The organism is Phenylobacterium sp. J367 (assembly GCF_024699985.1).
Taxonomy (GTDB): Bacteria; Pseudomonadota; Alphaproteobacteria; order Caulobacterales; family Caulobacteraceae; genus Phenylobacterium.
This window is the reverse complement of sequence record NZ_JAJONA010000001.1, coordinates 2,159,834-2,378,815: the sequence shown is the minus strand read 5'-3', so window position 1 is coordinate 2,378,815 and position 218,982 is coordinate 2,159,834. Positions and strand designations below refer to the sequence as shown.

Annotated in this window: 216 protein-coding genes, 1 other RNA gene and 35 pseudogenes (2 of these 252 only partly in view); 127 read left to right on the top strand and 125 right to left on the bottom strand. The window is 70.5% G+C overall.

Features of this window, described 5'->3' with window-relative positions; all coding sequences use genetic code 11:
• Positions 1-328: the end of a LytTR family DNA-binding domain-containing protein gene (locus LRS04_RS12815; protein WP_257816704.1), read on the top strand. The gene continues 428 nt to the left of window position 1, outside the view; only the last 328 of its 756 coding nucleotides appear in the window; its start codon lies off the left edge, out of view; it ends in the stop codon at positions 326-328.
• A gap of 150 nt (positions 329-478) precedes the next feature.
• On the opposite strand, the gene LRS04_RS12810 is transcribed toward LRS04_RS12815, so the two are convergent.
• Together LRS04_RS12810 and LRS04_RS12805 are read right to left on the bottom strand one after the other, a co-directional pair.
• Positions 479-2,182, bottom strand: coding sequence for a DUF885 family protein (locus tag LRS04_RS12810; protein WP_257816703.1), 1,704 nt, complete (start codon positions 2,180-2,182; stop codon positions 479-481).
• Positions 2,183-2,314: 132 nt separating this feature from the next.
• Positions 2,315-4,123 carry a DUF885 family protein gene (locus tag LRS04_RS12805; RefSeq protein WP_257816702.1) on the bottom strand — a complete coding sequence of 603 codons (1,809 nt, stop codon included), beginning with the start codon at positions 4,121-4,123 and terminating at the stop codon, positions 2,315-2,317.
• Positions 4,124-4,149: 26 nt separating this feature from the next.
• On the opposite strand from LRS04_RS12805, the pseudogene LRS04_RS27920 reads away from it, so the two are divergent.
• Positions 4,150-4,260 (top strand): annotated as a pseudogene (locus tag LRS04_RS27920) (hypothetical protein); the annotation flags it as partial.
• Here the strand turns inward: LRS04_RS27920 and LRS04_RS12800 are convergent.
• The gene (locus LRS04_RS12800; protein WP_257816701.1) at positions 4,257-6,113 is read right to left on the bottom strand and encodes a DUF885 family protein; all 1,857 of its coding nucleotides are present in this window, start codon (positions 6,111-6,113) and stop codon (positions 4,257-4,259) included. The pseudogene LRS04_RS27920 and the gene LRS04_RS12800 sit on opposite strands and share 4 nt — an antisense overlap.
• Before the next feature lie 199 nt (positions 6,114-6,312).
• On the opposite strand from LRS04_RS12800, the gene LRS04_RS12795 reads away from it, so the two are divergent.
• Together LRS04_RS12795 and LRS04_RS12790 are read left to right on the top strand one after the other, a co-directional pair.
• Positions 6,313-7,608: a M20/M25/M40 family metallo-hydrolase gene (locus LRS04_RS12795; RefSeq protein ID WP_257816700.1), complete on the top strand. Its 1,296-nt coding sequence runs from the start codon at positions 6,313-6,315 to the stop codon at positions 7,606-7,608.
• Positions 7,605-8,789, top strand: coding sequence for a TIGR03862 family flavoprotein (locus LRS04_RS12790; RefSeq protein WP_257816699.1), 1,185 nt, complete (start codon positions 7,605-7,607; stop codon positions 8,787-8,789). Before LRS04_RS12795 ends, LRS04_RS12790 begins: the two co-directional genes overlap by 4 nt.
• Here the strand turns inward: LRS04_RS12790 and LRS04_RS12785 are convergent.
• Positions 8,783-9,052 (bottom strand): dodecin domain-containing protein, encoded by a 270-nt coding sequence (locus LRS04_RS12785; RefSeq protein WP_308238135.1) that lies wholly within the window; start codon positions 9,050-9,052, stop codon positions 8,783-8,785. The two genes, LRS04_RS12790 and LRS04_RS12785, sit on opposite strands and share 7 nt — an antisense overlap.
• An 89-nt stretch (positions 9,053-9,141) precedes the next feature.
• Positions 9,142-10,023 (bottom strand): TauD/TfdA family dioxygenase, encoded by an 882-nt coding sequence (locus LRS04_RS12780; RefSeq protein ID WP_257816698.1) that lies wholly within the window; start codon positions 10,021-10,023, stop codon positions 9,142-9,144.
• A gap of 49 nt (positions 10,024-10,072) precedes the next feature.
• Between LRS04_RS12780 and LRS04_RS12775 the strand changes: the two genes are divergently transcribed.
• Genes LRS04_RS12775 through LRS04_RS12765 form a run of 3 tightly spaced genes read left to right on the top strand, consistent with a single transcriptional unit; the run spans position 10,073 to position 12,437 of the window.
• Positions 10,073-10,906: a phytanoyl-CoA dioxygenase family protein gene (locus LRS04_RS12775; RefSeq protein ID WP_257816697.1), complete on the top strand. Its 834-nt coding sequence runs from the start codon at positions 10,073-10,075 to the stop codon at positions 10,904-10,906.
• A gap of 39 nt (positions 10,907-10,945) precedes the next feature.
• Positions 10,946-12,001, top strand: a complete 1,056-nt coding sequence (locus LRS04_RS12770; RefSeq protein ID WP_257816696.1) for a hypothetical protein — start codon at positions 10,946-10,948, stop codon at positions 11,999-12,001.
• The gene (locus LRS04_RS12765) at positions 11,904-12,437 is read left to right on the top strand and encodes a hypothetical protein (RefSeq protein WP_257816695.1); all 534 of its coding nucleotides are present in this window, start codon (positions 11,904-11,906) and stop codon (positions 12,435-12,437) included. The genes LRS04_RS12770 and LRS04_RS12765 overlap by 98 nt, the downstream gene beginning before the upstream one ends.
• A gap of 100 nt (positions 12,438-12,537) precedes the next feature.
• Here the strand turns inward: LRS04_RS12765 and LRS04_RS12760 are convergent, their stop codons facing one another.
• From LRS04_RS12760 to LRS04_RS12685, 17 genes and pseudogenes are all read right to left on the bottom strand, one after another.
• Positions 12,538-12,909: a DUF6481 family protein gene (locus LRS04_RS12760; RefSeq protein WP_257816694.1), complete on the bottom strand. Its 372-nt coding sequence runs from the start codon at positions 12,907-12,909 to the stop codon at positions 12,538-12,540.
• Positions 12,909-13,181 carry a hypothetical protein gene (locus tag LRS04_RS12755; RefSeq protein ID WP_257816693.1) on the bottom strand — a complete coding sequence of 91 codons (273 nt, stop codon included), beginning with the start codon at positions 13,179-13,181 and terminating at the stop codon, positions 12,909-12,911. The genes LRS04_RS12760 and LRS04_RS12755 overlap by 1 nt, the downstream gene beginning before the upstream one ends.
• A 22-nt stretch (positions 13,182-13,203) precedes the next feature.
• Positions 13,204-13,416 carry a hypothetical protein gene (locus LRS04_RS12750; RefSeq protein WP_257816692.1) on the bottom strand — a complete coding sequence of 71 codons (213 nt, stop codon included), beginning with the start codon at positions 13,414-13,416 and terminating at the stop codon, positions 13,204-13,206.
• A 52-nt stretch (positions 13,417-13,468) separates the two neighbouring features.
• A complete protein-coding gene (locus tag LRS04_RS12745; RefSeq protein ID WP_257819097.1) occupies positions 13,469-13,678 on the bottom strand; it encodes a cold-shock protein in 210 nt (69 codons plus the stop codon).
• Positions 13,679-13,912: 234 nt separating this feature from the next.
• Positions 13,913-14,644, bottom strand: coding sequence for a dienelactone hydrolase family protein (locus LRS04_RS12740; protein WP_257816691.1), 732 nt, complete (start codon positions 14,642-14,644; stop codon positions 13,913-13,915).
• Position 14,645: 1 nt separating this feature from the next.
• Positions 14,646-15,464: an SDR family NAD(P)-dependent oxidoreductase gene (locus tag LRS04_RS12735; protein ID WP_257816690.1), complete on the bottom strand. Its 819-nt coding sequence runs from the start codon at positions 15,462-15,464 to the stop codon at positions 14,646-14,648.
• A gap of 64 nt (positions 15,465-15,528) precedes the next feature.
• Positions 15,529-15,822 carry a hypothetical protein gene (locus LRS04_RS12730; RefSeq protein ID WP_257816689.1) on the bottom strand — a complete coding sequence of 98 codons (294 nt, stop codon included), beginning with the start codon at positions 15,820-15,822 and terminating at the stop codon, positions 15,529-15,531.
• Positions 15,819-16,739, bottom strand: coding sequence for a DUF5996 family protein (locus LRS04_RS12725; protein WP_257816688.1), 921 nt, complete (start codon positions 16,737-16,739; stop codon positions 15,819-15,821). Before LRS04_RS12725 ends, LRS04_RS12730 begins: the two co-directional genes overlap by 4 nt.
• Complete coding sequence (locus LRS04_RS12720; RefSeq protein ID WP_257816687.1) at positions 16,739-17,785, bottom strand: tetratricopeptide repeat-containing glycosyltransferase family protein; 1,047 nt, start codon at positions 17,783-17,785, stop codon at positions 16,739-16,741. Before LRS04_RS12720 ends, LRS04_RS12725 begins: the two co-directional genes overlap by 1 nt.
• Positions 17,786-17,861: 76 nt before the next feature.
• A pseudogene (cckA, locus tag LRS04_RS12715) lies at positions 17,862-19,927 on the bottom strand (cell cycle histidine kinase CckA).
• Positions 19,928-19,991: 64 nt separating this feature from the next.
• A complete protein-coding gene (locus LRS04_RS26880) occupies positions 19,992-20,222 on the bottom strand; it encodes an EscU/YscU/HrcU family type III secretion system export apparatus switch protein (protein ID WP_308238334.1) in 231 nt (76 codons plus the stop codon).
• Positions 20,128-21,126 (bottom strand): EscU/YscU/HrcU family type III secretion system export apparatus switch protein, encoded by a 999-nt coding sequence (locus LRS04_RS12710; RefSeq protein WP_308238134.1) that lies wholly within the window; start codon positions 21,124-21,126, stop codon positions 20,128-20,130. Before LRS04_RS12710 ends, LRS04_RS26880 begins: the two co-directional genes overlap by 95 nt.
• Positions 21,127-21,129: 3 nt before the next feature.
• A complete protein-coding gene (fliR, locus tag LRS04_RS12705; protein ID WP_257816686.1) occupies positions 21,130-21,888 on the bottom strand; it encodes a flagellar biosynthetic protein FliR in 759 nt (252 codons plus the stop codon).
• A gap of 22 nt (positions 21,889-21,910) precedes the next feature.
• Positions 21,911-22,174 (bottom strand): flagellar biosynthesis protein FliQ, encoded by a 264-nt coding sequence (gene fliQ / locus LRS04_RS12700; RefSeq protein ID WP_257816685.1) that lies wholly within the window; start codon positions 22,172-22,174, stop codon positions 21,911-21,913.
• A gap of 86 nt (positions 22,175-22,260) precedes the next feature.
• On the bottom strand, positions 22,261-22,941 hold the full coding sequence (locus LRS04_RS12695; RefSeq protein WP_257819095.1) for a glycine betaine ABC transporter substrate-binding protein: 681 nt from the start codon (positions 22,939-22,941) through the stop codon (positions 22,261-22,263).
• Between the two features lie 274 nt (positions 22,942-23,215).
• Positions 23,216-23,731, bottom strand: a pseudogene (locus LRS04_RS12690) (ABC transporter permease); the annotation flags it as partial.
• A gap of 77 nt (positions 23,732-23,808) precedes the next feature.
• Complete coding sequence (locus LRS04_RS12685; protein WP_257816684.1) at positions 23,809-24,576, bottom strand: ABC transporter ATP-binding protein; 768 nt, start codon at positions 24,574-24,576, stop codon at positions 23,809-23,811.
• A 60-nt stretch (positions 24,577-24,636) separates the two neighbouring features.
• Between LRS04_RS12685 and LRS04_RS12680 the strand changes: the two are divergent.
• Positions 24,637-25,144, top strand: a pseudogene (locus tag LRS04_RS12680) (superoxide dismutase family protein).
• A gap of 156 nt (positions 25,145-25,300) precedes the next feature.
• On the opposite strand, the gene fliE reads toward LRS04_RS12680, so the two are convergent.
• The 3 genes from fliE to flgB form a co-directional block, all read right to left on the bottom strand.
• On the bottom strand, positions 25,301-25,615 hold the full coding sequence (gene fliE / locus LRS04_RS12675) for a flagellar hook-basal body complex protein FliE (protein WP_257816683.1): 315 nt from the start codon (positions 25,613-25,615) through the stop codon (positions 25,301-25,303).
• A 10-nt stretch (positions 25,616-25,625) separates the two neighbouring features.
• Positions 25,626-26,006 (bottom strand): flagellar basal body rod protein FlgC, encoded by a 381-nt coding sequence (flgC, locus tag LRS04_RS12670; RefSeq protein ID WP_257816682.1) that lies wholly within the window; start codon positions 26,004-26,006, stop codon positions 25,626-25,628.
• A 63-nt stretch (positions 26,007-26,069) separates the two neighbouring features.
• Entirely contained in the window at positions 26,070-26,498 is a 429-nt protein-coding gene (gene flgB, locus LRS04_RS12665; protein WP_257816681.1) for a flagellar basal body rod protein FlgB, read from the bottom strand.
• Positions 26,499-26,588: 90 nt separating this feature from the next.
• Here flgB and LRS04_RS12660 point away from each other — a divergent pair, with 90 nt between their 5' ends.
• Together LRS04_RS12660 and fliP are read left to right on the top strand one after the other, a co-directional pair.
• Positions 26,589-26,867 (top strand): flagellar biosynthetic protein FliO, encoded by a 279-nt coding sequence (locus LRS04_RS12660; RefSeq protein ID WP_257816680.1) that lies wholly within the window; start codon positions 26,589-26,591, stop codon positions 26,865-26,867.
• Positions 26,867-27,665, top strand: a pseudogene (fliP, locus tag LRS04_RS12655) (flagellar type III secretion system pore protein FliP). The gene LRS04_RS12660 and the pseudogene fliP overlap by 1 nt, the downstream one beginning before the upstream one ends.
• 26 nt (positions 27,666-27,691) lie before the next feature.
• Here fliP and LRS04_RS12650 read toward each other — a convergent pair.
• From LRS04_RS12650 to LRS04_RS12630, 5 genes and pseudogenes are all read right to left on the bottom strand, one after another.
• Entirely contained in the window at positions 27,692-30,637 is a 2,946-nt protein-coding gene (locus LRS04_RS12650; protein WP_257816678.1) for a tetratricopeptide repeat protein, read from the bottom strand.
• 4 nt (positions 30,638-30,641) lie between these two features.
• On the bottom strand, positions 30,642-31,469 hold the full coding sequence (locus LRS04_RS12645; protein WP_257816677.1) for a MotE family protein: 828 nt from the start codon (positions 31,467-31,469) through the stop codon (positions 30,642-30,644).
• On the bottom strand, positions 31,466-31,963 hold the full coding sequence (locus LRS04_RS12640; protein WP_257816676.1) for a DUF6468 domain-containing protein: 498 nt from the start codon (positions 31,961-31,963) through the stop codon (positions 31,466-31,468). Before LRS04_RS12640 ends, LRS04_RS12645 begins: the two co-directional genes overlap by 4 nt.
• On the bottom strand, positions 31,963-33,018 hold the full coding sequence (fliM, locus tag LRS04_RS12635; RefSeq protein WP_257816675.1) for a flagellar motor switch protein FliM: 1,056 nt from the start codon (positions 33,016-33,018) through the stop codon (positions 31,963-31,965). Before fliM ends, LRS04_RS12640 begins: the two co-directional genes overlap by 1 nt.
• A 37-nt stretch (positions 33,019-33,055) precedes the next feature.
• A pseudogene (locus tag LRS04_RS12630) lies at positions 33,056-33,656 on the bottom strand (flagellar basal body-associated FliL family protein).
• Positions 33,657-33,873: 217 nt separating this feature from the next.
• On the opposite strand from LRS04_RS12630, the gene flgF reads away from it, so the two are divergent.
• From flgF to LRS04_RS12605, 5 genes are all read left to right on the top strand, one after another.
• The gene (flgF, locus tag LRS04_RS12625; protein ID WP_257816674.1) at positions 33,874-34,611 is read left to right on the top strand and encodes a flagellar basal-body rod protein FlgF; all 738 of its coding nucleotides are present in this window, start codon (positions 33,874-33,876) and stop codon (positions 34,609-34,611) included.
• Between the two features lie 13 nt (positions 34,612-34,624).
• Complete coding sequence (gene flgG, locus LRS04_RS12620; RefSeq protein WP_257816673.1) at positions 34,625-35,413, top strand: flagellar basal-body rod protein FlgG; 789 nt, start codon at positions 34,625-34,627, stop codon at positions 35,411-35,413.
• A 4-nt stretch (positions 35,414-35,417) separates the two neighbouring features.
• Complete coding sequence (gene flgA / locus LRS04_RS12615) at positions 35,418-36,161, top strand: flagellar basal body P-ring formation chaperone FlgA (protein WP_257816672.1); 744 nt, start codon at positions 35,418-35,420, stop codon at positions 36,159-36,161.
• Positions 36,162-36,168: 7 nt separating this feature from the next.
• The gene (gene flgH, locus LRS04_RS12610; protein WP_257816671.1) at positions 36,169-36,903 is read left to right on the top strand and encodes a flagellar basal body L-ring protein FlgH; all 735 of its coding nucleotides are present in this window, start codon (positions 36,169-36,171) and stop codon (positions 36,901-36,903) included.
• A 101-nt stretch (positions 36,904-37,004) separates the two neighbouring features.
• Positions 37,005-37,466 (top strand): hypothetical protein, encoded by a 462-nt coding sequence (locus LRS04_RS12605; RefSeq protein ID WP_257816670.1) that lies wholly within the window; start codon positions 37,005-37,007, stop codon positions 37,464-37,466.
• Positions 37,467-37,469: 3 nt separating this feature from the next.
• Here LRS04_RS12605 and dxs read toward each other — a convergent pair whose 3' ends face one another.
• From dxs to LRS04_RS12590, 3 genes and pseudogenes are all read right to left on the bottom strand, one after another.
• Positions 37,470-39,386: a 1-deoxy-D-xylulose-5-phosphate synthase gene (gene dxs / locus LRS04_RS12600; protein ID WP_257816669.1), complete on the bottom strand. Its 1,917-nt coding sequence runs from the start codon at positions 39,384-39,386 to the stop codon at positions 37,470-37,472.
• Positions 39,387-39,410: 24 nt separating this feature from the next.
• Entirely contained in the window at positions 39,411-40,292 is an 882-nt protein-coding gene (locus LRS04_RS12595; RefSeq protein WP_257816668.1) for a polyprenyl synthetase family protein, read from the bottom strand.
• A pseudogene (locus LRS04_RS12590) lies at positions 40,292-40,542 on the bottom strand (exodeoxyribonuclease VII small subunit). Before LRS04_RS12590 ends, LRS04_RS12595 begins: the two are co-directional and overlap by 1 nt.
• 157 nt (positions 40,543-40,699) lie before the next feature.
• Here LRS04_RS12590 and LRS04_RS12585 point away from each other — a divergent pair.
• Positions 40,700-42,115 (top strand): PhoX family protein, encoded by a 1,416-nt coding sequence (locus LRS04_RS12585; RefSeq protein ID WP_257816667.1) that lies wholly within the window; start codon positions 40,700-40,702, stop codon positions 42,113-42,115.
• A 10-nt stretch (positions 42,116-42,125) separates the two neighbouring features.
• On the opposite strand, the gene LRS04_RS12580 is transcribed toward LRS04_RS12585, so the two are convergent.
• The 3 genes from LRS04_RS12580 to LRS04_RS12570 form a co-directional block, all read right to left on the bottom strand.
• Positions 42,126-42,821 carry a hypothetical protein gene (locus LRS04_RS12580; protein WP_257816666.1) on the bottom strand — a complete coding sequence of 232 codons (696 nt, stop codon included), beginning with the start codon at positions 42,819-42,821 and terminating at the stop codon, positions 42,126-42,128.
• Between the two features lie 142 nt (positions 42,822-42,963).
• Positions 42,964-43,587 (bottom strand): histidine phosphatase family protein, encoded by a 624-nt coding sequence (locus tag LRS04_RS12575; protein WP_257816665.1) that lies wholly within the window; start codon positions 43,585-43,587, stop codon positions 42,964-42,966.
• 46 nt (positions 43,588-43,633) lie between these two features.
• A complete protein-coding gene (locus LRS04_RS12570; RefSeq protein WP_257816664.1) occupies positions 43,634-44,560 on the bottom strand; it encodes a histone deacetylase family protein in 927 nt (308 codons plus the stop codon).
• A gap of 32 nt (positions 44,561-44,592) precedes the next feature.
• On the opposite strand from LRS04_RS12570, the gene LRS04_RS12565 reads away from it, so the two are divergent.
• From LRS04_RS12565 to LRS04_RS12550, 4 genes are all read left to right on the top strand, one after another.
• Positions 44,593-45,165 (top strand): GNAT family N-acetyltransferase, encoded by a 573-nt coding sequence (locus tag LRS04_RS12565; RefSeq protein ID WP_257816663.1) that lies wholly within the window; start codon positions 44,593-44,595, stop codon positions 45,163-45,165.
• Between the two features lie 113 nt (positions 45,166-45,278).
• Entirely contained in the window at positions 45,279-45,788 is a 510-nt protein-coding gene (locus tag LRS04_RS12560; protein WP_257816662.1) for a recombinase family protein, read from the top strand.
• An 80-nt stretch (positions 45,789-45,868) separates the two neighbouring features.
• Positions 45,869-46,363 (top strand): hypothetical protein, encoded by a 495-nt coding sequence (locus LRS04_RS12555; protein WP_257816661.1) that lies wholly within the window; start codon positions 45,869-45,871, stop codon positions 46,361-46,363.
• A complete protein-coding gene (locus LRS04_RS12550; protein WP_257816660.1) occupies positions 46,360-46,806 on the top strand; it encodes a hypothetical protein in 447 nt (148 codons plus the stop codon). Before LRS04_RS12555 ends, LRS04_RS12550 begins: the two co-directional genes overlap by 4 nt.
• On the opposite strand, the gene LRS04_RS12545 is transcribed toward LRS04_RS12550, so the two are convergent.
• A complete protein-coding gene (locus LRS04_RS12545; protein WP_257816659.1) occupies positions 46,803-47,699 on the bottom strand; it encodes a LysR family transcriptional regulator in 897 nt (298 codons plus the stop codon). The genes LRS04_RS12550 and LRS04_RS12545 overlap by 4 nt on opposite strands.
• On the opposite strand from LRS04_RS12545, the pseudogene LRS04_RS12540 reads away from it, so the two are divergent.
• The 6 genes and pseudogenes from LRS04_RS12540 to LRS04_RS12515 all read left to right on the top strand — a co-directional run bounded on the left by LRS04_RS12540 (position 47,656) and on the right by LRS04_RS12515 (position 52,260).
• Positions 47,656-48,767 (top strand): annotated as a pseudogene (locus LRS04_RS12540) (aldo/keto reductase). The gene LRS04_RS12545 and the pseudogene LRS04_RS12540 overlap by 44 nt on opposite strands.
• 112 nt (positions 48,768-48,879) lie before the next feature.
• Complete coding sequence (locus LRS04_RS12535) at positions 48,880-50,055, top strand: VWA domain-containing protein (protein WP_257816658.1); 1,176 nt, start codon at positions 48,880-48,882, stop codon at positions 50,053-50,055.
• Between the two features lie 61 nt (positions 50,056-50,116).
• The gene (locus LRS04_RS12530; RefSeq protein WP_257816657.1) at positions 50,117-50,776 is read left to right on the top strand and encodes a TetR/AcrR family transcriptional regulator; all 660 of its coding nucleotides are present in this window, start codon (positions 50,117-50,119) and stop codon (positions 50,774-50,776) included.
• The gene (locus tag LRS04_RS12525) at positions 50,777-51,124 is read left to right on the top strand and encodes a hypothetical protein (RefSeq protein WP_257816656.1); all 348 of its coding nucleotides are present in this window, start codon (positions 50,777-50,779) and stop codon (positions 51,122-51,124) included.
• Positions 51,066-51,935: a hypothetical protein gene (locus LRS04_RS12520; RefSeq protein WP_257816655.1), complete on the top strand. Its 870-nt coding sequence runs from the start codon at positions 51,066-51,068 to the stop codon at positions 51,933-51,935. The genes LRS04_RS12525 and LRS04_RS12520 overlap by 59 nt, the downstream gene beginning before the upstream one ends.
• A gap of 10 nt (positions 51,936-51,945) precedes the next feature.
• Positions 51,946-52,260 carry a cupin gene (locus LRS04_RS12515; RefSeq protein ID WP_257816654.1) on the top strand — a complete coding sequence of 105 codons (315 nt, stop codon included), beginning with the start codon at positions 51,946-51,948 and terminating at the stop codon, positions 52,258-52,260.
• Here LRS04_RS12515 and LRS04_RS12510 read toward each other — a convergent pair.
• The 5 genes from LRS04_RS12510 to LRS04_RS27910 all read right to left on the bottom strand — a co-directional run bounded on the left by LRS04_RS12510 (position 52,257) and on the right by LRS04_RS27910 (position 55,289).
• The gene (locus tag LRS04_RS12510) at positions 52,257-52,565 is read right to left on the bottom strand and encodes a hypothetical protein (protein ID WP_257816653.1); all 309 of its coding nucleotides are present in this window, start codon (positions 52,563-52,565) and stop codon (positions 52,257-52,259) included. The genes LRS04_RS12515 and LRS04_RS12510 overlap by 4 nt on opposite strands.
• Positions 52,566-52,628: 63 nt before the next feature.
• On the bottom strand, positions 52,629-53,780 hold the full coding sequence (locus tag LRS04_RS12505; RefSeq protein WP_308238133.1) for a UdgX family uracil-DNA binding protein: 1,152 nt from the start codon (positions 53,778-53,780) through the stop codon (positions 52,629-52,631).
• Positions 53,723-54,064, bottom strand: a complete 342-nt coding sequence (locus LRS04_RS26875) for a hypothetical protein (protein WP_308238132.1) — start codon at positions 54,062-54,064, stop codon at positions 53,723-53,725. Before LRS04_RS26875 ends, LRS04_RS12505 begins: the two co-directional genes overlap by 58 nt.
• A complete protein-coding gene (locus LRS04_RS27915; RefSeq protein ID WP_257816652.1) occupies positions 54,064-54,315 on the bottom strand; it encodes a hypothetical protein in 252 nt (83 codons plus the stop codon). The genes LRS04_RS26875 and LRS04_RS27915 overlap by 1 nt, the downstream gene beginning before the upstream one ends.
• 236 nt (positions 54,316-54,551) lie before the next feature.
• Positions 54,552-55,289 carry a putative DNA modification/repair radical SAM protein gene (locus tag LRS04_RS27910; RefSeq protein ID WP_257816651.1) on the bottom strand — a complete coding sequence of 246 codons (738 nt, stop codon included), beginning with the start codon at positions 55,287-55,289 and terminating at the stop codon, positions 54,552-54,554.
• Positions 55,290-55,369: 80 nt separating this feature from the next.
• Here LRS04_RS27910 and LRS04_RS12490 point away from each other — a divergent pair, with 80 nt between their 5' ends.
• The 5 genes from LRS04_RS12490 (at position 55,370) to LRS04_RS12470 (ending at position 58,478) form a co-directional block, all read left to right on the top strand.
• Positions 55,370-56,116, top strand: a complete 747-nt coding sequence (locus LRS04_RS12490) for a transglutaminase family protein (RefSeq protein WP_257816650.1) — start codon at positions 55,370-55,372, stop codon at positions 56,114-56,116.
• Between the two features lie 11 nt (positions 56,117-56,127).
• Positions 56,128-56,250 carry a hypothetical protein gene (locus tag LRS04_RS12485; protein ID WP_257816649.1) on the top strand — a complete coding sequence of 41 codons (123 nt, stop codon included), beginning with the start codon at positions 56,128-56,130 and terminating at the stop codon, positions 56,248-56,250.
• Positions 56,251-56,298: 48 nt separating this feature from the next.
• Positions 56,299-56,451, top strand: a complete 153-nt coding sequence (locus tag LRS04_RS12480) for a hypothetical protein (protein ID WP_257816648.1) — start codon at positions 56,299-56,301, stop codon at positions 56,449-56,451.
• Positions 56,452-56,565: 114 nt separating this feature from the next.
• Complete coding sequence (locus LRS04_RS12475) at positions 56,566-57,948, top strand: MFS transporter (RefSeq protein WP_257816647.1); 1,383 nt, start codon at positions 56,566-56,568, stop codon at positions 57,946-57,948.
• Positions 57,949-58,028: 80 nt separating this feature from the next.
• A complete protein-coding gene (locus tag LRS04_RS12470; RefSeq protein ID WP_257816646.1) occupies positions 58,029-58,478 on the top strand; it encodes a VOC family protein in 450 nt (149 codons plus the stop codon).
• A gap of 6 nt (positions 58,479-58,484) precedes the next feature.
• On the opposite strand, the pseudogene LRS04_RS12465 reads toward LRS04_RS12470, so the two are convergent.
• From LRS04_RS12465 to pcaF, 7 genes and pseudogenes are all read right to left on the bottom strand, one after another.
• Positions 58,485-59,562 (bottom strand): annotated as a pseudogene (locus LRS04_RS12465) (Glu/Leu/Phe/Val dehydrogenase dimerization domain-containing protein).
• Between the two features lie 62 nt (positions 59,563-59,624).
• Positions 59,625-60,650 carry an alpha/beta hydrolase gene (locus LRS04_RS12460; protein ID WP_257816645.1) on the bottom strand — a complete coding sequence of 342 codons (1,026 nt, stop codon included), beginning with the start codon at positions 60,648-60,650 and terminating at the stop codon, positions 59,625-59,627.
• A gap of 60 nt (positions 60,651-60,710) precedes the next feature.
• Positions 60,711-61,367, bottom strand: a complete 657-nt coding sequence (locus LRS04_RS12455; protein ID WP_257816644.1) for a glutathione S-transferase family protein — start codon at positions 61,365-61,367, stop codon at positions 60,711-60,713.
• The gene (locus LRS04_RS12450; protein ID WP_257816643.1) at positions 61,364-61,633 is read right to left on the bottom strand and encodes a DUF3253 domain-containing protein; all 270 of its coding nucleotides are present in this window, start codon (positions 61,631-61,633) and stop codon (positions 61,364-61,366) included. Before LRS04_RS12450 ends, LRS04_RS12455 begins: the two co-directional genes overlap by 4 nt.
• Positions 61,633-62,781 (bottom strand): acyl-CoA dehydrogenase family protein, encoded by a 1,149-nt coding sequence (locus LRS04_RS12445; RefSeq protein ID WP_257816642.1) that lies wholly within the window; start codon positions 62,779-62,781, stop codon positions 61,633-61,635. Before LRS04_RS12445 ends, LRS04_RS12450 begins: the two co-directional genes overlap by 1 nt.
• A 15-nt stretch (positions 62,782-62,796) precedes the next feature.
• Positions 62,797-63,348 carry a hypothetical protein gene (locus tag LRS04_RS12440; protein WP_257816641.1) on the bottom strand — a complete coding sequence of 184 codons (552 nt, stop codon included), beginning with the start codon at positions 63,346-63,348 and terminating at the stop codon, positions 62,797-62,799.
• A 2-nt stretch (positions 63,349-63,350) separates the two neighbouring features.
• Positions 63,351-64,559, bottom strand: coding sequence for a 3-oxoadipyl-CoA thiolase (gene pcaF / locus LRS04_RS12435; RefSeq protein ID WP_257816640.1), 1,209 nt, complete (start codon positions 64,557-64,559; stop codon positions 63,351-63,353).
• Positions 64,560-64,650: 91 nt separating this feature from the next.
• Between pcaF and LRS04_RS12430 the strand changes: the two genes are divergently transcribed.
• From LRS04_RS12430 to wrbA, 4 genes are all read left to right on the top strand, one after another.
• Positions 64,651-65,124, top strand: coding sequence for a PaaI family thioesterase (locus LRS04_RS12430; protein WP_257816639.1), 474 nt, complete (start codon positions 64,651-64,653; stop codon positions 65,122-65,124).
• A 52-nt stretch (positions 65,125-65,176) separates the two neighbouring features.
• The gene (locus LRS04_RS12425; RefSeq protein ID WP_374577182.1) at positions 65,177-65,623 is read left to right on the top strand and encodes a GNAT family N-acetyltransferase; all 447 of its coding nucleotides are present in this window, start codon (positions 65,177-65,179) and stop codon (positions 65,621-65,623) included.
• On the top strand, positions 65,620-65,994 hold the full coding sequence (locus LRS04_RS12420) for a GFA family protein (protein ID WP_257816637.1): 375 nt from the start codon (positions 65,620-65,622) through the stop codon (positions 65,992-65,994). Before LRS04_RS12425 ends, LRS04_RS12420 begins: the two co-directional genes overlap by 4 nt.
• A 79-nt stretch (positions 65,995-66,073) precedes the next feature.
• The gene (gene wrbA, locus LRS04_RS12415; RefSeq protein WP_257816636.1) at positions 66,074-66,676 is read left to right on the top strand and encodes an NAD(P)H:quinone oxidoreductase; all 603 of its coding nucleotides are present in this window, start codon (positions 66,074-66,076) and stop codon (positions 66,674-66,676) included.
• Here wrbA and LRS04_RS12410 read toward each other — a convergent pair.
• The 3 genes and pseudogenes from LRS04_RS12410 to LRS04_RS12400 form a co-directional block, all read right to left on the bottom strand.
• Positions 66,673-67,305, bottom strand: a complete 633-nt coding sequence (locus LRS04_RS12410) for a glutathione S-transferase family protein (RefSeq protein WP_257816635.1) — start codon at positions 67,303-67,305, stop codon at positions 66,673-66,675. The two genes, wrbA and LRS04_RS12410, sit on opposite strands and share 4 nt — an antisense overlap.
• A 62-nt stretch (positions 67,306-67,367) precedes the next feature.
• Positions 67,368-68,647, bottom strand: a pseudogene (locus LRS04_RS12405) (NupC/NupG family nucleoside CNT transporter).
• Between the two features lie 97 nt (positions 68,648-68,744).
• A complete protein-coding gene (locus tag LRS04_RS12400; protein WP_257816634.1) occupies positions 68,745-69,227 on the bottom strand; it encodes a MarR family winged helix-turn-helix transcriptional regulator in 483 nt (160 codons plus the stop codon).
• A 171-nt stretch (positions 69,228-69,398) separates the two neighbouring features.
• On the opposite strand from LRS04_RS12400, the gene LRS04_RS12395 reads away from it, so the two are divergent.
• The 10 genes and pseudogenes from LRS04_RS12395 to LRS04_RS12350 all read left to right on the top strand — a co-directional run.
• Positions 69,399-70,919 carry a PAS domain-containing methyl-accepting chemotaxis protein gene (locus LRS04_RS12395; protein ID WP_257816633.1) on the top strand — a complete coding sequence of 507 codons (1,521 nt, stop codon included), beginning with the start codon at positions 69,399-69,401 and terminating at the stop codon, positions 70,917-70,919.
• Between the two features lie 37 nt (positions 70,920-70,956).
• Positions 70,957-71,553, top strand: a complete 597-nt coding sequence (locus tag LRS04_RS12390) for a chemotaxis protein CheW (protein WP_308238332.1) — start codon at positions 70,957-70,959, stop codon at positions 71,551-71,553.
• 134 nt (positions 71,554-71,687) lie between these two features.
• Complete coding sequence (locus tag LRS04_RS12385; RefSeq protein ID WP_257816632.1) at positions 71,688-73,607, top strand: methyl-accepting chemotaxis protein; 1,920 nt, start codon at positions 71,688-71,690, stop codon at positions 73,605-73,607.
• Entirely contained in the window at positions 73,607-74,056 is a 450-nt protein-coding gene (locus tag LRS04_RS12380; RefSeq protein ID WP_257816631.1) for a chemotaxis protein CheW, read from the top strand. The genes LRS04_RS12385 and LRS04_RS12380 overlap by 1 nt, the downstream gene beginning before the upstream one ends.
• A gap of 149 nt (positions 74,057-74,205) precedes the next feature.
• On the top strand, positions 74,206-75,348 hold the full coding sequence (locus LRS04_RS12375) for an ABC transporter permease (protein ID WP_257816630.1): 1,143 nt from the start codon (positions 74,206-74,208) through the stop codon (positions 75,346-75,348).
• Positions 75,345-76,058, top strand: a pseudogene (locus LRS04_RS12370) (ABC transporter ATP-binding protein); the annotation flags it as partial. The gene LRS04_RS12375 and the pseudogene LRS04_RS12370, both read left to right, overlap by 4 nt.
• Before the next feature lie 59 nt (positions 76,059-76,117).
• Positions 76,118-77,092, top strand: coding sequence for an efflux RND transporter periplasmic adaptor subunit (locus tag LRS04_RS12365; RefSeq protein ID WP_257816629.1), 975 nt, complete (start codon positions 76,118-76,120; stop codon positions 77,090-77,092).
• A gap of 189 nt (positions 77,093-77,281) precedes the next feature.
• Positions 77,282-78,185: pseudogene (locus LRS04_RS12360) on the top strand (SDR family NAD(P)-dependent oxidoreductase).
• 151 nt (positions 78,186-78,336) lie between these two features.
• A complete protein-coding gene (locus LRS04_RS12355; RefSeq protein ID WP_257816628.1) occupies positions 78,337-79,773 on the top strand; it encodes an MFS transporter in 1,437 nt (478 codons plus the stop codon).
• 61 nt (positions 79,774-79,834) lie between these two features.
• Positions 79,835-81,004 (top strand): annotated as a pseudogene (locus LRS04_RS12350) (MFS transporter); the annotation flags it as partial.
• A 251-nt stretch (positions 81,005-81,255) separates the two neighbouring features.
• On the opposite strand, the gene LRS04_RS12345 reads toward LRS04_RS12350, so the two are convergent.
• Complete coding sequence (locus LRS04_RS12345; RefSeq protein ID WP_257816627.1) at positions 81,256-82,377, bottom strand: P-loop NTPase; 1,122 nt, start codon at positions 82,375-82,377, stop codon at positions 81,256-81,258.
• 144 nt (positions 82,378-82,521) lie between these two features.
• On the opposite strand from LRS04_RS12345, the gene hflK reads away from it, so the two are divergent.
• From hflK to LRS04_RS12330, 3 genes are read left to right on the top strand one after another with little or no spacing between them, the layout of a single operon-like run.
• Positions 82,522-83,688, top strand: coding sequence for an FtsH protease activity modulator HflK (gene hflK, locus LRS04_RS12340; protein ID WP_257816626.1), 1,167 nt, complete (start codon positions 82,522-82,524; stop codon positions 83,686-83,688).
• A complete protein-coding gene (hflC, locus tag LRS04_RS12335) occupies positions 83,688-84,584 on the top strand; it encodes a protease modulator HflC (protein WP_257816625.1) in 897 nt (298 codons plus the stop codon). The genes hflK and hflC overlap by 1 nt, the downstream gene beginning before the upstream one ends.
• Positions 84,581-85,126: a GNAT family N-acetyltransferase gene (locus LRS04_RS12330; protein WP_257816624.1), complete on the top strand. Its 546-nt coding sequence runs from the start codon at positions 84,581-84,583 to the stop codon at positions 85,124-85,126. The genes hflC and LRS04_RS12330 overlap by 4 nt, the downstream gene beginning before the upstream one ends.
• On the opposite strand, the gene LRS04_RS26865 is transcribed toward LRS04_RS12330, so the two are convergent.
• The 3 genes and pseudogenes from LRS04_RS26865 to serB all read right to left on the bottom strand — a co-directional run bounded on the left by LRS04_RS26865 (position 85,123) and on the right by serB (position 86,897).
• Positions 85,123-85,263 (bottom strand): hypothetical protein, encoded by a 141-nt coding sequence (locus LRS04_RS26865; RefSeq protein WP_308238445.1) that lies wholly within the window; start codon positions 85,261-85,263, stop codon positions 85,123-85,125. The two genes, LRS04_RS12330 and LRS04_RS26865, sit on opposite strands and share 4 nt — an antisense overlap.
• 142 nt (positions 85,264-85,405) lie before the next feature.
• Positions 85,406-85,750: pseudogene (locus LRS04_RS26860) on the bottom strand (HAD family hydrolase); the annotation flags it as partial.
• 259 nt (positions 85,751-86,009) lie between these two features.
• The gene (gene serB / locus LRS04_RS12320) at positions 86,010-86,897 is read right to left on the bottom strand and encodes a phosphoserine phosphatase SerB (protein ID WP_257816623.1); all 888 of its coding nucleotides are present in this window, start codon (positions 86,895-86,897) and stop codon (positions 86,010-86,012) included.
• On the opposite strand from serB, the gene miaA reads away from it, so the two are divergent.
• The 6 genes from miaA (at position 86,896) to LRS04_RS12290 (ending at position 92,515) form a co-directional block, all read left to right on the top strand.
• Positions 86,896-87,828, top strand: coding sequence for a tRNA (adenosine(37)-N6)-dimethylallyltransferase MiaA (gene miaA / locus LRS04_RS12315; protein WP_257816622.1), 933 nt, complete (start codon positions 86,896-86,898; stop codon positions 87,826-87,828). The genes serB and miaA overlap by 2 nt on opposite strands.
• A 171-nt stretch (positions 87,829-87,999) precedes the next feature.
• Positions 88,000-89,790, top strand: a complete 1,791-nt coding sequence (locus LRS04_RS12310; protein ID WP_257816621.1) for an acetolactate synthase 3 large subunit — start codon at positions 88,000-88,002, stop codon at positions 89,788-89,790.
• Between the two features lie 231 nt (positions 89,791-90,021).
• A complete protein-coding gene (locus tag LRS04_RS12305) occupies positions 90,022-90,633 on the top strand; it encodes a VOC family protein (protein ID WP_257816620.1) in 612 nt (203 codons plus the stop codon).
• 7 nt (positions 90,634-90,640) lie between these two features.
• On the top strand, positions 90,641-91,111 hold the full coding sequence (gene ybaK, locus LRS04_RS12300) for a Cys-tRNA(Pro) deacylase (RefSeq protein ID WP_257816619.1): 471 nt from the start codon (positions 90,641-90,643) through the stop codon (positions 91,109-91,111).
• A 226-nt stretch (positions 91,112-91,337) separates the two neighbouring features.
• On the top strand, positions 91,338-92,006 hold the full coding sequence (locus tag LRS04_RS12295; RefSeq protein WP_257816618.1) for a hypothetical protein: 669 nt from the start codon (positions 91,338-91,340) through the stop codon (positions 92,004-92,006).
• Complete coding sequence (locus tag LRS04_RS12290; RefSeq protein WP_257816617.1) at positions 92,003-92,515, top strand: hypothetical protein; 513 nt, start codon at positions 92,003-92,005, stop codon at positions 92,513-92,515. The genes LRS04_RS12295 and LRS04_RS12290 overlap by 4 nt, the downstream gene beginning before the upstream one ends.
• On the opposite strand, the gene LRS04_RS12285 is transcribed toward LRS04_RS12290, so the two are convergent.
• The 3 genes from LRS04_RS12285 to LRS04_RS12275 all read right to left on the bottom strand — a co-directional run bounded on the left by LRS04_RS12285 (position 92,512) and on the right by LRS04_RS12275 (position 94,303).
• On the bottom strand, positions 92,512-92,838 hold the full coding sequence (locus tag LRS04_RS12285; protein ID WP_257816616.1) for a DUF6665 family protein: 327 nt from the start codon (positions 92,836-92,838) through the stop codon (positions 92,512-92,514). The genes LRS04_RS12290 and LRS04_RS12285 overlap by 4 nt on opposite strands.
• 85 nt (positions 92,839-92,923) lie before the next feature.
• Positions 92,924-93,223, bottom strand: a complete 300-nt coding sequence (locus LRS04_RS12280; RefSeq protein ID WP_257816615.1) for a DUF6665 family protein — start codon at positions 93,221-93,223, stop codon at positions 92,924-92,926.
• Between the two features lie 57 nt (positions 93,224-93,280).
• A complete protein-coding gene (locus tag LRS04_RS12275; RefSeq protein ID WP_257816614.1) occupies positions 93,281-94,303 on the bottom strand; it encodes a hypothetical protein in 1,023 nt (340 codons plus the stop codon).
• 486 nt (positions 94,304-94,789) lie between these two features.
• On the opposite strand from LRS04_RS12275, the gene LRS04_RS12270 reads away from it, so the two are divergent.
• On the top strand, positions 94,790-95,524 hold the full coding sequence (locus LRS04_RS12270) for a hypothetical protein (RefSeq protein WP_257816613.1): 735 nt from the start codon (positions 94,790-94,792) through the stop codon (positions 95,522-95,524).
• Positions 95,525-95,613: 89 nt separating this feature from the next.
• Positions 95,614-96,162: an acetolactate synthase small subunit gene (ilvN, locus tag LRS04_RS12265; RefSeq protein WP_257816612.1), complete on the top strand. Its 549-nt coding sequence runs from the start codon at positions 95,614-95,616 to the stop codon at positions 96,160-96,162.
• 945 nt (positions 96,163-97,107) lie between these two features.
• On the opposite strand, the gene LRS04_RS12260 is transcribed toward ilvN, so the two are convergent.
• On the bottom strand, positions 97,108-97,683 hold the full coding sequence (locus LRS04_RS12260) for an inner membrane-spanning protein YciB (RefSeq protein WP_257816611.1): 576 nt from the start codon (positions 97,681-97,683) through the stop codon (positions 97,108-97,110).
• A 141-nt stretch (positions 97,684-97,824) separates the two neighbouring features.
• Here LRS04_RS12260 and ssrA point away from each other — a divergent pair.
• The 18 genes and pseudogenes from ssrA (at position 97,825) to LRS04_RS12170 (ending at position 112,003) form a co-directional block, all read left to right on the top strand.
• Positions 97,825-98,186: a transfer-messenger RNA gene (ssrA, locus tag LRS04_RS12255) on the top strand.
• 191 nt (positions 98,187-98,377) lie between these two features.
• Positions 98,378-98,869 carry an SspB family protein gene (locus LRS04_RS12250; protein ID WP_257816610.1) on the top strand — a complete coding sequence of 164 codons (492 nt, stop codon included), beginning with the start codon at positions 98,378-98,380 and terminating at the stop codon, positions 98,867-98,869.
• Between the two features lie 8 nt (positions 98,870-98,877).
• Positions 98,878-99,343: pseudogene (locus LRS04_RS12245) on the top strand (PaaI family thioesterase).
• On the top strand, positions 99,340-99,792 hold the full coding sequence (locus tag LRS04_RS26855) for a hypothetical protein (protein WP_308238131.1): 453 nt from the start codon (positions 99,340-99,342) through the stop codon (positions 99,790-99,792). The pseudogene LRS04_RS12245 and the gene LRS04_RS26855 overlap by 4 nt, the downstream one beginning before the upstream one ends.
• Positions 99,711-100,157: a C13 family peptidase gene (locus LRS04_RS26850; RefSeq protein WP_308238130.1), complete on the top strand. Its 447-nt coding sequence runs from the start codon at positions 99,711-99,713 to the stop codon at positions 100,155-100,157. Before LRS04_RS26855 ends, LRS04_RS26850 begins: the two co-directional genes overlap by 82 nt.
• A 66-nt stretch (positions 100,158-100,223) precedes the next feature.
• Entirely contained in the window at positions 100,224-102,344 is a 2,121-nt protein-coding gene (locus LRS04_RS12235) for a serine hydrolase (protein WP_257816609.1), read from the top strand.
• Positions 102,345-102,648: 304 nt separating this feature from the next.
• Positions 102,649-103,448: pseudogene (fliF, locus tag LRS04_RS27905) on the top strand (flagellar basal-body MS-ring/collar protein FliF); the annotation flags it as partial.
• A gap of 92 nt (positions 103,449-103,540) precedes the next feature.
• Positions 103,541-103,828: a flagellar M-ring protein FliF C-terminal domain-containing protein gene (locus LRS04_RS12220; protein WP_374577179.1), complete on the top strand. Its 288-nt coding sequence runs from the start codon at positions 103,541-103,543 to the stop codon at positions 103,826-103,828.
• Positions 103,825-104,265, top strand: a complete 441-nt coding sequence (locus tag LRS04_RS12215) for a hypothetical protein (RefSeq protein ID WP_257816608.1) — start codon at positions 103,825-103,827, stop codon at positions 104,263-104,265. Before LRS04_RS12220 ends, LRS04_RS12215 begins: the two co-directional genes overlap by 4 nt.
• Positions 104,265-105,288: pseudogene (gene fliG, locus LRS04_RS12210) on the top strand (flagellar motor switch protein FliG). Before LRS04_RS12215 ends, fliG begins: the two are co-directional and overlap by 1 nt.
• A pseudogene (locus LRS04_RS12205) lies at positions 105,288-105,928 on the top strand (flagellar assembly protein FliH). The pseudogenes fliG and LRS04_RS12205 overlap by 1 nt, the downstream one beginning before the upstream one ends.
• 4 nt (positions 105,929-105,932) lie before the next feature.
• Positions 105,933-106,268, top strand: coding sequence for a flagellar motor switch protein FliN (gene fliN, locus LRS04_RS12200; protein WP_257816607.1), 336 nt, complete (start codon positions 105,933-105,935; stop codon positions 106,266-106,268).
• A gap of 33 nt (positions 106,269-106,301) precedes the next feature.
• Positions 106,302-107,669: a sigma-54-dependent Fis family transcriptional regulator gene (locus LRS04_RS12195; RefSeq protein WP_257816606.1), complete on the top strand. Its 1,368-nt coding sequence runs from the start codon at positions 106,302-106,304 to the stop codon at positions 107,667-107,669.
• Between the two features lie 92 nt (positions 107,670-107,761).
• Entirely contained in the window at positions 107,762-109,801 is a 2,040-nt protein-coding gene (gene flhA, locus LRS04_RS12190; protein WP_257819091.1) for a flagellar biosynthesis protein FlhA, read from the top strand.
• 81 nt (positions 109,802-109,882) lie between these two features.
• A complete protein-coding gene (locus LRS04_RS12185; protein WP_257816605.1) occupies positions 109,883-110,512 on the top strand; it encodes a TetR/AcrR family transcriptional regulator in 630 nt (209 codons plus the stop codon).
• Positions 110,509-111,174, top strand: a complete 666-nt coding sequence (locus LRS04_RS12180; RefSeq protein ID WP_257816604.1) for an SRPBCC domain-containing protein — start codon at positions 110,509-110,511, stop codon at positions 111,172-111,174. Before LRS04_RS12185 ends, LRS04_RS12180 begins: the two co-directional genes overlap by 4 nt.
• Positions 111,171-111,509 (top strand): hypothetical protein, encoded by a 339-nt coding sequence (locus LRS04_RS12175; RefSeq protein WP_257816603.1) that lies wholly within the window; start codon positions 111,171-111,173, stop codon positions 111,507-111,509. The genes LRS04_RS12180 and LRS04_RS12175 overlap by 4 nt, the downstream gene beginning before the upstream one ends.
• Before the next feature lie 119 nt (positions 111,510-111,628).
• Positions 111,629-112,003: a DUF4282 domain-containing protein gene (locus LRS04_RS12170; RefSeq protein WP_257816602.1), complete on the top strand. Its 375-nt coding sequence runs from the start codon at positions 111,629-111,631 to the stop codon at positions 112,001-112,003.
• A 122-nt stretch (positions 112,004-112,125) separates the two neighbouring features.
• Here the strand turns inward: LRS04_RS12170 and LRS04_RS12165 are convergent, their stop codons facing one another.
• Both LRS04_RS12165 and fliI read right to left on the bottom strand, forming a co-directional pair.
• The gene (locus tag LRS04_RS12165) at positions 112,126-112,527 is read right to left on the bottom strand and encodes a flagellar FliJ family protein (RefSeq protein WP_257816601.1); all 402 of its coding nucleotides are present in this window, start codon (positions 112,525-112,527) and stop codon (positions 112,126-112,128) included.
• Positions 112,524-113,861: a flagellar protein export ATPase FliI gene (fliI, locus tag LRS04_RS12160; protein WP_257816600.1), complete on the bottom strand. Its 1,338-nt coding sequence runs from the start codon at positions 113,859-113,861 to the stop codon at positions 112,524-112,526. Before fliI ends, LRS04_RS12165 begins: the two co-directional genes overlap by 4 nt.
• A gap of 349 nt (positions 113,862-114,210) precedes the next feature.
• On the opposite strand from fliI, the gene ctrA reads away from it, so the two are divergent.
• The 6 genes from ctrA (at position 114,211) to LRS04_RS12130 (ending at position 120,138) form a co-directional block, all read left to right on the top strand.
• Positions 114,211-114,906, top strand: coding sequence for a response regulator transcription factor CtrA (gene ctrA, locus LRS04_RS12155; protein ID WP_257816599.1), 696 nt, complete (start codon positions 114,211-114,213; stop codon positions 114,904-114,906).
• 115 nt (positions 114,907-115,021) lie between these two features.
• A complete protein-coding gene (locus tag LRS04_RS12150) occupies positions 115,022-117,166 on the top strand; it encodes a M20/M25/M40 family metallo-hydrolase (RefSeq protein WP_257816598.1) in 2,145 nt (714 codons plus the stop codon).
• The gene (locus LRS04_RS12145) at positions 117,163-117,399 is read left to right on the top strand and encodes a hypothetical protein (RefSeq protein ID WP_257816597.1); all 237 of its coding nucleotides are present in this window, start codon (positions 117,163-117,165) and stop codon (positions 117,397-117,399) included. Before LRS04_RS12150 ends, LRS04_RS12145 begins: the two co-directional genes overlap by 4 nt.
• Positions 117,400-117,444: 45 nt before the next feature.
• Complete coding sequence (arsC, locus tag LRS04_RS12140) at positions 117,445-117,804, top strand: arsenate reductase (glutaredoxin) (RefSeq protein ID WP_308238129.1); 360 nt, start codon at positions 117,445-117,447, stop codon at positions 117,802-117,804.
• Positions 117,805-117,913: 109 nt separating this feature from the next.
• Entirely contained in the window at positions 117,914-119,281 is a 1,368-nt protein-coding gene (locus tag LRS04_RS12135) for a M23 family metallopeptidase (protein ID WP_257816596.1), read from the top strand.
• A 50-nt stretch (positions 119,282-119,331) separates the two neighbouring features.
• Complete coding sequence (locus LRS04_RS12130; RefSeq protein ID WP_257816595.1) at positions 119,332-120,138, top strand: methyltransferase; 807 nt, start codon at positions 119,332-119,334, stop codon at positions 120,136-120,138.
• Between the two features lie 70 nt (positions 120,139-120,208).
• Here LRS04_RS12130 and LRS04_RS12125 read toward each other — a convergent pair whose 3' ends face one another.
• Positions 120,209-120,700 (bottom strand): hypothetical protein, encoded by a 492-nt coding sequence (locus LRS04_RS12125; protein ID WP_257816594.1) that lies wholly within the window; start codon positions 120,698-120,700, stop codon positions 120,209-120,211.
• 114 nt (positions 120,701-120,814) lie between these two features.
• Entirely contained in the window at positions 120,815-121,900 is a 1,086-nt protein-coding gene (locus LRS04_RS12120; RefSeq protein ID WP_257816593.1) for a Zn-dependent alcohol dehydrogenase, read from the bottom strand.
• A 137-nt stretch (positions 121,901-122,037) separates the two neighbouring features.
• On the opposite strand from LRS04_RS12120, the pseudogene LRS04_RS12115 reads away from it, so the two are divergent.
• Both LRS04_RS12115 and LRS04_RS12110 read left to right on the top strand, forming a co-directional pair.
• A pseudogene (locus tag LRS04_RS12115) lies at positions 122,038-122,541 on the top strand (chromate transporter); the annotation flags it as partial.
• Positions 122,542-122,788: 247 nt separating this feature from the next.
• Positions 122,789-123,268, top strand: a complete 480-nt coding sequence (locus tag LRS04_RS12110) for a chromate transporter (RefSeq protein ID WP_257816592.1) — start codon at positions 122,789-122,791, stop codon at positions 123,266-123,268.
• Here LRS04_RS12110 and LRS04_RS12105 read toward each other — a convergent pair whose 3' ends face one another.
• The 3 genes from LRS04_RS12105 to ubiG all read right to left on the bottom strand — a co-directional run bounded on the left by LRS04_RS12105 (position 123,269) and on the right by ubiG (position 125,934).
• Positions 123,269-124,213: an alpha/beta fold hydrolase gene (locus tag LRS04_RS12105; protein WP_257816591.1), complete on the bottom strand. Its 945-nt coding sequence runs from the start codon at positions 124,211-124,213 to the stop codon at positions 123,269-123,271.
• A gap of 117 nt (positions 124,214-124,330) precedes the next feature.
• Positions 124,331-125,134, bottom strand: a complete 804-nt coding sequence (locus LRS04_RS12100) for an FkbM family methyltransferase (RefSeq protein WP_257816590.1) — start codon at positions 125,132-125,134, stop codon at positions 124,331-124,333.
• 41 nt (positions 125,135-125,175) lie between these two features.
• Complete coding sequence (ubiG, locus tag LRS04_RS12095; RefSeq protein WP_257816589.1) at positions 125,176-125,934, bottom strand: bifunctional 2-polyprenyl-6-hydroxyphenol methylase/3-demethylubiquinol 3-O-methyltransferase UbiG; 759 nt, start codon at positions 125,932-125,934, stop codon at positions 125,176-125,178.
• A gap of 110 nt (positions 125,935-126,044) precedes the next feature.
• Between ubiG and LRS04_RS12090 the strand changes: the two are divergent.
• Positions 126,045-127,296, top strand: a pseudogene (locus LRS04_RS12090) (aspartate kinase).
• Between the two features lie 11 nt (positions 127,297-127,307).
• Here LRS04_RS12090 and LRS04_RS12085 read toward each other — a convergent pair.
• Positions 127,308-127,727 (bottom strand): N-acetyltransferase, encoded by a 420-nt coding sequence (locus LRS04_RS12085; protein ID WP_257816588.1) that lies wholly within the window; start codon positions 127,725-127,727, stop codon positions 127,308-127,310.
• A gap of 69 nt (positions 127,728-127,796) precedes the next feature.
• Between LRS04_RS12085 and LRS04_RS12080 the strand changes: the two genes are divergently transcribed.
• Positions 127,797-128,360, top strand: a complete 564-nt coding sequence (locus LRS04_RS12080; RefSeq protein WP_257816587.1) for a GNAT family N-acetyltransferase — start codon at positions 127,797-127,799, stop codon at positions 128,358-128,360.
• Here LRS04_RS12080 and LRS04_RS12075 read toward each other — a convergent pair.
• The 3 genes from LRS04_RS12075 to LRS04_RS12065 form a co-directional block, all read right to left on the bottom strand.
• The gene (locus LRS04_RS12075) at positions 128,323-129,729 is read right to left on the bottom strand and encodes an MFS transporter (protein WP_257816586.1); all 1,407 of its coding nucleotides are present in this window, start codon (positions 129,727-129,729) and stop codon (positions 128,323-128,325) included. The genes LRS04_RS12080 and LRS04_RS12075 overlap by 38 nt on opposite strands.
• Before the next feature lie 79 nt (positions 129,730-129,808).
• The gene (locus LRS04_RS12070; protein ID WP_257816585.1) at positions 129,809-131,542 is read right to left on the bottom strand and encodes an alpha/beta hydrolase; all 1,734 of its coding nucleotides are present in this window, start codon (positions 131,540-131,542) and stop codon (positions 129,809-129,811) included.
• A gap of 72 nt (positions 131,543-131,614) precedes the next feature.
• On the bottom strand, positions 131,615-132,988 hold the full coding sequence (locus LRS04_RS12065) for a cytochrome P450 (RefSeq protein WP_257816584.1): 1,374 nt from the start codon (positions 132,986-132,988) through the stop codon (positions 131,615-131,617).
• Positions 132,989-133,139: 151 nt separating this feature from the next.
• Here LRS04_RS12065 and ptsP point away from each other — a divergent pair.
• The 5 genes and pseudogenes from ptsP to LRS04_RS12040 all read left to right on the top strand — a co-directional run bounded on the left by ptsP (position 133,140) and on the right by LRS04_RS12040 (position 138,153).
• Positions 133,140-135,401: pseudogene (gene ptsP, locus LRS04_RS12060) on the top strand (phosphoenolpyruvate--protein phosphotransferase).
• A 171-nt stretch (positions 135,402-135,572) separates the two neighbouring features.
• Positions 135,573-135,791, top strand: a pseudogene (locus LRS04_RS27900) (helix-turn-helix domain-containing protein); the annotation flags it as partial.
• A 304-nt stretch (positions 135,792-136,095) separates the two neighbouring features.
• A complete protein-coding gene (locus LRS04_RS12050; RefSeq protein ID WP_257816582.1) occupies positions 136,096-136,545 on the top strand; it encodes a hypothetical protein in 450 nt (149 codons plus the stop codon).
• A gap of 52 nt (positions 136,546-136,597) precedes the next feature.
• Positions 136,598-137,734, top strand: a complete 1,137-nt coding sequence (gene ispG, locus LRS04_RS12045; protein ID WP_257816581.1) for a flavodoxin-dependent (E)-4-hydroxy-3-methylbut-2-enyl-diphosphate synthase — start codon at positions 136,598-136,600, stop codon at positions 137,732-137,734.
• Positions 137,735-137,856: 122 nt separating this feature from the next.
• The gene (locus tag LRS04_RS12040) at positions 137,857-138,153 is read left to right on the top strand and encodes a hypothetical protein (protein WP_257816580.1); all 297 of its coding nucleotides are present in this window, start codon (positions 137,857-137,859) and stop codon (positions 138,151-138,153) included.
• Between the two features lie 97 nt (positions 138,154-138,250).
• Here LRS04_RS12040 and LRS04_RS12035 read toward each other — a convergent pair whose 3' ends face one another.
• Positions 138,251-138,544 (bottom strand): hypothetical protein, encoded by a 294-nt coding sequence (locus tag LRS04_RS12035; protein ID WP_257816579.1) that lies wholly within the window; start codon positions 138,542-138,544, stop codon positions 138,251-138,253.
• Between the two features lie 138 nt (positions 138,545-138,682).
• Between LRS04_RS12035 and prfA the strand changes: the two genes are divergently transcribed.
• The gene (gene prfA, locus LRS04_RS12030) at positions 138,683-139,756 is read left to right on the top strand and encodes a peptide chain release factor 1 (RefSeq protein WP_257816578.1); all 1,074 of its coding nucleotides are present in this window, start codon (positions 138,683-138,685) and stop codon (positions 139,754-139,756) included.
• Positions 139,757-139,907: 151 nt separating this feature from the next.
• On the opposite strand, the gene LRS04_RS12025 is transcribed toward prfA, so the two are convergent.
• Positions 139,908-140,738: a GlxA family transcriptional regulator gene (locus tag LRS04_RS12025; RefSeq protein ID WP_257816577.1), complete on the bottom strand. Its 831-nt coding sequence runs from the start codon at positions 140,736-140,738 to the stop codon at positions 139,908-139,910.
• A 259-nt stretch (positions 140,739-140,997) separates the two neighbouring features.
• Between LRS04_RS12025 and LRS04_RS12020 the strand changes: the two genes are divergently transcribed.
• Positions 140,998-141,675: a DJ-1/PfpI family protein gene (locus tag LRS04_RS12020; protein WP_257816576.1), complete on the top strand. Its 678-nt coding sequence runs from the start codon at positions 140,998-141,000 to the stop codon at positions 141,673-141,675.
• Here LRS04_RS12020 and LRS04_RS12015 read toward each other — a convergent pair.
• Positions 141,672-142,919, bottom strand: a complete 1,248-nt coding sequence (locus tag LRS04_RS12015) for a YihY/virulence factor BrkB family protein (protein WP_257816575.1) — start codon at positions 142,917-142,919, stop codon at positions 141,672-141,674. The genes LRS04_RS12020 and LRS04_RS12015 overlap by 4 nt on opposite strands.
• Before the next feature lie 99 nt (positions 142,920-143,018).
• Here LRS04_RS12015 and LRS04_RS12010 point away from each other — a divergent pair, with 99 nt between their 5' ends.
• From LRS04_RS12010 to LRS04_RS12000, 3 genes and pseudogenes are all read left to right on the top strand, one after another.
• Positions 143,019-143,813, top strand: coding sequence for an MOSC domain-containing protein (locus LRS04_RS12010; RefSeq protein WP_257816574.1), 795 nt, complete (start codon positions 143,019-143,021; stop codon positions 143,811-143,813).
• Positions 143,810-144,680: pseudogene (gene prmC / locus LRS04_RS12005) on the top strand (peptide chain release factor N(5)-glutamine methyltransferase). Before LRS04_RS12010 ends, prmC begins: the two are co-directional and overlap by 4 nt.
• Positions 144,681-144,931: 251 nt before the next feature.
• Positions 144,932-145,921 (top strand): DUF4167 domain-containing protein, encoded by a 990-nt coding sequence (locus tag LRS04_RS12000; protein WP_257816573.1) that lies wholly within the window; start codon positions 144,932-144,934, stop codon positions 145,919-145,921.
• Positions 145,922-146,069: 148 nt separating this feature from the next.
• Here LRS04_RS12000 and LRS04_RS11995 read toward each other — a convergent pair whose 3' ends face one another.
• Genes LRS04_RS11995 through LRS04_RS11985 form a run of 3 tightly spaced genes read right to left on the bottom strand, consistent with a single transcriptional unit; the run spans position 146,070 to position 148,124 of the window.
• Positions 146,070-146,276 carry a TonB-dependent receptor gene (locus LRS04_RS11995; RefSeq protein WP_257816572.1) on the bottom strand — a complete coding sequence of 69 codons (207 nt, stop codon included), beginning with the start codon at positions 146,274-146,276 and terminating at the stop codon, positions 146,070-146,072.
• The gene (locus LRS04_RS11990; RefSeq protein WP_257816571.1) at positions 146,234-146,797 is read right to left on the bottom strand and encodes a TonB-dependent receptor; all 564 of its coding nucleotides are present in this window, start codon (positions 146,795-146,797) and stop codon (positions 146,234-146,236) included. The genes LRS04_RS11995 and LRS04_RS11990 overlap by 43 nt, the downstream gene beginning before the upstream one ends.
• Positions 146,685-148,124, bottom strand: coding sequence for a TonB-dependent receptor (locus LRS04_RS11985; RefSeq protein ID WP_257816570.1), 1,440 nt, complete (start codon positions 148,122-148,124; stop codon positions 146,685-146,687). Before LRS04_RS11985 ends, LRS04_RS11990 begins: the two co-directional genes overlap by 113 nt.
• Positions 148,125-148,226: 102 nt before the next feature.
• Here LRS04_RS11985 and LRS04_RS11980 point away from each other — a divergent pair, with 102 nt between their 5' ends.
• Entirely contained in the window at positions 148,227-148,715 is a 489-nt protein-coding gene (locus LRS04_RS11980) for a Fur family transcriptional regulator (RefSeq protein ID WP_257816569.1), read from the top strand.
• A gap of 31 nt (positions 148,716-148,746) precedes the next feature.
• On the top strand, positions 148,747-149,217 hold the full coding sequence (locus tag LRS04_RS11975) for a hypothetical protein (RefSeq protein ID WP_257816568.1): 471 nt from the start codon (positions 148,747-148,749) through the stop codon (positions 149,215-149,217).
• Positions 149,218-149,371: 154 nt separating this feature from the next.
• Here the strand turns inward: LRS04_RS11975 and LRS04_RS11970 are convergent, their stop codons facing one another.
• Positions 149,372-149,830, bottom strand: a complete 459-nt coding sequence (locus LRS04_RS11970; protein WP_257816567.1) for an RcnB family protein — start codon at positions 149,828-149,830, stop codon at positions 149,372-149,374.
• A 672-nt stretch (positions 149,831-150,502) separates the two neighbouring features.
• On the opposite strand from LRS04_RS11970, the gene LRS04_RS11965 reads away from it, so the two are divergent.
• Positions 150,503-151,045: a DUF924 family protein gene (locus LRS04_RS11965; protein WP_257816566.1), complete on the top strand. Its 543-nt coding sequence runs from the start codon at positions 150,503-150,505 to the stop codon at positions 151,043-151,045.
• Positions 151,046-151,218: 173 nt separating this feature from the next.
• On the opposite strand, the gene LRS04_RS11960 is transcribed toward LRS04_RS11965, so the two are convergent.
• The 4 genes from LRS04_RS11960 to LRS04_RS11945 form a co-directional block, all read right to left on the bottom strand.
• On the bottom strand, positions 151,219-152,130 hold the full coding sequence (locus LRS04_RS11960) for an SMP-30/gluconolactonase/LRE family protein (protein ID WP_257816565.1): 912 nt from the start codon (positions 152,128-152,130) through the stop codon (positions 151,219-151,221).
• Positions 152,131-152,159: 29 nt separating this feature from the next.
• Positions 152,160-152,678: a dihydrofolate reductase gene (locus LRS04_RS11955; RefSeq protein ID WP_257816564.1), complete on the bottom strand. Its 519-nt coding sequence runs from the start codon at positions 152,676-152,678 to the stop codon at positions 152,160-152,162.
• Positions 152,679-152,775: 97 nt separating this feature from the next.
• Entirely contained in the window at positions 152,776-153,123 is a 348-nt protein-coding gene (locus LRS04_RS11950; RefSeq protein ID WP_257816563.1) for a phosphoribosyl-ATP pyrophosphohydrolase, read from the bottom strand.
• Entirely contained in the window at positions 153,123-153,968 is an 846-nt protein-coding gene (locus LRS04_RS11945; RefSeq protein WP_257816562.1) for a thymidylate synthase, read from the bottom strand. Before LRS04_RS11945 ends, LRS04_RS11950 begins: the two co-directional genes overlap by 1 nt.
• A gap of 168 nt (positions 153,969-154,136) precedes the next feature.
• Between LRS04_RS11945 and LRS04_RS11940 the strand changes: the two genes are divergently transcribed.
• Positions 154,137-154,400 (top strand): hypothetical protein, encoded by a 264-nt coding sequence (locus LRS04_RS11940; protein WP_257816561.1) that lies wholly within the window; start codon positions 154,137-154,139, stop codon positions 154,398-154,400.
• 85 nt (positions 154,401-154,485) lie between these two features.
• Here LRS04_RS11940 and LRS04_RS11935 read toward each other — a convergent pair whose 3' ends face one another.
• Positions 154,486-154,896 carry an endonuclease domain-containing protein gene (locus tag LRS04_RS11935; RefSeq protein WP_257816560.1) on the bottom strand — a complete coding sequence of 137 codons (411 nt, stop codon included), beginning with the start codon at positions 154,894-154,896 and terminating at the stop codon, positions 154,486-154,488.
• Positions 154,897-155,079: 183 nt separating this feature from the next.
• Between LRS04_RS11935 and LRS04_RS11930 the strand changes: the two are divergent.
• Positions 155,080-156,358, top strand: a pseudogene (locus LRS04_RS11930) (cytochrome P450).
• Between the two features lie 178 nt (positions 156,359-156,536).
• On the opposite strand, the gene LRS04_RS11925 reads toward LRS04_RS11930, so the two are convergent.
• The 6 genes from LRS04_RS11925 to LRS04_RS11900 form a co-directional block, all read right to left on the bottom strand.
• Positions 156,537-157,172: a calcium-binding protein gene (locus tag LRS04_RS11925; protein WP_257819090.1), complete on the bottom strand. Its 636-nt coding sequence runs from the start codon at positions 157,170-157,172 to the stop codon at positions 156,537-156,539.
• Positions 157,054-158,142: a M10 family metallopeptidase gene (locus LRS04_RS11920; protein ID WP_257816559.1), complete on the bottom strand. Its 1,089-nt coding sequence runs from the start codon at positions 158,140-158,142 to the stop codon at positions 157,054-157,056. The genes LRS04_RS11925 and LRS04_RS11920 overlap by 119 nt, the downstream gene beginning before the upstream one ends.
• Before the next feature lie 110 nt (positions 158,143-158,252).
• Entirely contained in the window at positions 158,253-159,476 is a 1,224-nt protein-coding gene (locus LRS04_RS11915; RefSeq protein ID WP_257816558.1) for an acyl-CoA dehydrogenase family protein, read from the bottom strand.
• A 13-nt stretch (positions 159,477-159,489) separates the two neighbouring features.
• On the bottom strand, positions 159,490-159,780 hold the full coding sequence (locus tag LRS04_RS11910; protein ID WP_257816557.1) for a putative quinol monooxygenase: 291 nt from the start codon (positions 159,778-159,780) through the stop codon (positions 159,490-159,492).
• A gap of 284 nt (positions 159,781-160,064) precedes the next feature.
• Positions 160,065-160,292, bottom strand: a complete 228-nt coding sequence (locus LRS04_RS11905; RefSeq protein WP_257816556.1) for a hypothetical protein — start codon at positions 160,290-160,292, stop codon at positions 160,065-160,067.
• 102 nt (positions 160,293-160,394) lie between these two features.
• The gene (locus LRS04_RS11900) at positions 160,395-161,090 is read right to left on the bottom strand and encodes a DnaJ family molecular chaperone (RefSeq protein ID WP_257816555.1); all 696 of its coding nucleotides are present in this window, start codon (positions 161,088-161,090) and stop codon (positions 160,395-160,397) included.
• Positions 161,091-161,203: 113 nt separating this feature from the next.
• On the opposite strand from LRS04_RS11900, the pseudogene LRS04_RS11895 reads away from it, so the two are divergent.
• The 7 genes and pseudogenes from LRS04_RS11895 to LRS04_RS11860 form a co-directional block, all read left to right on the top strand.
• A pseudogene (locus tag LRS04_RS11895) lies at positions 161,204-162,136 on the top strand (hydantoinase/oxoprolinase N-terminal domain-containing protein); the annotation flags it as partial.
• Positions 162,137-162,245: 109 nt separating this feature from the next.
• A pseudogene (locus LRS04_RS11890) lies at positions 162,246-162,551 on the top strand (hydantoinase/oxoprolinase family protein); the annotation flags it as partial.
• An 18-nt stretch (positions 162,552-162,569) separates the two neighbouring features.
• A complete protein-coding gene (locus tag LRS04_RS11885) occupies positions 162,570-163,025 on the top strand; it encodes a hypothetical protein (protein ID WP_257819266.1) in 456 nt (151 codons plus the stop codon).
• A 62-nt stretch (positions 163,026-163,087) separates the two neighbouring features.
• Positions 163,088-163,915, top strand: a pseudogene (locus LRS04_RS26845) (hydantoinase B/oxoprolinase family protein); the annotation flags it as partial.
• A 70-nt stretch (positions 163,916-163,985) separates the two neighbouring features.
• On the top strand, positions 163,986-164,924 hold the full coding sequence (locus tag LRS04_RS11870; protein WP_257816554.1) for a hydantoinase B/oxoprolinase family protein: 939 nt from the start codon (positions 163,986-163,988) through the stop codon (positions 164,922-164,924).
• Positions 164,925-164,946: 22 nt separating this feature from the next.
• Positions 164,947-165,549 (top strand): hypothetical protein, encoded by a 603-nt coding sequence (locus LRS04_RS11865; RefSeq protein ID WP_257816553.1) that lies wholly within the window; start codon positions 164,947-164,949, stop codon positions 165,547-165,549.
• 168 nt (positions 165,550-165,717) lie between these two features.
• Positions 165,718-165,993 (top strand): DUF1294 domain-containing protein, encoded by a 276-nt coding sequence (locus tag LRS04_RS11860; RefSeq protein ID WP_257816552.1) that lies wholly within the window; start codon positions 165,718-165,720, stop codon positions 165,991-165,993.
• On the opposite strand, the gene LRS04_RS11855 is transcribed toward LRS04_RS11860, so the two are convergent.
• The 5 genes and pseudogenes from LRS04_RS11855 to LRS04_RS11835 form a co-directional block, all read right to left on the bottom strand.
• Positions 165,978-166,832 carry an aminotransferase class I/II-fold pyridoxal phosphate-dependent enzyme gene (locus tag LRS04_RS11855; protein WP_257816551.1) on the bottom strand — a complete coding sequence of 285 codons (855 nt, stop codon included), beginning with the start codon at positions 166,830-166,832 and terminating at the stop codon, positions 165,978-165,980. The genes LRS04_RS11860 and LRS04_RS11855 overlap by 16 nt on opposite strands.
• 474 nt (positions 166,833-167,306) lie before the next feature.
• Entirely contained in the window at positions 167,307-167,837 is a 531-nt protein-coding gene (locus LRS04_RS11850; protein ID WP_257816550.1) for a thioesterase family protein, read from the bottom strand.
• Positions 167,834-168,016 (bottom strand): annotated as a pseudogene (locus LRS04_RS11845) (acyl-CoA thioesterase domain-containing protein); the annotation flags it as partial. The pseudogene LRS04_RS11845 and the gene LRS04_RS11850, both read right to left, overlap by 4 nt.
• Before the next feature lie 288 nt (positions 168,017-168,304).
• The gene (locus LRS04_RS11840; RefSeq protein WP_257816548.1) at positions 168,305-169,582 is read right to left on the bottom strand and encodes a dicarboxylate/amino acid:cation symporter; all 1,278 of its coding nucleotides are present in this window, start codon (positions 169,580-169,582) and stop codon (positions 168,305-168,307) included.
• A gap of 62 nt (positions 169,583-169,644) precedes the next feature.
• On the bottom strand, positions 169,645-170,355 hold the full coding sequence (locus LRS04_RS11835; RefSeq protein ID WP_257816547.1) for a Crp/Fnr family transcriptional regulator: 711 nt from the start codon (positions 170,353-170,355) through the stop codon (positions 169,645-169,647).
• Between the two features lie 128 nt (positions 170,356-170,483).
• Between LRS04_RS11835 and LRS04_RS11830 the strand changes: the two genes are divergently transcribed.
• Together LRS04_RS11830 and LRS04_RS11825 are read left to right on the top strand one after the other, a co-directional pair.
• Positions 170,484-170,666: a hypothetical protein gene (locus LRS04_RS11830; protein ID WP_257816546.1), complete on the top strand. Its 183-nt coding sequence runs from the start codon at positions 170,484-170,486 to the stop codon at positions 170,664-170,666.
• A gap of 62 nt (positions 170,667-170,728) precedes the next feature.
• Positions 170,729-171,013, top strand: a complete 285-nt coding sequence (locus tag LRS04_RS11825) for a hypothetical protein (protein ID WP_257816545.1) — start codon at positions 170,729-170,731, stop codon at positions 171,011-171,013.
• 42 nt (positions 171,014-171,055) lie between these two features.
• On the opposite strand, the gene LRS04_RS11820 is transcribed toward LRS04_RS11825, so the two are convergent.
• From LRS04_RS11820 to LRS04_RS11800, 6 genes and pseudogenes are all read right to left on the bottom strand, one after another.
• Positions 171,056-171,259: a hypothetical protein gene (locus LRS04_RS11820; RefSeq protein ID WP_257816544.1), complete on the bottom strand. Its 204-nt coding sequence runs from the start codon at positions 171,257-171,259 to the stop codon at positions 171,056-171,058.
• Between the two features lie 203 nt (positions 171,260-171,462).
• Positions 171,463-171,690, bottom strand: coding sequence for a hypothetical protein (locus tag LRS04_RS11815; protein ID WP_257816543.1), 228 nt, complete (start codon positions 171,688-171,690; stop codon positions 171,463-171,465).
• A 97-nt stretch (positions 171,691-171,787) separates the two neighbouring features.
• Positions 171,788-171,949 carry a hypothetical protein gene (locus LRS04_RS11810; RefSeq protein WP_257816542.1) on the bottom strand — a complete coding sequence of 54 codons (162 nt, stop codon included), beginning with the start codon at positions 171,947-171,949 and terminating at the stop codon, positions 171,788-171,790.
• Positions 171,950-172,003: 54 nt separating this feature from the next.
• Positions 172,004-172,123 (bottom strand): annotated as a pseudogene (locus LRS04_RS27895) (peptidylprolyl isomerase); the annotation flags it as partial.
• A gap of 161 nt (positions 172,124-172,284) precedes the next feature.
• Positions 172,285-172,596: pseudogene (locus LRS04_RS27890) on the bottom strand (peptidylprolyl isomerase); the annotation flags it as partial.
• Between the two features lie 188 nt (positions 172,597-172,784).
• Positions 172,785-173,432, bottom strand: coding sequence for a beta/gamma crystallin family protein (locus LRS04_RS11800; protein WP_257816540.1), 648 nt, complete (start codon positions 173,430-173,432; stop codon positions 172,785-172,787).
• 237 nt (positions 173,433-173,669) lie between these two features.
• Between LRS04_RS11800 and LRS04_RS11795 the strand changes: the two are divergent.
• Positions 173,670-174,370, top strand: a pseudogene (locus LRS04_RS11795) (pirin family protein).
• Positions 174,371-174,527: 157 nt separating this feature from the next.
• Here LRS04_RS11795 and LRS04_RS11790 read toward each other — a convergent pair.
• Together LRS04_RS11790 and LRS04_RS11785 are read right to left on the bottom strand one after the other, a co-directional pair.
• A complete protein-coding gene (locus LRS04_RS11790) occupies positions 174,528-174,737 on the bottom strand; it encodes a hypothetical protein (RefSeq protein WP_257816539.1) in 210 nt (69 codons plus the stop codon).
• A 162-nt stretch (positions 174,738-174,899) separates the two neighbouring features.
• Positions 174,900-175,139 (bottom strand): DUF3297 family protein, encoded by a 240-nt coding sequence (locus tag LRS04_RS11785; RefSeq protein WP_257816538.1) that lies wholly within the window; start codon positions 175,137-175,139, stop codon positions 174,900-174,902.
• A 135-nt stretch (positions 175,140-175,274) separates the two neighbouring features.
• Here LRS04_RS11785 and LRS04_RS11780 point away from each other — a divergent pair, with 135 nt between their 5' ends.
• Positions 175,275-175,667 (top strand): response regulator, encoded by a 393-nt coding sequence (locus tag LRS04_RS11780; protein WP_257816537.1) that lies wholly within the window; start codon positions 175,275-175,277, stop codon positions 175,665-175,667.
• Here LRS04_RS11780 and LRS04_RS11775 read toward each other — a convergent pair.
• The 4 genes from LRS04_RS11775 to LRS04_RS11760 all read right to left on the bottom strand — a co-directional run bounded on the left by LRS04_RS11775 (position 175,664) and on the right by LRS04_RS11760 (position 178,877).
• Positions 175,664-176,248, bottom strand: coding sequence for a hypothetical protein (locus tag LRS04_RS11775; protein ID WP_257816536.1), 585 nt, complete (start codon positions 176,246-176,248; stop codon positions 175,664-175,666). The genes LRS04_RS11780 and LRS04_RS11775 overlap by 4 nt on opposite strands.
• Positions 176,249-176,374: 126 nt before the next feature.
• Positions 176,375-176,701 (bottom strand): UrcA family protein, encoded by a 327-nt coding sequence (locus LRS04_RS11770; RefSeq protein WP_257816535.1) that lies wholly within the window; start codon positions 176,699-176,701, stop codon positions 176,375-176,377.
• 344 nt (positions 176,702-177,045) lie between these two features.
• Positions 177,046-178,131 carry an NADH:flavin oxidoreductase gene (locus LRS04_RS11765; protein ID WP_257816534.1) on the bottom strand — a complete coding sequence of 362 codons (1,086 nt, stop codon included), beginning with the start codon at positions 178,129-178,131 and terminating at the stop codon, positions 177,046-177,048.
• 80 nt (positions 178,132-178,211) lie between these two features.
• Positions 178,212-178,877 (bottom strand): class I SAM-dependent methyltransferase, encoded by a 666-nt coding sequence (locus LRS04_RS11760; RefSeq protein ID WP_257816533.1) that lies wholly within the window; start codon positions 178,875-178,877, stop codon positions 178,212-178,214.
• Between the two features lie 239 nt (positions 178,878-179,116).
• Between LRS04_RS11760 and LRS04_RS11755 the strand changes: the two genes are divergently transcribed.
• A complete protein-coding gene (locus LRS04_RS11755; RefSeq protein WP_257816532.1) occupies positions 179,117-179,911 on the top strand; it encodes a hypothetical protein in 795 nt (264 codons plus the stop codon).
• 171 nt (positions 179,912-180,082) lie between these two features.
• Here the strand turns inward: LRS04_RS11755 and LRS04_RS11750 are convergent, their stop codons facing one another.
• Positions 180,083-180,352, bottom strand: coding sequence for a hypothetical protein (locus tag LRS04_RS11750; RefSeq protein WP_257816531.1), 270 nt, complete (start codon positions 180,350-180,352; stop codon positions 180,083-180,085).
• Between the two features lie 226 nt (positions 180,353-180,578).
• On the opposite strand from LRS04_RS11750, the gene LRS04_RS11745 reads away from it, so the two are divergent.
• Positions 180,579-180,980: a YciI family protein gene (locus LRS04_RS11745; protein ID WP_257816529.1), complete on the top strand. Its 402-nt coding sequence runs from the start codon at positions 180,579-180,581 to the stop codon at positions 180,978-180,980.
• Between the two features lie 151 nt (positions 180,981-181,131).
• On the opposite strand, the gene LRS04_RS11740 is transcribed toward LRS04_RS11745, so the two are convergent.
• A complete protein-coding gene (locus LRS04_RS11740) occupies positions 181,132-182,934 on the bottom strand; it encodes a PAS domain-containing protein (protein ID WP_257816528.1) in 1,803 nt (600 codons plus the stop codon).
• Between the two features lie 435 nt (positions 182,935-183,369).
• Between LRS04_RS11740 and LRS04_RS11735 the strand changes: the two genes are divergently transcribed.
• From LRS04_RS11735 to LRS04_RS26835, 3 genes are all read left to right on the top strand, one after another.
• Entirely contained in the window at positions 183,370-183,633 is a 264-nt protein-coding gene (locus tag LRS04_RS11735; protein WP_257816527.1) for a hypothetical protein, read from the top strand.
• 528 nt (positions 183,634-184,161) lie between these two features.
• On the top strand, positions 184,162-185,670 hold the full coding sequence (locus tag LRS04_RS26840) for a glycoside hydrolase family 3 N-terminal domain-containing protein (RefSeq protein ID WP_308238128.1): 1,509 nt from the start codon (positions 184,162-184,164) through the stop codon (positions 185,668-185,670).
• Between the two features lie 35 nt (positions 185,671-185,705).
• Positions 185,706-186,533 (top strand): glycoside hydrolase family 3 C-terminal domain-containing protein, encoded by an 828-nt coding sequence (locus LRS04_RS26835; protein ID WP_308238127.1) that lies wholly within the window; start codon positions 185,706-185,708, stop codon positions 186,531-186,533.
• A 149-nt stretch (positions 186,534-186,682) separates the two neighbouring features.
• Here the strand turns inward: LRS04_RS26835 and LRS04_RS11725 are convergent, their stop codons facing one another.
• Positions 186,683-187,720, bottom strand: a complete 1,038-nt coding sequence (locus tag LRS04_RS11725; RefSeq protein WP_257816526.1) for an aspartate-semialdehyde dehydrogenase — start codon at positions 187,718-187,720, stop codon at positions 186,683-186,685.
• A gap of 467 nt (positions 187,721-188,187) precedes the next feature.
• Between LRS04_RS11725 and LRS04_RS11720 the strand changes: the two genes are divergently transcribed.
• Positions 188,188-189,267, top strand: a complete 1,080-nt coding sequence (locus LRS04_RS11720; RefSeq protein ID WP_257816525.1) for a hypothetical protein — start codon at positions 188,188-188,190, stop codon at positions 189,265-189,267.
• A gap of 2 nt (positions 189,268-189,269) precedes the next feature.
• Here LRS04_RS11720 and LRS04_RS11715 read toward each other — a convergent pair whose 3' ends face one another.
• From LRS04_RS11715 to LRS04_RS11700, 4 genes and pseudogenes are all read right to left on the bottom strand, one after another.
• Positions 189,270-190,172: an MBL fold metallo-hydrolase gene (locus tag LRS04_RS11715; RefSeq protein ID WP_257816524.1), complete on the bottom strand. Its 903-nt coding sequence runs from the start codon at positions 190,170-190,172 to the stop codon at positions 189,270-189,272.
• A gap of 196 nt (positions 190,173-190,368) precedes the next feature.
• Positions 190,369-191,832: an amidohydrolase gene (locus LRS04_RS11710; protein ID WP_257816523.1), complete on the bottom strand. Its 1,464-nt coding sequence runs from the start codon at positions 191,830-191,832 to the stop codon at positions 190,369-190,371.
• Between the two features lie 314 nt (positions 191,833-192,146).
• A pseudogene (gene katG, locus LRS04_RS11705) lies at positions 192,147-194,368 on the bottom strand (catalase/peroxidase HPI).
• Positions 194,369-194,458: 90 nt separating this feature from the next.
• Positions 194,459-195,121, bottom strand: a complete 663-nt coding sequence (locus LRS04_RS11700; RefSeq protein WP_257816522.1) for a MarC family NAAT transporter — start codon at positions 195,119-195,121, stop codon at positions 194,459-194,461.
• A 227-nt stretch (positions 195,122-195,348) separates the two neighbouring features.
• Between LRS04_RS11700 and LRS04_RS11695 the strand changes: the two are divergent.
• Positions 195,349-196,636, top strand: a pseudogene (locus LRS04_RS11695) (hemolysin family protein).
• 145 nt (positions 196,637-196,781) lie between these two features.
• Positions 196,782-198,023 carry a sodium:proton antiporter gene (locus tag LRS04_RS11690; protein WP_257816521.1) on the top strand — a complete coding sequence of 414 codons (1,242 nt, stop codon included), beginning with the start codon at positions 196,782-196,784 and terminating at the stop codon, positions 198,021-198,023.
• Between the two features lie 18 nt (positions 198,024-198,041).
• Here LRS04_RS11690 and LRS04_RS11685 read toward each other — a convergent pair whose 3' ends face one another.
• Positions 198,042-198,746 carry an N-acetyltransferase gene (locus tag LRS04_RS11685; protein WP_257816519.1) on the bottom strand — a complete coding sequence of 235 codons (705 nt, stop codon included), beginning with the start codon at positions 198,744-198,746 and terminating at the stop codon, positions 198,042-198,044.
• Between the two features lie 70 nt (positions 198,747-198,816).
• On the opposite strand from LRS04_RS11685, the gene LRS04_RS11680 reads away from it, so the two are divergent.
• Positions 198,817-198,984: a hypothetical protein gene (locus LRS04_RS11680; protein ID WP_257816518.1), complete on the top strand. Its 168-nt coding sequence runs from the start codon at positions 198,817-198,819 to the stop codon at positions 198,982-198,984.
• 355 nt (positions 198,985-199,339) lie between these two features.
• The gene (locus LRS04_RS11675) at positions 199,340-199,804 is read left to right on the top strand and encodes a DUF411 domain-containing protein (RefSeq protein WP_308238126.1); all 465 of its coding nucleotides are present in this window, start codon (positions 199,340-199,342) and stop codon (positions 199,802-199,804) included.
• A gap of 308 nt (positions 199,805-200,112) precedes the next feature.
• On the opposite strand, the gene LRS04_RS11670 is transcribed toward LRS04_RS11675, so the two are convergent.
• A complete protein-coding gene (locus LRS04_RS11670; protein WP_257816517.1) occupies positions 200,113-200,322 on the bottom strand; it encodes a hypothetical protein in 210 nt (69 codons plus the stop codon).
• Between the two features lie 440 nt (positions 200,323-200,762).
• Here LRS04_RS11670 and LRS04_RS11665 point away from each other — a divergent pair, with 440 nt between their 5' ends.
• Positions 200,763-201,866, top strand: coding sequence for a PAS domain-containing protein (locus LRS04_RS11665; protein WP_308238330.1), 1,104 nt, complete (start codon positions 200,763-200,765; stop codon positions 201,864-201,866).
• Here the strand turns inward: LRS04_RS11665 and LRS04_RS11660 are convergent.
• Complete coding sequence (locus tag LRS04_RS11660; RefSeq protein ID WP_257816516.1) at positions 201,855-202,268, bottom strand: response regulator; 414 nt, start codon at positions 202,266-202,268, stop codon at positions 201,855-201,857. The two genes, LRS04_RS11665 and LRS04_RS11660, sit on opposite strands and share 12 nt — an antisense overlap.
• Positions 202,269-203,777: 1,509 nt before the next feature.
• Here LRS04_RS11660 and LRS04_RS11655 point away from each other — a divergent pair.
• Entirely contained in the window at positions 203,778-204,404 is a 627-nt protein-coding gene (locus LRS04_RS11655; RefSeq protein WP_257816515.1) for a pyridoxamine 5'-phosphate oxidase family protein, read from the top strand.
• An 893-nt stretch (positions 204,405-205,297) separates the two neighbouring features.
• Here LRS04_RS11655 and metH read toward each other — a convergent pair.
• The 7 genes and pseudogenes from metH to LRS04_RS26830 all read right to left on the bottom strand — a co-directional run.
• Positions 205,298-207,949, bottom strand: a complete 2,652-nt coding sequence (gene metH / locus LRS04_RS11650; RefSeq protein WP_257816514.1) for a methionine synthase — start codon at positions 207,947-207,949, stop codon at positions 205,298-205,300.
• Positions 207,950-208,408: a DUF6882 domain-containing protein gene (locus tag LRS04_RS11645; RefSeq protein ID WP_257816512.1), complete on the bottom strand. Its 459-nt coding sequence runs from the start codon at positions 208,406-208,408 to the stop codon at positions 207,950-207,952.
• A complete protein-coding gene (locus tag LRS04_RS11640; RefSeq protein WP_257816510.1) occupies positions 208,408-209,469 on the bottom strand; it encodes a homocysteine S-methyltransferase family protein in 1,062 nt (353 codons plus the stop codon). Before LRS04_RS11640 ends, LRS04_RS11645 begins: the two co-directional genes overlap by 1 nt.
• A complete protein-coding gene (gene metF / locus LRS04_RS11635) occupies positions 209,466-210,386 on the bottom strand; it encodes a methylenetetrahydrofolate reductase [NAD(P)H] (protein ID WP_257816509.1) in 921 nt (306 codons plus the stop codon). Before metF ends, LRS04_RS11640 begins: the two co-directional genes overlap by 4 nt.
• Positions 210,383-211,353 (bottom strand): annotated as a pseudogene (locus tag LRS04_RS11630) (ArsR/SmtB family transcription factor). The gene metF and the pseudogene LRS04_RS11630 overlap by 4 nt, the downstream one beginning before the upstream one ends.
• A gap of 27 nt (positions 211,354-211,380) precedes the next feature.
• Positions 211,381-211,995: a DUF1365 domain-containing protein gene (locus LRS04_RS11625; protein WP_257816508.1), complete on the bottom strand. Its 615-nt coding sequence runs from the start codon at positions 211,993-211,995 to the stop codon at positions 211,381-211,383.
• A 608-nt stretch (positions 211,996-212,603) separates the two neighbouring features.
• Positions 212,604-213,476: pseudogene (locus LRS04_RS26830) on the bottom strand (NAD(P)/FAD-dependent oxidoreductase); the annotation flags it as partial.
• A 59-nt stretch (positions 213,477-213,535) separates the two neighbouring features.
• Between LRS04_RS26830 and LRS04_RS11615 the strand changes: the two are divergent.
• From LRS04_RS11615 to LRS04_RS11595, 5 genes are read left to right on the top strand one after another with little or no spacing between them, the layout of a single operon-like run.
• Positions 213,536-214,219 (top strand): sigma-70 family RNA polymerase sigma factor, encoded by a 684-nt coding sequence (locus tag LRS04_RS11615; RefSeq protein ID WP_257816507.1) that lies wholly within the window; start codon positions 213,536-213,538, stop codon positions 214,217-214,219.
• The gene (locus LRS04_RS11610) at positions 214,216-214,857 is read left to right on the top strand and encodes a ChrR family anti-sigma-E factor (protein WP_257816506.1); all 642 of its coding nucleotides are present in this window, start codon (positions 214,216-214,218) and stop codon (positions 214,855-214,857) included. Before LRS04_RS11615 ends, LRS04_RS11610 begins: the two co-directional genes overlap by 4 nt.
• Before the next feature lie 12 nt (positions 214,858-214,869).
• Positions 214,870-215,706, top strand: a complete 837-nt coding sequence (locus LRS04_RS11605) for a DUF1295 domain-containing protein (protein ID WP_257816505.1) — start codon at positions 214,870-214,872, stop codon at positions 215,704-215,706.
• The gene (locus tag LRS04_RS11600; protein WP_257816504.1) at positions 215,679-216,050 is read left to right on the top strand and encodes a DUF2177 family protein; all 372 of its coding nucleotides are present in this window, start codon (positions 215,679-215,681) and stop codon (positions 216,048-216,050) included. Before LRS04_RS11605 ends, LRS04_RS11600 begins: the two co-directional genes overlap by 28 nt.
• Before the next feature lie 52 nt (positions 216,051-216,102).
• The gene (locus LRS04_RS11595; RefSeq protein WP_257816503.1) at positions 216,103-217,317 is read left to right on the top strand and encodes a cyclopropane-fatty-acyl-phospholipid synthase family protein; all 1,215 of its coding nucleotides are present in this window, start codon (positions 216,103-216,105) and stop codon (positions 217,315-217,317) included.
• 214 nt (positions 217,318-217,531) lie between these two features.
• On the opposite strand, the gene LRS04_RS11585 is transcribed toward LRS04_RS11595, so the two are convergent.
• Together LRS04_RS11585 and LRS04_RS11580 are read right to left on the bottom strand one after the other, a co-directional pair.
• Positions 217,532-218,086 carry a DUF6134 family protein gene (locus LRS04_RS11585; protein ID WP_308238329.1) on the bottom strand — a complete coding sequence of 185 codons (555 nt, stop codon included), beginning with the start codon at positions 218,084-218,086 and terminating at the stop codon, positions 217,532-217,534.
• Positions 218,087-218,241: 155 nt separating this feature from the next.
• On the bottom strand, positions 218,242-218,982 hold the end of the coding sequence (locus tag LRS04_RS11580; RefSeq protein WP_257816502.1) for a calcium-binding protein. The gene runs 753 nt beyond the window's last position; only the last 741 of its 1,494 coding nucleotides appear in the window; the start codon falls outside the window, past its right edge — the gene reads right to left on this strand; its stop codon occupies positions 218,242-218,244.

Below are 218,982 nucleotides of genomic sequence, written 5' to 3'. Positions count from 1 at the left end.
GGCGGAAGACCCGGCGGCGGCGTTCCGCAAGCGGCTGTCGGCCAAGCGCCGCGCCGCGGCCCTGATCGCCGTGGAGGCCGAGGACCACTACCTGCGCGTCCACACCGACGCGGGGGAAGAGCTGGTGACCGCCCGGTTCGGCGACGCGCTGTCGGAGCTGGCCGGCGTGGCCGGGTTCCAGACCCACCGGTCCTGGTGGGTGGCCGCCGACGCCATCGACGAGGTCGCCTGGCTGCGCGGCCGGGGCGAGGCGAAGCTGAAGTGCGGTCTGGTGGTCCCGGTCAGCCGCAGCAACGCGCCGGCGCTGAAGGACGCGGGGTGGTTTTAGGGTCCCTCCCTTAATGGGGAGGGACAGCGCGCGGCACGCGCGCAGGGTGGGGAGGCGTGGGGCGAGGTCTGAGAGTCAGCGCTTGGACGCAACTCCCCCACCCCGCTCGCCTGCGGCGAGTCGACCCTCCCCATTAAGGGAGGGACAGGGCTACCCCTGTCCCTGAACCCACGCGTCCACGTGGCGCTCCAGCACCGTCAGCGGCATGGCGCCGGAGAGCAGGACGGCGTCGTGGTAGGCCTTGAGGTCGAACTTCGGGCCGAGCTTCTTCCTCGCGTCCTCGCGGACCTTGGCCCAGACGGTGTGGCCGACCTTGTAGGAGTTGGCCTGGCCGGGGCTGGAGAAGTAGCGCTCCACCTCACGCTGGGCGCGGGTCGGCGTGTTGCCGATGGTGTCGACCATGTACTGGGTGGCCTGGGCCCGGGTCCACCGCTTGGCGTGGATGCCGGTGTCGGTGACCAAGCGGGCGGCGCGGAACAGCAGCGACTGCAGGTAGCCGGCCTGGCCCAACGGGTCGCCCTCGTAGGCGCCCATCTCGTCGGCAAGCTGTTCCGAATAGAGCGCCCAGCCCTCCGAGAAGGCCGAGAAGCCGAAGCCGGTGCGGCGCAGGATCGGAATACGGTCGCTCTCCTGGGTCAGCGCGACCTGCAGGTGGTGGCCCGGAACGGTCTCGTGGACGGCGAGGGTCTTCAGGTTGTAGCGCGGCCAGTCCGACGTCTCTTTGAGGTTGATGTAGAAGGCCGCGGGCCGGGAGCCGTCGAGGGCGGCCGACTGGTAGTAGCCATTGGCCGCGCCGTCCTGGATGAACACCGGCACGCGCCGGACCTCGACCTTGGCCTTGGGCAGGGTCGCGAAGGCGCGCGGCATGAGGGCATAGAGGTCGGCCACGTCCTTGTTGAGGTCGGCGAGCAGCCGGGCGCGGCCTTCGTCGGTGGCCGGATAGACCTGCTTGGGATCGTTGTTCAGCGCCACGAGACGCTGGCCGACGGTCCCCTGCGTCAGGCCCTGGCCCTTCAGGATGGTGTCCAGGCGGGCGTTGATCTCGGCCACCTGGTCGAGGCCCATCTGGTGGACCTGGTCGGGCGTGTAGTTGGTGGTGGTCGAGGCCTTCACGCAGTCGGCGTAGTAGGCGTCGCCATTGGGCAGCGCCCAGACGCCGGTGTCCGGTTTGGCGAGCCGGCGCGCGGCCTGCATGCCGGCGATCTGCCGGTCGAGGGCCGGGAACACCTCGCCCGAGACGATCTTCTCGGCGCGCGCGGCCCAGTCGCCGGGCAGGTTGGCGGCGGCGGCCTTCTTGGCGATCGAGGTCACCATGATGGTCGAGGCCGCCGGCTGGTCGCGGAGCGCCTTCATCTGGCCGACAGCCAGGTCGCAGACGAAGTCGGGCGGCACGACGCCGGCCGCGACGTCGATGCGCTGGCGCTCCAGGTCGTTGTCCATGGACCGGGCGAAGGCCGACAGGCGCGAGAGGTAGGCCTCGGCGTCGGCGGCGCCCGCCACCTTGTGCTGGCTGTCCAGGAAGTCGGGGATGTTGGCGTAGGATCCCGAACGCTGGCTGATCACGTACGGATTGAAGTTGCCGCCGGTGTCGCCAAACTTCCACCTGTCGCCCGCCGCGACGCTGCGCTCCTGCTGGTAGAGCACGACGTCGAGGTCCACCTTCGAGGAGGCCGAGAGCTTCGACCGGTCGATGGCCTTCAGCTCGCCCAGCCACTTGCGGGAGCGCCCCAGCCGGCGGGCCTTGGCGGCGAGCGAATTGTCGTCGAGCTGGGCCTTGAGGCCGGCGCGGACGCCCTTGTCGAGGCCGAGCGAGGTGGCGAACCGCGGGCTGTCGTCGACGAGCGTCTCGAACATGCCGTCGAGCTGGGCGCGGAGCCTGGCGTCCTCGGTGTTGGCCTGGGCCAGCGCCGGGGTCGCGGCGACGAGCCGCTGCGCCCGCCGAGGTGAGCAGGAAGCTGCGGCGGTCGAGGTGGGTCATCGGGATACTCAGGCCTTGTTCGCGGCGATGTGCCGGTCGACCACGCCTTCCAGCACGGTCAGGGGCATGGCGCCGCCCAGGAGGACGGCGTCGTGGAACTTGCGCAGGTCGTAGCGGGCGCCGAGCTGGGTCTTGGCCTTCTCGCGCAGGCGCAGCCAGGTGAGCTTGCCGACCATGTAGCTGCAGGCCTGGGCGGGGCGCACGCAGTAGCGCTCGATCTCGGTGGTGGCCGAGGAGACCGGGCTGCCGTCGATGGACACCATGGTCTCGACGGCCTTCTCGCGGCTCCAGCGCTTGGCGTGCAGGCCGGTGTCGACGACGAGTCGCGCGGCGCGGAACAGGGCCGCCTGCAGCATGCCGACCTCGCCCAGCGGGTCGCCCTCGTACATGCCCATCTCGCGGGCCAGCTCCTCGGTGTAGAGCGCCCAGCCCTCGGCGAAGGCCGGGAAGCCGGCCGTGCGGCGGAGCATCGGGCCGTCGCCCTCCTGCTGCAGGGTGCGCTGCAGGTGATGGCCCGGGATGCTCTCGTGGTAGGTGAGCGTCTTCAGCGTCCAGGTGGGGTTCTCGGCGCTGTCGCGCAGATTGATCCAGTAGATGCCGGGCCGCGAGCCATCGAGGGCGGGGCGGTTGTAGTAGCCGCCGGGCGCGCCGGCCTCGATGAACTTCGGAACGCGGCGGATCTCGACCGGGGCCTGCGGGAGTTGGCCGAAGTACTCGGGCAGCTTCGGCCGGATGGCCTCCACATAGGTGTTGAGGTCGGCGATGAGCTGTTCCTTCGCCGCGTCGGTGTTGGCGTAGTGGTATTTCGTCTCCTTGAAGAGCGCGGCGATCCGCTCGCCCACCGAGCCCTGGGTATAGCCCTGACCTTTCAGCAGGACGTCGGCGCGGGCGGACAGCGACTTCGCCGTCTCCAGGCCGAGCTCATGGACCTCGTCGGCGCTGAGCGTCGTGGTGGTCATGTTCTTCAGCGCATGGCGGTAGAGCGCCTCGCCGTCGGGGAGCTTCCAGCAGCCGGCGTCGTGGGTGGCCTGGGGCCGCAGGCTCTCCAGGAGCGCAATCTGGCGCTCCAGCGCCGGCAGCACCTTGCCGGTGTAGATGTCGGATGCCTGGCCGACGTAGTCGCCCCGGATGCCCTTCTCCCCGGCCCGCTTGCCGACCGAGGTGACGAGCACCGACTGGCCGGGCTCGGTGCGCAGGCCGCGCATCTGGGTGAGCGCCTTGTCGATGATGAAGTCCGGCGGGACCACGCCCTTGGCCACGTCATGGCGGACGCGCTCCACCTCCTCGTCCATGACGGTGGCGAAGGCTTCAAGGCGGGCCAGGTAGGCGTCGGCGTCGGCCTTGGTCTCGATCTCGTGCTGGGTGTCGAGGAAGTCCGGCTTGTCCTGGTAGGCGCCGGTGAGCTGGGAGAGGACGTAGGGCTCCTGGCCGAAGGCGTCGCCGTAGCCGAACCTCGCGCCCTCGGCATTGGTGCGGGCGGTGAACAGGACGGCTTCCCAGTCCGAGCGGCTGCGCGGGCTGAGCTTCCGCGGATTGATGGCCTGGAGGCGCCTGAGCTGGCTCGCATTGCGGGCCCGGTCCTCGGCGAGGTCGGCGAGGCTCTCGGAGTTCAGCTTCGACTTGGCGGCCGCGCGGGCCCCCTTGTCGAGGCCCAGCCGCGTCACCTGCTCGGGCGAGGCGTCCAGCGCTTCCTCGTACATGGCGTCGAGCAGGGCGCGGAGCTTGGCGTCCTCGGCCGAGCCCTGGGCCAGCGCCGGACCCGCGAGGGCCGCCGCGGCGGAAGTGAGCAGGAAACCCCGCCGGTCGATCTGGCTCATCAATGTCCTCACTCAAATCAAACTGGTGTCATCCCGGCCGAAGCGAAGCGGAGAGCCGGGACCCAGGGCGACTGCAGTGCGTCCGCCCCTGGGTCCCGGATCGGCCTTTGGCCGTCCGGGATGACAGGATCTTCTAGCTGCTCTTCGACGCGGCGATGAACTGGTCGACGCGGTGCTCCAGCACCGCCAGCGGCATGGAGCCTGAGAGCAGCACGGCGTCGTGGAACTTGCGGGCGTCGTAGGCCGGGCCGAGCGCCGCCTTCGCCTTCTCGCGCAGGCGCAGGATGGTGACCTTGCCGACCATGTAGCTGCACGCCTGGCCGGGCCAGACCGAGTAGCGCTCGATCTCCTGGGCCGAGAGCGAGGGCGGATCGCCGTCGATGTCGGAGAGCGTTGTGATCGCCTTCTCGCGGCTCCAGCGCAGATTGTGCAGGCCGGTATCGGTGACGAGGCGGCCGGAGCGCAGCAGGGCGTCGTGGATGTAGCCGAGTTCGCCCAGCGTATCGCCCTGGTACATACCCATCTCCTGGGCCACCTGCTCGGTGTAGAGCGCCCAGCCCTCGACGTAGGCGCCGTAGCCCATGACCCGCCGGATCATCGGCAGGTCGGCCTCGCGCTGGATGGAGATCTGCATGTGGTGGCCGGGCACGCCCTCGTGGAAGGTCGTGGTCGGCATGAACCAGTAGGGCGCTTCGGCCGTGTCGCGCAGGTTGATCCAGTAGATGCCGGGGCGCGAGCCGTCGAGGCTGCCCTCGGAGTAGTGGGTGGAGGAGCCCTGCTCGGTCTCCTTGGGGATCCGGCGGATCTCCAGCTTGGCCTTGGGAAGCGTCGCGAACTGCTCGGGAAGCCGCGCCTCCATCTTCTGGACGAGCTTGTTCAGCTCGCCGATCAGCTGGGCCTTGCCGGCGTCGGTGTTGGGATAGACGCCGGTCTTCGACTTGTAGAGCCGGTCGTAGCGCTGGCCGACCCCGCCGCGGGTGTAGCCCATCTTCTTGAACAGAACGTCGGCGCGGGCGTGCAGCTCGCGCGTGACGTCGAGGCCGAGCTGGTGGACCTCGGCCGGCGTCATGTTGGTGGTGGTCTGGCTGCGCAGCGCCAGCGCGTAGTAGGCCTCGCCGTCGGGCAGCTTCCAGCAGCCGGCGTCGTGGGTGGCGCGGGGCAGCAGGCTTTCGAGGAGCGCGATCTGGCGGTCGATGGCCGGGACCACCGCGGCGTCGTAGACGCGGGTCGCCTCGCCGCGCCAGTCGCCCTGGATGTTCTTCGCGGTCGTGCGGTCGGTGAGGTTGCGGATCAGCGCGGATCTGTCGGCCGGGGCCCGCAGGACCTTCATCTGGGCGATCGCGCCCTTCAGCGCATAGTCCGGCGGGATGACGCCCAGGCCCGCGTCGCGGCGGACGCGCTCGTTCTCCTGGCCCATCAGGCGGGCGAAGGCTTCCATCCGCGACACATAGGCCTCGGCGTCCTCGCGGGTCTCGACGGTGTGCTGGGCCGAGAGAAAGTCGGGGATCTCCTGCCAGGCGCCGGTGATCTGGGACAGGACATAGGGGCTGCCGGCCCCCTCCCCGCCGTACTGGAAGCGGGCGTCGGCCTCGGCCTGGACCTCCATGCCGTAGGCCATGCTGTCGTAGTTGACGAGCGACATGCCGGAGAGCCTGGAGCGGTCGATCTTCTTCAGCCGGGCCAGCATATCGGCGTTGCGGCGGCGCCGGCGGTCCAGCGCCTCGACGGAGCCGTCGTGGAGCTGGCCCTTGGCGCCGGCGCGCTCGCCGGTGTCGAGGCCGAGGGAGGTGACGAGCTCCGGGCTGTCCTTGAGCGCCTCCTGGAAGACGTCGTCGAGGAAGGTCGCGAGTTCCTGCTCAGCCGTGGGCGGCGGCGGGGCGGGCGGCGGCGGCGCGGCGGCCACCGGCGGCGGCGGCGGCTCGGCGGTGGCGCAGCCGGCCAGCGCGAGGCCGGCGGCGGCGGTCAGCATGAGGTTGCGGCGGCTCAGCATCGGCGTTCCCCCATCCGGCGTTTCCACCGGTGTCACATTGTGACGCGAAGGCGTAAGGGGGTGGGGCCGGGGCGGCAAGCCCGGGTGGAGTTTCGGTCGTTAAATTCCCGTAATGCGCAAGCATTGTCCCCGCGAGGCTGGTCCGGGACGGCGAGATCGGCTCATATGCGGCCGCTTTTTGCGCAAGGATTCCAGATCTATGTTCTCCGTCCCGCGTTACGCGCTCGTGTCCGTCCTGGCCCTGACCATCGCCACCGGCGCCGCCGCGCAGGGACGCGGCGCGACGCCTGAGCAGACCGTCCAGAAGCTGGTGGCCAGCGCGCCGTTCAAGGCCGCGGTCGCCAAGCTGGACGCCGATCATGCGCGGACGGTGGAGGACACCATCACGCTCACCGAGATCCCGGCGCCGCCGTTCAAGGAGGAGGCGCGGGCCAAGGCCTACATGGAGATGCTGAAGGCCCACGGCCTGAGCGACGTGGAGATGGACGCCGAGGGCAACGTCATGGGCCTCCGCCGCGGCACGGGCCCGGCCGGCGGCAAGGTGGTGGTGCTGGCCGCCCACCTCGACACGGTGTTCCCGGAAGGCACCAACGTGAAGGTGCGCCGCGAGGGGACCAAGCTGCACGCCCCGGGCGTCGGCGACGACACCCATTCGCTGGCCGTGCTGCTGGCCTACGTCCGCGCCCTGGACGCGGCGAAGATCAAGACCAAGCGGGACATCCTGTTCGTCGGCAACGTGGGCGAGGAAGGCCCGGGCGACCTGCGCGGGGTGAAGTTCATCTTCAACAAGGGCAAGTACAAGGATCGCGTCCACGCCTTCTTCTCGATGGACGGGACGTCCGCCGAGCGCGTGACCTTCGGCGCCGTCGGCTCCAAGCGCTACCGCGTCACCTTCAACGGGCCGGGCGGCCACAGCTACGGCGCCTATGGGACCGTGAATCCGATGGCGGCCATGGGGACGACGGTGGTCGAGATGAACAAGCTGACCACGCCCGCCAAGCCCCGGACCACCTATGCGACCAGCGTGGTGGGCGGCGGCACGTCCGTGAACTCGATCCCCGAGGCCATCTGGCTGGAGGTCGACATGCGGTCTGAATCCAAGGAGGAGTTGGACAAGCTGGACGGCAAGTTCCTGGGCATCGTGAAGGACGCGGTGGCGGCCGAGAACAAGGCCCGCAACACCCGCTTCGGCCAGATCAGCGCCGACGTGAAGATGATCGGCGAGCGGCCGACCGGGGCGACCCGCGAGGACGCCGAGATCGTGCGCGCCACCACCGCGGCGGTGAAGGCCGCCGGCTACACCCCGATCCTGGGCGCCAGCTCGACGGACAGCAACATCCCCATCAGCCTGGGCATCCCGGCGGTGACCATCGGCTCGGGCGGCACCGGCGGCCGGGCGCACGCGCCGGACGAATGGATCGACGTGGAGAAGGGCCCGTCGGTGCGCGGCCAGGCGGTCGGCCTCGCCGCCGTGCTCGCCATGGCAGGGGTGTGACCAAGACCGCAGCCGTGGTCGGCGCCGGGCCCGCGGGCCTGATCGCCGCCGAGACCCTGGCCCGGGCGGGCCTGGCCGTCACCGTCTACGAGAAGATGCCCTCGGTGGGCCGCAAGTTCCTGATGGCCGGCCGGGGCGGGCTGAACCTGACCCATTCCGAGGACCTGCCGCGGTTCCTCGGCCGCTACGGCGCGGCCGAGGCGTGGCTCGCGCCGATGGTCGCGGCCTATCCGCCGGCCGAGCTGGTCGCCTGGGCCGAGGGCCTGGGCCAGCCGACGTTCAAGGGGTCGTCCGGCCGGGTGTTCCCGAAGACGCTGAAGGCCTCCCCGCTGCTGCGCGCGTGGCTGCGGCGGTTGGCCGAGCTCGGTGTCGTCGTGCGGACGCGCCACGACTGGACCGGCTGGAACGCCGAGGGCGCCCTTACCTTCCGCACGCCCGAGGGCGAGATCGCGGTGACGCCGGACGCGACGCTGCTGGCGCTTGGCGGGGCGAGCTGGCCGAAGCTGGGCCCGGACGGGGCCTGGGCGGACCGGCTGGCGGGCGTCGCGCCGTTCCGCCCGGCCAATGTGGGCGTCGACGTGGCCTGGAGCGCGATCTTCCGCGACCGCTTCGAAGGCCAGCCGCTGAAGAATGTGGCGCTGAGCGTCGGGGAAGAGACCAGCCGCGGCGACGCCGTGGTCACCCGTTACGGCCTGGAGGGCGGCGCGGTCTATGCGATCGCGGCGGCCGTGCGCGACGCGGCCCCGACGACGGTGACCGTGGACCTGCGGCCCGACCAGACGATCCCCAAGCTCACCGACCGGCTGGCCCGGCCGAAGAAGGGCGAGAGCGCCGCCAACCACCTGCGCAAGGCGCTGAACCTCTCGCCGCTGGAGGTGAACCTGCTGCGCGAGGCGTTCGGAAAGGACCTGCCGATCGCCCCCGGCCCGCTGGCCCGGCTGATCAAGGCCGCGCCGTTGACGGTGACGGGGGTTCAGGGCCTGGTGCGGGCGATCTCCTCGGCCGGCGGGCTGACGCGCGAGGCCGTGGACGAGACCCTCATGCTTCGCGACCGGCCAGGCGTGTTCGCCGCCGGCGAGATGCTCGACTGGGAGGCGCCGACCGGCGGCTACCTGCTGCAGGCGAGCTTCGCCACCGGGGTGGCGGCGGCGAAGGGCCTGCTGAGCCGGCTCGGCTACTGAGCCGGCTCGGGGTGGGCGTAGCCGAACTCGACGCCCGGCCGGTCGGGCCGCATGACGTCGCTTTCGTACTTGAAGCTGACCCTGAGCTTGGTGCGGAAGGCCTCGATCTTCCCGTCGGCCCCCAGCGCGATGTCCTGCTCGACCACCTCGGCGATGCGCAGGTCGCGCAGGCTGTCGGCGGCGACGGCGAGCGCCTCGCGGGCCGCCTCCTCCCAGCTATTCCGGCTCGTGCCGATGATCTCGGTGACGCGATAGACGCTCATGCGGACCTCCGGTGTTCCCCGACGCCTCATGAGGCGCTTCCCGGCCGCACATGGCAAGGAACCGCGTCGCGCCATCACCTTGGCGCGCGCTAGCGAGCGCCCGCCAGCTCCACCTCGCGCGCCTGCTCGGCCATGGCGGGCCAGGGATCGACGGTGACGCGCCGCATGTGCCGGCGCTGGCCGGGGTAGTCGTTCAGCGCGAAGTGCCAGACCGAGCGGTTGTCCCAGAAGGCGACCGAGCCGGCGGTCCATGAGAACCGGCAGGTGAAGCCCTCGTAGCGGCAGTGGTTGAAGAGGTAGTCCAGGAGCGCCTTGGACTCCGACGTCTTCCAGCCGTCGATCCGGAGCGTGAAGGCCGGATTGACATAGAGCGCTTTGCGGCCGGTCTCGGGGTGGACGAGCACCATCGGGTGGACGTACTCGCCCACATAGCCGTCGGCCTCGGCCACCTGCATGCCGGCGCGCTTCTGGGCCGAGTGCCCCTGGGCGGAATATTCGCGGCTGGCCGAATGGACGGCCGAGAGGGTATCGAGCGTCGCCTTCAGGCCCGGCGACAGCGCGTCGTAGGCGGCGGCCTGGCTCGCGAACAGGGTGTCGCCGCCGAATTCCGGGATCTCCACGGCGTAGAGGATCGAGCCGATGGCCGGCGTCTCCAGGAAACTCATGTCGGAGTGCCAGCCGCCGCCGAAGTTCACCTTGTCGGCGGGCTCCTTGACGATCTCCATCACCTCGGGCTGGCCGGCCATGCCCGCCACGTAGGGGTGAATGTTGAGCGGACCGAAGCGGGCGCCGAACGCGGCCTGCTGGGCCGGGGTCAGCTCCTGATCGCGGAAGAAGATCACCTGGTGCTCGACCAAGGCCTTGCGGATCGCCGCAACGGTGGCGTCGGGAAGGTCGGCGGACAGGTCCACGCCGGAGATCTCCGCGCCGAGCGCGCCCGCCACGCGGCGGATCTTCAGGGTCCCGGTCATCGCCGTCCTCCGTGCTATGTTGAGGGAAAGAATAGGGAGAGGAGCGCCGATGGACAAACCCGTGGCTCGCTTCGACGCCGACGCCCACGCCGCGGAGATCCGGGCGCAGGGCTTCACGGTCATCCCCGACTTCCTGGACGCCGCGACGATCGACGAGGTGCGGGCGACGCTGGCCCCCTATCGCGACAGCCATCACGGGCGGAACGCCTTCGAAGGCTTCCTGACCGAGCGGGTCTATACGCTGGTGGCGCGGGGCCGGGTGTTCGAGCGGACGGCCGAGGACGCGCGGGTGCTGGCGGTGCTCGACCGCTTCCTGCAGCCCGGCTACCAGCTCACCGCCAGCCAGTCGATCCAGATCAATCCGGGCGAGGCGGCGCAGGCGATCCACGTGGACGACGGCTTCTACCGCCAGCCCAGGCCGCGGCCGGCGATCAGCTATACGCTCATCGCCGCGGTCGATCCCTTCACGGCGGAGAACGGGGCCACGGACGTGATCCCGGGCAGCCACCTCTGGGGCGACGCCGACGCGCCGGACCGGCCGCCGCAGGACGCGCTGGAAGCGATGCTGGTCCCGATGTCCCTGCCGGCCGGCGCGGCGTTCATCATGGCGGGCACGCTGCTGCACCGCGGAGGGGCGAACCGGTCGGACCGGCCGAGGCTGGCCTTCACCAACCAGTACTGCGAGCCCTGGGCCAGGACCCAGGAGGCCTGGCACCTCTCGATCCCGCGCGAGCAGGTGCGGGGCATGTCGCCCCGGCTGCAAAGCCTGCTGGGCTATGACATCTGGCCGCCGTTCATGGGGATGGTCTCCGGCTCGCATCCGCTGAAGGCCCTGGAGCCCGATTTCGTCCCGCCGGTGGTGGCGCAGCGGCCAACAAGCTGAGCCATTGCGCGGTGCGGCGAGCCATTGCAGGCTCGGCCGATGACGACACTTCTCCGCACCCGGATCGCCGCGCTGACGGCCGCACTCTGCCTCGCCGTCCCCGGCGCCGCCCTCGCCCAGACGACGGCGGAAGACGACTTCGCCGTGCTCGCCAAGACCGCGCAGTCCGGGAATGGTTGCGACAAGGAGAGCTTCGCGGCGCTGCTGGACCGGCGTGACTTCCGCACCCTGACGAGCCAGCAGCGGTCCTGGACCTACATGATGGCGGCGATGTGCGGCATCGAGCCGACCGCCGAGCTGGTCCGCAAGAGCACGGCGGAAAAGGAGGCCAGCGCGCTGGCGTGGACGACGCGCTTCATCGTCGCCAGCGAGATCGGCGATGTGAACGACGGCCTCCGGTCGCTGGAGGAAGCCGCCAAGCGCCGGGGCGATGGCAGCGCGATCATCTTCTCGGACAGCTCGCTGTTCGATTTCGCCCGGCTGGTGCGCGATGATCCGAAGCGCAAGCGGCGCTTCCTGGCCGCCCTCGACACCATCGACTGGAAACCCATGTCGCCGTTTGCAGGCGGCGACTACCTCTGGGTCGACTACGCCAGGATGCTGAAGGTCGATGGCGATCTCGCCAACGCGCGCCGCGTCGCCGGCCGCGTCAGGAGCGTCAGCTCGCATATCGAGCTGCGGTTGAACAACGACTACGCCGGGCTGACGGAGGACGGGCTCGCCCAGTTCGACAGCAAGGCCATCGCCGAGGCGGAGTTCGCCCGGGCGCGCGAGGCGCTGGACAAGGACCCCGACGACGGGCGCGGGGTTCTGGCGGTCGCGGCCGACCTGCGGCTCCTGGGCCGCAGCGAGGAGGCGCTGAAGCTGCTGGAGGCGCGGCTTGCCAAGCCGGGGCCGATCCCCGACGCCGAGGGGGGAGGACATCCGCAACTGGGTGCTGAACGACAAGGCCTATGCCCTGCGCGACCTGGGCCGGATGGACGAGGCCGCCGCGACGATGGCCGAGGCCGCGAAGCTGAAGGAAGGCCAGAGCGAGACGAACGTCAGCCAGAACATCAATCTGGCCGGCATCCTGAACGCCGCCGCCCGGCATGACGACGCGCTGGCGACCCTGGAGGCGATGGGCCCGAAGCCGAACCTGAGCGACTACGGCCATATGTGGCTGGCTGCGGAGCGCGTCTGCGCGCACTACGGCCGCAAGCAACCGCAGGCCGGCGCCGAGGCCCTGAAGTTCACCGCCGACCATGCCTCGGACAACGAGACCGCGCGCGCCAAGGCCCTGCTGTGCGCGGGCGACGCGGATGCGCTGGCCGCACGCTACATCGTGCGGCTGAAATCGGCCGACGATCGCGACTCAGCGCTGTTTGAACTCAGCCGGTTCCGCAGGGCGGCGCATACGCCCTTCGACGACGCGATCAGCCGGACCTTCGACCAGGTCCGCGAGCGGGCCGACGTGAAGGCGGCGGTGGCGCAGGTCGGCCAGACCGGGACCTTCCCGATCTGGGGCGGCGCGCTGATCGACTTCGACTAGAGTCCGCCACCGTGACGGCGGGCGGCGGACTTGCCGTCGGCCGGGCTTGGGGTGACGTCGCCGCGCAGGCCGAGCCGCGCGCGGGCGGTGGGACCGAAGTCTAGCGGCGCGCCTTGCGGGCGGCGTAGCGGGCGTCGCGCTTGGCCTGGGCCTCGGCCTTGGTCAGCGCCTTGCGTTCCTTGCGGGCGCCGCGCTTCAGGTCGAGGGCGGCGTCCTCGGCGGCCTTGATGGCGGCGGCGTCGGCGGCGAGCGCGTCGGCGGCGGCCTGCTGGCGCGCGGCCTTGGCGTCGGAGCGCTCGAGGCGGACGCGCGTGAGCTCGGCGGCGCGTTCGCTGGCGCGCTGGGCGGCGCGCTCGGCGATGTTCGGGTCGGCTACGGCGGCCTTCGGCTGGAACTTGGCGAGCTGGGCCTGGCGGGCCTCAGCCTGGGCCTGCAGCCGGTCGCCGAACGTATCCTTGAGAGCGCGTTTCATCAGTTCTCCAGCACGACGGCCGACGCCGCCGCGGGGGTTTCGGGCTCGGAATGTTCGGCCGCGATGGGCTGAACGACCGGGGTCTGGGCCACGAGGATCTGGGCGGCGCGCACGCTGCGGCGCTCCTCCTGCTCGGCGAGCTGGTTCCAGACCGCGGCGGACGCCTCGTGCAGCTCGCGCTGGTTGGCGAGCGGCGAGGCTTCGGCGGCAGAGGTCGCAGCCTCGGCCCGGGTCCGGTATTCGACGGCGCGCAGGTCCGACTTGACGGTCATCAGGACTCCCCGGCGCGAACGCCTAGAAAATGGTGGAGGAGACGCCCCAGAGGGCGCCGTTGATCTCGTCCGCCAGCCGCCGCGCCTCGACGAGGCTGACCCCGGGCTTGAGGTCGAGCGTGAAGAGCGAGTTGCTGTAGGACGAGGCGGCGCCGGTCGACGGCTCGAAAGCCAGATAGGGCTTGCCGTCCGGAGCCTGCTGCACGGTGCAGCGATGCTGTTGGTCGGGACTCATCGGGAGGACCCACAGAGGCGGAGCGGCCGCATGGCCGCTCCGACGCCGTGGCTCAGCTGACCTTGAGGTTGGCGGCCGACATCTTGCCGGAGCGCGCGTCGCGCTCGAGCTCGAAACCGACCTTCTGGCCCTCATGCAGGCCGCCGAGGCCCGCACGTTCGACCGCCGAGATGTGCACGAACACATCGCCGCCGCCCTGATCGGGCTGAATGAAACCAAAGCCCTTGGTGGGGTTGAACCACTTCACAGTACCGTCTTGCATCTTGTCGTCCCTTCCGGACACGAGTTCTCACGCCCCGGATGAGGCGGAAGATCAAATTTTCGGATAAGGTCGAAAGGCGTTTCCGGCGGATATTCAAAGATATCGGCTAGAACGGCACGCGAGCCGGATCGAGATTTGATGCGACGAAGATGGGCTAATTTCCATCCACATTCAAGGATTTTCTGGGAAAATATTTCCGACGATCAGAATTCACTCAGTATTTTCCTGGAATAATCAGCCCAGCTTTCGCCGCCACAGCGCGAACAGCCGCTCCCAGTGGCGCTCGGCGGCCGGCTTGTCGTAGGCGGCCCGTTGCGGGAAGGCGAAGCCGTGGTGGACGCCGGGATACCATTCGACCTCGGCGTCGGCCTTGCCCTTCAGGGCGGCCTCGAGCGCCTCGACCATCTCGCGCGGCGCATAGATGTCGGTCTCGGCGCAGGCGAAATAGACCTCGGCCCGGGTCTTCTGGGCGGCGATGTGCGGGCTCTCCGGCGCGTCGGTGACGAGGCTGACGCCGTAGATCGAGGCGGCGGCGGCGACCCTCGCGTTGCGGGCGGCGTAGGCGATCGCGTACTGGCCGCTCATGCAGTAGCCGAGGGTGGCGATCGGGCCCGGGCTGGCGGCCGGGTCGCGGTCGGCGAAGACCATCAGGCTGTCGGCGTCGTCCATGACGAGCGGGATCGAGAGCGACCCCATCAGATCGAACATCCGCGCGCGGGCCTCCGCCTCCGGCAGCGGCGGCAGGTCGGCGAGCTCCAGGACGCCGCGCCGGTAATAGAGGTTGGGCAGCATGACGTAGTAGCCGGCCGTGGCGATCCGGCGGGCCATGTCGCGCAGCTCCTCGCGGATCGCCGGGGCGTCCGTGAAGAACAGGATCACCGGATGCGGCGCGTCGCGCTCCGGGTGGACGATGAAGGTGGTGGTGGCGCCGTCCCTGGTGGGGATGTCGACGGTCTGCTCCAGCATCTCAGACCAGCTCCGCCGGCTGGATGGACAGGCCCTTCAGGAAGGGCTCGGCGTATTCGATGCGGCCGGTGAGCACCTTCGGGTCTCCGGACGCCAGACGATAGACGGCCTCGGCGATGACCTCGATGGGCTGGACGCGGGCCTTCGACTGCTCGTTGATCAGGCCGTGGACGGCGACGCCCGGCGTGTCCACGAGGCCCGGCGAGACGACGTTCACCGCGATGTCGTCGTCATAGACCTCGGCGGCGAGGCCGGTGGTGAAGCGCTCCAGCGCGGCCTTGCACATGCCGTAGACCGTACCGCCGCGGCCGCGGGCGAACGGCAGCTTCGGATGCAGTCCGGCCGGCGAGGAGATGTTGACGATCCAGCCCTGGCGGCGTTCGCGCATGGACGGCAGGACGAGCTGGGAGAGGTGGAACGGCGCCCAGACCTGGACCTCCATCATCAGCTTGAAGCGCTTCTCCGGGAAGGTCTCCACAGGGATGAAGAAGGTGACGGCGGCGTTGTTGATCAGGATGTCGACGGGCCCGTAGGCCTCGACGGCCTGGGCGACGAGCGCCTCGCGGTCCGCCTCCGAGGAGAGATCGGCCTTGATGAAGGTGGCCTCCCCGCCGGCGCGGCGGATGCGGCCCACGGTGTCGTGCAGCGTGCCCGGGAGCTTGCTGTCGCCGGTCTCGGCGGTGCGGGCCGAACAGACGACCTTGGCGCCCTCCATGGCGAGCCGCGCGGCGATCGCCTCGCCGATGCCCCGGCTGGCGCCTGTGACCAGCGCGGTGCGGCCGCGCAAGGCTCCATTGGGGTTGATGCGCGCCTCACCCATCACGTCCTCCCGGTCTGATCTTGTTGGGACGAACGCTGGCCCGCGACGGGCCGGGACGCAAGCGTCAGCGCAGGTGCGGCGGGTGGCGGCGGCGGCGGATCGGCGGCGGAGCGATGCGGCGGACGACCAGCTCGTCGACCTCCAGCCGGCCGATGCGGAGGCGGCGGATGGTCATGCGCCCCACGGCGAGGCGGCCGATGGCGAGCGCGCCCAGCGCCACCGCGCCGACCGCGAGCGACAGCATCAGGCCCGCGCCGAGCGCGCCCGCGCCGGCGGCCCCGGCCCCAAGCGCCCCCGCGCCGACCGCCTGGGACTTCTGCACCGACGGAGGCTTCTTCGCGGCGGGGATCTTGGTCATGGGGCTCTCCGTTCGAGGGCGTCGCGCGGCCAGCCGGCGAGGTCGGCGGCGGCCTCGTAGGCGCGCTGGAAGAAGCCGAGGATCGCATAGTCCGGCGCATGGGCCTCGCGGACCGCGGCGTAGGGCAGGACGAACTCGCCGAGCTCGGGCTCGTAGCGGCCCGACCGCGTCGTCGCGGCGTCCGGGAAGCCGGCGGGCTCGGGATAGGCATAGGCGTAGAACAGGGCCTCGTGGCCGGCGTCGCCCGGCCAGAAGCCCACGCTCATCGCCTCGTGCGAATAGGCCTCGCCGCTGACCGAGGCCGGCAGGATCGCCGAGCCCGGATGCGGCGGCGCGGGCCGGCCGGAGAACCGCGTCACCGCCAGGTCGAAGCTGCCCCAGAAGAAGTGCACCGGGCTGCACTTGCCGAGGAAGCGGCCGCGGAAAACCTTCATGACCCGGTCGACCTGGACCAGCACGCGGAAGAATCGCGACACCGCCTCGGCGTCGTAGGACCGGTGCAGGCGATCCTGCTCGAAGGGGATGGGCGCGGGCACCTCGCACGGGGTGGTCCAGATGCGCGGCGCGACGCCGATGCGGGCCAGCGCGGCCATCAGCTCGGCGTGGAAGTCCGCGACCGCCATGGGAGTCAGGGCGAAGTGCTGGGCGCCGCCGTCGCTGCAGGTGATGTCGAGCCGGTGGTCGAGGAAGTTGAACTCGATCTCGAAGGTGCGCGCGCCGTCCGGGATGGCGGTGGTGGTGAGCCCGCGCGGGCTCACATAGAGCGGCACGTGCCACCAGTGGTTCACCGCCGGCGTCAGCGCCATGCGGACCTTGCCGACGATCTGGGTCCACATGTGCAGGGTCTGGGCGGTGGGCGCCCAGTCGGCGAATTCGAGGGCCGGCCAGTCCTTCCGGAGATCGGCCAGCGCGCTCATCAGCGGGCGTCCAGCGCCTGGCGGACCTCGGCCACCACGCTGGCCCAGTCGCCGGGCTCCGGCTGGCGGAACAGGCGGATGGAGGGATACCAGAGGCTGTCGGCGCGATGGCGCATCCAGCGCCAGTCCACGTCGGTGGCCAGCAGCACCCAGCAGGGCTTGCCCATGGCGCCGGCCAGGTGCGCGACGCTGGTGTCGACGCTGATCACCAGCTCCAGGTCCTCGATGATCCGCCGGGTGTCCTCGAGATCCTGGGCGCCGGTGTCGGCCTGGTGCAGGCTGACGGCGCCTGGCAGGGCGCGGAGCGCGGCCTCGGCTTCGGGGCCGAGCGAGCGGACGGCCTGCTTGAATGGCCGGGATTGCCGTGGGTGACGACGCCGATGCCGGTTCCGCCGGCCTTGCCCGGGAGGTAGGGCGAAGCGGGGATGGTCTCCAGGGTCGCGCCCATGCGCCAGGGCAGCGCGCCGGCCATCACCCAGGCGTCGTGCCGCGGGATCGAGACCTGGCCCTCCGCGGGAATGACGGTGACGCCAAGCGCGCCGAACAGCCGCGTCAGCGGCGGGCTGCACATCAGGCTGACGTCGACGCCCTGGGCCTTCAGGATCGGGGCGTAGCGGGCGAACTGGATCTGGTCGCCCAGCCCCTGCTCGTTGCAGATCAGCAGGGAGCGCACCGGCTCGCCCTGCCATTCCGGGAAGGACAGCTGCGGCTTGGGCCGGGGCGCCGGGCCGGGCGAAGCGGCTCTCGAACAGCGGCCAGGCTTCGGCATAGCGGCCTTCGCGCAGTAGCAGCAGGCAGAGGTTGAGCTGCGCGACCTGGTCCCTCGGGGCGGCGGCGATGGCGTCGCGATAGATGGCCTCGGCCTCGTCGACCCGGCCCTGGCGGTCGAGCAGCAGGCCGAGGTTGCGGAACACCTCCGGCGGCTGCGCCGATTTCAGGATCGCCCGGTAGAGGTTCTCGGCCTCCGCGAGCTGGCCGGCCCTGGCGGCGGCGATCGCCTGCTGGAAGGCGTCGGCGATGGTCAGGGTCTTGGACGGCTGGGACACGGCTCGGACTGAAGGCTCTCGGTTGACGCCCGATCCTTGGACCGAGGGACCGCGGCGCGCAAGCGCCGCAGCCGCCTTACGCCGCCTTCTGGAGCTCCTGCTTCACCCGCTCGGCCAGCGTCTTGATGTCGATGGGCTTGGGCAGGAAGGAGACATTGGTCTCGCCCTCCAGCAGGTCGGAGAACTCGCTCTCGGCGTAGCCGGAGATGAACATCACCGGCGCCGAGCCCAGGTAGCCGCGGGCCTGCTTGAGGAGGTCCGGGCCCTGCATCCCGGGCATGACCACGTCGGAGATCATCAGGTCGATGGTCCCGGCATGCTCCTCCGCCAGCTCCAGGGCCTCCCTCGCCGGAAGCGGCCTCGATCACCTCGTAGCCGCGGGCGCGGAGCAGCTTGGCGGCGACGCCGCGTACCGCGTCTTCGTCCTCCACGAAGAGGATGCGGCCGGCCCCGGAGAGATCGCGGGCCTGCGGGCGCTTGGGCGGCGCGGGCGCGACGGCCGGGGCGGTGGCGGAGGGCACGTGGACGGGCAGGAAGATGCGGAAGGCCGCGCCCTCGCCCGGCCGGCTGTCGATGCTGATCCAGCCGTCCGACTGCTTGACGATGCCGTAGACGGTGGCCAGGCCGAGGCCGGTCCCCTCGCCCACCGGCTTGGTGGTGAAGAACGGCTCGAAGATTTTCTCCATGATCTCCGGCGCGATGCCGGGACCGTCGTCGGAGACCTCGATCAGCGCCTGGTCGCCCTGGGCGCCGGGATAGCCCATCTGGTGGGCCTGTTCCTGGGTGAGGCGGGCGGTGCGGATCTTCACCTGGCCGCCGCCGTGGGTGCGCACCGCGTCGCGGGCGTTGACCGCGAGGTTCATCACCGCCGTCTCGAGCTGGCCGCGGTCGGCCTTCACCAGGGGCAGGTTGCGGCCGTAGTCGGTGGCGAGCTTCACGTCTTCATAGAGGACGCGGCGCAGCAGGGACCTCGAACTCGCTGATCAGCTCGCCCAGGTCGAGCACCTCGCGCTGGACGGTCTGCTTGCGCGAGAAGGCCAGCAGCTTGCGGACCAGGTCGGCGGCGCGGGTGGAGGTCTGCTTGATCTCGTTCAGGCCCTCGTAGGAGGGATCGCCCACCGGGTGGCGCGAGGCCAGCACGTCGAGCTGCATGAAGATGGCGGTGAGCAGGTTGTTGAAGTCGTGGGCCACGCCGCCGGCGAGCTGGCCGATCGCCTGCATCTTCTGGCTCTGGGCGAGCTGCAGCTCGATCTGCTTCTGCTCGGAGACGTCCACCAGATAGGCGACCCAGCGGCCGTCGGACTTGGAGAGGTAGAGGTGGGCGATGCGCGCGGGATCGTGCGCCAGCCGGACCTCCAGCGCGCCCACCTGGTTGCCGGTGGCCAGCCGCTGGGCGGCGTCGGCGCGGGACGCCGCGTCGATCAGCTCGCCGAACGCCTGGCCGACCTCGCCGCCGCCGGCCACGGCCTTCAGCGCCGGGTTGGCCTCCAGGATCTTCGCCTCGAAGGGATCCTCGCCCTCCAGCAGGGCGGCCCCGAACGGCGAGGCGGCGGCGAAGGCGTCGAGCACCTTTGGCGGCGGACTGCGGGCGGTGGAGACGGCGTTGATCACCTCCAGAGCCGCGGCCGGCAGGGCCAGCGTCCGGGACGGGCCCGCCAGACGGACCAGGAAGCGGCGGGCGCCGAGCGGCGAGACCACCGCCTCGTGCTCGGAGCCGTTGGTGCGGATCGAGGCGCGGCCGGTCTCGCCCCGGCGGGCGGCGGTCAGGGCGGCGAACAGGCTGGCGGCCGAGGCGCCGGTCTTGGGCAGGCGGCTGGCGGCGCCCAGCACATCCTTCCAGGCGGCGTTTGCGGCCTGAACCCGGCCGTCCGGCGTGGCGATGGCCGCCGGCTCGGTGAGCGCCTCGATCAGCTTGTCGGCGCCCGGCTCGTTGTCGGACACCGGCTCGGCCGTGCCGCGCAGCACGAAGAGGCCGAGGCAGGCCACGCCGGCCAGGCCGATCAGCAGCAGCAGACCCGCCAGGGTCGCCGGGCCGGCGTTCAACGCAGGCGTCGCCGCGAGCGCCACGGCCAGCAGGAAGAAGGCCACGGCGGCGGCGGTGAGCGGGTCGAACCCGCGGCGCTTTTTCTGGCGCAGGGCCATGTCGCGCGTCGGCGTCTCCGGTGGGTGGGCGGGGAACTCTATCGAATCACTCATCGCAATCTTCTCACAGGGCCCGCATTGTCACAGGCGCCCCTTGAACGAGGGGCCTCAAAGCGGCCGCGCCCGCCGCTCGGGCTTCTTCTTGCCGTTCAGGATGAAGCCGATGATCTTCGCCACCGCCTCGTAGTGGGCCTGCGGGATCATCTCCCTCGACCTCCACCGCGGCGTAGAGGGCGCGCGCCAGCGGCGGGTCCTCGATCACCGGCACGCCGGATTCCTCGGCGAGCGCGCGGATCTTCAGCGCCAGGGTGTCGAGGCCCTTGGCGACGCACATCGGGCGCCTGGTCCTCGCCCTGCTCGTACTTCAGCGCCACGGCGTAGTGGGTCGGGTTCATGACGACGACGGTGGCGTTGGGCACGGCCTGCATCATCCGCTGCCGGGCGCGGGTGTGACGGATCTGCTTCTGGCGGGCCTTCACGTGCGGGTCGCCTTCGGACTGCTTGAAGTCCTCCTTCAGCTCCTCCTTGGTCATCCGCATCCGGGTCATGAAGCGCCGCTTCTGCCAGAACCAGTCGGCCCCGGAGACGACCAGCAGGAGGCCGCAGACCGAGAAGATCAGCCGCTTCAGGATGTCCACCGTCAGCGGCAGGATCATCACCGGCTCCATGGTGGCGAGCTTGGTCATCGCCCCCAGGTGCGGTTTCAGGATCCACCAGACCAGCGCCCCGACGATGACGATCTTCACCAGGCCCTTGAAGAACTGCATCAGGGCGTCGAGGCCGAAGAGCCGCTTGAGGCCCTGTATGGGGCTGAGCTTGCTCCACTCGGGCTTCAGCTTGTCCGGCGTCAGCATCAGGCCGGTCTGGGCGAGGTTGCCCGCCGCGCCGGCAAGCGCCGCGGCGGCCATCACCGCGACGATGAGCGGGGCGGCGGCCAGGGCGGCGCGCCGGGCGACCCCGACGCCGGCCTGGCCGGACAGGTCGATTCCGTCGGGGTCGGAAATGAACGGCAGCAGCTCCAGCGCCAGGTTGCGGCACATCCAGCCGCCGGCGACGGCCAGCACGGCGGCCACCGCGAAGAACGACATGAACTGCGGGAAGTCGGGGGTCTTCGGGACGTCGCCCTTGGCCCGCGCCTGCTCGAGTTTTCGCTGGGTCGGTTCTTCTGTCTTTTCTGCGCCGTCGTTCTGCTCCGCCACGGCCTAGCTCCCGAACCGGGCGAGCAGGTCGCGGTAGCGGTCGGTCCACACGACGCCGATGACGCCGAGAGACAGCGCGAAGACGGAAAGCCCCGTCAGCACCATCAGCGGGGTGGCGACGAAGAACACCTGGAACTGCGGCATCACGCGGCCGACGACGCCGACCGCGATGTTGAAGATCAGCGAGAAGACGAGAACCGGCGCCGAGAGCTGCAGGCCGAGGGCGAAGGACTTGCCCACCGTCTCGATGGCGAGCTGGGCCGCGTCGCCGACCATCACCGGGCGGGTGAAGGGGAAGAGCGTGTAGGACTTCACGATCGCCCCGATGAACAGGTGGTGCAGGCCGGTGGTCATCACGAGCAGGATGCCGATCAGGCCGAGGAAGGTGCCGAGCGTGGTGGACGGCTGGGCCTGCATCGGGTTGGCGGTCTGGGAGAAGGCCAGGGTCGTCTGGATGGAGACGATCTCGCCCGCCGTCGCCAGGGACGACATGAAGAGCCTGAGGATGCCGCCGATCATCAGGCCGATCAGGACCTCGCGGATCACCGCCCCGGCCACGCCGCTGATCGCGGCCGGGACCCCGGGCACCGAGGGGCCGATCACCGGATAGAGGGTCAGCGCCATGACGAAGGCGAGCGACATGCGCACGCGCGCCGGGATGAAGCCCTCGCCGATGCCGGGGATCAGCATGACGATGGCCGCAAGCCGGGCGAAGAGCAGGCCTGCGGCGTAGACCTGCTGCGCTGTGGCGTAGCTTTCCATGGGCGGCCGGGCGGCCCTTTCCCTACATCGCCGAGATGCGGGCCGCGATGTGCCGCATGAAGCCGCCCATCAGCGCGCCCATCAGCGGCAGGAAGACCAGAAGCGAGATGAAGATCGCCACGATCTTCGGCGCGAAGACCAGGGTCTGCTCCTGGATCTGGGTCAGCGCCTGCAGCAGGCCGATCCCGACGCCCACGACCAGGCCGACGATCAGCACGGGCGCGCACAACTGGATGGTGAGCCAGATGGCGTCGCGACCGACGTCCAGAACCTCGGCGCCGCTCATGGGGACCTCACGGAAAAGCTTACGGAATCGGCGCCTCGCCCCGACGCCGCCAGACTCGTCCGGTATGGTTAACGAGGGCTAAATCGTTAACGGCGGAGCTTCGCCTCTAGCGCGCGCGCCGCCTCGGCGGGGACGGCCTTCTCCACGTCCCGGTCGACGCTGTAGTTCGCGGCGCGCATGGCCTCGACCGGGACAGCGCCGATCAGCGGCTGGAGCGCCGCCAGAAGCCGCGGATCGTCCTTCCGCCTGGGCGAGACCAGGACGACGGCGTCGTAGGGCGGGATCGCGCCCTTGGGGTCGGTCAGCACCACCAGGCGGTCGGCGGCGATCCGGCCGTCCGAGGAAAACGCGCTGATCACGTCCGCCTCGCCGCCCTGCAGCGCGCGATACATGAAGGTCGGCTGGTAGTTTCGGCTCTGGCGGAACCGGAGCCCGTAGGCGGCTTCGACGGCCTTCCACTCGGGGCGGGAGAGGAATTCCAGGTCGGAGCCCAGGGTAAGCTGCGGGGCCACGCGGGCCAGGTCGGCGTTGGAGGCGACGCCGAGCGCCCGGGCGCGGTCCTCGCGCATCACGAAAGCATAGGCGTTCTCGAAGCCCAGCGAGCCCATGACCCGGACGCCGTCACGCTTCTCAAGCTCGGCGGTGAGCTGGTCGAGCACCGCCTGGCGGCCGGGGTTGTCGGTGCGGCCGAGGACGTTGGTCCACAGCGTGCCGGAATAGTCGACGTAGACATCGAGCTCCGAGGCGGCGAGCGCGGAATAGGCGATGGAGGAGCCGAGGTTCTCGCGGCGCGAGACCCGGGCGCCCCTCCCCTTCCAGCCGGCCGGCGATCAGTTCGGCCAGGATGTACTGCTCGGAGAAGTTCTTTGCGCCGACCACATAGGCGGCGGGCTTGCCGAAGCTCATGAGCGGCAGGAGCGCCAGGGCGACGCCGACAATGAGCCCCACCGCGCCGGCCAGCACCAGCGGCCGGCTGCGGCGGCGCACGCCCGCCTCCACGAGGCCCAGGAGCTGGTCGGCGGCCAGCGCTAGGCCGGCGGAGGCGGCGCAGCCGAAGAGGACGAAGACCCAGTTCTCGGTCTGGAGGCCGGCGAAGATGTAGTTGCCGAGGCTGGTCTGGCCGACCGGCGTGGAGAGGGTGGCGGCCCCGATGGTCCAGACGGCGGCGGTGCGGACGCCCGCCATGATCACGGGGGCGGCGAGCGGCAACTCGACCTGCAGCAGCTTCTGGCGCGACGTCATGCCGACCCCGTCGGCGGCTTCGCGGACGGCGGGATCGACGCCCAGGATGCCCGCCGCGCCGTTCCTGAGGATCGGCAGCATGGAGTAGAGGGTCAGCGCGAGGAGCGACGGCAGGAAGCCCAGCGCCGAGAAGCCGTGGCCGGTGAGCGTGAGCGCGAGCGCCGAGACCGCCAGCAGCAGGGGATAGAACAGCGCCAGCAGCGCCAGGCTGGGGATGGTCTGGACGAGGCTGGCCAGCGCCAGGACCGGCCAGCGCAGGCGCGGGCTGCGCGCCGCCCCGATCGCCAGCGGCAGGCTGATGGCGACGCCCAGCACCAGCGCGCTGGCCGACAACAGCACGTGCCAGGCGAGGTAGCCCGGCAGCAGGGCGAAGGCGTCGGCGAGCGGGGCCGTCACGCGCCCAGCCTCTCGCGCAGCCGCTCGGCCTGGCGCCTCGGCGCCTCCAGCAGCGCGCGGACGTCCGGATCGGTCGCGGTGGACAGCAGGTCGGCGGGCGCGCCGTCGGCGAGGACGCGACCGGCCTTCAGCACCACCACGCGGTCGGCGAGCAGCACGGCCTCGGCTATGTCGTGGGTGACCATCACGGTGGTCAGGCCGAGCCGCTCGTGAAGCGCGCGGACATCGACGCCGAGCTGGTCGCGGGTGATGGGGTCGAGCGCGCCGAAGGGTTCGTCCATCAGCAGGATGGCGGGCTCGGCGGCGAGCGCGCGGGCGACGCCGACCCGCTGGCGCTGGCCGCCGGACAGCGCGTCGGGCGTGCGGGCGGCGACGTCGGGCGGCAGGGCCACGAGGTCGAGCAGCTCGGCGGTGCGGGCCGCGATCCTGTCGCGGTCCCAGCCCAGCAGGCGCGGCGTGACGGCGATGTTCTCCGCCACCGTCAGGTGCGGAAAGAGGCCGACTTCCTGGAAGACATAGCCGATCCGGCGGCGAAGCAGGGGGGCGGCGACGGACGCGGCATCCTCGCCGGCGACGCGGACCGAGCCCGCGTCGGGCGCGACCAGCCGGTTGATGGTCTTGAGCAGCGTGGTCTTGCCCGAGCCGGAGCCACCGACCAGGGCGACGAACTCACCGGCCCGGACCGTGAGCGACACGTCGTCGAGCGCGGCGGTCGCGCCGTACCGCTTGCCGACGCCCGAAAGCTCGAGGACCGCCTCCGCCATAGATTAGGCGTAACACGGACTGATAGAACGCGCCCTCCCCCGAAGCGTTAGGAGTGCATGATGACCTCGATCAAGCTGCTTGCCGCCACCGCCGCGGCCGCCCTCGCCCTCGGCTCCGCGGCCCAGGCGCAGACCCCCCACCACGGCCGACCTGAAGAACGGAACCGGCGAGACCATCGGCAAGGTGACGCTGACGGCGGCGCCCAAGGGCGTGCTGATGCGCGTCGAGGTGAAGGGCCTGACGCCCGGCTGGCACGGCCTGCACTTCCACGAGAAGGCCGACTGCTCGAAAGCCGACTTTACCTCGGCCGGCGGCCACACCCACGGGGGCGGCGACCGGGTGCACGGCCTGCTGAACGACAAGGCCAACGAGACCGGCGACCTGCCGAACCTCTACGTCGACAGCCGTGGCGCGGGCATGACCGAGGTGTTCTCCAGCCTGATCACCCTCGACAAGCTGAAGGACGCCGACGGCTCGGCGGTGCTGATCCACGCCAATGCCGACGACCACACCACCCAGCCGATCGGCGGCGCGGGCGCGCGGGTGGCGTGCGCGGCGGTGAAATGACCGCATCGTCCCTCCCTTAATGGGGAGGGACAGGCCGCGTCAGCGGCCAGGGGTGGGGAATGGGGGGCGGAAACCCCGACGCCGGTGAGGATCATGCCGCCCCACCCTGCTCGCCTGTGGCGAGTCTTCCCTCCCCATTAAGGGAGGGAGGCGCGGTCAGATCGGCATGCGCATGATTTCCTGATAGGCGCTGATCACCTGGTCGCGGACGGCCATCACCGTCTCCAGGCTGGCCTCGGCGGCGGAGATCGCGGTGACCACGTCGACCAGCTCGGTCTTGCCGGCGACCTGGGCGGCCATCTGGGTCTCGGCGTGCTTCGAGGCGGAGACCGCGTCGGTCATCACCGCCTTCAGCATGTCGCCGAAGCCGCCGCCGACCCCGGCGGTCGCGCCGCCGCCCATGGCGGGGTCGATCCCAGCGGACTTCTGGGTGGCGGCGTAGGCCTTGGCGGCGGCGAGCGCGTTGATCACGGGTCAGGTCCTATTTCTTCAGGAGGTCGAGGGTGCGCGACTCCATGGCGCGCGCCGTCTCGATGACGTTCAGGTTGGCCTCGTAGGCCCGCTGGGCCTCCTTCATGTCCATCGCCTCGACGAGCGAATCGACATTCGGAAGCTTCACATAGCCGTTGGCGTCGGCGCCCGGCGCGCCGGGTTCGTACTCGCTGCGGAACGGCTTCTGGTCCGGCTGGACGCCGACCATCCTGACGCCCTGGGCGCCGGCCACCTTGGTCGGCTCGAAGACCGGCGCCTGGCGCCGGTAGGGGTCGCCGCCGGGCGTGCGCGAGGTCGAGTTCGCATTGGCGAGGTTCTCGGCGATCACCCGCATCCGGGCCTGCTGGGCGCGCATGGCGGACGCGGCCACGGACTGGGCGACGCCGGAAAGGGAACGGGGGGGCCATCGGACGCTACTCCTCGCGATTCTGGGTCAGCGGCCCGGGGGCCGGGCGGCCATGCGCAGCAGGTTCATGGATTTCTGATAGAAGCCGATCGCGGCGTCGTAGCTCATCCGCGCCTCGCTCATCTTCAGCATCTCCTCCTCGAGGGACACCGCGTTCCCGTCGAGGGTGGTCTCGATCACCTCGGACTTCGTCTCCTGGAAGCCGCGCGACGCGGCGCTGGAGGCGGACGACGACACCATGTGGCCCGGCTGGGTGACCGCCTGCACGCCGGCGGGCCGAAGCCCGCCCGCGGGCGCCCTGGCCGGCGCATTGTAGGCGAACTGCTTCAGGTCCTTGGGCCGGAAGCCGGGGGTGTCGGAGTTGGCGACATTCTGGGCGATCAGCTTCTGCCGCTCGGACAGGTAGCTGAGCCGGCCGCGCAGCATCGAGAAGAGCGGGATGTCGCCGATATCCATGCCGGATATGGTGAATAAACAGGGTTAATCACCGATTAAAGGGATTCACCCCCGAATGCGGCTCAGAACCCCCTAAGTGGCAGAAGCTGCATGGATTTTCCGACACTGCTGCGGGCCGCCTTCGCCCTCGCCCTGACGCTTGGCCTGATCGGCCTGGGCGCGGTCGCGCTGCGCCGCTTCGGCCCCGACGCGCTGGCGAAACTGAGCAAACCCAAGGCCGAGCGCCGCCTCGCCATCGTGGAAAACCTGGTGCTCGACCCGACCCGCCGGATCGTCCTCGTCTCGTGCGACGGCCAGGAGATGCTGCTCCTGCTCGGCGAGGGCCGGGTGCTGGCCGAGGGCATGCCCGCCGTCAAGGAACAGGCCTGATGCGCGCGCTCGTCAAGGCGATCCGCGCCCTGCCCGCGGAGGACTGGCGCCGCGCCTTGGCGCTGTCGGCGATCACCACCGCGCTGTTCCTCGTCTTCCCGGCCGCCGCGGCCGCCCAGGCCCTGAACGTCGACCTCGGCACCGGCGCGGGCCTGACCGAGCGGGTCGTCCAGCTCATGGGCCTGCTGACGGTGCTCTCGCTGGCCCCGTCGATCGTCATCATGACCACCTCCTTCGTGCGGATCGTGGTCGTGCTGTCCCTGCTGCGCACGGCGCTCGGCCTGCAGCAGAGCCCGCCCAACTCGGTGATCATCTCGCTGGCGCTGTTCCTCACCGCCATCGTCATGGGCCCGACCATCGAGCGGTCCTACCAGGAGGGCATCAAGCCCCTGATGGACCAGCAGATCGAGCTGTCCGAGGCGTTCGACGCCGCCGGCGGGCCGGTGAAGACCTTCATGCTCAGCCAGGTCGACCGCGACGACCTGGCGCTGTTTGTGCGCCTGTCGAACATCCCGCGCCCCGCCACCGTGGCGGATACCCCGATCCGGGTGGTCACCCCGGCCTTCATGATCAGCGAGCTGAAGCGCGCCTTCGAGATCGGCTTCCTGCTGTTCGTGCCGTTCCTGGTCATCGACCTCGTCGTCGCCAGCGTGCTGATGAGCATGGGCATGATGATGCTGCCCCCCGGTGACCATCAGCCTGCCGTTCAAGCTGATCTTCTTCGTGCTGGTGGACGGCTGGCGGCTGGTCTGCGGCAGCCTGGTGGAGAGCTTCCAGCGGGCGGGCGGCGGGGGATAGTCCCCCTTCCCTTCAGATGGTGAGGATCAGTCCGCCGCCTGGCCGCGGGCGACATTGGTCGGGGCCTGCTTCGCGGGCGCGGCGGCCTTGGCCGGGCTGGTCGGGCTGGGCCGGGTGCGGAAGCGTTCCTTCATGCGGCCGACCCAGCCGGCGAAGACCTCATTGTCGGCGGTGACGCGGCCGAAATCGGCGGCGCTGACCCGGCCGGTGGGCACGCCAGTGAGCGCCACGCGCAGGGCTTCGGGATTGTGCGCCTGGTCGTAGAAGCCGCGGTACTGGCTCTCCAGCCGGGCGAGCGAGACCTCGTCGCCGGCCAGGCTGTAGGCGACGCCGGCGCGCAGCAGGCGACCTTCCTCGTCGCTCGACAGCGCCTCGGGCCGCTTCCAGCGGTCGCCCAGCGACTTCTCGAACAGCGGGCCCGCGGCCCCCCAGTTCTTCTGCTTCCAGGTGATCTCGGCGCGAAGCTCCTGGGCTTCGCGGGAGTTGTCGCGCTCGATGATCTCCAGCGCGCCGTCGTAGCGGCCGACGCCGGTCCAGGCGCGGGCCTCGATCAAACGGCGCTCGAGGTTGAGCGCGGTGGGCAGCACCGTGGTCCGGGAGGAGTTGATCGCCTGCAGCGCCTGCTCCGGCTTGCGGTCCATCAGGTAGATGAGCGCCAGGTCGGTGGCCACCTGGGCCTTGGCGACGCCTTCAAGCCGGTTGTCGGCCTGGTACTTCAGGAGGTCGGCGGCCTGGGACAGCAGGTCCACATCCACCAGGCGGCGGACCAGCTTGCGGACCATCAGGTCCCCATCGGCGCCGATCGGAGTCAGCTCCTTGAAGTCGTAGAACAGGGCCAGCGCCTGGATCGGCTCCAGGCCGTCGGCGAGGCCGTCGAGGAACAGGCCGCGGAAGGCGCCGGTCAGGTCGTTCTGGAGCTGGATCGCCTCGGGCAGGTCGGGGAGACGCATGCCCGCCGAGCGGAGCGCGTCGAGCGCCTCGCGGTAGCGGCCCTGCGAGAGGTAGAGCTGGCCCAGCGCACGGATGGTCTCCAACTCGGTGGCGTCGCCGCGCCAGCGGTAGCGGAGGCCGTCGAAGGTGTTGGCCGCCTGGATCGGCGTGATCTTGCCCATTTCCACCTGGATCTGGGTGGCGCGCAGCAGGGCCGGCGAGGCGATCTTCTCCAGCGGCGCGCGGCTGACCGCCTGATAGACGCGCAGGGCCCGGTCCTTGTCGCCCTGCAGCTCGAACACCCGGGCCTGGACCAGGCGGGTCTCCAGCTCCTCCAGCGAGCCGGCCTTGTCGGCGAGGGCCAGCTTGATGCGGGCGTCGGCGCCCGTCAGGTCGCCCAGCGCCAGCGCGGCCTGGGCGTCGCCGCGGGCGAAGCGGGCCTTCCAGACCGGGGAGAACTGGGAGAAGGCCTCCAGGCCCTTGGAGAACTCGGCCCGGGCCTCGGGCCAGTGGGCCCGCTGGGCGGCGATGTAGCTGCGCCAGAGCGAGGCGGAGGGATCCTCGGCCAGCACCGGGGCGGAGAAGTCGAGCTCGGCCTCGCGGTAGCGGCGGGCCATCACCCGGGCCATCCCGCGCAGACCTCGGAATTCGGCGTTGTCGGCCAGCTCCGGGTGATGCTTCAGGGCGGCGTTGAGCACGCCGATCGCCTCGAAGGACAGCTCCGAGCCGACCAGGAACCGGGCCAGCGCCAACTGGGCGGCGACGGGCGAGGCCTTGTCGGTGCTGGCGGTCTCGGCGGCCGCCGCATCGAGCAGGGAATTGTAGCGGCGCAGGAAGCCGTGCTCGCCGGTCGCCGCCCATTCCGGGTCGATCATCGCCGGCATGGCCGCGCGCCGCGGGGCGCCCAGGAGCTCGGATTCGCGGGCCTGGATGGCCCAGGCGGGCGAAAGGGTCAGTCCGCGGTCGCGGCCGATGCTGACCAGGTCGCCTTCGCGCACGATATTCAGGTCTTCGACGCGCGGCTCGATGGCCAGGCCCTGCACCGAGGGCAGGAAGGCCATCTGAATGAAGTCGCGCCGGGCGGGCACGCCCTTGGCAGGGCCGAGCGCGGTGACGACGGTCAGCTCGTCGCCGGCGCCGGGGTCGGGCAGACGGATGACGCGGGTCGCGCCCGCCACCGCGGCCTGCAGGATCGCCGGGCCATCGACGGCGTCGCGGGACACCTTGACCACCGTCGGCGCGGGCTGGTCGCCGGGGCCGAGCGAGATGGTCCAGGCGGCCCCCTGCGAGACCGCCGCCACCGGGATGTCCCTGGCCGCGTCGATGCGGATGGCGGCGTAGTCGGCGCCGCGGAAGGTCTCGATGCCCGAGAACTGCGGCACGCCCAGCGGGGCCTTCGAGACGTCCAGCTTCGCGGGCGCGTCGAACACCACCCAGATCGAGCCGCCGCGCCGGAAAACCGCGGCGCCGGCCGGATTGGCCCAGTCGAAGGTGAGCAGCACCTGGCTGTTCACCACCTTGGCCTGCATGGGCACCACGCCGCCGGGCGGCAGCGGGTTCGGGCGGGGCGGCTCCGGTTCGACGGGGGCCGGCGCGGCCGCCCCGGCCTCGGCCACCTGCGAGGGCGGCGGCGCCGGCCGCTCGAAGACGTTGACGTAGGTCGCGCCGTCCGCCGAGCCGACCTTGGCCTCGGCGTCGTCGGTGAGCAGCAGCGTCACCTCCAGGCGGCCGCCGACGTGGCGCTTCTCGGCGCCGGCCAGCCACTTCGGCGGGGCGTTGCGCAGGCGCGCGATGTCCGGGTCGGCGTCGCGGCTGAAGGTGAGGATCAGCTTGCGGCCGTCGCGGCGGGTGACGACGGAGGTGCGGCCCGACCAGTGGAACTCGACGCGGGAGAACGCCTCGGCCTGCGCCACGCGGACGTCGAGCGGACCGCGGGTGGCGAAGTTCTCGCCGGATCCGGGCGCAGCCGCGCCGGCAGGGGCGATCACGCCTGCGATGCAGACGGCCGCCACCCCGGTGCGGAGAGCCCGGCGCAAGCTCATCGGATCAGCCGGCCTTCGCCGGCGGCGCGGCCGGCGGGGCCGCGGCCTGCGCGGCGGGAGGGGCCTTCCGGGCGGGCGGAGCGGCCGCCTGCTGGGCGGGCGGCGCGCCCGCGGGCGCGGCGTCGGCCGCTGCGGCGGCGGCGCGGGCGGCGGCGGCCTTGGCGTCGGTGAAGCGCTTGGCGAGCGCTTCCGTCAGCCTCTTGGCCTCGGCCGGCGGCATGGCGGCGAGGATGGCGGAGAGCGCGCGCTCCTTCATCTTGGCGGCCACCGGGATGCGCACGCTGTCGTCCAGCAGGACCATCCGCGGGGCGGCGTCCTTGGCCTTCATGCCCTCGAACACCTTCACCAGGCGGTCGATCTCGGCGGCTTCCTTGTTGTCGGCCTGGATCAGCAGGCCCTGGACCTCGCCCTTCAGGCCGTTCAACGCCTTCATCTTGGCGTCGAGCTTGGCCTCGGCGGCGGCGAGCAGGGCGATCTGGGTGTCGAGGGCGTTCTCGCGCTGGTCCAGCTCGCCGCGGCGCGTGCCGAGGCTCTGCAGCACCTGCAGCTCGGCGGGCGACAGCCCAGCCTGCTTCGCCAGTTCGGCGGCGGTGGGCGCACAGGCCGCGCCCCGGGCGGCGGCGGCGGCCGCGGCGTCCTTGGCCTGGCCGGTCGGAGCCTTCTCACCGTCCGGCGCCTTCTCGGCCTTGCCGCCCTTGGCGGTCTCCTCGGCGAAGGCCGTGGCGCCGGAGAACAGCTCCGGCAGGCCGCGCGCGCCGGCCAGCGCGTTCACGGCCAGCACCCCGCCCATGGCGATGCCCACGAGCGGCAGGATGCGCGGAATGTTCTTCATCGGCCGCTCCCGCGGATGTCGGTCAGGCTGAGCGGCTCGTCGTCGAACAGGTCGTCCTCGAAGGCCGGCTTCGGACGGGCCAGCGGCTCACGGCCGACCAGGCGCTCCGGACGGTTGCGGGCCTCGCGGGCGGCGGCCAGCAGGGCGCCGAGGCGGCGTTCCTGGGCGCGGTCGTTCAGCTCGATCTCCGCATCGCGGCGGCGCGGCGTGGCCGGCGCCTGCTCGATCAGCCGCTCCAGCTTGTGGACCAGGTCGCGGCCCTTCTGGATGCGGTCGCCGAGCGCGTCGGTCGCCTCGTCGGTGGCCGCGCGCAGGTCGGCGAGCCCCTGTTCGGCCCGCTCGGCGGCGGCGTTCAGCTCGCGCACGGCGCTGGCGAAGCCGTCCTGGCTGTCGCGCAGCGCCGTCAGCCGCCGGTTCAGCCGCCAGCCCATGACCATGGCGGCGCCGAGCATGGCGGCGAGAATCAGGTTGAGACCGATCGCGACGATGCTCATCAGAACCTCTGGACGGCTTGGCGGGCGGAGGGCGTGAGAGGCGCCTCGACCCGGACGGCGATGTGGGAGTTGCGGCGGCCCATGCGGCCGCGCGTGAGGGGAATCTGGCCGGCGCGCAGCTCGATCAGGCTGTCGGGCGTGGCGTTCAGCATGATGGTGTCGCCGACCTTCAGTTCGAGCACCTGCTTGAGCGGCACCTGCTGTTCGTCGAGCACGGCGCTGACGTCCATGGTGGTGGTCCACAGCTCGGTGGCGAGGTGGCTTTCCCAGATGTTGTCGCGGCCGAACTTCTCGCCCATGAACTGCTGCAGCAGCATCTTCCGGATGGGCTCGAGGGTGGCGTAGGGCAGCAGCAGCTCGATGCGGCCGCCGCGGTCCTCCATGTCGATCCGCAGCTTCACCAGGATCGCCGCATTGGCAGGACGCGCGATGGCGGCGAACCGGGGATTGGTCTCCAGGCGGTCGAGGGTGAAGGTGACCGGGGTCAGCGGCTCGAAGGCCTCGCGGGCGTCGGAGAGCACCACCTCGACCATCCGCTGGACCAGCACGCGCTCGATGGTGGTGTAGGGCCGGCCCTCGATGCGCATGGCCGCGGTGCCACGGCGGCCGCCCAGCAGCACGTCGACGATCGAGTAGATCAGGTTCGAATCGACCGTCAGCAGGCCGTAGTTGTTCAGCTCCTCGGCGCGGAACACCGACAGGATGGCCGGCAGCGGGATCGAGTTCAGGTAGTCGCCGAAGCGGATCGACGAGATGTTGTCGAGGCTGACCTCGACGTTGTCCGAGGTGAAGTTCCGCAGGGAGGTGGTCATCAACCGCACGAGGCGGTCGAAGACGATCTCCAGCATCGGCAGACGCTCGTAGGAGACCAGCGCCGAGTTGATGATCGCCCGGATGCCGGTGCGTTCGCCCCCGTCGTCGTCCGACAGGTCGAAGCCCAGCAGGCTGTCGATCTCGTCCTGGTTGAGGATCCGTTCCGACGACATGCCGTCGCCGCCGCCTTCGCCTTCGGCGGCGTTCCAGTCCTCGGATTTGGGTTCGTTCTCTTCGGCCATGGCAAGCGTACGCGAACCGGCGCCCCCGGAAGGGGCGTCAGTTGATCAGCATCTCCTCGATGAGCACGGCGTTCGCCTTCTGGGGCGCGATCACCAGGTTCACCCGGCGCAGGATCTCCATGCGGAGCTGGTAGGACCCCTGGCTGCCCTGCAGGTCCTCGGGACGCAGCTCGCGCAGGAAGGTCTGGAACATGTCCTGCAGCCTCGGCATGTTCGGATCGAGATCCTCGACCACGTGCTCGTCGGGCAGCTCCAGGGTCAGCTTGAGCTTCAGGAAGGTGGACCGGCCCTCGTTGGTCTGCATGTTCACGACCACGTCGGGCAGGGTGTAGAAGACCACGCCGTCGGGGCCTTCACGGACCTGGGCGCCGCCGCCCTCGCCCCTCCTTGCCTTCCTTCTTCTCGCCCTTCTTTTCCTTCTTCTTTTCCTTCTTCTCCTTGCCGTGCTCGCCGGCCGCGGCTTCCGCGTCGGGCTTCGGCTTCATGAGGAAGAAGGCCGCGCCGCCGCCGCCGCCCAGCACGAGGACGGCCGCCGCGCCGGCGATGATCAGGAGCTTGAGGGGCGGCTTCTTCTTGCCGCCTTCCTCGCCCTCGGCGGCCTCGCCTTCGGGCGCTTCCTTGGCCTTGCTGTCGGACACGCGCGCGTTCCTTAGAATCTACACCCCGTCCTCATGGCCCCGGTTTGGTTAAGAACCCGTTTTTAACGGAGATTAACGGCGGCAAATCGGGCCCGGCAGAAATCGCCGGTAGGCGCGCGTTAACCATCTTAAATACTGGATTTTATGGGGTTTTCGCTTGGCCCGAAGCTTGCAGCGGAATGCGACGAAAGTTCGCTTCGGGTTCAGGCAGACCTTAATGGAAAACGCGTCCTACGTCGGGCTGTCCCGCCAGATCGTGCTTCGGCGCGAGATGGACATCATCGCCAACAACATCGCCAACGCCGACACCGCCGGCTTCAAGGTCGAGTCGCTGATGCAGCGGGCCGAGCCCCGGGCGCCGGCCTTCACCCTGCAGGGGCCGAAGCCGGTGAAGTTCGTGGTCGCCGACGGCGTGGCCCGCAATTTCAGCCAGGGCGCGCTGCGCACGACCGGGTCGCCGCTGGACATGGCCATCGAGGGCCAGGGCTTCTTCCGGGTGCAGACCGCGGAAGGCGAGCGCTTCACCCGCGACGGCCGGTTCCGCACCGACGACAACGGACGGCTGACCACCGAGGGCGGTTCGCAGGTGCTCGACGAGGGCGGCGGCGAGATCACCATCGATCCCGAGCTCGGCGCGGTGATGATCGCCGAGGACGGCACCATCAGCCAGGGCGGCCAGCGGATCGGCAAGGTCGCGGTCGTGACCTTCGAGAACCTGTCGGTGCTCGAGAAGCGCGGCGACAACCTCTACCAGAACACCTCCAACGCGATCGCCGCGGCCGCCCCCGAGGCCAAGGTGCGCCAGGGGATGCTGGAAGGCTCGAACGTCCAGCCGATCCTCGAGATCACCCGGATGATCGAAGTGCAGCGGGCCTACGAGTCGATGGCCCGCACCATGGATTCCACCACCGAACTCTCGCGCCGATCCGTCGAGCGCCTGGGTCGGGTGAGCTAACGGAGTAACGACGATGCAGGCGCTTCGCACCGCCGCCACCGGCATGGCGGCCCAACAGCTGAACGTCGAGGTCATCTCGAACAACATCGCCAACATGAACACGGTGGCGTTCAAGCGTCAGCGCGCCGAGTTCCAGGACCTGCTCTACCAGACCTTCGAGATGGCCGGCGCGCAGTCGTCGGACCAGGGGACCATCGTCCCGACCGGCGTCCAGATCGGCGCGGGCGTGAAGGCCGGCGCGGTCTACCGCATCCCCACCCAGGGGACGATGACCCGCACCGAGAACGACTACGACCTGGCGATCGACGGCCGGGGCTATTTCCAGGTGCTGCTGCCGACCGGCGAGACGGCCTATACGCGGGCCGGCAACCTGTCGATCAACGACCAGGGCCAGCTCGTCACCCAGCAGGGCTACCAGATCCAGCCCGGCATCACGATCCCGAACGACGCCACCGAGGTCGCCATCTCGGTCGCCGGCCAGGTGCAGGTCACCCAGCCCGGCCAGGCCGCGCCGACGGTGGTGGGCACCCTCGAGCTCGCCACCTTCATGAACGAGGGCGGCCTCTCCCAGAAGGGCGGCAACCTGCTGATGGAAACCGCCGCCTCGGGCCCCGCGATTACCGGCGCGCCGGGCACCGCCGGCATCGGGCAATTGCTGCAGGGATACACCGAGGCGTCGAACGTCGACGCGGTCTCCGAGATCACCGCCCTGATCGTCGCCCAGCGGGCCTACGAGATGAACTCCAAGGTGATCTCCACCGCCGACAACATGCTGGGCGTGGCCAACCAGGTGAAGTCGTAGGCCCATGAGGACCGCCGCCCTCGCCCTCGCCGCCCTGTTCGCCGCCGGCCCGGCGCTCGCCGCCACCCCGGTGACGCTGAAGGCCGACACCGTCGACGCCGACGGCATGGTGACGCTCGCCGACCTGTTCGACGGAGCGGGCCAGGCCGGCCAGGTGCGGCTCGCCGCGCGGCCCGGCCAGACCGTCTCCCTCGACGCCCGCATCGTCCAGCAGATCGCCTGGCGCTCCGGTTTGGAGTGGGCCAACGCCGAGGGCGTGAAGCGCATCCTGGTGCGCGGGCCCGCGCAGGGTCCGGCCGCCATCGCCGGCGCGCCGGCCGGCAACGTCGAGGTGCTGACCTACGCCCGCAGCCTGGCGGCCGGCGAGATCGTCCAGCCGCAGGACCTGGTGTTCGCCAAGATGGCCGCCGCGCCCGCCGACGCCGCCACCGACGCCGAGCAGGTGATCGGGCTCGCCGCCCGCCGCCCCTTAAGGGCCGGCGCGGCCGTGCAGGCGCGCGACGTGGCCGCCGCCCAGGTGGTGAAGCCCGGCGAACTGATCACCGTCACCTACGAGGACACCGGCATCTCGCTCGCCATGCAGGCCAAGGCGCTCGCCGGCGGCGCGGCGGGCGAGCCGATCAGCGTCCAGAACCCCGCCTCGAAGAAGATCCTCCAGGCCGTGGTCACCGGCCCGGGCCAGGCCGTCGTCGGCCCCGCCGCCGACCAGCTCCGGTCGCTCCGTTCAACCCGTATCGCGCTCCGTTAGGGAAGTCATGCGTCTCACCGCCCTCGCCCTCACCGCCGCCCTGCTGCCGCTGGCCGCCTGTTCCACGGTCGTGGAGGCCGCCCGGGGCCCCGAACTCGCGCCCGTCGGCTACCCGGCGGCCCTGGTGCCGCAGCAGCAGGTCGTGCTGCCGGCCGTTCCGGCCCCTGCGGCCTCGGCCAATTCGCTCTGGCGCAGCGGCGCGCGCGCCTTCTTCATCGACCAGCGGGCCGCCAAGGTCGGCGACATCGTCACGGTCAACATCGACATCGACGACAGCGCCAAGACCATCAACTCCACGACCAGCTCGCGGACCTCGGGCGCGACCCTGGCGACGCCGCACCTGGGCGGCCTGGAATCCAAGCTCGGCCTGCTGCTGCCGCCGGGCACGCCGCCGACCGACCCCACCGCGCTCATCGAGACCGCGTCGAAGGCCGCCAACACCGGCAACGGCGCGGTGAACCGGGCCGAGAAGATCAGCCTGACCATCGCCGCGGTGGTCAGCGCCGTCCTGCCGAACGGCAACCTGGTCATCCAGGGGACCCAGGAAGTGCGCACCAACTTCGAGGTCCGCCAGCTCACCGTGGCCGGGATCGTGCGGCCGGAGGACATCTCCAGCGCCAACACCATCCGCCACACCCAGATCGCCGAGGCCCGGATCAGCTATGGCGGCCGCGGCGACATCAGCCGCGTGCAGAAGACCCCGTCCGGCCAGTCGCTGGTGGAGCGCTTCTCGCCGTTCTAGGGCGGGCTACGGACACGCTGGCGGATTTTTCCGGGTTGTGACGGAGGTCACGGCAACCGCCGGCGGAGCATGACGTTGTCACCTCGGAAGGGGTCCGTCACATGCGCCGCCGCGCCGCTCTCAGCTTCACCGTCGCCTGCGTGCTCAGCGCCTGCGCGCACCAGCAGACGCCGAGCGCCCTGCCGGGCATGGCCTGGTCGCTGCACAGCGTGGAAGGCGAAGGCGCCAAACTGGCTTTCGGCCAGCCCTACAGCGACAACGTGGTGCTGATGCTGAGCTGCCAGCCCGGGTCCGGCACGGTGCTCGTCTCGGCCAATGCGCCGGCCGATGCGCGGCCGGAACTGACCCTGGCGTCGGGGACCCGCAGCGCCCGCTATCGCGCCGACGTAGCCCCGGGCCTGGGCGAAGGCGCCCTGGTGGAAGCCAGCGCCGCGGCGGCCGACCCTGTGCTGAAGCGCTTCGCCGACAGCGGCGAGCTGTCGGTCGCCGTCAACGGCAGGTCCACCGCCATGCCCGGCGACCGCGCGAAGGCGCGGCAGTTCGTGGCGAGCTGCGCCGGCTAGAGACTAGGCCCGGCGGCCCTTGGCGGTCGCGTTGTCCACGCCCAGCGCCGAGAGCGCGCCGCGCAGGATGCCTTCGGCGTCCAGGCCGGCCTGGGCGTACATCAGGTCCGGCTTGTCCTGGTCCTGGAAGACGTCGGGCAGGACGAGGGTGCGCACCTTGAGGCCGCGGTCCAGCGCGCCGTGCGAGGCCAGCGCCTGCAGGACGAAGGCCCCGAAACCGCCGACCGCGCCCTCCTCGACGGTGATCAGCGCCTCGTGCTCGCGGGCGAGGCGGAGGATCAGATCGATGTCGAGCGGCTTGGCGAAGCGGGCGTCGGCCACCGTCGCGGAGAGGCCGCGGGCGGCCAGCAGGTCGGCGGCCTTCAGGCTTTCCGAGAGGCGCGTGCCGAAGGATAGGATGGCGACCGCATTGCCTTCGCGGACGATCCGGCCCTTGCCGATCTCCCACGGCGCCGCGAGGTCGGGGATCTGGACACCCAGGCCCTCCCCGCGCGGATAGCGGAAGGCCGACGGCCGGTCGTCGATGGCGACGGCGGTGGAGACGGCGTGGGCGAGCTCGGCCTCGTCGGCCGGGGCCATCAGCACCATGCCGGGCAGCGCGCCCATGAAGCCGATGTCGAAGGAGCCGGCATGCGTGGGCCCGTCGGCGCCGACCAGGCCCGCGCGGTCCATGGCGAAGCGCACCGGCAGGCCCTGGATCGCCACGTCGTGGACGACCTGGTCGTAGCCGCGCTGCAGGAAGGTCGAATAGATGGCGCAGAACGGCTTCATCCCGTCGGCGGCGAGGCCGGCGGCGAAGGTCACGGCGTGCTGTTCGGCGATGCCCACGTCGTAGGTCCGCTCGGGGAACTTCTGGCCGAACAGGTCGAGGCCGGTGCCGGACGGCATGGCGGCGGTGATGGCCACGATCGCCGGATCGCGCTCGGCGTGCTTCACCAGCTCCTGGGCGAAGACCTTGGTGTACTGGGGGTGGCCGCCCTGGCTCTTGGCCTGCTGGCCGGTGACCACGTCGAACTTCACGACGCCGTGGTACTTGTCCGCCGCGTTCTCGGCCGGGGCGTAGCCCTTGCCCTTGTGGGTGACCACGTGGACCAGGACCGGCTTGTCGTCGATCTTGCGGGCGTTCTGCAGGACGTGGATGAGGGCGTCCATGTCGTGGCCGTCGATCGGGCCGACGTAATAGAAGCCCAGTTCCTCGAAGAACGTGCCGCCGGTGACCATGCCGCGGGCGTATTCCTCGGCCTTGCGGGCGGCTTCCTGCAGCGGCCGCGGGAAGGCCTTGGACACCGCCTTGCCGAGGTTGCGGATCGACTGGTAGCCGCCGCCCGAGACCAGGCGGGCCATGTAGGCGCTCATCCCACCCACCGGCGGGGCGATCGACATGTCGTTGTCGTTCAGGATGACCGTGAGCTGCTTCGTGGTCTCCATGGCGTTGTTCATGGCCTCGTAGGCCATGCCCGCGCTCATCGAGCCGTCGCCGATGACGGCGACCACCTTGTTGTCGTCGCCCTTGCGGTCGCGGGCCGCGGCGAAGCCGAGCGCCGCCGAGATCGAGGTCGCGGCGTGGGCGGCGCCGAACGGATCGTACGGGCTCTCGGCCCGCTTGGTGAAGCCCGACAGCCCGCCGCCCTGGCGCAGCGTGCGGATGCGGTCGCGCCGGCCGGTGAGGATCTTGTGCGGATAGGCCTGGTGGCCGACGTCCCAGATGAGGATGTCCCGGGGCGTCTCGTAGACATGGTGCAGGGCGACGGTCAGCTCCACCACGCCGAGGCCCGCGCCCAGATGGCCGCCGGTCTGTGACACCGCATCGATGGTCTCGGCGCGCAGCTCGTCGGCAAGCTGCCGGAGCTGGGGAATGGACATGGCCCGGGTGTCGGCGGGCGAGGAGACGGTGTCGAGCAGGGGGGTGACGGGCGGCATAAGGGACGAAGAAACCTGAGGTAACTAGTGACGGCGCTCTAGCACGAAATCCACGCTCGCCCGCAGGAATTCGGCCTGCCCGCCGAACGGATCGAGATGAGATTTCGTCTGTTTCTCAAGCAGGCCCAGGCGCTCGCGCGCCGCATCGACGCCCAGCAGGGTGACGAAGTTGGCCTTGCCCTTCTGGGCGTCCTTGCCGGCCGCCTTGCCCATCTGCTCCGGGTCTCCCTCGGCGTCCAGCAGGTCGTCGACGATCTGGTAGGCGAGGCCGAGGTCGTGGGCGAAGGCCAGGAGGGCGTGGCGCTCGGCCTCCTTGGCGCGGGCCATGACCAGCGGCAGCTCGAAGGCGCAGGCGATCAGGGCGCCGGTCTTCAGCCGCTGCATGCGGGCGACGCCGCCCAGGTCGTCGCGGACGCCCAGGATGTCGATCATCTGGCCGCCGCACATGCCCTTGGCCCCCGAGGCCTGGGCGAGCTTGGTGATCAGCTCGGCGCGGATCGCCCCGTCCGGGTGGGTGTCCGGGTGGGCGAGGATCTCGAAGGCTGCGGTCTGCAGGGCGTCGCCGGCCAGGACCGCGGTCGCCTCGTCATAGGCCCTGTGCACGGTCGGCCGGCCGCGGCGCATGTCGTCGTCGTCCATGCATGGCAGGTCGTCGTGGATCAGGCTGTAGGCCTGGATGCATTCGAGCGCGCAGGCGCTGCGCAGCACCGATCGCTCCGGCAGCTCGAACATCCGGCCGGTCTCGAGCGCGAAATAGGTGCGCAGCCGCTTGCCGGGACCAAGCGCTGCATAGCGCATGGCCTCGGTCAGCCAGGACTCCGGGCCGTCGGCGCGCGGCAGGAGCTCGTCCAGCGCCACGGTGACCAGGTCCGCGGCCTCGGCGACACGCCTGGCGAGGTCGGCCATCAGCTGAACTCGGCCGGTTCGACCCCTTGCGGGGCTCCCCGGCGCCTGCGCCCATGACGATCTTCTCGACCCGAAGGCGGGCGGCCTCGAGCCGCGTCTCGCAATGGGCCTTCAGGGCCGCGCCGCGCTCGTACATGCGGATCGAATCCTCAAGCGGCGCCTGCCCGGATTCCAGGCGGGCGACGATCTGCTCCAGCTCGGCCAGGGCCTGCTCGAAGGTGAGGGACTCGATCGGAGGCGCGTCGGACATGTGACCTTCCCGGGCGGGCAAACCAAAGCCCCACCCTCTCTCGCCCAACCGTTACGGCGGCGGGCAATCGGGCACAACTGTCATCCGGCCGCATATCCGTCATTGGACTGAGACACATCTCCGGGATAGGTCCCGATCAGTCGGGGAGTTTCCGTAGATGTCCGTCAGCCGCCGTCATTTCCTGGCGTTCGCCGCAACGTCCGCCGCCTTCGCGGGCCTCGCCCGGGCCAACGCGCAGCCGGCCCCCGGCTACCGCAAAGAGATCGCCGGCTACGGCCCGCTGGTTCCCGATCCGGCCGGCGTCTTCGACCTGCCCGAGGGCTTCTCCTACAAGGTGGTCTCGAAGGTCGGCCAACCGATGGACGACGGCTTCCTGACGCCGGGCAAGCACGACGGCATGGCCTGCTTCCCGGACGCCTCGGACCCGGACCGGGTGATCCTGATCCGCAACCACGAGCAGCGGCCCTCCGAGCCCGACCGCTCGGCGTTCGGCAAGGACGGCGCGCTGGCCGCGAAGCTGCCGGCTGGCAAGGCCTATGACCTCACCTCCGACAAGGGCCTGCCGATGGACGGCGGGACCTCCACCCTGGTCTGGGACGTGAAGCGGCAGCGGCTGGTCACCCACCACCTCAGCCTGATCGGCACGGCGGTGAACTGCGCCGGCGGCCGCACCCCGGCCCGCACCTGGCTCTCCTGCGAGGAGACCGAGATGAAGGCCGGCGAAGGCGGGGCGAAGGACCACGGCTGGGTCTTCGAGGTCCCGGCCGACCTGCGCGGCGTCGCCGACCCGGTCCCGCTCACCGGCATGGGCCGGTTCAAGCACGAGGCGACGGCCACCGATCCGCGCACCGGCATCGTATACCTGACCGAGGACTTCGCCGACGGCTTCTGCCTATTCTACCGCTACTTGCCCAACGACAAGGCGAAGCTGGCGGCCGGCGGCCGGCTGCAGGCGCTCGGCTTCAAGGACGCGCCCAAGGGCGATTCCCGAAACTGGGACGGCCGCTTCTGGGCCATCGGCGACAAGCGCAAGACGACCTGGATCGATCTTGAGGGCGTCGACAACCCGCACAACGACCTGCGCCACCGCGGCCACGCCAGGGGCGCGGCCTGGTTCGCCCGCGGCGAAGGCATCTACTTCGGCGACGGCGAGCTCTATTTCACCTGCACCAGCGGCGGGCCGACCAAGGACGGCCAGGTCATGCGCTACCGGCCGAGCCCGCGGGAAGGCCGGCCCGGCGAGACCGACCGGCCGGGGGAGATCGAGCTCTTCCTGGAGACCGGCGACCGCGACGTCCTGTTCATGCCGGACAACCTGGCCATCGCACCCAACGGCCACCTGTTCCTCTGCGAGGACAAGTACGCCGGCCAGAACATGCTGAAGGCCGTCACGCCCAAGGGGCAGGTCTATACGGTCGGCCGCAACGCCGTCGTCCCGGCGCTGAAGAACGCGCCGAACACCGAGCTGGCCGGCGTCTGCTTCTCGCCGGACGGCTCCACCTGCTTCCTGAACATCTACTATCCCGGCATGACCATCGCCATCACCGGGCCGTGGGCGAAGCTGAAGGCCTAGCGGCCGGACCTCAGAGGCCCGGCGCCTTGCCGACCACGTGGTTCACCCGGGCGAGCGCGTCGCGCCAATCCTGGGCGTAGTCGCAGTCCTCGTAGCCGGCGAAGTAGGGACCGCCGCGGGTGTAGTGGGCGACTTTGGCGTCGGGGTTGTAGTCGTACTCCCCGACCAGCCAGTTCCATTCCAGCGGGATCGACCCGATCAGGTCGTCGCTCTCCAGCCAGCGGAACTGGTGCAGGTCTGCGCCCGAGGCCGTCGAGACGTACTCCGGCGTCAGGGCCCGGCACCGCGCGTTGTTGATGAGCATGACGCTCGACCAGTTCTTCTTGGCGTAGCGCGACTGGGTGTGGTTCAGGAACTTCACCTGGTCCTTCGGCACATAGTCGTGCTTGGCGACCATCACGGCGTAGCGGTCGTCGGCCAGGGCGAACAGCTCGGCGAAGTCGGCGCGGGCGACCATGTCGCAGTCCATGAACACCGACCAGCCCTCGTAGCCGGACAGCCAGGGCGTGAGGAAGCGCGAGAACGAGAACTCGGTCGACTGCTCCGCCAGCATCGGCCGCTCGAAGTCGGGCTTCACCGAGGCCAGGTTGATCGGCGTGAAGCGCACCGGCCGCGAGCAGCGGTCGATGATGCTCTGGCAAAGCACATGGTAGGCGAGGATCTCCTGCCGGTCGTAGCCGATGTAGACATCCAGGACTGGGGACAAGCGGAACTCCTCGGATTTCAGATGGCGCCGCCGCGGCGCGGCTCGCGGGCCCGCGGCGCGGACGGGCGGCAATAGACCGGCTGGGCGCCGGCATCGTCCTTGATCCTGCGCAACCCGCCGGGAGGCACGTGTCCGCCCATGTTCAGCGCCTCCGTTCGAACCGGCGCATGGACCAGTACTTGTACCCCTCGCTCCAGGCGAGCCGCCAGCCGCGGCGCTTCAGCGCCCGGCCGATCATGTAGTTGAAGAAGCCGTGGGCCAGCACGACCACATCCTCGCCCCCGTCGGCGAGCTCGGTCAGCATGGCGGCGGCCTGCTCGGCGCGCGCCTCGGCCTGCCGGCGGGTTTCCTGGCCCTCGTGGTGGTTGAAGAACCACCACCAGAACCTGGCCCAGAACCCCCACATCTTCGGCGACATCCGCACCCAGGCGGGCCAGCGCGGGGGCGGCAGGGGCGCCTCGATCAGCATCTCGTGGCGCGCGAACTCCCGCGCGCCCGCCAGCGCCTGGGCGCTCTCGATCGAGCGCAGCCGGGTGGAGGCGACGAGCGACCCGCAGGTCTCCACGAGGCGGACGAGGCTGTCCGGCGGCGTCTGGCCCGGCAAGAGTCCGAGGACCTCGTAGCTGGCCCAGAAGGTCCGGTACTCCTCCGCGGTCAGCCGCACCTTGCGCGACAGCGCCGGCTCGCCATGGCGGGCGAGGACGATCGCGCCCCGGCGGGGGCGGGCGTCGGCGGAGGGAGCCTCGGAGATCAAGACGGCGGCCATTCGATCCGGTCGGCGCCGGAATTCATCCCCCACGCGCCGCGTTCCCTCACCCTTCAGACAGGGCCCGAACGTGCGCAAGCGACGACTGCCCCAGAGCCTGCAGGTCGTAACCGCCCTCGAGCGAGGACACAACCCGGCCCTTGGCGTGACGGTTCGCCACCGAGACGATGGCCCGCGTCGCCCACGCGTAGTCGGCTTCCTCGAGGTTCTGGCCGGCCTCGCCGATCGGGTCGCGGCGGTGGGCGTCGAAGCCGGCCGAGACGATGATCAGGTCGGGGGCGAAGGCGTCCAGCTTCGGCATCAGCGAATCGAAGGCCTGGCGCCAGGCCTCGGCCGGGGCGTTCGGCGGCACGACGGCGTTGGCGATGTTGTCCGGGACGCGCTCGGACGGATGGCCGGTGCCCGGCCACATGGGCCACTGCTGGATCGAGGCCAGGAACAGGCCCTCCTGCCCGGCGAAGGCGGCCTGGGTGCCGTTGCCGTGGTGGATGTCGAAGTCCACCACCGCCACCCGCCTCAGGCCGGCGTCCTGGGCGGCGCGGGCCGCGATGGCGACGTTGGAGAAGATGCAGAAGCCCATGGGCGTCTCGGGCTCGGCGTGGTGGCCCGGCGGGCGCACCGCGCAGAACGCCCGCTCGGCCCGGCCCGCCGCCACGTCGCGCGCCGCCGTGACCACGGCGCCCGCCGCCCGCCGGGCGGCGACGAGGCTGCCGGCCGACATGTAGGTGTCCGCGTCGAGTTCCAGGATGTCGTGCCCGGGATGAAGGGCGAGGATGCGGTCCACGTAGGACCCGGGATGCACGAGGCGCAGGTCCGCCTCCTCGACGAGCGGCGCCTCGCGGGCCTCGAGGTCGAGGTCGGAGGCGTCCTCCAGCGCGCCGACCACCGCGGCCAGTCGTTCCGGCCGCTCCGGGTGCCAGTCCCCGGGCCGGTGGTCGAGCATGTCGGTATGGGTGTAGAGCGCTAGGGTCATGGTCCCATCCTAACCCAAGTCCCCGCCTCCGCATGCCCGAACCCGTGATCCGCCGCGCCGGACCGCAAGACGCCGAGACGCTGTCCGAGATCGGCGCGCGCACCTTCAGCGAAACCTTCGCCCATCTCTACCCCCCGGAGGACCTCCAGGCCTTCCTGGCCGAGGCCTATGGCCTGGAGCGGACGCGGAAGGACCTCGCCGACCCGGCGAAGGCTTCGTGGCTGGTGGAGGCCGACGGCGAGGCCGTGGGCTATGCGCTGGCCGGCCCCTGCGGCCTGCCGCATCCCGAGGTGACCGCGGCCTGCGGCGAGCTGAAGCGGTTCTACCTGCTGAAGCCCTGGCAGAACGGCGGCCACGGTCGGCGGCTGTTCGACGAGATCATGGCCTGGCTGCAGGCCGACGGCCCCCGGGACATCTGGATCGGCGTCTGGTCCGAGAACCACGGCGCCCAGCGGTTCTATGGCCGCCACGGGTTCGAGAAGGTCGGCGAGTACGGGTTCGAGGTCGGACGTACAGTCGACCTCGAATTCATCCTGCGGCGCAAAGGGGCGGATTTTTCCACCTCCGCGCGAACGACGCAGGGCGCTCAACACAATTTTGCCTGAGTTTGCACTCTCGCCGACGATTATTGCCTCGATTTAACGAATAGCCCCTTGGCGGCGGGCCCCGCCTCTGTGAACCTCGGCCGCAATCGGCGGAGTTTGCTGGGAGCGTCGGGATGCTGAGGATCGGATATGTGCGGCTGAGGGACGAAGCCTCGGCCAGCGACAGCGCGGCCCTGAAGGCCATGGGCTGTCACGTCGTGCGCGCGGAGGAGCCGGCCCGTCCGGGTTCGGACGAATACGCCGTGCTGGATTCGATCCTGGAGTTCATCGGCGCCGGCGACCAGCTCGTGATCACCCAGCTCGGCCACCTGGGCCGGGGCGGGCGCAACATCCTGGAGGTCGTCGAGCGCCTGGAGCAGCGCGGCGCCAGCCTCTACATCACCGAGGCCGGGCTCTCGACCGAGGGCTCTGGCGGGCTGGCGCTGAAGGCGGCGCTGACCGCCGTGGCGACCCTGGACCCGCCCGGCCTGCTCCGCCGCCGCCGTCCGGCCGCCACCCAGGAGATTCGCGACCTGCAGCGCGCCGGCGTCGGCCCGGTGGAGATCGCCCGCCGCCTGGGCGTGTCGCGCATGACCGTCTGGCGCAAGCTGCGCGCCGCCGAGCCGCAGCCCGCCGAAGCCTGACAGGAAACAAGCTTCACCGTTCATCGGCGCGTCAGCTTGGCTGTGGCTTCTCTTCCGCCATCAACGAGAAGAGACGACCGATGACCAGGACCCTCCCCTCCTCGCCGCCGCGGCCAGCGCGCTCGCGCTCACCGCCTGCGCTACCGTCACCGCCGGCACGGCCCCCCGTCGCCCTGCCCCAGGAGCTGGCGGCCCGCAGCCACATCAATGTGGTCCGGATGACCAGCGACTGGGTGAGCGGCAATCCCGACTTCACCGACACCTTCACCGACGCGGTGCACGAGAACCTCGCCGACTGCGCCCGCGGGCCGCAGAAGCTGGACCTCAATCTCCACGTCTCCCACACGCGGCGCGAGGACCGGCTGATGCAGCTCTTCCAGGGCGGCGGGCGGCACGAGATCGCCGGCGTCGCGGAGTTCGTCGATCCGGCCACGAAAGAGGTCGTCGGGCGCTATCCCATCGACCTGGTGGTCGATGCGGGCGGGCCGGTGGAAGCGGTCTTCGCCGACCGCCAGCTCATGATCAGCGATGCCTTCGCCACCGAACTCTGCCGCCAGGCGTTCGGGAGAGGATGAGACCCCTCCGCCTTGTCCTGCCGCTGGCGCTGACGGCCGCCGGCTGCGCCAGCGCGCCGGAGCCGGCCGGCCCTGGCGCCCTGGACGATGCAGGCCTCGGCCACGGCCGGCGCGGCGGTGGTGCGGACCGCGGGCGACCGCGAGGTGCTGCGCATCGCCTGCCGGAGGCCCCCTCCGACCTGATGGTCGCCACACCGCTGCTCAAGGGCGGCGCGGGCGAGGTGCGGCTGGAGGTGGGCGCAAACACCTACGGCCTCACCGGCCAGGGCGCGGCGCCGGCGCTGACCGCCGTGGGCCCGATGCCGGAGACCCTGCCGGCCGCCGTCACCTCGGGCGACAGCATCTCGCTGCGCCACGGGCGGCGCACGATCGGCCCCTACCCGGCCCTCGATCCGAAGATGGCGGCCGCCTTCGCCATCGCCTGCCGCGGCCCCGTCGGCTAGCGCCGCCGCTCCGCCTGCACGAAGTCCACGAAGGCGCGCAGCGGCGACGGCAGCGTCCGGCGGCTCGGGTAGTAGAGGAAGGGGCCGGGGAACGGCTCGGACCAGTCGGCCAGCAGCTCCACCAGTTCGCCCGACGCCAGGCGCCGCGCCACATAGCCCTCGAAGGTCTGCAGGAAGCCCAGTCCCGCGAGGGCGCCGGACAGGAGCATGTTGCTGTTGCTGGAGCGGATCGGGCCGGTCGGCGAAACCCTGAGCGTCTCCCCGTCCCGGTCGAACTCCCACGGCGGCTCGGCCCCGCTCGGGAAGCGGACGCGCAGGCAGGGCCGGTCCAGCAGGTCGCGCGGATGCTCCGGCCGCCCCGTCCGGGCGATCAGCTCGGGCGTCGCCACCACCACATAGCGCTGGGGTCCGCTGAGGGGCACGGCGACCATGTCCTGGGCCAGGCTCTCGCCCCAGCGGACGCCGGCGTCGTAACCCTCGGCGACGATGTCCACGAAGGCGGTCTCGGCGGCGACCTCGACCCGGACCGCGGGAAAGGCCTGGAGGAAGCGCGCGACCAGCGGGGCGAGCACGAGATCGACGGCCGGCTGAGGGGCGTTGATCCTGAGCGAACCGGCCGGCTCGGCCTGGGCCGACCTCGCCTCCGACACCGCCTCGCCGATCTCGGCCAGCGCCGGCTGCAGGCGGGCGAGCAGGGCGGCGCCCGCCTCGGTCAGCGCCACGCTGCGGGTCGTGCGGTTCAGCAGGCGGACGCCCATCCGCGTCTCGAGATCGCGAAGCGTGGCGCTGAGCGTCGAGGGCGACACGCCCACTTCCGTCGCCGCGGCGCGAAAGCTGCGGCGCCGGGCGATGGCGGCGAAGGCGGCGAGCGCGTCGAGATCCAGCCTATCCACCGGTCACGGCCATTGTTCGATTTTCCGCACAGTCCGTGAGGAACAATGCCGATTATCGGAGGGATTGGCGAGGCCTAGGTTCGTCTCACCAACACGGAGACGAACCATGGAACTGCGCAAACTCGGCCGGACCGGCCCGGACGTCTCGGCGATCGGCCTGGGCTGCATGGGCATGTCGGACATGTACGGCCCGGCCGACCGGACGGAGAGCCTGGCGACCATCGATGCGGCGGTGGAAGCGGGGATCAACCTGCTCGACACCGGCGACTTCTACGGCATGGGCCACAACGAGATGCTGATCGGCGAGGCCCTGAAGCGCCACCGCCGCGACGACCTGGTGCTCAGCGTGAAGTACGGCGGCCTGCGCGGCCCGGACGGCGCCTTCCTGGGCTACGACGCCCGGCCGATCGCCACCAAGAGCGCGCTGGCCTATTCCCTGAAGCGGCTGGGCGTGGACCACATCGACATCTACCGTCCGTCGCGCCTGGACCCGAACGTGCCGATCGAGGAGACCATCGGCGCCATCGCCGAGCTGGTGCAGGCCGGCTACGTCCGCCACATCGGGCTGTCGGAGGTGGGCTCCGAGACCATCCGGCGCGCCGCCGCCGTCCACCCGATCGTCGACCTGCAGATCGAGTACGGCCTCCTCTCCCGCGGCATCGAGGACGGCATCCTGGAGACCACACGCGAGCTGGGGATCTCGATCACCGCCTATGGCGTCCTCTCCCGCGGCCTGATCGGCGGGCACATGAGCGGGCGCCGGCCGCCGGCGACTGGCGCGCGGCGGGTCCCCGCTTCCAGGGCGAGAACCTGGAGCGGAATCTGAAGCTGGCCGAGGCCCTGCGCGCGGCGGCGGCCGCCGCCGGGATCACCCCGGCCCAGGCGGCCATCGCCTGGTCGCTGTCGCGCGGCGAGGACATCGTGCCCCTGATCGGCGCGCGGCGGCGGGATCGGCTGGCAGAGGCCCTGGGCGCGCTCGAGGCGAAGCTGTCGCCGGAGGACCTCGCATCCTTCGAACAGGCGGCGCCGAAGGCGCCGCGGCCGGCGACCGTTATCCCACGCCGATGATGGCGATGCTGGACAGCGAGCGATGACCTGACCTTGGGGCCGCACTGGACATCGGTGTCAGGCGGCCCCATCCTCCGAAGTTCAAACGGACGTTCGACCGCGAGACTTCGGCATGTTCATGCGCTTCTTCACCGAGCTGCGGCAGGCCCGCGTGCCGGTGACGCTGAAAGAGTACCTCATGCTGATGGAGGGGCTCGACAAGGGCGTCATCGACCGCTCGGTCGACGACTTCTACTACCTGTCGCGCTCGGCCCTGGTGAAGGACGAGAAGAACCTCGACAAGTTCGACCAGGTGTTCGGCCACGTCTTCAAGGGCATGGACCAGGTCGAGGACGGCATCACCGCCGACATCCCGGCCGAGTGGCTGAAGAAGATCTCCGAGAAGTTCCTCACCGAGGAGGAGAAGGCGCAGATCGAGGCCATGGGCGGCTTCGACAAGCTCATGGAGGCGCTGGCCGAGCGCCTGAAGGAGCAGAAGGAACGCCACGAAGGCGGCAACAAGGCCATCGGCACCGGCGGCACCTCCCCCTTCGGCGCCCACGGCTATCACCCCGAAGGCATCCGCATCGGCCAGGAGAAGGGCCGGCACGGCAAGGCCATCAAGGTCTGGGACAAGCGCGAGTACAAGAACCTCGACGACCAGGTCGAGCTCGGCACCCGCAACATCAAGGTCGCGCTGCGCCGGCTGCGCAAGTGGGTCCGCGACGGCGCCGACGACGAGCTCGACATGGACGGCACGATCCGCGGCACTGCGGAGAAGGGCTACCTCGACATCCACATGCGCCCCGAGCGCCGCAACAAGATCAGTGTCCTGATCTTCTTCGACATCGGCGGCTCGATGGATTCACACATCAAGGTGTGTGAGGAGCTGTTCAGCGCGGCGCGCTCCGAGTTCAAGAACATGGAGTTCTACTACTTCCACAACTGCCTCTACGAGGCGGTCTGGAAGGACAACCGCCGCCGTCACGCCGAGAAGATCCCGACCTGGGACGTGCTCCACAAGTTCCCGCACGACTACAAGGTGATCTTCGTCGGCGACGCCACCATGAGCCCCTACGAGATCACCTATCCGGGCGGCTCGGTGGAGCACTGGAACGAGGAGGCCGGGGCCATCTGGATGGACCGGGTCGCGCAGATCTACGAGCACATGGTGTGGCTGAACCCGACCGCCGAGCGGCACTGGGACTACACGCCGTCGATCGGGGTGATGAAGCAGCTGGTCAACGACCGGATGTTCCCGCTGACCATCGAGGGCCTCGAAAAAGCGATGAAAGAGCTCGCACGGTAGGACGCGGCATTGTGACAGTTCCCAAACGGCCTAGTCTCGTGGGAACACTCCAGGGATTCGCATGACCGAGCCCCTCATCCACGACCCGCCCGCCGACGACGAGGCCCAGGCCGCCACCAAGCAGGCCGTGTTCAACGCGGCCGAGCGCCTGTTCGCCCTGCACGGCTTCCAGAACGTTTCCGTGCGCGACATCACCGCCGCGGCCGGCGTGAACCTGGCCAGCGTGAACTACCATTTCGGCTCCAAGGACGCCCTGCTCTTCGAGATCTTCCGGCGCCGGACGAGCGAGCTGAACCGCGAGCGCGCGCGGATGCTCCACGAGGCCGCCGACCGCCACCAGGGCAAGCCGCCGGTGCGCGAGATCCTGGAGGCCTATTTCGCCCCGCCGCTGCGCTGGGCCGCGCCGGACAACGACCGCCGGATCTCGGTGCAGTTCATCATCCGCGCCCGCTCCGAGGGCACGGAGGAGATGCGCGAGGCGCTGCGCAACGACGTCAGCCACCTGGAGCGGTTCGCCAACGCCCTGATCGCCGCCCGGCCGGACCTGCCGCGCGAGGAGGTCTACTGGCGGCTGCACTTCGTCCTGGGGATGGTCCACAACAACCGCTTCGTGGAATTCGACCGTCTGCACCACCTGTCGGGCGGCCTGACCCGCGAGGGCGACGTGGCCGCCCTGCTCCGCCGGATGCTGGACTTCGCCGAAGCCGGGTTCACCGCCTAGATGCAGCGCCTGGTCCTCAGCGCCTGCGCGCTGAGGTTCTGCGACACCTTCCTGCTCATCGTCCCCTTCTACACGGTGATGTTCGCCGAGAAGGGGCTGACGCCCACGCAGATCGGCGTGGTGCTGGCCTCGTGGTCGATCGTCGGGCTTCTGTTGGAGGCGCCCTGCGGGGTGCTGGCCGACCGGGTCTCGCGGCGCGGCCTGCTGGCGGCGGCGCAGCTCGTCCGCGCCGGGGGGCTTCATCGTCTGGCTGGCCTTCCCGAACTTCTGGGGCTTCCTGGTCGGGCTGATGCTCTGGGGCTTCAAGAGCGCCACCTTCAACGGCTGCTTCGAGGCGCTGGTCTATGACGAGCTGAAGGCGGTCGGCCGGGAGACCGAATACGCCCGGGTGATGGGCCGGACCCAGGCGGCGCGGGCGGCGGGCCTGCTGGGAGCGTCGCTGATCGCCGCGCCGGTGGCGATCTACGGCTACACCCCGCTGCTTCTGGCGAGCTGCGCGGCCAGCGTGCTCGCGGTGGCGGCGGCGATGAGCCTGCCCAAGGCGCCGCGGGTGGCGAGCGCCGGCGGCTGGAGCTACTTCGGCCACCTCAAGCAGGGCGCGGTGGAGGCCGCGAGCCTGCCCGACGTGCCGCACCGGCTGCTGTTCCTGGCGAGCATCCAGGCGGTGCTGCTGGCCACCGCCGACTACTGGGCGCTGTTCGGCCGCGAGGTCGGACTGACCAAGCCGCAGATCGCCCTGATGATGGCGGCGCTGGGCGCCATCGGCGGGGTGGCGGCGACGCTGGCGCACCGCATGCGGCACCTGCCGGCCGGCGCGCTCTACCTGATGGTCGTGGCGACGGGCGGCTGCCTGCTGGCGGCGGCGGCCAGCTTCCAGGTCTGGTCGGTGGGCCTGCTGGTCGCCTTCGTCGGGCTCTACTGGCTGGTGGACGTCAATGCCGACGCCCGCTTCCAGCACGCGCTGCGCCCCGAGACGCGGGCGACGGTCGCCTCCATGAAGGGCTTCGTCATGCAGGCCGCGACCGCGGTCCTGATGCTGGCCTTCGGGGTCCTGGCGAGCGCGGCGTCCTACCAGGCGGCGTTCCTGGCGTCCGGCCTGCTGATGATGGCGGTGGGCGCGGGCTTCGGGACCGTGGCCTGGGCGCGCGCCCGGGGCTAGAACCTTCGCCATGCAGATCGTCACCGACGCCCGCGACTTCACCGCCGAGCGCGCCTGGGGCGCGCGTGACCTCGCCGAGATCGACGGGGCGACCGTGCGCCTGCACTGGACCGACAAGCCCTACGTCTGGCACCGCAACGACGGCTGCGAAGTCTTCGTGGTCCTCACCGGCCAGGTGGAAATGCGTTACCGCGACGGCGGCGAGGAGAAGTCCGTCCTGCTGAACCCGTCGGACATGTTCATTGCCGACGTGGGCGACGAACACGTGGCGCATCCGCTGGGCGAGGCGCGCATCCTGGTGATCGAGCGGAAGGGCTCGGTCTAGTCTTCCTCCGCGTCGGACCGCTCCCCGGGCGGCGTGATGTTGTAGGCGGCGAGCGCGCCGCGGCAGTCCTCCCGCTCCCGGGCGTACCAGGCGCTGGCGTTCATCCCGTCGCGGGCGTCGCCGTAGGCGATGGCGACCATCTTGGCCTTGACGCACATGCCGAGCACGTCGCCGCTCTGGCGGGCCCGCTCGTACTCGCCGAGCGCTGCCTGCAGCTTCGTCTGGTGAGCCTTCTGGGCGTAGCCGCCCGACACCTGCGCGCAGCCGGCGAGCGCGAAGGCAGTGACGAGGGCGAGGGACTTCATGGCGGCGCTCCAAGCAACGCCGGCGAGGCTAGCTCAGAATCCCTCCTTCGCCACCACCGCGGCTCACGCCGCCGCCACCAGGTCCCAGGCGAAGCGGAGGTCCTCGACGAACATCCGGTAGCCCTTGGCCTTGGCCTCCGCATCGGGGACGCGCAGCAGGTAGCTAGGGTGGTAGGTCACCACGCCCTGCGCCTGGTCCGGGAGCTGGATCGCCTGCTGGCGGAACTTGGCGATCGGCATCGACTTGCCGAACACCGCAAGCGTCGCCGAGCCGCCCAGCGCCACGATCACCCGGGGCCGCACGATGCGGCGCTCGTTGTCGAGCCACCACCGGCAGGCGGCGATCTCGCCGGCGTCGGGGTTCTTGTGGATACGCCGCTTGCCGCGCAGCTCGTGCTTGAAGTGCTTCACGGCGTTGGTGACGAAGGTCTCGGCGCGCGGCACGCCGGCCTCGGCCAGCGCCCGGTCCAGCATCTGGCCCGCCGGGCCCACGAAGGGCTTCCCGGCCAGGTCCTCCTGGTCGCCCGGCTGCTCGCCCACGAACATCAGCTTCGCCTTGGCCGGGCCCTCGCCCGCCACCCCTTGCGTCCCGCACCGCCAGAGGTCGCAGCGGCGGCAGGCCTGGACGCCCGCCCAGACCTCCTCGATCGAGGTGGGCGCCTGGCCATCGAAGGGCGCGTCGCGGCTGAGCCGCTGGGCGGCCTTCAGGGCGCGCTTCCCGGGTTCGGTGGGGGCTTGGGCGACCATGGCTTCCGTCTGGGCCTCGGCGCGGGCGATCAGCTCCGGAATGAGCCGGGCTTCCGGCAGGTTCCGCCAGTAGCGCTTCGGCATCTCCTTCTGCATCTGGGCGGTGTTCAGCCGGGCCGGGTTGAAGATCGAGGCGTAGTAGGTCCGCCAGTAATCCTCCAGCGCGTCCTCCGCCGGCGCGTCGGCCGGGTCCGCGCCGGGCGTGAAGGCCAGCCGCTTCAGGTCCCAGTGCGCGCAGAGGTCGGGCGTCAGGATCGAGAAACGCATGTTGGTGAACCGCCGGGCGAAGAAGGGCGCGGTCATCTCCACCACCCGGTGCGCCGGCTCGAACCAGGCGACATAGATCTCGCCGTCGGCGTCCTCCACCTGCCGGAAGCGGACGAAGGCCTTCATCTTGTGGGCGGCGAGGCTCACCTGCTTGGCGAAGCCCCGGGCCTGGGCGACGTCGGGGTCGGACGCGATGCGCAAAGGTTCGGCTCGCCCTGCAGCCGCCAGAGCAGCCGGTAGAGCAGGGCGAAGCGCTCGTCCGAGCGATGCAGGATCACGGTGTCGGCGAGCTCCAGGAACTCCCGGGGCACGGTGAAGGCCGGCGCGCCGGGTCCCGGCGCGGGCGCCGCCTCGCCGAACAGGTCGCCGGCGCCGTCCACCGTCCAGAGGGCGTCGGCGGGCGCGACGCCCCGGGCGCGCAGGCCACGCGCCGCGTCGCGCCAGCCGGCGAAGTCGGTCTCGGAGGCGAGGCGGACGACCTGCATCAGAAGAGGCTCATCTGCCTCGGCGGCGGGGCGAGCCGCTCGCGCAGGTCCGCCCGGTCGGTCAGGGCGCCCGGCCGCCAGTCGTCGGTGACGATGAAGGGCTTCAGCTTCTCGATGCCGCGTGAGAGGCGGCGCACATCCTCGAGCGTGAGGGCCTTGAAGCGCCGTACGTCGAGCAGCCGGTCCACCGCCTTCACGCCGAGGCCCGGCACGCGGAGGAGGCGTTCGCGGTCCGCGGTGTTGACGTCCACCGGGAACTCGCCGCGGTTCTTCAGCGCCCAGGCGAGCTTGGGGTCGATGGCGAGGTCGAGGTCCTCCCCCTCCCCCGATGATCTCGGCCCGCTCGAAGCCGTAGAAGCGCATCAGCCAGTCGGCCTGGTAGAGCCGGTGCTCGCGGACCAGCGGCGGGGTCTTGAGGGGCAGCTTCGCCGTGGAGTCCGGGATCGGCGAGAAGGCGGAGTAGTAGACCCGCCGGAGACGATAGGCGCTAGAGCATCTCGCTGCGCTTCAGGATCTCCCCGTCGGAGGCCGCGTCGGCGCCGACGATCATCTGGGTGGACTGGCCGGCCGGGGCGAACTTCGGCGGCTTCGCCTTCGACGCCTTGTCCTTCGTGGCGTCGACGCCCAGGCGGACCGCGCCCATGGCCTTCTTGATCCCGGTCGCATCCTTCTCGGGCGCGAGCCGCTCCAGGCTCTCGTCCTTCGGCAGCTCGATGTTGATGGAGACCCGGTCGGCATAGAGAGCCGCCTCGTTCACCAGCGCCGGCGAGGCCTCCGGGATCACTTTCAGGTGGATGTAGCCGCGGAAATCGTGGACCTCGCGCAGGGTCTTCGCCACCCGGACCAGGGCCTCCATGGTGTAGTCGGGGCTGCGGATGATGCCGGACGAGAGGAACAGGCCCTCGATGTAGTTGCGCCGGTAAAAGCCCAGCGTCAGGTCGACCACCTCCTCCACCGAGAACCGCGCCCGTGTCACGTTCGAGCTGACCCTATTCACGCAGTAGGCGCAGTCGTAGACGCAGAAGTTGGTCAGCAGGATCTTGAGCAGGCTGATGCAGCGGCCGTCGGGCGCATAGGCGTGGCAGATGCCCATGCCCTCGGTGGAGCCTATCCCCTTTCCGCCCAGCGAGTTGCGCTTCGACGCGCCGGACGAGGCGCATGAGGCGTCGTACTTCGCCGCATCGGAGAGGATGGCCAGCTTCTGCTTGAGATCGAGGACCGCCATGCCCCGGTTCTAGTGTTCGCGTTCTGTTCTGTCCACTGCGACGGAATGGAACCCGCGGCAGACCCAACGGTTCCGCCTACATGGCCGTCCTCTCGATCCGTCACGAGACGCTCTACACCTACGAGCGTCCCGTCAGGTTCGCCGCCCACCGTCTGCTGGTGCGGCCGCGCGACAGCCATGCGATCCGGGTGGCCCGCGCCGTGCTCACCGTCTCGCCGCCCGGCGAGGTGCGCTGGATGTACGACGCGCTCGGCAATTCGGTCTGCTGCTTCACGCCCCGGGGCGAGAGCACCGCGCTGTCGATCGTCAGCGAGCTCAGCATCCAGCGCTATCCCGCGCCGCTCGACGGCGTGCGGATCGCCGACCCGCAGACCGCCACGCCGATCGTCTATACGCCGCCCGACCGCGCGGTGCTGTCGCCCTTCGTCGAGCCGGTGACCGAGGATCCGGGCGGCCACCTGCTGAAGTGGCTGCGCGCCCGGCTCGGCAGCCCGCAGGAGCCGGCGCTCGACTTCCTGCTGCGGCTCAACCAGGCCATCCACGACGAGTTCGACTACCAGGCGCGCGATCTCGGGGCGGCCCAGGCTCCCAGCCATACGGTGCAGCTCGGCGCAGGCACCTGCCGCGACTTCGCCTGGCTGATGGTGGAGGCCCTTCGACGGCTCGGCTACGCCGCCCGCTTCGTGACCGGCTACCTCTATTCCCCGGCCCAGTCGAAGGTCCGCGGGGCGGGCGCGACCCACGCCTGGTGCGAGGTCTTCCTGCCGGAGCTCGGCTGGACCGAGTTCGACCCGACCAACGCGCGCTCGCGGAGAGCCCCGACCTGATCCCGGTGGCCGTGGCCCGCACCCCGGCCGAGGCCACGCCGGTCGCCGGATCGATCTTCGGCGATCCCGGCGAGACCAAGCTCACTGTTCACGTGGATGTGCGTCCCTCGGCGTCGCTTCCCGCGGCGGCCTGAGCGAGAGTGAGACGAAGCCTGGGGCACACCGGGCAGGGAGAGTGACGCATGACCCACCGCTTCGAACAGCAGGACCCTATGAAGGGGTTCACCATTCCCAAGTCGGCCGCCTCGCCGCAGCACGGCCAGAAGCCGGACAAGGACGCCAAGCCCGCCAAGGTCCGCGAGCCGCGAAGCTTCGAGCCGAAGCCCGGCCGGTGATCCGCCGGCTTCGCATATCGCCGTCCCAAGGACTCTGTTAGACCGGTCGCATTGATTTGAAACTTTCTTGAGGGAGCCGCGGGACGGCCGACCGGCGCGCGCGGCGATTTCGATTTGGACGCCAAGGCTGATGCGCCGGACGCCTCGCCCCCGGATTCCGATATCCCGGGCGAGGGCGACCTCGCGGCCCGTGAGGCCGCCTACGAGAAGTTCGTCTGGGACAACCTGAGGCGGAACTACGCCGGCCACTACCTGCACGGCATGCTGGGGATGACCGGCTTCCGCCTGGTCAACGCCCCCACCTTCCTGCCGGCCTACCTGTTCGCGATCTCCGGCTCCAACGCCATCGTCGGCCTCGGCCTGGCGCTGCAGCAGGTCGGCGGGGTGATCGCGCCGATCTTCGGCGCCACCCGCATCGAGCACCGCAAGAAGGTGATGCCGGCCGCGATCTGGATGGGCGGCCTGGCGCGGCTCGCCATCCTGGGCATCGCGCTCGCCGGCTGGTTCCTGCCCAACGACCCGATCCAGTTCAGCCTCGGCGTGCTCGGCGACTGGATCACCCGGCCCCGGGTCGTCGCCATCCTCGGCTTCATGCTGATGTTCGGCCTGTTCATGGGGGCCCAGCGAGTGGTGTTCAGCCTGCTGATGGCCAAGGTCATCCCGATCAGCCGGCGCGGCCGCCTGCAGGCCTGGCGCAACGCCACGGGCGGGCTGATCGCCGCCCTCCTCGCCTATTTCGCTGGCCGCTGGTTCATCGACGAGAACGTGCTCGGCAACGGCTATTCGACCACCTTCGTCTTCGCCTTCTTCCTGACGACGGCCGGCCTCTGGGCGCTTCAACTCCTGATGAAGGAGCCCGAGCCGCCGACCACCCGCGAGCAGGGCCGGTTCCGCGAGCGCATCCGCGACTTCCCGCGCCTGCTCAAGCAGGACCGCAGCTACGCCTGCTTCGTGCTGACCCAGATGCTGGCCACCTCGGCGCGGATCGCCACGCCGTTCTACATCATCTTCGTGGGCTCGAAGGTCGGGCTGGACGGCAAGACGCTGGGGCTGCTGTCGCTGGCCTTCCTGGGGGCGGACACGGTGTCCAACCTCGTCTGGGGCTACCTGGGCGACAAGACGGGCTTCCGGCTGGTCCTGCTGGTCTCGCTGCTGGCCTGGATCGCGGCCACCGTCCTGCTGATGAGCGTCCACGACATGCCGGCGATCTTCGTGGCCTTCTGCGCGCTCGGCGCGGCCCAGTCCGGCTACATGATGGCGGCCCAGACCATGATCCTGGAGTTCGGCGACCGCGACGAGTTGCCCATGCGGATCGCCGTCTCCGCCACCGCCGAGAGCATCACCGCCACGGCCGGCCCGCTGGCCGGCGGCCTGATGGCCGAGGCGCTGGGCTACCACGCGGTGTTCGGCGTCTCCCTGGGCTTCCTGGCGGTCGCGCTCGTGCTGCTGATCGTGGCGGTGAAGGAGCCGCGGACGGCCAGGCTGCAGGCGCTCTAGAAATTTCTTCAGGCGAGTCGGCGTCGGTCCAGGCTCGCCGTCCTTCGGGCATACCGCCGCTCGAGGACAAGGAGCCAGCTATGCGGATGATCTTCGTGAACCTGCCCGTGAAGGACCTGGAGGCGTCCAAGCGCTTCTTCAACGCGCTGGGCTTCCCGACCAACCAACAGTTCACCGACGACACGGCCGCGGCCATCGTCATCGAGGAGAACATCAGCGTAATGCTCCTCACCCACGCCAAGTTCGCGGAGTTCATCAACGGCGGGATCGCCGACGCCTCGCAGGGCGTGAGCAAGCTCATGTGCCTGTCGGCCGCGAGCCGCGAGGAGGTCGACGACCTGCTGGCCAAGGCGGTGGCGAACGGAGGCAAGGCCTACCGGCCGGCCATGGACTACGGCCAGATGTACGGCGTCAGCTTCCAGGACCCCGACGGCCACGTCTGGGAGGTCATGTGGATGGACCCCGCGATGATCGACCAGGCCGAGATCAAACGCACCGCCGAGGCGCTGAAGCAGGCCGAGCCGGCGTAGGCGGCCCTAAGCCGCCGCCCGCTTCTCCGCGGCGCCGGCGATGCGGGCGCGGGCGATCTCGTTGGCCACCTCGTGGGTGGGCCGGTTTTCCTGGCGGGACCGGTCCATCACCTCTTCCAGGGTGAGCATCAGGCGCGAGAGCTTGCCCTCGACCCATTCGGGATCGAACGCCTCGCCGCGGTCCAGAGCGCGGATCTCGCCGGCCACGTTGATGATCCCGCCACCGTTGATCACATAGTCCGGCGCGTAGAGGCGGCCCCTGCCGGAAGAGCTCGCGGCCGATCTCCGGCGTGGCGAGCTGGTTGTTCGCGCCGCCGGCGATCACCCTGGCGGAGATGCGCGGCAGGGTGTCCTCGTTGATCGCTCCGCCCAGCGCGCAGGGGGCGAAGACGTCGCACTTGGCGTCGAAGATCGCCGCCGGCGTGGTGACCTGGGCGCCGGTGCGGCCGGCGACCTCGCGCACGGCGGCCTCGTTGACGTCGGCGATGACCAGCTTCGCGCCGGCGGCGTGCAGCTTGTCGGCCAGGTAGGCGCCCACATGGCCCACGCCCTGGATGGCGACGGTGACGCCGTCGAGGTCGCGGTTCAGGCCGCGGCGGACGCAGAGCTGGATGCCCCGGAACACGCCCTCGGCGGTCACCGGCGACGGGTCGCCCGAGGCGGCGTCGTGGCCTTCCAGGCCGGCCACGTAGCGGGTGTGCTTGCGGGCGTGCATCAGGTCGGCGGGCGAGACGCCCACGTCCTCGGCGGTCCAGTACCGGCCGCCGACCGCCTCGACCGCGCGGCCGAAGGCCTCGAACAGGGCCGGGGTCTTCTGGGTCTTGCTGTCGCCGATGATCACCGCCTTGCCGCCGCCCAGCTCCAGGTCGGCCATGGCGTTCTTGTAGGACATGGCGCGGCTCAGGCGCAGCGCGTCCTCCAGCGCCAGCTCGGCGCTGGCGTAGGGCCACATGCGGCAGCCGCCGGCGGCGGGTCCCCGGGCCGTGGAATGCACGGCGATGATGGTCTTGAGGCCGGTTCTTTCGTCCGAGAACGCGTGGACGCCTTCATGGCCCTCGAAGGCCGGGGAATCGAACAAGGTCATGCCGCTCTGACCACCTCTATCGGGAAGGAATTGACCCTGCCTCTACGCTCCTGGGCGTCGCATCACAACCCCGCGGCGCGCTGTGCCGCGGGCTGCGGCTGCGGCTGGGGCGCGCCGGGGATCGGCGGCGCGCCGGACGGGAAGGGCGCGTTCGGGTCGCGGATGAAGCTGAGGATGTCGCGCATGACCCGCGGGCCCTGCAGGTCCCGCGTCAGGAGGTGGTAGCCGTTCTCGTACCAGACCGAGCGGTCGGCGGGCCGAAGCTGCCGCGCCGCCCGCCTGTGCGCCTTCGGCGGGATGATCTGGTCGTGGCGGCCGGCGAGGTAGAGCGTCGGCGCCTGGGTCCGGCCGATCGCCTTCGCCCCGTCGTCCATCAGCCGCACGAGGCCGTAGAGGGTGTCCGACCGCGCGCCCCAGACCATCAGCGGGTCGCGGCCCATCCGGATCAGCTCCTCGCGGTTGTCGGTCGGCGTGATCCGGTCGGTCAGCCACTTGGGCGGCGTGTAAACCTTGCCGGGGGTGACATTGGCGGAGAACCACAGCGCGGTCTTGTAGGGCAGCGGCTGGACGTCCCAGCCCCAGACGCCGGGCGCCAGCAGGACGAGCCGGTCGGCGACGGGCGGCCGGTCGGAGGCGAAGGCGCGGGCCGCCACCGAGCCGCCCATGCTTTCGCCCATCACCACCAGGACGGCGTTCGGATGCCGCGCGCGCGCCAACAGCGCCACCGTCCGGAGATCCTCGACCAGCACGTCGGCGTCGGCCCAGATGCCCCGCTGCGGCGAGCGGCCGAAGCCCCGCTGGTCATAGGCATAGGTGGTGACGCCCTCCCCGGCCCAGAACGGCGCGGCCAGGTGGAAGGCGTTGGCGTAGTCGTTCATCCCATGGACAGCGACGATCACCGCCCTGGGCTCCCCCTGGGCCTCCCAGGTGGTGAGCCCGAGCCGGGCGCCGTCGAAGCTGACCACCCGGTCGCCCTCGAACCGCGCGCCCTGGAATCCGATCGGCGGCGCGCCGGCCTGCTGCACCAGCATCGGCGCGCAGGCCGTGAGGCAAAGGGCGGCGAAGAGGACGGCGAGATGGCGCAGCATGGGTCGAGGATCGGCGAGACCCTAGGGTTCGGATAGGGCGTAACTTCGACGCAGAACGCGTCAGGCGGGTTCCTTCGGCTTCACCATCGCCCGCTCCTGCTCCAGGAGCTTGGCGAACGACGGGCGCGCCGTGATCGCCTGGATGTAGCCGTAGGCCTTCGGGTGCGTCGTCGGGTTCACCGTGCAGTCCACATGGGCCATGGTCGCGAACGGGCTGCAGACGGCGATGTCGGCGAGCGTGAAGCGGTCCTCCACCAGGTAGCCGGACGCGGGCAGGACGCGCTCCAGGTAGTCCACCAGCTTCGGGAACTCGTTGGCCTGCGCCTCGTCGGCGGCCTTCAGGTCGCCCTCCCGGCCCATGAAGCGGGGGGCCACGAAGCGGTTGAAGAACACCTTGCCGCCGCAGGCCGCGACCAGGGTGTCGCCGAACTCCTCGTACCAGATGGTCTTGGCCCGGGCCTTGGCCTCGGTGGGGATCAGGTTGGGCTCGGGCTTGATGGCGTCGAGGTAGGTCACGATCGCCGTGGAGTCGGCCAGGCTGAAGTCGCCGTCGACCATCGCCGGGATCTTGCCGAACGGGCTCGCCTTGCGGAACTCCGGCGGGGCCATGGCGCCGAAGGCCGCCACCAGCTCGAAGTCGATCCCCTTCTCGATGGCGAAGACCACCGTCTTGCGGACGAAGGGCGACAGCGTGCCGCCGTAGATCTTGATGGTCATTGGCCTTCTCCCTGCGCGTCGTCGGCCTGCGGCAGGCGCATCCGCCACACGCCCTTGAACTTCTCCGGGTCCGCCGGCTTGCCGTGCCGGGTGATGACGAGCTTGCCCTGGCGGGCGAGGCCGACGGCCACCGGCTTCACCTTGCCGAGTTCGCGCCGCCAGCCGGCCGGGTCGACCGCCTTGGCCACGTCCTCGGGCGAGACCGACTTGCCGGGCGCGAGCGCGCCCAGGAGGTCGAAGATCGCCTGTTCGACCTGGGCCGACATCAGCCGCCCCGCTTCAGGGTTTCGCGGGCGATGATCACCTGCTGGATCTGGCTGGTGCCCTCGTAGATCCGGAAGATCCGCACGTCGCGGTAGAAGCGCTCGATGCCGTAGTCGGCGATGTAGCCGGCGCCCCCGAAGATCTGCACGGCGCGGTCGGCGACCCGGCCGACCATCTCGGACGCGAAATACTTGGCGGCCGCGGCCTCCATGGTGACGCTCTGGCCCGCGTCGCGCTTGCGGGCGGTCTCCATCGTCAGCGCCTTGGCGGCCAGCGCCTCGGTCTTCGAGTCCGCGATCATCCCCTGGATGAGCTGGAAGTTCGACAGCGGCTGGCCGAACTGCTTGCGCTCCGACGCATAGGCCACGCAGTCGGCGATCAGGCGCTCTGCGACGCCGACGCAGACCGACGAGATGTGCAGCCGGCCGCGGTCCAGCACCTGCATGGCGACCTTGAAGCCCTCGCCCTCCTTGCCGATCAGGTTCTCGGCGGGGACGCGGACATTGTCGAAATAGACCTCCGAGACGTGGGCGCCCTGCTGCCCCATCTTCTTCTCGGACTTGCCGACCGTGAGGCCCGGCGAGTTCCGCTCCACCAGGAAGGCGGAGACCCCGCCGCCGCCCGGCTTCGACGGATCGGTGCGGGCCATCACCGTGAAGAGGTGGGCCTTGTTGGCGTTGGTGATGAACCGCTTGGCGCCGGAGAGCACGTAGTGGTCGCCGTCCTTCGTCGCGCGGGTCTGGACGTTGGCCGAGTCCGAACCGGCCTCCGGCTCGGTGAGCGCGAAGGAGGTGATGATCTCGCCCGACGCGATGCCGGGCAGGAACTTCTCCTTCTGGGCGTCGGTGCCGAACATCACCAGCGCCTGGCTGCCGATGCCGACGTTGGTGCCGAACGTCGAGCGGAACGCCGGGCTCGTGCGGCCGAGTTCGACGCCCACGAGGCACTCATCCTCCATGGACAGGTCGAGGCCGCCATAGGCTTCGGGGATCGACAGGCCGAAGAGGCCCAGGCCCTTCATCTCCTCGATCACCTCGTCGGGCATGGCGTCGTCCTCGGCCACCTGGGCCTCCAGCGGACGCAGCCGCTCGGTGACGAACCGGCGCACGGTGTCGATCAGCTGCTCACGGGTCTCGAGGTCGAGCGCCATCGGTATCAGTCCCCCTTACTTGCAGGTCGCGTCGTCGTTGGGCTTGGCGGTGAAGCGCGCCAGGCCCACCGCCACGATGGGCGCGGGCCAACTGTAGCTCTTCACCCCGCCCGGCGGCACCGCGCAGATGTTCACCGGCATGGGCGCCAGGTCCTTGCCCTTCAGCACCAGCACGATGGCCCGGAAGTCCAGCGGCTCGGACCGGTCGTTCCAGACCTTCAGGAAGGTGGCGCGCTTCTCGGCCGAGCCGTCCAGGGCGGCCGCCACCAGGCCTTCGCCGGGCGCGTTGAAGGTCTCGGTCGCCTTGCCCGGCGCATGGGCCTCGGCAAGCTTGCCTTCCTCCACCTTCTCCAGGAACGGCCGGCCGTTGTCGCCGATGGTGAAGACCGCCCGCTGGCCCAGCACTACCTGCAGGGTCTCGCCGTCGACCAGGGTCTTCGGCTGGAAGGAAAGCGTCTTGGCCGCCGCCTTGGCGGCCGGGGCCGCCTTGGGCGCCGTCGCGCCTTTCGGCGACGGCGTCGCGGCCTGGGCGGCGAGCGCCAGGGACAGTGTCGTCGCGACGATCATGCTCAGACCTTCGCCAGGGCCATGGCCGAGCCCTGGCCGACGCCGACGCACATGGTGGCGAGCGCGCGCTCGCCGCCGCGGACCTGCAGCGCGCGGGCCGCGGTGAGCGCCAGCCTGGCGCCCGAGGCGCCGAGGGGATGGCCGATGGCGATGGCGCCGCCATGCGGATTCACGTGCTCGGCGTCGTCGTCGAGCCCCCAGGCCCGCGTGCAGGCGAGCGCCTGGGCGGCGAAGGCCTCGTTGAGCTCGATCACGTCGAAGTCGCGGGCGGTGATGCCCAGGCGCGACGTCAGCCGACCCACGGCCGGGATGGGCCCGACCCCCATGACCCGCGGCGCGACGCCGCCTGAGGCCCCGCCCTCGATCCGGGCGATCGGTTCCAGGCCGTACTTCTTCACCGCGGCCTCGGAGGCCAGCAGGAGGGCGGCCGCGCCGTCGTTGACGCCGGACGCGTTGCCGGCCGTGACCGTGCCGTCGGGCCGGACGATAGGCTTCAGGGCCTTCAGCGCCTCCAGCGAGGTGTCGGGCCGCGGATGCTCGTCCTGGCTGACGACCACGTCGCCCTTGCGGTCCTTGATGGTGACGGGGGCGATCTCGCCCTCGAAGAAGCCGGCGGCGCGAGCCTGGCCGACCCGCTGTTGGGAGCGGTGGGCGAAGGCGTCCTGGTCGTCACGGGCGATCTGGTAGTCGGTCGCCACGTTCTCCGCCGTCTCGGGCATGGCGTCGACGCCGTACTGCTTCTTCATCTCCGGGTTCACGAACCGCCAGCCGATGGTGGTGTCGAAGATCTCGGCGTTGCGGGAGAACGCGCTGTCGGCCTTGCCCATGACGAAGGGCGAGCGGGTCATGCTCTCCACCCCGCCGGTGACCACGAGGTCAGCCTCGCCGGTGGCGATCATCCGCGCGCCGGCGATGGTGGCGTCGAGGCCGGAGGCGCACAGGCGGTTGACGGTGATGCCCGGCGTCCGCTCCGGCATGCCGGCCAGCAGCAACGCCATGCGTGCGACGTTGCGGTTGTCCTCGCCGGCCTGGTTCACGCAGCCATAGACCACCTCGTCGACCGCCTCCCAGTCGACGCTGGGCAGCCGCGCCATCAGCTCGCGCAGCGGATGGGCGGCCAGGTCGTCGGCCCGGACCTTGGCCAGCGCGCCGCCGTAGCGGCCGATCGGCGAGCGCACGCCCGTGCAGAGATAGACGGTCTGGCCTTGCATGACGGCGCTCCGGATGGTTCAGCGGGCCGGCAAACTAGTGTTTGAAACCGCGGGCGGCAAACGCTTCCGGCGTTGGCTTCGAGGAGGCGTGATGGACGGCGGCCAGGACGAGAACAACTACATCTCGAAGCTGACCCAGGTGACCGAGGGCGAGTGGGCCGGCTGGGCCTTCTATCCCGGCGGCGACCCTTACGAGGACCTGGCGGGACCGTTCTACTTCAAGGAGCGGGACGGGCAGCGGGTCTGCGCCTTCCGGGCCGAGAAGAAGCACATGAACGGCGGCATGTTCATGCACGGCGGCTGCGTCATGACCTTCGCCGACTTCTGCCTGTTCGTGATCGCCGGCGAGGCGCTGGTCGACAGCCGGGCGGTGACCGCCACCTTCAACGGCGAGTTCGTGGGCTCGGCGGCGATCGGCGACCTTGTGGAATGCACCGGAGAGGTGGTGAAGGCCGGCCGCAGCATGGTCTTCGTCCGCGGCCTGATCGTGAACGCCAGCCAGGGCGGCGAGCCGATGATGAGCTTCTCGGCGGTGCTGAAGAAGACCCGCCCACGGGTCGGCTAGCGGCGTTCCGCCGGGGAAGCTAGGCTGTCGTGGATGCAGCCCCTTTCGCCCCCTGACGCCCGACGACATCGCCGAGGTCATGCGGCTGGAGCGGCTGCCGGGCTACGATGCCTTCATAGCCCGCTTCGAGGCGGACGAGCACGCCCGCCAGTTCGCGCTTCGGACCACGCGCTACTTCGGCCAGCGCGACGGCGCCCGGCTGACCGGCTTCGCCATCCTGCAGAACCTCGACCGCCCGATGGTCCTCCTGCGCCGGATCGCCGTGGAGGCGCCCGGCGGCGGCGCGGGCACGCGGCTGCTGCGGCAGGTCATGGACTGGGTGTTCGAGCGGACCGCGGCTGACGCCCTGGAGCTCGACGTGGCGCTCGGCAACACGCGCGCCCAGGCGGTCTATGCCCGCGAGGGCTTCGAGACGCTCAGGCCGTCGGACGACGTCCACCACTTCCTGTCCATCCCCCGCGCCCGCTGGGCCAGCCTGCGAGAAGGCGCGACCCCATGACCGAGGCCGTCTGCCACTGCGGGATCGTCCGGCTGTCGGCGCCGGCGCCGGTCGAGGTGACGATCTGCAACTGCTCGATCTGCCGGCGCACCGGTGCGCGCTGGGCCTACTACGATCCGCGCGACGTGGCCCTGCCGCCGCCGGGCGTGACCCAGCCCTACGTCTGGGGCGACCGGATGCTGGCCTTCCACCGCTGCAAGGGCTGCGGCTGCCTGACCCACTGGCAGAGCCTGGACGGCAAGCTCCGCAAGATGGGCGTCAATGCCCGGATGATAGACGGCCTCGACTGGAGCGCGCTGCGGATCCGCCATTTCGACGGCGCCGAGACCTGGGCCTACATCGACAGGTTGAAGGACGGCGATCCCGGCTAGAAGAGGTCCAGTTCGACCGCAGCGCGAAACCGTACGGCGGCGCGGCGGATTGAAACTGCAGAGATCCCGGGAGATGCTCATGGCGAAGGTCCTCGTTCTCTACCACTCCACCTATGGCCACGTGGAGGCCATGGCGCAGGCCATGGCGGAGGGCGCCCGCGGCGTCGACGGGACCACCGTGGACATCAAGCGCGTGGCCGAGACCGTGCCCGAGGAACTGGCCCGCAAGTCCGGCTACAAGCTCGATCAGGAGGCGCCCATCGCGGCGGTCGATGACCTGCCGGGCTATGACGCCATCGTCGTCGGCTGCGGCACCCGCTACGGCCGGATGCCGGCCCAGATGGCGGCCTTCCTCGACCAGACCGGCGGGCTCTGGGCCAAGGGCGCGCTGAACGGCAAGGTCGGGGCGGCCTTCACCTCCACCGCCACCCAGCACGGCGGCCAGGAGACCACCCAGTTCTCGATCATCACCAACCTGCTGCATCTGGGCCTGGTGATCGTCGGCCTGCCCTACTCGTGGCAGGGGCAGATGACCCTCGACGAGATCACCGGCGGCAGCCCGTACGGCGCCTCGACCATCACCGGCGGCCAGGGCCAGCGCATGCCGAGCGACAACGAGCTGGACGGCGCCCGCTTCCAGGGCCGGCTGGTGGCCGAGACGGCGAAGAAGCTCTTCGGCTAGGCGGCCTTCTGCGGCATCCCGGCGGCTGCGGCGGGCCGGGCGCGCATGGCGTCGGCCCAGCGGTTGAGGTGGGTCAGCTCCTCCGGCGGCCTCAGCTTGATCATCCGGCCGAAGTCGATGCCGACGAAGGCGACAATGTCGGCGATGGTCAGCCGGCCGGCCGCCAGCCACTCGGCCTCGGCCAGGCGCCGGTCGAGCACCTTCAGCGCGCGCAGGCCGGCCTCCTTGTTGTACTCGCCCACCGTGGCGTTCTGGGCCTCCAGCGCCGCCATGGCCGGGTGGGAATGGCGGACCCCCAGCATGAAGGGCGTGGCGACCAGCATCTCGGCCCGGCGCATCCACATCTCGATGACCGCGGTCTCCTCCGGCGTCCGGCCGAACAGGTTCGGCTCCGGGTAACGGCTCTCCAGGTAGCGGCAGATGGCGACGCTCTCGGTGACGCAGGTCCCGTCGTCCATCTCGAGCATCGGCACGTTCGGCAGGCCGGCCTTCTCGAGGTAGCCCGGCTGTTTGTGCGTCCCCTCCATCAGGTTGAGGGTAACGATCTCGACGTCGGTGATGCCCTTCTCCGCCATGAACCAGCGCACCCGGCGGGGGTTCGGGGCGAGCGGCGTGTCGTAGAGCTTCATGGCGAGGTCCTCCCTTTCCCGTCAGAAAAGAGCACGACCGGTCACCGGTCAAGCCAGCGGGATCAGCCGAACAGCGCGCGGGGCAGCAGGCCGACCACCGAGGCGGTGAGGCAGGTGGCCAGGAAGCCCGCGAACATCGCCTTCCAGACCATGCCGACGATCTCGTTGCGCCGCTCGGGCACCAGCACGGAGTAGCCGGCGAGGTTGATGCCCACCGAGGCCACATTGGCGAAACCGCAGAGCGCATAGGTCATCAGGATGCGCGTCCGCTCCGAGACGTCGCCCACCTGGATCGAGCCCAGGTTGATGAAGGCGGTGAACTCGGTGAGCACCAGCTTCACGCCCAGCAGGGAGCCGGCCTTCAGCGCGTCCTCCCACGGCACGCCGATCGCCCAGGCGAGCGGGGCGAACAGCACGCCCAGGATGCGCTCCACCGACAGGGGGCGCCGAAGACGTCGGGGAACAGGCCCATCATGCCGTTGACCATGGCCACCAGGGCCACGAAGACGATCAGGGTGGCGGCCACGTTCAGGACGATCTGCAGGCCGTCGCCGGTGCCCTTGATCAGGGCGTCGATGGAGCTCTCGTAGCGCTTGGCCTGGGCCGGATCGAGGTCCTGCGGCTGCTCGGCGGCCGGATTGCGCGGCACGATGATCCGGGCGAGCAGGACGCCCGCGGGGGCCGAGACGATGGAGGCGGTGAGCACGTGGGCCGCCGCGTTCGGCAGCACGTCGCGCAGGATGGTCGCATAGGCCACCATGGTGGAGCCCGAGACGCAGGCCATGCCGACGGCGATCAGCATGAACAGTTCCGAGCGCGACAGGCTGGGCAGGTAGCTGCGGATGAAGATAGGGCCCTCGACCTGGCCCATGAAGATGGTGGTGGCGGTGGCGAGCGCCGGCGCGCCGCGCAGGCCCATGGTCCGCTCGAACAGGAAGCCGAAGCCCTGGGTCACCCATTTCAGGATCCGCCAGTGCCAGAGCAGGGCGGCGAGCGCGCAGACGACCAGGATCACCGGCAGCACGCGGAAGGCGAAGACGAACAGGTTCGACGGATTGACCAGTTCGTAGGGCTGGCTGGGCGTGCCGGCCAGGAAGCCGAACACGAAGGCGACGCCGGCCTGGGTGGAGTTGGCGAGGCCGTCGACCACCGTGCCCACCCCCTGCAGCGCGGCCCGGAGCCACGGCAGGCCGAACAGCGCCAGGACCAGCAGGCCCTGCAGCACAATCGCGCCGATCGCCAGCTTCCAGGGGAATCGCTTGCGGTCCTCGGACAGCGCCCAGCAGGCGAGAAGGACCACGGCGATGCCCGCCAGGCTCTGGGCGTTTTCCGGTCCGAACATGTCTCTATGCAGCCCCCGCGCCGCTCCGAGTCAGCGGCCCAAACGCGATAAAGGGCGCCAGACGGCGATCAGCGCAAGCGCAGCGCCGCAGGCGGCCTCAGACGGCGGCCAGCAGCCGCGCGTTCAGGCGCTGGAGCACACGGCGCAGCTCGGAGATCTCGTCCGGCGACAGGGGCAGGCGCCGGCCGACTTCCTGCCGCACGTGGGCCACGTCGTCGCGAAGCGCCCAGCCGCGCTCGGTGAGATCCACCCAGACCCGCCGTTCGTCCTTGCTGTCGCGGGTGCGGGCCAGCAGGCCGTCCGCCTCCATCCGCTTGACCAGCGGCGTGATCGCGCCGGTGTCCATGGCCAGAGCGCGGCGCAGGTCGCCCATGGTGCAGCGCCGATGCTCCCACATGACGAGCAGGATCAGGTACTGCGGATGGGTGAGCCCCAGCGGCTTGAGCAGCTCGCGGTAGATGCGGGTCACCTGGCTGTCGGAGATCTGCAGCGCCAGGCAGAGCTGCCGGTCCAGCTGCAGATCGGCGTAGGCCTCCCGGCTGGGCCTCGTGGCGGCTTTGGAAGCCTGCAACTCAGGCATGCTGCAGATCCCCGAACACTTACTCGTCCGAGTGCAACCTCGGCACGTGAAGATGTAGTTAATCGCAACCATGCATTTCGGATGCAATTATATCGAGTTCGATAAGTTCTTCTTTAAGGCTGTTCCCCCATAACGGCGCCATCGCGGCCGAAAAGAGCTGCGCGAAGCCAGATGAGTGGGATCAAGATGTTCAAGCTGAACCGAGGGAGCCGCGCGGCGTCTCATGACCAGATCGCCGAACTGGAATCCAAGGTGGCGGCGATCCAGCGATCGCAGGCCGTCATCGAATTCGAGCTGGATGGCACGATCATCGACGCCAACGAGAACTTCCTCGCCACCCTGGGCTACACGGCCGAGGAAGTGGTCGGGCGCCACCACAGCCTGTTCGTGGACAAAGCCTATGCCGCCGGCCCGGAGTACCGTGAGTTCTGGGCCCGGCTGAGCCGGGGCGAGTTCTTCGCCGACAAGTACCTGCGTTTCGGCAAGGACGGCCGGGAGGTCTGGATCCAGGCCACCTACAATCCGATGCTCGATCGCGACGGCAAGCCGTACAAGGTCATCAAGTTCGCCAGCGACGTCACCGCGATCGAGGTGGAGCGCGCCCGCAACGAGGCGAGCCGTCGCGAGGCCGCCGAGCGGCAGGAGCTGGCGATGAACCGGCTGGCCAGCGGGCTGTCGGGGATCTCCGAGGGCGATCTGACCGCCCGCATCGACGGCGACTTCCCGCAGGAGTACGCGCGCATCCAGACCGACTTCAACGCCGCCGTCGAGCGGCTGGCCGAGACCATGCGCGGGATCGTCGAGGCGTCGGGCAGCATCGGCGCGGCGACGGGCGAGATCAGCCAGGCGGCCGACGACCTGTCCAAGCGCACCGAGCAGCAGGCGGCCTCGCTGGAGGAGACCGCCGCGGCGCTCGACGAGATCACCGCCACGGTCCGCAAGACCGCCGAGGGCGCCAACCACGCCCGCGAGGTGGTCAACACGGCCCGCACCGACGCGGAGCGGTCCGGCGAGGTCGTCCGTGACGCCGTCGCGGCGATGACGAACATCGAGAAGTCCGCCCAGCAGATCAGCCAGATCATCGGGGTGATCGACGAGATCGCCTTCCAGACCAACCTCCTGGCGCTGAATGCGGGCGTGGAAGCCGCCCGGGCCGGGGACGCGGGTCGCGGCTTCGCGGTCGTCGCCTCGGAAGTCCGCGCTCTGGCCCAGCGCTCGGCCGACGCGGCCAAGGAGATCAAGACGCTGATCAGCACCTCGACGCAGCAGGTCGGCGAAGGCGTCGCGCTTGTGGGCCGCACGGGCGAGGCCCTGGAGCGGATCGTCGGCCAGGTGTCGGACATCACCAGCGTGGTCACCGACATCGCCGCGTCCGCCGCCGAGCAGGCTACCGGCCTGGCCGAGGTGAACACCGCGGTGAACCAGATGGACCAGGTGACCCAGCAGAACGCCGCCATGGTCGAGCAGTCCACCGCCGCGGGCCACGCCCTGGCGCAGGAGACCCATCAGCTCGGCGAGCTGATCGCCCGGTTCAAGGTGGCCGGCGTCGGCGCGCCGCAGACCGTCCGGCCGAAGGCGGCGCCCGCCGCCCCGGCCCCCTCGCGGCACGCCGAGCTCCGCCGCGCGGCGGCCGGCGGCGCGGCCCTGAAGCTGGCCCCGGCCGGTCAGGCCGACAGCTGGGAGGAGTTCTGATGGACGCCAACACGGCCGCGGGGGCGCCCGCGCCGAGCTGATCTCCGTCCGGATCGGCGACCAGCTCTTCGCCCTCGACATCATGACCGTGCGGGAGATCCGCGGCTGGACGGCCTCGACCCCGCTGCCGCACGCACCCGCCTATGTCCTGGGCATGATCAACCTGCGCGGCGTCGTCCTGCCCGTGGTCGACCTCGCCGGCCTCCTCGGCCTCGCGCGGATCGCCCCGGACGCCTCGTCCGTGGTGGTTGTGGCCGACATCGGCGGCCGCCCCGTCGGCCTGCTCGTGGACGCCGTCTGCGACATCGTCAGCGTCCAGGACGGGGACCTCCAGCCGCCGCCGGAGCTGGGCTCCAACTATGCCGGCTTCGTCAGCGGCGTCATTCCCGATACGGATGGAATCGTCACGGTGCTGAAGCTGGACGGCGCCCTGCCGGAACCCCCTTCCCGAGGCCGCTTGATTCGAGTTCGGGGGCGGGCCCGGCCCGCCCCGGAGGCTTTTCGGATTCGTCCGGAGGCGGCGGAACGTCGCAGGCGGCCGGGCCAGCAGGCTCCTCTCCCTGCGACTGCATCTCATAAATCACGCGCGGGAAGCGCCAAAATGCGCCCAAAGTTACTGCAGAACTTATCCTAGGATATTTATTTGCTTAGTCGCCTAATCGTCACCATGATCAACATGAGGATATTTGATAATTAGTGGTAACAAGTTGGCAAGGTCGCAAATCCACTTCTGCATGAACTGAACATTCTTGCACGAGAGCGCGGCCGATGCTGAACAACCTGAAGATTTCGAAGAAGCTGATGGTAGCCTTCGCCGCCATCATCGTCGTCTCGACCATTGGTGACGCCCTGGTCTTCGCCAAGCTGATGACCATCCGCTCGGCGGCGGAGAAGAACGACCGCACCTACGACCTTTCGATGGACGTGCAGACCATGCTGCAAGGCCTGGTCGAGCAGCAGAACGCCATCCGCGGCTACATCATCTCCGGCGGCGACCAGAGCTTCTACGAGACCTACAAGGAGCATCAGACGGCCGTCGACCAGGCCATGAACAACTTCGAGGCCAAGACCTCGAGCCCGGAGCAGAAGGCGCGCGTGCAGCGCCTCCAGCAGGCCTTCACCGTCTGGCGCGCCGACTATGCGGAGCGGCCGCTGGAGCTGGCCCGGAATCCGGCCACCCGCGAGGAGGCCCTGGCCATCATGGGCAAGAAGACCCTGGGCGACCTGCGCGCCACGCTCGGTGAGCTGGAGACCGCCCAGAACGAAATCCAGAGCGAGCGGATGACCATCCAGAAGGAGGCCATCGCCCAGGCGAACACCTTCCTGATCGTCAGCGCCCTCGTCGCGATCGCCGCGGCGGCGGCCATGGCGTGGTTGCTGTCGCAACTGGTCGCCAAGCCGGTCGTCCAGATGACCGGCACGATGCGCAAACTGGCGGACGGCGACAACACGGTGGACGTGCCCGGCGTGGGCCGCAAGGACGAGATCGGCGAGATGGCCGGAGCGGTGCAGACCTTCAAGGACGCGGCGATCGAGAAGCTGCGCCTGGAGGGCATGACCGCCGAGCAGGCCAGGCAGGCCGAGGAGGAGCGGAAGCGGCAGGAGGAGGCCAAGGCCGAGGCCGCCCGCCAGCTCGCCCAGGTGGTGCAGAACCTCGCCACCGGGCTGGAGAAGCTCTCGGCCGGCGACCTGGTGTTCCGCATCGAGCAGCCGTTCGCCGGCGAGTACGAGAAGCTCCGCACCGACTTCAACGGCGCCATGGGCCAGCTGCAGGACACTCTGAAGGTGATCTCCGGCAACGTCCGCGGCATGCGCTCGGGCACCGACGAGATAAGCCAGGCGGCCGACGACCTCTCCAAGCGCACCGAGCAGCAGGCGGCGAGCCTGGAGGAGACCGCCGCGGCGCTCGATCAGATCACCGCCACGGTCCGCAAGACCGCCGAGGGCGCCAACCACGCCCGCGACGTGGTCAACACCGCCAAGTCCGACGCCGAGCGCTCGAGCGAGGTGGTCCGCCAGGCCGTCGAGGCGATGACCGGGATCGAGAAGTCGTCCGGCCAGATCGGCCAGATCATCGGGGTGATCGACGAGATCGCCTTCCAGACCAACCTGCTGGCGCTGAACGCCGGGGTGGAAGCGGCCCGGGCGGGCGACGCCGGCAAGGGCTTCGCCGTCGTCGCCTCGGAAGTGCGCGCGCTGGCCCAGCGCTCGGCCGACGCCGCCAAGGAGATCAAGACCCTGATCTCGGCCTCCACCGACCAGGTCGGCCAGGGCGTCACCCTGGTGGGCGAGACCGGCGAGGCGCTGACCCGCATCGCCGCCCAGGTGGCCGACATCACCACCGTCGTCTCCGAGATCGCCGCCTCGGCCCAGGAGCAGGCCACCGGCCTGCACCAGGTGAACACCGCGGTGAACCAGATGGACCAGGTGACCCAGCAGAACGCCGCCATGGTCGAGCAGTCCACCGCCGCCAGCCACAGCCTCGCCCAGGAGGCCGAGGAGCTGTCGCGGCTGATCGGCCGCTTCCAGGTGGGCGAGACCGCCCACCAGGCCCCGCCGGCCCGCGCCCCGGCCCGCACCTCCGCCCCGGTCGCCCAGATGCGGACCGTGTCGACCGGCTCCGGCGCGGCGGCGCGCAGGCCCGAGCCCGCGCCCCAGGCCGACGCCGACAGCTGGGAGGAGTTCTGATGAGCGCCGACACCGCCGGCGCGCGCGAGCTGATCTCCATCCGGGTCGGCGAGCAGATGTTCGCCCTCGACATCATGAAGGTCCGCGAGATCCGCGGCTGGACGGCCTCCACGCCCCTGCCGCACGCGCCCTCCTACGTCCTGGGCATGATCAACCTGCGCGGCACGGTGCTGCCGGTGCTCGACCTCTCCGGCCGCCTCGGCCTGCCGCCGCGCACCCCCGACGCCTCCTCGGTGGTGGTCGTCGCCGAACTCGCCGGCCGCCCGGTCGGCCTGCTCGTCGATGCGGTCTGCGACATCATCACCGTCGACGCCGCCCAGATCCAGGCCGCCCCCGACCTCGGCTCGGGCGACACCGACTTCGTCCGCGGCGTCATCACGCTCGAGACCGAGATCGTCACCCTGCTCGACCTCGACACCGCCCTGCCCGAGACGGCGCTGGCGGCCTGATATCCCGGGGGCGCGGGAGGTCCGCGCCCCCACCTCTCCCCCGCATTACGAAGGTTTAATCGGCGACGGCGCATCCGCCCGTCGCACCGGCGGCCTCCCTATAGTCGAACGCGGCCGCATTCCTGGCGGCGCGTGACCGGAGGGGGATCATGTCGCTGGCGCTCGCCACGCTGCTCTACGAATGGCGCCGCTACACCGCGGCCATGGTCGCGCTGGCCTTCGCGGGCCTGCTGATCCTCGCCCAGGTCGGCATGTTCACCGGCATCGTGAAGGGGGCCACCGCCACCATCGACCGCAGCCGCGCGGACCTGATGATCCTGCCGCCGAAGATGGACGCGCTGATCAACTCCGGCGGCTCGACCCTGCCGGTGCGCCTGCAGCCGCAGATGTACATGCATCCCGAGGTCGTCGAGGTGGCGAGCTGGGACGGCGACGGCGGCCGGTGGGTCAACTATCCGAAGGACGGCAAGAAGGCGGTCACCACCTTCGTCAACGTCAACATGGTGGACACCCGTCCGGGCGCCGTGAACCTGCCGGTCGACTTCGACGAAGCGACCCGCAAGGCGCTGCTGGAGCCCTATTCCGTCGCCATCGACGAGAGCCAGCTCAAGCGCCTGGGCGTGAAGCTCGGCGACACCGCCTCGCTGCGCGGCAAGACGGTCTTCGTCCGCGCCGTCCTGCACGGCTATCCGGACATCAACAACGCCAGCGTCACCGTCTCGCGTGACACCTTCCGGCTGCTCGGCATGGCCTACAAGGACGGCAAGAGCGGCCCGCTGATGATCCGCCTGAAGGACCCGGACCGCGCGCTCCAGGTGCGCGACGAGCTGAACGCCAAGGCCAACGGGACCTACCGGGCGTGGACCCGCCAGGAGCTGGCCGAGGCGAACCAGGGCGCGCTGATGAAGGAACAGATCATCGGCCTGTTCCTGAGCGCCTCGGTGATCCTGGGCTTCTTCATCGGCATCGGCATCACCTCCCAGACCCTGCGCGGCGCGATCCTGTCGTCGATCAAGGAGTTCGCCAGCCTGCGCGCGCTCGGCGTCTCCATGGGCTCGCTCAGCCTGGTGGTCATCGAGCTGTCGTTCTGGGTCGGCGTCGCCGGCCTGATGGCCACCACCGTCCTGATGGTCGGCGTCTACCTGCTGGCGGCCAACGGCGGCGTGCCGATGGGCTTCCCGATGTCCTGGGTGGTCGGCGTCGCCCTCTTGCTTCTCGCCATCGCCGTCGCCTCGGGCGTGCTCGCCCTGGGCATCCTCAAGAAGAGCCAGCCTGCGGACCTGCTGAGATGAGCCGAACCGAGACCGCCATCCGAGCCCACGGCCTCTACAAGAGGTTCAAGACCGGCCGCAGCCACATCGAGGTGCTGAAGCGCGTGGACTTCGACGCCCTGCACGGGGACGTCACCATGGTCATGGGCCCCTCGGGTTCGGGCAAGTCGACCCTGGTCGCCACCCTGTCGAGCCTGCTGAAGCCCGACGAGGGCAAGGTCACCGCGCTGAACCAGGACATCTGGAACCTGTCCGGCGGCAAGCGGGACCGGTTCCGCCTCGACCACTGCGGCTTCATCTTCCAGGGCTTCAACCTGTTCCCGGCGCTGACCGCCCGCCAGCAGGTCGAGATCATCCTGAAGTACCAGGGCTACACCGCCGGCGAGGCCCGGCGGAAGGCGGCGGACGCGCTCACCGAGGTGGGGCTGGAGATGCGCATGAACATGCGCCCCTCCGAGCTTTCCGGCGGCGAGAAGCAGCGCGTCGCCATCGCCCGCGCGCTCGCCAAGGACCCGCGCCTGCTCTTCGCCGACGAGCCCACCAGCGCGCTCGACGGCGAGAACGGCCAGATCGTCATCAAGCTCCTGCAGCGCGCCGCCAAGCAGTACGGCGCGGCGGTGATCTGCGTGACCCACGACCCGCGGCTCGAAGCCTACGCCGACCGCATCATCCACCTGGAGGACGGCCAGATCCTCTCCGACCGGCGGACCGTCCACGCCGCGGCCCCGGCCGACCCCCCACCACCACCATCCTCAGCCCGAGCTCGTCCGAGCCTAAGGACCGCAAGACCATGTTCGCCTTCCTGCGCAACCGCATCGTCTGGATCGTCGCCGCCGTGATCGTCGTCGCGGGCGGCGGCGGCCTCTATTTCAACAGCCAGGCCGAGGCGAAGAAGGCCGCGGCCGCCAAGGCCGAAGCCGCCGCGGCCGACCAGAAGAGCCCCTACGCCGCCGTCGCCAACGGCAAGGCCGACGTGGAGGGCGGGATCATTCAGGTCGCCGCCCGCCGCGCCGGCGTGATCCGCGAGGTGCTCGCCCAGGAGGGCGACATGGTCACGCGCGGCCAGGTCCTCGCCCGCCTGGAGGACGACGAGCCCCGGCTCGCGGCCCAGCGCGCCGCCGCCGAGGTGGCCCAGGCCCGCGCCGCGCTGGCGCTGCTGGAGGTCCAGCTCTCGTCGGCCCAGCGCGAGGAGCGCCGCCTGCAGGGCCTGGCGTCCACCAACTTCGTGGCCGGCCAGAAGCTCGACCAGGCCCGCGACCAGGTCCGCGAGGCCCACGCCAAGATCGCCGCCCAGCAGGCGATCATCGCCACCGCCGACGCCCGCCTGGCCGAGAGCCGCTACGACCAGGAGCTGTCGATCATCCGCGCCCCGGCCGACGGCCGGATCGTCCGCCGCTACGCCAACCCCGGCGCCGGCGCCTCCACCCTGAACGTCTCCAACATGTTCGACCTGGAGCCGCAATCGGGGCGCATCGTCCGCGCCGAGATCGCCGAGGGCGCCCTGCCCTACGTGAACGTCGGCCAGACGGTCAGCATGTCGCCGGAAGCCGACCCCACGAAGATCTACCCGGGCCGCGTCCTGCGCCGCGCCGCGGTGTTCGGGGCCCGCAAGCTGCAGTCCGACGACCCCAACGAGCGCACCGACGACCGGGTGGTGGAGGTGGTGGTGGCCGCCGACGGCGCGCCCTTCCTGATCGGCCAGCGGGTGCTCGTGAAGTTCATGGACCAGAAGCAGGCCAGCGTGCCGGCGCAGCCGGCGGGCTGAACGAGTTAGGGAGCCTCCCTCCCCAGCAAGAGGCTCCGAGGGCAGGGCGTCGTGGCGAGTCGAGCCGCCACGGCGCCCTTTCTCGTTTTCGGCCCGCCCCCGACCTCCGTCGCGTCAGCTTGACGCTCCCTGCGCCGCACCGCACAACGCGCGCCGAATTCGAACACCTGTTCCAGGGAAGGACCTCACATGGCGGACATCCGCTTCGACGGCAAAGTGGCCATCGTCACCGGCGCGGGCGGGGGCCTCGGCCGCCAGCACGCCCTCGAGCTCGCGCGCCGCGGCGCCAAGGTGGTCGTGAACGACCTCGGCGGCTCCATGGACGGCTCGGGCGGCGGCTCCGACGCGGCCAACAAGGTCGTGGAAGAGATCAAGGCGCTGGGCGGCGAAGCGATCGCCAACGGCTCGTCGGTGACCGACGACGCCGGCGTCGCCCGGATGGTCAAGGACGCCATGGACGCCTGGGGCCGGATCGACATCCTGATCGCCAACGCCGGCATCCTGCGGGACAAGACCTTCGCCAAGATGGAGTTCGGCGACTTCCAGGTGGTGGTCGACGTCCACCTGTTCGGCACGGTGAAGCCGGCCAAGGCCGTCTGGGAGATCATGCGCGAGCAGAACTACGGGCGGATCGTGGTCACCACCTCGTCGTCCGGCCTCTACGGCAATTTCGGCCAGTCGAATTACGGCGCGGCCAAGCTCGGCCTGATCGGCTTCATGAACACGCTGAAGCTCGAGGGCCAGAAGAACAACATCCACGTCAACGCCATCGCCCCGGTCGCCGCCACCCGGATGACCGAGAGCCTGATGCCGCCGGCCGTGCTGGAGCAGCTGAAGCCGGAGTACGTCACCCCGGGCGTGGTCTTCCTGTGTTCGGAAGAGGCGCCGACGGGCGCGATCCTGACCGCGGGCGCGGGGGGCGTTTGCGCTGTCGCGGATCGTCGAGACCGAGGGCGTCTACCTCGGCCACGGCGCCACCGTGGAAGGCGTGCGCGACAACTGGGCGAAGATCACCGACGAGACGGGCGCCAAGGCCTACGTCAATGGCGGCGAGCAGACCCAGAAGTTCTTCCGCAAGATGCAGGGCGGCTGAGCCGATCCTCGCCGGGAAACGATGGCGGGCGGTCCCGGCGGGGCCGCCCGTTTCTGTTTTGTAATCTGAAAGCCCTTGCCGAATGACAGGTGATCGCGCGTAACCTGACGCCTGCGACCAGATAAGACACGGCGCGGTGGAGGAGCACAACTTGTCAGTTCAGGGCAACCAGGCCGCGCCGGCGCGCCCACTCTCCCTCGCCACCGTCATCACCTTCGCGAGCGCCTCGATTCCGGTGGGCGCCCTGGTCCTGGCGGCCACCGTCCACCTGCCCCGCTACTTCGCCGCCGAACTCGGGCTGTCGCTGGCTCTGGTCGGCACCGTCTTCGCCCTCGTCCGCTTCATCGACATCCCGGTCGACGCCCTGATGGGCCTCGCCATGGACCGCACCCGCACGAGGTTCGGCCGCTACCGCATCTGGATGGCGGTCGGCGCCCCGGTGCTGATGCTGGGCTTCTACATGCTGCTGATCTCGCCCGCCGGCGTGGGCGCGCTCTATCTCGGCGCGTGGCTGCTGGTGATGTACGTGGGCTACTCCGGCATCTACCTCTCGCATCTCGCCTGGGCGGGCCGGCTCGCCGCCACCTACCGGGAGCGGTCGCGGGTGTTCGGGGCGATCACCGGCCTGGGCGTGATCGGCGCGATCGCCGTCCTGCTGATCCCGGTGGCCATGACGCAGGCCGGCGCGAGCGACGCCGAGGGCGTCCGCGCCATGATCTGGTTCATCATCGGCAGCGCCGCCCTGACCTGCCTGCTGGTGGTGGTGCGCTCGCCCGAACGGATCGCCCCCGACCACGCCACCCGCTTCGGGTTGAAGGACTATCTGGCGCTGTTCAGCCGGGCGAACGTGGTCCGCCTGCTCGCCGCCGACCTGCTCGTCACCCTCGGCCCGGGCTGGATGGCCGCGCTCTACCTCTTCTACTTCAAGGACAGCCGCGGCTTCGACACGGCGGCGGCCAACCTGCTGCTGCTCATCTATGTGGTCGCCGGCTTCGCGGGCGCGCCGCTCGCCGCCTGGCTCGCCAACCGGCTGAGCAAGCACCAGGCGCTGATGGTCAACACCAGCGTCTATTCGCTGGGCCTGGTGGTGGTGCCGTTCCTCCCGCCCGGAAATTTCGCCGCCTTCGCGCCGGTGATGTTCATCGTGGGCGCCATGGCCGCCGGCTTCACCGTCATGATCCGGGCGATCTGCGCCGACATCGCCGACGAGCTGCGCCTCGACAGCGGGCGCGAGTGGATGGGGCTGATGTACGCCGGGATCACGGCGACCTCGAAGCTGGCCACCGCCGGCGCCATCTTCCTCACCTTCAACGTGCTCGCCGCGGTGGGCTATGTGGCCCAGGCCGGCTCGGTGAACACGCCGGAAGCGATCCGGGGGCTGGAGATCGCCTACATCGTCGGGCCGATCGCCTTCGTGATGGCCGCCGGCGCCCTGCTTCATCGGCTACAAGCTGACCGCCGAGCGCCACGCCGAGATCCGCCGCCGGCTCGAGGAGCGGGACACCCTGATGGACCCCGCCGCGAGCCTCGAATCCCTGACCGGCGAAGACCTGGCCCCCGTGAACCGGCCCTCGTGATCGCCGCATGACCTGAAACGCGCGTTCCGGACCTCGCTCCCAGAGGCGGGCCGGGAGAAAGGGAGGACTGCGATGTCGAGGGCCAATCCCGCCAGCGGGCGGCTGCCGCTCATCACCGCGCTCGCGTTCGCCGCCACCAGCCTGCCGCTGCAGGCGCTCGGCATCGCCGTCGCCGTCCACCTGCCCGCCTACTTCGCCGCCAACATCGGGGTGCCTCTGGCGGTGGTCGCCGCCGCGTTCGGCACCGTCCGGCTGATCGACGTCCCCATCGAGGTCGCGCTTGGCCTCGGCATGGACAAGACGCGGACGCGCTTCGGGCGCTACCGGCTCTGGACGCTGCTGGGCGCCCCCTTCCTGATGCTCGGCCTCTACATGCTGCTCACCGCCGGCCGCGGCGTGGGCTCGAGCTATTTGATCACCTGGCTGCTGGTCATGTACCTGGGCGTCTCGATCCTGATGCTCTCGCACCAGGCCTGGGCCGCGACCCTGGCGAAGTCCTACGACGACCGGGCGCGCCTGTTCGGGGTCATGGCCGCGGTCGGCGTCCTGGGGGCCGTCAGCGTGCTCGCCATCCCGATCGTCATGGAACAGATGGGCTACGGCGAGGCGCAGGCGGTCCGGGCGATGGTCTGGTACCTGATCGTTCTGGCCCCGATCGCCGTGGCCATCGTCGTCTGGCGCACGCCCGAGACCCTGGCCCGCGAGGTTCCGGGCCAGAGATTCCGGATGCGCGACTACCTGGAGATCGTCACCGACCGGAACATGTCGCGCATCCTGCTGGTCGACCTGATGGTCTCGCTCGGCCCGGGCTGGATGGCGGCGCTCTACATCCTCTACAGCCGCGACTACATGCAGTTCACGTCCGGCCAGGCCAATATCCTGCTGCTCGTGTACATCCTGGCCGGCATCGCCGGCGCGCCCTGCCTGGCCTGGCTGGCGACGAAGATCAGCAAGCACCGGACGGTGATGCTGATCGCGGTGGTCTATTCGCTGATGCTGATCAGCCTGCCGTTCCTGCCCAAGGGCAACCTCCTGGCTTCGCTGCCCACCCTGTTCATCACCGGCTTCATGGCCCAGGGCTTCAACGTGCTGACCCGCGCCATGACGGCGGACGTCGCCGACGAGATGCGGCTTCGGCAGGGCAAGGAGCGCAGCGGCCTGCTCTACGCCATGACCACCCTGACCACGAAGATCGCGGCCGGCGTCTCGATCTTCCTGACCTTCGGGGGTGCTGTCGCGGCTCGGCTACGACGCCACGCTGGGGCAGCGGAACACGCCCGAGGCGATCCAGGCGCTGATGCTGTCGTTCGTGGTCGGACCGGTGGTCTTCGTGATGCTGGGGGCCGCCTGCCTGATCGGCTACCGCCTGACCGCGGACCGCGCGGCCGACGTGCGGCGCCAGCTCGAGGAACGCGACGCGACCTTCGATCCCGCCGGCGCCCTCGAGGGCCTGACCGGCGAGGAGCGCGAGGCGCCGCGTCCGGCCCCCGGGCCTACGCCAGCTCCGCGGCCATCCTGAGGAAGGCGCGGGCGGCGGGGCTGTCCGGGTCGGTGGCCACCAGCGGCCGGCCCTCGTCGCCGCCCTGGCGAAGCGCGATCTCGATGGGCACCTCGGCCAGCAGCGGTACGCCCAGACGCTCGGCCTCGGCCTTGCCGCCGCCCTCCCCGAAGATCGGGATGCGGGCGCCGGTGGCGGGATCGGGGAAGTAGGCCATGTTCTCCACCACCCCCAGGATCGGGGCGCCGGTCTTGGCGAACATGGTGGCCGCGCGGCGGGCGTCGATCAGGGCGATCTCCTGAGGGGTCGAGACGATCACCACCCCGTCGAGCTTCAGCCGCTGGACGAGGGTGAGCTGGATATCCCCGGTGCCGGGCGGCAGGTCGACCACCAGCACGTCGAGCGGGGCCGCGGCCGAGCCCCAGTTGGAGCTCATCAGGGTGCGCAGCGCCGAGGTCGCCATCGGCCCGCGCCAGATGTTCGCCGTCCCGTCCTCGACGATGAAGCCGATGGACATCACCTGCACGCCGAAGGCTTCCAGCGGATTCAGCTTCTTGTCGGCGTCGAACGTCGGCTCCTGGTCGGCGATCCCCAGCATCTGGGGCGCGGAGGGGCCATAGATGTCGGCGTCGAGCAGGCCCACCCGCTTGCCGAGCCGGGCCAGGGCGACGGCCAGGTTCACCGAGACCGTGGACTTGCCTACGCCGCCCTTGCCGCTGGCCACGGCGATGACCTTCCGCACATGCGCCGGGCGTTCGGCCTCGGGCATGTGGCCGAGCCTCGCCTGCGGATCCTCGGCGACCTGGGCGCGGCGGCCCTGGGAGCGGGGCGGCGAGGTCCGGAGCTCCGGCGCGGGCGGGCCCTCGGAGGTCAGCACCACCTGGGCCGTCGCCACGCCGGGCACGGCGGCCAAGGCCTTCTCGGCCGCGTCGCGGACAGCGCCGTAGAGCCCGATATCGGCCGCCGCCACCTCCAGCATGAAGGCGGCGCGGTCGCCGCGGATCACCAGGCCGCGCACCAGGCCGGCGCTCGCCAGCCCGCGTCCGGACCGGGGGTCGCGGACCGCGTCGAGCGCCTCGAGAATGGCGGCCCGGTCCGGGCCGGCGGCTTGGCTCATCTCGCCCTATGTCTTGCTTTGCCGGGGAAGGGGTCTCATATCCGGCGGACTGCGCGTGTTTACAAGCCCAGTGGGGGCTTGCCCGACACGGCCGCGCCTGGACGAAGACAAGAAAACAACCTTGACCAAGACGCGACCTGCCTGATGCCCTGGAACGACAACGCCAACCCCGGTCCATGGGGCTCGCCCGGTGACGACAACGATCGTCGCGACAATCCGCCGAAACGCCCGCTGGGCGGCGGCCGTGGGCCGCAGCGCCCCGGCGGCCCGGACCTGAACGCCGGGTTCGAGCAGCTCCAGCGCCGGTTCGGCCGCTACTTCAGCGGCGGGCCGGGCGGCGGCATCCGTCCGGGCGCGATCGCGCTCGTGGCCGGCGGCGCCTTCGCGCTGTGGGCCGCCTCGGGCGTCTATGTGGTCCAGCCCAACGAGGAGGCGGTGGTCACCACCTTCGGGGCCTACACCCGCAACGAGGGCCCGGGCCTGCGCTACCACCTGCCCTTCCCCGTCGAGCGCGTGGTGAAGGTGCCGGTGACCAGCCTGCAGCGGGTCGACATCGGCGGCGTGGGCGAGAGCGACGTGCCCCAGGAGAGCCTGATGGTCACCGGCGACGAGAACATCGTCGACCTGGACTTCAGCGTGACCTGGCGCGTGGCCGACGCCGACCAGTTCGTCTTCCGCCTGCGCGATCCGGAGGCGTCCGTGAAGTCGGTGGCCGAGAGCGCCATGCGCGAGGTCGTCGGCCGGATGCCGCTCGACGACGTGCTGACCCGCCAGCGCGGCCAGGTGCAGATCCAGGCCGCCGAGCTGATGCAGCGCACCCTGGACCAGTGGGGCGCCGGCGTCCGCGTGGTCGAGGTGCAGATCCGCAGCGCCAACCCACCCCAGCAGGCGATCGCCGCCTTCCGGGACGTGAACAGCGCCGAACAGGACCAGTCCTCGGCGGTGAACGAGGCCCGCACCTACGCCAACCGCGTCGTCAATGAGGCGCGCGGGGACGCCGCGCGCATCATCCAGTCCGCTCAGGGCTATCGCGAGCAGTCGGTCCGCGAGGCGCTCGGCGACGCCGCCCGCTTCAACTCCATCTATTCCGAATACCGCCGCGCCCCCGGGGTCACCCGCGACCGGCTTTACATCGAGACCATGCAGCGCGTGCTTGCCCGTTCGAACAAGGTGATCGTCGACAGCCAGGGCGCGTCGGCCCCGATCATCCTGCCGCCCGATGTGTTCCGGCCCCGGAGCGCGGCGTCGCCCGGCGCCATGGCGGCGCCTGAACCGTCCGTCGAGGCCCAGCCCCGCGCGAGGGCCCAATGATGCGTAACCGGTTCACCCTCTACGTAGCCGCCGTCGTGGTGCTGGCCATCGTGCTGGCCAACACGCTCTTCGTGGTCGACCAGCGCGAGCAGGCGATCGTGGTCCGCTTCGGCGACCCGGTCCGCGTGGTCAACGCGCCGGGCACCAACGGCGCAGGCCTCAACCTGAAGGCGCCGTTCCTCGAGAACGTCGTCAAGTTCGACCGCCGCAACATCGCCCTGGAAAGCCAGCAGGAGGAAATCCTCACGGCCGACCGGCAGCGCCTGGTGGTCGACGCCTTCGTCCGCTACCGCATCTCCAATCCGCTGAACTTCTACCGGACGCTCCGCGACGAGCGGACGGCGGAGGACCGTATCGAGCGGCTGGTGAACTCGTCGCTGCGCCAGGTGCTGGGCTCGGCCAGCCAGCAGGACATCATCTCGGGCCGCCGGGGCCAGCTGATGCAGCTCACCCGCGCCGACGTGGCCCAGCGCGCGGAGGCCTCGCGCCTCGGCATCGAGGTGATCGACGTCAGGATCAAGCGCGCCGACTTCCCGCAGATCAACGAGGAAGCCGTCTACCGGCGCATGCAGACCGACCGGCAGCAGGAAGCCGCCCGCATCCGCGCCATCGGCGAACAGCAGAAGCGCGAACTGATGGCCGCCGCCGACCGGGAGGTGACGATCACGCTGGCCACCGCCCAGGAACAGGGCGAGACCACCCGAGGCGAGGGCGACGCCCAGCGCACGCGGATCCTCGCCCAGGCCTACGGCAAGGACGCCGGCTTCGCGGCCTTCTACCGGTCCATGCAGGCCTATGAGGCGAGCCTCGGCCAGGGCGACACGACCATGGTGCTCTCCCCGGACAGCGCCTTCTTCCGCTACTTCGAACAGGGACCCTCGGGCGGCCGCCGGTGAGCCCGTCGGCCCTCGTCCGGCCGGACCTTCGCTACATGGCCTCGTTCGTCGAGGCGCTCCGCGAGGGCTATCAGCGCGACAGCCTCCGGCCGGAAACGCCGGAGGCGATCGCCGCCATCGCGGCCGAGCCCGAGGCGTTCGTGCGCCAGCAGCTCAACCCGCCGACCACCATCGTCCTGCCGGACGGCTCGCTGGGCGAGCGGGTGCCCGAGACCCATCTCTGGAGGGTCGAGGGCGATGCGTTTCTCGGGTCGGTGGGCGTCCGCCACCGGCTGAACGCCGTGCTCGAGGCCTGGGGCGGCCACATCGGCTATGCGGTGCGCCCGTCGGCGCAGGGGCGCGGCCTCGCCACCGGGATGCTAGCGGAAGCGCTCGGCTGGTGCCGGGCGAACCTGCCGCTCGACCGGGTCATGCTCACCGTCAATACGAAGAACATCGCCTCGACACGGGTGATCGAGAAGAACGGCGGCGTCCTCCTGGACACCATCCCCCACCCCTGGATCGAGGGCGACTTCGGCCGCCGCTACTGGATCGACCTCTAGGCCTGGGCGGCGATCAACTCGCGGACCTCGTGCAGGTCGCGGGCGATGCGGACGCAAAGCTCGTGCATCTCGTCGGTGGGATGCAACATGTCCGGCACCATGATGGTCATCATCCCCGCGGCGGCGGCGGCGCGCACGCCATTGTGGCTGTCCTCCAGCGCCAGGCAGTCCTCGGGCGGGATGCCGAGCGCGGCGGCGGCGGCCAGGTAGGGGGTCCGGATTGGGCTTCGGCCGCGGATAGTCGCCGTTGGCCAGGATCGCGTTGAAGCGGTCCAGCAGGCCGTGGCCGCCGATGTGGTGTTCGACCTCCCTGCGGCGCGACGAGGTGGCGATGGCCCGGGGCAGGCTGCGGCGGTCCAGCTCGTCGAGGATTTCCACCACGCCGGCCTTCAGCGCCACCTCCGCCTCGACGATCTCGTAGAACATGGCGGTGGCCCGCTCGCGCATGGCCTCGGGGTCGAAGCCCTCGCCGAAGTGGGCCATCAGCAGCGGGACGCTGTTGATCCAGACCTGGCCGATCATCTGGTGCAGCACGCTGCTGGGTAGCTCGTGGCCCATTTCCACGCAGGCCTCGGTGAGCGCCTGGCAATAGACCGTCTCGGTGTCCACCAAGAGGCCGTCCATATCGAAGACGACGGCTTTTACGGTGCGCGGCAGACTCATGGCGCGCTTGCTAGCGGAGTTCACACCAGGACTCTACCTCCCCCGCGCAGCGGCGGGAGGGGGACCGTTCGCCGACCCCGGCGAAGACCGGGGAAGAGCGAATGGTGGAGGGGGCAGACGGCCGGCAGTGCGTGGGGCTTGCCCCCTCCACCACCGGCTCTCCGGCTTCGCCTCGGCCGGCGGTCCCCCTCCCGCCACTTCGTGGGGGAGGTAGGCTGCTTCAGTCCGTGACGAACTCGTCCTCGGCGTAGCCCTGGAAGTAGAGCACCGCGGTCAGGTCGGCGTGGTCCACCTTGCAGTGCGCCTCGGCGGCCACCACCGGCTTGGCGCGGTAGGCGACGCCCAGGCCGGACGCCTTGATCATCGCGAGGTCGTTGGCGCCGTCTCCGATCGCCAGCGTCAGGGCCAGGTCGATGCTGAGCGCGGCGGCCTCCTCCTTCAAGGCGGCGAGCTTGGCCTCGCGGCCGAGGATCGGTTCGCCCACCGTGCCGAGCAGGGCGCCGTCGGCCGCATTCAGGGTGTTGGCGCGGTTGTCGTGGAAGCCGGCCGCATCGGCGACGCGGCTCGTGAAGAAGGTGAAGCCTCCGGAGACCAGCACGCAGCGCGCGCCGTTGGCGGCCATGGTGCGGACCAGGGTCCGCGCGCCGGGATTGAGCCGCACGCGCTCGTCATAGGCCTGTTGGAGCGCGGTCGTGGCGAGGCCCTTCAGCTTGCCGACCCGCTCCCGGAGCGCGCCCTCGAACTCCAGCTCGCCGCGCATGGCGCGCTCGGTGATCTCGGCGATCTCGGCCTTCTTGCCGGCGTAGTCGGCGATCTCGTCCAGGCACTCGACGTTGATGATGGTGGAGTCCATGTCGGCCACCAGCAGGCGCTTCTTCCGCCCTTCGGCCGGCTGCACGCACCAGTCGATGGGAACGTCGGCGAGGTCCTCGGCCAGCTCCGCCCGGAAGGCGGCCGGATCATCGACCTCGAGCACGAAGTCCTCGGCGAAGGTCTTGCCGTCTGCCAGGAAGCGGTTGTCGATGACCCTTGCCTTCGCCAACGCTTTCAGATTGGGCAGGTGGGCCGACGAGGCCGGCGGAACGACATAGGTGAAGGCGATCTGCATGGAGCCCCGCATCTGGCTGATCGCCGGGCCGACGGCAAGCGGCAAGTCCGCGCTGGCGCTGCGCCTGGCCGAGACCGTGGGCGCCGAGATCGTCAATGCCGACTCCATGCAGCTCTATGCCGGCCTGCGGGTGATCACCGCGGCGCCGTCTCCGGAGGACGAGGCCCGCGCCCCGCATCACCTGTTCGGGACGGCGGACCCTGCAGACGGCTGGTCGGTGGGCCGCTGGCTGCGCGCCGCTTCGGGCGTGCTGGCCGACATCGGGTCCCGGGGTCGGTCGGCCGTCGTGGTCGGCGGCACGGGCCTCTACTTCCGGGCGCTGACCCAGGGACTGGCGGAGGTCCCGGCCATTCCGCCGGAGGCTCGCGAGGCGTCAGCCGCCGACTACGAGACCCTGGGCGAGCCCGCCTTCCGCGTGCGGCTGGCCGCCCACGACCCAGCCGCCGCCCAGCGGATCGCGCCCGGCGACCGCCAGCGCCTCTGCCGCGCCTGGGAGGTCTATGCCGCCACCGGGACCAGCCTGACCGACTGGCAGAAGACCGGCGAGCCGGCCCTGGCTGCGGGAGGCTTCTCCGCCGTCGCCCTGGAGCCGCCGCGGGACGTCCTCTACGCACGATGCGACATGCGGCTCGAGGCCATGGTCCGCGTGGGCGCGGTGGACGAGGTGCGCGCCCTCCTCGCCCGCAACCTCGATCCCGACTTGCCGGCCATGAAGGCCGTGGGCGTGCGCGAGATCGCCGCACACCTGCGCGGCGAGGCCACGCTGGCGCAGGCCCTGGCCGTCGCCCAGATGGAGACCCGCCGGTACGCCAAGCGCCAGACCACCTGGATGCGCGGCCAGATGGCGGACTGGCCGCGGCTCACGGCGTCGGACCCCGATGGGCAATGGAGGCAGTTTATTGCGCAGAACCCCGTCTTGACGGCTTCCTAGGAGCATGCGAAAGCCCTGATCCTCCAGTTTGGAAGAACGCACGTGCGCACCATTCTTGTACTCGTAGGGCGGCCGTAGACGGACTGACATCGCGTCAGGACCGACCGGTCGCTCGTCACCAGGCCCCCCGCGGGCCTTTTTATTGCCCAAACGCCCCGAAGGCAGACTGCCATGACCGCCCACCAGACCATCGAAGCCCAGGCTGACACCATCTCCGGCGCGGAGATCGTGGTCCGCGCCCTCGTGGACCAGGGCGTCGAGGTGCTCTTCGGCTATCCCGGCGGCGCGGTGCTGCCGATCTACGACGCGCTGTTCAACGAGCCCAAACTGACCCACGTCCTCGTCCGCCACGAGCAGGGCGCGACCCACGCCGCCGAGGGTTATGCCCGCTCCACCGGCAAGCCGGGCGTCGTCCTCGTGACCTCCGGGCCGGGCGCCACCAACGCCGTTACCGGGATCGTCGACGCCCTGATGGACTCGATCCCGCTGGTGGTCATCACCGGCCAGGTCGCCACCCACCTGATCGGCACCGACGCCTTCCAGGAGTGCGACACCATCGGGATCACGCGGCCCTGCACCAAGCACAACTACCTGGTGAAGGATGTCGCCGACCTGCCCCGGATCATGCACGAGGCCTTCCATATCGCCACGTCCGGCCGGCCCGGCCCGGTGGTCATCGACATCCCGAAGGACGTTCAGTTCGGGAAGGCCGCCTACCAGGGCCCGGCCGAGGTCCGCCACAGCCACAACTACACGCCGCGCGTGAAGGGCGACGCCTCGCGCATCGCCGAGGCCGCGGCGATGATCGCCAGCGCGCGCCGGCCGATCCTCTACACCGGCGGCGGCGTGATCAACGCCGGCCCCCGCGCCGCGGCCCTGCTGCGCGAGTTCGCCGAGCTGACCGGGGCGCCGGTCACCTCCACCCTGATGGGCCTGGGCGCCTTTCCGGCGTCGGACAAGAAGTGGCTGGGCATGGTCGGCATGCACGGCTCCTTCGAGGCCAACAACGCCATGCACGACTGCGACGTCATGGTGGCGATCGGCGCGCGGTTCGACGACCGGGTGACCGGCCGGCTCGACGCCTTCGCGCCCACCTCTCGCAAGATCCACATCGACATCGACGCCTCCTCGATCGGCAAGAACGTGCGCGCCGACATCGGCATCGTCGGCGACGCGGCCAGCGTGCTGGAGGACCTGATCGCCGCCTGGAAGCAACGCCGCCTGACGGTCGACAAGACCGCGCTCGACGAATGGTGGAAGCAGGTGGACGCCTGGCGGGCCCGCGACTGCTTCCGCTTCCGCCAGGACGACAAGCTGATCAAGCCGCAGTACGCGATCCAGCGGCTCTACGAGCTGACCAAGGACCGCGACACCTACATCACCACCGAGGTCGGCCAGCACCAGATGTGGGCCGCCCAGTACTACCACTTCGACGAGCCGAACCGCTGGATGACCTCCGGCGGCCTGGGCACCATGGGCTACGGCCTGCCGGCCGCGGTCGGCGTGCAGATGGCCCACCCCAAGAGCCTGGTCATCGACATCGCCGGCGACGCCAGCGTGCAGATGACCATGCAGGAGATCTCCACGGCGGTGCAGTACGGCCTGCCGATCAAGATCTTCATCCTGAACAACGAGTGGATGGGCATGGTCCGTCAGTGGCAGCAGCTGCTGCACGGCGAGCGCTACTCGCACTCCTACTCCGCCTCCCTGCCCGACTTCGTGAAGCTGGCGGAGGCCTACGGCGGCGTCGGCCTCCGCGCCGAGCGGCCGGACGAACTGGATGCGGCGATCCTGGAGATGATCAACGTCGACAAGCCGGTGATCTTCGACTGCCGGGTGACCAAGGAAGAGAACTGCTTCCCGATGATCCCGTCGGGCAAGGCGCACAACGAGATGATCATGGCCGAGGAAGCCCGCGACCTGGGCTCGATCATCGACGACGCCGGCAAGCGGCTGGTCTAGCCGTCGTTCAAACGTCGCCGGTCGGGGATAAGGTGGCGCCCTCACCGAAGGAGCCTCGGATGTCCGACCACGGCCGCTTCATCTGGTACGAGCTGATGACCCCCAACGTCGCGGGGGCCAAGGCCTTCTATCCGCCGCTGCTGAACTGGGACGTGGACGAGATGCCCGCGCCTGACGACAGCGGCATGTCCTACTGGATCGTCGGCCCCGGCGCCCGGCGTCGGCGGCATGATGGAGCTCAGCGCGGATATGAAGGCGCAGGGCGTGCCGCCGAACTGGACGTCCTATGTGGCGGTGGACGACGTGGACGCCGCGGCGGCGAAGGCCACGACGCTCGGCGGCGAGGTCCAGGTCCCGCCGACCGACATCCCCGGGATCGGCCGCTTCGCGGTGATCGCCGACCCCACGGGCGCGGTGATCGCCATCATGACGCCCGCGCCCATGGACGAGACGCCGCCCAGCCCGGAGGCCGGCGCCGTCGGCACGGTCGGCTGGCGCGAGCTCTACGCGGGCGACCTGGAGAAGGCCTGGAGCTTCTACGCCGACCTGTTCGGCTGGACGAAGGACAGCGACATGGACATGGGCCCCATGGGCGCCTACCGGCTGTTCTCCACGCCCGACGGCCCGGCGGGCGGAATGATGACCAAGCCCGCAAACATGCCGGTCCCCTGCTGGACCTACTACTTCCGGGTGGGCGGCATCGACGAGGCCGCGGCCAAGGTCTCGGCCAGCGGCGGCGCGCTGATCATGGGCCCGATGGAGGTGCCGAGCGGCGACTGGGTGCTGCAGGCCACCGACCCCCAGGGCGCGGTCTTCGCCCTGATGGGACCGAAGGCCGCCTGACCGCCGCATGTCGAAGACCACCCCCGCCACCCTCGCCCTCGACCGGGCGGGGGTCGCCTACCGGCGCGCGACCTACGACTACGACCCGAACGCCGAGCGCGTCGGCCTTCAGGCGGCCGAGGCGCTGGGCGCGCCGCCGTCCGAGGTGCTGAAGACCCTGATGGTCAAGGTGGACGGCAAGCCCGCATGCGTGGTGCTGGCCTCGGACCGCGAGGTCGCCATGAAGAAGCTCGCCGCGGCGCTGGGCGGCAAGTCCGCGGAGATGATGAAGCCCGCCGACGCCGAGCGCATCACCGGCTACCGCGTGGGCGGCGTCAGCCCGTTCGGCCAGAAGCGGGCGTCGCGCACGGTGGTCGACGCCGCCGCCGCCACCCTCGCCGAGGCCTACGTCAACGGTGGCCAGCGCGGGCTGCAGATTCGCCTCGCGCCGGGCGACCTGATCCGCGTCACCGAAGCGGTCGTCGCAACCGTAACCTGAGCGATTTGCCCATCGGCCTGCATTTTCACAGGCGAGAGAGCGAATTTCACAACCAAAACGGGCGTTTAGGCCAAATAAATTCGAGTTCGGTGACCAAAGTCACACGCGCGGCGACACGACGCACCCTAATCATAAGCCTGCGAGGCCCCGGGGAGGCCTCGGGCAAGACACCGGACCCTTCGCGTACCTGAAGGGCCGGCGGATCTTGAGATTGGGGCAAATATCTATGACGACCGGCAGCTACTGCTATTTCCGGAATGGCTACGAGTACCTGGAGCATCCGTTCGGCGACCGCGGACGGATGGGCTACCGGCGTGATCGCGCCGAACTGGAGACCTGGACACATTCAGGGCCGGGTCTCTCACGCCTCTGGTTCATGCAGGACTATGGCCCGGTGGAACTGGGCCACACGTCGAAGCGGATGGTGACCCTCGCCGCCGTCGACACGGCGGTGCCGGGCATGCCGGCCAATCCGGACAAGTACGCCTACTGGGCGCACGCGCCGCTGCTGCTCGGCGCCTTCCAGGGCGGCGAGGTGCGGCTGACCGGGACCGGCCCGGACCTGATGGACGAGATCAACGTCTGCTGGATCGCCGAGAGCCTGATGCTCCCGCTGCCGAACGGCCAGGGCCAGGGCGTCGCCATGCGTTTCGAATCCTGGGCCTTCCGCGGCAAGCGGCTCAGCCACGAGCGCCGCGCGCTGATCGGACCCGGGCAGTCCATGCCGGCCTCCGACGGGCGGCTGATGGTCCACGCCGACGACGCGCCGGGCGCTGCCCGCGACAGCCTCTGGTGGATGGAGACCGCCCAGCCGCCGGCCCATGCCGGCCCCGGCGCGCCCAGCCGCACGGGGACCGCCGGCCTGGACTACGAGGCGGCGAGGACGCGGCCGTGATACCGGGCGGCGTCTACCGGCTCCGCAACGGCACGCGGCTCTCCCGCGGCCCGGCCTGGCTGGGCTATCCGAAGTCCCAGCCGGACACCGGGGTCTTCATCATGGGCGACCTCGGCCACGACTGGCTGGCCCAGGACCTCGGCGGCCCGCGGGAGGCCGCCGGCGGCCGACAGGTCGCCCTCGTCGCCCTGGGTCTCGGCGGCGACGCGCCGATGCTGCTCTGCGCCGTCGACGGCCGGCCCCGGCTCGCTCACCGCCACAGCGTCACGCCCGACGAGGCGACCTGGATCCTCACGCCCGCGGGCTTCGACGAGACCGAAGGGGCGATGAGTTACTGGCTGGAATCGCGGGCCGCCCGCGGGGCCTTCCTCAGCGCCGCCATCCTGGGCGACACGCGGGTGGAGCCCACGGCGGCGCTGGAGCTTAGGCGCGACTGGGACCCGTTCTACGACCCCCAGGTCTCCTGGACCGCGACCCTGGTCCGGCAGCGGGCCGACGCCGGCGTCTAGTGACGCGCGCCCATCCGGGCGAGCACCTCGGAGGGGATCCGGTAGCGCTCGATCAGTTCGTGATGGTCGCAGACGTCGCAGGCCTCATGCTGCACGATGAGCCGCCAGGCGATGTCGGCCGCCTCGTCCAGCAATCGCTCGCGGTGCGCCCGGTCGGGCTCGGCGCGGTGTCGCTCCAGAGCGCTCAGCGCGGACTGCAGGTCGCGCTCGCATCGGCTCACCGAACCGTCGAGACCTTCGAGGAGCTGGAACTTGAGGACCGCGTCGCCCGAGTCCACGTGCTGTGGCTCGCTGTGGCTCTTCGGCATCCGGATTGGGGACATGGGCCTACCCCTGTGGATGATGTCCCACGATACCACCGTTCCTTACGCTACGGCGCCCCTCTCGGCGAATTGAAGGCCGCGCCGCTCAGCGCGCCCCGATCCTGTTCAGGACTTCGGCGGGGATGCCGTATTGGGCGACGATCGCCGCGCGGTCGCGGAGCCCCAGGACCTCGCGCTGCACGAGGAAGCCCCAGACCGCGTCGGCCGCGTCGTGCAGCAGCGCCGCCCGTCCCTCGCCGCCCGGATGGGCGGAGAGCGCCGCCAGCGCCTGCTCGACCCGCTTGCCCGCGCGGCCCAGCGCATGGGCCTGCTCCTCGACCAGCTCGTACCGCAGCGCGGCGTCCGCCGCCTCCGCCATGGATCGGCCGGTCAGGATCTGAGGCATGCGCAGCGAGGACATCGACGCCCATGTTGGTCGCCGATGTCCTCCTGGCAAGCGCGGCTAGACCACGAACGCCTCCGTCGCCGCCTCGGCCGCGGGGCGCAGCGGGTAGCCGCGGCCCACGTCCTCGTGCAGCAGGCGGTGGAGCTCCCAGCCACTGCGGCCCACGTGGACGCCCATCAGCGCGAGATCGCCGAGGATCGCCTCGCGCAGGTCGGCGGGCACGGGCGCGTTGCCGGCCAGCCGCGCCTGCTCGAGCCGCCACCCGAACACGTGGTCGCGGGTGATCTCCACGACCGCGCCCGGCGGGCCCTCCCACTCGTAGAAGGTCGACCAGCCGGTGGCCGCGTGCGGCGCCTCGCCGGCCAGGCAGTTGCGGAAGCGGCGCGCCGCGTCCCGCATCGCCGCCTTGGTGGCCAGCGCCTTCAGCCGGCCCGCGCCGGGGTGCGGCGGGGCCATGGGCTCGGGCGCCAGGTCGTCGCGCACGACCTCGAACAGGCCCGTGGTCGAGCCCGTCCGCGCCCAGCGGGCGGCCGCCGCGTCGGCGGCGGCCGCGCCGTCGCGGAAGCGCAGGGCCTCGTAGGCTTCCCGCACCACCGCCACGCCGTCGCCGTTGAGCGCGAGGGCCAGATGCGTCGCCCGGCCCATCGGCGCCGGCAGTCCGGCGAGACGATGGACGAGGTCGGCGTCGAGGCTGGGCGCGTGGCGCAGCACCTTGCCGGCCGACGGGTCGGCCAGCAGGTCCAGCAGCTTGCGGTAGGCCTCCGCCGGCCACGCGACCTCGCCCATCCGGCCGAGCGCGCGCTCGACGCCGGCCGGCGCCGCGGCGCCAAGGACGGCGGCGATCGCCCGCTTCAGGCGATCGCCCAGCAGGATGTCGCGCAGGCCCGCCGCGTCCCGCCCGAGCGCCATGGCCAGGCAGGTGAGCTGGCGCCTTGCCGCCGACGCAGTCAGGAACGGCGCGTGCGGCGCCGGCCAGATGCGCGCCACGCCCGGCGCGAACTCGCGCGCCACGTGGGTCAGGAGGGACGACGGATCGGCCTTGCCGAAGGCCGGACCTCCGCCGGAGATCGGAATGAACATCGAAGGCTCCCAGAGGGATTTGGCGCTTGCGCGCCGTCCGTCGGGGAGCGGCGCAGGCTAGCGGTCTGTGAAGCGGGCGCTGGGCCAGTCGCCGGACGCGCGCAGGTCGACGGAACCGCGGTCGCGGCCCTTGTCGAACTGGATCTGGCGCATCGTCATTCGGCGAACTCTCATCTTCGAGGACGCGCCGTTTCCCACGCGTCGCGCCATCGGGCAAGGCCGAGCTCTTCGCTTGTTAACCATCCGCGGGCGGCTGTTGCGCCAAGGCCACGCCATTTCGGGATGAGTTGCAGTCAAAGTCGTCTGAGGCAATCCTCACGCAATGCCGACGAAAGCTCAGCTCGCGCGCTTCGCAATTCGCTGCCGGGAAGAAGGCCTGATGCGAGCGGAGGTTGATGACCCCAGGTTGTCAGAACCGGTCTTCGAGCGTTTCATAGAAGAGTTCTTTGAGCGCCAGAGACTCCTTCAACGCGGCAATCAGCTGCTGTGGCCCTCGATCAATCGAAAACTGCGGCCCTATACTACGATCGGGTCTGGCAATTTCCTTTTTCCGATGCCCCTGAAGACGTGGGCTTTTATGCAGCGTCAATACTCGAGATTATTCCCGCAATAATTGCGGCACTAGTAGATATTAAAGATCCACAGAAGATGAATCGAGCGCAGGATATAATATTTGAAGAAGTTCCAGAATTGCAGTCTTTGACTGGGTTCTCTAGGGGGCCGCCCTCAAGGGTCATTTCTGATTTCGTACGCGCTCGATGCGGCAGAACAGTAACTCCGATCTATGATTCTAGTGAAGTCGCGTTTAGCGAGTTTAAGCGCGGCAGCGCCAGCGCTCTCATGACAATTGTCGATGGCTTGGAGGTGATAGACGAACAAAACTTGAGCTGGGAGATTGTCCAGGAATTCAGGAAAGATCGAAGGTCAAAGCTGGCGCTCCGACGCTTCCGATCATGGATCGAGAGTGAGTTCGATGGACAGCCAATCTCATTTATTCAGGACACGGTCGCCGCCAAGCTGGACGACTATGAATGGGCTCTCAAGAAGCATGGCATTTCCACAGTCTCGGGATCCATTTCAGATCTGTTGGATGTGCGCTTTCTGCCAGCAGCTACAGCCGCGACACTGGCGCCGCTGCGGTTGGCGGTGGGGTGTGGGCTGCCCTCGGCGCGGCCGGCCTGGCAATCGGAAAGGTGGGAATATCAATTACACAGCGTCTGATTGACCGGGAGGAGGGACTGCGCCAAGCGGGTGCTGAAGTCGCATTCATTCATAGCTTGAAGAAGCTCGGAAACCCGAGGGATTAGCTTATGTCCGACGCCCAGCCCGCTTCCGTCTACGATCTGACGCCGGACGCCACGCCCGAGAACCTGGCGACCTTCGCGGTGCTGGTGGACAACGAGCCGGGGGTGCTGCACCGCCTCGTCGGCCTGTTCGCCGCGCGGGGCTACAACATCGAGAGCCTGACGGTGGCCGAGACCGACCGGAAGGCCCACACCTCGCGCGTCACCATCGTCACCCGCGGCACGCCCCAGGTGCTGGCGCAGATCGAGGCCCAGCTCGAGAAGATGGTCTCCACCCGCCACGTGCAGGACATCACCCGCGACCCGAACGGGCTCGAGCGCGAGCTGGCCCTGGTGAAGGTGCGCGGCCAGGGGACCGACCGCGTCGAGGCCCTGCGGGTCTCCGACATCTTCCGCGCCAAGGTGATCGACACCACCCACGAGAGCTTCGTGTTCGAGGTGACCGGCGCGCCGTCGAAGATCGACAGCTTCATCGAGCTGATGCGTCCGCTGGGCCTCGTGGAGGTCTCGCGCACCGGCGTGCTCTCCATCCAGCGCGGCGTGGAAGTGTTCTAGGAAACGCCCGCCCCTGGGAGGCGTTGAACTCCCGTGATCCGCACCGCCCTCACCTGCTGCCTGATCGCCGCGATCGCGACGCCCGCAAGCGCGCAGTTCATCCCGCTGCCGCTGCCGAGACGCGCGCCGCCCGGCCAGGTCCCGGTCCCGCCGCCCCCTGAGAACCTGCCGCCCTACGCCGCGGAGGTCTGGCCCTTCCCGGCGCCGGATCCCGCGGCCTGGTGGACCGAGAAGCGGCCGAGGCCGACCGAGGCCGCCGATCCGCTCGGCGGACGCCGCCTGGGTCGGGGCGAGCGCGCCATCGCCATCGACAACGGCGTCGACGCCGTCACCTACCGCCTGTGGGGCCTGCCGCCGCTGCAATGGCAGGCGGTGCGCAGCGGGGAGATGATCCTGGAGCTCTGGATCCGCCCCTCGCAGAGCGTGCGACAGAGCGTGGTGCGGGTCACCGTCCGGCGCGACGGCAAGGCCTTCGTCCAGGGCCGCGCGGGCCTCGCCTGCTGCGAGCCGGGGATCGCACGGCGGGTCGGCTTCGACCGCGAACTGCCGGACGGGTCGGCCGCCGCGTTCCTGGCGCTCCGCAACCATCCCATGTGGGCCGCCCCGCGCGAGGTCCGGGTGCAGGAGGCCGGCGCCTCGGAGGCGGTCTGCGTGGAGGGCACCTCCTACGACCTGACCCTCGTGGTCCCCGGCCGTTCGATCGCGCTCCGGCGCGCCTGCGACTCCGCAGAGATCGGCCAGGCGGCCGACGCCATCGAGCCCACGCTGCGCGCCGCGCTCGGCCACGAGCCGCGGTTCGACGTGATCTTCCCGAGAGGCGCGGACTTCGCCTCGGCGCGGCGGATGTACGAGGGCGTGATCGCCGACGGCGGGACGCTGAAGCCCGATCCCAACGCCCGGCCGCAGGCCCCGGGATCGAACCCCCGCCGGAGGTCGAGGAGCCGCCTACGCCGCCTGCGGCTCCACCGGCGCCGACGCCGTGACCTTGCGGATCACGTAGCCGCGGACCGTCAGGTACTGCACCGCGAACAGCGCGAGCTTCGAGGCGATCGGGAAGACCGCCTTGTAGAGCGGCCAGTGCTCCGGCGCCCACACCGCGATGGCCAGGTTCAGCACGGCGGTCGTGGCCATCAGCCCGGCCCACACATAGCCGAAGGTGATCATCAGCCCCTCGCCGTGGCCGGCGGCGACCGGCGGCATGTAGCGCAGCATCCAGCCGCGCTTCAGCATGACGACGGCGATCACCAGGTAAATCAGCGACGGCTTGGCCATCAGGAACCGCGGGTCGTGGAAGACGAGGCCGACCGCGCCGAACAGCAGCACCAGGACAAGGCTCGCCCATTGCAGCGGCGCGATGGGTTTCTTCAGCGCCATCCAGAGCGCGACATGCGCCAGGCCGAATCCCATGGCGATCCAGGTGGCCGTGGCGGCGTCGACGCCGAACGCCAGGAGGCCGGCGAAGAGCAGGCTGGAGGCGAGGTCGTTGGCCAGGGGCCGGGCCGCGTGCGCAAGGTTCTGCATCGGGAAGCTCCAGGGGAAACCGATGCGCGGAAAGCTACGCGATAAGTCACATACGCCGTAAATCCATCCACGAAGGACGGGTGGCCGTTCACGCAAACGGCGCCGCCGTCGGCGCTTCGCCAATGGCGAAAGGGCTTATCCGGTCTTCAAATCCTAACCCTCGCCCCCTATATTCCCCTGCGTCGGGTTCGCCCGACTATGGAGATAAACGCGCACGTAATAAGCGGACTGGACCCGGGTGCGATTCCCGGCGGCTCCACCAATATCCTTCCGGGTTATCGCCGGGGAGTGCGGGGCCGATCAGCATCGACAGACGTCTAAAGGTGTTGCTTTCTCTCGGCATGACCCACCGATCCGGGTCTTTAAACTAAATGCGAACGATAACTTCGCTGAGGAAGTTCGCCTGGCTGCGTAATGCGGTCCGGTAACATCCGAACCAAGTCCTAGGGGTTCAGATCCTTAGGCGGGGCCCGGAGGGCGCCTGGCAACAGAAGCCCTCCACTCTCCTCTGAGTCTGGAGGCGCCCTCCATCTTCAGCAGGAATCCGGGGGCGCCTGGCAACAGAAGCCCTCCACCAAATTCGGGAAGGCGGCGTGGAAAGCGCCGCCTTCTCCACATCCGGGCCTCTTGCGCGGCTTGCGCGTTACGGGCCACACGCTACCCTTCGCAACTGCGTAAGATTTCGGAGCCCCCCATGGCCCAGGACCCGCCGGCCCAGGACCTCATGCACTACGAGGCGCTCGCCCAGGACGCGCTGCGTGGAGTCGTGAAGGCCGCGCTCCGCCGGGCCGCGGCGCCCGAGGGGCTGCCGGGCGCGCACCACTTCTACATCACCTTCAAGACCGACGCGGCCGGCGTCTCGGGTCCGCCCGACCTGCTCGGCAAGTACCCGGACGAGATGACCATCGTCCTGCAGCACCAGTACTGGGACCTGGCGCCCGGCGAGACGTTCTTCTCGGTGACCCTGCAGTTCGGCGGCCAGCCCAAGCGGCTCTCGATCCCCTATGCGGCGGTGACCCGGTTCTACGATCCGTCGGTGCAGTTCCTGCTGCAGTTCGAGCCGCCGCCGGCCGGCCCGGCCGACGCGAAGCCGACGCCGACGCCGCCCGTCCCCGAGGCGGAGGCGCCCAAGGGTCCCGACGGCGAGGCGAAGATCGTCTCCCTCGACCAGTTCCGGAAGAAGTGACGTCCAGGATGAGCGAAGCCCCGGCCGCCGAGCCGCTGACCGACGACGCCATCCTCCAGCGTTTCCTCCGGACCAGGAACCAGCCCACCGGCTCCCAGACGCTCGGCTTCCGGATGGTCGCCGTGAGCCAGGCGGAGAAGTCGGTCGAGGTGGAGTTCGACGCCAAGGCCGAGCTCCTGCTCAATCCCATGAAGCAGATCCAGGGCGGCTATCTCTGCGCCATGCTGGACGAGGCCATGAGCGTCGCCTGCATGGTGGCGTCGGGCATGACGGCGGTCGCCCCCCACCCTGGAGATGAAGACCAGCTTCTTCCGGCCGGGCCAGCCCGGGAAGATCAAAGGGATCGGCAAGGTGGTGAAGTGGGGCCGCCAGGTCGCCTTCACCGAGGGCGAGCTCTACGACCCCGAGGGTCGGCTGCTTGCGAAAGCCACGGGGACGGCCATCCCGACGCCGTTCGCCACCTACAAGAAATGACCCGCTGGCTCGCCCGGTCGGTCGCGCTCCTGGGGGCCCTCTGGGCCGCCACGGCGCAACCGGCCGCGGCGGGCCCGTTCTCCGACTGGGCGGCGGTCGTCGTCGCCGGCGACTGGCACGCCCACAGCGGCGGCCCGACCGAGGCCTTCGACAACGCCCGCCGCGATGTCGCCCGGGCGCTGGGCGCCATGGGCTTCCAGCCGGCGAATCTGCGCCAGTTCTCGGTCCGGCCCGAGCGCTACAGGGACACCCAGCCGGCCAAGGCCGAGTTGCGCGGCATCTATGACGTCATGAGCGACCTGACCCAGAAGGCCGCGGGCGGCTGCCTGATCTACGTCACCTGCATGGCGCGCCCCAGGGCGTGCTGGTGGACACCGCGGTCCTCGCGCCGGGCGTGCTGGGCCAGATGGTCGACCGCACCTGCGGCCAGCGGCCCACGGTGGTGGTGATCTCCGCCTGCTTCTCGGGCGTCTTCGTGCCGGCCCTGGCCGGTCCCAACCGCATGGTGCTCACCGCCGCCCGGCCCGACCGCAGCTCGTTCGGCTGCGGCGAGTCCGACAAATATCCTTACTTCGACGACTGCTTCCTGCAGTCCGCGCCCCAGGCCACCGACTTCGCCCACCTTGGCCGGACGGTGCAGGGCTGCGTCGCCGCGCGGGAGGCGAAGGAGGGGATGAAGCCGCCCTCGGAACCTCAGATCTACGTCGGCCCGGCGCTCCGCCCGATGCTGCCGCTCTACGCCTTCACCCGGCCGCCACGCCGGCCTCGACGCCCGTCTCGACCGGACGAAACTGACGCATTGAGCCGGCTTTGAGGGACTCACTTTGGGCCCTACACCAAGGCGCTAGTCCCACAAGTCGAGCCTGAGGCGGATCTGACGTTGAAGCGGTCCCTCGTCCAAGTCGCCGTCGCCGCGCTGGCGATGCTCCTGGCAACATCGTCGACCGCGCAGGACGAGGCCGCCACGCCCCCGCCCGCGCCCGCAGCCGCCCCCGGCCTGCCGTCCGCGCCGGTGCCCTACACCACCATCCGGCCGCCGCGCCCGCGCCCCGCGACCAAGGCCGCCAGCCGCCCGGCGACGCCGGCCGCCGCCCAGGCGACGGAAGCCCAGCCCGCCGGCCCCGCCGTCGCCGGCGCCGTGCCCACCCTGGCCGGCCAGCCCACCAACCGCACCGGCGCCCGATTCTCGGCGGGCCAGGCCCTGCCGGCCGCCGAGCTCGAGGCCTTCGTCGACGGCGTGGTCCGGGACGCCATGGCCCGCGAGCACATCGCCGGCGTGACCGTCAGCGTCGTCCAGAACGGCCAGGTGGTGCTGAAGAAGGGCTATGGGTTCGCCGACCTCGATCCGCGGCGGCCCGTGGACCCGGACCGCACCCTGTTCCGCGTCGGCTCGATCTCCAAGACCTTCACCTGGATCGCCCTGATGAAGGAGGTAGAGGCCGGCCGCATCCGCCTTGACGCGCCGGTGAACCTCTACCTGCCGGAGAAGGTCCGGATCCGCGACCAGGGCTACCAGCGCGACGTCCAGGTCCAGAACCTGATGGACCACTCCCCGGGCTTCGAGGATCGCGCACTCGGCCATCTGTTCGAGAACAACCCCGACCGGGTGCGTCCGCTCGACCTCTACCTCCGCCAGGAACGGCCCCGGCGGGTCGCGGCGCCCGGCGTGGTCTCCAACTACTCGAACTACGGCGCGGGCCTGGCGGGCCAGGCGGTCTCCTATGTGACCGGCAAGCCGTTCGAGACCCTCGTCGAGGACGAGATCTTCCGCCCGCTCGGCATGGGCCGCACCACCTTCCGCGAGCCGATGCCCGCCAAGCGCGGCCTGCCCGCGCCGATGCCCGCGGCGCTCGCCGCCGACGTCTCCGACGGCTATCGCTGGTCGGCCGGCGGCTACGACCGCAAGGCGTTCGAATATGTCGGCCACATCGCCCCGGCGGGCTCCGCCTCGTCCACCGCCGGCGACATGGCGCGCTACATGATCGCCCTGCTGGGCGACGGCCAGCTGAACGGCGTGGCGATCTACGGCCCTCGCGCCGCCAAGGCGTTCCGCCAGCCGCTGCGCCCGACCCCGCCGGGCATCAACGGCTGGGCCCACGGCTTCATGATCTACGACCTGCCGGGCGGCTATAAAGGCTATGGCCACGGCGGCGACACGCTCTTCTTCCACTCCAACATGGTCACCATCCCGGCGCTGAACCTCGGGATCTTCATCTCCACCAACACCGAGACGGGCACGAGCCTTGCCGGCCGCTTCCCCGACCGGCTGGTGCGCGCGTTCTACGCCGCCCCGCACACCTTCCCCCGCCCCCGGCTCACCGGCCCTGGCGCGCGAGGCCGGCCTCTTCAAGGGCTACTACCTCACCTCGCGCCGGGCCTACGGCGGGCTCGAGGGCTTCGTGGGCGGCCTGATCGGCGGGACCGAGGTCGGCGTCACCTCCGACGGGCGGCTGACCACCTCCACCGACGGCGGCGTTCGCACCTGGGTCCCAGAGGGCCCGGTCTCCGAGGGCCGCTTCATCGCCACCGACGGCGACCAGCGGCTCGCCTTCCGGATGCGCGACGGCCAGGCGGTGAGCTACATCCCCAGCTTCGGCGGCGTGCGCATGGAGCGCGCGGCCTTCTGGCGCCAGCCCCAGGTGTTGGCCGTCCTGGCCCTGCTCGCCGGGGCGGCGGCCATCGCCACCCTCGCCGGCATCTTCCTGCGCAACCGCCGGGAGTTCCGGGAAAACGCCATCCAGAGCCGCGCGGCGCTCGTCCAGAACATCCAGGCCGGCCTGTGGCTGATCGCCATGCTCATGTTCGGCCTCTGGGCGTCGAAGACCGGCGACATCTCGCAGATCGTCTATCGCTGGCCGGGCTGGCTGATGATCACCGGCTCGGCCTGCGCCCTGGTCGCCGCCGCGCTCACCGTCGCCACCGTGCTCGCCGTGCCCGCGATCTGGCGCGGCGGCCGGCGCGTGGACCTGGACCCCGCTCCGGAAGGTGTTCTTCACTCTGACGGTACTCGTCTACGGCGTATTCTCGATCGTGCTTGGCCTCTGGGGCGCGCTCAGTCCCTGGAGCGGCTGAGACCGACTGACGCACCTTTTCCACAGCGCCCGCCCAGGTTTCCCGGGCGGGCGTTTTTCTTTGAAATCATTAGCTTGCGAAACAGGCCGCAGACGGAAGTTCCGCCCCCTGCTCTGCCGGAAATTAAAACCCCGTTTACCAAGGCCCCGGTAATTCTTGCCTAGCGGCCGGGCGAGTGATTTGCGCGCGCCCAAGTTGTGTCGGGGGAAGGGAAAGCCCGCTTGAACCAGTTTATGGCGGCGCTTCAACGGTTTGGGATCGGCAGGCTTGCCGCGATCCTCGGCATCGGGGCCGGCGTGGCCGCGGTGCTCGTCGCCTTGACCATGAACCTCGGCGAGCCCAAGGCGCTGCTCTATTCCAACCTCGACCTCAAGGAAGCCGGCTCGATCACCGCCGCCCTCGAGCAGGCCGGGGTGAAGTACGAGGTCAAGGGCGACGGCTCGACCATCCTCGTGCCCCGCGACGAGGTGGCCGCCACCCGCCTGATGCTGTCGTCCAGGGACTACCGACGGCCGGGTCCGTCGGCTACGAGATCTTCGACGAGGCCAATGCGCTCGGCCAGACCGACTTCGTCCAGCAGCTCAACCGCCAGCGCGCCCTGGAGGGCGAACTGGCCCGCACGATCCGCGGCCTCGACGGCATCTCCTCGGCGCGGGTCCATCTCGTGCTGCCGAAGCGCCAGCTCTTCGAAGACGAGGCCGAGCAGCCGTCGGCCAGCGTGAACATCTCGGTCGGCGGGCGCGCGCCCAACGCCGAGCAGGTGCGCGCCATCCAGAACCTGGTGGCCGGCGCGGTGCCGAACCTGAAGCCCGACCGCGTCACCGTCGTCGACCAGCATGCCAAGACGCTGTCCGGCGGCGAGACCGGCATGGCGGCCGAGGCCGACGGCCGCAAGACCGAGGTCGAGGCGCGCATCGCCAAGCAGGTGAAGCAGCTCGTCGAGGGCGTGGTCGGGGTCGGCAAGGCGCGGGTGAACATCACCGCCGACCTGGAGCTGGCGCGGGTCACCGTCCAGCAGGAGACCTACGACCCCGACGGCCAGGTGATCCGCTCGAATCCACCACGGACGAGAACGCCCGCGAGAACGAGCCGGAGACCAACGGCGAGGTTTCCGCCGCCGCCAACATCCCCGGCGCCGCCGGCAATGGCGCGGGGACCAACTCCTCGGCCAGCGGCCGCCAGGAATCGACCACCAACTACGAGATCTCCAAGACCGTCCGCACCGAGGTGCAGGAGCCGGGCCAGGTGAAGCGCCTCTCCGTCGCCGTCGCCGTCGACGGCGTCACCGCTCCGGGGGCCAACGGCCAGCCCGGCGCCTACACCCCGCGCTCCGCCGAGGAGATGCAGCGCATCGAACAGCTGGTCCGACCGCCGTCGGCTTCAACCAGGAGCGCGGCGACCAAGTCAGCGTGATCAATGTCCGCTTCCCCACCGAGGACAATCCGTCGGGCGTCGAGTCGGCCAATCCGCTGATGGGCTTCGACAAGAACGACATCATGCGCGGCGTCGAGCTGGCGGTGCTGGCCATCGTCGCGCTCCTGATGATGTTCTTCATCGTCCGGCCGCTGCTGCGCGGCGCGGTGGGCGGTGGTGGCGGATCACTTGCCCTGGCTGGCCCGCAGGTGACCCAACTCGCCACCACCGCCGACGGCCAGCCCATGCAGATCGGGGGAGACAGCCAATACAACCTGCTCCCCGGCCCTGCCGCCGAACTCGACCAGAAGATCGACATCGCCCGCATCGAAGGTCAGGTGAAGGCGAGCTCCATCAAGCGGGTCTCCGAATTCGTGGAGAAGCATCCCGAGGAGTCCGTCTCGATCCTCCGTAGCTGGCTGCACGAGTCCGCGTGATGGCCAAGGGGAAGTCCGTCGAGAGCGCGTCGAAGCTGACCGGGCCCGAGAAGGCCGCGGTGATCCTGCTGGCGCTGGGCGAGGAGCACGCCAGCGTCTGGAAGCAGCTCGACGAGGACGAGATCAAGGAAATCTCCCAGGCCATGGCCAGCCTGGGCAATGTCGCCTCCCAGGCCGTCGAGGACCTGCTGGTCGAGTTCGTCTCCGGCGTCGCCGGGGCCGGCGCCCCTGATGGGCTCCTTCGAGCAGACCCAGAAGCTGCTCGCCTCGATCATGCCGGGCGAGAAGGTCGACGCCCTCATGGAGGAGATCCGCGGTCCGGCCGGCCGGACCATGTGGGACAAGCTCGGCAACGTGAACGAGAGCGTTCTGGCCAGCTACCTGAAGAACGAATACCCGCAGACCGTCGCGGTCGTGTTGTCCAAGATCAAGTCGGACCACGCCGCCCGCGTGCTGGCCGCCCTGCCCGAGGACTTCGCGCTCGAATGCGTCACCCGCATGCTGCGCATGGAGCCGGTGCAGCGCGAGATCCTCGACAAGATCGAACAGACGCTGCGCACGGAGTTCATGTCGAACCTGGCGCGCACCTCGAAGCGCGACAGCCACGAGATGATGGCCGACATCTTCAACGCCTTCGACCGCCAGACCGAGGCCCGGTTCATCACCGCGCTCGAGGAGCGCAACCGCGAGGCCGCCGAGCGCATCCGCGCCCTGATGTTCGTCTTCGAGGACCTCTCCAAGCTCGACCCGGGCGGCGTCCAGACCCTGCTGCGCTCGGTGGACAAGGATCAGCTCGGCCTCGCCATGAAGGGCGCCTCGGACAGCCTGCGCGAGATGTTCTTCTCGAACATGTCCGAGCGCGCCGCGAAGATCATGCGCGAGGACATGGAGACCATGGGCCCGGTCCGCCTGCGCGACGTCGACCAGGCCCAGATGGCCATGGTCACCGTGGCCAAGGACCTCGCCGCCAAGGGCGAGATCATGCTCGCGGCCTCCGGCGGCGAAGACGAGCTGGTGTACTGATGTCGGACCTCCAGCGCTTCAGCTTCGACACCGAGTTCGACGCCGGCGGCGGCGTGGCCTTCCAGGCCCCGCGCCCGAAGACCAGCTTCACCCCGGAAGAGGTCGAGGCGGTCCGCGCCGAGGCCTATGCCCAGGGCGAGCGCGCCGGCCTGCAGAGCGTCAACGCCGCCCAGGCGCGCGCCATGGCCGAGGTGGCCGCCGCCTGCCGCAACGCCCTGCCGGCGCTGGCGGAAGTCGCCCACCAGCACCGGGTCGGCTCCGCCGGGCTGGCCCTGGCCTGCGGCCGAGCGATCGCCGGCGCCCGCGCTCACGAACCTGCCCGAAGGCCCCATCCAGGCGGCGATCGAGGCCCTGGCCCGCGAGATCGAATCCGCGCCGCGCCTCGTGGTCTCGGTCGATCCGTCGGTCGGCGAATACATGCAGGACAAGCTCGGCAACACGGTCGCGGCGATCGGTTTCGAAGGCGCCCCTGACGGTCAGGACCGACACCTCCATTCCGCCCTACGCCTTCACCCTCGATTTCGGCGACGGCTCCGCGGCCTTCGACCCGCACGCCGCCGCCCAGCGCGTGACCGAGGCCCTGCAGTCGGCGCTCGCCGCCGAGGGCCTCCACGCCGAACCCATGATCCCCGGAGCCTGAGCCCATGTCCGAGAACGATCTCAAGCTCGACGAATTCGCCCCGGGCGAGGGCCCGCTGCCCGAGACCATCGGCGGCGAGGAGAAGACCGCCACCGACCTCGCGCCCGTCTTCGACGTGCCGGTGAACATCTCGGCCGTGCTCGGGCGCGCCAGCCTTTCCGTGGCTCAGCTCCTCGAGCTGGCCCAGGGCTCGGTGCTCGAGCTCGACCGCAAGGTCGGCGAGGCCATCGACATCTACGTGAACAACCGCCTGGTCGCACGGGGCGAGGTCGTCATCGTCGACGAGCGCCTGGGCGTGACCATGACCGAAATCATCAAGGACGGCGACGCCGCGGCCTGACGGCTTCGCGCGTCCTCGAGAAGGGAGACAATCATGCGGCTTCTGGTCGTCGGCAGACTGAACGGACAGCTCTCAACCGCCGTCAAACTGGCGATGAGCGCGGGCGCCAAGGTCAGCCACGTGGAAAGCATCAGCCAGGCGACCCATGCGCTCCGCGCGGGCCAGGGCGCCGACCTGCTGATGGTCGACTACGAGCTCGACATCGCCGGCCTTATCGCCGCCAACGAGGCGGAGCGGATCCGGGTGCCGGTGGTGGCCTGCGGCATCGGCGCCGACGCGGTCGGCGCGGCCGCCGCGATCAAGGCGGGTGCGAAGGAGTTCATCCCCCTGCCGCCGGACGCCGAGCTGATCGCCGCCGTGCTGGCCGCCGTCTCCGACGACAACCGTCCGATGGTCGTCACCGACCCGGCGATGCACCAGGTCATCGCGCTCGCCGACCAGGTCGCCGGTTCCGACGCCTCGATCCTGATCACCGGCGAGAGCGGGGTCGGTAAGGAAGTCATCGCCCGCTACGTCCACCAGAAGTCCCGCCGGGCCCAGAAGCCGTTCATCTCGGTGAACTGCGCGGCCATTCCGGAGAACCTGCTGGAGAGCGAGCTGTTCGGCCACGAGAAGGGCGCCTTCACCGGCGCCGTGGCCCGCCGCATCGGCAAGTTCGAGGAGGCCAACGGCGGCACGCTGCTGCTCGACGAGATCAGCGAGATGGACGCCCGCCTGCAGGCCAAGCTGCTGCGCGCCATCCAGGAGCGCGAGATCGACCGGGTCGGCGGCGCCAAGCCCGTGAAGGTCGACATCCGCATCCTGGCGACGTCGAACCGCGACCTCGTCCAGGCTGTGAAGGAACAGACGTTCCGCGAGGACCTGCTCTACCGCCTGAACGTCGTGAACCTGAAGATCCCGTCGCTCCGGGAGCGCCCGGCCGACGTGGTCGCGCTCGCCGAGTACTTCATCAAGAAGTACGCGACCGCCAACGGCGTGCCGGACCGGCCGCTGTCGGCCGAGGCGCGCCGCCGCCTGACCCTGCACCGCTGGCCGGGCAACGTGCGCGAGCTCGAGAACGCCATGCACCGGGCGGTCCTGCTCTCCTCCGGGCCGGAGATCGAGGAAGGCGCCATCCGCCTGCCGGACGGCCAGCCGCTGGCCGCCGCCGATCCGGGCGTGCGCACGGCCCAGGCGGCGTCCTTCGCCGCCGAGACCGCCAGCCGCGCCTTCGTCGGCCAGACGGTCGCCGAGATGGAGCAGAGGCTGATCCTGGACACGCTGGAGCACTGCCTGGGCAACCGCACGCACGCGGCCAACATCCTGGGCATCTCCATCCGGACGCTCCGGAACAAGCTGAAGGAATACACGGAGGCGGGCGTCGCGGTCCCGGCTCCGCAGATGGGTGCGAGCGCCGCGTAGCGGGCGCTTGTCAGGGCTGATTTTGGGTTGGGGGTAGAGTGACCGATACGGGCCGATTGACGCTGGGCGGCCAGCGTCCGACCCCACGCCAGATGTGGGGCTGGTTCGCACGCGGCGAAGTCGCGCTCGCGCTCGGCCTCGGGGCGATCATCGTCATCCTGATCCTGCCGGTGCCGGCGTTCATGCTGGACGCCTTCCTGGCGATCTCGATCGCCAGCTCGGTGCTGATCCTGATGACCGCCATGCTGATCAAGCGGCCGCTGGAGTTCACCGCCTTCCCGACGGTTCTGCTGGTCACCACGCTCTACCGCCTGGGCCTCAACATCGCCTCGACGCGCCTGATCCTGGGCCACGGCCACGAGGGCACGCATGGGGCGGGCCAGATCATCGAGGCCTTCGGCAACCTGATGATGGGGGGCAACTTCGTCATCGGGGTGATCGTCTTCGCCATCCTGGTGCTGGTGAACTTCGTCGTCATCACCAAGGGTTCGGGCCGGATCGCCGAAGTGGCCGCACGCTTCACCCTGGATTCCATGCCCGGCAAGCAGATGGCCATCGACGCGGACCTGTCGGCCGGCCTGATCGACGAGCCCACCGCCAAGCTGCGCCGCAAGGAACTGGAGCAGGAAAGCACCTTCTTCGGTGCCATGGACGGCGCCTCGAAGTTCGTGAAGGGCGACGCCATCGCCGGCCTGGTGATCGTCGCCATCAACATCATCGGCGGCATCCTGATCGGCGTCGTGCAGCATGGCGTGCCGCTCGGCGAGGCCTTCTCGAGCTATACGATCATGACGATCGGCGACGGCCTGGTCTCCCAGATCCCCGCCCTGATCATCTCCATCGCCGCCGGCTTCCTGGTGTCGAAGTCGGGCGTCGAAGGCTCGGCCGACAAGGCGCTCGTCACCCAGCTGGCCATGAACCCGATCAGCCTGGGCATGGTCGCCGCCTCGTCGGGCGTCATCGCCCTGATCCCGGGCATGCCGATGATCCCCTTCGCCCTGATCGCGCTCGGCGCCGGCGCGCTCGCCTGGCGGCGAAGCCAGAAGGCCAACGAGCCCGCGCCCATCGAGATCGCGCCGGCCGAGGCCGAGGAGCAGGAGGAGTCCATCGGCCAGACCCTGGCCATCGACGAGATCAAGATCGAGCTCGGCTACGGCCTGCTGGGCCTGATCAATGACCTGGAGGGCCGCCGGCTCACCGACCAGATCAAGGCGCTGCGCCGGACGCTCGCCGCCGACTTCGGCTTCGTGATGCCCAGCGTCCGGATCCTCGACAACATGCGTCTGCCCTCTCAGGGCTACTGCATCCGCATCAAGGAGATGGAGGCCGGCGCAGGCGAGGTCCGTCTCGGCCAGCTGATGTCCATGGATCCGCGCGGCGGCCAGGTGGAGCTCCCCGGCGAGCACGTCCGCGAGCCGGCCTTCGGCCTGCCGGCCACCTGGATCGACGAGAGCCTGCGCGAGGAGGCGACCTTCCGCGGCTACACCATCGTCGACCCGGCCACGGTGCTGACCACGCACCTGACCGAGATCCTCAAGGAGAACATGCCGGACCTGCTCTCCTATGCGGAGGTCCAGAAGCTGATCAAGGAACTGCCGGCGGAGCAGAAGAAGCTGGCCGACGACCTGATCCCCTCGGTGGTCACCGCCACCTCGGTCCAGCGCGTCCTCCAGGCCCTGCTGCGCGAACGCATCTCGATCCGCGACCTGCCCGCCATCCTGGAAGGCATCGGCGAGGCCGCGCCGCACACCGCCTCGATCACCAACCTGGTCGAACAGGTCCGCTCGCGGCTGGCCCGCCAGATCTGCTTCTCCTACCGCGGGGACGACGGCGCCCTGCCGATCGTCACCCTGTCGCCGGAATGGGAATACGCCTTCGCCGACGCCCTGGTGGGCCAGGGCGAGGAGAAGCAGCTCGCCCTACCCCCGTCGCGCCTGCAGGAGTTCATCCGCGGCGTCCGCGACACCTTCGAGCGCGCCGCCCTCTCGGGCGAGAGCCCGGTGCTGCTGACCAGCCCGACCATCCGGCCCTACGTCCGGTCGATCGTCGAGCGGTTCCGGGGCCAGACCCCGGTGATGAGCCAGAACGAGATCCACCCCCGGGCCCGGCTGAAGACCGTCGGCACGATCTAGGACTCGGCGTCGTACTCGGTTCGGCGAACTTGAATCACCGTTCAGGCTGTGCTTGGTTGAATGATCAATCAAGGGACCGCGATGGACGAGCTGCCGACCCGTGACCGGCTGATCTTCGCGGCGCTGCGGCTGTTCGGGGAGAAGGGCTACCTCTCCACCTCGGTGCAGGACATCCTGCGCGAGGCGGGCGCGAATTCGGGCAGCCTCTACCACGCCTTCCCCACCAAGCAGGACCTGCTGGTCGCCGTGCTGGAGACCTACCGGCAGGGCATCGAGCCCATGCTGCTGGCCCCCGCCTGGGCGGGGGTCGAGGACCACATCGAGCGGGTGTTCGCCCTGCTGGGCGCCTATCGCGGCATGCTCGCCGCCACCGATTGCCTCTACGGGTGCCCGATCGGCTCCATCGCGCTGGAGCTGCACGAGCCGGATCCGCCGGTCCGCGAGCTGCTTTCTAAGAACTTCGACGGCTGGGTGGACCATGTGGAGCGATGCCTGGTCGCCGCCGGCGACCGGCTGCCCGCCGACCTCGACCGGCGCGGGCTGGCGGTCTTCACGCTCACGACCATGGAGGGCGGGGTGATGCAGTCGCGCACCCACCGGACCCTCGACGCCTTCGACGCCTCGATCTCGCACCTTCGCGACTACGTCCGCCGGCTGGAGCAGGCCGCCTCCGCCGGACGGTCCGATGCGGCCCAAGGAACGACAGGATGAAGATGCTGGTGGGCCTGAAAATGACAGGACTGGCGGCCACGGCCGCCGTCGCGCTGGGGCTCCCGGCCCTCGCGCAGGAGATGTCTCCGAAGCAGTTCCCGGAGGTCGCCGACGGCTCCTATGTCGACGGCAAGGGCGAGCGGGTGCTCAGGCTCTCGCTGGTGGTCCCGGTCGAGCGCGCGAAGGCCTTCGACGCCTTCTCCACCGCCGAGGGCTACCGCGCCTGGGCGACGCCGGTGGCCCAGGTCGACCTGAAGGTGGGCGGGATCATCGAGACCAGCTACGACCCGGCCGCGAAGTTCGGCAATCCGGAGAACATCAAGAACCAGATCCTGGCCTACGAGCCGGGCCACATGCTGGTGTTCCGCAACGTTCAGGCGCCGAGTGGCCTGCCCGGCCGCGAGAAGTTCGGCGACATCGTCAGCGTCGCCCAGTTCGAGGACGCCGGCCCGGGCCAGACGAAGGTCACCCTCTCCTCCATCGGCTATGCTCCGGGCGAGCCCTACGACACGCTCTACCGGCACTTCGCCTGGGGCAACGCCTACTCGCTGACGAAGCTCAAGGAGAGCTTCGTGAAAGGGCCCGTCGACTGGCAAGCCGCGGCGGCGAAGCAGGAAGCCGCCAAGGCGGCCGCCAAGGTCGCCAGCGGGGGCGCGCAATGAACCCGCAGGCCCTCCTCGTCGCCACCGGCGCGGGCCTGGCGCTCCAGCTCGCCATGGTGCTCTCCGGCCACTACGTCGCCTTCATCAAGCAGAACGTCTTCGCGCTCGGCGGCATGCTGATCTCGCTGGCCGCCGGCCTGCTCTATGCGAAACTCGCCGACGGAAGTTGGCCGGGATCGCTGTCGGGCGGGCTGGTGGCCGGCGGGCTCTGCGCGCTGCTGGGCATTGCGGTTTCCTGGGCGCTGAAGGACGTGCCGCCCCAGATTCTCATCTTCGGGACGCTGGGTTCGGCCGTGGCCGGCGTCATCGGCGCGGCGATCGGAAAGCTCCTCTGAGGGACCAAGGGTCGCGCCGGGCGCCTGCGTCTGGCCCGTTGCGACCCGGCGCTGTGGCTGATAGCGGTTGCCGCCAAGGGAGCCTGTGAAGCTCCTCTCATGTGAGTCTTGGGATCAGGATGCGGCGACCTCTCAATCGACCCCACGGCGCGGGCGCGGCGCTCCTCTGGGACCTGCTGACGTTCGAGAAGCTGATGACCAACAAGGTCATCCACCTGATCTACTGGGCGGGCCTCGGCATGATCGCGCTGGGGGCCTTCGGCTCCATCGGCGCCGCGGTCGGGGTGGCGATCCGTGAGCCCAACTTCTTCGGCAAGCTGCTGGCGGTCCCGGTGCTGGTGGGCGGCCTGCTGGTGATCGGCGCGCTGGCGCTTCTGTGGCGTTCGTTCTGCGAGTTCTACGTGGCGATCTTCAAGATCAGCGAGGACCTGACGGCCCTGCGCCAGGACGTGGAAGCCGAACGCGCCCGCGTGGGGCAGCGGAGTCCGCAATAGATCCGCTCATTCCCGCGAAAGCGGGAACCCAGGCCTTTTCCGTTCCGGCCTGAGCGCGCTTCGAACTTCGACAACACAAGACACCTGGGTCCCCGCTTGCGCGGGGACGAGCGAAGGTGGGTTCAGCGCGCCGACTTCCGTAAGCCCAGCTCGTCCATGGCGGCGGCCTCGATGCGGCCCTGCTTCTTCGCCTCGGCGATCCGCGCCTGTTCGGCCAGGTGCTCGTACTTCTTCTGCTCTTCGAAGGCCTGGGCCAGCGCGTCGCGCGCGCCGGACTCCTCGGCCATGATGATCTCGATCTCGCCCTGGACGCGCTGCTTGCGGACCTTCAGGTGCTCGAGGAAGCGCAGCAGGTCGCCGGTGTTGGTCGGGTCGGTGGCGGCGGCCTCGGCGTCGCCCTGGGCGAACAGCATGGCCAGCCGCATCTCGGCGTCGCGCCGGCGGTCGCCGATCTCGGCCAGCCGCTTCTGCAGCGTCTCGACCTCGTAGCCCGAGAGCTTGATCAGGCTGTCGGCCCAACTCATGCGGCGACCTCATTCAGGATCTGCGACAGCGCCGCGAACGACGCCTCGAGGCTGGTCGCCTCATCGGGGCTCTGGGACAGGAAGGCTTCCAGAGAAGGGTTGAGCTGGATCGCCCGGTCCACGTCCGGGTCCGCGCCGTGCCGGTAGGCGCCGATGCGGATCAGCTCCTCCATGTTGGAGAAGGCGGCCAGCGAGCGGCGGGCCGAGGTGACGATCTCGCGCTCGTGCTGGTGCTGGCATCCCGGCATGGTCCGGCTGATCGACTTCAGGACGTTGATCGCCGGGAAGCGGCCGCGCTCGGCGATCGCGCGCTCCATGACGATGTGCCCGTCGAGGATGCCTCGCACGGCGTCGGCGATCGGCTCGTTGTGGTCGTCGCCGTCCACCAGGACGGTGAAGAGGCCGGTGATCGGCCCGGCCTGGGTCCCGTCCGGCCGGATCGGCCCCGGACCGGCGCGCTCCAGGAGCTTCGGCAGCTCGGTGAAGCAGGTCGGCGTGTAGCCCTTGGTCGTCGGCGGCTCTCCGGCCGCCAGCCCGATCTCCCGCTGGGCCATGGCGAAGCGGGTCACGCTGTCCATCAGGCAGAGGACCTCCATCCCCTGGTCGCGGAAGAATTCGGAGATGGCCAGGGTCATGTAGGCGGCCTGGCGGCGCTTCAGGGCCGGCTCGTCTGAGGTGGCGACCACCACGACGGCGCGGCGCAGGCCCTCCTCGCCCAGCGTCTCCTCGATGAACTCGCGAACCTCCCGGCCCCGCTCGCCGATCAGGCCGACGACCACCGCGTCGCAGTCGGCGTTCTTGGCCAGCATGGAGAGCAGCACCGACTTGCCGACGCCAGAGCCGGCGAACACGCCAAGCCGTTGCCCCCGGCAGCAGGTGGTGAAGACGTTCATCGAGCGCACGCCGAGGTCCAGCCGCTCGCCCACCCGCGCGCGGGCGTGGGCCGCCGGAGGCGCGGCCTTCAGCGCATAGGGCGCCATGCCCTGCGGCAGGGGCCCCAGCCCGTCGATCGGGTCGCCGAAGGCGTCGACGATGCGGCCAAGCCAGCCCTTGGTCGGACGCACGGCCGAGCCCTGCGGGTCGATGCGGATCTCGGCGCCGGGCGCCACGCCCTCCACCGGGCCGAAAGGCATCAAGAGCGCCCGGGTCTCGCGGAAGCCCACCACCTCGGCCGCCAGCGGCGGTTCACCATGCCTGGTAATCTCCGCCCGCGCGCCGACCGCCAGGCGCGACAGCCCGCCCCGGGCCTCGATCAGGAGGCCGTTCACCGCGGCCACGCGGCCGGAGACGCTCAACGGATCCAGCCGCTCGACCGCGGCCACAAGGCTCTGCACGAAACGCCCTCGAAAACTGGCCCTCAGGGTCCGGGCGTCCGCGTTAAGAGGTCGTGAAGATTTGCCCCCTGCGCCCCTTCGCCACCCCCTAAGGGGGTGGTCCGCGACCCGACGCCGCGCCTTCGCTTCGGCCGCCGTGTCCAATCACAAAAGATTCAACGGGCCTGCGACTCGTGGTCCGAACACCGCCGCTTGTACCGGAATCTCAAATCAGATTAACGATTCCGACCTGACACACAGCAATCCATTAACCAGTCTTAAATTAACTCGCTGGCAGGTTTAACGGCGAGCTTCGGGGCGGATTCCGCAAGGAGTCCGGGGCTGAGCGGGGACGCAGTAGGAGAGCAGAATGCGCGTACTGTTGATCGAGGACGACAGCGCCACCGCACAAAGCATCGAATTGATGCTGAAGTCGGAAGGGTTCAACGTCTACACCACCGACCTGGGTGAGGAAGGCGTCGATCTGGGCAAGATCTACGACTACGACCTGATCCTTCTCGACCTGAATCTGCCCGACATGAGCGGCATGGATGTGCTTCGCACCCTGCGCGTCGGCAAGATCAATACCCCGATCATGATCCTGTCGGGCACCGCCGAGATCGACACGAAGGTGAAGACCTTCTCGGGCGGCGCCGACGACTACATGACCAAGCCGTTCCACAAGGACGAGCTGGTCGCCCGCATCCACGCCGTGGTCCGCCGCTCCAAGGGCCACGCGCAGTCGGTCATCAAGACCGGCGACATCACCGTCAACCTGGACGCCAAGACCGTCGAAGTGAACGGCATCCGCGTCCACCTGACGGGCAAGGAATACCAGATGCTCGAGCTGCTCTCCCTGCGGAAGGGCACGACGCTCACCAAGGAAATGTTCCTGAACCACCTCTACGGCGGCATGGACGAGCCCGAGCTGAAGATCATCGACGTGTTCATCTGCAAGCTGCGCAAGAAGCTGGCGGCGGCGGCGGACGGCAAGCACCACATCGAGACCGTCTGGGGCCGCGGCTACGTGCTGCGCGACCCGCAGGAGGCCCAGGTCGCCGCCTGAAAGCGACCTGACGCCTGAGGAGAGCGTAGCGCCCGCCGGTTCGCCGGCGGGCGTTTTCATTTGCCGCCAGCCGCTCTAGCTTCGCCCCAACAGAGACCGTCGGGGAGAACGGCATATGGGACGGCTTCTGGCCCTTCTGGCGGCGATCGTTGTGGCGGCCGCCCTGGCCTGGGCGACCGAGCGGCCGCCGGAGCCGCAGCCGGCGTCTGCGCCGCCCGCCGAATTCTCGGCCGAGCGCGCCATGACCGATGTGGCCGAGATCGCCCGCGAGCCGCACCCGATGGGCAGCCCCGCCAACCTGCGCGTCCGCGACTACCTGCTCGGCCGCATGACGGCGCTGGGTCTCCAGCCCCAGGTGCGCGCCGACGACGCGCTCGCGTCGCGCGAGGTGCGGGGCGAGACCTGGGCCTATGGCGGGCGCGTGGAGAACCTGGTCGGCGTCCTGCCCGGCCGCGACCGCACCCTGCCCGCCGTCGCTCTGATGGCCCACTACGACAGCGTTCCGGGCTCGCCCGGCGCCGCCGACGACGCGGCCGGCGTCGCCGCGGCCCTGGAGATCGTCCGCGCCATCAAGGCCCAGGGCGAGCCGGTGCGCGACGTCATGGTGGTGATCACCGACGGCGAGGAGAGCGGCCTCCTGGGCGCCAACGCCTTCTTCGCCCGCGACCCGCTGGCCCGGCGCATCGGCCTGGTCCTCAACATGGAAAGCCGCGGCATGGCCGGCCGCGTGCAGATGTTCCAGACGAGCTCCGAGAACGGCGAGCTGATCGACCTGCTGCGCCGCACCGCCGACCGGCCCTCGTCCTCGTCGCTGTCGGTGTTCGTCTACGAGATCATGCCCAACGACACCGATCTCACGGAGTCCAACAGGGCCGGCGTGCCCGGCCTGAACTACGCCTTCATCGGCCGGCAGTTCGACTATCACGCCGCCACCGCCACGCCGGCCAACATGGACCGCGGCACCCTGCAGGACCTGGGCGACCAGGCGCTCTCCACCGGCCGCAGCGCCGCCTTCTCGCCGACCCTGCCGGCAAAGGCGCCGAACGCCGTCTACAGCCAGATCTTCGGCGACGTGATCCTGGCCTACCCCGCCTGGGCTGGCTGGCTGGTGCTCGCCGCCGCCGGCGGCCTCCTGGCGCTGGGCGTGGTGCGCGCCCGCCGAATGGAGGCCTTCCCCTGGCTCGGCGCGGCCCGCGGGGCCGGCGGGCTGCTCTCGGCGGTCCTGGGCGCCGCCGCCGTCCTGCACTTCGCCCGCCGGGCCACCGGCGCGGAGTTCGGCTTCATCGAGCAGCGCGTCCTGCTGGCCCAGGTCAGCCGCTGGGAGGCGGCGGTCTTCCTGCTGGGCCTGGGCTTCGTGCTCTGGGCCGCCAGCGACATGTCCCGGGGCAAGCGCAAGATCGCCCTCGTGCCCGTGGCGGCCGGCCTGGGCTCGTCCCTGTTCGGCGGCTTCGACGCGGTGGGCCTGGGCCTCGGTCTCGCCGCCGGCGTCGCCTGTTTCCTGACCTTCGGCCGGCCGGCCAGCCGGGCCGGCGCATGGACCGGCGTGCTGGCGCTCACCTTCCTCGCCGCCGTCGGCGCCCAGATCGCCGCCCCGGCGGCGGCCTATTCCTTCGCCTGGCCGCTGCTGCTGGCCGGGCTTGGCGCCGCCGCGACCGCCATGGCCACGCGCAGGGGCCTCGCCGCCAACGCCCTCCTCGCCCTGCTGGCGGCGCTGGGCCTCGCCTGGATCTTCGGCCTGGCGCACCTGCTGTTCCTCGGCCTCGACATGCCCGAACTGCTGGGCCTGCCGTTCTGGAGCGCCGCCGTGCTGCTCTGGCCGCTGGCCCAGCCCGAGGAGGGCGCGCCGCCCGCCCGTCTGGTCGGGCCGATCGCGGTCGCCGCCGGCCTCGCCGTGCTCGTCTGGGTGAGCCTCGACACGCCCTGGACCGGGCGGCATCCGCAGGCCACCCAGGTGCTCTACCACCTCGACCAGGACACCGGCCGCGCCGCGCGCCTCAGCCTGCTCGACCGCACGCCCTGGACCGACCGGGTGCTGGCCGCCGACGGCGGCGCGGCGGCCAAGCGCGTCCACTGGCTCTACCGGCAGCCGCACGACGCGGCCCAGGCCAGGCCGATCGCCCTGCCCGCCGCCGCCGTGACCCTGGTGCTCCAGGCCGACGGGACCCTGCTGCTCACCGCCCAGCCGCCGTCCGGCGCGCGCACCGTCACCCTGCGCCTCAACCCCAACACCCGCTCCGCGTCGAGCAGGTGGGGACGGTGAAGGCCGCGCTGGACGTGAAGCCCGGCCGGTGGAACCGCTTCCACTGGGAGGCCGCGCCCCTGACCCTGCGCCTGCGGCCCGCCGGCCCGGGCGCCATGGACGTCCGCTGGTCGACGATGACCCACGCCTGGCCCGCGGGGACCGCGCCGCTGCCGCCCCGGCCCGAGACCGAGATGGGCTTCGGCGACTCCGACGGGACGGTCGTCACCGGCACGCGGCGCCTGAGCTGGTGATCGCGGCTTGGTGAACGCGGCGGCTTTGGCTAAACCTCTCCGCCGATGAGCGACGTCGTGATCTACCACAACCCCGCCTGCGGGACCTCGCGCAACACCCTGGCCCTCCTGCGGGAGAAGGGGATCGAGCCCACGGTGGTGGAATATCTGAAGCAGGGCTGGACGCGGGACCAGCTCACCGACCTGCTCCGGACGATGGGCGCCTCGGCCCACGACATCCTGCGCGTCAACGGCACCAACGCCGACGAGCTGGGCCTCACGGACCCGGCCGCCTCGGACGAGGCCCTGATCGCGGCGATGATCCTCGAGCCGAAGCTGGTGAATCGACCTATCGTCGTCACCCCCCAAGGGCGCGGCTCTGTGCCGGCCTGCGGAACTGGTTCTGGGCCTGCTTTAGGCGCGTGACAAAAGGACCGGGGGCGCTCCGCGCCGAACTCGGTCATCTTCCTGGCCGCCTGGGGAGGCGGCGACAGTGGCGATGCCTTAACCGTGCATCGCTTAGTACGGGGGCGTGATGCACGAATTCGACCCGCGGAAGGCGTCCTTCCGGATCGCGCCGCAGATGGCGGCGGGCACGGCGGCGGTCATGGCGCTGTTCGTCGCCTGGAAGGTCATGGACGGTCCCTCGCGCTCTGAGGCGGCCCCGCCGCTCAGCCCGTCCGCGGTCCTCGCGCTCCAGCACACCGCCTTCACCCGCGCCGAGGCCCAGCCCGGCTTCGACCGCCCGCAGAACGTCGAGGTCAAGGTCCGCCGCGGCGAAACCCTGGAAGGCGCCATGCAGCGCGCCGGCGTCGCCCCGGACGAGGCCCAGCGCGCCGTCCAGGCCCTGGCCCAGGTGATGGACACCACCCGCATCCGCGCAGGCCTGGCCTTCGACGCGGCCCTGGCCCAGCCCCGCGCCGAGCGCGGCCCGGCCCGGCTGATCGGCCTGTCCATGCGCACCGGCCCAGCCAGCACGCTCACGCTGTCGCGCACCTTCGACGGCGCGCTGCGCCTGCGCGAGCTGGACGAGGAGATCCGCGCCGAGACCACCGTCGCCGACGGCGAGATCCACGGCTCGCTCTACGAGAGCGCCGCCCAGCTCGGCGCCACGCCCGCCATCACCGCCCAGGTGGTCAAGCTGTTCGCCCACAAGCTGGACTTCCAGCGCGACATCAAGGCGGGCGACGAGTTCAAGCTGGTGTTCGGCCGCCAGGTCACCGAGAGCGGCCGGACCATCGAGACCGGCGAGCTGGAGTACGCCGAGATCAAGGGCGTGCGGTTCTACCGCTTCGAGCGCAGCCCCGGCGACGCCGAGTATTTCGACGAGAGCGGCAAGAACATCAAAGGCTTCCTGCTCCGCACGCCGGTCGACGGGGCGCGGATGACCTCGCGCTTCGGCCTGCGCCGCCACCCGGTGCTGGGCTATGCCCGCGCCCACCAGGGCGTCGACTTCGGGGCCGGCCACGGCACGCCGATCATCGCCGCCGGCGACGGGGTGGTCTCGAAGGCCAGCCGCTGGGGCGGCTATGGCAACTGGCTGCAGATCCAGCACACCGGCGGATGGTCCACCGGGTACGCCCACCTCTCGCGCTACGCCAAGGGCGTCAGGCCGGGCGTCCGCGTCCGCCAGGGCCAGGTCGTGGGCTATGTGGGCACCACTGGCCTCTCCACCGGCCCCCCACCTGCACTACGAGGTCTGGCTGAACGGCAAGCGGGTCAATCCGGTGGGCGCCAAGGTGCCCCAGGGCACGATCCTGGCCGGCGCCGAACTCGCGCGCTTCAAGGCCAACAAGGCGCGCATCGACGGCCTGCTGGCCCGCGGCGCGGATACCCGCCAGCTGGCCGACGCCTCGGCCGTCCAGAACAAGCTCCGTCACTGAACTTTCACGTGATTTGCTGACCGCGCGCGCGGTGCGCGAGGATGGCCGTTCCGTCCGCGGAAGGCTGTCCATGCCCAGTTACACGGAAGCCGCCGGCGAGCACCTGCGCCGGATGGTCAGCGAGCTGAGCGAACCGGCGACCATCAAGGAGATGGAGAACATCCTCCACTTCCTTGCGCGCTGGCGCTCGCGCCTGCTCGCCAACACCTACGCCGTCCACGAGCACAATGTGGTGCAGCTCGGCCCCTTCGCCGGCCTGCACTACGCCACCCGCGCCACCGAGGGCGCGATGATGCCCCGGCTGCTCGGCACCTACGAGACCGAGCTGCACCCCCACCTCCTGCGCTTCGCGGCCCAGGACCTGGACTGCGTGATCGATGTGGGCTGCGCGGAGGGCTACTACGCGGTGGGCCTCGCCCGGCTGATGCCCGGCGTCACCGTCCATGCCTTCGACACCTCCGCGGACGCCCGCGCGGCCTGCGCCCTCAACGCCCGGGACAATGGCGTCGAGGCGCAGGTGGTGATCGGCGCGACGTTCGCGCCCGAGGACTTCCAGGCCTTCGCCGGCCGCCGCGCCCTGGTGATCATGGACGTCGAGGGCGCCGAGGACGAGCTGCTCCTGCCGGACCGCGCGCCGGCGCTCGCCCACATGCGGGTGATCGTCGAGACCCACGAGGGACACAGGCCCGGCGTGCGCCAGCGGCTCATCGACCGCTTCTCGCCCACCCACGAGGTGCTGGTGGTCGACCATGGCGGCCGGCCGCAGACCCTGCCGCCCTGGATCCGCGAACTCGGCCACCTCGACCACCTGCTGGCCGTGTGGGAGTTCCGCACCGGGCCGACGCCCTGGCTCGTGATGACGCCGAAGAGCGGCTAGCGCCTCAGGCGAAGTGTGAAGCGGTTCGCCGCCCGACGCGCGCAATCAAGTGGCCAGGCGCGTCAGGCGCCTAGGCGGCGGCCGGCCGGGTCTCGTCGCCCTTGTAGAAGATCGGCACGGCGAAGGTCCAAACCAGCACCAGCAGGGTGGCCGGCAGCGGGTCCCAGATCCCCCACACCAGGTGGAAGACGTCGCCGAACGAATAGACCCAGATCAGGAAGGACACCGCGGCGATCAGCACCGCGCCCCACTGGGGCCGGTCGTGGGACTTGGTCGCCCAGGAGCGCACGGCCAGCAGGGCGAAGAAGCAGATCGCCGTCCAGCCGACCCAGGCCACGTCCTCGTTCGGCCCAAGCTGCTGCGGCGGCACGAGCGTGCCGTCCGGCTTCGGCGCATGGAAGTCCATGTAGCGCGTCTGGATCGCGGCCTTGCCGCCGAGGTAGAGGCCGATGATCTCCGTCGGGATCAGCTTGACCAGACGCTCGAGATACTCGCTCGGGGGAGGACCGCCCGAGGCCTCCGCCCCGACGGTTTCCCGTCGTATCCGCAGTGATCCGCTCATAGCCGCCCCGCCCACGAGTTGCGCGCATCATTGAAGCGCACAACCGTTAAGCGAGGGTCACTGTCCTTGGGCGCCGGCGCAACGCTCTGTCGGCCGGCCGACAGATCGAAGCGATCAGGCGTCGAAGACGATCACAGAGCGGGCGATGGAGCCGGTCTTCATCTCCTCGAAGGCCTCGTTGACCTGCTCGAGCTTCAGCCGGCGCGAGATCATGTCGTCCAGCTTCAGCTTGCCGGCCATGTACATGTCGCACAGCCGCGGCATGTCGACGGGGAAGCGGTTCGAGCCCATCAGCGAGCCCTGGATGCGCTTCTCGCCCAAGAAGGCCGCGCCCATCAGGCTGATCGACTGGCCGACCGGGATCATGCCGATGATGTTGGCGGTGCCGCCGCGGCCCAGCATGTTGAACGCCTGCTCGGCGGTCTTCACCATGCCCAGGGCCTCGAAGCTGTGGTCGACGCCGCCCTTGGTCATCTCGATGATGGTCTTCACCGGGTCGACCTCGGCGGCGTTGACGAAGTCCGTCGCGCCGAACGCCCGGGCGAAGTTCTCCTTACCGGCCACCACGTCGACGGCGATGATCCGGCCCGCGCCGGCGATCGCCGCCCCGTTGATCGCCGAGAGGCCCACGCCGCCGCAACCGATCACGGCGACGGTGTCGCCCGGCCGGACGTTGGAGGTGTGCATCACCGCGCCGACCCCGGTCATCACCGAGCAGCCGATCAGCGCCGCGCGGTCCAGCGGCATGTCCTTGCGGACCGCCACGCAGGCGTGCTCGTGGATCAGCATCTGCTCGGCGAACGAGGACAGGTTCAGGTACTGGACGATCGGGCCCTTGGCGCTGGTGAGGCGCGGCTCGTCGTCCGGCCCGCGCTTGGTCTCCGGCGAGACGCAGCGGGCCATGTGGCCGGTCAGGCAGTGGTTGCAGTGGCCGCAGAAGGCCGACAGGCAGGTGATCACGTGGTCGCCCGGCTTCACCGTGCGCACCTCGGAGCCCACCGCCTCGACGACGCCGGCGCTCTCGTGGCCCAGCACGGCCGGCAGCGGGTGCGGATAGGAGCCTTCGATGAAGTGCAGGTCCGAGTGGCAGACCCCGGCCGCGGCGGTGCGGATCAGCACCTCGTGCGGGCCCGGCTTGTTGATCTGCACGTCCTCGATCGAGAGCGGTTGACGGACTTCACGCAGAACAGCGGCCTTCATGGCGGATCTCCCCTGATGCCGGCCGCTCTCGTCGCGGCCCTTGTCGGGCAAAGCCTTATCGCCGTTCAGATGCGCGGGCCAAGGCTTTTCGAAGGGGGCTCGACAGGCGGCCCGCGGCTCCGCATGACTGGACCCTGATGACCGCCGATCAGGTGAAGGACGAGACCGAGCCGGCGCGCGGCGCCCCGGCGAGCGCCCCTTTGGAGGTGTTCCTCGCCTTCCTCCACCAGGGCCTGACCGCGTTCGGCGGGCCGGTCGCCCACATCGGCTATTTCCGCCGGGAGTTCGTCGAGAAACGAGGCTGGCTCTCCGACGCCGCCTTCGCCGACCTGCTCGCCCTCTGCCAGTTCCTGCCGGGTCCGGCGTCGAGCCAGATGGGCATGGCGATCGGCCTGCGCCGCGCCGGTCTGCCGGGCGCGCTGCTCGCCTGGCTCGGCTTCACCCTGCCGGCCGCCACGGCGATGATCCTCCTGGCCTACGCCGCCCCGGTGATCTCGGGCTCCTTCGGGACGGGATGGCTGCACGGCCTGAAGATCGCCGCCGCGGCCGTCGTGCTGCAGGCCCTCTTCGCCATGGCCCGCAGCCTGGCGGTGGGGCCGATCCGCGCCGGCATGGCGATCGGGGCGACAGCCGGCCTGATCCTCTCCGGCGGCCCCGTGGCCCAGATCTGCGCCCTGCTGGCCGGCGGGGCCTTCGGTTGGGCCTTCCTCAAGCCCGAGACGGACGCGGCGCCCGAGCCCCCCGCACGCCGGACCGCGCGATCTCAGGCTCGCCGCCGGAGCCATCGCGGTCTTCGCCTTCCTGCTCGCCGCCCTGCCCTTCCTGGCCCAGGTCCTGGGCAGCCCGACGCTCGGCCTGGCCAGCGTCTTCTACCGCACCGGCGCGCTCGTGTTCGGCGGCGGCCACGTGGTCCTGCCGCTGCTGGAGAGCGAGATCGTCGGCCGCGGCTGGCTCGACCCGGACACCTTCCTGGCCGGCTACGGCGCGGTGCAGGCCCTGCCCGGCCCGCTGTTCAGCTTCGCGGGCTTCGTCGGCGCGGCCCAGCAGGTGGCGCCGGGCGGCTGGCTGGGCGGCCTCGTGGCCATCGTGGCGATCTTCACGCCGAGCCTGCTGCTGGTCCTGGGCGTCCTGCCGTTCTGGGAGGACCTGCGCCGCCTGCCGGGGGCGCGTGGCGCGCTGGCCGGGGTCAACGCCGTCGTGGTCGGTCTGCTGGCCGCCGCGCTGTGGGACCCGGTGCTCAGCCATGCGATCGTCCGCTGGAGCGACGGCGCCTTGCTCGCCGCCGCCTTCGTCTTCCTGACGGTCGCCCGCCTGCCGCCCTGGCTGGTGGTGATCGGCTTCGCGGCGGCGACGGGCGTCTTCGGCTGACTAGGCGGTCTGCGGACCGGCCGGCGCGCCCTGCGGCAGGCTGAAGCCCTGCGGCCGCGGGAAGCGCATCTGGGGCAGTCGCGGCAGGCGGAAGGTCCAGGCCTGCTTCTGCGGGATGCAGGCCTCCAGCGCCGCCACCAGCTGCTCCGCCGGGCCGTCGTTCAGGAAGTGGTTGGCGCCCGCCGTGCGGATGAAGTTGATCGGCCGGCGCGAGCGCACCTCGCGGGCCAGGCGCTCGGCGACCTCGATCGGAGCGAAGTCGTCCTTGTCGCCGTGGATCATGTGGACCGGCACCTTCAGCCGCTCCAGCGCCCGGCGCGCATGCTTCAGCTGCGGGCGCTGGCCCGAGGCTTCCATCACCGCATGGCGCAGGTCGCGCGGGATCACCTTCAGCGCCTTGGCGCCGGTGTCGAGCAGCCAGCGGGCCGTCGGACCCGTCTCGCCGAAGAAGCCGGAGAGCAGCACGAGGCCGTCGACCCGGCCGGGATCGGCCTCGGCCATCAGGGTGGCGATCGCCGCGCCGTAGCTCTGGCCGACCAGCAGCACCTTCTGGCCCGGCTGGGCGCGCAGGAGCGGCATCAGCGCCTCGGCCTGAGTGCGGATATCGGTGACCGCGTGCGCCGGCTCGGAGGCGGCATAGCCCGGCCGGTCGACGACAATCATCTCGCGGTCCTGCGGCAGGGCGGCCAGCGTCTCGGCCCAGTACTCGGCCCAGGACGGCGCGCCGGTGATCACCACGATCCGCCAGGGGGCGGGGGTCTCGCGCGGGGTTTCGAGGGCGGAGATCTTCCAGCCGTGGCCGCCGCCGGCGATGAGGCTGGTCCGGCGGATCACGGTGTCGGGATAGTCGGCCGAGGTCGGCGCATGTTCGGTACGGCCCGTGGCGGCGCACTCGATGCACGCCCACCCCATCGCCAGCACACCTTTCGGCCGTTTCCGCAGCACCTGCCCAACCTCCTCGGCCAACTTCACCTGAGGACGCAAACGCGGCTTTCAAGGCTTGGTTCGCCCCGGCAGCGCTTGAAATGATGGCTTAGTTGCGAAGTGTGTCTGTGACGCCCGTTACGCCGCCATCCGCGCCTTGAAGACTCCGTCGGGCAATTTCGCCGCCCGGGTCGGGTGGATGAAGAAATAGTCCTTCCAGGGGAGGTCGGGGACCACCTCGGTCCGCTCCTCCAGCCGGTCGCCGTTCAGCGCGAACATCCGGTAGCCGCGGTTGCGGAACAGCGCCACCACCGCCTCGGCCGAACCGCCGAAGCGGGCCTGGAGCATGGTCGGGTGGATCTCGATCAGCACGTGCGGCCGGTCGCGGTCGAGAATGCCCGCCGCGCCCTCCAGCGCGCGGAGTTCGGCGCCCTCGATGTCCATGCGGATGAAGTCCACATGGCCGATCCCGTGCTCGGCGCAGTAGCCGTCGAGGGTGACCACCGGCGTCGGCTGCAGGTCGGCGCCCTTGTCCTGCAGGTCCGGGCGGGCCGCGCCCTCCGGCGCGCTCTCGGCGACGAAGGCGTAGGCCCGGCCCATGCGGCCCGACATCTTCTTCGGGGTGACCAGCAGCAGTTCGCCCGGCTTCTCGGCGACGGCGGCGTGCACCGGCGTCACCTGGTCCTTGATGCCGTGCCAGGCCATGCAGAGCTTCAGGACCTCGAAGGTGAAGGCGCTGGGCTCGAAGGCGTGGATGCGGGCCTTCGGGGCCACCTGGGTCATCACATAGGTGTGGCGCCCGTCGCTGGCCCCCACGTGCAGGCAGACCGGCGCGTCCGAGAGCAGGTCGGCGAGGTAGGGCGTCTCGGGCTCGTGCTTGGCCCAGCGCAGGTTCCGTCGCCAGGCGCGGAAGGCGTGGCTGAGCACGCGAAGCGAAGCCATTCGAACCTCATCTCGGCGCCCCCCGCGCCAGTCGCCCCTCTTTAAGCGGCGTCGCGTACCACCGTCATCATGTAGTTCACGTCCGTGTCCGCGGATTGGCTCCAGCGGCCGGTGATCGGGCTGTAGGCGACGCCGAACGGGCCGTCGATCGTCACCGGCTCGCCGGCCAGGAAACCGGTCAGTTCCTCCGGCTTCAGGAACTTCCGCCAGTCGTGGGTGCCGGCCGGCAGCCAGCGCAGCACGTACTCGGCCCCGACCACCGCCAGGGCGAACGCCTTCGCCGTGCGGTTCAGGGTGGCGACGATCATCAGCCCGCCGGGCTTCAGCAGGCGGGCGCAGCTCCGCAGGTATTCGCCCGGATCGGCCACGTGCTCGATCACCTCCATGTTGAGGATCACGTCGAAGGGCGGCTCGCCGGCCTCCAGCAGGGCCTCGGCGGTGGAACAGCGGTAGTCGATGTCGAGCCCCTGCTCGGCGGCGTGGGCGCTGGCCGTGCCGATGTTGCGCTCGGACGCGTCCACCGCCGTGACCTCGAACCCCAGCCGGCGCATCGGCTCGGAGAGCAGGCCGCCGCCGCAGCCGATGTCCAGCAGCCGCAGACCCTCGAACGGCCTGCGGAGGCTGCCGTCCCGCTGGAAGCGGTAGAGCGCCTGGTCGCGGATGAAGGCCAGCCGGACGGGGTTGAACTTGTGCAGGGGCGCGAACTTGCCCCGGGGGTCCCACCATTCGGCGGCGATACGCGAGAACCGCTCGACCTCGGCAGGATCGATGCTCGAACGGGCGGCGGAGGAGGAAGTCATGCCCCGTCATACCCTTCCCGCCCCGTGGAATGAAGCAAATGTGCCCCGTTGCGGAGCCCTTGGCGCGCCGCTAGAAGGTCCCGCTCTTTTCTGAGGGGGGATCGGCGCGGGTGTCGCGGCTGGTGATGAAATTCGGCGGCACGTCGGTGGCCGACCTGGAGCGCATCCGCCGCGTGGCGAGGCTCGTGAACGCCGAGGTCGAGGCCGGCCACAAGGTCGCCGTCGTCGTCTCCGCCATGGCCGGGAAGACCAACGAGCTCGTCGCCTGGACCGACGGCGCGGGCCCGGCGGCCGGCAACCTTCCCGCCTCCGACGACGAATACGACGTGGTCGTGGCCTCCGGCGAGCAGGTCACCGCCGGCCTGCTGGCCATGACGCTCCGCAACATGGGCGTGCCGGCGCGGTCCTGGATGGGCTGGCAGATCCCGATCATCGCCGACGACGCCCACGGCCGCTCGCGCATCGACGACATTCCGCCCGAGAAGCTGGCCGCCGCCATGGACGAGGGCCAAGTGGCGGTGATCGCCGGCTTCCAGGGCGTCACCCGCTCGGGCCGCATCGCCACGCTCGGCCGCGGCGGCTCCGACACCAGCGCGGTGGCCATCGCCGCCGCCGTGAAGGCCGAGCGCTGCGACATCTACACCGACGTCGACGGCGTCTACACCACCGACCCGCGCATCGAGTCCAAGGCCCGGCGCCTCTCGAAGATCTCCTACGAGGAGATGCTGGAGATGGCCTCCCTGGGCGCCAAGGTGCTGCAGACCCGCTCGGTCGAGCTCGCCATGGCGCACAATGTGCCCGTGCGGGTCCTTTCAAGTTTCGTCGAGCCGGGCGAAGCCCCCGGACAGGGGCACCATCGTCTGCGACGAGGAGGAGATCGTGGAAAAGCGCATCGTGAGCGGGGTCGCCTACAGCCGCGACGAAGCGAAGATCAGCCTCTTCGGCCTGCCGGACCATCCGGGCGTGTCGTCCGAGATCTTCGGGGCCCTGGCCGACGCCAACGTCAACGTCGACATGATCGTCCAGAGCCATGCCCGCACCGCGGACACGGCCAACATGGAGTTCACCGTCGGCAAGCGCGACGCCCAGCGCGCGCTGGAGATCGTCCGCGCCGCCCAGCCGAAGATCGGCTTCGACGACGTGGCCGTGAATGAGGACGTGGCCAAGGTCTCGGTGATCGGCGTCGGCATGCGCAGCCACGCGGGCGTCGCCAAGTCGATGTTCAAGGCCCTGGCCGACAAGGGCGTGAACATCCAGGTGATCTCCACGTCCGAGATCAAGATCAGCGTCCTGATCGACGCCGCCTACACCGAGCTCGCCGTGCGCGCGCTCCACGCGGCGTACGGGCTGGACCAGCTCTAGGCCGCCGGGCCTCAGGGCTCGAAGTCGAACATCACCACGTCGTCCGGCGGCGGGGCGATCCCGCCCGCCGACGCGTAGAGCCGCATAGCCGCGGGGTTGCCGCGGTTGGTGAAGACGAACATCTCGTCCCAGCCCCGTTCGCGGCAAAGGTCCTTCGCGGCCTCGATCATCGCCCGCGCCACGCCCCGGCGGCGGAACCGCTCGTCCACGTCCACCGAATAGACGAACAGGCTCGTCGCCTCGAAGCGGCGCAGGACATAGCCGTAGACGAAGCCCGCGACCGCCCCCGCCTCCTCCGCCGCGATGGCGACCAGGCCCGGGTCGGCCAGGTGCGCGCGCGCCGCCTCGGGCGTCAGCTCCGCCTCTTCGATCATGGCGACGGCCCGCGTCAGCAGGGCCTCGTCGCCGGGCTGCAGGATCCGGATGTTCATGGCGAAGGTTCGCCCGCGGCCGGGCGCCGGGCAATGGCGGCGGCGCGCGGTCTGGGCGATGCTGGGGCCATGCGTATCGACGCGTTCGACACCCTCTCGCCCGACCAGGTCGCCGACGCCGCGCGGATCCTGCGCGAGGGCTTCGCCCACATGCCGTCGGGCTTCCACGGTCCCGGGGAGGCGGAGGCGGAGGCGGCGAGCTTCCTGGACGATGAGGACCGGTCCGCCCTGGCGGCGCTGGACGGCGAGCGCGTGCTCGGCTGGATCGGCCTCGTCCGGACCTACAGCCACGCCTGGGAGCTGCATCCGCTCGTGGTCGACCCGGCGGCGCAGCGGCGGGGCGTCGGGACCGCCCTGGTCGCCGCCCTGGAGGCCCGGGCCGCGGCGGCCGGGGTCCTGACGCTCTATCTCGGCACGGACGACGACTACGGCGGCACCAGCCTCTTTGGCCAGGACCTCTTCCCCGGCGTGGCGGAGCGGATCGCCGGGCTGACGGAAACCGCCCGCGGCCACGCCGTCGCCTTCTACCGGCGGCTCGGCTACGAGGTCGTGGGCCTGGTCCCCGACGCCAACGGGCCCGGACGGCCCGACATCCTCATGGCGAAGCGGCTGTCGCCGACCCCGTCAGCCTGAACGAAGCCCAGGTTCCGGCCACCGCCAGCGGGATCACCGCGGCGAACACCCAGAAGCCCGCCGAGGTCGCGCTCTCCGCCGTCAGCCCCTGCGAGAAGCCCGCGAGGTTGGCCGCCACGCCGGAGATCGCCGCCCCGGCCGCAGCCCCCGTCTGGCGGACGGCGGTGATCGCCGAGGAGCCGATCGCCCGATCCTCGTCGCTGAGCGCCGCCAGCACACGCCGGCTCATGAAGGCCCACGAGAAGCCGAAGGCCGCGCCCATCAGCGCCCCGCCCGTGAGCACCCAGATCAGGGGCCCGTTCGCCATGGTCGCCGCCAGGATCACCAGGCTCGCCACCAGGCAGATCGCGCCGAACCGAATCCAGCGGCGGTCCCAGACCGGCCCGGCGTGCGCCACCGCGATCGCCGCGATGGTCCAGGCCAGCGACTCCGCGCCGATCGCATAGCCGGCCCAGAGCGGCGAGAAGCCCCGGAGCTGCTGCAGGATCGCCGGGCCGTAGATCGCGAAGCCCATCGAGGCGGCGGTCAGCGCGAACATGGCGAAATAGCCGGCCCCCAGCACCGTGGTCAGGTCGCCGGCCCGGTGCGGCAGCAGCCGGACCTTCGCCCGGTGGTCGATGCGCACCACCAGGGCCAGGACGAGGATGCCGACCAGCACCAGGCCGATGGAGGCGCCCGGCGCCTTCAGCACGTCGGCGACCGCGATGGCGGTGACGCCGACGCCCAGGACGGCGAGCTGCAGCCAGGGGATGCCCGGCCCGCGCGGGCCCCGCCGTTCGCCGCCCAGCAGGAACGGGGCGGCGGCGCTGAACACCAGGGCCTGAGCGGCGAACAGCCAGAAGACGTCGCGCCAGTCGCCGTGCTCGACCACCACGCCGCCGAACAGCGGGCCGATCAGGGTGGCGATCCCCCAGATGAAGGTCACCGCCGAGAAGACGCGGGCCAGGTGCCGCTCGGGGAACAGGAAGGCGATGGCCACCATGGCGAAGCCGGAGATCCAGCCCGAGCCCAGGCCCTGCACAAGCCGGCCGGCCAGGAAGGTCCCGACGTCGGGCGCCAGGGCGCTCATCACGCAGCCGGCCGCCATGACCAGACCCGCGAGCGCGGTCGCCGAGCGCAGGCCCACGAGCTCCGAGATGCGGCCGGCGCTGGCGCCGGCCAGGATCGCGCCGACCAGGTAGCCCGCCGTCGCCCAGGCGAAGTAGGCATAGCCCCCGAGGTCGGCGCCGACACTGGGCATGATGGTGGCGGTGACCAGGCTGTCGGCGGCGTTCAGCCAGACGCCGAGGCAGATCAGGGCGAACCGGGGCAGCCGGCCGTCGGCCAGCAGGTCGGCCCAGTCTTTCCGTTCGGCGGACGCTTCACTCATCTTCGGCAAGACCTTGGCCCACGACCCCGCATCTTCGTCGTGTGACCTGGGTCACTGCGCGGGGGTTGGCAAGGCGCCCTCAGCGCTTCGCGGCCGCGCCCATCGGCGGCAGCCTGAAGTCCGGCGACCAGTGGGTGGCGGTCCCGGCGGTGACGTACCAGCCGATCACCAGCGCGCAGATCAGGGCGCCCGGCACATAGGAGCTGGTCCGCCGGTAGGTGAAGATCGCGATCGCACCCACCAGGCTCAGCAGCGCCACGAACTGGATGGCGATGATGGTGTTCAGCGGCTCCGACGGCACGGCCATCCGCCCGGTGGAGAACAGCGCTCCGTACTGGACCGCCAGCAGGGCGACGAAGCCCAGGCTCATGGCGAGCTTGCCGGCGCTCAGGCCCGCGAGCTCGCTTTCGCCCCTCACCGGCAGGCTCGAAACCAGAGCCCGGCTGGTCACCAGGAAGGCCGCCGCCCACAGGACGAGGTAGGGCAGCATCGTCACCGCGTGCGCCGCGTCGAGGGGCTTCAGGCCGATCACCCAGAAGCGGAAGTCCACCTTCCAGACCGCGTCGACGACGGCGAGCGCGACATAGCCCACCGCCACCGTGGCGATGGCGATCCCCGCCGACAGGCCCCAGCGGTTCACGAACCGGGGCTTCGGCGTCCTCAGCAGCCTCGAGAGTCCCCAGGCGATGAGGGCGTTGGCGAGCGCCCAGACCAGGAGCTGGTTCTGAATCCACTGCGGGAACAGCCGCATGGGGAAGAAGACCTGCCCGAGCTTCATGAAGAGGAAGAACGTCGCCGCCGGCACGAGCGCCGTGAGCGCGAAGGCGAGCCACCAGCGGCCGTCCCGCCGCGCGGCCACCGGCTCGGCCGGCACGTTGAGCGCCCGGAATTTCCCGACGGTCAGCAGCCCCTGGAAGGCGCCCAGCAGCAGCAGGCAGAAGCCGGCGAAGGCCGCGCCCGTGCCGATCTCCTTCCAGAGCCAGACCTGGTCCTGCGGCGGGATACCGCCCGCCTCGCCGTCGAGGGTGCGTTCTAGCCAGACCACCGCAGGCTGGACCCCGGCCCGCGAGAAATGCTCCCAGGGATGGGTGATCGGCGGGTTGTAGAACACCCGGGCCGTGCCGTCGGCGAGCGAGCCGTAGATGTGGCCCTCCACCGCCGGGGCGGTGATCCCGAACAGCTTCATCAGCTTGGCCGAGTCGGCGACCTGCGAGCCCTTCGGCACGGCGTACATCAGCTCGGCGAACTCGTCGTACTGGCCATAGACCACGGCGAGGTTGCGCGGGTTCTCCGGGGCCGGGGCGCCCAGCAGGCCGGGCGTCGAGCCCTCCAGCACGATCGACCGGTAGCCGTCCGGCTGCGACAGCGCCGCGGCGAAGGCGAAGGTGCCGCCCATGGAGTGGCCCTCGAGGCCGATGTTCGCCCTGTCCACGAACGGCTGGGCCTGCAGGTAGCGCAGCGCCGCCGGGCCGCCCATGCCGGGCGTCAGCACCGTGCCGCCGGAATAGCCGTGGCCGGTGCTGTCCGCCGCCAGCACCACGAAGCCGCGCCGGGAGAGTTCGATGGCGAACGGCGACTGCATCTCGCGGGTGTTGATGTAGCCGTGGCTGAGCAGGACCGCCGGCTTCGGCGTCGCCGCCGTCGCGCCCCTAGGAATGTAGAGCAGGCCGCTCTGGGCGATGCCGCCGTCGCCGGCGAAGCGCACGTCGCGCACCTCCACCCGGCCGCCGCTGGTCTGCACCTGATGCGCCAGGAAGCTCCCGGCCACGATCAGCACGAGCCCTGCGAGGAACCAGCCCCAGGTCCGAAGCATCGGCGTCTCCCCCGAAGACAATGTTATGTGGGCGCGACGATGGGACGGCGGCGCGTGAGAGTCAAAGCGCCCTCAGAGCCGCAGCGTCATCGGCATCCCGCCCTCGGGCCGCATGGAGACCCGCACCACCGGGCGGATACGGTGGCCGGGGTCGGGGACCAGGGTCGCCCCGCGCACCAGGGTCGCCAGCACGGCGACGGCCTCCATCATCGCGAAGCCCTGACCGATGCAGACCCTTGGGCCGCCGCCGAACGGCAGGTAGGCGAAGCGGTGGCGCCTCTCGCTCTCGGCCGCCGAGAACCGGTCGGGATCGAAGGCGTCCGGGTCGCGCCACAGGGCCCGATGCCGGTGCAGCGCATAGACGGCGATGAACACGAAGGTCCCCTTCGTCACCGCCAGGTCGCCGACCTGCACGTCCTCGGCGCACATCCGGCTCATGATCGGCAGGGAGGGATAGAGCCGCATCGCCTCCTGGATCACCTGGCGGGTGAAGGTCAGCCGCTCCACGTGCCCGGCGATGACCCGGCCCTCGCCCACGACCTCGGCGACCTCGGCCCGCACCCGGGCCGCCGCCTCCGGCACGCTGCCCAGCAGATAGAGCGACCAGGTGAGGGCGAGCGCCGTCGTCTCATGGCCCGCGCCGATGAAGGTCAGCAGGTTGTCGCGGAGCAGTTCGTTGCTCATCCGCCGGCCGGTCTCGGGATCCTCCGCCGCCATCAGGAGGTCGACCAGGTCGCCGCGCGCCGCCTCCCGCCGCCGCCGCTGGATCATCCGGTCGACCATGGCCTTCAGCTCGACCAGGGCCCGGTAGCCTCGGGGCGCCAGGGCGATCCGCGTCCACAGCGGCAGTTGCAGGAAGTCGGCCGGCGTCACCCGGCCGAGCGTCTCCAGGTAGTCGGTGATCCGCTTCGCCGCCGTCGCCGCGTCGATCCCCTCGCCGCCCGAGAGCATGGTCTCCAGGATCACGTCGAAGGTGATGGCGGTCATCTCGCGGGCGACGTCGAGCCGCGCGCCGTCGCCCCGCTCCCGCCAGCGCCCGAGCGCGGCTTCGGCCGCGGCCACCATGGCGCCGGCCATCGGCTCGATGTTCTGCGGCCGGAAGCCCGGCGCGGCGGCCCTTCGCTGCCATCGCCAGTGCGCTCCCTGCGCCGTCAGCAGCCCCTCGCCCAGCGCCGGCTTGGTCACCCGCTCGAACATCCAGTCCTTGGGAAAGGCGTCCGTCCTGTCGAGCAGGATGGTCTTCAGCATCGCCGGATCGGTGACGTAGAGGAACTTCTGAGCGTTGTTCTCGCGCAGCAGATAGGGCTCCTCGTAGACCGCCCGCGGCCAGGCCTCGATGGGATTGTCCATCAGGGTCCACATGGCCCGGAAGCGCGGCAGCGGCGCCTCGGGCGGGGTGATGGTCGGGGGCACGAATCTCGCCGAACGGGCCGGATCGTCTGGCATGGGGATATCCTACCCGCTCGCCACATCGGCGCCATGCTCAGCCCGCAGGCAGAGCCGCGATCGACGCAGCTAGCCTCTTTCCGTCTCTTGTCAGACACGTAAAGCTGGTAGGGACGCGACGTAAGGGATTGAGGGAGGACGAGCGCCGAACATGGCGGTTCCGGGCGTGGCCATCCGCGGACAGCGCAGCCTGCTTCGGCAGATCTGGAGTCGCTTGCGGGCGGCGGCCCGGCCCAGGCGCGCCTGGACATGGTCGTGCGGATCATCGCCCGCTCCATGGTCGCCGAGGTCTGCTCGCTCTACCTGCGCCGCTCCGGCGGCGAGATGGAGCTGTTCGCCACCGAGGGCCTCGACGCCACCGCCGTCCACGTCACCCGCATGAAGCCGGGCGAGGGCCTGGTCGGCGAGATCATGAAGCTCGGCCGGCCGCTGAACCTCGCCGACGCGCCCGAGCACCCAGCCTTCTCCTACCGGCCGGAGACCGGCGAAGACCCCTACCACGCCTTCCTCGGCGTCCCCCTGCTGCGCGGCGGCCGCTCGATCGGCGTGCTGGTCGTCCAGAACCGCACCGAGCGGGTCTATACCGAGGACGAGGTCGAGGACCTGCAGATCATCGCCATGGTGCTCGCCGAGATGGTGGCCGCCGGCGAGCTGACCGCCGAGGAGATGAAGGGCGTCGAGATCGCCCCGCATCGCCCCGAACGCCTGAAGGGCGCCAAGTTCGCCGACGGCCTGGCCTATGGCGTGGCCGTGCTGCACGAGCCGCCGGTGGCGCCGTCGCAACTGCTGTCCGACGACGTGGTGGCGGAAGAGGCGCGGCTGAAGGCGGCGATCAGCGGCCTGCAGGCCCAGGTCGACGACATGCTGGACGGCCAGCATGGCCTGGTGGAGGCCTCCTACGAGGTGCTTGACACCTACCGGATGTTCGCCCACGACCGGGGCTGGAACCGCAGCCTGGAGGATGCGGTGCGCAACGGCCTGACCGCCGAGGCCGCCGTCGAGCGCGTCCGCTCCGAGCACCGCGCCCGCCTGGGCCAGGCCCGCGACCCCTATCTGCGCGAGCGCCTGCACGACCTCGAGGACCTCAACGACCGGCTGCTGCGCCACCTCTCCGGCGACGGCCACGTGGCCCGCGACCTGCCCGACAACGCCATCCTGATCGCTCGCAACCTCGGCCCGGCCGACCTGCTGGAATACGACCGCAAGAAGCTGCGCGGCCTCCTGCTGGAGGAAGGCTCCACCGCCAGCCACGCGGCCATCGTCGCCCGCGCGCTCGACATCCCCCTGCGTCGGCCGGCTGAACGGCCTGCGCGACCGGGTGAACGAGGGCGACCCCGTGGTCGTCGACGCCGAGACCGGCGAGGCCTTCCTCCGCCCGCGGACCGACGTGGTGAAGGCCATCCAGGCCCGCATCGAAGTCCGGCGCCAGCAACAGGCCGAGTTCGCCAAGCTGCGCGAGACCCCGGCCTTCACCCGCGACGGCCACAAGGTCACGCTGCTGATGAACGCGGGCCTCGACGTCGACCTCGACATCCTGGGCGACACCGGGGCGGAGGGCATCGGCCTCTTCCGCACCGAGTTCCAGTTCATGGTCGCCGAGGAGATGCCGCGCTTCAACGCCCAGGCCTCGCTCTACGGCCGGGTGATGGACGCCGCCGGCGACCTGCCCGTCACCTTCCGCACCCTCGACCTCGGCGGCGACAAGGTGCTGCCCTACCTGGAGGCCGAGCGGGAGGACAATCCGGCGCTGGGCTGGCGGGCGATCCGCATGGGCCTCGACCGCCCGGCCCTGCTGCGCCTGCAGCTCCGCGCCCTGATCGCCGCCTCGCGCGGCCGGCCGCTCAGGATCATGTTCCCGCTGGTGGCCAGCGTCGACGAGTTCCGCGCCGCCCGCGCCCTCGTCGACACCGAGATCGCCTGGGCGCTCCGCCGGGGCCGCAAGGCGCCGTCGCGGCTCGACGTCGGCGCCATGATCGAGGCGCCCTCGATGATCTGGCACCTCGACGCGCTCCTGCCGATGACCGACTTCGTCAGCGTCGGCACCAACGACCTGCTGCAGTACGTATTCGCCGCCGACCGCGGGAACCCGCGGGTCGCCGACCGTTTCGATCCCCTCTCGCCGCCGTTCCTCCGGGCCCTGGAGCAGATTCAGCGGGCCTGCGCTGAGACGGGCACCCCGGTCAGCGTCTGCGGCGAGATGGCGGGCCGCCCCCTGGAGGCCTTCGCCCTGGTGGCCCTGGGCTTCGAGCGGCTCTCCATGCCGCCGGCCGGCGTCGGGCCGGTGAAGCAGATGGTGCTTTCCTGCGACCGGGAGGCAGCGCGCCGCGGGGTCTCCGCGTTGCTGAAGAGCGGCGCCGGTTCCGTTCGCAACGAAATCGAAACACTGGCGCGTAAAATCTACCTCGCGGTCTGAGGAGACCGGCGCTACGTGACCGAACACCGCATTGAGCACCACCTTGACGCGTGCTACGCGAAGTTCATCTTCAGAACTTCGTTGAGTCCTTGCTGCGGCCGTCGTCGCAAGGGTCTCAAGGCCCCGCTTGATCGGGGATAGGGGCAGGCCGTGGCGTTGGATACTGGCCGCATGACCGACCTCTCAATGGAAGCCGCGAACAGCGGCGGTCCTGGTCTTGCCGACACCTACGCCCCCACCGTCCATTCCGGCACGAACATTGGCGACGCGCTGCGCCTCGTCCGCGATTTCAAGGGGCTGACGCTCGAGGAACTGGCCGAACGCACGCGCGTCCGCCGCGCCTACCTCGCGGCCATCGAGGACATGCGGCTGGAGCAGCTGCCGTCCCGGCCCTTCACCATCGGCTATGTCCGCTCCTACGCCAGCGCGCTGGGCCTCGATCCGGACGAGGCCACCTACCGCTTCAAGGCCGACGAACCCGTCCTCGACGAGCCGCTGCGCGCGCCGGTCGGCGTGCACGAGGACCGCGACCCGCGTCTGTCGGCCCTGGTCGCCGCCGGCTGCGTGATCGTCGGCGCCATCTTCATGTGGAACATCGCCCAGCGGGCGATGATGGAGGCCGCCCCGCCGCCGCCGTTGGCCCCCCGAGGCCGCCGTCGTCGCCGCCCTGCAGGCGCAGAAGGATCTTCCCGCCGTGCTCGGCGCGCCCCTGCCGGCGCCGGTGGAATCCACCACCCCCGCCCTCTACGAGACCCCCGGCCTCGCCAAGGCCGGCGAGGACGGACGCGGCAACCACGACCCGCCGGCGATCCTCGGCGTCAATCCGGTCGACTTCGTGCCGCCGGACATCTCGCAGCTGCCGCCGGTCTTCAAGGCCGAGGGCAGGATCTACGGCGCCGAGCCCGGCCAGCCCTCGCTCATCACGCTGAAGGCGCTGCGCTCCGGCGCCCTCATCCTGCGCGGCGCCGACGGATCGGTCTATTTCGCCCGCCAGCTCGACAAGGGCGAGGCCTACCGCATCCCGGCCATCGACGGCCTGGCGGTGGACGTCTCGGACCCCTACGCCTTCCAGGTGTTCGCGAACGGCCAGTCCCGCGGCTTCCTGCCCGCCGCGCTCTCGTCCGCGAGCAAGCTCGGCGGCTGATCGCCCCACGCCGCTTGGGTTCTCTCCGGAAAGCCCCTATTTTCCGCCCCGCATGAGCACCCAGGACCACACCTCCGTCCGCCCCTGGCGGCAGATCCAGCGCCGGCCTTCGCGCAAGATCCGCGTCGGCGACGTGGAGGTGGGGGGCGACGCGCCGATCACCGTCCAGTCGATGACCAACACGCTGACCGCCGACGCGGCCGCGACCATCGACCAGATCCGCCAGCTCGAGGAAGCCGGCGCCGACATCGTCCGCGTGTCCTGCCCGGACGAGGAGTCCACCGCCGCCTTCGCGACGATCGCCAGGGCCGCGAAGGTCCCGCTCGTGGCCGACATCCACTTCCACTACAAGCGCGGCATCGAGGCGGCGAAGGCCGGCGCGGCCTGCCTCCGGATCAACCCGGGCAACATCGGCTCGCCTGACCGGGTGCGCGAGGTGATCCAGGCCGCCCGCGACCACGGCTGCTCCATGCGGATCGGCGTCAACGCCGGGTCCCTGGAACGCGACCTCCTGGAGAAGTACGGCGAGCCCTGCCCCGACGCCATGGTCGAGAGCGCACTGAACCACGCCCGCATCCTGCAGGACCACGACTTCCACGAGTTCAAGATCAGCGTGAAGGCCTCCGACACCTTCATGACCGTCGCCGCCTACCAGCAGCTGGCAGAGCAGATCGACTGCCCGCTGCACCTCGGCATCACCGAGGCCGGCGCCCTGCGCACCGGCACCGTGAAGTCCGCCATCGGCATCGGCTCCCTGCTCTGGGCCGGGATCGGCGACACCATCCGCGTCAGCCTCGCCGCCGACCCGGTGGAAGAGGTGAAGGTCGGCTTCGACATCCTGAAGTCGCTGGGCCTGCGCCACCGCGGCGTGAACATCATCGCCTGCCCCTCCTGCGCGCGTCAGGGCTTCAACGTCATCAAGACGGTTGAGGCGCTGGAGGAACGGCTGGCGCACATCTCGACGCCGCTCTCGCTCTCGATCATCGGCTGCGTGGTCAACGGCCCGGGCGAGGCGCTGATGACCGACCTCGGCTTCACCGGCGGCGGCAAGGGCTCGGGCATGGTCTATGTGGCCGGCCGCCCGGACCACAAGATGGACAACGACCACATGGTCGACCACATCGTCGGCCTGGTGGAGGCCCGCGCCGCCGAGATCGAGGCGGCGAAGACCGCGCTCGCCGCGGAATAGTCCCGCGCTCATCCCTCCCCTGAAGCGGAAGGATGGAAATCAGCAAAGTTGACGCTGGCGTCACCCTTGCGCCTGCCACCCGCCTGCGGTTAGCTGTCGCACCACTCATGGGAGGGACGAATATGTCCGCCGCCGACGGCACCTGGAAGATCACCATCAACACGCCCATGGGCGCGCAGGAAGTGACCGCGACGATCACGACCAGCGGCGACACCTTCACCGGCAAGACCGAGGGCCGCATGGGCTCGCAGGAAGTTTCCGGCAAGGTGGCCGGCGACACGCTCACCTGGAGCTCGGCGATCACCAGCCCGATGCCGATGACCCTCGAGTTCGAGGCCAAGGTCGACGGCGACAAGATGACCGGCAACGTGAAGCTCGGCGCGTTCGGCAACGCCCCGCTCTCCGGCGTCCGCGTCTAAGCCTGACCGCCAGACAAGACGAGGCCCGCCCCGGCAAGACCGGGGCGGGCCTTTTCTTTGGACGCTTTCCCCGGCCGGAGCCGGGGAGGATTTACGCTTACTGGTTCGGGGTCACCGACCGCGCTGCGTCGCCCACGGCGTCCGCCGCGCCGGCGGCGCTGTCGGCTACGCTGGAGGCCGCGCTCGACACGGCATCGGTGCGGATCGCGTTGTTGCGGCTCTGGGTCAGCAGGAAGAAGGCGACGATCGCCACCAGGGCCAGCACGGCGATCCCGATGAGCACGCCGCCCATGCCGCCGCCGCTGCGCTCGACATAGGTCGGGCCGCTGTCCCGCTCGATCACGCGTTCCGTGGTGCCGTCGGGACGCTCGGTCACTCGTTCGGTAGCCATGTGAGAATCTCCTTGGGTGTCACCGCGCCCTAACGGCCAAGGTCCGTTTCCCGTTCCGCCCCCGAAACGGCGGGCTGGGTTTGGCAGGCGGCGCTGAGGGCGCTAGAGAAGCGACCCTTCATCCCAGGTGCTCACGACGTGCGACTTCCCCAGGCCAGGCTCGACCAGGTGCTCGACCGCTTCCGCGAGATCGAGGCGCGCATGGGCGCGGCTGCCGACGGGGCCGAGATCGTCCGGCTCTCCAAGGAGCACGCCGAGCTGAAGCCGGTGGCCGACGCCGTCGCCGAGCTGGAACGCGCCCGCGCCGAGCTGCCCGAACTCGAGGAGATGGCCGCCGGCGACCCCGAAATGGCCGCGCTGGCCCGCGACGAGCTGGAGGCGCTGAAGGCGCGGCTGCCGGCCCTCGAGCATGAGGTGGCGCTGCTCCTGGCCCCGAAGGACCGGGACGAGAACGCCTCGGCCATTCTCGAGGTGCGGGCCGGCACCGGCGGCGACGAGGCCGCCCTGTTCGCCGGCGACCTCTTCCGCATGTACCAGCGCTATGCCGCCGAGCACGGCTGGCGGGTGGAGGTGGAGAGCATCTCCGAGGGCGACGCCGGCGGCTACAAGGAGATCGTCGCCTCGATCACCGGCGACGGCGTGTTCGGCCGGCTGAAGTTCGAGAGCGGCGTCCACCGGGTCCAGCGCGTGCCGGCCACCGAGGCGCAAGGGCGCATCCACACCTCGGCCGCCACCGTCGCCGTCCTGCCCGAGCCCGAGGACATCGAGATCGACATCCGCGACCAGGACATCCGGATCGACACCTACCGCTCGTCCGGGGCCGGCGGCCAGCACGTCAACAAGACCGACAGCGCCGTCCGCATCACCCACCTGCCCACCGGCATCGTGGTCACCAGCTCCGAGAAGTCGCAGCACCAGAACCGGGCCCGCGCCATGAAGGCGCTGCAAGTCAAGCTCTACGACCAGCAGCGCGAGGCCGCCGCCGCCTCCCGGGCCGAGAGCCGCAAGAGCCAGGTGGGCTCCGGCGACCGCTCCGAGCGCATCCGCACCTACAACTTCCCGCAGGGGCGGGTCACCGACCACCGCATCAACCTGACGCTCTACAACCTGCCCAAGGTCATGGAAGGCGAAGCCCTCGACGACGTCATCAACCCCCTGATCGCCGAGGACCAGGCCGCGCGGCTGGCCGCGCTGGAAGACGAGTTCTCCTAAGCGTCAGTTGCTCCCCCTCCGGGGGAGCTGTCGCCTTCGGCGACTGAGGGGTCCGCTCAGACGCCGGGAATGACTCCCTCCACCGCTTCGCGGTCCCCTCCCCCGATGGGGGAGGAACTGGCCGAGCTGGCCTCTCCAGATGGGAGAGTTCTCACGCCCCGAACCGCGCCTGGTACTCCCGCGGCGGCACGCCCATGCGCCGCCGGAACGCCCGCCTCAGGTTCTGTTCGTCGTGGAAGCCGCAGGTGCGGGCGACCTCCTTCAGCGAGCCGGTCCCGGCCTCGATCCGCCGCCGCGCCTCCTCCAGGCGCAGCTTCACCAGCCAGGCGGCGGGCGTCGCCCCGACCTCGGCCTTGAAGCGGCGGGAGAAATGGCGCGGGCTCATCCCCGCCGCGTCGGCCAGCCGCTCCAGCGGCAAGTCCTCGTCCAGCCGGTCCAGCACCCAGAGCTGCAGGGCGCCGAAAACGTCCTCGCGCCGCTCGGCCTCCAGGAAACGGCTGAACTGCGCCTGCCCGCCCGGCCGCTTGCGGTAGATGACCAGTTCCTGCGCCACGGCGACGGCGGTGGCCTTGCCCCAGTCCCGCTCGACCAGCTCCAGCGCCAGGTCCATGCCGGTGGTCACGCCGGCCGAGGTGAAGATCCCCCCGCTCTCCACGAAGATCGCGTCCGGCTCGACGGCGCAGCCGGGCGCCAGCGCCCTCAGCCGCTCGCAGTAGGACCAGTGGGTCGTCGCCGCCCGGCCGTCCAGCAGGCCGGCCGCCGCCAGGACCAGCGCCCCCGTGCAGATCGACCCCAGCCGCTCCACCCTGCCCGCCATGGTCCGAAGCCAGGCCAGCAGTTCCGCGTCCTCGGCCACGGCCTGCCAGCCGATGCCGCCGCCCACGAACAGGGTTTCACAGGCGTCGACCTGGCGGTACGACCGCGCGGCGATGACCTCCAGCCCGCCCGACATCCGCACCGGCCCGGCCTCGGCGGCGACCATCTCGACCGCATAGGCCGGCTCGGTCCGGCCCCAGGTCTGGGCGAGCCAGCGAGGTGCGGGCGAAGACCTCGAGCGGTCCAGTGATGTCCAGCACCTGGGCGTCGGGATAGCCCAGCATGACGACGCGGTGGGTCATGGTCCGACGCTAGGGCTACGCTCGGTCGGGCCGCAAGCGTCTTGGCCGGATTTGACCGCTCGGCGTCGTTCACGCCAGCGCGGTCCGCGCGCAAGCTCCGGGCAGCCGCCAAGGGAGCCTCCCATGAACCGACGCGAGATCCTCGCCGCCTCGGCCGCCACGCTCGCCGCCGCCCCGGTGATCGCCCAAGCCGTCGCCCGCCTGCCCGACCGCCAGCGCATCAACGTCGCCTTCCTGATCGGCGACGGCGCCAACGTCATCGACACCGCCGGCCCCTGGGAGGTCTTCCAGGACACCATGACGGGCGAAGGCGCGGGCATGCGCCATCCGTTCAAGCTCTATACGGTCGGCCCCTCCACCGACGTCCTGAAGATGACCGGCGGCCTCCTGGTGAAGCCGCACTTCAGCGTGGACGACGCGCCCGAGCCGAACGTCATCGTGGTCCCGGCCCAGCGGTCCACCGAGGCCACCCGGGCCTGGCTGAAGGCCATGAGCCCCAGGACCGACGTCACCATGAGCGTGTGCACGGGCGCCTTCCAGCTTGGGCGGGTCGGCCTGCTCGACGGCCTGCCGGCCACCACCCACCACGACTTCTTCGACGCCTTCGAGAAGGAGTTCCCGAAGACCTCGCTCCAGCGCGGCCCCCGCTTCGTGGACAACGGGAAGATCGCCACCGCCGGCGGCCTCACCTCGGGCATCGACCTCGCACTGCATGTGGTCGAGCGCTACTTCGGCCAGGACACCCGCAAGGCCGTCGCCCGCTACATGGAGCACGCCAGCGGCGACTGGCGGGCGGCTTAGCGCGGGTTGCGGGGCGGGGGCGGCGGCAGGGTCGGCAGCGGCGGTGGGTTGCGGTCGCTGCGGCCCATCAGGTTGTTCACCTGCCGCCGCGTGGTGCCCCAGAGGATGCCGACGCCCTTGCGCACGCCGACGAACGCCAGGCCCACGCTGTCGGCCACCACCGCGCCGCGGGTCCCCATGGGCTTGGGCTCGCCGATGGTGGTGTCGAGCGCCGTCTGGTGCTCGATCTCGGCGTTGATCTCCGCGCCCAGCAGCAGCGCCATGACCGAGAACCAGATCCACACCAGGAAGCCGACGATCGCGCCCAGCGACCCGTAGGTGATCTGGAAGCGCGCCACATTGTTCACGTACCAGGAATAGCCCAGCGAGCCGCCCATCCAGACCGCCGCCGCCAGGACCGCGCCCACGAGCACCCACCGCCACTGCGCCCAGCGCCGCGAGGGGCCGTAGCGGTAGATGATCGCGAAGGCGCCGGCGACCAGCCCGTAGAGCACCAGCCAGCGGAGCGGGATCAGCAGCTCGCCCGCCCCGATCTCCTCCAGCCAGAGCGGCGTCGCCACCAGCAGCGCGGTGACCGCGGCCAGGAACATCATCGCCGCGAAGGTGAAGCTGTAGATGGTGATGGCGCGCAGCAGGTAGGGCCGCCGCTCCTTCTCGTCGTAGGCGACGTTCAGCGCGTCCACCAGCACCCGGACGCCCAGCGTCGCCGTCCAGCCCGACAGCACCAGCGAGAGCAGGAAGGCCACGGAGAGCTGGGCCGGCTGCTGGGTCGCCAGCCGGGTCATCTGCTCGCCGACGATGGCGAGCACGTCCGGCGGCACGAAGGCGGCGAGCTGTCCGAGCTGCTTGGAGACCGTCTCCACGTCGGAGATCAGGCCGTAGAGCGAGACGAACACGCCGACCGCCGGCGCCAGCGCCAGCAGGGCGTAGAAGGTGACGCCTGCCGACAGGAAAGCCACCCGGTCGTCGTTCAGCTCGCGATAGACCCGCCACATCACGTCGCGCCACCCCTTCCACGGGATCTGCAGCGGGTGGACGGCCAGCCGGCCGCGGCCGGGCTCGGTGTGCTCGAAATGCTCCGGCGCGGCGATCTCGGGGTTGGAGAGCCCGGGTGGCGGATGGCGGCTGGCCTTGGCCCACAGCGCAGTCATGGCGGCCAGCCCCACCCAGGGGGCCGCACCCAGCAGCAGCCGGGTCAGGCCGCCGCGGCGCGGCGTACGGTCGGATCGGACGGTGCGCGCCAAGGCAGCTCCTCCTCCCGACGCAAGCTTAGCTTCACCGAACTCGTGACGCAGCGCCTCGTTCCCCTTGATGCCGCCGGACGGTTCCGGCAACAGGCGTCCATGACCGGACAAGTGGCCGCGATCTTCCGCCATCCCGTGAAGGGCTTCACGCCGGAGAGCCTGACGCACATCGACGTGGAACCCGGCCAGGGCCTGCCCTTCGACCGGCTCTGGGCGGTGGAAAACGGGCCGTCCGGCTACGATCCCGCCGACTGGCGATTCATGCCGAAGCAGAAGTTCACCGTTCTGATGTCGATCGCCAGGGTGGCGGCCGCGCGCACCCGGCTGGACGACGCCACCGGCATGCTCCACGCCCACGCCGACGGCCGCCCGCCCTTCGCCGGGGCGCTCTCCGATGAGGCGGGCCGCGACGCCTTCGCCGCCTGGCTGACCGCGCTCCTGCCCGAGGACGACCTGCGCGGCCCGCTCAGGGTGGTGAGGGCGCCCGACCAGCACCGTTTCACCGACCATCCCAGGGGCCAGCTCTCCATCGTCAACCTGGCCAGCGTCCGCGACCTCTCGGCGAAGATGGGCGTCGAGCTCGACCCCCTGCGCTTCCGCGCCAACCTTTACGTCGAGGGCTGGCCGGCCTGGGCGGAGAACGACTGGACCGGCCGCCGGATGATGGTGGGCTTCGCCCAGGCCGAGGTGTTCAAGCCGATCGTCCGCTGCGCCGCCACCCACGTGAACCCGACCACCGCCGAGCGCGACGCCGACGTGGTCAAGGCGCTGTTCGACAACTACGGCCACATGAACTGCGGCATCTACCTCCACGTGACCTCCGCCGGCCGCATCGGCGTCGGCGACGCCGCCACCCAGCCGGAGGTCGAACCCCAGGTGGAGGCCCTGGCATGAGCCTGACCCTCGTCCAGGCCTGGACCCAGGCCAAGAAGACCCTGGAGGCCGCCGGCCTCGCCGGCCCGGTGATCGACGCCCGCCTGCTCGTGGAGGCCGCCGCCGAGGCCACCCGCACCGACATCGTCACCGACCCCTATCGCGCGCTGACGCCCGAACAGGAGGCGACGCTCGCCGAATACCTCGCCCGCCGGGTGCGGCGGGAGCCGGTCAGCCAGATCCTCGGCCGCAAGGGCTTCTGGAAGATCATGCTCAACGTGAACCGGGACGTGCTCACGCCCCGGTCGGACACCGAGGTGATCGTCGACGAGGTGCTGAAGGCCACCACCGAGCACCAGCGGTTCTCGATCCTCGACCTCGGCGTCGGCTCCGGCGCCATCCTGCTGGCCATCCTCGCCGAGCGGCCGGCGGCCAAGGGCCTGGGGGTCGACGTCTCCGAGGAGGCGCTCGCCGTCGCGCGCGACAACGCCGCCCACCTGGGGCTCGCGAACCGCGTCGCCCTGCTGCGCGGGGACTGGGGCGAGGGTCTGGCGGGCGACAGCTACGACGTCGTCGTCTCCAACCCGCCCTACATCGCCGCCGAGGTGATCGAGACCCTGGAGCCCGAGGTCCGCGACTGGGGAGCCGAGGCTGGCGCTGGACGGCGGCGCCGACGGCCTGGACGCCTACCGGCGCCTGGCGCCCGAGATCCTCCGCCTGCTGAAGCCCGGGGGCCTCTTCGCCGTGGAGATCGGCTACGACCAGAAGGACGCCGTGGAAGGCCTGTTCCGCGAGGCCGGCGCCTTCAACGTGCGGACCATCAAGGACCTGGGCGACCGGCACCGGGTTGTCGCAGGGATGAAAAACCCCTTGGAAACGGGCGCTTGAGTCGCTACATCAGGTAACGTCTCCACCGAAAAAAGCCGGCTAGACACAAGTGTCCTCTTGCGAGGATGCACGCCGTCCCGGCAGGCGCGACGCTTTCTCACCAGAGCCTCTCGCTGAAGAGCTTCCGGGCGGAAGACGGGGAACTTAAGCGTCTTCAACATTCCAGCCGGGCGTGACCGCCCGATCCCGCTGAAGGCAAGCGCAGAGGCCGCCTCAGGGCCGCTCAGGAACAGAGCCACGGTTATCGAATAATGAGAGATTTCAAGGGTATGAAGCGTCAGCGCGGCCGCAATCGCGGCGGCGGCGGCGGCAGCGGCGGCGGGGGCAAGCCGCAGCAGAACGCCAACCGGGCGTTCGATTCCAACGGCCCCGAGGGCGTGAAGGTCCGCGGCAACGCGCAGCACGTCTTCGAGAAGTACCAGCAGCTGGCGCGCGACGCCGGCTCGGCCGGCGACCGGGTGCTCGCCGAGAACTACCTCCAGCACGCCGAACACTATTTCCGCCTGCTGCGCGCCATGCAGCCGCAGCGGCCCGCCTCCGAGATTCTCGGCCGCGACACCTTCTCCTCGGGCTACGACATCGACTTCGAGGACGAAGGCGTTCAGGCCCAGGCCCTGGCCGCCGACGAAGCCGCCGCCGAGGGCGGTGAGCGCGCCGAGCGCGAGAGCCAGGACGGCGAACGCCGCGACGACCGCCCGCGCGACGATCGCCCCCGCGACCGCGACCGCTACGAAGGCCGCCAGCGCGACGACCGCGCCCGGGATGACCGCCAGCGCGACGACCGTCCCCGCGACGACCGCCAGCGCGATGACCGCCCGCGCGGCGAGCGTGACGACCGCCCGCGGGACGAACGCCCCCGCGAGGAACGGGAAGGCGGCGGCCGCCGCGACCGCTGGCGCGACCGTGACGACCGCAACCGCAGCGACCGCCCGCGCGGCGAGCGCGACGACCGTCCCCGGGACGAGCGCCGCGATCCGCTGGCCGTGGTCGAGCCGCAGGCCCAGGCGCCCCTGGCCCAGGCCCCGCTCGGCGAGGACCGGCCGGCCGAACGGCCGGCCGCAGTGCTGCGCGACGCCGAGGGCGGCGAGAGCCACGCTCCGGCCTTCCTGCAGGCCCGCGCCGAACCCAAGCCCGAAGCCGCCGCCGACGAGGAAGGGGCCCGCAAGCCCCGCCGCCGCCGCGCCCCGCGCACCTTCGAGGCCGGCGAAGGCGCGCCGACCAACGAGTCCGAAGAGGCGTAAGATCATCCCTCCCCCTTCAGGGGAGGGACACGCTGCGCAGCAGCGAGGGTGGGGAAGTGGCGTTCCAGCGCTGAGTCAGCGCCTGGCCGACACTCCCCCACCCGGCGGCCTTCGGCCGTCCGCCCTCCCCTGAAGGGGAGGGATCAGCTCAGAAGCTGTACGCCACGCCCAGCCGGAAATTCCGCCCGGGCAGCGGGGCCAGGTCCTTCAGGAAGCTCGCGTGCTCGCGGGCCTCGGTGTCGGTCAGGTTGCGGGCGTCGAGGAACACCTTGAAGCCCTGATCCTTCAGCGGACGCACCGTCACCTGGGCGTTCAGCAGGGTGTAGCCGTCGGTCGGCAGCTCGAAGTCCGCCACCCGATCCTGGCCGGCGACCCGCCGGGCCTCCAGGCTGGCGCTCCAGCGGGCCCCTCGGCCACGCCGCGCAGGGCCGCCGACCAGGGCGGGATCCGCGCCGGGGCGCCCAGGTCGGTGTCGCCGCGCACATAGTCGGCCGCGCCTTCCAGGCGGAAGCTCGACGTTCCCTCCTGCCACAGCCGGTAGGAGACCTCGGCCTCGAAGCCGTGGAAGTCGGCGTCGGTCTGCAGATAGGCGTAGATCGGCAGGTGGCTCTCCTCGTCCTCCTCGCCGGTGGGACGCAGGTCGATGAAGCCGTCGTACCTCACGGCGAACAGGTGCAGGTCGGCCGTCCAGCGCTCGGAATCGTAGTGCGCCGTGGCGTCCAGCGACCACGAGACCTCCTGGTCGAGGTTCGCATCGCCCACCTCATAGGCCCGCGTCGCCGGGTGCGGGCCGTTGGCGAACAGCTCCTCCTGGGCCGGCGCCCGGCTGGTGCGCGAGCCCGACAGGCTGAAGAACCAGCCGTCGGCCGGCCGCACGAAGCGCCCAGCGAGGCCGAGACATTGGTGAAGTCGCGGTCGCCGGCCACGCTGTCCAGCGACCGCTGGTCGAGGCGCAGGCCGCCTTCCACGCCCCAGGCGGCCCGGTCGAAGCGCTGCAGCACGAAGGCGCCCCCTCCTTGGTCCGGGTCTTGGGCACCAGGGCCTCCTCGCCCTCGGCGTCGAAGTCGCGCGACAGGGCCTGGAAGCCCACCGCGCCGTTCCAGCCGTCCCGTTCGGGCTGCACCAGCTCGAGCCGGCCTTCCCAGCCTTCCGAGAAGAACCGCGTCGCCGGCGCGCCGCCCTCCAGCTCGACGTGGGTGTAGTCCGCGTAGCCGCCGGCGAAGCGCAGCTTCTCGAACGGGCCGAGGTTGATGCGGTGCTCGCCGCGGAGGTCGTAGCGGGTCTGCTTGAGGTCGATGGAGACCGGGGCCTCCTCGTCCTCCTCGTGCGCCTCGCCGTCCTCGTGGTCCTCCTCGTGCCCGTGCTCGTCCTCGTGCCCATGCGCATGGCCCGGAACGCCATAGGTCGTCTCGGTGCGCTTCACCGAGAGGCCCAGGAAGCCGTTCTCGCCCACATAGGTCAGGCCGCCGCCGTAGGAGGTGAGCTCGGTCGAGGTGTTCTCGACGATCGAGTCCGCCGGCCCGGCCCATTCCTCGCCGTCGGCTTCCATCTGGCGCTTGGATTCCGGCGTGGTGGGGACCTCGTAGTCGTCCGTCTCGCGGCGCACGCCGTCCAGGCTCACGACCCAGGGCCCGGTCCCCGCCTGCAGCGAACCCGAGACCATCCTGCCGTCGTCCACCGTCGAGCCCGACGCCAGCACCCGGCCACGGAGCCCGTCCACCGGATCGCGGGCGATGCGGTTGTCGATGACGTTGACGATGCCGCCGATCGCCGAGCCGCCGTAAGCCAGGGCCGACGGCCCGCGCAGGACCTCGATCCGCTCGGCCTCCTGCGGGTCGGTGGCCACCGCATGGTCCGGCGACAGGGCGCTGGCGTCCACCTGGCCCAGGCCGTTGGAGAGCACCAGCACCCGCGGGCCCGCCAGGCCCCGGATGACCGGCCGGCTCGCGCCGGGTCCGAAGAACGTCGAGCGCACGCCCGGCACCCCGGTCAGCACGTCGCCCAGGCCGCCGACCGGCGCGGTGTCCAGCGCCTCACGCTTCAGGATGTTCACGCTGGTCGTGGCCGAGCCGATGGAGATCGGATAGGGCGCGGCGGTGACCACCACCTCCGAGAGGTCCTTCTCGCTGTCCGCGGTCGCGGCGAAGGCGGGCGAGCTCAGGGCGGCCAGGGCCGTGGCGGTGAGCAGGGCAGTCCGCGTCATATACGCTCCGGAACTTGGATGTTATGTTGTAACACTACCGTTATGAAATAACATAACGACCCGTCAAGCCCGTTGCGGCGCCGGCCGACCGGGATTACCTGAATGCGCATGGGAGATGCGTGCCATCATGCCGACGGCGTCCACGCAGGGCTGAAGGGCCAGGCGTTGAAGCACGCCCTCGCCTCCGCCGAGACCCGCTGCGCCGACACCCAGGAGCGGCTGACCGCCCCGCGCCGCCGGGTGCTGGAGCTCCTGCTGGAAGCCGACGCGCCGCTGAAGGCCTACGACCTGATCGCCGCCTTCGGCGCGGGCGGTGAGCCCGCCAAGCCGCCCACCGTCTACCGCGCGCTGGAGTTCCTCGAGCGCCTGGGGTTCGCCCACCGGATCGAGAGCCTGAACGCCTACGTCCCCTGCCGGCTGGAGGCCGACGGCCACGTGGCGGCCTTCCTGATCTGCGACTGCTGCGGCGCGGCCGAGGAATTCGAGCCCGACCTGACCGAGGGCCTCGCCGCCGCCCGGGCGTCCGGCTACGCGCTGCGCGCCGTCACCCTGGAAGCCCGCGGCCACTGCCCCGCCTGCCGGGCGGGCTGAACCGCCGTCCCCGCGCAGCGTTCCGGAGCCGATGCGCAAGCAGATCTTCCTCGACTGCGACGGCGTGCTCGCCGACTTCGACCGCGGCGCCGAGGCGATCCTCGGCCTGCATCCGCGCGCCTTCGAGCGCCGCCACGGCCTCGGCCGCTTCTGGGCGAAGCTCGCCCGGGCCGAGGGCTTCTTCGAAAGCCTGGAGCCGCTGCCCGACGCCTTCGAGCTCTATGAGGCGGTGAAGCACAGGGACCCGATCATCCTCACCGGCCTGCCCGGCGGGACCTGGGCCGAGCCCCAGAAGCGGCGGTGGGCCGAGAAGCATTTCCCCGGCGTGCCGGTGATCACCACCAAGGCCGCGCTCAAGCACGAGCGCCTCCACCCCGGCGACGTCCTCGTCGACGACCGCGACAAGCACCGCCACCTCTGGGAAGGCGCCGGCGGCATCTTCGTCCACCACAAGGACGCGAAGACCTCCATCGCCGAGCTCAAGGCCAGGGGGTTTATCTGACGTCCATCCCTCCCCTTCAGGGGAGGGTCACGCCGCGTGAGCGGCGAGGGTGGGGAAGTCGCGTTCAAGCGCTGAGTCAGCGCCCCGGCCCACACTCCCCCACCCGGCGGCGCTGTCGCGCCGTCCACCCTCCCCTGAAGGGGAGGGATCGCTCCTACCAGAACACGTACCGCACCACCTGCACGACGCGGCCGCTCCAGAGGTCCACCAGGACGGCGTCGTAGCCGACGCGGACCCAGTCGTAGCCCGGGGGCGGCATGGGCAGGCCGAAGTCCCACCAGCTCCCCAGCCGGTAGGGGGCGTCGTACCAGCCGCGCGGCAGGATCTCGCCGAACGTCCAGGCGCGCACATAGAAGCCCACCGGCGCGCGCCAGACATGCCCCCCGATAGCGGTGGCCGCTGTTGTAGATCGGCGGATAGCGCTTGCGGTCCCAGCGGGCGACGTTGGGCGGCGGGCCCCGGCCGTCGCGGCCGCCCGACCAGCGCCGGTCGCCATCGCCGCGCTGACCGTCGCCACGATGACCGTCGCGCCCGTCGCGATCGCCACGGTTCCAGCCGCCGCGGTCGCCGTCGGGACGCCCGCCCCGGTCGCCGTCGGCGCGGCGGTCGCCATCGCGCCGGTCGCCGCCGCGGTCGCCGCGCGGACCCCGGCCGTCCTGGCCGTTCCACATGTTCCAGTCGCGGGTCTCCACCCGGTCCTCGTGGTCCTGCAGGTCGCGGCCTCTCAGGCCCGAGGTGTCGGCGTCGCCGTCGCGGTCGACCCAGCGGCCGGACTGGGTCCAGTTGCGGTCGCCGCTGCGGCCGTCGCCGCCGCCCCGGCCGCGCCGCGGCTGGCCGCCGGCGTCCGGCGCCTGGGGCGCGGGGCGGGCTTCCGGCGGCCGCGGCGCCTGGCGCGCCTCGGTGGAGGCCGGCTCGGCCCGGCGCGTGTAGACGCCCCGGCCCACGGCGCGCGGCGCCTGGTCGCTGGGTCCCGTACGGGCCTGCGGCTCACGATCCCGCGGCTCGCGCGCCCGCTGTTCGCCGCCGCCCCGCTCGCCTCGGGGGCCGCGTTCGCGCCCGCCGTCCTGCGCCATCGCCACGCCGCTGGCCCCGGCCAGCAGCACCAGGGCGAGCGCCATCGTCTTCGTCGTCTTCGTCACTGTCGTCTTCCCCCGTGGCCGCGTCCGCGGCCGGGATTCGAAGTCCCTTGCGTGCAGGAATGGCGCCGCATGGCTGAACCGCGCTTGAACGGCGCGCCGGCTTGCGCCACCTCAGGGCCGAGCGTGAACGAGGCGAGGAAACCCCCGTGGCGGCGACCCCGAACGACATCCTGGGCTTCTGGACCCATGCCGGGCCGGAGAAGTGGTACGCCAAGAACCGGGCCTTCGACGACGCCATCCGCCTGAAGTTCGAGCCCGTCCACCACCGCGCCGCGCGCGGCGAGTACGACGCCTGGGCCGCTACCGCCGACGGCGCGCTCGCCCTTCTCATCCTGCTCGACCAGTTCCCGCGCAACCTCTACCGCGGCTCGGCCCATTCCTGGGCCACCGACCCCAAGGCCCGCAGCATCGCCCGCGCGGCGGTCGAGGCCGGCTTCCACCGCCAGGTCGACGCGCCCCTCCGCCAGTTCTTCATGCTGCCCTTCGAGCACTCCGAGGACATCGCCGACCAGGACTTCGGCCTGGCGGTCGCCGCCGAGCTGGACGATCCGGAGATCCTCAAGTGGGCGGTGATCCACCGGGACATCATCGCGAAGTTCGGCCGCTTCCCCCACCGCAACGCCGCCCTCGGCCGCGTCACCACCGAGGACGAACAGGCCTTCCTCGACGACGGCGGCTTCGCGGGGTGAGCCGCCCCGCAGGTCTTGCCGCAGCACGTCATCCTAGGCCTTGTGCCTAGGATCCCTCTCTCGGTCGCACCGTCATTTCGGGACGCACGCCAGGACTTGCGCGACCGCTGCGACGCCGTGCGTTCGCCACAGGGATCAGAGGCATAAGGCCTAGGAGGACGTTCAACGGGAGCTCAGCCGTTGTACTTGAGCTTCAGCCCAGGCCGAGGCCACCGGGCCTTGAACAGCTTGCCGGTCGCCGAGGCGGTGATCCAGGCGGTCTGCATGTCCGGCCCGCCGAAGCAGATGTTGGTGCAGATCAGGTCCGGGAAGGCGAAGTGTTCGGTGGAGCCGTCCGGGTCGAAGGCGGTGATCCCGCCGTTGATGATCGTCGCCACGCAGACCTTGCCGCCGGCCTCCACCGCGAGGCTGTCGAGGAGCTGGTAGCCCGGCAGGTTGCAGATGATCCGCCCGGGCGCGAAGCCCGCCGGCGGGGCCAGCACCCCGGTCTCGGCCACGTCGAAGGCCCAGAGCCGGCCGAGCTGGGTGTCGGCCACATAGACGGTCCTGCCGTCCGGCGAGAGCCCCACCCCGTTCGGCGAGATGATGTGATCGCGCTGCCGGCTGATGTGGCTCCCGTCGGCCTTCGCATAGTAGAGCGCGCCGAACTTCCGGCCCTCCGGCGTCGAGGAGCCGTGGTCGGTGAACCAGAACCCGCCCTGGCCGTCGAACACCAGGTCGTTCGGTCCGATCAGCCGGCGGCCGTCGCAGCTCTCATAGACCGTCTCCAGCCTGCCGCTCTTGGGATCGAACCGCTGGATCATCCCGCCCGTATGGCTGGCCGGCGTCGGGCCGGGGATGGTCATTCCCTGGTTCTCGAGCCACTGGAACGAGCCGCCGTTGTTGGTGATCCAGATGGCGCCGTCCGGGCCGATGGCCGCGCCGTTCGGCCCACCGCCGGTCTCCACCACGGTCTCCTTCGAGCCGTCGGGCTTCACGCGGGTCAGCCGCTGGGCCTTGATCTCCGTGAGGATCACCGAGCCGTCGGCCATGGCGATCGGCCCCTCGGGGAATTCGAAGCCTTCGGCGACCAGTTCGAAGTCCATGCCGTCCCTCCCTTTGTTCTTGGGAAGGACTATAGGCGCTCCAGCACGCGGAAGACGAAGGGATACTGGTCGGTTTCTGACGCCGGGTGAGCCTCCCGGCGCACCTCCCGCCAGCGGCTCTCGTCGATCGGCGACAGGCGGACGTCGCCCTCCACCTCGGCGTCTACTTCGGTGAGGTAGAGCCGGCGCGCCCGGCCGAGCGCCAGCTCGAAGAGCGAGGCCCCGCCGATCACGCAGACCTCGTCGACCCCGTCCTCCTCGGCCTGCTCGCGGGCGATCTGCACGGCCTCGGAGAAGTCCTCGCAGACGATCGCCCCCTTGGCCTCGAACGAGCCGTCCTTGGTCAGCACGATGTTGGTCCGCCCCTTCAGCGCCCCGCCCGGCAGGCTCTCGAAAGTCTTGCGGCCCATGATCACCGGCTTGCCCATGGTGACCGCCTTGAAGATCTGCAGGTCGCTCTTCAGCCGCCACGGCAGCGTCCCGTCCCGGCCGATGACGCCGTTGCGGTCACGGGCGATGGGGCCGGCGGTCAGGATGATCTGGGACATGGGTAGCTGATAGCAAACCCGAGGGCGCCTCCCACTACCGCTCATCCCGGCGAAAGCCGGGACCCATGCGGCGCCGGGAAGACGGACGGGGCGGAGACTAGACCGCGGACTCGGCTTGGGCCCCGGCTTTCGCCGGGGTGAGCGGAGATTGGGATGGCTCCAGCCAGCTCAGCCACTTCGCCTCCACCGCCGCCTGCGGGTCGATGCCGAAGCGGCGGCAGTAGAGCAGCAGCATGCACAGCACGTCGGCCGCCTCGTCGGCGCGGGCCTGGTCGGGAACGGTCCCGCGCCCGCGGCCGGAAAGCTTCAGGTGCGCCTGGGCGAGCTCGCCCAGCTCCTCCTGCAGCTTCAGCAGGAACCAGTCGTCGTCGCGCTCGATGCCGTACTTGCCGGCATAGATGTCCGAGATCTTCGCCGCCGCGTCGCTGATCTCGGCGAGCGTCATCAGACCGCGATCGGCGCCGCGATCGAGGGGTGCGCCTGGTAGCCCTCGAGCTTGAAGTCCTCGTAGTCGAAGCCGAACAGGTCGTCCCGGTCCGCCACATGCATGATGGGCATCGGCAGGGGCTCGCGGGTGAGCTGCAGCCGGGCCTGATCGAGGTGGTTCAGGTAGAGGTGCGCGTCGCCCAGGGTGTGCACGAACTCGCCGGGCTCCAGCCCGGTCACCTTGGCCACCATCAGGGTCAGCAGCGCGTAGGAGGCGATGTTGAACGGCACGCCCAGGAAGACGTCGGCCGAGCGCTGGTAGAGCTGGCAGGACAGCTTGCCGTCGGCGACGAAGAACTGGAACAGGCAGTGGCAGGGCGGCAGGGCCATGTCCTCCACCTCGGCCGGGTTCCACGCCGAGACGATGTGGCGGCGGCTGTTCGGATTGGTCTTCAGCCCCTCCACCACGGCGGCGATCTGGTCGATCACCCGGCCGTCCGGCGCCGACCACGATCGCCACTGCTTGCCGTAGACCGGCCCGAGCTCGCCGGCGTCGTCGGCCCACTCGTTCCAGATGCTGACGCCCCGCTCCTGCAGCCAGCGGACGTTTGTGTCGCCCCGCAGGAACCACAGCAGCTCCAGGATGATCGACTTCCGGTGCAGCTTCTTGGTGGTCAGCAGCGGGAAGCCCTTCGACAGGTCGAAGCGCATCTGCCGGCCGAACACCCCCTTGGTGCCGGTGCCCGTGCGGTCGCCGCGCTCCACGCCGTTGGCCAGGATGTCCTCGAGCAGGTCGAGGTACTGGCGCTCCGGATGGTCGTGGGCGGCCTGGTAGCGGTCGGCGATGGAGACGGTGGCGTTCATGGTTGGTGAGCCTGCCCGATTCGCGAATCGGAATCCCTGATCGCGGAATGGGCATCCACAGCCTTGGGAGCGTCCGTTCGTCGCAAATTAAGAGTTTGAAACTTGGCGGTGGCGGTTCGCGCCGCTATGGGCCGAGGCAACCTCCCAATTTTTCAGGTACGCATACAGATGATCCTCGTCTCCGCCCTGGCCGCGCTGGCCCTCGCCGCGGCCCCGGAAGCCGCTGTCTCCGCCGAAAAGGCCGCCCCCGCGACGGCCGCCGCCCCGGCCCTCGATTCCAAGGCCGCCGTGAAGACCAAGAAGGTCTGCACCGAGACCCCGGCGATCAGCGGCAGCCGCATGCCGAAGCGCAAGTGCAAGACCGTCGAGGTCAAGGACACCGCCGCCCCCGCCGCCGCCGGCGTCAAGGCCGACGCCCAGCACCAGCACTAATCGCTTCCAAGCCCCTTCTCCCCTTGCGGGAGAAGGCGGCCCAATCCCTCCCCTTCAGGGGAGGGACAGACGGTGCGCAGCGCCGTCAGGGTGGGGAAGTCACGGCCAGGCTCGGCGTTTGGGGACGCACACCTCCTGCCCGCCGCGACGGCCGCGCTTCGAGCGCCTGGACGATCACGTCCATCACCCGATCGATTTCGTGGCGCACCTCCGAGTTCCAGAACCGCAAGACGCGGAACCCCTCCCGTTCCAGGATACGGTCCCGCAGGCCATCGTGATCGGCGCGGACCGGCTCGCTGTGCTGCCCGCCATCGACCTCGATCGCGAGCATCCGGTCCAGACAGGCGAAATCGAGGAAATAGCCGCGCACCGGGTGCTGCCGACGGAAGCGGTATCCCTGCTCGCGACGCCGTTTGAGCCGGTTCCAGAGCCAAACCTCCGGTTGCGGCATGCTCCGGCGAAGTTCTCGCGCCTTTCGCGCGACCTCTGAGACCATTCCAGACCTCCCCCACCCCGGCCGCGTCCGCGGCCTGCCCCTCCCTGAAGGGGAGGGATTGTGTTCCCTTTACGTTCTCACAACCCCCGTCCCTCGTCCAGCCCCGCTTCCCAAGTCCGCCTTTCCGGCGCAATCTTTGACTGAACGACGGTCACTCAAGACCGCCTGGGGAGGACGACAGCCATGGACGACGGCTCCATCGACCTGAAGCGTGCGGCCCGCGAGGCGGCCTATTCCATGCCGCTGGAGGACATCAACCCGGCCGACCCGGAGCTCTTCCGCACCGACACCCACTGGCCCTACTTCGAGCGCCTTCGGAAGGAGGACCCGGTCCACTGGGGCGTCAGCCACTTCGACGACGTGGGCGGCTACTGGTCGGTCACCAAGTACAACGACATCATGGCCGTGGACACCAACCACGAGGCGTTCTCCTCCGAGCCCACCATTGTGCTGCCGGACCCGGACGCGGACTTCACCCTGCCGATGTTCATCGCCATGGACCCGCCCAAGCACGACGTGCAGCGCAAGACCGTGAGCCCCATCGTCGCCGGCCCCAACCTCGCCAAGATGGAGGCCGTGATCCGCGAGCGGGCCGGCGCCATTCTCGACGACTGCCCGATCGGCGAGGAGTTCGACTGGGTCGACAAGGTCTCCATCGAGCTCACCACCATGACGCTGGCGACGCTCTTCGACTTCCCCTGGGAGGACCGCCGCAAGCTGACCCGCTGGTCCGACGTGGCCACCGCCGCGCCGGACAGCGGCCTGTTCTCCACCACCGACCCGGAGATCGCCGAGCAGGAGCGCCGCGCCGAGCTCTTCGAGTGCGTGGACTATTTCACGAGGCTCTGGAACGAGCGGGTCAACGCGCCGCCGAAGCCCGACCTGATCTCCATGCTGGCCCACGGGGAATCCACGCGGAACATGGACCGCATGGAGTACCTCGGGAACCTGATCCTGCTGATCGTCGGCGGCAACGACACCACGCGGAACACCATCTCCGGCTCGGTCCTGGCGCTGAACCAGAACCCCGACCAGTACGACCGGCTGAGGTCCGACCATTCGGTCATCCCGGCCATGGTCTCCGAGACCATCCGCTGGCAGACCCCCCCTCGCCTACATGCGCCGCACCGCCAAGCGCGACGTGGAGCTCGGCGGCAAGACCATCCGCGAAGGCGACAAGGTGGCCATGTGGTACGTCTCGGGCAACCGCGACGAGGAGGTCATCGAGCGGCCCAACGACTACTGGATCGACCGGCCGCGGGTGCGCCAGCACCTGTCCTTCGGGTTCGGCATCCACCGCTGCGTCGGCAACCGGCTGGCCGAGCTGCAGCTCAAGATCATCTGGGAGGAGATCCTCGCCCGCTTCCCGACCATCGAGGTCACCGGGCCGCCGAAGCGAGTCTATTCCAGCTTCGTGAAGGGCTACGAGCACCTGCCGGTTGTCATCCCGACGCGGAACTAGGGGCGGGAGTTCTTCTCCCTTCCTCCTCGATGGAGGAAGGGCGGGGATGGTGGTGGAGGCAGCGCTTCGAAGCGAAGGGCGCTCATGGGCGCAGCGCCCAACGAAGCCGTCTGCTTCACATCGGCGCGATCACCACCACCCAACCCTCCTCCATCGAGGAGGAGGGCTTTCGAGGCCGCTAAGCCCCGAACAGCCAGTCGCCGGTCAGGCTCGATAGCTGCACGCCGACCAGCACCACCCGGCCGCCGCCGCCCATCTGGATCTCCACGTCGGCGCCCACCTGGACCACCGAGTAGGTCGTGCCGGCCAGCAGGTTCACCCGGTCGCCCTCGGCGCGGCTGAAGTCCAGCACCCGGTCGATGCCGGCGTCGCCGTGGCTGTGGAAGATGTCGGCGCCCAGGCCGCCGGTGAGGGTGTCGTTGCCGCGGTCGCCGGCCAGCCAGTCGTCGCCGGCGTCGCCCTTGACCACGTCGTTGCCCTGGCCGCCGCGCACGATGTCGGCCTCGGCCCCGCCCTCGCAGGTGTCGTCGCCGAGGTTGCCATAGACGATGTCCGCCCCGGCCTCGCCGAAGAGGGCGTCGTTGTCCTTGCCGCCGACCACCCAGTCGTCGCCGTCGCCGCCCCAGGCGCGGTCGTCGCCCATGTTGCCGTTGATGTCGTCGAAGGCCGCCCCGCCGGTCAGGCTGTCGTTCCCCTCATCGCCGCGCAGGTAGTCCTGGCCCGCACCGCCCGAGATGCTGTCGTTGCCCAGCCGCCCGTGGATCGCATTGGCCGCCGTGTTGCCGGTGACGGTGTCGGCGCCCGCGCTGCCGATCACGTTCTCGATCACGCTGGTCTGGTAGATCGCGACGTTGTTGGTCCAGGTGTAGGTGTCGGCCTCGGCGAAGGACGACGCCAGGAAGCTCGCGTAGCCCTGGCCGTAGATGCCCGTCCAGTAGGCCGCCTGCTCCGCCCCCCGACCACTTGGCGATCGACGAGAACGCGCCCGGCGTCAGGTCGACGATCGAGCCGCGGGTGTGGGCCGACAGGTCGAAGGTGTCGGTCCCGCCGGTGTCATAGACGGTCTCCAGGATGCCGACGCTCTGGGACCAGCTGTAGGTCGTGTCGCCGTTCGCCGCCGTCAGGTCCTGGCCGTACTTCGACTGGATGGCGGTTATGTCGAGCATCATCGGCGTCGACGGCTGGACCAGCACGCCGTCCCAGCGGATGCCCGTGCCCGTCGAGGTCACCTGCTTGATGTAGGCGTCCGGGATCGTCTCGTAGGACATCACCGTGTAGCGGGCGTTGTCGTACTCCGCGGGCAGGCGGTTCGAGCCCTCGAACGGATGCTTCAGGCCGAGCGCGTGGCCGATCTCGTGGATAAGGGTGTGGAAGTCGTCGTCGGTCGGCGTGAAGGTCCGCGTCTTGGTGGACTCGTCCAGCCAGACGTCCCCGTCCCAGCTCGCGCCCGCGCCGAATGTCGGAGGCGTGTAGGCAAAGGCGATGGCGCCCTCGGTGAAGTCGTCCACGTCGGTGAAGGCCACACGGATCTGGCCTGGCGGCAGCGCGTCGTTCGTCTCGGTGATGGAGGGCGAGATCAGCCGGTCCCAAGCCGCGATCGCCTGCCGGAAGGCCGCCGCCTGGCTGGCGTTCAGCACGCCGTAGTCGGCGTTGTCCTGTTCGTCGCCGGCCGGATAGCCCGCCCAGGTCGCGCCCGCGCCCGGAATCGAGAAGGTGATCTGCGAGCCCTGCCACTTGCCGCTGCCGGACAGCGCCGCGATGGCCTGCTGGTCGGTGATCGGCATGGCAAACCCTCGCGAAACGGAACTTCCGCAGGAAACTTACCGCCAAACCCTACCGAATGATGACCCGACGTGGTGTCGCGCCCGTCACAGCGGGGCGGCCGCGCTTTGCCTCAGAGCCCGAGGACCATCTTGGCCATGATGTTGTGCTGGATCTCGTTCGACCCCGCGTAGATCGAGGTCTTGCGGTAGTTGAAGTACATCGGCGCGACCGTGGCCGCATAGTCCGGGCCGGCGCGGGGCGCATTGGTCCGCCCCTCCAGCTCGGCCCAGGTGTCGCGCACGAACGGAGCCGCATAGACGCCCGCCGCCTCCAGGGCCAGCTCGGTCATCGCCTGCTGCATCTGGCTGCCCTCCAGCTTCAGCATGGAGGAGACCGCCCCCATGGCCTCGCCGTTGGCGCGGCCTGCGAACACGCGAAGCTCGGTGGCGTTCAGCGCGCCCATCTTGATCTCGGCCTCGGCCAGCTTCCGCCGGAAGTCCGGGTCGTCGAGCATCCGCTGGCCGCGGCCGTTCTGCTCGACGGCGGCGATCTTCTTCACCTTGTTCAGCATGTGCGACAGGCCCGGCGCATAGGCGTTGCCGCGCTCGAACTGCAGCAGGTACTTGGCGTAGGTCCAGCCCTCGCCTTCCTTGCCGATCCGGTTCGACACCGGCACGCGGACGTTGTCGAAGAAGACCTGGTTGATCTCCTGGTCGCCCTCCGCCGGCCCGTCCAGCGTCGGGATCGGCACGATCTGGATGCCCGGCGTCTTCATGTCGAGCAGCAGGAAGGAGATGCCCTGCTGGCGGATCGCCTCGTTGGAGGTCCGGACCAGGCAGAACATCCAGTCGGCCCACTGGGCGTAGGTCGTCCAGGTCTTCGAGCCGTTCAGGACATAGTGGTCCCCGTCGCGCTCGGCCTTCAGGGCCAGGGAGGCGAGGTCCGACCCCGACCCCGGCTCGGAATAGCCCTGGCACCACCAGACGTCGGTGGAGAGGATCTTCGGCAGGTGCTGGGCCTTCTGCTCGTCGGTGCCGAACGCCATCACCACCGGGGCGCACATCTTCAGGCCCATGTTGGACGTGGACGGCGCGCCGGCCAGCGCCATCTCCATGTCGTAGATGTACTTCTTGCCCAGGCTCCAGCCCGTGCCGCCGTACTCCACCGGCCAGTCCGGCGCGATCCAGCCCTTGTCGGCGAGCCGCTTCAGCCAGCGCACCTGGCCGTCCTTGTTGATGTGGCCGTTCTTCGACTGGGCCATCCGGGCCCGCATGTCGTCGTCGAAGGCGTCGGCGATGAAGGCCCGGACTTCCTCGCGGAAGGCGAGCTCCTCAGGGGTGAAGTCCAGGTCCATGGCCATCTCCCGATCAGACGCCGTCGAGGTATTCGATCTGAGGCGCGCCCGCGAGCACGCCGGCGAACTTCGGCCCGGCCGCCTTGAAGTGGGCCGTGCCGCCGTGATGCGTCAGGGCGTCCTGGTCCTTGTAGAGCTCCAGCACCTTGTAGGTGGTGGGATCGGTCCGGCTCTTGGTGAGCTGGTAGGCGATGTTGCCGGGCTCATTGGCCCGCACCTGCGAAGCCAGCTCCGTGAAGAACGCCTCGAACTCCGAGGTCTTGTCCTCCCGGATCTTCAGCGTCGCGATCACCCCGATGGTCATGCCGTTCCTCCCAACATCTGTTTGAAAGTGAACGGTAGAGGCGTGCGGCCTCATCATCAAGCTGTCATCCCCGAAGCCGCGCCGCGGCTGTCCGGGACCGATACGCTCCGCGCAGGCAGGATGAACGCAGCGTCGACGTCTGCGCGGATCCGGGATTATCGGCGTTTATGGGTCCCGGTCTTCGCTTCGCGAACCGGCATGACAGCCGGTGGGAGCGCCTTAGGAGGATCGCTCGTTCCAGCCGTAGGCGACCCAGTGGTGGCCGCCGAGGTGGCGGGCTTCGATCACGCGTCGCCGCGGGCCCGGTTCTTGGCGGTGCGCCGCGCGCGCATGGCGAGGCCGGCGAAGGCGAGCAGCGCCGAGGCCATGATGGCGATCACCGCGACGGTGGCGGCGAAGAAGATCGCCAGCACCGCGCCGACGATCACGGCCGCGGCCGTGGCCAGCGAGCCGACCACCACAGCGAGGCTGCGGAGCGCGGACCCATGCCGGGCGGCGAAGTCTTTCACCATGGCGTCCTCTCGATCCTCCTGACGGAGGCAGAAACCGACTATGTCGGCCTGCGGGTTCCCGTCGTCAATAATCTATGAGTGTTAACGGCCCGATTTGGGTATTTACGCGGCGCCTTCGAGGGCGAAGCTGCGCCGCTCCCGCACGATCGCGTCATAGGCGGCGTTGATCGCCGCGGCCTTGGCCTCGGCCACCTCGATGAACTCCGTGGGCAGGCCGCGGCCCCGCGCCCGGTCGGGGTGCGCTTCCGACAGCATCGCCTTCCAGGCGCGGCGGACGTCCTCGTCGCGGGCGTCGTGGGCCACGCCCAGCACCTCGTAGGGATCGTCCTTCTCGGCGCCCAGGTGGGTCGCCTTGATCCGCCGGAAGGTCAGCGGGCTCTGGCCGAACAGCTCCGAGACCCGTTCCAGATAGGCGAGTTCGTCTGCCGTCACCGCCCCGTCGGAGGTGGCGATGTGGAACAGGCCGTCCAGCACGTCCTCGAGGATCTGCGGGCAGCCCCGGTAGCGCTTGGCGAGGCGCCGCGCGTAGCTTTCGAACCCCCGGGTCGTCTGGCGGGCGAGCTGGTAGAGCCTGCGGATATTGCCCTGGCTGCCGTCGTCTGCCTGGAACACCTGGGCGAACACGGAATATTCGGCCGCGTGGGCGTCGCCGTCGGCCTTGGCCAGCTTGGCGCCCAGCGCCGTCACCGCCGTCGAGAACGCCGGGTCCTCGCCGGGCAGGCCGGCCGGGCAATCGGCGCACTCCGCCTCGTCGAGGTTACGGACGGCCAGTCCTGCTATTTTGCGCCAGAAGCTCATGGGAGTAAGCCCAAGCCTTAGAAGTTTGGTCACGCCGTGACAATCGTTCGGAGTGTGAAGTTTTGGACATCCGCTGGAGTTTCTCGATCGACCGCGGCGGCACCTTCACCGATGTGATCGGCCGGACCTCGGATGGTCATGAGACCTCCACCAAACTTCTCTCCGTCTCCACCGCCTATACGGACGCGGCGGTCGAAGGGATGACTCGTCTGCTCGGAATTCCGCCAGGCGCGCCGTTTCCGGCCGAGCGCGTCGACGCGATCAAGATGGGCACCACGGTCGCGACCAACGCCCTGCTGGAGCGGGCCGGCGCGAAGACCCTGTTCGTCACCACCGAGGGCTTCGCCGACGCCCTGGTCATCGGCGACCAGTCCCGCCCGGACCTCTTCGCGCTCGTCATCGATCGCCCGGCCCCGCTCTACGCCGGCGTCGCCCCGGCCGGCGAGCGGCTGGACGCCTCGGGCGCCGTCGTCCGGCCGCTCGACCGCGACGCCCTGGCCGCGAAGCTCCGGGCGGCGGTCGCCGAGGGCTACACGTCCGCAGCGATCGCCTTCCTGCACTCCGACCTCAATCCGGCTCACGAGCTGGCGGCCGGCGACCTGGCGCGCGAGGCGGGCTTCGAATTCGTCGCCCTCAGCCACGAGGTCTCGCCGCTGCCGCGCTTCGTGCCCAGGGCCGAGACCACGGTGGCGGACGCCTACCTGACGCCGATCCTCCAGGCCTATGTCCGCCGCGTCGCCGACGCCGTGGCCGGCGCCCCGCTCTATTTCATGACCTCGGCCGGAGGCCTCGTCCGCGCCGAGGCCTTCCGTGGCCGCGACGCCGTACTCTCCGGCCCGGCCGGCGGCGTGGTCGGCGTGGCCCGGACCGCGCAGCAGGCCGGCCGCGAGGCGGTGCTGGGGTTCGACATGGGCGGCACCTCCACCGACGTCTGCCGCTTCGCCGGACGCCTGGAACGCCGCGACACCGCCCGCGTGGCCGGGGCGAAGCTGCGGGCGCCCATGCTCGACGTGGAGACCGTGGCGGCCGGCGGCGGCTCGGTGCTGGCCTTCGACGGGATGCGCGCGAGGGCCGGCCCGGCCAGCGCCGGCGCCCGTACCGGGCCCGGCCTGCTACGGCCGCGGCGGCCCCGCGGCCGTCACCGACGCCAACCTGGTGCTGGGCCGCCTCGACCCCCGGTTCTTCCCGAGCGTCTTCGGGCCCGCCGGCGACGCGCCGCTCGATCCGGAGGCCGCGCGCGCCCGCCTGAGCGATCTCGCCGCCGCCATGGGCGCCGCGAGCGTCGAGGCCGCCGCCGAAGGCTTCGTCGCGGTCGCCGTCGAGCAGATGGCCCAGGCCGTGCGCCGCATCTCCACCGAGCGCGGCTTCGATCCGCGCCAGCATGCCCTCACCGCCTTCGGCGGCGCCGCCGGCCAGGTGGCCTGCCAGACGGCCGAGGCGCTCGGCGTCACCGAGGTGCTCTGCCCGAAGTATGGCTCCGTGCTCTCCGCCTGGGGCATCGGAGAGGCCGAGGTCGCCGCCCTGCGCCAGGCCGGCCTTGAACGCCCGCTTGGCCCCGAGGGCTTGGCTGCCGCGAGCACCCTCCTCGACCAGACCGAGGCCGAGGCCCGCCAGGCCCTCGCCGACCAGGGCGCCGAGGCCGGCCAGGTCCGCCGCACGCTCCGCCTCCGCTACGACGGCGCCGACGCCGAGCTGCCCGTCGAGACCACCGACCTCGCCGCCGCCAAGGCCGCCTTCGAACAGGCCCACCACCGCCTCTTCGGCTTCGTCGAACCCGACCGCACCATCCTCATCGCCGCCGTGGAAGCCGAGGCGGTCTCCATCCCTCCCCTTCAGGGGAGGGACAGGCGGCGCGAAGCGACGTCAGGGTGGGGAAGTCACGCTCAGGACCCCGCCTCTCGGCCCGGCCCACGCCCCCCCCACCCCGGCCGCTGACGCGGCCTGCCCCTCCCCTGAAGGGGAGGGATGGACGCGGCTCTACGCCCACGGCGCCTGGCATGACGCCCCCCGTCGTCCCCGCCGACAGCCTCACCGCCGTCGACGGCCCCGCCCTCGTCGTCCGCGCCGACACCCAGATCGCCGTCCTGCCCGGCTGGCGCGCGCGCGCCGACGCCGACGGCCTCATCCGCCTGACCCGCACCTCGGCCGCCGCCCGGCAGCAGATCGCCCTCGACCGGCCCGACCCCGTCACCCTCGAGCTCTTCAACCGCCGCTTCATGGGCGTCGCCGAGGCCATGGGCGCGGCCCTGGAGCGCACCGCGCACTCGGTGAACATCAAGGAGCGGCTCGACTTCTCCTGCGCCCTCTTCGACACCGACGGCGGTCTCGTCGCCAACGCCCCGCACATGCCGGTCCACCTGGGCTCCATGGGCGCCAGCGTCCGCGCCGTCCGCGACCGTCACCCGGATCTGAAGCCCGGCCAGGCCTTCGCGCTCAACAACCCCTACGCCGGCGGCACCCACCTGCCCGACATCACCGTGGTCATGCCGGTGTTCGTCCCAGTTCCTCCCCCATCGGGGGAGGGGGACCGCGAAGCGGTGGAGGGGGTCCGCTCAGAACTCGGTTCCGACCCCCTCCGTCTCGCCGCTTCGCGGCGATCCACCGCCCCCGATGGGGAGGAATCGCAGCCCAGCTTCTACGTCGCCGCCCGCGGCCACCATGCCGACGTGGGCGGGGTGCAGCCGGGCTCCATGCCGCCCTTCTCCCGCACCATCGACGAGGAGGGCGTGATGCTGGACGCCCTGCCGATCATGGCCGAGGGCCGGTTCCTGGAGGCCGAGGTCCTGGAGGCGCTGACCGCCGGACGCTTCCCGGCCCGCGCCCCGGAACGCAACCTCGCCGACCTCAAGGCCCAGATCGCCGCCTGCCAAGCCGGGCGCCGCCGCCGTCGCCGGGATGATCCGCACCCACGGCCCCGAGGCCGTGGCGCGCTACATGGGCTTCGTCCAGCAGAACGCCGCCCAGGCGGTCCGCCGCGCCGTGGGCCGGCTCACCGACGGCCAGGCCCGCGTCCCCATGGACGGCGGCGGCGAGATCGTCGTCGCCACCACGGTCGACGCCGCGGCGGGCGAGGCGGTGCTCGACTTCCGCCGCTCCGCCGACCAGCTCCCGTCCAACTTCAACGCGCCCTCGGCCATCGTCGACGCCGCGGCGCTCTACGTCTTCCGCACCCTGGTCGACGACGACATCCCGCTGAACGCCGGCTGCCTGGAGCCCCTGAGGATCCTCACCCGCGACGGCTCCATGCTCGCCCCGCATCCGCCGGCCGCCGTGGTCGCCGGCAATGTCGAGACGAGCCAGCACGTGGTCGACGCCCTCTATTCGGCGCTCGGCGTCATGGCCAACGCGCAAGGGTCGATGAACAACTTCACCTTCGGCGACGAGACCCGGCAGTACTACGAGACGATCTGCGGCGGGGCCGGGGCCACCGCGACCGCCGACGGGGAGAGCGCCGTCCACACCCACATGACCAACTCCCGCCTCACCGACCCGGAGATCCTGGAGCGCCGCTTCCCGGTGCGCGTCGAGGCGTTCGGCATCCGCGCGGGCTCCGGCGGCGCAGGGGCGAAGCGCGGCGGCGACGGCGCGGTCCGCCGCATCCGCTTCCTGGCGTCCATGGAGGCGGCCCTGCTCTCGTCGCGCCGGGACCATGCCCCGCAGGGCCTGGCCGGCGGGTCCCCGGCGCTGCCCGGCCGTCAGCGTTTGATCGCAGCCTCCGGCGCGGTTACTGAACTTCCGGGCTGCTTCTCCGTTACGGTGAAGCCAGGGGACGCCATCGAGATCGAGACCGCAGGGGGCGGGGGATACGGTCGCGCGGCGCCCGAAAATCGCTGAAATCCAGGATATGACTGACGGTATGACTGCGCTTGCTCTTGCCCTCGCCCTGTTCGCCCAGGACGCCCAGACCGCCTCAGCCGGGGCGACCACCGTGACGACGGCCCCGCCGCCCGGCGCGGAGGCCCCCGCCAGCCATCCGACCGGCGCGCCGTCGGAGGACTATCCCTTCGTCGCCTGGTGCTACGGCGCGCTGCGCGGCTACCTCGACCTGCACGACCAGATGATCCCGGAGGTGCGGCGCATCGAGGCCGCCTTCCGCCCGCCGGGCCGCACGCTCGCCGAGGACATGAAGGTCTATGCGGACCAGCAGGCCTACGGGAAGGCGGCGCTGGTGAAGTTCCAGTCGGCGCTCACCGCCGCCGAGAAGGCCAGCCTGCGGCCCATCAACCAGCAGGGCGCCAACGCCGTCCGCCAGGGCCGCGCCATCTGGAACCACGGCGAGGACGTCCAGAAGCGCACCGTCGCCCAGATGTGGATGAGCTGGGCGCTGCCGGCCAAGTGCGAGACCGTCGCCACAAGCCTCGAACAGCGCGCCACCCTCATGGGCGCCACCTTCAAGGTGAACAGCCTCGAGGAAGCGCCGGCGGAAGAGGCGGCCGCTCCCGAAGCGAAGCCGGAATGAGGTCCACCCCTCCCCTGCAGGGGAGGGAGAGATCGCGTGAGCGATCAGGGTGGGGAAGTCCCGCTCAAGCGCGACGCTGGCAGGATGAGCGCCTCTCCGGCCTCACTGAGCCTGGCCCGCCCTTCCCCACCCCGGCCGCTCGCGCGGCCGCCCCCCTGAAGGGGAGGGATGACCATGTGGCTCCTCGCCGTCCTCATCGGCCTCAATCTCTGGACGTTCGCCGAGTTCGCGGCCGACAAGCGCGCCGCCGCCCGGCGCGAGCGGCGGATCCCTGAGCGCCGGCTGCTGCTGCTGGCCGCCGTCGGCGGCTCGGTCGGCGCGGTCGCCGCCCAGCGCCTGCTGCGCCACGAGACCGCGAAGCAGCCCTTCGCCGCCATCCTCGGCGGGATCGTCGCCGCCCACGCCCTGGGGCTGGCGGCGCTCGCCCTCTACCGGTTCATGTAGGCCGCGAGGCGGCGCAGCCCCTCGGCGTTCTTCTCGGGCCGCGCCGCGAAGCACCAGCGCAGCCAGCCTTCGCCCTCCGGCCCGAAGGCCACGCCGGGCGCGAGCCCCAGCTTCGCCTCGTCGATCAGCCGCTTGGCCATGTCGACCGAGTCCGTGCAGCCCTCGATGCGGAAGAAGGCGTACATCCCGCCGTCCGGCTCCGGCGCCTCGATGCCCGGGATGGCGTTCAGCCCGCCCACCACCTGGTCCTTGGCCGCGACCAGCTCGGCGCGCAGTTCGGCGATCCACGGCTCGCCTTCGTTCAGCGCCACGATGGCCGCGTCCTGCACGAAGTCCGGGGCGCAAGAGGTATTGTACTCCAGGAGCACGCCGACGCTTTCCATCAGGGCCGGCGGCACGACCATCCAGCCCAGCCGCCAGCCGGTCATCCGCCAGGTCTTGGAGAAGGAGTTGGTGCTGATCACCCGGTCCTCGTCCGTCGCCAGGTCCAGGAACGACGGCGCCCGGTCCGTCCCGAACGTCAGCCGCTCGTAGACGTCGTCGGCGATCAGCCAGGTGCCGTACTCGCGGCACCGCGCCAGCACCGCCGCCCGGTCGTCGGCCGGCAACATCCAGCCGGTGGGATTGTTCGGCGAGTTGAGGAACAGCGCCTGGGTGTCCGGCGTCAGCGCGTCCATCAGCCGGTCCATGTCGAGGCGCCAGCCGCCCTGCCCCGGCTCTACCGGGATCACCTCCACCTGGCCCGACAGGATGCGCGGGATCTCGGCGACGTTCGGCCAGACCGGCCCCGTCACCACCACCCGCCCGCCCGGCGACACCGTGGTCTGCGCCGCCACCATCAGGGCGCTGACCCCCCGACGACGTGATCGCCAGCCGCTCCGGCCCGATGGCCCGCCCATGCAGCGCCGTCAGATACCGCGACAGCGCGTCCCGCAGGTCCGCCCGGCCGAGGTTGTGGGTGTAGTATGTCCGTCCGGCCAGCAGGGCCTCGGCCGCCGCCCGGCGCACCGGCTCCGGCGTCGGCAGGTCGCCCTCCCCGAACCAGAACGGCAGCACGTCCGGCCGGCCCAGCGCGGCGTTCGACACGTCGCGGATCTTCGAGGAGCGGAGGGCGAGGACTTCCGGGACGCGCGATCGGCGGAAACATGTGGTGGTCTTAGATCATCCCTCCCCTTCAGGGGAGGGTGGACGAGGCGAAGCCTCGGACGGGTGGGGAGTCGCGTTCAGGCCGAACGCCGCGTTCCGGCCCACCCTTCCCCACCCCGCTCGCGTCCCGCGAGCTGCCCCTCGCCTAAAGGGGAGGGATGGAGAATTCACCCCAGCCGCTTCGCCTGCGCGAGCGCACAGCACGACGCCGAGCCGATCGGTCCCTGCTCGTCGTAGAGGAAGCACTCGCCGATCGCCACGCCGTCCGTCGAGCCGTGGTTCACCACCTCGAAGCCGACCCACGCCGTCACCGGCTCGCGGTGCAGGTACACCGTCACGTCGGAGTTGATGTACTCCAGCCCCTTGTCGCCGGCGTTGGCGAACGGGCTCGCGAAGTCGGCGGCCACCGCCACACGGCTGAACGGCGTCCAGGCCCGGCCCTCCACCAGTTCGCGCACCTCCGCCATCCAGGTCTTCCGGGGCCCCACGGTCCCGAAGGCGCCGGCGATCGGCTTCATCTTCCACATGCCGCCCATGCCCATCCGCGGGTCGGCGGGCTCGGGGATCTCCGCCGGCCGGGGCGCGCCCCAGTCCTCGGGTTTCCACACCGTCCCCTCCGTGGGGTCGGTCCGGCGCAGGAGCTGGCAGGTGGCGCGCCCGGCGCTCACCCCGCCCGAGATGAACTCGGCGTCGATCACCTTGATCCGGCGCCTTCGCGCACCACCCGCGTCGTCACCTCCACGGGCGACAGGTCCGGCAGCCGGTACATGTCGACGGTCAGCCGGGCCGGCATGAACGCCGGCTCCCCGAACTGCCGCTCGATCTCCGCGCCCAGCAGGCCGATCACCACCCGCCCGTGCAGGGACGCGCCGCCGTTCCACGGCCCCCGGCTCGCATCCGTGGGGACGAAATGGTCCCCCCTCGATTCGAAAGAAAGGTTCGTTGCTCATGGCGCGGGACCTTGCCGGAGGTTCGCGCGCCGGAGCAATCCCTCCCCCTTCAGGGGAGGGTGGACGAGGCGAAGCCTCGCCGGGTGGGGGAGTCGCGTTCAAGCGCAGAACTTGCCGGAAGCGCGCCCTTCGAGAAACGCCGGGACCGGGCCGCCCTTCCCCACCCCGACCGCCTTTTGGCGGTCTGCCCCTCCCCTGAAGGGGAGGGATGATCTTTACCCCAGCGCCGGCTTCACGTCGGCGTCCACGGCCGGGTCGGGCTCGGCGTCCTTGGCGAGGATCGCCGTCACCGCCATGTCGCCGGTGACGTTGCCGAGCGTCCGGAAGATGTCCGGGATCACCTCCACGGCGATCAGGATCGGCAGCAGTTCCAGCGGCAGTCCGAGCGCCAGGCAGATCGGCCCGGTGGACATGAAGAACGACACCTGCCCGGGCAGGCCCACGGAGGCGACGCTGACCGCCAGCGCGATAATCACCGCCGCCAGCCACTGCATCGGCTGCGGCTCGATGCCGTAGACGTTGGCCACGAAGATCGCGACCCCGATGTTGGCCACCGGGCTGGTCATCTTGAACACCGAGACCGCCAGCGGCAGGACGAGGCCGGTCACCCGGTCGGGGACCTTCAGGGCGTCGCGGCTCTGCTCGATCATCGCCGGCAGGCAGGCGATCGACGACTGGGTGGCGAAGGCCGTCACCTGCACCGGGGCCAGCGCCCGCGCCCACTGCCCGAGCGGGATGCGGGCCACGGCGACGGCCAGCAGGTAGGCGAAGAGCGTGATCCCGAGCTGGGCCAGCACCACGGCGACGATGTAGTGGCCGATGATCCCCACGGCGCCGACGCCGGCCCGGAGGCCGACGCCGAGCGTCAGGGCGAACACGCCGACCGGCGCGGCCCACAGAACCCACCGGACGATCTGCACCATGGCCTGCGAGAGGGTGTCGAAGAACTCGGTGAGCGCCGCCCGCCGCGCATCCGGCAGCCGCGTCACCGCGAAGGCGAAGAAGCCGGCGAAGAACACCAGCGGCAGGATCGCGTCGTCCGCCGCCGAGCGGATCGGATTGGTCGGGGCCAGCGCCTTGATGAACTCGCCGAACGAGGGCGTCTGCTGCACCTCGGGCGGCGGCGGCGGCGCGCCGGCGGTCAGGGCCGCGGCGCCGGCCTCGCTCACCGGGAACAGGCCGTAGAAGCCGTAGCCGAAGGCGATCGTCCAGGCGCAGCCCACCAGCAGCAGGACCAGGAACCAGAGCAGCGCCTTGACCGCCAGCTTGCCGGTCGCCGCCGCGTCGGCGACGCTGGCGATCCCCACCACCAGCACCGAGAACAGCAGCGGGACGACGGTCATCCGCAGGCCGTTGAGCCACAGCGTGCCGATCGACTCCACGCCTTCGACGAAGCCCTTCAGCCCCGCGCCGCCGTAGGCCGCGACCGCTGCGCCCAGCGCCAGCCCGGCCACGAGCGCGATCAGCACCCGCACGCTCAGCGATTTCAGCATCCCGTCCCCCAGAACAACCGCGGCAACCTAGTGGGTGGTTTCCGCGGGCGCCAGCCGCCGCCTCAGACGGTCGCCCGCCGCTTCGGTTTCAGCAGGGTGTCGATGCCCCGCTGCACGGTCTGGAAGCACTCGCAGCTCACGCGTTCGAGCCCGCTGCGGTCCTCGATGGTGATCCGGCCACGGACATAGGAGATCAGCCCCTTGGCCTGCAGCTCGGAGGCCACCGCCGTCACCGTGGTCCGCTGCACGCCCAGCATCACCGCCAGGTGCTCCTGGGTGAGCGGCAGGACGTCGGTCCGGAGCCGCTCGCGGGTCTGCAGCAGCCAGCGCGCCAGCCGCTGTTCGGCGGTGTGCAGGCTGTTGCACGCCGAAGACTGGGCGGACTGCAGAAGCGTGACCTGGGCGTGGTGGACGATGCAGCGGCTGAGCGCGTCGCTCTCGAGGGCGGCGGCCCGCAGGCGCTCGAGCGGCAGTTTCCAGGCCCGTCCGGCGACCTGCACGCTCATCCGCTCATAGGCGGTTGACGACCCCAGCGCATGCAGCAGGCCATAGCCGCTCTCGCAGCCGATCGTCCGGCTCTCCACCTGGCCGCCGTCGCGCATCACCGTCACCAGCGACAGCACGCAGTCGATCGGCAGGTACACGTCGCGCACCGTGCGGCCCGGCTCGTCTAGCACCGCCCCGCGTTCGAGCGTCACCTCCACGAGGTCCGCGGCCAGCCTGCCGATGTCAGCCGGGTCGAGCGCATCGAGGAAATGGTTGTGCCAGTCCATGCGTCCCGTAACGCCGACATCCCCCGATTGGCTGCGCTTGCCCAATGTCGGGCTTCGACAGACAGCGGGGCCGCGGCGGCCTAGGGTTCCGCCTGGGGACGTCGTAAAAGTGGTCGGGGAAACCGGGGTTGGGCGAAATACTTCTCTACGGCCTGGACGAGGCCGACGCGATCGTCCTGACCGAGCGGTTCGGCGAGACCGATCGCTCGCGCCTGCGCGCCATCGCCCGCGAGCGCCTGGAGCGCTGCGCCGCCGTGGAGGTGTGGGACGGCCAGATCTGCGTCATGCGGCTGAAACGCGGGGAGGTTTGACGGGCGCGGCGGATCGAACCTCCGCCTTGGGCGTTCAGCTAGCTCACCCGAAAGGACCGTCGATGCCGCACGCCCGTAAGCAGCTACCCGTCTTCCCCGGTGCAGGGGAGCTGCGCTACCGCGGTTTCAAGGGCCAGGTCGACTACGAGATTCACGGCGAGCCGACGTCGCTCCGCTACGGTCCCGCCCGCCTGCGCGGCCAGATCACCGCCTCGCCCGAGATCGCCGAGAATGCGTTCCGCGCCGGCGAGGGCGAGCTCACCCTGGAAAGCGGCGTGGTCTACCGCCTGACCATGCTGGGCTACACCCCGGGCGCGCAGGTCACCTATTTCGAGATGCGGATCTGACCGAACCCTCCCCGGCAGGGGAGGCGGGGCGAGATCATCGGCCTATCCGGCCGAGCACATGCTGCCCTTGGGCACGGTGAAGATCAGCACGTCGTCTTCCCAGACCTCCGCGCGCTGGCCGTCGGGCCGTTGCGCCAGCAGGGCGCCGGCGCGGACGATGGCCTCGTCGCGTGTGACGTGATCGGGAAGAACCTCGAAGTGCGGCACACCGCCGGAACTTCGGTGGACATAGCAGAGATACGGCATCACCAGACCCCTCGATGACTACGGGAGTGTTGGCCCTCTTGCCGGGGCGTTGCTCACCATCGCCCGGTCAAGGAATGGCCGGGTCGATACCGCATTGTGCGCGCGGCCGGGCTGTTCGCCTACGGGATTCTGGGTGACGGTATTGAAACAATCGCAGGCACAGACGCCTGCGTCAGGTACCCGACATAGGACTGTGATGGTATTCAGCGCACGGACCTGTGGACGAATTCTTTGACAGCGCTGCCCGTTCCTAGCCGGCGCGGGCCTGATAGCGCATTGAAAGCGACGCCGCGGCGCTCGCCCAGGTCGGCGTCGCGCAGCCGCCGGGCGACCTCGGCGAGCGCGCTGACCCGCTCGTCGAACCGCGCCACCTCCTCGCCCTGGTGCTGGACGATCCAGGTCCCGGCCTGCTCGATCACCTCGAACTTCATCTCTACGCCCCTCGGGTACTACAACCCGAGCGATAGACCGGCTTCGGTTAACACACCTACTGCGCGTGGGCAGAAATCCTGCGCCCGGTTGTCGCAGCTAGGGCGCGGGCCGCGTCCGCACCTCCAGGTCGCAGATGCTGAAGTCCGCGCCGCGCGCCCGGCGCGTCTCGGCGAGCCGCCGCTGGAAGGCGGCGCCCCGCGGGTCCTCGACCTCCAGCCTCGGTCGCTCGGCCGCCGGCAGGTCCGCGGCGACGCGCACGCTCAGCATTCGGTCCGGGTCGGCCGGCGGCTCGCCGACCTTGATGGCGCGGACCACGTCCCGGCCCTGCACGACCCGGCCCCAGACCGTGTAGTCCCGGTCGAGCCGGCGGGACGGGGCCCGCATGAAGAAGATCTCGCTGTTGCCGGTGCCCGGATCGGCCTGCCGGCCCATGCCCACCACCCCGTCGCAATAGGCGCCCAGGCCCGCAGCGTCCCATCCGTCGCCCGCTTCGCCTCGGCGGCCGAAACCGCCGCGAACGGGGTCGCGCCGACGAAGCCCTCCTGGGCGTCCACGCGGCTCACCGCCACCTGGCCCTGGCCTGGCTTAAGCTTGAAGGTGAATTCCGGCGGCAGGTCCGGGTGGTTGGAGACCCCGCCATCCTTGTTGTTCGGATTGCCCGTCTGGTTGACGAAGCCGTCGATCACCCGGTGGAACAGCAGGCCGTCATAGACCTTCTCCCGCGCCAGCAGCTTCACCCTCGCCACCGACTGCGGCGCGAACTCCGGCCGCATCTCCACCACGATCCGCCCCTTCGACGTCTCGACGACGAGGGTGTTCTCGGGGTCCAGCGCCCGCCAGTCGGAGGGGGCGGGAGCCTGGGCGGACAGCAAGGCGGCGGCTGCAATGAGAAGAAGGCTGCGCATACAGTGATGCGACTGCGGCGGCGCGGCGCCGTCAACCTCCATCCCTCCCCTTCAGGGGAGGGACAGACGGAGCAACGCGACGTCAGGGTGGGGCAGTCGCGTTCAAGCCCGGAGGCCGCGCTCTGGGCCACACTTCCCCACCCCGCTCGCGTCGCGAGCTACCCCTCCCCTGAAGGGGAGGGATGCGCCTAGTACTTCCGGCAGAGCACGTCGCGCAGCACGGTCGAGGGGCCGGTCATCTGGCCCTCGGGGCCGAGCGCCCGGGGGGCCCGGCTGCTGGAGTCGAAGTAGAGCGCATTGCCCAGGCCCTGCCGCCGGCAGAAGGCGTTGGCGTTGTTCGAGCCGGCGGCTAGGTCCAGCCCGCGCACCTGCGGCCGGGCGAAGAACACGCTGCGCTCGCCGTCGACGCCGCGGGCGTCCGGGCGTCCGCCGCCCTGGCCCCAGCCGCCGCCGGGACGGTCGTCGTTCCAGTCCGGCCGTCCGCCACCGGGGCGACCACCGCCTCCGATCGGCTCCAGCGAGGTGATCCGCTCGGCGAGCGCCAGGGTGTTGAGCTCGGGGATCTCGCCGGCCTGCTCGACGCAGCGGCCCTCGAAGTTCGAGTGCTCGCACAGCCGCCAGCGGCCCTCGAGCCGGACCGAGCGGGCCTTGTCGTTGAAGTTGTAGCTCCCGAGGTTCGACACATCGCCGACGATGGTCACGCTGCGGCCGGTGAAGTTCGGGCCCTCATAGAGGGTCGCGCTCGGCCCGCGCCCGCCGCGCGGCTGGGCGTCGGCCGCGCCCGCGATCGCCAGCGCCGCGATCGCCGCGCCGATCAGGATGGTTGTCTTGCTCATGGTCCAGCTCCAGAAATCCTTCGCCTACGGAATGGCCGAGCCTGGCTGAACCGCAAATGAAGCGTGGCCGTAGGCGCCGTTCAGGCGGCGGGGCCCCGCCAATGGGTATTGTTTCCAATTCGGCGGCAATCTTATCCAGTAGATCGGCTTTAACACTCGCGTCGGAAGCTTATCTTGGCTCCCGAAACGAGCGCCGCCCACCTTGTCAGGGCGAGGCGCTCCAGGGAGATTTCGACCATGATCGAGCGCAGACCGTTCGACCGTCTCGGCGGCGCCGACCACGGCTGGCTGAAGGCCCGCCACCATTTCTCGTTCGCCAGCTACTACGACCCGAAGAACATGGGCTGGGGCCCGATCCGCGTCTGGAACGACGACGAGATCGCGCCGAAGTCCGGCTTCCCGCCGCACCCGCACGCCGACATGGAGATCATCACCTATGTCCGCGAGGGGGCGATCACCCACCAGGACAGCCTGGGCAACCAGGGCCGGACCGAGGCGGGCGACGTCCAGGTGATGAGCGCCGGCTCCGGCATCCGCCACGCCGAGTACAACCTCGAGCCCGAGACCACCCGGATCTTCCAGATCTGGATCGAGCCCAAGGATCGCGGCGGCGCGCCCACCTGGGGGCGCCAAGCCCTTCCCGAAGGGCGACCGGGCCGGGAAGTTCGTCACCCTCGCTTCGGGGATTTCCGGCGACGAGGACGCCCTGCCGATCCGCACCGACGCGCGGGTCGCCGGCGCCACCCTCAAGGCCGGGGGAGACCACGGAATATGAGCTGGGCTCCGGACGCCACGCCTACCTGGTGCCCGCCGTGGGTGCGATCGAGGTCAACGGCGTGAAGCTCGACACCCGCGACGGCGCCGCCATCCGCGACGAAGCCGTCCTGAGGGTGACGGCGCTGGAAGACGCCGAAGTCGTGCTGGTGGATGCGGGCTGAGCCCATCCCTCCCCTTCAGGGGAGGGACGACGAGGCGAAGCCGAGGCCGGGTGGGGGAGTGAGGTTCAGGCGCGAACGAAGCGTTCTGGCCCACGCTTCCCCACCCCGGCCGCTATGCGGCCTGCCCCTCCCCTGAAGGGGAGGGATTGGCACGGCCTCAATGCAGCGCCGGGGGCTCCACCACCGTCTCGTACCACTCGCCCGGCGTGTCCTGGACCAGCACATGGCGCGGCTCGGCGTCGACCTGGGCATAGACCCCGGCCGCCTCCAGCGCCTCGGCCCGGGAAGCGAAGCTCCCCAGTTCGCCCTCCGCGTCGTCGGTGAGCACCCATTGGCCGCCGCGCGCGACCACCGTCAGATCGAACATCGTATCCATCCCGCCCAGAATCCGAGGTTATCCCACCCTCGGGCGGCGGTTGCGCGGTGTCGTCCGGTCGCAGCCCGTGCGGCGGGACGCCGCACATCTTGGCCACGATCATATGGCGCGACGCGGCACGGCGCGGGCGCCAGCCCCCTCCGCCGAGCGGCTTCAGCCCTCGCGGTAATAGGGCTCGACGGGGCCGTTCAGCTTGACGGTGAGCTGCTTGCCGCGGCGGTCCTTTGAATTGCCGACCGCGAGGCGCACCCAGCCTTCCGACACGCAGTACTCGTCCACGTTGGTCTTCTCTTCGCCCTTGAAGCGCACGCCCACGTTCTTCGCCAGCACGTCGGCGTCGTAGAAGGGGCTGTCGGGATCGGTGGACAGGCGGTCGGGAGGGGTGTCGCTCATGGCCTTCGCCCTAAAGCGGGCCAGCCCGGCAATCAAGCCGCGCAACCCTGGGCGCTCTCGAAAAGTTCAATCCAAACAGGTGGACGCAACCGGGAGTGTCGGGTAGGCGACCCACCCACGGGCTGAGGTGAGTACATGGTGCGCGTGCTCCTCGTCGAGGACGAGGCGGATGTTCGGGAGGTTATCGAGGAGGCGTTCGTCGCGCGCGGCCTCGACGTGCGCACGGCCTCGACCGACGAGGAGGCCTATCGGGTGCTGAAGGCCGACGGGCGGTCGTTCGGCGTGCTGGTGGCCGACATCAACCTGGGCGCCGGCACCACCGGTTTCGACGTGGCCCGCCAGGCGCGGCTGGTGAACCCCAACCTCTCGGTGATCTACATCACCGGCCACGCCGCCCACCTGGACCGCTTCGGCGTCGAGGGCGCCGTGATGTTCCCCAGCCGTTCAATCCCGGCGAGCTCGCCGACCGTGTCGCCGCCCTCTGCCGCGGCGAGGCGCCCGCGGAGGACTGACCCGACCGGGTCCTAGGGACTGGCCGCCCCGGTCCGGGCCGGCTTGTGAACCGTCAGCTGCATGCGGATCTCCCGCACGACGTTGAAGTGGCTGCGCACAAGGGCGCTGGCCTGCGCCTGGTTGATCTCGCCCCGCTTGAGCTGACCCTCGTAGGGTTCGTCGAGCACGTATTCCGAGCGGGTCACCTCGAAGTCGACGTCGAGATAGAGGCTGAGCGGGCTGTCGGAGAAGCCGCCCTTCTGCTTCTCGAGGGTCACCGCCCGGTCGAACAGCTTCAGCATCTGCGGCGTGATCGGCCGCACATGGGTTGGATCGTTCATGAAGTGGTCGTGCCGGGGATGCGGCACGTGGATCAGGATCCCCGCGCCGTGGCGGCACACCCGGTAGAGCTCCTGCATGATCGCCAGGAACACGCCCGACTGCTGGCCCATGTGCTCCAGCGCGTGGATGAAGACGACCTCGTCGACGCTGTCGGTGGCCCAGGGCCACGGCGTCCGCTCCAGGTCCACGACTTCGTCCGGCTCGCAGACCGGGCTCGCGTCGACGTTGATGAAGCCGGCGTGCTTGTTCAGGCCGCAGCCCAGATTCAGTCTCATCGCCCTACCTAGCCTGAGCCGTCGCCCACGAAAAGCCCCTCCCGCTGGGGTGGGAGGGGCTTCGGGAAACGGGCGGACCCGGCCAGGATCCGGGGGAGAGCTCCGCCCGAGGGGGGCGCCGGGGCCTTACCGGGCGGCGTAGGTGTTGCGGGCGATCTGCGCCTGGCGGACCGCCGGCATCTTCTCGTTCAGTTCGGCGCGGACCTGGGCGCGGCACTCGGCGTGGCGGGCCAGCGGGGAGACCGGCGTCCGCTCGGCGCGGCAGAAGGCGTTGGCCGTCCGCTCCACGCGCTCGGCGAAGATCGCCTGGCCGCGCTCGGTGTTGAGGTTGATGTCCGACACCTGCACCGACGGGGCCGGGGCGGCCGCGGCGGCGGTGGAGATGGCGGCGAGCGGCAGGACGGCGAGAGCCAGGGTGGCGGCGCCGGCGATGCGGGACGCGAAATTGGTCATGTTCAATCCCTCTTTGCGGTTGCGGCGGCGTTTGCTCGCCGGCGATGAGGAATGAATACTGAGCCGGTTCCTGTAAGTCCCGTGAATAGCGCGTAATGACTTCGATTTAAGAATATTACGTGGAGTTCATTTAGATCATTACAGACGGTTCATCTTAACGGACTCCATCCCTCCCCTTCAGGGAAGGGAAAGATCGCGGAGCGATCCGGGTGGGGGAGTCGCGCTCAAGTGGAGAGGTCGGGCCGGGCCCGCCCTTCCCCACCCCGGCCGCGGAGTTCACCCTCGGGCCGGCCTCGCCGGACCCGGGGGCGGCCTGCCCCTCCCCTAAAGGGGAGGGATGGACGTCACGCCGCCTCGACGAAGCCCGGCCAGTTGCGCATGTAGTCAACGAAGGCCGGCGACAGGCCCTCGGCCTCCAGGTGGGCCGCCGACACCGGCCGGGCGACCGGCGTGAAGCCCGCGTCGCGCCGGGCCTGTTCGGGGAAGTCGTGGTGCAGGATCGCGGCGCGGCCGATCACCGCGAAGTCGTAGCCCTCGTCCAGCAGGGCCGCGGCCTCGGCCGGCGTCATGATCTTGCCCGCCGCGCCCAGCTTCACCTGGCCCCGGTCCAGCTCCGCGAAATAGGCCGAGAGCTTGCGGCCCTTGAACGCCTCCTCCACCGGCTCCTTGGCCACGTCCCAGAGCGACATGTCGAGGTAGTCGATCTTGCCGGCCTTCAGCACCGCCTGCGCCACCTCCAGGATCTCGGCGAGCTGCAGGTCGAACCGCTCCGGCGACAGGCGCAGGCCGAGCTGGAAGTCCGGCCGGGTCCGCGCCCGGATGCCGTCGATGATCTCGAAGAGCAGCCGCGCCCGGTTCTCCACCGAGCCGCCGTAGCCGTCGGTCCGCCGGTTCAGCGTCGGCGACAGGAACTGGGCGATGACATAGCCGTGCGCGCCATGCACCTCGACGCCGTCGAAGCCCGCCTGCTCGGCCCGCTCCGCGCCGCGCACGAACGACTCCACCAGCCCCTGCACCTCCTCGGCGGTGAACGCCCGGGCCCCGGTCGCCGGGTCGTCCGACGGGCAGAGCGGCACGCCCACCAGGTCCTTCGGCGAGCGGTTGCCCGCATGGTGGAGCTGCACCGACGAGACGCTGCCCGCCGCCCGGATGTCGTCCGCCAGCCGCGTCAGCCCGGGGATGTGGTCGTCGGCGAAGATCCCGAGCTGGCCCGGGAAGCCCTGCCCCTGGGCCGCCACATGCGCCGCGCAGGTCATGGTCAGGCCGAAGCCGCCGGTCGCCCGCATGGTCAGCCAGCGGTGCTCGGCCTCCGACAGCAGGCCGTTCGGATGGCTCTGCTGGTTGGTCAGCGGCGCCAGCATGAAGCGGTTCTTCCACGCCGGGCCGCGGGTGAACGCGATCGGCTCGAACAGGGCTTCGACGGACGGCATGCAGGCTCCCCCTTCAGGTCAGAGGAGCAGGTAGAGTGCGGCGGCGCGCATCGCAACGGCGCCGCCGCGGAACCTGGGCCCTACGGCTTCCTGAACTTCATCACGAACTGGTCGGTCTTGCCGCGGATCGCCGGGTCGAAGACGCTCTTCGTGTGGTCGTCGGCGGCGTCCTTGAGGAGCGGGATCTCGCCCTCGTACTTGAAGCCCGCCGCCTCGACCTCCTTGCGGACGTTCGCCGGATCGATCCGGTGCAGGGTCTGGGCGACGTCCAGCGGCGCGCCGGCCACCGCGGCGTGGTCGGCGATCAGATAGACGCCGCCCTTCTTCAGCGACTTGAAGACCTCGGCGTTGACCTTTTGGGCCGTGTCCTTCGGGAACGGGGTCAGGTGCAGATCGTGGTAGTTCTGGACGGTGAACACCAGGTCGAGCCCGTCCGGCAGATCGAGCGCGCCCAGGCTGGCGTCCAGCGGCGTGACGTTCTTGTACGCGCCGGCCACCTTCTTGAGGTTCTCGCCGTAGCTCGCCTGGAACTTGATGAACTCGTCCGGCTGGTAGGCATAGACGTGGCCGTTCTGCCCCACGGCGGCCGACAGGATGCGGGTGAAGTAGCCTCCGCCCATGATCAGGTCGGCGACCTTCTGGCCGGGCTTCACCTCGGCGTAGGCCAGCAGCTCGCCGGGATGCCGTGCGGCGTCCCGCGCGGTGTCGGTCGCCGGCCGGGCAGCGTCGGCGAGCGCGGCGGTCACATGGGCCGGGACCTGGGCGCCCGCGGCGCTCGGCCATCGCCAGCACGGCCAGGATCGACGCGGCGCGTGTACGAAGACGCATGGAGACCTCCCTTTTCTGCTGGCGCGACCCTAGCACCCGACTGTGACGCTTGCCGAGGCTTGCGACGGACGGACGGCCACCTGCGACCCCGCGCGTCATCCACGGTTCATGTGCCGACGCCTAAGCTGCGCGCCCTGTGTCCGGGAGGAGCTTCACGGTGATCAAGGCGATCCCTTCCGCCGCGCTCGGCGCGGCGCTGCTGGCCGGCCCCGCGCTCGCCGCGGCGCCCCTGCCCTCCGCGGCCTGGGTGATCAGCCCGGCCGAGGGCGGCTGCCGCACCGACCTGGAGCTGGCCGGCCGCTCCGGCGCGCTGGCGCCCGTCACCCTGGTCTCGGACGGCGAGCGTCTCATCCTGCGCTTCGCCCGCGACAGCCTGCCCGAGCAGGCCTTCCTCGCCGTGCGCATCGACCAGAAGCGGTTCTCCAACCTGATGACCCGCACCGCCGACCCCGCCGTCGGCGAGCTGACGCTCAGCGCCGAAACCGAAGCGGCGCTCCGCAAGGGCCGGAGCTTCGACATCGCCTGGCTGGGGATGGAGCCCATGGGCGCCTCGCTCGGCGGCTCCGAACAGGGCCTGGCCGACCTGCGCGCCTGCGGGGCCCAGGCCGCCGAACGCGCGCGCATCGCCCGCGACAGCGCCGCCGCCCACGCCCGCGAGGCCGAGGCCGCCGCCCACCGCAGGGCGCTCGCCGACGAAGAGCTGCGCACCGCCCGCGCCCAGGCCGAGGCGGCCGAGGCCGAGCGCCGCCGCGCCGCCGACGAGGCCGCCGCCCGCCAGGCCGAGCTGGACGCGCGGCGCCAGCAGGCCGCCTACGAGGCCCAGCGCGACGCCTATGAGCGTGAGATGGCGGAGCGTGAGGCGGCCGAGCGCGAGGCCTATCAGCGCCGCCGCGCCTACGAATACCAGCCGCAGCCCTACCAGCCGCCGCCCTGGGCCTACCGCCGCTACTAGGCTCGCCCTCTCCCTACCCTCTCCCTCTCCGCTTCGCGGGGGAGAGGAGTGGAACTGCGAGGCCCGCGTCATCACCTCCTCTCCCCCGGGCGAAGCCCGAGAGGGAGAGGGTAGGGAGAGGGCCTGTCGCCCGCGCCCTCATCGGCGGAGAGGACGGCGGTCCCGGGCCGGTCAGCGGCTGATAGGCGCCCGGGCGTCCGCCTGGATGCGGTCCAGGTTCCGGCGCTCGTCGAGCTGCCGCATCTTGAACTCCTGCTCGTTGTAGCACTTCTTCACGGGGATCTTGCTCCCCATCGGCGCCTCGTTCTTGCAGAAGAGCTTGTCCTTGTTGCCGCCCTTCTGGTCCTTGGCGGGCGCCTCCACGACCGCCGGCGCCACGGTCGTGGCCTTGGCGGCGTCGGCGGCCGGGTCCTGGGCCAGGAAGGCCATGGCGAGCAGCATCGAAATCATCATGTGACCCCTACCGGCGGCTGTATCGAGGCGTCACCCTAGGGCGCCTGCGGTTACGCTTCCCGGCCCGCTTTCGACGAACGGCGATCTTTGCGCGACAAGCGGCCCCGGCGCCTGCGCGGACGGCGCCGCGCGCGCCCTGCCGTGCATGTCGGAGACGTGGGGCCAACGCCGTCCTAAGGTCCGCGGACACATCCAACCGGGGGATCGGACACCGATGCTCTACGCCATCCTCGCCTATCACGAGGAACACATCATCCAGGGCTGGACCGAAGCCGAGGACGCCGAGCTGATGGCGGGCCTGAACGCGGTCCACGACCGGCTCACCGCCGCCCAGGCGCTGGGCCCGGCCGCCCGCCTTGGCGCCACCGCCGACGCCTGCACCATCCGCGGCGGCGACGGTCGGCCGGTCGTCGTCGACGGCCCCTTCGCCGAGACCAAGGAACAGCTGCTCGGCTTCTACGTGGTCGACGCCGCCTCCCGCGACGAAGCCGTTCAGGCCGCCCTCGACCTCCGGTCGAAGAACCCGACCGCCGTCTACGAGGTCCGCCCGATCCTCCTCTACCTCCCCGGCCAGCCGTTCCCGGTCACGGAGAGCGAGGTCTACCGGCCGCGGTAGCGCCCGTCCCTCCCCCTTCAGGGGAGGGAAAGATCGCGCAGCGATCAGGGTGGGGGTGTCATGGTCAAGCGGAGCGGTCTCGGTCAGGTCACCCTCCCCCACCCCGGCCGCCGGGGCGGCCTGCCCCTCCCCTGAAGGGGAGGGATGGGCCCTACCCCGCCCGCTTCAGCGGCAGCCGGGCGGTCAGCGCCGCGCCGGGCGCCGCGTCGGCGATGGTCAGCGCCCCGCCGAGCTGCTTGATGCGCTCCTGCATCACCTGGATGCCGCTCCCGGTCTGGATGGTCGGCGGGCCGGGGAAGCCGCGGCCGTTGTCGCGGATCTCCACCATCAGGCTGTCGCCGGCCAGCGCCAGTCGCACCTCGACCCGCGTCGAGCCCGAGTGGCGGTGCACGTTGACCAGGCTCTCCTGGAGCATGCGGAACACCACCCGCTCCTGGGCCTCGCTCAGGGCCGGCATCGGTTCGGGCAGGCTGACGTCCACGTCGATCCCCGAGCGCCGGGCAAATCCTTCCGCGAAGCGGTGGATCAGGGTGTCCACGCCCTCGTGCTCCAGTCCCGGCGGGTGGATGAGGTAGGACAGCGTGCGGATCTCGCGGTGGGCCTCCTGCAGCGAGCGGGTGAGGTCGTCCACCAGGGCGCTGGCCGCCGGGTTGTCCTCCAGGCAGCGCCGGAGCTGGGCGATCGTCAGGTGCATGGCGACGAGCTGCTGGCCGGTGGAGTCGTGCAGCTCCATGGCGATCCGGCGACGTTCCTGGTCCTGGCCGACCAGCACGCGTTCGGCGGCGTCCTTGGCCAGCGCCACCGCCCGCACCGTTTCGGTGACGTCCTCGTGGGCCACCACCACCCGCACCTCGCCGTCGTGCTCGAAGCGCGAGATCCTGAGCTGGAAGCTCCGGGGCTCACCGGCCACCTGCATGGCGTACTCGGTCTCGAACCCCCGCGCGCCCTTCTGGAGCACCGCGGTCAAACCCTTGCGGATCGACGCGAGCCGGGCGCCGGCGCGGGTGTCGCGGGTCAGCTCCAGATAGTTCTCGCCGATCGCCGCGGGCGCCAGGCCGCGGGCCGTGGCGAAGGCCTGGAAGGCGGCGTTGGCGCCGACGATCGTGCCCTTGCCGTCGAGGATCAGCACCTGGGCGGTGAGCGCGTCCAGCGTCTCGCGCAGCAGGCCGCGGGCCCGCTCCACCTCCTGGGCCTCGCGCTTGCGCTGGGTGATGTCACGGAACAGCACGGTCGCCCCGGTGTCGGAGGGATAGACGTGCATCTCGATCCAGCAGCCCGGCCGCACGCGCGACGGCAGCTCCAGATGGCTCTCCTCCCCGTCCTTCAGGGCGCGCTGGAAGGCGCGCAGCGCCTGGAGGCTGAAGGTGCCCGCGTCCTCGGCGTTAAGGCCGATGATGTAGTCCCGGGGCACGCCGAACCAGGCTTCCGCCTGCGGGTTCAGGTCATCGAGCCGGCCCGTCTTGTCGAGGGTGTAATAGCAGTCGGTGATACTACTCAGGATTGTGCGAACCCGCTCCTCGCTGGCGATCAGGGCCTGGTGGGTGCGGATCTGTTCGGTCAGGTCCCGGGCCGTGCCCAACAGCCAGACGACCCGGCCGCCTTCGTCGATCAGGGGCGTCAGGCTCGTGTGCCAGAGCCTCTCGCCCCCCGGCAGCGCCAGGACCTCCAGGTAGCGGATCGGCTCGCGCGCGGCGACACAGGCGCGATAGCGTTCCAGCACCTTCTCCGCGGTCACCGCGTCGAGGACATCCTCGGGCCGGCGGCGGGCGAGCGCCTCGGACTTCAGCCCCGTGGCCTGCTCATGGCTCGGATTGAGCCCCCCGAACACGAAGGTCCCGTCGGTCAGCACCTCCACCGAGAACAGGCTGTCGGGAGTCGTCTGCCAATAGACCTGGAACAGGTCGCGAGCCGGCGATCCGTCAGCATACGGTGCGCTTACGGCCTGCTCATGCAAAATCGCACCCCCGTCCAGAGTGGCGACAACCCGATCGAAGATTAGTCTGCGAACATCGGGATGCCAGCATCCCTGAGTAGCGCGCGCCGCCACGATGGCTCAAATCAGGGCGAGTTTTCCTCATATCGCCTCGGGGATGCAGGCGCCCGGGCCGACCACTTGCTCAACACCTGCGACCACTTGGCGCAACTGACGTGACGGCGCTCCCCTTCTGTCGGCGGCGGAAGTCCCCATATCAGGCGGGATCGCGCTTCCGGGCCTCCCCTCCCCCCAGGGTCCGGAACGTGGGCGAGCGGTCCTGGCGCCTTCAAAGGCTGCCGGGGCCGCCATTCCCAAGCCCTTGTTTTTGCTTCCCGCCCGGCGCCGGCCATGGTTCCATTCGGCTGCCCCGACGTCACCCGGACAGAGAGGCGGCGCGGGCGTGGAGGAAGCGCCATGCGCGACGACGCCATCCTGTGGGCCGTCAACTTCGCCATCCTGACCGCCCACCGCCTGGGCGAGCCCCGCGTCATCGAACTCACCCACGACCAGGCCGACGGCCTGCGCCGTTGCAGCAAGCCCACGGACTGGGCGCCGGGCGCCTACCGCGGCCTGCGCATCGCCGAGCGCGAAGGCTCCGCCGGCCGCGTGCTCGCCTGGGACCGCGCCCGCGAAACCGAGATGGCCCAGCCCATCCCCTGGCCCTCGGCGCTCGGGTAGGGGGGCGACGCCCCCGCCTTTCACCTCCCCCGCGTCAGCGGCGGTAGGGGGACCGTTCGCCGAGCCAGCGTAAGCTGGCGAAGAGCGAAGGGTGGAGGGGGCAAGCGGCCGGCAATGCGTGGGGCCTGCCCCTCCACCCCCCGGCTCTTCACCCGGCATGCGCCGGGTTCGGCCGGCGGTCCCCCTCCCGCCGCCGCTCCGAGCCGGGGAGGTGAAGCCACACCCACTTCCCACCTCCCCCGCTTTGCTGGTAGCGGTACCACAACAACGATATGGGAGGATGGTCCGTGGTCAGCAGGCTCGATTTGGCGTGCGTGGTTCTCTGCCTGGGAGCCCTGGCCCAGTCCGCGGCCGCCCAGGAGGCCCAGCCCTGGCGCGATCCGAAGCTCCCCGCCGAGCAGCGGGCCCAGGCCCTGGTCGCGCAGATGACCCTGGCCGAGAAGTCCCGCCAGATCGGCCACACCGCTCCGGCCATCCCCCCGCCTCGGCGTCCCCGAATACAACTGGTGGAACGAGGGCCTGCACGGCGTGGCCCGCGCCGGCTTCGCCACCGTCTTCCCCCAGGCGATCGGCATGGCCGCCTCCTGGGATCCGGTGCTGATGAAGGAGGCCGCCTCCACCATCGGCGTCGAGTTCCGCGCCAAGTACGCCGAGCGCGTCCACCCGAACGGCGGGACCGACTGGTATCGGGGCCTGACCGTCTGGTCGCCGAACATCAACATCTTCCGCGACCCGCGCTGGGGCCGCGGCCAGGAGACCTACGGCGAGGACCCGCACCTCACCGGCCGCATGGGCATCGCCTTCATCCAGGGCCTGCAGGGGAACGACCCCAAGTACCTCCAGACCATCGCCACCTCGAAGCACTACGCCGTTCACTCCGGGCCGGAGAGCAACCGCCACCGCGAGGACGTCCACCCGGCGCCCAAGGACCTGGAGGAGACCTACCTGCCGGCGTTCCGCGCCACGGTCACCGAGGGCAAGGTCCAGTCGGTGATGTGCGCCTACAACGCCGTGGACGGCATTCCCGCCTGCGCGTCGGAGGACCTGCTCAACACCCGCCTGCGCGAAGCCTGGGGCTTCAGGGGCCATGTGGTCTCCGACTGCGGCGCCGCCGCCAACCTCTACCGCGAGGACAGCCTGGCCTGGGTGAAGACGCCCGAGGAGGCGATCACCAAGGCGCTCGCGGCCGGCATGGACCTGGTCTGCGGCGACTACCGCCAGGACTGGAACACCGAGGCCGGGGCCGTCGTCTCGGCGGTGGAGAAGGGCATGCTGTCGGAGGCCCTGGTCGACCGGGCCCTCGTCCGCCTGTTCGCCGACCGCATCCGGCTGGGCCTCTTCGATCCGCCGGCCGACGTGCCGTTCTCGAAGATCACCGCCAAGGACAACGACACGCCCGCCCACCACGCCGTCTCCCTGAAGATGGCCAGGGCCTCGATGGTGCTCCTGAAGAATGACGGCCTGCTGCCGCTGAAGGCCGCGCCCCGCCGTATCGCCGTGATCGGCCCCAACGCCGACAGCCTCGACGCCCTGATCGGCAACTACTACGGCACGCCGTCGAAGCCGGTGACCGTGCTGGCCGGCCTGCGCGCCCGCTTCCCGAACGCCGAGATCGCCTACGCCGAGGGCACGGGCCTGGTCGGTCCGGCCACCGCCGTCGTCCCGGCCAGCGCCTTCTGCATCGACGCCGCCTGCGCCGCCAAGGGCCTGAAGCAGGAGACGTTCAAGGGCGTCGACCTCGCGGGCGCCGCCGAGACGAAGACCGTCCCCGCGCCCGCCTTCGACTGGACCGGCGACCGCCAGAGCTCGGCCCGCTGGACCGGCTACATCACCGCCCCGGAGACCGGCGACTACCGCTTCCGCTTCGCCAGCGACAACGGCTACCGGGTCTATGTCGACGGCAAGCCCGTGGTCGAGGAATGGGGCGTCGGCGACGCGCCCTCGATCCTCGACGGCGGCGTGCGGCTCGAAGCCGGCAAGCGCTACGCCATCCGCGTCGAGGGCTTCCAGCGCGGGGTGAAGGGCCCCAGCGGCTGATCTGGAGCCTGCCGTCCTTCAATGGCGACGACGCTGTGGCCGCCGCCCGCAACGCCGACCTCGTGGTCTTCGTGGGCGGCCTCACCGCCCGCGTCGAGGGCGAGGAGATGAAGCTCGAGGTGCCCGGCTTCGCCGGCGGCGACCGCACCAGCCTCGACCTCCCCGCGCCGCAGCAGAAGCTGCTCGAACGCGTCGCCGCGGTCGGCAAGCCGGTCGTCCTGGTGCTGATGAACGGCAGCGCGCTCGCCGTGAACTGGGCCGACGCCAACCTGCCCGCCATCGTCGAGGCCTGGTACCCCGGCGCCGAGGGCGGCCATGCGGTCGCCCAGCTGATCGCCGGCGACTTCAACCCGGCCGGCCGCCTGCCGGTCACCTTCTACAAGTCCGCCGACCAGCTCCCGGCCTTCGGCGACTACAGGATGACCAACCGCACCTACCGCTACTTCGGCGGCGAGGCGCTCTACCCGTTCGGCCACGGCCTCAGCTACACGACCTTCGCCTACGCCAACCTGAAGGCCGATCCCACGGGCGTCACCGTCGACGTCACCAACACCGGCGGGATGGACGGCGACGAGGTGGTCCAGCTCTACCTGACCCACGCCGGCAAGGCGGGCCAGCCGATCCGCAGCCTGAAGGGCTTCGAGCGCGTCCACCTGAAGCGCGGCGAGACGAAGACCGTCCGCTTCGCCCTGGACGACCGCGCGCTCTCCACCGTCGACGACCAGGGCGTCCGCGCCGTCCGCCCCGGCCCGGTCGAGGTCTTCGTCGGCGGCGGCCAGCCCGTCGCCCGCCCCGGCCTGAAACCGCCCCCCGGCGCCCGCGGCAGCTTCGCGGTAACGGAGAGCCGGAAGCTGCCGCTGTAGCGAACTCGACGTTCAAGTATTCCCGCCATCCCGCCGCAGCGAATCGAAGAGCCGGGACCCAGGGGCTACCGCAAGGCCTGTCCACCTGGGTCCCGGATCGGCCTGCGGCCGTCCGCGATGACAGGATTGGGATGGGCTGGGCGACTTCCTCAGTCCCCCAGCATCGCCTCCGCGATCTGCACGGCGTTCAACGCCGCGCCCTTGCGGAGGTTGTCGCCCACGACGAACAGCGCGAGCCCGTGCGCCACGGTCGGGTCCTTGCGGATCCGGCCGACGAACACCGGGTCCTGCCCCGTCGCCGCCAGCGGGTTCGGCACGTCGGCCAGCACCACGCCCGGCGCGCCCGCCAGCAGGGCGGTGGCCTGCTCCACCGAGATCGGCCGCTCGAACTCGGCGTTGATCGACAGCGAGTGGCCGGTGAACACCGGCACCCGCACGCAGGTCCCGCTCACCGGCAGGCCGGGGATCTCCAGGATCTTCCGCGTCTCGTCGCGCAGCTTCACCTCCTCCTCGGTGTAGCCGTCCTCGGCCAGGCGATAGTTCAGCGGCACGACGTTGAACGCCAGCGGCGCGGCCCACTTCCGGGGGGCCGGCAGGGCCACCGCGGTCCCGTCCCGCGCCAGCGCCTCCACGCCCGTCACCGCGAGCTGCTCGGCCAGCTCCTCGATCCCCGCCACGCCGGCGCCCGACGCCGCCTGGTAGGTGGAGACGGTAAGCCGCTTCAGTCCCGCCGCGTCATGCAGCGGCTTCAGCACCGGCATGGCCGCCATGGTCGTGCAGTTCGGGTTGGCGACGATCCCCTTGGGGAGGCTTGCCAGCGCGTGCGCGTTCACCTCGGCGACCACCAGCGGCGCGTCCGGGTCGCCCCGCCAGGCCGAGGAGTTGTCGATCACCACGGCGCCGGCCGCCGCCGCCTTCGGCGCCAGCGACTTGGACGTCTCGCCGCCGGCCGAGAAGAACACCAGGTCGAGGCCCGCGAAGTCCGCCGCGCCGGCGTCCTCCACCGTCACCTCACGCCCCGCGAACGCGACCCTGGTCCCCGCCGAGCGCGCGGAGGCGAACAGCCGGAGCTCCGCCAACGGAAAGTCCCGCTCGGCGAGGATCTCGCGCATCATCCCGCCCACGAGGCCCGTGGCGCCGACGATGCCGACGCGCGGCGGATTGGAGCGGGAAAACCGGTAACTCATGGCGAAGCGTCTCCTGGGGTTTGCGGAGGCGCGGGGTTCGACCGGTGAGCTTTTGGGAGTGTTGGCCGGCCCCGCGCGTCGGCGGGGCTGATCCGGATGTGGCGCTAGATCGCGCGCGCACCCGTCCACGCCCCGCCGCAGCGGGTCGTTTTCCGGGTAATCGCTTTGATCGTCAGGCGCGACATGGTCCGGCCTCTCTAGCGGCTCGAAGCGCCGCCGTAAACCGTGACCGTCGTCACGCGACGCGCGCGCCTGCGGATGATTGAGTGACCGCCGTCGCGGCCCGGACCGGGCCTGCCAACAAGGGGGCCCCTCATGCACCGCCTGCTGCCCGTGCCCGCGTTCCTGGCGCTCTGCGCCTGCCAGACCACCCAGCCCGGCGACGCCGCCGACCTCCGCTACCGCCTCCCCGCACCGACGCCAAGGCGACCCTGACGCTGACGCTGGAGAGTTGCGCCGGCGGCGATGTGTCGGCCCAGGCGAGACTCGCGCTGGTCCCGGTCGCCGGCGCCCAGGATGGCGCCTACCTGGTCAGGGGCTCAGACCTCGCCTCGGTGCGCGTGGCCCGGACGCTGAAAGTCGGTCTCAACGACAAGGGCGTGATCACCAGCATCAACAGCGCCAACAACGACCGCTCCACGGCGGTCGTCGGCAATGTCCTCACCGCCGCCGCCAAGCTCGCGCCGCTCATCGCCGGGCTGGAGGCGACGAAGACGCCATCGCCCTGCACCGAGGCCATCCAGCAAGCGCTCGCCCGCCGCGACGGTATCCGCAATCAGATGTTCAGCGTTCGGAAGGTGCTCAACACCAGCCCGGCGACGACGCCGACGGCGGCCGAGCGGCAGCATCGCAAGGATCTCGAAGCCCTGGCGAAGGAACTCGAACAGGTCGCGCCCCTGCTGACCGTCGACCTGCCGGCGAGGATCAAGGTCACCCCCGACGTGCTCGACGATCCGGCCGCGCCGCTGGCGTTCGACACCACCCCGCTCGACGCCTGGTTCGGCCCGGCCGCCAAGGCGACCGCCGCCTCACAGTTCGCCGTGATGTGGACCGCGCGCCTGGCGCAGCCCGCCAGCGAGACACCGATCACCGGCGCGAAGCCGAAGTCGCTCCGCGCCTGCGGCCTGGCCCTGGCCGTGCCGAAGACCGGCGCCGTCGGCATCCGCCTGGACGCGACGGGACCGGGCTACGCCAAGGTGGATGGCAAGGCGCCCTCGACCGACCTCGCCCTCGACGCCGCCCAGGTCGCGACGCCCGCCCAGCTCTGCATCGACGCCGGCTTCGGCGAGAACCGCACCATCGACCTCGCCTGGGACGACTTCGGCCGCCTCAAGTCCTACAACTGGTCGCATCAGGCCCAGGCCGAGACCGTCTCCGGCATGGTCGCCGGCGCCGCCCCCAACGTCGCGACCCTGTGGGACACCCTCGACGGCAAGACCCAGCTCGAGCAGGACAAGGCCGAGCTCGACCGGCTCAACACCGAGGCCGCCCTCGCCAAGGCCCGCGCCTGCAAGGCCGTCCGCGACGCCGGCGGGACCTGCAGCTAGCCCTACCCCACCGACCGGTAGATCAGCCTGACGAGGGTCGCGCTCTGCGGGTCGGTGGCGCCGGCCCGGGCCTGGACGTCGGCCAGCGGCCTGGCGGCCACCGCCTCGTCCTCTGACCGGCCGGCCGCCTTCAGCGCGCCGACCGCGTCGCGGGCGTCGGCCAGCAGCTGGCGGTAGGCCGCGAGGTCGGCGCGGGTCATCAGCTTGCCGTGCCCCGGCACGATCTTGGTCTTCGGCCCCGCCATCTTCAGGAACCCGTCCACCGCGGCGATCATCCCGTCGATGTCGCCGCCGTCGCCCACGTCGATGTTCGGATAGCGCGCGCCCCAGGAGACGATGTCGCCGGTGGCCAGCACGTCGGCGTCGCGCACCCTGACCGCCGTGTCGCCCTTCGTGTGGGCCAGCGGCATGTGCACCAGCTCCACCGTCCGCCCCTTCACCGACACCGTCGTGCGCTGGCCGTAGGTGACCTTCGGCAGGGCCGCGGCCGGAGCCGGCGGGATCTTGGCGCCGGTCAGGGCATTGGTCGTGCCCGCGGCCAGGCTTGCCTTCAGGTTCGCATGGCCGACGAGGGTCGCGCCCGCCAGCCAGAAGGCCTGGTTGCCGCCGGTGTGGTCGCCGTGCAGGTGGGTGTTGACCAGGTAGCGCACCGGCTGGCCGGCGAGCTCGGCGACCTTCGCCCTGATCTTGTCGTGCAGCGGCGCGAACTGGCTGTCGACAAGGATCGCCCCGTCGTCCCCGGCGATCAGGGTGAGGTTGCCGCCCTGGCCCTCGAGCATCCAGGTCCGGCGCCCGAGGTCGGTGGCCTTGATCTCCACCTTCGACCAGTCCGGCTGCGCCTGTTGGGCCGCCGCCCCGCCCGCCAGGATCGCCGCCAGAACCACCCCGCCCACGATCGCCCGCATCGCCCGCCCCCATGCTCAAGTCTGGAGGCATCAAGGCGCCGCGCCGTGGAGGGAGCAAGCCCTCTCCCTCCCCCTCCCTCTCGGGCTGCGCCCGGGGGAGAGGAGGTGGAGCCGCGCGCCCGAGCCATCCCCTCCTCTCCCCCCGCGAAGCAGAGAGGGAGAGGGTAGGGAGAGGGCCCGCCGCGCCGGCCGCGCCCTACTCCGCGCCGGACTTGTTGCGGTAATCCAGCGGCGGCGGCCGATCGCCGACCATCGCCTTGTACTGGAAGTCCGGGCCGCGCTTCTGGGCGAGCTCGGCCTTCGCCGCCGCGATGGTCTCCGGGTCGCGGAACAGCGCCGCCCCGGTCAGCGCCAGCGTCTTGGCCGCCACCACGCCCGCCTTGTTGGCGATGGTCGTGCCGCCGGCCGCCACCGCCTGCCAGCTGTGCGCCGGGGTGCCGGGCACCCAGGCCGCCGCCCGCATGCCCACCGTCGGCGTCACCCAGCTCACGTCGGCGACGTCGGTCGAGCCGCCGCCCTCGCCGCCGATCCGCATCGGCTGCACCTCGGCCGCGCTCTCGAGCGTCGCCCGGTTCGACGGCAGCAGCGACTTCATCGCCTCGGCGAACGCCCGCTCCTTGGCGTCGTACTTCACGCCGCCCACCTCGCGCAGGTTCTGGTCCATGACCTTCGCCAGCGTCTCGTTGGGCAGCATGTTGTAGACCCCGCCGGTCTGCTCGAAGCTGACCTTGGTCTCCGTCGCCATGGCCGCGCCCTCGGCGGCCTTCTGCACCCGGGCCATCACCTCGCGGACCACCTGCGGGTCGCGGTGGCGGACGTAGTAATAGACCTCCGCCTTCTCCGGCACGACGTTGGGCGCCAGGCCCCCGTCGGTGATCACATAGTGGATGCGCGTCCCGTCCGGGATGTGCTCGCGCATCATGTTGACGGCGTTGTTCATCACCTCGACGCCGTCCAGGGCCGAGCGCCCACGGAACGGCGCCGCCGAGGCGTGGGCCGCCGCGCCCGCGAACCGGTACTTGCCGGAGATGTTGGCCAGGCTGATCCCCTGGCTCGCGTCGTTCGCGTCGCCGGCGTGCCAGTGCAGGGTCACGTCCACGTCCTTGAACAGGCCGTCGCGCACCAGATAGACCTTGCCCGAGCCGCCTTCCTCGGCGGGCGAGCCATAGACCCGGACCTCGCCCTTCACCCCATTGGCCTTCATCCAGTCGGCCAGCGCGATGGCCGCGGCGACCGACGCCGCCCCGAACACGTGGTGGCCGCAGGCATGGCCCGCCACGCCCGGCACGACCTTGCGCTCCGGCACGGCCGCCTGGGCGAGGCCCGGCAGGGCGTCATATTCGGCGAGGATCGCCACCACCGGCCCGTCGCCGGTCTTGAAGCTGGCCACGAAGGCGGTCGGCATGCTGGCGACGCCGGCCTGCACCTTGAAGCCGGCCTTCTTCAGCTCCGACTGCAGCAGGGCCGAGCTCTTGTGCTCCTGGTAGCCCACCTCGGCGAAGCCCCAGATCTGCTGGGCCACTTCGCCCAGGCGCGCGCCGCCCTTGTCGACCGTCGCTGTGATCTGGCTCTTGTCCTGCGCGCTCAGCGGCGCCGCCGCCGCCTGCCCCGCAACCGCCATCACCGCCGCCGCCGCGACGCCCACAAGGTAACGCTTCATCACGCCCCAACTCCCCTACGCTTCACCGACGCGCCTGCATCGGCGCGGCAGGATTGGTAGCAGGCTGAACGGTGGGCGAAACCCCCTATCCCGAAACCGGCGGTCAGCGACCGCCACGCGCTCGCGCCGCGAGCCTGAGGGTCACGGTCTCAAGCACGATCCCCTTCTCCCCTTGCGGGAGAAGGTGGCGCGAAGCGCCGGATGAGGGGTCGCGCCGGCCCTTTTTGCGCCCATCCCTCCCCTTCAGGGAGGAATGAAAAAACGCCCCGGCCTTTCGACCGGGGCGCAGGGCTCGGGCAGTTCTCCCGTCGTCGCTAGGCCACGTCGAACCGGTCGGCGTTCATCACCTTGGTCCAGGCGGCCACGAAGTCCTTCACGAACTTCTCCTTGGCGTCGCTGGACGCATAGACCTCCGACAGCGCCCGGAGTTGGGAGTTGGCGCCGAACGCCAGGTCGGTCCGCGTCGCCGTCCACTTCGGCGCGTTGGTGTCGCGGCAGGAGCCCGCGAACTCCTCGTCGCCGCCGTCCTCCACCTGTTTCCAGGCGGTGCCCATGTCGAGCAGGTTGACGAAGAAGTCGTTCGTGAGCGCGCCCACCTTGTCGGTGAACACCCCGTGCTTGGAGCCGCCCTGGTTGGCGCCCAGGACGCGCAGCCCGCCCACTAGCACCGTCATCTCCGGCGCCGAGAGGCCGAGCAGTTGCGCCCGGTCCACCAGCAGCTCCTCGGTCGGCACGCTGAACGGCGTCTGCAGGTAGTTGCGGAAGCCGTCGACCCGGGGCTCCAGCACCGCGAAGCTCGCCGCGTCGGTCTGCTCGGCGGTGGCGTCGGTGCGGCCCGGGGTGAACGGGACCTCCACCGCGTGCCCGCCGTCCGCCGCCGCCTTCTCCACGGCCGCCGCGCCCGCCAGCACGATCAGGTCGGCGATCGACACCTTCTTGCCGCCGCCGGCCGCGCCGTCGAACTCGGCCTTCACGCCTTCCAGCGTCTTCAGCACCCGGGCGAGTTCGGCCGGGTCGTTGACCGCCCAGTCCTTCTGCGGCGCCAGCCGCACGCGGGCGCCGTTTGCCCCGCCCCGCTTGTCCGAGCCGCGGAAGGTCGAGGCCGAGGCCCAGGCCGCCTTCACCAGCTCGGAGACGGAGTGGCCGCTGGCCAGGATCTTGGCCTTCAGCGCCTTGACGTCGGCGGCGTCCACCAGCGGATGGTCGACCGGCGGCAGCGGGTCCCTGCCAGATCAGGTCCTCGGCCGGCACCTCGGGCCCGAGGTAGCGGACCTTCGGCCCCATGTCCCGGTGGGTCAGCTTGAACCAGGCCCGGGCGAAGGCGTCGGCGAACTGGTCGGGGTTCCGGTAGAACCGCTCCGAGATCTCCCGGTACTTGGGGTCCATCTTGAAGGCCATGTCGGCCGTGGTCATCATCGTCGGCAGGCGGCGGTCCGGGCTGTGGGCCCCGGGCGCCATGTCCTCCGGCTTCTGGTTGATCGGCTGCCACTGCTTGGCGCCCGCCGGGCTGCGGACCAGCTCGTATTCGTACTCCAGCAGCATGCGGAAGTAGTTGTTGGTCCAGCGGATCGGCGTCGGGGTCCAGGCGCCCTCGAGGCCGGACGTGATGGTGTGGTCGCCCATCCCGCTCTCGTGGCCGCTCTGCCAGCCCAGGCCCTGCTGGGCGATGTCCGCGCCCTCCGGCTCCGCGCCGATCTTCTTGGCGTCGCCCGCCCCGTGGCACTTGCCGAAGGTGTGGCCGCCGGCGGTCAGGGCGACGGTCTCCTCGTCGTTCATGCTCATCCGCGAGAAGGTCTCGCGGATGTCCCTGGCCGACTTCAGCGGGTCGGGCTCGCCGCCCGGGCCCTCGGGGTTCACATAGATCAGGCCCATCTGGATCGCCGCCAGCGGGTTCTCCAGGGCGCGGCCCTCTTCCTCATGGATGCGGGTCTTGTTGTCGGCGTGGCCGACCCACTGCTCCTCGGTGCCCCAGTAGATGTCCTTCAGCGGCTCCCAGACGTCCTTGCGTCCGCCGCCGAAGCCGAACACCGGCCCGCCCATGCTCTCGATGGCCACATTGCCGGCCAGGATCATCAGGTCGGCCCAGGAGAGCTTCTTCCCGTACTTCTGCTTGATGGGCCACAGCAGGCGCCGCGCCTTGTCCAGGTTGGCGTTGTCCGGCCAGCTGTTCAGCGGGGCGAAGCGCTGCGAGCCCGACGACGAGCCGCCGCGGCCGTCGCCGGAGCGGTAGGTCCCGGCGCTGTGCCAGGCCATGCGGATGAAGAACGGCCCGTAGTGGCCGTAGTCCGCCGGCCACCAGGGCTGGCTGTCGGTCATCAGCGCGGTCAGGTCGCGCTTGAGCTGGGCGTAGTCGAGCGACTTGAACTCGGCGGCATAGTCGTAGTCGTCGCCGTACGGGTCGCCGGTCAGGCCGTGCTTGTTGAGGATGTCGAGGGGAGAGCTGGTTGGGCCACCAGTCGCGGTTGGTCCGCCCGAGCAGGGTGCGGAGCGCCCGCGGCTCCTTGGCCGGATTGCTGAGGGGGCTGGCGTCGTCCATGGCGATCCTCCGTATGTCGTTGCCCCGACCGTACGCCCCCCTCTCCCCGCCTGACCAAGTGAAAATCCCTATCGCCCTAAGTGAACGGCTCTATGGGGGCAAACTTGGCGCTCCCCCGGTGATCCCGAAGAAGGCGTCCACCCCGGACAGCAGGAACTGCATGCCGATGCAGATCAGCAGGAAGCCGAAGATCCGGGTCATGGCGTCTAGCCCGCTCTTGCCCAGGAACGTCACCATCCGGGTGGACGCCCGGAGCACGACGAACGAGATCGCCGTGCAGGCGGCGATGCCCAGCACCACGCCCACATAGATCAGCGCCCAGTCCTCCGGCCGGGTGGAGCGGATCTGCGCCGCCGAGCTCAGCACCACCGAGATCGACCCCGGCCCCGCCAGGCTCGGCATGGCGATCGGCGTGAAGGCGATCTCGCCCCCGTCCGCCCCGCCGTCCGCGGCGCCCGGGGCCGGCGGCGCCGGGAACAGCATCCGGAACCCCACCGTCGAGATGATCAGCCCGCCCGCCACCCGGATGCCCGGGATCGAGATGCCGAAGAAGTCGATGATCCACGACCCGACCAGCAGGAAGCCCACCAGGATCGCGAAGGCGTAGAGACAGCCCCGCAACGCCTCGCGGTGCTGCTTCTCCGGGCTCATCCCGGCGCTCAGCGAGACGAACAGCGGCGCCGTCGAGAACGGGTTCATGATCGGGAACAGGGCGCCGAGCGTCAGCAGTACGGCTTCCACCAGCGTCGGCATTCGGCGGCTCCTTCCGCAAGGCCGCCGATCAGGCCGCGCGCCGCGGCGTCCTCCCATCGGGTGAACACCGGAGCCTCCCCCTCGCCTTCAGGGGAGGCGCTCGGCGCGAAGCGCCGCCGCAGGCGGCGCCGGCCGCATTGCCTTGCGTTTGGCGGTCGCCGGATCGCCCGCCACGCTCTATTCCTGCAACGAGGCGCCAACCGGGCGTCGTCGACCTGCCCAGGTTCATGATCCTCCTTGCTTCCGCCGTCGTCCTCCTTCTGGTGGTGCTGAACGGCGTCTTCGCCATGTCCGAACTGGCCGTGGTCTCCTCGCGCAGGGCCAAGCTCCAGGCCCGGGCCGAGCGCGGCGACAAGGGGGGCCCGGGCGGCGCTCCGCCTGGCCGAGGACCCCACCCGTTTCCTGTCGTCCGTGCAGGTCGGGATCACCCTGATCGGCATCCTGGCGGGCGCCTACGGCCAGGCCACGATCGCCGGCGAGCTCGACGCCATCCTGGAGCGCGACGTCCCCGCCCTCGCCGCCTACTCCGAACAGATCGCCACGGCGGTCGTCGTGGTCCTGCTGACCTATTTCTCGCTCATCCTCGGCGAGCTCGTCCCGAAGCGCCTCGCGCTCATCCACCCCGAGGCGATCGCCGGCGTGGTCGCGCGCCCGCTGACCGGTCTGGCCAGGCTGATGGGGCCCTTCGTCACCCTGCTCACCTTCTCGACAGCGACGGTCCTGCGCCTGCTGCGGGTGCGCGACAGCGACGGCTCCGCGGTCACCCAGGAGGAGGTGGAGAGCGTGCTGGCGGAAGGCACCGGCGCCGGCGTCATCGAGCCCCAGGAAGAAGCCATGATCCACGAGGTGATGCGCCTGGGCGACCGGCCGGTCCGGGTCGCCATGACGCCGCGCACCGAAGTCTACTGGGTCTCACTGGACGACCCGGAAGACGTAATCCGCCAGGAGGTGATGGCCTGTCCCTACTCGCGCTTCGTGCTCGCCGCAGGCCAGGACTTCGACAGCCCGCTGGGCGTCGTGCACAAGCGCGACGTCGCGGACGCCCTGCTTGCCGGCGCCGCGCTGGACCTGCGGGCGATCGCCAAGGAGCCGCTGTACATCCCGGAGACGACCTCCCTGCTGGGGGCCCTGGAACAGTTCAAGTCGTCCCGGCTGCATATGGCCTTCGTCGTCGACGAGTTCGGCGGGCTGGAGGGCGTGATCACGCCGACCGACCTGCTGGAGATGATCGCGGGCGATCTGCCGGAGAGCCACGACACCCCGGGCGCGGCCATCCTGGAACGGGAGGACGGCTCGTACCTCGTCGACGGGCGCGTGGACCTCGTGGAACTGTCCGACCGGCTGCAGGAGAGCTTCCAGGAGGGCTCCTTCCATACCGTGGCGGGCATGGTCCTGCACCACCTCGGCCGCTTCCCGACCGAGGGGGAAAAGGTGCGGCTGGGATCCTATGAGGTCGAGGTCGTCGACATGGACGAACGCCGGATCGACAAGCTGATCTTCCGCCGCATCCGCTGACGTCGGGACCGCCTCCGCGCTTGCCCGGGGCCGGCCGCGAAGCGCCGAGCCCCGGCCCTGACCCGCTCAGGGTCGAGGCCGCCCTCGAAAGGCAGCGAACTCCCGCCCGCCTCGCGCGCTATGGCTTCCGAAGGGGAGCGCCTGCGTGTTCGAGATTTCCGGCTACCATCTGCTGCTGGCCGGGCTCGGCGCGGCGATCCTGCTCGCCTACTGGCTGCCCAGGTTCTTCTCCGGCCGCGAGCCCGCCGCCTCGGCCCTGCTGATCGGCCTGGGCTGGCTGCTGTTCGGCTGGGTCGAGGGCCTGCCCGAGGCGATCAGCCCGGTGACCGCCGCCCGCCCCTGGGAGATCGCCAGCGAGCTCTGCGTCATCGTCGGCCTGTTCGGCGTGGGCCTCAGGCTCGACCGGATCGCCAACCTGCCGCGCTGGGGCCCGACCCTCCGGCTGCTGGTCATCGGCATGCCGCTGACCATCCTCGGCGTCGCCGCGCTCGGCTGGCAGGCCGCCGGCATGACGCTGGCCGGCGCCCTGCTGCTGGGCGCAGTCCTCTCGCCCACCGACCCGGTGCTCGCCGGCGACGTCCAGGTGGGTCGGCCCACCGAGGGCGGCGAGCACCCGGTGCGCTTCACCCTCACCGCCGAGGCCGGGCTCAACGACGGCCTGGCCTTCCCCTTCGTCCATCTCGGCCTGGCAGTGGCCGCCGCCGCGACCCTGACCCCCGACCTCGCCCTGGAGTGGGCCTGGCGCGACCTCGCCTACCGGATCCTGATGGGCGGGGCCTGCGGGGTCGCGGTCGGCTGGCTGCTGGGAAAGATCCTCTTCGGCATCCCGCGCCGCAACGCGCTCGCCGAGACCCAGGCCGGGGTCTTCGCGCTCGCCGGCGTGTTCGTCGCCTACGGCCTGACCGAGCTCGCCGAGGGCTACGGCTTCATCGCGGCCTTCATCGCCGGCGTGACCCTGCGGCGCGTCGGATCCGACCACGCCTGCCACGTCCGCCTGCACGACTTCTCCGAGACCGTGGAGCACGCGCTCACCGCCATGCTGCTGATCGCCCTCGGCGCCGCCATGCCGGCCCTGGTCCAGCCCTTCGACCCGGTCGCGGCGCTGATCGCCCTGGCGCTGATCTTCGTGATCCGCCCGGCGGTCGGCCTGCTGTCGCTCGTCGGCGCCGACTTCAACCTGCGCCAGCGGCTGGTGGTCGCCTTCTACGGGGTCCGCGGCGTGGGCTCGATCTACTACCTGGCCTATGCCGGCAGCCACGCCGAGCTGAAGGACGAGGCCCGGCTCTGGTCGATCGCCGCCATGGCCATCCTGGTCTCCACCGTCGTCCACGGCTTCTCCGCCGCCTTCGCCGTGGAGCGGGCGACGGGGGAGAAGCAGACGGGCTGACCGCCGCGCCGCCGGCCGCTATCGCCTGGGCCGCCGCACCATCGGATGGATCCCCGGGAAGTCTCCGGGCTGGACGAAGCCCATGACCTCGAACCCCCACCGCTCGTAGAGCGGCACGTTCCGCGGATTGGAGCTCTCGAGATAGGCGATCGCCCCCTCCTCGTCGCACCGCCGCAGCGACTCCCGCAGGATCGCCGACCCATAGCCCCGCCCCTGGCGCGCCGGGTCGACCCCGATCATCGCGAGATACCAGTGCGGCTCCTGGGGATGGTAGCGCGCCATGGTCTCGCCAAGCTCGCCCAGCACCGGCAGCTTCGCCTCCCGCGCCAGCTCGCCGATCACCGCCATCATCGCCTCGCGGTCCGAGGTCACGCCCGGCGGCAGCCACAGCGCGGCCGCGGCGCCCTCCTCCGCGAGCCAGGCCGTGCCCTCGTCCAGCGCCGCCCCGCCCATCCCGCCGGCGAAGGCATGGAAGCCCTTCAGCAGCTTCTCCGGCGTATCCAGCACATAGCGCAGGCAGGGATCGCCGCTGAACGCCAGCATCAGCGCGTCGAGCACCGCTCCCCGCTCCGCCGCCTCCGCGACGCGCACGCCATGGTCCCCCACCGCCACCTCCTCCGGCTCGCCGAGACGCTCGGGCCGATGTCGTCGTCTCCCCTGGAGGATACGTCGATCGGGTTCGAAGGCCCACCATCCCCGACGGCGCCCGCGCCGCCGGATCATGATGCCCGCCGACCGACTGGATCGGGAGCCCCGCGGGTTGCTATGAGCCGCGATGCCCAGGGAGCCCGCCATGAAGCAACTGTCGAACTTCACCATCGAGATCCGCACCAACGACTTCGTGCTCCGGCTCACCGACGACGAGGGCGAGGTCACCGAGTTCGCGAGCTCCGCCGAACAGCTCGACCGGGTCATCGACGCCTTCAACGACCTCATGGACGAAGCCGACGAAGACGAGTGACGGCCGCGCCCTTCACTCGAGGCCGCGAAGCGCCGACCCCGAACGTCCCGCGAAGCCGACGTCCGGTCGGCCTCCGGCGCGCGCTGGAGCTGCGCCGCAGGCTTCGGTACTGACCCGTGTCTCCGGAGAACGGCGGCTGCGGGAACCACACAGAAAATCATCGGGCGTCTGTGGGCGCGTTCGCTGCGAAGGCGTCGGCAGCCGATCTTCGTAGGCGTCTGCTATTGCGAGACTGTCAGGCAAGCGGCCGAACGATCGAAGCGCTGCCCGGCGCGCCGCTCTCAATCCCTGGCGAACGCGCGGCGGGTCCCCATGTCAGGGAAGGTCGCCGCCCGCGCGTAATGGAAGGATCATGTTGACCGAAGCTCGCCTCGCCCGTCGCCGCCTGTTGCTCGCCGCGCCCGCCATGCTTCTCGCCGGCGGCGCCTGCGCGGCGCCGGCCCGCGCCCTGACGGTCTACAAGACGCCCTGGTGCGGCTGCTGCACCGGCTGGATCGACCATATGCGACGCGCGGGGTTCAAGGCCGATGTGGTCGAGCTCGAAGACCTGGCGCCCGTTCGCGAACGGCATGGCGTCCCCTTCGCCCTGTCCTCCTGCCACACCGCCCTCGTCGGGACCTACGTGGTCGAAGGCCATGTGCCGGCGCCGGACGTCGAGCGCCTGCTGCGGGAGCGGCCGAAGGCGCTCGGCATCCTGGCGCCCGGCATGCCCCTGGGGTCGCCTGGCATGGAGACGCCGCGCGGCGACAAGGAGCCCTACAACACCCTGCTCCTCCTGGACCGAAGCGGCCGGACCGCCGTGTTCGCCCGCCACGAGTGAGCGCGTCCGCCGCGCGCCGGGGCGGGGGCGGCAGGATGGAGGGTGTGATCGTCAGCTATGCGAGCAGCGGACCTTCTCACTGGGCCCGAGAGCGGGCCTCCGCATGCAGGTGGCGGTTGTGTCGCGCGCCTCCAAGAGCGCGGCCGATCACTCGCAGCACAGCGCTGCTCGCGCTCCGGTCGTCTAACGCGATGGGCGCCTGGCGGGTGACAGCCTGGGTCCGATAACTCCGGGTAGTCGAGTGTCAGACGAGCTTCCGACCCGCTTTGACACCGGGCCGAACGGCTGGAAGAACTTCCGGCGTGCGCTCACGGTGCGGCCCGACCCAATTTTCCGCTTTTGAGTTTGCGGTTTGCTGAGCGCCTGTCCGCGGGGGCCAGCTGATCTGCACGTTCGCGCCAGTATTTGGCAAGTTGCAGCAACTCATCCCTGTCCTCGGGTGTCCGGGCCTCTTCCGCAAGCTGCGCCATGTCGTAGGCTAGCTCCAGGAAGCGTTCTCTATCGAGGTGCGAGGCCATCTAACTCCACCCGTTCCCTTCGACGTTGCAGCCTTCTGAGCGAGCGCCAGCCACGCTTGCGCAGTCGCAGTAGCTCTTCTTTCTGCGCCTGGTTTGTCAGTCCACGCAGGGCTTGCGCCAAGCAGAGGTATTGGCCACTGGCCGTCATGCGACCTTGACTGCGCTCGATGCGGCAGGGTGACAACGCCCGTAGTGACTACGGGTTTGTCAAAAACTTGGGCTCGTTGATAGGGCACGGGCGCCGCCAGAAGCGCCGGCCTGCCCCCGCCCGCAAGCCGAAGCCGGCCGACGCCGCCTCATTGGCAAATCCGCCGCACCTTAAAAACCTGCGCCGTGCGTGTGGCGGCGCAACCAATGTCGGGACTATGCTCTTTGATAGCTTTTTGGGCCTACCAGCGCCTGCTTAGTCTGCCACCTGGACCGGGTCCAAACGCTGAAGGATTCATTCCCTGAGCACTGACGGTAGTGAACCGGCGAACGCCACAGGCGCTGGAGCGCTGGAGGCGCCTTGGCAAAACGATCTGGCTGACGACGCCGTTGCGCTTCTCGAGAGCCGCGCACAGCTGCAAGTGCTCACAGACGCCATGCCACAGATGGTTTGGTCGACACGTCCAGACGGATTTCACGACTACTACAATGCGCGCTGGTATGAGTTCACAGGCGTTCCTGCCGGCTCGACCGATGGCGAAGCCTGGAACGGGATGTTCCATCCAGACGATCAGGAGAGAGCCTGGGCCCATTGGCGCCACAGCCTCTCGACCGGCGCGCCGTATGAGATCGAGTATCGGCTTCGCCACCGTTCCGGCGAATACCGTTGGACGCTTGGGCGGGCCCTGCCCGTCCGGAACGATGTCGGGGCTATCGTGAGGTGGATCGGCACCTGCACAGACATCGACGACGCGAAGAAGGCAGCGGAACAGAACGAACTGCTCAACCGCGAGCTAAGTCACCGGATCAAGAACATTTTCGCCGTAATTTCGGGGCTGATCGGCATCTCGAGCCGCAGCGACCCCTCCGTCCGTCCCTATGCGAAAAGCCTTCAGGACCGGATCGCCGCTCTGGGTCGCGCCCATGAGTTTGCGCGTCCCCACAGCGAGACATCGCGCCCCATACTCGGCGCGTCGACCCTGCAGGGGCTGCTGACGGAGATCTTCCGTCCTTACCCTGCCTTCGACGCCGGCAGCATTCGCGTCTCCGGAGACGATGTTCCCATCGACGATCGTGGGGCCACGCCCATGGCCCTATTGTTCCACGAGCTGGCGACCAACGCGGCGAAGTATGGGGCCCTCAGCTCCGAGGCCGGGAGGGTCGATGTCACGCTTACCTTGAGCGGAGGCTCGATCGGCATGGTCTGGCAGGAGGCCGGCGGACCCGAGATTGAGAGAGAGCCGGAGCGGCTCGGCTTCGGCACACGGCTCGCTCAGCTGAGCGTCGAGCAGCAGCTCGGCGGAAGGTTCGACCGGATATGGGAGCGCGACGGACTGCGCGTCGAGGTGTCGGTCCTTGCCGAGCGGCTACACCGTGAGGATCGATCAGGCAGCTGAGAAGAGCTGCAGATCCTCTGGGGGATCGGCAGGCTCTCCGTTCTGAGACGCTAGAATGTAGTCCAGGGCCGCACCTATGACCTCTTCACGGCAGGGCTTTCCCAGCACGCCGAGAATTCCGGTCGCCGACGCCCGTGGCAGGATGTTCGGGTTTGCCGTCACGAACAGGACCGGCACTCCGAAATCCTCGACCAGCCGCTGCGCGATTGCAGGACCTGTCGGTCCGTCCCGGAGATGGATGTCGACGATGGCGACATCCGGCTTCGCCGCGGCAAGCGAAAGGGCCGCTTGCGTGTCAGGGGCGATCCCGACCGTTTCAAATCCCAGCTCCGCCAACGCCGCTTCGACGTCTGCGGCGACGAGAAATTCGTCTTCGACGATGAGAACGCGGCCCCGGCACATGTCGGCCAATACGCAAAATGATGGCTAAGCGTTCCCTAACTTCACGACGATGTCTTCCGCGGCGCATCATCTGGATGACGTCGTGGCGAGTCGCCGCCCGTAATCGTCGCAAGGCGGCGAACTTGGGACGCGTGCGCATCCCCGGAGCGCGCCGCTGATCGCACGGGGTCGACGACTTCGGTGCGCGATCGGTTATCCCGCCGCCCAGGTTTCCCCCGCCCAAGGGTGCCGGCGTCACCGCCAGCTGGCTCTCGAGTGCCCGCACGCCTAGCCGAACGGTGGCTTTCCACTCCCTGCTGAAGTTCGGACCGTCGGCTCCGAGGTGGGTAGACGGAACGTCCGCTTCCCGGCGTAGCGTCAACTTCCGCTTTCGACCCATTGCTGACCCTCATGTGGGTCTCGCCTATTCGACGGGACGGGGCGGAATCTTAAATCGGATTGGGACGACGACCGTATCGCCCGCGACCGGAAGTTTGGGAGCTCCCTTGGTGGGGGGGCCTCTTCATGTTCATTTTCATCTTCGGGACGAGTTCGAGGGCAGTCGCCCCAAACCCGGCGTTGGGTGGGGTCTCGCTAAGGACCTCACATTCCTGAAGCCCTCCCTCGGCGGTGAGCCGACACCTGAGTTGGACCACTGCTTCGAGATGCTCAAGTCCCTGCCGGGCGGCGGGGTCCGTCAGGCTTCCGGGTGCTACGCGAGGCGCGGCTAGGCCACTTTGTGCCGCGAGAAGCCCTGCGATAACAAACGCTCCCGCCATGACCGGTAGCCCTCCGCAAGCCGGTGCCAATGTCAGCGCGGTGTGGCGGTCTTATGTCTCTACGGCAGTCTGTTTTTCACCCGCCGCTGACCTTTGGAAAGTCGCCTTTGGTCCAGAGGTGACGGAAGGCCGAGCGTTCAGCCGCGCCGTCCGAACAGTAAGACCAGAACGGTCACGAGCAGGACTAATGAGCCTGCGAAGCCAACGATCTTCCCTTCAAGGTCGTCTCGGAAGACCGGCGCAATAGCCGCGGTGAAGGGGATCAGCGCTAGGGCTAGCTTCCCGTATCCGGCTTGAAATTGCCGGAAGGGCTCTGGGTCATAGTCATCGGGCCGCATCGTCACCTAGTAGCCGTCCAAACGGAATGACCGACAAGCCAATCCCAAGCGCAAAGTGAAATTCCAGTAGCCGGGTCATTGTCCGGATTTTGACCTCCGCATGATCGCGGCCGCGGTCTGATCGCGGACAACGAGCCGACGACCGCTCACCACCCATTGCGGCCGGTGAGGAGGTCCGCTTCCCGGAAGCTGTGGGTCTGCCTGGGAGCGGATCTTCCAAACTTCAGCCAGGAGTAACCACCCACATCCAGCCACACGCGGCCGCCCGAAGCCCCCCGCCGAACGACAACCTCCGCAACGCCCGCCCCAGCGCCGCGAGCCCCCCGCGCGCTCCCGGTCCAGCCGCCCGCCCGCCCCCGCTCCGACCTGCTATGACTCCGCCGGACGTCGTCGCCGTCCTCCCGGAGCCGCCCATGCCCTATGGCTTTCTCGACATCGCGATCACGCCGAGCGTCCAGGCCGCCCAGGCGGCGATGGGCGCGGACCGTGTCTGGCGGACCTTCACCGGCGAGCGCAGCTTCGACCGCTTCACCGAGGCCGAGACGGCGTTCATCACCGCGCGCGATAGCTTCTACATGGCCTCGGTGTCGGAGACCGGCTGGCCCTATGTGCAGCACCGGGGCGGCCCGGCCGGCTTCCTGCGGGTGATCGACGACCGGACGCTCGCCTTCGCCGACTACCGCGGCAACCGCCAGTACATCAGCACCGGCAACCTCGCGGCGAACGACCGCGCCTGTCTCATCCTGATGGACTATCCGAACCGCGCCCGGCTGAAGGTCTATGCGCATGTGGAGATCCTGGCGGTCGACGCGGAGCCGAACCTCGCCGACGCCGTGGCGGCCCCGGACTATCGCGCCCGCGTCGAGCGGATCTACCGCCTGCGGCTGGCCGCCTTCGACTGGAACTGCCCGCAGCACATCACGCCGCGCTTCACCGAGGCCGAGCTCGCCGTGGCGCTGCAGCCCCTGCAGGCGCGCCTCGCCGAGCTGGAGGCGGAGAACCGCGCGCTCCGCGCCGCCCGGCCCGCCGCGGACGGCTAGGACGCGTCGCGCCGGACGCCCCCTGTCCCCGCTCGCAGTCGAGGATCGGCGCGCACCACCGCCGCCAGCACCCCCACCCCCAGCCAGGCGCCGAGGATCGGGCTCACGCCCACGCCCGCGAACGGGACCGGAAACGCCCCCCACGAACGGCGCGAGCGCCCACACGCCCAGGCACAGGCTGAGCGCAGCGCCCGCGAGCCCGGCCCCGCCGCCGGCCCGCCGCGCGAGCACCGCCGGCGCGGCCGCCGCCAGGGCGATGGCGGCGAAGGTCGCGGCGGCGAGCCACGGCGAGACCGCGAAGGCCAGCGCCAGGACCTGCTCCACTTCCGGCACCGGCGGCAGGGGATCGGGCCGGAGCCAGGCGAGCGTGGCGAGGCCGGCGCAGAGCGCGGCCAGGCCCCAGCGGGCGGTGCGTCCGGGCGCGGCGGCGACGGCGACCAGCGCCAGCACCGCGGCGAGCGCGGTCGCCTGCGAGGCGTCGGGTTGCAGGACCAGGAGGCTTAGGCCAGCCATCAGCGGCGCCCATCGCCGGGCGGAGGGCGCGCCGGCCAGGGCCGCCACGGCGGCGGGCAGCGCCAGCAGGGCGGCGTTGAGGCTCACGGGGCCCGCCTGCACCCAGCGGTGCACGCCGAGCTGGCCGGGACCGGCTAAGCTGGCGGCGAGCAGCACCGCCGCCAGCCAGGGCGCCGCCGCCAGCAGCGGCCGGAGCGGCGCCCGCGCCAGGGCCGCGGCGGCCGCGGCCCCGAGCGCCCAGGCGGCGAGGTTGCGCATCCACAGCGCGGCCGGGACGCCGCTTGCCTGGCAGGTCACGGCGCCCATGGCCACGGCCGCCAGCGACGCCGCGCCGAACGCCAGCAGCAGCCGGCCCTCGGGGGCGCGGCGGCCGGAGGCGGTCACGCCGGCTCGTAGTTGAGGATCGGCGCCAGCCACCGCTCGGCGGTCTTCACGTCCCAGCTCTTGCGGCGGGCGTAGTCCTCGACCTGGTCGCGCTCGATGCGGCCGACGCCGAAGTAGTGCGCCTCGGGGTGGCCGAAGTAGAGGCCGGAGACCGCCGCCGGCGGGGTCATGGCGAAGCTCTCGGTGAGCTGCAGGGTGGTCGCGGCCGGGGCGTCCAGCAGGCGGAACAGCGTCGCCTTCTCGGTGTGGTCCGGCTGGGCCGGATAGCCGGCGGCCGGGCGGATGCCGCGGTAGTCCTCGGCGATCAGGCGTTCGATGTCGAACGCCTCGTCCGGCGCATAGCCCCAGAGCTCGGTGCGGACCTTCCGGTGCAGCGCCTCCGCGAACGCCTCGGCCAGCCGGTCGGCCAGCGCCGTGAACAGGATCGCCGAATAGTCGTCGCCGGCCGCCTTGAACTCCGCCGCCCGCTCCAGCTCGCCGATCCCGGCGGTGACCGCGAAGCCGCCCACATAGTCGGGCTTGGTCCCCACCGGGGCCACGAAGTCGGCGAGCGCCACATTGGCCCCGTCGCCCGACTTCAGCATCTGCTGGCGCAGGCTGTGCAGCCGGCCGACCTCCGCCCCACGGGTCTCGTCCGCATAGAGAACGATGTCGTCGCCGTCGGCGTTGGCCGGCCAGAAGCCGACCACGCCGCGGGCCTCCAGCAGGCCCTCCTGGATGATCCGGTCGAGCATCCGCTGCGCGTCCTCGAAGAGGTCGGTGGCGGCCTTGCCGACCACATCGTCCTCGAGGATCTGCGGATAGCGGCCGACCAGCTCCCAGCTCGCGAAGAACGGCGTCCAGTCGATGTGGCGGCGCAGCTCGTTGAGGTCGTAGGGCGCAAACGTCCGTGTGCCGAGGAACGAAGGCTTCGGCGGGTCGTAGGCCGTCCAGTCCGGGGTGAAGGCGTTGTCCCGCGCCTCCTGGATCGTCGCCCGGGCCCGGTTCCCCTGGCCGCGCGCGTACTGCTCGCGGACCTTCTGGTACTCGGCCTTGGTCTCGGCAGTGAACCGCTCGCGCTCGGTGGGCGAGAGCAGGTTCGAGACCACCCCCACCGCCCGGCTGGCGTCCAGCACATAGGTCGTCGAGCCGGCCTTGTACTGCGGGGCGATCTTCACCGCCGTGTGGGTCTTGGACGTGGTGGCGCCGCCGATCAGCAGCGGGATCGTGAAGCCGCGCCGCTCCATCTCGCCGGCCACGAAGGCCATCTCGTCGAGGCTGGGCGTGATCAGGCCCGACAGGCCGACCATGTCGACGTTGTGGGCCTTGGCCTCGTCGAGGATCCGGTCGGCCGGGACCATGACGCCCAGGTCGACGACCTCGTAGTTGTTGCACTGCAGGACCACGCCGACGATGTTCTTGCCGATGTCGTGGACGTCGCCCTTGACGGTGGCCATCAGGATCTTGCCGGCGCTCTGCCGCGCCTGGCCTTCCTTCTCGGCCTCCATGAACGGCATCAGGTAGGCGACGGCCTGCTTCATCACCCGGGCCGACTTCACCACCTGCGGCAGGAACATCTTGCCCGCGCCGAACAGGTCGCCGACCACGTTCATCCCGTCCATCAGCGGACCTTCGATAACGTGCAGCGGCCGCTCGGCCTGGCTGCGCGCCTCCTCGGTGTCGGCCTCGATGAAGTCGGTGACGCCGTGGACCAGGGCGTGGGCCAGGCGCTTGGCCACGGGCGCGTCGCGCCACTCCAGGCTCGGCCCCTTGGCCTCGCCCTTCTGGCCCTTGTACTTCGGCGCCAGCTCCACCAGCCGCTCGGTGTTGGTCATCTCCGGATGGCGCTGCGGCCGATTGAGGATCACGTCCTCGACCGCCTCGCGCAGCTCCGGGTCGATGTCGTCATAGACCGGCAGGTCGCCGGCGTTGACGATGCCCATGTCCATGCCCGCCGCGATCGCGTGGTAGAGGAACACGGAGTGAATCGCCCGGCGCACCGGCTCGTTGCCCCGGAAGCTGAACGAGACGTTCGAGACCCCGCCCGAGACGCGCGCGTGCGGCAGCTCGGCCTTGATCCGCCGCGTCGCCTCGATGAAGTCCACCGCGTAGTTGTCGTGCTCCTCGATCCCGGTCGCCACGGCGAAGATGTTGGGGTCGAAGATGATGTCCTCGGCCGGGAAGCCGACCCTTTCCGTCAGTATACGGTACGCCCGCTGGCAGATCTCGAACTTGCGGTCCTGGGTGTCGGCCTGCCCGACCTCGTCGAAGGCCATGACCACCACCGCCGCCCCGTAGCGCAGGCACTTCTTCGCCTGCTCGACGAACTTCGCCTCGCCCTCCTTCAGGCTGATCGAGTTGACGATGGATCGTCCTTGTACGCACTGAAGCCCAGCCTCGATGACCTCCCACTTGGAGCTGTCGATCATCACCGGGGCCCGGGCGATGTCCGGCTCCGCCGCCACGAGATTCAGGAACGTCCGCATGGCCTGGACCGAGTCGAGAAGACCCTCGTCCATGTTCACGTCGATGACCTGCGCCCCCGCCTCGACCTGCTGGCGCGCGACGCTCAGCGCCTCGGGATAGTTCCCCTCGGCGATCAGCTTCCGAAACTTGGCCGAACCGGTGACGTTGGTCCGCTCGCCGACGTTGACGAAGATGGGTCGCATTCAGCTCACAAACCTGAGGGACGTGATCAGCAGGAAGAGCCCCTGCGGGGTTCGGTAGGCGCCCTCGGCTCCGACGATCCGCGTGGCGATGGCGGCCAGCATCCAGCCGACGCCGTCGAGGTCGTCGGTGGTGGTCAGGCGCTCGGTGTTCAGCTCCTCGATGCCGTTCTGCTCGCCGAACGCCCGGACCGTCTCCGCCGCGCCGACGCTCTGCAGCGGCCACTCCGGCTGCGCCCACGCCCACGTCCAGCCATCGTCGCCGGTCGTTCCCAGCACCTGGATCTCGGCCACGACCCGCGCACCGCCAGCGTCGGAGAACACCAGGTACCCCCGGTCGGCCTCGTAGTCGTACCGCTCCCAGTCGTTCAGCCGGAAGGCTTCGGTGATCGCAGTCTGCTTGGCGGTGAAGGCCGCGAACGCGTCCTCGCACCACGCCTCGTACCAGTCGGGGGCTTTCATCACGCGAGCTCGAACGGCTCCAGGCCCGCCAGCCGCATGGCCGTGGGACGCTCCGGGATCTGCCGCGGCTTCAGGCCACGGACCTCGTCGGCCACATGTCGGATGTGGTCCGGCGTCGTACCGCAACAGCCGCCCAGGATATTGACCAGGCCGTGCTCGGCCCACTCGTGCAGCATGTGGCCCGTCTGATCCGGGGTCTCGTCGTATTCGCCCATGGCGTTGGGCAGGCCTGCGTTCGGATAGGCGGAGATCAGGGTGTCGGCGACCCGCGAGAGCTCGGCGATGTGCGGCCGCATCAGTTCGGCGCCCAGGGCGCAGTTCAGGCCCACGGCGAAGGGCTTGGCGTGCTTCACCGAGTTCCAGAAGGCCTCCACCGTCTGCCCCGACAGGGTCCGGCCTGACCGGTCGGTGATGGTCCCGGAGATCCAGATCGGCAGGGGCTCATAGCCCTCGTCCTCGAGGTCGAGGATCGCCTTGATCGCGGCCTTGCAGTTCAAGGTGTCGGTTATGGTCTCGATCAGGAACATGTCGACGCCGCCCTCGTGCAGCGCCCGCACCTGTTCCATGTAGGCCTCATAGACCTGCTCGAAGGTCACCTTGCGCGCGCCGGGATCGTTCACGTCCGAGGACATGGACAGCATCACCGGCAGCGGCCCGATCGAGCCAGCCACGAACCGCGGCTTCTCCGGCTCCCTGGCGGTCCAGGCGTCGGCCCGGGCGCGGGCGATCCGCGCGCCCTCGAAGTTAATGTCGCGGACCGCCGCCTCCATGCCGTACTCGGCCTGGCCGATGCTGGTCGCCGAGAAGGTGTTGGTCTCGGAGATGTCGGCGCCGGCCGCGTAATACTGATCGTGCAGGTCGGCGATGATGTCCGGCCGCGTCAGGCAGAGCAGGTCGTTGTTGCCCTTCAGCTGGCCCGGCGCCGACGGGAAGCGATCGCCGCGGTAGTCGGCTTCATCGAGGCCGCGCTTCTGGATCATCACACCCCACGACCCGTCAAGGATCAGCACGCGCTCCCTGGCGGCCGCCTTCAGCGCCGCGATGCGTTCCTGGCGGGTCATGCCGCAGCTTCCTTCGGTTCAGGCTCGGTCTCGCGCACGCCCAGCACCCGGCAGATGGCGTAGGTCAGGTCGGCGCGGTTCAGGGTGTAGAAGTGGAAGTCGGAGAAGCCTTCTTCGGCCAAGCGGGCGCACATCTCGGTCGAGATGGAGGCGGCGATCAGCCTGCGGGTCTCGGGGTCCTTGTCCAGGCCCTCGAACAGGTTCTCCAGCCACTGCGGCAGGGCGATGCCGATCGGCCCGGCCATCTTCTTCAGGCCCTTGTAGTTGGTGACCGGCATGATCCCGGGCGAGATCGGAATGGTCACGCCCGCCTTCCGGACGCGGTCCATGAACCGCAGGAAGCCGTCGATGTCGAAGAAGAACTGGGTGATCGCCCGGGTCGCGCCGGCGTCGATCTTGGCCTTCAGGACGTCGATGTCGTGGTCGATGCCGCTGCTCTCGGGATGGACCTGCGGATAGAGGCCGACGCTGACCTCGAAGTCGCCGATGGCCTTGATGCCGGCGGTGAGCTCGGTCGCGTTGCGGTAGCCGTCGGCGCGGGGCGCGTAGGCGCCGCCGATCTGGCCGGGCGGATCGCCGCGCAGGGCGACGATGTGGCGGATGCCGGCGTCCCAGTAGTCCCGGATCACCTCGTCCACCTCGGCGCGGGAGGCCTCGACGCAGGTCAGGTGCGCCGCCGGCTTCAGGGTGGTCTCGGAGAGCATCCGCAGCACGGTCCGGTGGGTGCGGTCCCGCGTCGAGCCGCCGGCGCCGTAGGTCACGGAGACGAAGGAGGGGCCGAGCGGCTCCAGGCGGCGGATGGCCTCCCACAGGCTCACCTCGGCCTCGGGGGTCTTCGGCGGACTGAACTCGAAGGAGATGTTCGGGCGGGGGCGGCCGCCCACGCCGGCGCGGGCGATGGGGCCAAGCGCGGTCATGCGGCGGTCCTCTGCGGCTGGCGGGTCGTCTCGGCGGCCCAGATCTTGACGGTCAGGCCGCCTTCGCGGGCGGGGGCAGGGCTTCGACGTGAACATGGACGAGGGTGTTGTCAGCCAGCCAGCGGGCCATCTCGGCGTCGGAGAAGCCCAACCTACGGTGTTGATGTTGCTCTCGCAGAAACTCCAGGTTGTGCGGCGCGAAGTCGACGATCAGGAGCTTGCCGCCGGGCGCGACGAGGCGGGCGGCCTCCTTCACGGCGGCGGCCGGGTCGGCGAGGTAGTGCAGCACCTGGTGGACGACGACGAGGTCGGCGCTGGCGTCGGGCAGGCGGGTGCCGAAGATGTCGCCATGGCGCAGCTCGCAGCCCTCCAGGCCGGCCTCGGCCACCTGGTTGCGGGCGATGTTCAGCATCTGCTGGGAGAGGTCGAGGCCGAGCGCCTGGTCGGCGTGCGGGCCGAGCAGGGTCAGCATCCGGCCGGCCCCGGTGCCGAGGTCGACGAGCCGGCGGAAGGGCCCCTGGCCCGCCGCCTTCAGGATCGCCGTCTCCACGTCCTTCTCGGAGACGTAGAGCGAGCGGATCTCGTCCCAGCGGGCGGCGTTGCGGGCGAAGTATTCGGACGCCGCGTCGGCGCGCTCGGCGCGCACAGCGGTGAGCCGCTCGGCGTCGCGGACCAAGACGGGATCGGCCGGGTCGATGCGGTCCAGCAGGTCCGCCACCACTTCGCCGGCTTGCCCTGCGCCCCTCAGGCGGTAGAAGACCCACGCGCCGTCGGGAAACCGTTCGACGAGGCCGGCCTCGGCCAGCAGCTTCAGGTGGCGCGAGACGCGGGGTTGGCTCTGGTCCAGGACCCGGCAGAGCTCGAGCACCGCGAGCTCCTCGCGGGCCAGCAGCGCCAGGATGCGCAGGCGCGACGGCTCGCCCGCCGCGCGCAGCACGTCAACAGCCTGGCCCGCCGAGAGCTTCATGGGCCATATAAAGATATCTTTATATCGTTATGTCAAGCCTGAGCCGACGCCGTGTGCGGGCTTGGGACTGAGGCGGATGCCCTTGAGCAGCATCTTCAGCGCCTCCCAATGGATGGCGCCGAGCACCTCCAGCATCAAGAGCGGATGGCGCAGCAGCACGCGGGCCAGCGACCGGTTGGTCAGCGGCTCGCCGACGCCGGCGAAGGAGGCGGCCAGCAACAGTCCCTGCCGGTCGTAGACGCGGATCGTGACGCCCACCCGTCTCCCCGGCGGCGTGATCCGGAAGGCGTAGGAGAGGTCCATGTCGAGGAACGGCGACACATGGAAGGTCTTGGCGCAGCTCTGGCTCACCGTCGACCCCGGGTCCGCCGGCAGCACATAGCAGTGCCGCCCGCCGAAGGTGTTGTTCACCTCGTAGACGATGGCCGAGAGAGCGCCGTCACGGGCGTGGCAGAAGTAGATGCTGAGCGGATTGAACACCTGACCAAACACCGCCGGCATGCACAGCAGGCGGATGGGGCCGCCGGTCGGGAGCCCCTCGTCGCGCAGGCGCTGTTCGACCTGCGGCTTGAGCGGCGCGCCGTCGCCCCTGAGGTGGTGCCGCGCCTCGATGGACAGCGGCCCGAACCGGTCGACGGCCAACAGCGGAAGGCCGAGGTCCGGCAGCTCGTCCAGGTCGACGAGAACGAAGGGATCCGGCGGCGCAGACGGTGCCGGCGCGGGCGCAGGCGCGTGTGCGCGACGACGCCGTTGTAGAGGCGCGATACGGGCGCTTGCGCCGTCACGCGGCCATGGCCTTGGGGAGGCGCCGCGTGAGGTGAGATCCGCCCGGACTCGTCCGGGACGCTCCAGGGCCGGCGGACCCCGCCGAGCGCCTCGGCGACGGCGAGGCCGGCCTGCAGGCCATCCTCGTGGAAGCCGGCGCCGAAATGCGCGCCGCAGAACCAGACGCCGCCCTCGCCCTGCAGCGACCAGAGCTGGCGCTGGGCCTCAAGGGCGGGGCGGTCGAACACCGGATGGTCGAACACCTCGGTGGCGATCACCTGGCCGGGATCGGGCGCCGTCACCGGATTCAGCGTCACCAACAGCGGCCGCGGCGTCTGGAGGCCCTGCAGCAGGTTCATCCAATAGGTCACACAGAGCCGCCGACGACCCTCGGCGTCCAGGGCGCCCAGGTAGTTCCACGCCGACCAGACGGCCGGGCGCCTGGGCATGAGGCGGACGTCGGTGTGCAGCACCGCGAGGTTGCGGGCATAGCCGAACGCGCCAAGCAGGCTGCGCTCGCGGGCCGTCGGCTGATGCAGCATGCCGAGCGCCTCGCGCGCGTGGCTGGCGATCACCACCGCGTCGAACCGGTCGCTGACGCCGCGGGTGTCGGAGACCCAGACACCTTCGCCGTCGCGGCGGACCGAGCGGACGGCGGCTCCGGTCCGGACCCGGTCACCCAGGGGCGCCGCCAGACGCTCCACATAGGCCCGGCTGCCGCCTTCGACCGTGCGCCACGCCGGACGGCCCACCAGTTTCAGCAGGCCGTGGTTCTCGAAGAAGCGGATGAACGCCGCGGCGGGAAAGTCCCGGATCGTCTCGATCGGCGCCGACCAGATGGCCGCCGCCTGGGGAAGCAGGTGGTCGTCCTGGAAGGCGGCGCCATAGCCGCGCGCATCGAGGTAGTCGCCGAGCGTCACCTCGTCGGCGAGCGCCGGACGGTCGGTCGGCGCCTCGCGGTAGAAGCGGACCAGGTCGCGCAGCATCGACCAGAAGCGCGGCCGCATCAGGTTGGACGGGCGGCCCAGGAGGGGCGCCAGGCCGACGCCGCCGTATTCCACCGCCGCGTCGTCGAGCGACACCGCGAAGGACATGTCCGTGGATCGCGTGGCGACCCCGAGGTGGGCGAAGAGGGCGCTGAGATTGGGATAGGTCAGCTCGTTGTACACGATGAAGCCCATGTCGACCGCGGCCGACGCGGCGCCCACCCTGGCGTCCACCGTCAGGCTGTGGCCGCCCAGCCGGGGCGCGGCTTCATAGAGGGTGACCTCGTGGCGGCCGGACAACAGCCATGCCGCCGAAAGGCCGGATATCCCGCCTCCGATCACGGCGATGCGTTTGGCCTCGCCCCCGGACATCGTCATCTGCGCCGAACTCCATCACCCACCGTGGCTTTACATACGGCGCCGACAATTGTTTGGATCAGCCGGCCGTGGCGAGTGATCCAAACGACGGCGCCCCACGTATCGACGGCATGCATGGGGCGACTGCACAGTTTGCCGGTATCGGGCCCGAGAGCGTGGAGTCACTCCGCAGCGTGTCGCGCAGAGTCCCGACAGGGTCCCCGGCGGATGGCCTGATCCTCGCCATCGCGCAGCGCCGCGATCGGGAAGCCTTCGCCGCCCTCTTCGAACATTTCGCGCCCCGCGTGAAAGGGTATCTGATCCGTCTGGGCGTCCCCGCCGCGCAGGCCGAGGAGCTGGCGCAGGACGCGCTCGTCGCGGTCTGGCGCAAGGCGGAGCTGTTCGACCCGGCGCGGGCGTCGGCCTCCACCTGGATCTTCCGGATCGCCCGCAACCTTCGCCTCGACGCGGGCCGGCGCGACCGCACCGCCGCGGCGTTTGAGCCCGATCTCAGCGACGCCCCCGATCCTCCCGAGACGCCGGAGGCGACCGCGCTGACCCGCCAGCGCGAGGAGCGTGTGCGCCGCGCGCTCGCGGAACTGACCCCCGACCAGGTGAAGGTCCTGCGGCTGTCCTTCTTCCAGGACTGTCCGCATTCCGAGATCGCCGAAACCCTGGGCCTTCCGCTTGGCACCGTGAAGTCCCGGATCCGCCTCGCGCTTGCGAGGTTGCGAGCCGAGCTTGAGGGGGAAGCATGACCCCGCGCCACCACCCTTCCCAGGACCTGATCGCCAGTTGCGCAGCCGGCACGCTGCGCCCGGGCGCCGCGCTCGTCGTCCGCGCCCACATCGCGCGCTGTCCGACCTGCCGCGCCGAGGCCGGCTTCTTCGAAAGCCTCGGCGGCGCGCTGCTGGAGACCGAGACGCCGGCCCCGATGTCGGCAGGCGCCCTGGACCGGGCGCTGGCCGCCATCGACCGGCCGGCCCCCGCCCCGCCGGCCCCGGCGCGCGTCCGCTCCGGCCGGCCGGCCCTGCCGCACGGCCTGGACGGCGTGACCATGGGCAAGCGCCGCTGGATCGCGCCCGGCGTGACGGTGACGCCGGTGACCACCCGGCATAATTCGCGGGAGCTCGTCTATCTGCTCCGCATCGGCGCGGGCATGGTCCTGCCCCGCCACACCCATGCGGGCTGCGAGTTCACCTGCGTGCTGGAAGGCAGTTTCTCGGATTCCGCCGGCCGGTACGATCCGGGCGACTTCATCGCCACGGACGAGAGCATCGAGCACAGCCCCGTGGTGGCGCGGGACGGCCCCTGCGTCTGCCTCGCCGCCACCGATTCCCCGCTCGTGATGCGCGACCTCGTCGGCCGCATCTTCCAACCGCTCGCCGGCATCTGATCGCGACGGATGATGGCCCTGGCGATCACCGCTGCGCTGCTCCTGGCGCTGACCGGCGTGATGGTCGCCGCGTGGGCTTTCCAGCGGCGGAAGGCCAATGGCGGCTGGACCGACGTGTTCTGGACCTTCGGGACCGGGGCCGCCTGCGTCGTCGCCGCCCTGCTGCCCTGGGAGGCGCCCACCGCGCGGCAGATTATCGTCGCGACCCTGGCCGGTCTCTGGGGCGCGCGCCTCGGCCTGCACATGCAAAGGCGGGTCGCCCGGGCGCCCGAGGAGGACCGGCGGTACGCCGGCTTCCGCCGCGACTGGGGCCCCGACTTCCAGCGGCGGATGCTCCAGTTCGCCCTCAGCCAGGCGCCCTGCGGCGCCGTGCTGGCCGCGGCCGTCCACGTGGCGGCGCACAACCCCGCGCCATTCGGCCGGCTCCAGGATTTCGCCGGGTTACTGCTCTTCGCGCTGGCCTGGAGCGGGGAAAGCCTCGCCGACGCGCAGCTCGCGAGGTTCAAGGCCGACCCCGCCAACCGCGGGGCGATCGCCGACGTCGGGCTCTGGGCGTGGTCTCGGCACCCCAACTACTTCTTCGAGTGGCTGACCTGGACGGCCTATGTCCCGCTCGCGGTCGCGCCCGGCTATCCCCAGGGGTGGTGGTCGCTGGCGGCGCCCGTCCTGATGTTCGTCCTGCTGAACTACGTCTCCGGCGTGCCGCCCCTGGAGCGGGCCATGCGGGCGTCCCGCGGGCCCCGCTTCGACGCCTATGCCGCGCGCACCAGCCGCTTCATCCCGCTTCCCCCGCCCCGTCAAAGGAGCCTAGGAGGTCCGCCATGTGGAACTACGCGCTTTCCTTCCTGATCTTCGCGGTCGTCTTCGGGATCATGGACTTCCTGTGGCTGAGCAACGCATTTCGCGCCATCTACCAGCCGGCGATCGGGTCCTTGCTGGCCGACAAGGTGCGGATCGCGCCCGCCGCGCTGTTCTATCTGGTCTATGTGGCCGGCGTGACGTTCTTCGTGGTCGCCCCGGCCATGGGCGCCGGCGACTGGCGCCAGGCCATGCTGCGCGGCGCCGCGCTGGGCCTGGTCGCCTACGCGACCTATGACCTGACCAACCAGGCGACGCTGAAGACCTGGCCGACGTCGGTGACGCTCATCGACCTCGGCTGGGAATCTTCGCGACCTCGGTCGCGGCCGGACTGACCGTGGCGATCGGCCACCGCGTGGCCCGCCTGGCGGGTTGGAACTGAGGCGCATGACGACCTTTCCCGTCACCTACCCGCAGGCCGCGCGCACGCCGCGCCGCTTCCGATGGGCCGTGCGCCTCCTCGATCAGCACTGGTCGCACGGCGGACTGCTGTTCGTGCTGCCCGACGGCGCGCAGATCCACATCGGCAGCGACGGACCGGAGCCTCCGGCGATCATCCGTGTCCGGAATTTCCGGTTCATGGCCAGGGTCGCGGCGTCCGGCGATATCGGCTTCGCCGAAGGCTACATGGCCGGCGAGTGGGATACGCCGGACCTGGCCCGGCTGCTCGAGGTGCTGGCGATGAACTTCGACGAGCTGTCCCGGCTGATCCGCGGGGCGCCGTCCGTGCGCCTGATCGAGTGGGTCCGCCATGCGCTGCGCCGCAACACCCGCAGGGGATCGCGGCGGAACATCGAGGCGCACTACGACCTGGGCGAGGCCTTCTACAAGGCCTGGCTGGATCCCAGCATGACCTATTCCTCGGCGCTCTACCTTGACGGCCGCGAGACGCTGCAGGCCGCCCAGGAGAACAAGTACCGCAGCCTGGCCCGGGCCATCGGCCTGCAGCCCGGGCACACGGTGCTGGAGATCGGCTGCGGCTGGGGCGGGTTCGCGGAGTATGCGGCCCGCGACGTCGGCGCGCGGGTCACGGCGGTGACCATCTCCCGGGACCAGTTCGACTATGCCCGCCGCCGGCTGTTCGAGGCCGGGCTGGCCGACCGGGCCGACGTGCGCCTGCTCGACTACCGGGACATCCGCGGCGCCTACGACCGGGTGGTCTCCATCGAGATGTTCGAGGCCGTCGGCGAGAGCTACTGGCCGACCTATTTCAGCAAGCTCCGGGAAAGCCTGAAGCCGGGCGGGCTGGCCGGCCTGCAGATCATCTCCATCCGCGACGACCTCTACGACGCCTACCGCAGCCAGACGGATTTCATCCAGAAGTACGTCTTCCCGGGCGGCGCCCTGCCCTCCGAAGCGCGCCTGCGCGTCGCGACCGCCGACGCGGGGCTGTCCGTGGTCGAGATGCGGCGCTTCGGGGCCGACTATGCCCGGACGCTCGCCGAGTGGACCTCGCGGTTCGAGGCCGCCTGGCAGCAGGTCAGCGACCTGGGATTCGACGAGCGCTTCCGCAAGCTCTGGCGCTTCTACCTCGCCTACTGTCGGGCCGGCTTCTCGACCGGCCGCACGGACGTGGTCCAGTGCGTTCTGGCGCCGGTGTAGGTCACGCCAAGGGCGGCGCTCCATAGCCGCGACCAAGCCCAAATCTGTCATCCCTGCTGGAAGCCCGCTCGCGGTCTGGAGAGCCGGGACCCACGGGGTAGTGCAGTGCGGTTGCTCCTGGGTCCCGGCTCGTCGCTTCGCTACGGCCGGGATGACGTAGCGATTACGGCGATGATTTCATGGGAATTCCCGCCGCTTCCGGTCGAGGACGCGCTCAGAGGCGCCGGTATTCCATCGTCGAACCGTCGTCGAGGCGGCCGCGGAGCGCGGTCCAGACGCCGGCCTCGTCGTACCAGTTGTCGATCTGGGCATCCCCCGTGAACGACACCCGGCGCGCGGTGACCGTGCGCCCGTCGGCGAGCGCGACGGGTTCCAGGCTGCGCGGACGGACGGCGAGCCTGAGCAGCTTGCCCGTCTGCGGATTGAACAGCGGCGCGCGCTGCACCTCGGTGTTCCAGTGGGTCAGGGGGATGGTGTCCTGCGCGGCCACGGTGCGCGCCTCGCCCACCCGGATGACGACGCCGGACGCGGTGCGGCTGGCGCTCACGCGCTCGCGCTTGCCGCCCGAATTGGTGCGCGATGCGAGCGACTCGAAGCGCCCGGCGCGCCAGCGCTCCTCCACCTCGTGCAGGTAGCGGTAGAGCGTCACCGGCCCGATCGCGACCGCCATCTCCGCCCGAATCCGGACCGTCAGGTCCGCGCCGGCCTGTTCGAAGGTCAGGCGGTGCTCGCCGATGCGCCGGCCGTTCCGGTAGGCGGCGAAGGCCAGCGCCGGCGGCCAGGCCGCAGCGCCGGCGGCCGAGGGGGATCAGGGGCGCCCAGGCCGAGGACGAGGGCGCGGCGGGAGAGCAGCGGCATGGGTCACCTCCGGCCCGGAATACGGCCGACGGCGAGGTCTGGATCAGGCGCGGCGGCTGGACGCCGTCAGGCCGTGAAAATCCAGCCGTTGGGGAGGGTCGATAGCTGGACGCCGACGAGGACCAGCTGAGCGCCGCCGGTGAGGGCGATGACCACGTCGTCGCCGGACTGGGCCGTGGTCCATGAACTGCCGGCTAGGAGCTGGACGCGGTCACCGTCGGCGGCATTGAAGTCGGTGACCCGGTCGATCCCGGCCTCGGCGAAGGTGTGGAAGACGTCGGCGCCGGCGCCGCCCGAGAGGGTGTCTGCGCCGCGGTCGCCGGAGAGCCAGTCGGCGCCGGAGCCGCCGGCGACGCTGTCGTCGCCCTGGCCGCCGCGTACCGTATCGGCGCCGTCCTCGCCCCGGAGCTGGTCGCGGCCGGCCGAGCCCTGCAGCACATCCGAGCCGGGGCCGGCGTAGAGGATATCGTCGCCGTCGCCGCCGGTCAGCCGGTCATCGCCGGCGCCGCCGTAGGCCTCGTCATTGCCTGCCCCGCCGTCGAGCGCATCGTCGCCCCCGCCGCCGCCCAGGTCGTCGTCCCCGTCGCCGGCGCTGAGCAGGTCGTCGCCGTCGCCGCCGTTGACCGTATCGGCCCCGGCGCCGCCGATCTGGGTGTCGGCGCCCGTGCCGCCGTAGAGGTTGTCGTTCCCGTCCAGGCCTTCCAGGCGGTCGTCGCCGGCCCCGCCGATCAGGGTGTTGCCGCCGGCGTCGCCGGATAGCGTGTCGCCGAAGTCGGAGCCGGAGAGGTTCTCGATGCCGACGAGGGT

Bases quoted from the DNA above. Each gene is read 5' to 3' on its own strand.
- LRS04_RS12810 (WP_257816703.1), bottom strand. From the start codon at position 2,182: ATGTTCGAGACGCTCGTCGACGACAGCCCGCGGTTCGCCACCTCGCTC.
- LRS04_RS12805 (WP_257816702.1), bottom strand. From the start codon at position 4,123: ATGAGCCAGATCGACCGGCGGGGTTTCCTGCTCACTTCCGCCGCGGCG.
- LRS04_RS12800 (WP_257816701.1), bottom strand. From the start codon at position 6,113: ATGCTGAGCCGCCGCAACCTCATGCTGACCGCCGCCGCCGGCCTCGCG.
- LRS04_RS12795 (WP_257816700.1), top strand. From the start codon at position 6,313: ATGTTCTCCGTCCCGCGTTACGCGCTCGTGTCCGTCCTGGCCCTGACC.
- LRS04_RS12785 (WP_308238135.1), bottom strand. From the start codon at position 9,052: ATGAGCGTCTATCGCGTCACCGAGATCATCGGCACGAGCCGGAATAGC.
- LRS04_RS12780 (WP_257816698.1), bottom strand. From the start codon at position 10,023: ATGACCGGGACCCTGAAGATCCGCCGCGTGGCGGGCGCGCTCGGCGCG.
- LRS04_RS12775 (WP_257816697.1), top strand. From the start codon at position 10,073: ATGGACAAACCCGTGGCTCGCTTCGACGCCGACGCCCACGCCGCGGAG.
- LRS04_RS12770 (WP_257816696.1), top strand. From the start codon at position 10,946: ATGACGACACTTCTCCGCACCCGGATCGCCGCGCTGACGGCCGCACTC.
- LRS04_RS12765 (WP_257816695.1), top strand. From the start codon at position 11,904: ATGGCCGAGGCCGCGAAGCTGAAGGAAGGCCAGAGCGAGACGAACGTC.
- LRS04_RS12760 (WP_257816694.1), bottom strand. From the start codon at position 12,909: ATGAAACGCGCTCTCAAGGATACGTTCGGCGACCGGCTGCAGGCCCAG.
- LRS04_RS12755 (WP_257816693.1), bottom strand. From the start codon at position 13,181: ATGACCGTCAAGTCGGACCTGCGCGCCGTCGAATACCGGACCCGGGCC.
- LRS04_RS12750 (WP_257816692.1), bottom strand. From the start codon at position 13,416: ATGAGTCCCGACCAACAGCATCGCTGCACCGTGCAGCAGGCTCCGGAC.
- LRS04_RS12745 (WP_257819097.1), bottom strand. From the start codon at position 13,678: ATGCAAGACGGTACTGTGAAGTGGTTCAACCCCACCAAGGGCTTTGGT.
- LRS04_RS12740 (WP_257816691.1), bottom strand. From the start codon at position 14,644: ATGCTGGAGCAGACCGTCGACATCCCCACCAGGGACGGCGCCACCACC.
- LRS04_RS12735 (WP_257816690.1), bottom strand. From the start codon at position 15,464: ATGGGTGAGGCGCGCATCAACCCCAATGGAGCCTTGCGCGGCCGCACC.
- LRS04_RS12730 (WP_257816689.1), bottom strand. From the start codon at position 15,822: ATGACCAAGATCCCCGCCGCGAAGAAGCCTCCGTCGGTGCAGAAGTCC.
- LRS04_RS12725 (WP_257816688.1), bottom strand. From the start codon at position 16,739: ATGAGCGCGCTGGCCGATCTCCGGAAGGACTGGCCGGCCCTCGAATTC.
- fliR (WP_257816686.1), bottom strand. From the start codon at position 21,888: ATGGAAAGCTACGCCACAGCGCAGCAGGTCTACGCCGCAGGCCTGCTC.
- fliQ (WP_257816685.1), bottom strand. From the start codon at position 22,174: ATGAGCGGCGCCGAGGTTCTGGACGTCGGTCGCGACGCCATCTGGCTC.
- LRS04_RS12685 (WP_257816684.1), bottom strand. From the start codon at position 24,576: ATGGCGGAGGCGGTCCTCGAGCTTTCGGGCGTCGGCAAGCGGTACGGC.
- flgB (WP_257816681.1), bottom strand. From the start codon at position 26,498: ATGGATATCGGCGACATCCCGCTCTTCTCGATGCTGCGCGGCCGGCTC.
- LRS04_RS12660 (WP_257816680.1), top strand. From the start codon at position 26,589: ATGGATTTTCCGACACTGCTGCGGGCCGCCTTCGCCCTCGCCCTGACG.
- LRS04_RS12650 (WP_257816678.1), bottom strand. From the start codon at position 30,637: ATGAGCTTGCGCCGGGCTCTCCGCACCGGGGTGGCGGCCGTCTGCATC.
- LRS04_RS12645 (WP_257816677.1), bottom strand. From the start codon at position 31,469: ATGAAGAACATTCCGCGCATCCTGCCGCTCGTGGGCATCGCCATGGGC.
- LRS04_RS12640 (WP_257816676.1), bottom strand. From the start codon at position 31,963: ATGAGCATCGTCGCGATCGGTCTCAACCTGATTCTCGCCGCCATGCTC.
- fliM (WP_257816675.1), bottom strand. From the start codon at position 33,018: ATGGCCGAAGAGAACGAACCCAAATCCGAGGACTGGAACGCCGCCGAA.
- flgF (WP_257816674.1), top strand. From the start codon at position 33,874: ATGGAAAACGCGTCCTACGTCGGGCTGTCCCGCCAGATCGTGCTTCGG.
- flgG (WP_257816673.1), top strand. From the start codon at position 34,625: ATGCAGGCGCTTCGCACCGCCGCCACCGGCATGGCGGCCCAACAGCTG.
- flgA (WP_257816672.1), top strand. From the start codon at position 35,418: ATGAGGACCGCCGCCCTCGCCCTCGCCGCCCTGTTCGCCGCCGGCCCG.
- flgH (WP_257816671.1), top strand. From the start codon at position 36,169: ATGCGTCTCACCGCCCTCGCCCTCACCGCCGCCCTGCTGCCGCTGGCC.
- LRS04_RS12605 (WP_257816670.1), top strand. From the start codon at position 37,005: ATGCGCCGCCGCGCCGCTCTCAGCTTCACCGTCGCCTGCGTGCTCAGC.
- dxs (WP_257816669.1), bottom strand. From the start codon at position 39,386: ATGCCGCCCGTCACCCCCCTGCTCGACACCGTCTCCTCGCCCGCCGAC.
- LRS04_RS12595 (WP_257816668.1), bottom strand. From the start codon at position 40,292: ATGGCCGACCTCGCCAGGCGTGTCGCCGAGGCCGCGGACCTGGTCACC.
- LRS04_RS12585 (WP_257816667.1), top strand. From the start codon at position 40,700: ATGTCCGTCAGCCGCCGTCATTTCCTGGCGTTCGCCGCAACGTCCGCC.
- LRS04_RS12575 (WP_257816665.1), bottom strand. From the start codon at position 43,587: ATGGCCGCCGTCTTGATCTCCGAGGCTCCCTCCGCCGACGCCCGCCCC.
- LRS04_RS12570 (WP_257816664.1), bottom strand. From the start codon at position 44,560: ATGACCCTAGCGCTCTACACCCATACCGACATGCTCGACCACCGGCCC.
- LRS04_RS12565 (WP_257816663.1), top strand. From the start codon at position 44,593: ATGCCCGAACCCGTGATCCGCCGCGCCGGACCGCAAGACGCCGAGACG.
- LRS04_RS12560 (WP_257816662.1), top strand. From the start codon at position 45,279: ATGCTGAGGATCGGATATGTGCGGCTGAGGGACGAAGCCTCGGCCAGC.
- LRS04_RS12555 (WP_257816661.1), top strand. From the start codon at position 45,869: ATGACCAGGACCCTCCCCTCCTCGCCGCCGCGGCCAGCGCGCTCGCGC.
- LRS04_RS12550 (WP_257816660.1), top strand. From the start codon at position 46,360: ATGAGACCCCTCCGCCTTGTCCTGCCGCTGGCGCTGACGGCCGCCGGC.
- LRS04_RS12535 (WP_257816658.1), top strand. From the start codon at position 48,880: ATGTTCATGCGCTTCTTCACCGAGCTGCGGCAGGCCCGCGTGCCGGTG.
- LRS04_RS12530 (WP_257816657.1), top strand. From the start codon at position 50,117: ATGACCGAGCCCCTCATCCACGACCCGCCCGCCGACGACGAGGCCCAG.
- LRS04_RS12525 (WP_257816656.1), top strand. From the start codon at position 50,777: ATGCAGCGCCTGGTCCTCAGCGCCTGCGCGCTGAGGTTCTGCGACACC.
- LRS04_RS12520 (WP_257816655.1), top strand. From the start codon at position 51,066: ATGCTCTGGGGCTTCAAGAGCGCCACCTTCAACGGCTGCTTCGAGGCG.
- LRS04_RS12515 (WP_257816654.1), top strand. From the start codon at position 51,946: ATGCAGATCGTCACCGACGCCCGCGACTTCACCGCCGAGCGCGCCTGG.
- LRS04_RS12510 (WP_257816653.1), bottom strand. From the start codon at position 52,565: ATGAAGTCCCTCGCCCTCGTCACTGCCTTCGCGCTCGCCGGCTGCGCG.
- LRS04_RS26875 (WP_308238132.1), bottom strand. From the start codon at position 54,064: ATGCAGGTCGTCCGCCTCGCCTCCGAGACCGACTTCGCCGGCTGGCGC.
- LRS04_RS27910 (WP_257816651.1), bottom strand. From the start codon at position 55,289: ATGGCGGTCCTCGATCTCAAGCAGAAGCTGGCCATCCTCTCCGATGCG.
- LRS04_RS12490 (WP_257816650.1), top strand. From the start codon at position 55,370: ATGGCCGTCCTCTCGATCCGTCACGAGACGCTCTACACCTACGAGCGT.
- LRS04_RS12480 (WP_257816648.1), top strand. From the start codon at position 56,299: ATGACCCACCGCTTCGAACAGCAGGACCCTATGAAGGGGTTCACCATT.
- LRS04_RS12470 (WP_257816646.1), top strand. From the start codon at position 58,029: ATGCGGATGATCTTCGTGAACCTGCCCGTGAAGGACCTGGAGGCGTCC.
- LRS04_RS12460 (WP_257816645.1), bottom strand. From the start codon at position 60,650: ATGCTGCGCCATCTCGCCGTCCTCTTCGCCGCCCTTTGCCTCACGGCC.
- LRS04_RS12455 (WP_257816644.1), bottom strand. From the start codon at position 61,367: ATGACCATCAAGATCTACGGCGGCACGCTGTCGCCCTTCGTCCGCAAG.
- LRS04_RS12450 (WP_257816643.1), bottom strand. From the start codon at position 61,633: ATGTCGGCCCAGGTCGAACAGGCGATCTTCGACCTCCTGGGCGCGCTC.
- LRS04_RS12445 (WP_257816642.1), bottom strand. From the start codon at position 62,781: ATGGCGCTCGACCTCGAGACCCGTGAGCAGCTGATCGACACCGTGCGC.
- LRS04_RS12440 (WP_257816641.1), bottom strand. From the start codon at position 63,348: ATGATCGTCGCGACGACACTGTCCCTGGCGCTCGCCGCCCAGGCCGCG.
- pcaF (WP_257816640.1), bottom strand. From the start codon at position 64,559: ATGCAAGGCCAGACCGTCTATCTCTGCACGGGCGTGCGCTCGCCGATC.
- LRS04_RS12430 (WP_257816639.1), top strand. From the start codon at position 64,651: ATGGACGGCGGCCAGGACGAGAACAACTACATCTCGAAGCTGACCCAG.
- LRS04_RS12420 (WP_257816637.1), top strand. From the start codon at position 65,620: ATGACCGAGGCCGTCTGCCACTGCGGGATCGTCCGGCTGTCGGCGCCG.
- wrbA (WP_257816636.1), top strand. From the start codon at position 66,074: ATGGCGAAGGTCCTCGTTCTCTACCACTCCACCTATGGCCACGTGGAG.
- LRS04_RS12410 (WP_257816635.1), bottom strand. From the start codon at position 67,305: ATGAAGCTCTACGACACGCCGCTCGCCCCGAACCCCCGCCGGGTGCGC.
- LRS04_RS12400 (WP_257816634.1), bottom strand. From the start codon at position 69,227: ATGCCTGAGTTGCAGGCTTCCAAAGCCGCCACGAGGCCCAGCCGGGAG.
- LRS04_RS12395 (WP_257816633.1), top strand. From the start codon at position 69,399: ATGAGTGGGATCAAGATGTTCAAGCTGAACCGAGGGAGCCGCGCGGCG.
- LRS04_RS12385 (WP_257816632.1), top strand. From the start codon at position 71,688: ATGCTGAACAACCTGAAGATTTCGAAGAAGCTGATGGTAGCCTTCGCC.
- LRS04_RS12380 (WP_257816631.1), top strand. From the start codon at position 73,607: ATGAGCGCCGACACCGCCGGCGCGCGCGAGCTGATCTCCATCCGGGTC.
- LRS04_RS12375 (WP_257816630.1), top strand. From the start codon at position 74,206: ATGTCGCTGGCGCTCGCCACGCTGCTCTACGAATGGCGCCGCTACACC.
- LRS04_RS12365 (WP_257816629.1), top strand. From the start codon at position 76,118: ATGTTCGCCTTCCTGCGCAACCGCATCGTCTGGATCGTCGCCGCCGTG.
- LRS04_RS12345 (WP_257816627.1), bottom strand. From the start codon at position 82,377: ATGAGCCAAGCCGCCGGCCCGGACCGGGCCGCCATTCTCGAGGCGCTC.
- hflK (WP_257816626.1), top strand. From the start codon at position 82,522: ATGCCCTGGAACGACAACGCCAACCCCGGTCCATGGGGCTCGCCCGGT.
- hflC (WP_257816625.1), top strand. From the start codon at position 83,688: ATGCGTAACCGGTTCACCCTCTACGTAGCCGCCGTCGTGGTGCTGGCC.
- miaA (WP_257816622.1), top strand. From the start codon at position 86,896: ATGGAGCCCCGCATCTGGCTGATCGCCGGGCCGACGGCAAGCGGCAAG.
- serB (WP_257816623.1), bottom strand. From the start codon at position 86,897: ATGCAGATCGCCTTCACCTATGTCGTTCCGCCGGCCTCGTCGGCCCAC.
- LRS04_RS12310 (WP_257816621.1), top strand. From the start codon at position 88,000: ATGACCGCCCACCAGACCATCGAAGCCCAGGCTGACACCATCTCCGGC.
- LRS04_RS12305 (WP_257816620.1), top strand. From the start codon at position 90,022: ATGGAGCTCAGCGCGGATATGAAGGCGCAGGGCGTGCCGCCGAACTGG.
- ybaK (WP_257816619.1), top strand. From the start codon at position 90,641: ATGTCGAAGACCACCCCCGCCACCCTCGCCCTCGACCGGGCGGGGGTC.
- LRS04_RS12295 (WP_257816618.1), top strand. From the start codon at position 91,338: ATGACGACCGGCAGCTACTGCTATTTCCGGAATGGCTACGAGTACCTG.
- LRS04_RS12285 (WP_257816616.1), bottom strand. From the start codon at position 92,838: ATGTCCCCAATCCGGATGCCGAAGAGCCACAGCGAGCCACAGCACGTG.
- LRS04_RS12280 (WP_257816615.1), bottom strand. From the start codon at position 93,223: ATGCCTCAGATCCTGACCGGCCGATCCATGGCGGAGGCGGCGGACGCC.
- LRS04_RS12275 (WP_257816614.1), bottom strand. From the start codon at position 94,303: ATGTTCATTCCGATCTCCGGCGGAGGTCCGGCCTTCGGCAAGGCCGAT.
- ilvN (WP_257816612.1), top strand. From the start codon at position 95,614: ATGTCCGACGCCCAGCCCGCTTCCGTCTACGATCTGACGCCGGACGCC.
- LRS04_RS12260 (WP_257816611.1), bottom strand. From the start codon at position 97,683: ATGCAGAACCTTGCGCACGCGGCCCGGCCCCTGGCCAACGACCTCGCC.
- LRS04_RS12250 (WP_257816610.1), top strand. From the start codon at position 98,378: ATGGCCCAGGACCCGCCGGCCCAGGACCTCATGCACTACGAGGCGCTC.
- LRS04_RS26855 (WP_308238131.1), top strand. From the start codon at position 99,340: ATGACCCGCTGGCTCGCCCGGTCGGTCGCGCTCCTGGGGGCCCTCTGG.
- fliN (WP_257816607.1), top strand. From the start codon at position 105,933: ATGTCCGAGAACGATCTCAAGCTCGACGAATTCGCCCCGGGCGAGGGC.
- LRS04_RS12195 (WP_257816606.1), top strand. From the start codon at position 106,302: ATGCGGCTTCTGGTCGTCGGCAGACTGAACGGACAGCTCTCAACCGCC.
- flhA (WP_257819091.1), top strand. From the start codon at position 107,762: ATGTGGGGCTGGTTCGCACGCGGCGAAGTCGCGCTCGCGCTCGGCCTC.
- LRS04_RS12185 (WP_257816605.1), top strand. From the start codon at position 109,883: ATGGACGAGCTGCCGACCCGTGACCGGCTGATCTTCGCGGCGCTGCGG.
- LRS04_RS12180 (WP_257816604.1), top strand. From the start codon at position 110,509: ATGAAGATGCTGGTGGGCCTGAAAATGACAGGACTGGCGGCCACGGCC.
- LRS04_RS12175 (WP_257816603.1), top strand. From the start codon at position 111,171: ATGAACCCGCAGGCCCTCCTCGTCGCCACCGGCGCGGGCCTGGCGCTC.
- LRS04_RS12170 (WP_257816602.1), top strand. From the start codon at position 111,629: ATGCGGCGACCTCTCAATCGACCCCACGGCGCGGGCGCGGCGCTCCTC.
- LRS04_RS12165 (WP_257816601.1), bottom strand. From the start codon at position 112,527: ATGAGTTGGGCCGACAGCCTGATCAAGCTCTCGGGCTACGAGGTCGAG.
- ctrA (WP_257816599.1), top strand. From the start codon at position 114,211: ATGCGCGTACTGTTGATCGAGGACGACAGCGCCACCGCACAAAGCATC.
- LRS04_RS12150 (WP_257816598.1), top strand. From the start codon at position 115,022: ATGGGACGGCTTCTGGCCCTTCTGGCGGCGATCGTTGTGGCGGCCGCC.
- arsC (WP_308238129.1), top strand. From the start codon at position 117,445: ATGAGCGACGTCGTGATCTACCACAACCCCGCCTGCGGGACCTCGCGC.
- LRS04_RS12135 (WP_257816596.1), top strand. From the start codon at position 117,914: ATGCACGAATTCGACCCGCGGAAGGCGTCCTTCCGGATCGCGCCGCAG.
- LRS04_RS12130 (WP_257816595.1), top strand. From the start codon at position 119,332: ATGCCCAGTTACACGGAAGCCGCCGGCGAGCACCTGCGCCGGATGGTC.
- LRS04_RS12125 (WP_257816594.1), bottom strand. From the start codon at position 120,700: ATGAGCGGATCACTGCGGATACGACGGGAAACCGTCGGGGCGGAGGCC.
- LRS04_RS12120 (WP_257816593.1), bottom strand. From the start codon at position 121,900: ATGAAGGCCGCTGTTCTGCGTGAAGTCCGTCAACCGCTCTCGATCGAG.
- LRS04_RS12100 (WP_257816590.1), bottom strand. From the start codon at position 125,134: ATGGCTTCGCTTCGCGTGCTCAGCCACGCCTTCCGCGCCTGGCGACGG.
- ubiG (WP_257816589.1), bottom strand. From the start codon at position 125,934: ATGACTTCCTCCTCCGCCGCCCGTTCGAGCATCGATCCTGCCGAGGTC.
- LRS04_RS12085 (WP_257816588.1), bottom strand. From the start codon at position 127,727: ATGAACATCCGGATCCTGCAGCCCGGCGACGAGGCCCTGCTGACGCGG.
- LRS04_RS12080 (WP_257816587.1), top strand. From the start codon at position 127,797: ATGCGTATCGACGCGTTCGACACCCTCTCGCCCGACCAGGTCGCCGAC.
- LRS04_RS12075 (WP_257816586.1), bottom strand. From the start codon at position 129,729: ATGAGTGAAGCGTCCGCCGAACGGAAAGACTGGGCCGACCTGCTGGCC.
- LRS04_RS12070 (WP_257816585.1), bottom strand. From the start codon at position 131,542: ATGCTTCGGACCTGGGGCTGGTTCCTCGCAGGGCTCGTGCTGATCGTG.
- LRS04_RS12065 (WP_257816584.1), bottom strand. From the start codon at position 132,988: ATGCCAGACGATCCGGCCCGTTCGGCGAGATTCGTGCCCCCGACCATC.
- ispG (WP_257816581.1), top strand. From the start codon at position 136,598: ATGAGCACCCAGGACCACACCTCCGTCCGCCCCTGGCGGCAGATCCAG.
- LRS04_RS12040 (WP_257816580.1), top strand. From the start codon at position 137,857: ATGTCCGCCGCCGACGGCACCTGGAAGATCACCATCAACACGCCCATG.
- LRS04_RS12035 (WP_257816579.1), bottom strand. From the start codon at position 138,544: ATGGCTACCGAACGAGTGACCGAGCGTCCCGACGGCACCACGGAACGC.
- LRS04_RS12025 (WP_257816577.1), bottom strand. From the start codon at position 140,738: ATGGTCGCCGCCGAGGCCGGGCCGGTGCGGATGTCGGGCGGGCTGGAG.
- LRS04_RS12020 (WP_257816576.1), top strand. From the start codon at position 140,998: ATGAACCGACGCGAGATCCTCGCCGCCTCGGCCGCCACGCTCGCCGCC.
- LRS04_RS12010 (WP_257816574.1), top strand. From the start codon at position 143,019: ATGACCGGACAAGTGGCCGCGATCTTCCGCCATCCCGTGAAGGGCTTC.
- LRS04_RS12000 (WP_257816573.1), top strand. From the start codon at position 144,932: ATGAGAGATTTCAAGGGTATGAAGCGTCAGCGCGGCCGCAATCGCGGC.
- LRS04_RS11985 (WP_257816570.1), bottom strand. From the start codon at position 148,124: ATGACGCGGACTGCCCTGCTCACCGCCACGGCCCTGGCCGCCCTGAGC.
- LRS04_RS11980 (WP_257816569.1), top strand. From the start codon at position 148,227: ATGCGCATGGGAGATGCGTGCCATCATGCCGACGGCGTCCACGCAGGG.
- LRS04_RS11975 (WP_257816568.1), top strand. From the start codon at position 148,747: ATGCGCAAGCAGATCTTCCTCGACTGCGACGGCGTGCTCGCCGACTTC.
- LRS04_RS11970 (WP_257816567.1), bottom strand. From the start codon at position 149,830: ATGGCGACCGCCGCGCCGACGGCGACCGGGGCGGGCGTCCCGACGGCG.
- LRS04_RS11960 (WP_257816565.1), bottom strand. From the start codon at position 152,130: ATGGACTTCGAACTGGTCGCCGAAGGCTTCGAATTCCCCGAGGGGCCG.
- LRS04_RS11955 (WP_257816564.1), bottom strand. From the start codon at position 152,678: ATGTCCCAGATCATCCTGACCGCCGGCCCCATCGCCCGTGACCGCAAC.
- LRS04_RS11950 (WP_257816563.1), bottom strand. From the start codon at position 153,123: ATGACGCTCGCCGAGATCAGCGACGCGGCGGCGAAGATCTCGGACATC.
- LRS04_RS11945 (WP_257816562.1), bottom strand. From the start codon at position 153,968: ATGAACGCCACCGTCTCCATCGCCGACCGCTACCAGGCCGCCCACGAC.
- LRS04_RS11940 (WP_257816561.1), top strand. From the start codon at position 154,137: ATGATCCTCGTCTCCGCCCTGGCCGCGCTGGCCCTCGCCGCGGCCCCG.
- LRS04_RS11935 (WP_257816560.1), bottom strand. From the start codon at position 154,896: ATGGTCTCAGAGGTCGCGCGAAAGGCGCGAGAACTTCGCCGGAGCATG.
- LRS04_RS11920 (WP_257816559.1), bottom strand. From the start codon at position 158,142: ATGCCGATCACCGACCAGCAGGCCATCGCGGCGCTGTCCGGCAGCGGC.
- LRS04_RS11915 (WP_257816558.1), bottom strand. From the start codon at position 159,476: ATGGACCTGGACTTCACCCCTGAGGAGCTCGCCTTCCGCGAGGAAGTC.
- LRS04_RS11910 (WP_257816557.1), bottom strand. From the start codon at position 159,780: ATGACCATCGGGGTGATCGCGACGCTGAAGATCCGGGAGGACAAGACC.
- LRS04_RS11905 (WP_257816556.1), bottom strand. From the start codon at position 160,292: ATGGTGAAAGACTTCGCCGCCCGGCATGGGTCCGCGCTCCGCAGCCTC.
- LRS04_RS11900 (WP_257816555.1), bottom strand. From the start codon at position 161,090: ATGAGCTTCTGGCGCAAAATAGCAGGACTGGCCGTCCGTAACCTCGAC.
- LRS04_RS11870 (WP_257816554.1), top strand. From the start codon at position 163,986: ATGATCCGCACCCACGGCCCCGAGGCCGTGGCGCGCTACATGGGCTTC.
- LRS04_RS11865 (WP_257816553.1), top strand. From the start codon at position 164,947: ATGACTGCGCTTGCTCTTGCCCTCGCCCTGTTCGCCCAGGACGCCCAG.
- LRS04_RS11860 (WP_257816552.1), top strand. From the start codon at position 165,718: ATGACCATGTGGCTCCTCGCCGTCCTCATCGGCCTCAATCTCTGGACG.
- LRS04_RS11855 (WP_257816551.1), bottom strand. From the start codon at position 166,832: ATGGTGGCGGCGCAGACCACGGTGTCGCCGGGCGGGCGGGTGGTGGTG.
- LRS04_RS11840 (WP_257816548.1), bottom strand. From the start codon at position 169,582: ATGCTGAAATCGCTGAGCGTGCGGGTGCTGATCGCGCTCGTGGCCGGG.
- LRS04_RS11835 (WP_257816547.1), bottom strand. From the start codon at position 170,355: ATGGACTGGCACAACCATTTCCTCGATGCGCTCGACCCGGCTGACATC.
- LRS04_RS11825 (WP_257816545.1), top strand. From the start codon at position 170,729: ATGCCGCACGCCCGTAAGCAGCTACCCGTCTTCCCCGGTGCAGGGGAG.
- LRS04_RS11820 (WP_257816544.1), bottom strand. From the start codon at position 171,259: ATGCCGTATCTCTGCTATGTCCACCGAAGTTCCGGCGGTGTGCCGCAC.
- LRS04_RS11815 (WP_257816543.1), bottom strand. From the start codon at position 171,690: ATGAAGTTCGAGGTGATCGAGCAGGCCGGGACCTGGATCGTCCAGCAC.
- LRS04_RS11800 (WP_257816540.1), bottom strand. From the start codon at position 173,432: ATGAGCAAGACAACCATCCTGATCGGCGCGGCGATCGCGGCGCTGGCG.
- LRS04_RS11790 (WP_257816539.1), bottom strand. From the start codon at position 174,737: ATGTTCGATCTGACGGTGGTCGCGCGCGGCGGCCAATGGGTGCTCACC.
- LRS04_RS11785 (WP_257816538.1), bottom strand. From the start codon at position 175,139: ATGAGCGACACCCCTCCCGACCGCCTGTCCACCGATCCCGACAGCCCC.
- LRS04_RS11780 (WP_257816537.1), top strand. From the start codon at position 175,275: ATGGTGCGCGTGCTCCTCGTCGAGGACGAGGCGGATGTTCGGGAGGTT.
- LRS04_RS11775 (WP_257816536.1), bottom strand. From the start codon at position 176,248: ATGAGACTGAATCTGGGCTGCGGCCTGAACAAGCACGCCGGCTTCATC.
- LRS04_RS11770 (WP_257816535.1), bottom strand. From the start codon at position 176,701: ATGACCAATTTCGCGTCCCGCATCGCCGGCGCCGCCACCCTGGCTCTC.
- LRS04_RS11765 (WP_257816534.1), bottom strand. From the start codon at position 178,131: ATGCCGTCCGTCGAAGCCCTGTTCGAGCCGATCGCGTTCACCCGCGGC.
- LRS04_RS11750 (WP_257816531.1), bottom strand. From the start codon at position 180,352: ATGCTGCTCGCCATGGCCTTCCTGGCCCAGGACCCGGCCGCCGACGCC.
- LRS04_RS11745 (WP_257816529.1), top strand. From the start codon at position 180,579: ATGCTCTACGCCATCCTCGCCTATCACGAGGAACACATCATCCAGGGC.
- LRS04_RS11735 (WP_257816527.1), top strand. From the start codon at position 183,370: ATGCGCGACGACGCCATCCTGTGGGCCGTCAACTTCGCCATCCTGACC.
- LRS04_RS11725 (WP_257816526.1), bottom strand. From the start codon at position 187,720: ATGAGTTACCGGTTTTCCCGCTCCAATCCGCCGCGCGTCGGCATCGTC.
- LRS04_RS11715 (WP_257816524.1), bottom strand. From the start codon at position 190,172: ATGCGGGCGATCGTGGGCGGGGTGGTTCTGGCGGCGATCCTGGCGGGC.
- LRS04_RS11710 (WP_257816523.1), bottom strand. From the start codon at position 191,832: ATGAAGCGTTACCTTGTGGGCGTCGCGGCGGCGGCGGTGATGGCGGTT.
- LRS04_RS11700 (WP_257816522.1), bottom strand. From the start codon at position 195,121: ATGCCGACGCTGGTGGAAGCCGTACTGCTGACGCTCGGCGCCCTGTTC.
- LRS04_RS11685 (WP_257816519.1), bottom strand. From the start codon at position 198,746: ATGATCCGGCGGCGCGGGCGCCGTCGGGGATGGTGGGCCTTCGAACCC.
- LRS04_RS11680 (WP_257816518.1), top strand. From the start codon at position 198,817: ATGAAGCAACTGTCGAACTTCACCATCGAGATCCGCACCAACGACTTC.
- LRS04_RS11670 (WP_257816517.1), bottom strand. From the start codon at position 200,322: ATGGCCTCGCACCTCGATAGAGAACGCTTCCTGGAGCTAGCCTACGAC.
- LRS04_RS11660 (WP_257816516.1), bottom strand. From the start codon at position 202,268: ATGTGCCGGGGCCGCGTTCTCATCGTCGAAGACGAATTTCTCGTCGCC.
- LRS04_RS11655 (WP_257816515.1), top strand. From the start codon at position 203,778: ATGCCCTATGGCTTTCTCGACATCGCGATCACGCCGAGCGTCCAGGCC.
- metH (WP_257816514.1), bottom strand. From the start codon at position 207,949: ATGCGACCCATCTTCGTCAACGTCGGCGAGCGGACCAACGTCACCGGT.
- LRS04_RS11645 (WP_257816512.1), bottom strand. From the start codon at position 208,408: ATGAAAGCCCCCGACTGGTACGAGGCGTGGTGCGAGGACGCGTTCGCG.
- LRS04_RS11640 (WP_257816510.1), bottom strand. From the start codon at position 209,469: ATGACCCGCCAGGAACGCATCGCGGCGCTGAAGGCGGCCGCCAGGGAG.
- metF (WP_257816509.1), bottom strand. From the start codon at position 210,386: ATGACCGCGCTTGGCCCCATCGCCCGCGCCGGCGTGGGCGGCCGCCCC.
- LRS04_RS11610 (WP_257816506.1), top strand. From the start codon at position 214,216: ATGACCCCGCGCCACCACCCTTCCCAGGACCTGATCGCCAGTTGCGCA.
- LRS04_RS11605 (WP_257816505.1), top strand. From the start codon at position 214,870: ATGGCCCTGGCGATCACCGCTGCGCTGCTCCTGGCGCTGACCGGCGTG.
- LRS04_RS11600 (WP_257816504.1), top strand. From the start codon at position 215,679: ATGTGGAACTACGCGCTTTCCTTCCTGATCTTCGCGGTCGTCTTCGGG.
- LRS04_RS11595 (WP_257816503.1), top strand. From the start codon at position 216,103: ATGACGACCTTTCCCGTCACCTACCCGCAGGCCGCGCGCACGCCGCGC.